Origin of the sequence: Antarctobacter sediminis, from assembly GCF_019218285.1 — a bacterium.
Taxonomy (GTDB): domain Bacteria; phylum Pseudomonadota; class Alphaproteobacteria; order Rhodobacterales; family Rhodobacteraceae; genus Antarctobacter; species Antarctobacter sediminis.
On record NZ_JAHUZG010000004.1, the window covers coordinates 1 to 227,373 of the forward strand.

224 protein-coding genes, 4 tRNA genes and 1 riboswitch (1 of these 229 only partly in view) are annotated in these 227,373 nt (G+C 61.5%); of the genes, 104 read left to right on the plus strand and 124 right to left on the minus strand.

The genetic code is table 11. From position 1 onward, the window contains the following. The coding region (locus tag KJP30_RS19210; RefSeq protein ID WP_218450989.1) for a hypothetical protein at window positions 1–300 on the plus strand (300 nt) is incomplete at its 5' end. 197 nt (window positions 301–497) lie between these two features. Next, window positions 498–1,313 carry an IclR family transcriptional regulator gene (locus KJP30_RS19215; RefSeq protein WP_218450990.1) on the plus strand — a complete coding sequence of 272 codons (816 nt, stop codon included), beginning with the start codon at window positions 498–500 and terminating at the stop codon, window positions 1,311–1,313. 10 nt (window positions 1,314–1,323) lie between these two features. Here KJP30_RS19215 and KJP30_RS19220 read toward each other — a convergent pair whose 3' ends face one another. The 15 genes from KJP30_RS19220 to KJP30_RS19290 form a co-directional block, all read right to left on the minus strand. After that, the gene (locus KJP30_RS19220) at window positions 1,324–1,923 is read right to left on the minus strand and encodes a pentapeptide repeat-containing protein (RefSeq protein ID WP_218450991.1); all 600 of its coding nucleotides are present in this window, start codon (window positions 1,921–1,923) and stop codon (window positions 1,324–1,326) included. After that, complete coding sequence (locus tag KJP30_RS19225; RefSeq protein WP_218450992.1) at window positions 1,923–2,390, minus strand: flavodoxin domain-containing protein; 468 nt, start codon at window positions 2,388–2,390, stop codon at window positions 1,923–1,925. Before KJP30_RS19225 ends, KJP30_RS19220 begins: the two co-directional genes overlap by 1 nt. Further along, window positions 2,384–3,619, minus strand: coding sequence for an FAD-dependent oxidoreductase (locus tag KJP30_RS19230; protein ID WP_218450993.1), 1,236 nt, complete (start codon window positions 3,617–3,619; stop codon window positions 2,384–2,386). Before KJP30_RS19230 ends, KJP30_RS19225 begins: the two co-directional genes overlap by 7 nt. Then, on the minus strand, window positions 3,616–5,115 hold the full coding sequence (locus tag KJP30_RS19235; RefSeq protein WP_246594647.1) for an aldehyde dehydrogenase: 1,500 nt from the start codon (window positions 5,113–5,115) through the stop codon (window positions 3,616–3,618). The genes KJP30_RS19230 and KJP30_RS19235 overlap by 4 nt, the downstream gene beginning before the upstream one ends. After that, complete coding sequence (locus KJP30_RS19240; protein WP_218450994.1) at window positions 5,115–5,903, minus strand: aspartate dehydrogenase; 789 nt, start codon at window positions 5,901–5,903, stop codon at window positions 5,115–5,117. Before KJP30_RS19240 ends, KJP30_RS19235 begins: the two co-directional genes overlap by 1 nt. Before the next feature lie 3 nt (window positions 5,904–5,906). After that, on the minus strand, window positions 5,907–7,583 hold the full coding sequence (locus KJP30_RS19245) for a thiamine pyrophosphate-binding protein (protein ID WP_218450995.1): 1,677 nt from the start codon (window positions 7,581–7,583) through the stop codon (window positions 5,907–5,909). Between the two features lie 10 nt (window positions 7,584–7,593). Beyond that, window positions 7,594–8,382, minus strand: coding sequence for an SDR family oxidoreductase (locus KJP30_RS19250; RefSeq protein ID WP_218450996.1), 789 nt, complete (start codon window positions 8,380–8,382; stop codon window positions 7,594–7,596). Continuing rightward, on the minus strand, window positions 8,379–9,314 hold the full coding sequence (locus KJP30_RS19255) for a VOC family protein (protein WP_218450997.1): 936 nt from the start codon (window positions 9,312–9,314) through the stop codon (window positions 8,379–8,381). Before KJP30_RS19255 ends, KJP30_RS19250 begins: the two co-directional genes overlap by 4 nt. A gap of 25 nt (window positions 9,315–9,339) precedes the next feature. After that, on the minus strand, window positions 9,340–10,152 hold the full coding sequence (locus KJP30_RS19260) for an alpha/beta fold hydrolase (RefSeq protein WP_218450998.1): 813 nt from the start codon (window positions 10,150–10,152) through the stop codon (window positions 9,340–9,342). Beyond that, window positions 10,149–10,886 carry an SDR family oxidoreductase gene (locus KJP30_RS19265; RefSeq protein ID WP_218450999.1) on the minus strand — a complete coding sequence of 246 codons (738 nt, stop codon included), beginning with the start codon at window positions 10,884–10,886 and terminating at the stop codon, window positions 10,149–10,151. The genes KJP30_RS19260 and KJP30_RS19265 overlap by 4 nt, the downstream gene beginning before the upstream one ends. Window positions 10,887–10,888: 2 nt before the next feature. Further along, window positions 10,889–11,935: a Rieske 2Fe-2S domain-containing protein gene (locus KJP30_RS19270; RefSeq protein WP_218451000.1), complete on the minus strand. Its 1,047-nt coding sequence runs from the start codon at window positions 11,933–11,935 to the stop codon at window positions 10,889–10,891. Window positions 11,936–11,966: 31 nt separating this feature from the next. Beyond that, window positions 11,967–12,734, minus strand: coding sequence for an ABC transporter permease (locus tag KJP30_RS19275; protein WP_218451001.1), 768 nt, complete (start codon window positions 12,732–12,734; stop codon window positions 11,967–11,969). Window positions 12,735–12,826: 92 nt separating this feature from the next. Continuing rightward, on the minus strand, window positions 12,827–13,801 hold the full coding sequence (locus KJP30_RS19280) for an ABC transporter substrate-binding protein (RefSeq protein WP_218451002.1): 975 nt from the start codon (window positions 13,799–13,801) through the stop codon (window positions 12,827–12,829). A gap of 19 nt (window positions 13,802–13,820) precedes the next feature. Next, on the minus strand, window positions 13,821–14,591 hold the full coding sequence (locus KJP30_RS19285; RefSeq protein WP_218451003.1) for an ABC transporter ATP-binding protein: 771 nt from the start codon (window positions 14,589–14,591) through the stop codon (window positions 13,821–13,823). Continuing rightward, window positions 14,581–14,892, minus strand: a complete 312-nt coding sequence (locus KJP30_RS19290; protein ID WP_218451004.1) for a recombinase-like helix-turn-helix domain-containing protein — start codon at window positions 14,890–14,892, stop codon at window positions 14,581–14,583. The genes KJP30_RS19285 and KJP30_RS19290 overlap by 11 nt, the downstream gene beginning before the upstream one ends. A gap of 224 nt (window positions 14,893–15,116) precedes the next feature. On the opposite strand from KJP30_RS19290, the gene KJP30_RS19295 reads away from it, so the two are divergent. Beyond that, entirely contained in the window at window positions 15,117–16,259 is a 1,143-nt protein-coding gene (locus KJP30_RS19295) for an FAD-dependent monooxygenase (RefSeq protein WP_218451005.1), read from the plus strand. Between the two features lie 204 nt (window positions 16,260–16,463). Here KJP30_RS19295 and KJP30_RS19300 read toward each other — a convergent pair whose 3' ends face one another. Next, a complete protein-coding gene (locus tag KJP30_RS19300; RefSeq protein ID WP_218451006.1) occupies window positions 16,464–16,892 on the minus strand; it encodes a hypothetical protein in 429 nt (142 codons plus the stop codon). Window positions 16,893–17,034: 142 nt separating this feature from the next. Next, window positions 17,035–17,982: a cupin domain-containing protein gene (locus KJP30_RS19305; protein ID WP_218451007.1), complete on the minus strand. Its 948-nt coding sequence runs from the start codon at window positions 17,980–17,982 to the stop codon at window positions 17,035–17,037. An 83-nt stretch (window positions 17,983–18,065) separates the two neighbouring features. On the opposite strand from KJP30_RS19305, the gene KJP30_RS19310 reads away from it, so the two are divergent. After that, a complete protein-coding gene (locus KJP30_RS19310; protein ID WP_218451008.1) occupies window positions 18,066–18,863 on the plus strand; it encodes an IclR family transcriptional regulator in 798 nt (265 codons plus the stop codon). A 53-nt stretch (window positions 18,864–18,916) separates the two neighbouring features. On the opposite strand, the gene KJP30_RS19315 is transcribed toward KJP30_RS19310, so the two are convergent. The 3 genes from KJP30_RS19315 to KJP30_RS19325 form a co-directional block, all read right to left on the minus strand. After that, complete coding sequence (locus KJP30_RS19315; protein WP_218451009.1) at window positions 18,917–20,455, minus strand: tripartite tricarboxylate transporter permease; 1,539 nt, start codon at window positions 20,453–20,455, stop codon at window positions 18,917–18,919. Between the two features lie 10 nt (window positions 20,456–20,465). Next, entirely contained in the window at window positions 20,466–20,897 is a 432-nt protein-coding gene (locus tag KJP30_RS19320) for a tripartite tricarboxylate transporter TctB family protein (RefSeq protein WP_218451010.1), read from the minus strand. A gap of 85 nt (window positions 20,898–20,982) precedes the next feature. Continuing rightward, window positions 20,983–21,960 carry a Bug family tripartite tricarboxylate transporter substrate binding protein gene (locus KJP30_RS19325; RefSeq protein WP_218451011.1) on the minus strand — a complete coding sequence of 326 codons (978 nt, stop codon included), beginning with the start codon at window positions 21,958–21,960 and terminating at the stop codon, window positions 20,983–20,985. Between the two features lie 165 nt (window positions 21,961–22,125). Here KJP30_RS19325 and KJP30_RS19330 point away from each other — a divergent pair, with 165 nt between their 5' ends. From KJP30_RS19330 to KJP30_RS19340, 3 genes are read left to right on the plus strand one after another with little or no spacing between them, the layout of a single operon-like run. Continuing rightward, a complete protein-coding gene (locus KJP30_RS19330; RefSeq protein ID WP_218451012.1) occupies window positions 22,126–22,797 on the plus strand; it encodes a response regulator transcription factor in 672 nt (223 codons plus the stop codon). Further along, window positions 22,790–24,187, plus strand: a complete 1,398-nt coding sequence (locus tag KJP30_RS19335; protein ID WP_218451013.1) for a sensor histidine kinase — start codon at window positions 22,790–22,792, stop codon at window positions 24,185–24,187. Before KJP30_RS19330 ends, KJP30_RS19335 begins: the two co-directional genes overlap by 8 nt. Next, the gene (locus KJP30_RS19340) at window positions 24,184–25,230 is read left to right on the plus strand and encodes an ABC transporter substrate-binding protein (RefSeq protein WP_218451014.1); all 1,047 of its coding nucleotides are present in this window, start codon (window positions 24,184–24,186) and stop codon (window positions 25,228–25,230) included. The genes KJP30_RS19335 and KJP30_RS19340 overlap by 4 nt, the downstream gene beginning before the upstream one ends. Here the strand turns inward: KJP30_RS19340 and KJP30_RS19345 are convergent. The 9 genes from KJP30_RS19345 to KJP30_RS19385 form a co-directional block, all read right to left on the minus strand. Continuing rightward, the gene (locus tag KJP30_RS19345; protein ID WP_218451222.1) at window positions 25,227–26,210 is read right to left on the minus strand and encodes a C45 family autoproteolytic acyltransferase/hydrolase; all 984 of its coding nucleotides are present in this window, start codon (window positions 26,208–26,210) and stop codon (window positions 25,227–25,229) included. The genes KJP30_RS19340 and KJP30_RS19345 overlap by 4 nt on opposite strands. A gap of 115 nt (window positions 26,211–26,325) precedes the next feature. Next, window positions 26,326–26,913 (minus strand): hypothetical protein, encoded by a 588-nt coding sequence (locus KJP30_RS19350; RefSeq protein WP_218451015.1) that lies wholly within the window; start codon window positions 26,911–26,913, stop codon window positions 26,326–26,328. Window positions 26,914–26,980: 67 nt separating this feature from the next. Beyond that, window positions 26,981–28,432, minus strand: coding sequence for a biotin carboxylase (locus KJP30_RS19355; protein ID WP_218451016.1), 1,452 nt, complete (start codon window positions 28,430–28,432; stop codon window positions 26,981–26,983). Between the two features lie 3 nt (window positions 28,433–28,435). Continuing rightward, window positions 28,436–31,195, minus strand: coding sequence for an aminotransferase class I/II-fold pyridoxal phosphate-dependent enzyme (locus tag KJP30_RS19360; RefSeq protein WP_218451017.1), 2,760 nt, complete (start codon window positions 31,193–31,195; stop codon window positions 28,436–28,438). Between the two features lie 48 nt (window positions 31,196–31,243). Further along, window positions 31,244–32,212 carry a carbon-nitrogen hydrolase family protein gene (locus KJP30_RS19365; protein ID WP_218451018.1) on the minus strand — a complete coding sequence of 323 codons (969 nt, stop codon included), beginning with the start codon at window positions 32,210–32,212 and terminating at the stop codon, window positions 31,244–31,246. A gap of 93 nt (window positions 32,213–32,305) precedes the next feature. Beyond that, entirely contained in the window at window positions 32,306–32,731 is a 426-nt protein-coding gene (locus KJP30_RS19370) for a universal stress protein (RefSeq protein WP_218451019.1), read from the minus strand. A gap of 11 nt (window positions 32,732–32,742) precedes the next feature. Further along, a complete protein-coding gene (locus tag KJP30_RS19375; RefSeq protein WP_218451020.1) occupies window positions 32,743–35,538 on the minus strand; it encodes a TRAP transporter permease in 2,796 nt (931 codons plus the stop codon). A gap of 110 nt (window positions 35,539–35,648) precedes the next feature. After that, window positions 35,649–36,611, minus strand: a complete 963-nt coding sequence (locus tag KJP30_RS19380; RefSeq protein WP_218451021.1) for a TAXI family TRAP transporter solute-binding subunit — start codon at window positions 36,609–36,611, stop codon at window positions 35,649–35,651. Between the two features lie 169 nt (window positions 36,612–36,780). Continuing rightward, window positions 36,781–37,350 carry a cupin domain-containing protein gene (locus tag KJP30_RS19385; RefSeq protein WP_218451022.1) on the minus strand — a complete coding sequence of 190 codons (570 nt, stop codon included), beginning with the start codon at window positions 37,348–37,350 and terminating at the stop codon, window positions 36,781–36,783. A gap of 174 nt (window positions 37,351–37,524) precedes the next feature. On the opposite strand from KJP30_RS19385, the gene gabT reads away from it, so the two are divergent. From gabT to KJP30_RS19405, 4 genes are all read left to right on the plus strand, one after another. Continuing rightward, window positions 37,525–38,931 (plus strand): 4-aminobutyrate--2-oxoglutarate transaminase, encoded by a 1,407-nt coding sequence (gene gabT, locus KJP30_RS19390; protein WP_218451023.1) that lies wholly within the window; start codon window positions 37,525–37,527, stop codon window positions 38,929–38,931. Window positions 38,932–39,055: 124 nt separating this feature from the next. Then, the gene (locus KJP30_RS19395; RefSeq protein WP_218451024.1) at window positions 39,056–40,375 is read left to right on the plus strand and encodes an aspartate aminotransferase family protein; all 1,320 of its coding nucleotides are present in this window, start codon (window positions 39,056–39,058) and stop codon (window positions 40,373–40,375) included. A gap of 81 nt (window positions 40,376–40,456) precedes the next feature. After that, window positions 40,457–41,029, plus strand: a complete 573-nt coding sequence (locus tag KJP30_RS19400) for a carboxymuconolactone decarboxylase family protein (protein ID WP_343222798.1) — start codon at window positions 40,457–40,459, stop codon at window positions 41,027–41,029. A 182-nt stretch (window positions 41,030–41,211) separates the two neighbouring features. After that, window positions 41,212–42,987 (plus strand): PHA/PHB synthase family protein, encoded by a 1,776-nt coding sequence (locus KJP30_RS19405; protein WP_218451025.1) that lies wholly within the window; start codon window positions 41,212–41,214, stop codon window positions 42,985–42,987. A 101-nt stretch (window positions 42,988–43,088) separates the two neighbouring features. Here the strand turns inward: KJP30_RS19405 and KJP30_RS19410 are convergent, their stop codons facing one another. From KJP30_RS19410 to KJP30_RS19455, 10 genes are all read right to left on the minus strand, one after another. Continuing rightward, window positions 43,089–44,333: an NAD(P)/FAD-dependent oxidoreductase gene (locus KJP30_RS19410; protein WP_218451026.1), complete on the minus strand. Its 1,245-nt coding sequence runs from the start codon at window positions 44,331–44,333 to the stop codon at window positions 43,089–43,091. A 3-nt stretch (window positions 44,334–44,336) separates the two neighbouring features. Beyond that, window positions 44,337–45,596: a D-amino acid dehydrogenase gene (locus KJP30_RS19415; RefSeq protein ID WP_218451027.1), complete on the minus strand. Its 1,260-nt coding sequence runs from the start codon at window positions 45,594–45,596 to the stop codon at window positions 44,337–44,339. Between the two features lie 20 nt (window positions 45,597–45,616). Next, window positions 45,617–45,955 (minus strand): RidA family protein, encoded by a 339-nt coding sequence (locus tag KJP30_RS19420; protein ID WP_218451028.1) that lies wholly within the window; start codon window positions 45,953–45,955, stop codon window positions 45,617–45,619. Window positions 45,956–46,182: 227 nt separating this feature from the next. Beyond that, entirely contained in the window at window positions 46,183–47,652 is a 1,470-nt protein-coding gene (locus tag KJP30_RS19425) for a mannitol dehydrogenase family protein (RefSeq protein WP_218451029.1), read from the minus strand. Window positions 47,653–47,730: 78 nt separating this feature from the next. Further along, window positions 47,731–48,504, minus strand: coding sequence for an L-iditol 2-dehydrogenase (locus KJP30_RS19430; RefSeq protein ID WP_218451030.1), 774 nt, complete (start codon window positions 48,502–48,504; stop codon window positions 47,731–47,733). After that, window positions 48,501–49,502, minus strand: a complete 1,002-nt coding sequence (locus KJP30_RS19435) for an ABC transporter ATP-binding protein (RefSeq protein WP_218451031.1) — start codon at window positions 49,500–49,502, stop codon at window positions 48,501–48,503. The genes KJP30_RS19430 and KJP30_RS19435 overlap by 4 nt, the downstream gene beginning before the upstream one ends. A gap of 11 nt (window positions 49,503–49,513) precedes the next feature. Continuing rightward, window positions 49,514–50,344, minus strand: a complete 831-nt coding sequence (locus KJP30_RS19440) for a carbohydrate ABC transporter permease (RefSeq protein WP_218451032.1) — start codon at window positions 50,342–50,344, stop codon at window positions 49,514–49,516. Window positions 50,345–50,434: 90 nt separating this feature from the next. Then, window positions 50,435–51,301 carry a carbohydrate ABC transporter permease gene (locus KJP30_RS19445; RefSeq protein ID WP_218451033.1) on the minus strand — a complete coding sequence of 289 codons (867 nt, stop codon included), beginning with the start codon at window positions 51,299–51,301 and terminating at the stop codon, window positions 50,435–50,437. 114 nt (window positions 51,302–51,415) lie between these two features. Continuing rightward, on the minus strand, window positions 51,416–52,720 hold the full coding sequence (locus KJP30_RS19450; RefSeq protein ID WP_218451034.1) for an ABC transporter substrate-binding protein: 1,305 nt from the start codon (window positions 52,718–52,720) through the stop codon (window positions 51,416–51,418). A 111-nt stretch (window positions 52,721–52,831) separates the two neighbouring features. Next, window positions 52,832–53,863: a LacI family DNA-binding transcriptional regulator gene (locus KJP30_RS19455; protein WP_218451035.1), complete on the minus strand. Its 1,032-nt coding sequence runs from the start codon at window positions 53,861–53,863 to the stop codon at window positions 52,832–52,834. Between the two features lie 230 nt (window positions 53,864–54,093). Here KJP30_RS19455 and KJP30_RS19460 point away from each other — a divergent pair, with 230 nt between their 5' ends. The 11 genes from KJP30_RS19460 (at window position 54,094) to KJP30_RS19510 (ending at window position 65,156) form a co-directional block, all read left to right on the plus strand. Next, window positions 54,094–54,774, plus strand: a complete 681-nt coding sequence (locus KJP30_RS19460) for a GntR family transcriptional regulator (RefSeq protein ID WP_218451036.1) — start codon at window positions 54,094–54,096, stop codon at window positions 54,772–54,774. Window positions 54,775–54,977: 203 nt separating this feature from the next. Further along, window positions 54,978–56,147 (plus strand): aminotransferase-like domain-containing protein, encoded by a 1,170-nt coding sequence (locus KJP30_RS19465; protein WP_218451037.1) that lies wholly within the window; start codon window positions 54,978–54,980, stop codon window positions 56,145–56,147. Between the two features lie 101 nt (window positions 56,148–56,248). Then, window positions 56,249–57,226: a TRAP transporter substrate-binding protein gene (locus KJP30_RS19470; protein WP_218451038.1), complete on the plus strand. Its 978-nt coding sequence runs from the start codon at window positions 56,249–56,251 to the stop codon at window positions 57,224–57,226. A gap of 71 nt (window positions 57,227–57,297) precedes the next feature. Next, window positions 57,298–57,822: a TRAP transporter small permease subunit gene (locus KJP30_RS19475; RefSeq protein WP_218451039.1), complete on the plus strand. Its 525-nt coding sequence runs from the start codon at window positions 57,298–57,300 to the stop codon at window positions 57,820–57,822. A 22-nt stretch (window positions 57,823–57,844) separates the two neighbouring features. Continuing rightward, window positions 57,845–59,146, plus strand: a complete 1,302-nt coding sequence (locus KJP30_RS19480; protein ID WP_425515725.1) for a TRAP transporter large permease — start codon at window positions 57,845–57,847, stop codon at window positions 59,144–59,146. Window positions 59,147–59,163: 17 nt separating this feature from the next. Next, entirely contained in the window at window positions 59,164–59,934 is a 771-nt protein-coding gene (locus KJP30_RS19485) for a LamB/YcsF family protein (protein ID WP_218451041.1), read from the plus strand. 6 nt (window positions 59,935–59,940) lie between these two features. Then, on the plus strand, window positions 59,941–60,654 hold the full coding sequence (gene pxpB / locus KJP30_RS19490; RefSeq protein ID WP_218451042.1) for a 5-oxoprolinase subunit PxpB: 714 nt from the start codon (window positions 59,941–59,943) through the stop codon (window positions 60,652–60,654). After that, window positions 60,651–61,706 (plus strand): 5-oxoprolinase subunit C family protein, encoded by a 1,056-nt coding sequence (locus KJP30_RS19495; RefSeq protein WP_218451043.1) that lies wholly within the window; start codon window positions 60,651–60,653, stop codon window positions 61,704–61,706. Before pxpB ends, KJP30_RS19495 begins: the two co-directional genes overlap by 4 nt. A 163-nt stretch (window positions 61,707–61,869) precedes the next feature. Continuing rightward, a complete protein-coding gene (locus KJP30_RS19500; protein WP_218451044.1) occupies window positions 61,870–62,889 on the plus strand; it encodes an AraC family transcriptional regulator in 1,020 nt (339 codons plus the stop codon). 102 nt (window positions 62,890–62,991) lie between these two features. Next, window positions 62,992–64,188: a methyl acetate hydrolase AcmB gene (gene acmB / locus KJP30_RS19505; protein WP_218451045.1), complete on the plus strand. Its 1,197-nt coding sequence runs from the start codon at window positions 62,992–62,994 to the stop codon at window positions 64,186–64,188. Window positions 64,189–64,271: 83 nt separating this feature from the next. Next, on the plus strand, window positions 64,272–65,156 hold the full coding sequence (locus KJP30_RS19510) for a helix-turn-helix domain-containing protein (protein ID WP_218451046.1): 885 nt from the start codon (window positions 64,272–64,274) through the stop codon (window positions 65,154–65,156). A gap of 1 nt (window position 65,157) precedes the next feature. On the opposite strand, the gene KJP30_RS19515 is transcribed toward KJP30_RS19510, so the two are convergent. Beyond that, window positions 65,158–66,789: a flavin-containing monooxygenase gene (locus KJP30_RS19515; protein ID WP_218451047.1), complete on the minus strand. Its 1,632-nt coding sequence runs from the start codon at window positions 66,787–66,789 to the stop codon at window positions 65,158–65,160. A 276-nt stretch (window positions 66,790–67,065) separates the two neighbouring features. On the opposite strand from KJP30_RS19515, the gene KJP30_RS19520 reads away from it, so the two are divergent. The 5 genes from KJP30_RS19520 to KJP30_RS19540 all read left to right on the plus strand — a co-directional run bounded on the left by KJP30_RS19520 (window position 67,066) and on the right by KJP30_RS19540 (window position 70,019). Continuing rightward, the gene (locus tag KJP30_RS19520; RefSeq protein WP_218451048.1) at window positions 67,066–67,971 is read left to right on the plus strand and encodes an alpha/beta hydrolase; all 906 of its coding nucleotides are present in this window, start codon (window positions 67,066–67,068) and stop codon (window positions 67,969–67,971) included. A gap of 65 nt (window positions 67,972–68,036) precedes the next feature. Next, complete coding sequence (locus KJP30_RS19525) at window positions 68,037–68,471, plus strand: nuclear transport factor 2 family protein (RefSeq protein WP_224874614.1); 435 nt, start codon at window positions 68,037–68,039, stop codon at window positions 68,469–68,471. A 69-nt stretch (window positions 68,472–68,540) separates the two neighbouring features. Then, window positions 68,541–68,981 (plus strand): nuclear transport factor 2 family protein, encoded by a 441-nt coding sequence (locus tag KJP30_RS19530; RefSeq protein WP_218451050.1) that lies wholly within the window; start codon window positions 68,541–68,543, stop codon window positions 68,979–68,981. Next, entirely contained in the window at window positions 68,981–69,352 is a 372-nt protein-coding gene (locus KJP30_RS19535) for a Cif family virulence factor (protein ID WP_218451051.1), read from the plus strand. The genes KJP30_RS19530 and KJP30_RS19535 overlap by 1 nt, the downstream gene beginning before the upstream one ends. A gap of 10 nt (window positions 69,353–69,362) precedes the next feature. Continuing rightward, on the plus strand, window positions 69,363–70,019 hold the full coding sequence (locus KJP30_RS19540; RefSeq protein ID WP_218451052.1) for an SDR family NAD(P)-dependent oxidoreductase: 657 nt from the start codon (window positions 69,363–69,365) through the stop codon (window positions 70,017–70,019). 35 nt (window positions 70,020–70,054) lie between these two features. On the opposite strand, the gene KJP30_RS19545 is transcribed toward KJP30_RS19540, so the two are convergent. From KJP30_RS19545 to KJP30_RS19580, 8 genes are all read right to left on the minus strand, one after another. Continuing rightward, window positions 70,055–70,468: a DUF3830 family protein gene (locus KJP30_RS19545; RefSeq protein WP_218451053.1), complete on the minus strand. Its 414-nt coding sequence runs from the start codon at window positions 70,466–70,468 to the stop codon at window positions 70,055–70,057. Between the two features lie 11 nt (window positions 70,469–70,479). Next, a complete protein-coding gene (locus KJP30_RS19550; protein WP_218451054.1) occupies window positions 70,480–73,305 on the minus strand; it encodes an FAD-dependent oxidoreductase in 2,826 nt (941 codons plus the stop codon). A 4-nt stretch (window positions 73,306–73,309) separates the two neighbouring features. Beyond that, window positions 73,310–74,203: a dihydrodipicolinate synthase family protein gene (locus tag KJP30_RS19555; protein WP_218451055.1), complete on the minus strand. Its 894-nt coding sequence runs from the start codon at window positions 74,201–74,203 to the stop codon at window positions 73,310–73,312. Then, window positions 74,200–75,222 carry a phosphotriesterase family protein gene (locus tag KJP30_RS19560; protein WP_218451056.1) on the minus strand — a complete coding sequence of 341 codons (1,023 nt, stop codon included), beginning with the start codon at window positions 75,220–75,222 and terminating at the stop codon, window positions 74,200–74,202. Before KJP30_RS19560 ends, KJP30_RS19555 begins: the two co-directional genes overlap by 4 nt. A gap of 11 nt (window positions 75,223–75,233) precedes the next feature. After that, complete coding sequence (locus KJP30_RS19565) at window positions 75,234–76,046, minus strand: amino acid ABC transporter ATP-binding protein (RefSeq protein ID WP_218451224.1); 813 nt, start codon at window positions 76,044–76,046, stop codon at window positions 75,234–75,236. Window positions 76,047–76,071: 25 nt separating this feature from the next. Further along, entirely contained in the window at window positions 76,072–76,809 is a 738-nt protein-coding gene (locus tag KJP30_RS19570) for an amino acid ABC transporter permease (protein ID WP_218451057.1), read from the minus strand. Between the two features lie 67 nt (window positions 76,810–76,876). After that, complete coding sequence (locus KJP30_RS19575) at window positions 76,877–77,722, minus strand: ABC transporter substrate-binding protein (RefSeq protein WP_218451058.1); 846 nt, start codon at window positions 77,720–77,722, stop codon at window positions 76,877–76,879. Between the two features lie 65 nt (window positions 77,723–77,787). Further along, window positions 77,788–79,080, minus strand: a complete 1,293-nt coding sequence (locus KJP30_RS19580; protein ID WP_218451059.1) for a M20 family metallopeptidase — start codon at window positions 79,078–79,080, stop codon at window positions 77,788–77,790. 199 nt (window positions 79,081–79,279) lie between these two features. On the opposite strand from KJP30_RS19580, the gene KJP30_RS19585 reads away from it, so the two are divergent. The 8 genes from KJP30_RS19585 (at window position 79,280) to KJP30_RS19620 (ending at window position 87,775) form a co-directional block, all read left to right on the plus strand. Next, window positions 79,280–79,960 carry a GntR family transcriptional regulator gene (locus tag KJP30_RS19585; protein WP_218451060.1) on the plus strand — a complete coding sequence of 227 codons (681 nt, stop codon included), beginning with the start codon at window positions 79,280–79,282 and terminating at the stop codon, window positions 79,958–79,960. Between the two features lie 51 nt (window positions 79,961–80,011). Then, complete coding sequence (locus KJP30_RS19590; RefSeq protein WP_218451061.1) at window positions 80,012–80,944, plus strand: LysR family transcriptional regulator; 933 nt, start codon at window positions 80,012–80,014, stop codon at window positions 80,942–80,944. Window positions 80,945–81,060: 116 nt separating this feature from the next. Further along, a complete protein-coding gene (locus tag KJP30_RS19595; protein WP_218451062.1) occupies window positions 81,061–82,386 on the plus strand; it encodes an extracellular solute-binding protein in 1,326 nt (441 codons plus the stop codon). 65 nt (window positions 82,387–82,451) lie between these two features. Further along, entirely contained in the window at window positions 82,452–83,327 is an 876-nt protein-coding gene (locus KJP30_RS19600; RefSeq protein ID WP_218451063.1) for a carbohydrate ABC transporter permease, read from the plus strand. Then, entirely contained in the window at window positions 83,324–84,160 is an 837-nt protein-coding gene (locus KJP30_RS19605) for a carbohydrate ABC transporter permease (RefSeq protein WP_218451064.1), read from the plus strand. Before KJP30_RS19600 ends, KJP30_RS19605 begins: the two co-directional genes overlap by 4 nt. Window positions 84,161–84,171: 11 nt before the next feature. Beyond that, a complete protein-coding gene (locus KJP30_RS19610) occupies window positions 84,172–85,707 on the plus strand; it encodes a sulfatase (RefSeq protein ID WP_218451065.1) in 1,536 nt (511 codons plus the stop codon). Further along, the gene (locus KJP30_RS19615) at window positions 85,704–86,681 is read left to right on the plus strand and encodes a DUF4432 family protein (protein ID WP_218451066.1); all 978 of its coding nucleotides are present in this window, start codon (window positions 85,704–85,706) and stop codon (window positions 86,679–86,681) included. Before KJP30_RS19610 ends, KJP30_RS19615 begins: the two co-directional genes overlap by 4 nt. An 11-nt stretch (window positions 86,682–86,692) precedes the next feature. After that, on the plus strand, window positions 86,693–87,775 hold the full coding sequence (locus tag KJP30_RS19620) for an ABC transporter ATP-binding protein (protein WP_218451067.1): 1,083 nt from the start codon (window positions 86,693–86,695) through the stop codon (window positions 87,773–87,775). 17 nt (window positions 87,776–87,792) lie between these two features. On the opposite strand, the gene KJP30_RS19625 is transcribed toward KJP30_RS19620, so the two are convergent. Continuing rightward, the gene (locus KJP30_RS19625) at window positions 87,793–88,515 is read right to left on the minus strand and encodes a hydratase (protein ID WP_218451068.1); all 723 of its coding nucleotides are present in this window, start codon (window positions 88,513–88,515) and stop codon (window positions 87,793–87,795) included. Between the two features lie 142 nt (window positions 88,516–88,657). Beyond that, window positions 88,658–88,752, plus strand: a riboswitch (TPP riboswitch). Window positions 88,753–88,810: 58 nt separating this feature from the next. Here KJP30_RS19625 and thiM point away from each other — a divergent pair. The 11 genes from thiM (at window position 88,811) to KJP30_RS19680 (ending at window position 100,194) form a co-directional block, all read left to right on the plus strand. Then, window positions 88,811–89,596, plus strand: coding sequence for a hydroxyethylthiazole kinase (thiM, locus tag KJP30_RS19630; RefSeq protein WP_343222799.1), 786 nt, complete (start codon window positions 88,811–88,813; stop codon window positions 89,594–89,596). Further along, window positions 89,593–90,204 carry a thiamine phosphate synthase gene (gene thiE / locus KJP30_RS19635; protein WP_218451070.1) on the plus strand — a complete coding sequence of 204 codons (612 nt, stop codon included), beginning with the start codon at window positions 89,593–89,595 and terminating at the stop codon, window positions 90,202–90,204. The genes thiM and thiE overlap by 4 nt, the downstream gene beginning before the upstream one ends. Next, window positions 90,201–91,007 (plus strand): bifunctional hydroxymethylpyrimidine kinase/phosphomethylpyrimidine kinase, encoded by an 807-nt coding sequence (thiD, locus tag KJP30_RS19640; RefSeq protein WP_281421436.1) that lies wholly within the window; start codon window positions 90,201–90,203, stop codon window positions 91,005–91,007. Before thiE ends, thiD begins: the two co-directional genes overlap by 4 nt. After that, window positions 91,004–91,711, plus strand: coding sequence for a thiaminase II (tenA, locus tag KJP30_RS19645; RefSeq protein ID WP_218451072.1), 708 nt, complete (start codon window positions 91,004–91,006; stop codon window positions 91,709–91,711). The genes thiD and tenA overlap by 4 nt, the downstream gene beginning before the upstream one ends. 91 nt (window positions 91,712–91,802) lie before the next feature. Beyond that, complete coding sequence (locus tag KJP30_RS19650; RefSeq protein WP_218451073.1) at window positions 91,803–93,383, plus strand: ABC transporter substrate-binding protein; 1,581 nt, start codon at window positions 91,803–91,805, stop codon at window positions 93,381–93,383. A gap of 104 nt (window positions 93,384–93,487) precedes the next feature. Beyond that, complete coding sequence (locus KJP30_RS19655) at window positions 93,488–95,053, plus strand: ABC transporter substrate-binding protein (RefSeq protein ID WP_218451074.1); 1,566 nt, start codon at window positions 93,488–93,490, stop codon at window positions 95,051–95,053. Between the two features lie 53 nt (window positions 95,054–95,106). Continuing rightward, complete coding sequence (locus KJP30_RS19660; RefSeq protein ID WP_218451075.1) at window positions 95,107–96,087, plus strand: ABC transporter permease; 981 nt, start codon at window positions 95,107–95,109, stop codon at window positions 96,085–96,087. Then, window positions 96,087–97,031 (plus strand): ABC transporter permease, encoded by a 945-nt coding sequence (locus tag KJP30_RS19665; protein ID WP_218451076.1) that lies wholly within the window; start codon window positions 96,087–96,089, stop codon window positions 97,029–97,031. The genes KJP30_RS19660 and KJP30_RS19665 overlap by 1 nt, the downstream gene beginning before the upstream one ends. Then, window positions 97,031–98,014: an ABC transporter ATP-binding protein gene (locus tag KJP30_RS19670; RefSeq protein ID WP_218451077.1), complete on the plus strand. Its 984-nt coding sequence runs from the start codon at window positions 97,031–97,033 to the stop codon at window positions 98,012–98,014. Before KJP30_RS19665 ends, KJP30_RS19670 begins: the two co-directional genes overlap by 1 nt. Continuing rightward, a complete protein-coding gene (locus tag KJP30_RS19675; protein WP_218451078.1) occupies window positions 98,014–98,976 on the plus strand; it encodes an ABC transporter ATP-binding protein in 963 nt (320 codons plus the stop codon). The genes KJP30_RS19670 and KJP30_RS19675 overlap by 1 nt, the downstream gene beginning before the upstream one ends. Window positions 98,977–99,171: 195 nt before the next feature. Beyond that, window positions 99,172–100,194, plus strand: coding sequence for a LacI family DNA-binding transcriptional regulator (locus KJP30_RS19680; protein ID WP_218451079.1), 1,023 nt, complete (start codon window positions 99,172–99,174; stop codon window positions 100,192–100,194). A gap of 3 nt (window positions 100,195–100,197) precedes the next feature. Here the strand turns inward: KJP30_RS19680 and KJP30_RS19685 are convergent, their stop codons facing one another. The 13 genes from KJP30_RS19685 to KJP30_RS19745 form a co-directional block, all read right to left on the minus strand. Beyond that, on the minus strand, window positions 100,198–102,291 hold the full coding sequence (locus KJP30_RS19685; RefSeq protein ID WP_218451080.1) for an FAD-binding protein: 2,094 nt from the start codon (window positions 102,289–102,291) through the stop codon (window positions 100,198–100,200). A gap of 36 nt (window positions 102,292–102,327) precedes the next feature. After that, window positions 102,328–103,608: a TRAP transporter large permease gene (locus tag KJP30_RS19690; RefSeq protein WP_218451081.1), complete on the minus strand. Its 1,281-nt coding sequence runs from the start codon at window positions 103,606–103,608 to the stop codon at window positions 102,328–102,330. Between the two features lie 3 nt (window positions 103,609–103,611). Next, window positions 103,612–104,103 (minus strand): TRAP transporter small permease, encoded by a 492-nt coding sequence (locus KJP30_RS19695; protein ID WP_218451082.1) that lies wholly within the window; start codon window positions 104,101–104,103, stop codon window positions 103,612–103,614. 26 nt (window positions 104,104–104,129) lie between these two features. Further along, window positions 104,130–105,107 carry a TRAP transporter substrate-binding protein gene (locus KJP30_RS19700; RefSeq protein WP_218451083.1) on the minus strand — a complete coding sequence of 326 codons (978 nt, stop codon included), beginning with the start codon at window positions 105,105–105,107 and terminating at the stop codon, window positions 104,130–104,132. Between the two features lie 320 nt (window positions 105,108–105,427). Continuing rightward, window positions 105,428–106,573 (minus strand): acyl-CoA dehydrogenase family protein, encoded by a 1,146-nt coding sequence (locus KJP30_RS19705; RefSeq protein ID WP_218451084.1) that lies wholly within the window; start codon window positions 106,571–106,573, stop codon window positions 105,428–105,430. 27 nt (window positions 106,574–106,600) lie between these two features. Continuing rightward, window positions 106,601–107,368 carry an enoyl-CoA hydratase/isomerase family protein gene (locus KJP30_RS19710; RefSeq protein WP_218451085.1) on the minus strand — a complete coding sequence of 256 codons (768 nt, stop codon included), beginning with the start codon at window positions 107,366–107,368 and terminating at the stop codon, window positions 106,601–106,603. Beyond that, window positions 107,365–108,936, minus strand: coding sequence for an acyl CoA:acetate/3-ketoacid CoA transferase (locus tag KJP30_RS19715; protein ID WP_218451086.1), 1,572 nt, complete (start codon window positions 108,934–108,936; stop codon window positions 107,365–107,367). Before KJP30_RS19715 ends, KJP30_RS19710 begins: the two co-directional genes overlap by 4 nt. Before the next feature lie 250 nt (window positions 108,937–109,186). Continuing rightward, window positions 109,187–110,158, minus strand: a complete 972-nt coding sequence (locus KJP30_RS19720; protein ID WP_218451087.1) for an oligopeptide/dipeptide ABC transporter ATP-binding protein — start codon at window positions 110,156–110,158, stop codon at window positions 109,187–109,189. After that, window positions 110,155–111,162, minus strand: a complete 1,008-nt coding sequence (locus tag KJP30_RS19725; protein WP_218451088.1) for an ABC transporter ATP-binding protein — start codon at window positions 111,160–111,162, stop codon at window positions 110,155–110,157. The genes KJP30_RS19720 and KJP30_RS19725 overlap by 4 nt, the downstream gene beginning before the upstream one ends. A gap of 11 nt (window positions 111,163–111,173) precedes the next feature. Further along, a complete protein-coding gene (locus tag KJP30_RS19730) occupies window positions 111,174–112,046 on the minus strand; it encodes an ABC transporter permease (protein WP_218451089.1) in 873 nt (290 codons plus the stop codon). After that, complete coding sequence (locus KJP30_RS19735) at window positions 112,043–112,966, minus strand: ABC transporter permease (protein ID WP_218451090.1); 924 nt, start codon at window positions 112,964–112,966, stop codon at window positions 112,043–112,045. Before KJP30_RS19735 ends, KJP30_RS19730 begins: the two co-directional genes overlap by 4 nt. 88 nt (window positions 112,967–113,054) lie before the next feature. Further along, window positions 113,055–114,578 (minus strand): ABC transporter substrate-binding protein, encoded by a 1,524-nt coding sequence (locus KJP30_RS19740; protein WP_218451091.1) that lies wholly within the window; start codon window positions 114,576–114,578, stop codon window positions 113,055–113,057. Window positions 114,579–114,712: 134 nt separating this feature from the next. Continuing rightward, window positions 114,713–115,057 carry a RidA family protein gene (locus KJP30_RS19745; RefSeq protein ID WP_218451092.1) on the minus strand — a complete coding sequence of 115 codons (345 nt, stop codon included), beginning with the start codon at window positions 115,055–115,057 and terminating at the stop codon, window positions 114,713–114,715. Window positions 115,058–115,221: 164 nt separating this feature from the next. On the opposite strand from KJP30_RS19745, the gene KJP30_RS19750 reads away from it, so the two are divergent. Further along, the gene (locus KJP30_RS19750) at window positions 115,222–116,199 is read left to right on the plus strand and encodes a LysR family transcriptional regulator (RefSeq protein WP_224874610.1); all 978 of its coding nucleotides are present in this window, start codon (window positions 115,222–115,224) and stop codon (window positions 116,197–116,199) included. Here KJP30_RS19750 and lhpI read toward each other — a convergent pair. Genes lhpI through KJP30_RS19780 form a run of 6 tightly spaced genes read right to left on the minus strand, consistent with a single transcriptional unit; the run spans window position 116,105 to window position 121,439 of the window. Continuing rightward, the gene (lhpI, locus tag KJP30_RS19755; RefSeq protein ID WP_321206969.1) at window positions 116,105–117,073 is read right to left on the minus strand and encodes a bifunctional Delta(1)-pyrroline-2-carboxylate/Delta(1)-piperideine-2-carboxylate reductase; all 969 of its coding nucleotides are present in this window, start codon (window positions 117,071–117,073) and stop codon (window positions 116,105–116,107) included. The two genes, KJP30_RS19750 and lhpI, sit on opposite strands and share 95 nt — an antisense overlap. Then, window positions 117,066–118,313: a Zn-dependent hydrolase gene (locus KJP30_RS19760; RefSeq protein WP_218451095.1), complete on the minus strand. Its 1,248-nt coding sequence runs from the start codon at window positions 118,311–118,313 to the stop codon at window positions 117,066–117,068. The genes lhpI and KJP30_RS19760 overlap by 8 nt, the downstream gene beginning before the upstream one ends. Before the next feature lie 28 nt (window positions 118,314–118,341). Beyond that, window positions 118,342–119,625, minus strand: coding sequence for a TRAP transporter large permease (locus tag KJP30_RS19765; RefSeq protein ID WP_218451096.1), 1,284 nt, complete (start codon window positions 119,623–119,625; stop codon window positions 118,342–118,344). Further along, window positions 119,622–120,092 carry a TRAP transporter small permease gene (locus KJP30_RS19770; protein ID WP_218451097.1) on the minus strand — a complete coding sequence of 157 codons (471 nt, stop codon included), beginning with the start codon at window positions 120,090–120,092 and terminating at the stop codon, window positions 119,622–119,624. Before KJP30_RS19770 ends, KJP30_RS19765 begins: the two co-directional genes overlap by 4 nt. Beyond that, a complete protein-coding gene (locus tag KJP30_RS19775) occupies window positions 120,085–120,444 on the minus strand; it encodes a cupin domain-containing protein (RefSeq protein ID WP_218451098.1) in 360 nt (119 codons plus the stop codon). Before KJP30_RS19775 ends, KJP30_RS19770 begins: the two co-directional genes overlap by 8 nt. A 17-nt stretch (window positions 120,445–120,461) precedes the next feature. Then, window positions 120,462–121,439, minus strand: a complete 978-nt coding sequence (locus tag KJP30_RS19780; RefSeq protein WP_218451099.1) for a TRAP transporter substrate-binding protein — start codon at window positions 121,437–121,439, stop codon at window positions 120,462–120,464. A 692-nt stretch (window positions 121,440–122,131) separates the two neighbouring features. Here KJP30_RS19780 and KJP30_RS19785 point away from each other — a divergent pair. The 10 genes from KJP30_RS19785 (at window position 122,132) to KJP30_RS19830 (ending at window position 128,662) form a co-directional block, all read left to right on the plus strand. After that, entirely contained in the window at window positions 122,132–123,412 is a 1,281-nt protein-coding gene (locus tag KJP30_RS19785) for a tyrosine-type recombinase/integrase (RefSeq protein WP_218451100.1), read from the plus strand. Beyond that, complete coding sequence (locus KJP30_RS19790) at window positions 123,412–123,852, plus strand: hypothetical protein (RefSeq protein ID WP_218451101.1); 441 nt, start codon at window positions 123,412–123,414, stop codon at window positions 123,850–123,852. The genes KJP30_RS19785 and KJP30_RS19790 overlap by 1 nt, the downstream gene beginning before the upstream one ends. Before the next feature lie 110 nt (window positions 123,853–123,962). Continuing rightward, complete coding sequence (locus KJP30_RS19795) at window positions 123,963–124,235, plus strand: helix-turn-helix transcriptional regulator (protein WP_218451102.1); 273 nt, start codon at window positions 123,963–123,965, stop codon at window positions 124,233–124,235. 205 nt (window positions 124,236–124,440) lie between these two features. Beyond that, window positions 124,441–125,220: a hypothetical protein gene (locus tag KJP30_RS19800; protein WP_218451103.1), complete on the plus strand. Its 780-nt coding sequence runs from the start codon at window positions 124,441–124,443 to the stop codon at window positions 125,218–125,220. Between the two features lie 53 nt (window positions 125,221–125,273). Continuing rightward, window positions 125,274–125,819 carry a hypothetical protein gene (locus KJP30_RS19805; protein ID WP_218451104.1) on the plus strand — a complete coding sequence of 182 codons (546 nt, stop codon included), beginning with the start codon at window positions 125,274–125,276 and terminating at the stop codon, window positions 125,817–125,819. Between the two features lie 236 nt (window positions 125,820–126,055). Continuing rightward, complete coding sequence (locus tag KJP30_RS19810; RefSeq protein ID WP_218451105.1) at window positions 126,056–126,640, plus strand: hypothetical protein; 585 nt, start codon at window positions 126,056–126,058, stop codon at window positions 126,638–126,640. Between the two features lie 283 nt (window positions 126,641–126,923). Next, window positions 126,924–127,184, plus strand: a complete 261-nt coding sequence (locus KJP30_RS19815) for a hypothetical protein (RefSeq protein WP_218451106.1) — start codon at window positions 126,924–126,926, stop codon at window positions 127,182–127,184. Continuing rightward, a complete protein-coding gene (locus tag KJP30_RS19820) occupies window positions 127,184–127,444 on the plus strand; it encodes a hypothetical protein (RefSeq protein ID WP_218451107.1) in 261 nt (86 codons plus the stop codon). The genes KJP30_RS19815 and KJP30_RS19820 overlap by 1 nt, the downstream gene beginning before the upstream one ends. Beyond that, window positions 127,437–128,162, plus strand: coding sequence for a hypothetical protein (locus KJP30_RS19825; protein WP_218451108.1), 726 nt, complete (start codon window positions 127,437–127,439; stop codon window positions 128,160–128,162). The genes KJP30_RS19820 and KJP30_RS19825 overlap by 8 nt, the downstream gene beginning before the upstream one ends. 215 nt (window positions 128,163–128,377) lie before the next feature. Continuing rightward, the gene (locus KJP30_RS19830) at window positions 128,378–128,662 is read left to right on the plus strand and encodes an ACT domain-containing protein (RefSeq protein ID WP_218451109.1); all 285 of its coding nucleotides are present in this window, start codon (window positions 128,378–128,380) and stop codon (window positions 128,660–128,662) included. Between the two features lie 70 nt (window positions 128,663–128,732). Here KJP30_RS19830 and KJP30_RS19835 read toward each other — a convergent pair whose 3' ends face one another. The 4 genes from KJP30_RS19835 to KJP30_RS19850 form a co-directional block, all read right to left on the minus strand. After that, window positions 128,733–129,785 (minus strand): hypothetical protein, encoded by a 1,053-nt coding sequence (locus KJP30_RS19835; protein ID WP_218451110.1) that lies wholly within the window; start codon window positions 129,783–129,785, stop codon window positions 128,733–128,735. A 151-nt stretch (window positions 129,786–129,936) separates the two neighbouring features. After that, window positions 129,937–130,026: transfer RNA gene (locus tag KJP30_RS19840), tRNA-Ser, on the minus strand. 203 nt (window positions 130,027–130,229) lie between these two features. Continuing rightward, window positions 130,230–130,760, minus strand: coding sequence for a hypothetical protein (locus KJP30_RS19845; RefSeq protein WP_218451111.1), 531 nt, complete (start codon window positions 130,758–130,760; stop codon window positions 130,230–130,232). Window positions 130,761–130,990: 230 nt separating this feature from the next. Continuing rightward, window positions 130,991–131,980, minus strand: coding sequence for an SLAC1 anion channel family protein (locus KJP30_RS19850; protein ID WP_218451112.1), 990 nt, complete (start codon window positions 131,978–131,980; stop codon window positions 130,991–130,993). 139 nt (window positions 131,981–132,119) lie between these two features. On the opposite strand from KJP30_RS19850, the gene KJP30_RS19855 reads away from it, so the two are divergent. Further along, the gene (locus tag KJP30_RS19855) at window positions 132,120–133,694 is read left to right on the plus strand and encodes a choice-of-anchor L domain-containing protein (RefSeq protein ID WP_218451113.1); all 1,575 of its coding nucleotides are present in this window, start codon (window positions 132,120–132,122) and stop codon (window positions 133,692–133,694) included. 11 nt (window positions 133,695–133,705) lie between these two features. Here KJP30_RS19855 and ychF read toward each other — a convergent pair whose 3' ends face one another. The 3 genes from ychF to KJP30_RS19870 form a co-directional block, all read right to left on the minus strand. Beyond that, window positions 133,706–134,803 (minus strand): redox-regulated ATPase YchF, encoded by a 1,098-nt coding sequence (gene ychF, locus KJP30_RS19860; RefSeq protein WP_218451114.1) that lies wholly within the window; start codon window positions 134,801–134,803, stop codon window positions 133,706–133,708. 131 nt (window positions 134,804–134,934) lie between these two features. Beyond that, on the minus strand, window positions 134,935–135,309 hold the full coding sequence (locus KJP30_RS19865) for a DUF805 domain-containing protein (RefSeq protein WP_224874607.1): 375 nt from the start codon (window positions 135,307–135,309) through the stop codon (window positions 134,935–134,937). 139 nt (window positions 135,310–135,448) lie between these two features. Then, complete coding sequence (locus tag KJP30_RS19870) at window positions 135,449–136,819, minus strand: MATE family efflux transporter (RefSeq protein ID WP_218451116.1); 1,371 nt, start codon at window positions 136,817–136,819, stop codon at window positions 135,449–135,451. Between the two features lie 102 nt (window positions 136,820–136,921). Here KJP30_RS19870 and KJP30_RS19875 point away from each other — a divergent pair, with 102 nt between their 5' ends. Continuing rightward, window positions 136,922–137,563 carry a TIGR02453 family protein gene (locus KJP30_RS19875; protein WP_218451117.1) on the plus strand — a complete coding sequence of 214 codons (642 nt, stop codon included), beginning with the start codon at window positions 136,922–136,924 and terminating at the stop codon, window positions 137,561–137,563. Window positions 137,564–137,569: 6 nt separating this feature from the next. Here KJP30_RS19875 and ppk2 read toward each other — a convergent pair whose 3' ends face one another. Further along, on the minus strand, window positions 137,570–138,565 hold the full coding sequence (gene ppk2 / locus KJP30_RS19880; protein ID WP_218451118.1) for a polyphosphate kinase 2: 996 nt from the start codon (window positions 138,563–138,565) through the stop codon (window positions 137,570–137,572). Between the two features lie 168 nt (window positions 138,566–138,733). On the opposite strand from ppk2, the gene trpA reads away from it, so the two are divergent. Beyond that, entirely contained in the window at window positions 138,734–139,525 is a 792-nt protein-coding gene (gene trpA / locus KJP30_RS19885) for a tryptophan synthase subunit alpha (RefSeq protein ID WP_218451119.1), read from the plus strand. Here trpA and KJP30_RS19890 read toward each other — a convergent pair. Further along, on the minus strand, window positions 139,513–140,862 hold the full coding sequence (locus KJP30_RS19890) for an ATP-binding protein (protein ID WP_218451120.1): 1,350 nt from the start codon (window positions 140,860–140,862) through the stop codon (window positions 139,513–139,515). The two genes, trpA and KJP30_RS19890, sit on opposite strands and share 13 nt — an antisense overlap. 3 nt (window positions 140,863–140,865) lie before the next feature. After that, window positions 140,866–141,402 (minus strand): heme NO-binding domain-containing protein, encoded by a 537-nt coding sequence (locus tag KJP30_RS19895; protein WP_218451121.1) that lies wholly within the window; start codon window positions 141,400–141,402, stop codon window positions 140,866–140,868. Between the two features lie 130 nt (window positions 141,403–141,532). Here KJP30_RS19895 and KJP30_RS19900 point away from each other — a divergent pair, with 130 nt between their 5' ends. Both KJP30_RS19900 and KJP30_RS19905 read left to right on the plus strand, forming a co-directional pair. After that, complete coding sequence (locus KJP30_RS19900) at window positions 141,533–142,696, plus strand: alpha-hydroxy acid oxidase (protein WP_218451122.1); 1,164 nt, start codon at window positions 141,533–141,535, stop codon at window positions 142,694–142,696. A 147-nt stretch (window positions 142,697–142,843) separates the two neighbouring features. Beyond that, complete coding sequence (locus KJP30_RS19905; RefSeq protein ID WP_218451123.1) at window positions 142,844–143,476, plus strand: 50S ribosomal protein L25/general stress protein Ctc; 633 nt, start codon at window positions 142,844–142,846, stop codon at window positions 143,474–143,476. Window positions 143,477–143,543: 67 nt separating this feature from the next. Here KJP30_RS19905 and hmuQ read toward each other — a convergent pair whose 3' ends face one another. Then, window positions 143,544–143,858 carry a heme-degrading protein HmuQ gene (gene hmuQ, locus KJP30_RS19910; RefSeq protein ID WP_218451124.1) on the minus strand — a complete coding sequence of 105 codons (315 nt, stop codon included), beginning with the start codon at window positions 143,856–143,858 and terminating at the stop codon, window positions 143,544–143,546. 68 nt (window positions 143,859–143,926) lie between these two features. On the opposite strand from hmuQ, the gene pth reads away from it, so the two are divergent. The 3 genes from pth to KJP30_RS19925 are packed head-to-tail and all read left to right on the plus strand — an operon-like array spanning window position 143,927 to window position 146,157. Further along, window positions 143,927–144,622, plus strand: coding sequence for an aminoacyl-tRNA hydrolase (pth, locus tag KJP30_RS19915; RefSeq protein ID WP_218451125.1), 696 nt, complete (start codon window positions 143,927–143,929; stop codon window positions 144,620–144,622). Then, entirely contained in the window at window positions 144,619–145,770 is a 1,152-nt protein-coding gene (locus tag KJP30_RS19920) for a serine hydrolase domain-containing protein (RefSeq protein WP_218451126.1), read from the plus strand. The genes pth and KJP30_RS19920 overlap by 4 nt, the downstream gene beginning before the upstream one ends. A gap of 12 nt (window positions 145,771–145,782) precedes the next feature. Next, window positions 145,783–146,157, plus strand: coding sequence for a DUF2237 family protein (locus tag KJP30_RS19925; RefSeq protein ID WP_218451127.1), 375 nt, complete (start codon window positions 145,783–145,785; stop codon window positions 146,155–146,157). A gap of 247 nt (window positions 146,158–146,404) precedes the next feature. Here KJP30_RS19925 and KJP30_RS19930 read toward each other — a convergent pair whose 3' ends face one another. The 12 genes from KJP30_RS19930 to KJP30_RS19985 all read right to left on the minus strand — a co-directional run bounded on the left by KJP30_RS19930 (window position 146,405) and on the right by KJP30_RS19985 (window position 155,513). Further along, complete coding sequence (locus KJP30_RS19930; protein WP_218451128.1) at window positions 146,405–147,553, minus strand: slipin family protein; 1,149 nt, start codon at window positions 147,551–147,553, stop codon at window positions 146,405–146,407. Window positions 147,554–147,937: 384 nt separating this feature from the next. After that, window positions 147,938–148,009: transfer RNA gene (locus KJP30_RS19935), tRNA-Ser, on the minus strand. Next, a tRNA-OTHER gene (locus KJP30_RS19940) sits at window positions 148,007–148,083 on the minus strand. Before KJP30_RS19940 ends, KJP30_RS19935 begins: the two co-directional genes overlap by 3 nt. A gap of 273 nt (window positions 148,084–148,356) precedes the next feature. Beyond that, entirely contained in the window at window positions 148,357–148,869 is a 513-nt protein-coding gene (locus KJP30_RS19945; protein ID WP_224874606.1) for a helix-turn-helix transcriptional regulator, read from the minus strand. A gap of 164 nt (window positions 148,870–149,033) precedes the next feature. Beyond that, window positions 149,034–149,576 (minus strand): hypothetical protein, encoded by a 543-nt coding sequence (locus KJP30_RS19950; protein ID WP_218451130.1) that lies wholly within the window; start codon window positions 149,574–149,576, stop codon window positions 149,034–149,036. 7 nt (window positions 149,577–149,583) lie between these two features. Next, on the minus strand, window positions 149,584–149,778 hold the full coding sequence (locus KJP30_RS19955) for a hypothetical protein (RefSeq protein ID WP_218451131.1): 195 nt from the start codon (window positions 149,776–149,778) through the stop codon (window positions 149,584–149,586). A gap of 344 nt (window positions 149,779–150,122) precedes the next feature. Next, window positions 150,123–151,367, minus strand: coding sequence for a tryptophan synthase subunit beta (gene trpB / locus KJP30_RS19960; RefSeq protein WP_218451132.1), 1,245 nt, complete (start codon window positions 151,365–151,367; stop codon window positions 150,123–150,125). A 124-nt stretch (window positions 151,368–151,491) separates the two neighbouring features. Continuing rightward, a complete protein-coding gene (locus KJP30_RS19965) occupies window positions 151,492–152,469 on the minus strand; it encodes a zinc-binding dehydrogenase (RefSeq protein ID WP_218451133.1) in 978 nt (325 codons plus the stop codon). Window positions 152,470–152,491: 22 nt separating this feature from the next. Continuing rightward, a complete protein-coding gene (locus tag KJP30_RS19970; protein ID WP_218451134.1) occupies window positions 152,492–153,073 on the minus strand; it encodes a TetR/AcrR family transcriptional regulator in 582 nt (193 codons plus the stop codon). Window positions 153,074–153,132: 59 nt separating this feature from the next. After that, window positions 153,133–154,455, minus strand: a complete 1,323-nt coding sequence (locus tag KJP30_RS19975) for an MATE family efflux transporter (RefSeq protein ID WP_218451135.1) — start codon at window positions 154,453–154,455, stop codon at window positions 153,133–153,135. A gap of 126 nt (window positions 154,456–154,581) precedes the next feature. Beyond that, window positions 154,582–155,091, minus strand: a complete 510-nt coding sequence (locus KJP30_RS19980; protein WP_218451136.1) for a PaaI family thioesterase — start codon at window positions 155,089–155,091, stop codon at window positions 154,582–154,584. After that, complete coding sequence (locus tag KJP30_RS19985) at window positions 155,091–155,513, minus strand: PaaI family thioesterase (protein WP_218451137.1); 423 nt, start codon at window positions 155,511–155,513, stop codon at window positions 155,091–155,093. The genes KJP30_RS19980 and KJP30_RS19985 overlap by 1 nt, the downstream gene beginning before the upstream one ends. 138 nt (window positions 155,514–155,651) lie before the next feature. On the opposite strand from KJP30_RS19985, the gene KJP30_RS19990 reads away from it, so the two are divergent. The 10 genes from KJP30_RS19990 to KJP30_RS20035 all read left to right on the plus strand — a co-directional run bounded on the left by KJP30_RS19990 (window position 155,652) and on the right by KJP30_RS20035 (window position 165,768). Then, the gene (locus tag KJP30_RS19990; RefSeq protein ID WP_218451138.1) at window positions 155,652–156,029 is read left to right on the plus strand and encodes a MerR family transcriptional regulator; all 378 of its coding nucleotides are present in this window, start codon (window positions 155,652–155,654) and stop codon (window positions 156,027–156,029) included. Between the two features lie 234 nt (window positions 156,030–156,263). After that, entirely contained in the window at window positions 156,264–156,665 is a 402-nt protein-coding gene (locus KJP30_RS19995; RefSeq protein WP_218451139.1) for a MerR family transcriptional regulator, read from the plus strand. Window positions 156,666–156,699: 34 nt separating this feature from the next. Continuing rightward, entirely contained in the window at window positions 156,700–158,481 is a 1,782-nt protein-coding gene (locus tag KJP30_RS20000; protein WP_218451140.1) for an acyl-CoA dehydrogenase C-terminal domain-containing protein, read from the plus strand. Between the two features lie 61 nt (window positions 158,482–158,542). Beyond that, window positions 158,543–158,755 carry a hypothetical protein gene (locus KJP30_RS20005; protein WP_218451141.1) on the plus strand — a complete coding sequence of 71 codons (213 nt, stop codon included), beginning with the start codon at window positions 158,543–158,545 and terminating at the stop codon, window positions 158,753–158,755. 10 nt (window positions 158,756–158,765) lie between these two features. After that, entirely contained in the window at window positions 158,766–159,905 is a 1,140-nt protein-coding gene (locus tag KJP30_RS20010; RefSeq protein ID WP_224874604.1) for an acyl-CoA dehydrogenase family protein, read from the plus strand. 324 nt (window positions 159,906–160,229) lie between these two features. Then, window positions 160,230–160,868, plus strand: coding sequence for a glutathione S-transferase family protein (locus KJP30_RS20015; protein WP_218451142.1), 639 nt, complete (start codon window positions 160,230–160,232; stop codon window positions 160,866–160,868). Between the two features lie 15 nt (window positions 160,869–160,883). Next, window positions 160,884–162,095 carry an acetyl-CoA C-acetyltransferase gene (locus tag KJP30_RS20020; protein WP_218451143.1) on the plus strand — a complete coding sequence of 404 codons (1,212 nt, stop codon included), beginning with the start codon at window positions 160,884–160,886 and terminating at the stop codon, window positions 162,093–162,095. 8 nt (window positions 162,096–162,103) lie between these two features. Continuing rightward, complete coding sequence (locus tag KJP30_RS20025; protein ID WP_218451144.1) at window positions 162,104–163,018, plus strand: hypothetical protein; 915 nt, start codon at window positions 162,104–162,106, stop codon at window positions 163,016–163,018. Window positions 163,019–163,126: 108 nt separating this feature from the next. Then, window positions 163,127–163,564, plus strand: coding sequence for a DUF6841 family protein (locus KJP30_RS20030; RefSeq protein WP_218451145.1), 438 nt, complete (start codon window positions 163,127–163,129; stop codon window positions 163,562–163,564). Between the two features lie 2 nt (window positions 163,565–163,566). Then, window positions 163,567–165,768 carry a 3-hydroxyacyl-CoA dehydrogenase NAD-binding domain-containing protein gene (locus KJP30_RS20035; protein WP_218451146.1) on the plus strand — a complete coding sequence of 734 codons (2,202 nt, stop codon included), beginning with the start codon at window positions 163,567–163,569 and terminating at the stop codon, window positions 165,766–165,768. A 165-nt stretch (window positions 165,769–165,933) separates the two neighbouring features. On the opposite strand, the gene KJP30_RS20040 is transcribed toward KJP30_RS20035, so the two are convergent. The 3 genes from KJP30_RS20040 to KJP30_RS20050 form a co-directional block, all read right to left on the minus strand. Next, entirely contained in the window at window positions 165,934–166,128 is a 195-nt protein-coding gene (locus KJP30_RS20040; protein ID WP_218451147.1) for a hypothetical protein, read from the minus strand. A 195-nt stretch (window positions 166,129–166,323) separates the two neighbouring features. Next, window positions 166,324–166,980, minus strand: a complete 657-nt coding sequence (locus tag KJP30_RS20045; protein WP_218451148.1) for an ABC transporter permease subunit — start codon at window positions 166,978–166,980, stop codon at window positions 166,324–166,326. Window positions 166,981–167,027: 47 nt separating this feature from the next. After that, the gene (locus KJP30_RS20050) at window positions 167,028–168,065 is read right to left on the minus strand and encodes an ABC transporter ATP-binding protein (protein ID WP_218451149.1); all 1,038 of its coding nucleotides are present in this window, start codon (window positions 168,063–168,065) and stop codon (window positions 167,028–167,030) included. A 561-nt stretch (window positions 168,066–168,626) separates the two neighbouring features. Here KJP30_RS20050 and KJP30_RS20055 point away from each other — a divergent pair. The 10 genes from KJP30_RS20055 to selD all read left to right on the plus strand — a co-directional run bounded on the left by KJP30_RS20055 (window position 168,627) and on the right by selD (window position 177,534). Continuing rightward, complete coding sequence (locus KJP30_RS20055) at window positions 168,627–168,911, plus strand: STAS domain-containing protein (RefSeq protein ID WP_218451150.1); 285 nt, start codon at window positions 168,627–168,629, stop codon at window positions 168,909–168,911. Continuing rightward, on the plus strand, window positions 168,908–169,282 hold the full coding sequence (locus KJP30_RS20060; protein WP_218451151.1) for a response regulator: 375 nt from the start codon (window positions 168,908–168,910) through the stop codon (window positions 169,280–169,282). Before KJP30_RS20055 ends, KJP30_RS20060 begins: the two co-directional genes overlap by 4 nt. Window position 169,283: 1 nt before the next feature. Beyond that, window positions 169,284–171,437 carry a chemotaxis protein CheA gene (locus KJP30_RS20065; protein ID WP_218451226.1) on the plus strand — a complete coding sequence of 718 codons (2,154 nt, stop codon included), beginning with the start codon at window positions 169,284–169,286 and terminating at the stop codon, window positions 171,435–171,437. After that, complete coding sequence (locus tag KJP30_RS20070; RefSeq protein ID WP_218451152.1) at window positions 171,430–171,897, plus strand: chemotaxis protein CheW; 468 nt, start codon at window positions 171,430–171,432, stop codon at window positions 171,895–171,897. The genes KJP30_RS20065 and KJP30_RS20070 overlap by 8 nt, the downstream gene beginning before the upstream one ends. Continuing rightward, complete coding sequence (locus KJP30_RS20075) at window positions 171,894–172,775, plus strand: protein-glutamate O-methyltransferase (RefSeq protein WP_218451153.1); 882 nt, start codon at window positions 171,894–171,896, stop codon at window positions 172,773–172,775. Before KJP30_RS20070 ends, KJP30_RS20075 begins: the two co-directional genes overlap by 4 nt. A gap of 9 nt (window positions 172,776–172,784) precedes the next feature. Then, on the plus strand, window positions 172,785–173,171 hold the full coding sequence (locus KJP30_RS20080; RefSeq protein ID WP_218451154.1) for a response regulator: 387 nt from the start codon (window positions 172,785–172,787) through the stop codon (window positions 173,169–173,171). After that, entirely contained in the window at window positions 173,168–173,527 is a 360-nt protein-coding gene (locus KJP30_RS20085; protein WP_218451155.1) for a DUF8776 family protein, read from the plus strand. Before KJP30_RS20080 ends, KJP30_RS20085 begins: the two co-directional genes overlap by 4 nt. Before the next feature lie 59 nt (window positions 173,528–173,586). Next, entirely contained in the window at window positions 173,587–174,801 is a 1,215-nt protein-coding gene (locus KJP30_RS20090; protein WP_246594651.1) for a CheB methylesterase domain-containing protein, read from the plus strand. Beyond that, window positions 174,798–175,331: a chemotaxis protein CheD gene (locus KJP30_RS20095; protein WP_218451156.1), complete on the plus strand. Its 534-nt coding sequence runs from the start codon at window positions 174,798–174,800 to the stop codon at window positions 175,329–175,331. The genes KJP30_RS20090 and KJP30_RS20095 overlap by 4 nt, the downstream gene beginning before the upstream one ends. 73 nt (window positions 175,332–175,404) lie before the next feature. Continuing rightward, the gene (gene selD, locus KJP30_RS20100) at window positions 175,405–177,534 is read left to right on the plus strand and encodes a selenide, water dikinase SelD (RefSeq protein WP_218451157.1); all 2,130 of its coding nucleotides are present in this window, start codon (window positions 175,405–175,407) and stop codon (window positions 177,532–177,534) included. Here the strand turns inward: selD and mnmH are convergent. Beyond that, window positions 177,516–178,574, minus strand: coding sequence for a tRNA 2-selenouridine(34) synthase MnmH (gene mnmH / locus KJP30_RS20105; protein ID WP_218451158.1), 1,059 nt, complete (start codon window positions 178,572–178,574; stop codon window positions 177,516–177,518). The genes selD and mnmH overlap by 19 nt on opposite strands. 135 nt (window positions 178,575–178,709) lie before the next feature. On the opposite strand from mnmH, the gene KJP30_RS20110 reads away from it, so the two are divergent. Continuing rightward, a tRNA-Phe gene (locus tag KJP30_RS20110) sits at window positions 178,710–178,784 on the plus strand. A 44-nt stretch (window positions 178,785–178,828) separates the two neighbouring features. On the opposite strand, the gene KJP30_RS20115 is transcribed toward KJP30_RS20110, so the two are convergent. After that, window positions 178,829–179,629: a hypothetical protein gene (locus tag KJP30_RS20115; protein ID WP_218451159.1), complete on the minus strand. Its 801-nt coding sequence runs from the start codon at window positions 179,627–179,629 to the stop codon at window positions 178,829–178,831. Window positions 179,630–179,729: 100 nt separating this feature from the next. On the opposite strand from KJP30_RS20115, the gene KJP30_RS20120 reads away from it, so the two are divergent. Genes KJP30_RS20120 through KJP30_RS20130 form a run of 3 tightly spaced genes read left to right on the plus strand, consistent with a single transcriptional unit; the run spans window position 179,730 to window position 183,241 of the window. Then, complete coding sequence (locus KJP30_RS20120; RefSeq protein WP_281421438.1) at window positions 179,730–180,974, plus strand: CBASS cGAMP synthase; 1,245 nt, start codon at window positions 179,730–179,732, stop codon at window positions 180,972–180,974. Window positions 180,975–181,010: 36 nt separating this feature from the next. Further along, window positions 181,011–182,774, plus strand: a complete 1,764-nt coding sequence (locus tag KJP30_RS20125) for a ThiF family adenylyltransferase (protein WP_218451161.1) — start codon at window positions 181,011–181,013, stop codon at window positions 182,772–182,774. Then, window positions 182,771–183,241, plus strand: coding sequence for a Mov34/MPN/PAD-1 family protein (locus tag KJP30_RS20130; protein WP_218451162.1), 471 nt, complete (start codon window positions 182,771–182,773; stop codon window positions 183,239–183,241). The genes KJP30_RS20125 and KJP30_RS20130 overlap by 4 nt, the downstream gene beginning before the upstream one ends. Window positions 183,242–183,316: 75 nt before the next feature. On the opposite strand, the gene KJP30_RS20135 is transcribed toward KJP30_RS20130, so the two are convergent. Both KJP30_RS20135 and KJP30_RS20140 read right to left on the minus strand, forming a co-directional pair. Then, window positions 183,317–183,526 carry a hypothetical protein gene (locus tag KJP30_RS20135; RefSeq protein ID WP_218451163.1) on the minus strand — a complete coding sequence of 70 codons (210 nt, stop codon included), beginning with the start codon at window positions 183,524–183,526 and terminating at the stop codon, window positions 183,317–183,319. Window positions 183,527–183,591: 65 nt separating this feature from the next. Next, complete coding sequence (locus KJP30_RS20140) at window positions 183,592–183,801, minus strand: helix-turn-helix domain-containing protein (protein ID WP_246594652.1); 210 nt, start codon at window positions 183,799–183,801, stop codon at window positions 183,592–183,594. Window positions 183,802–183,936: 135 nt separating this feature from the next. Here KJP30_RS20140 and KJP30_RS20145 point away from each other — a divergent pair, with 135 nt between their 5' ends. Both KJP30_RS20145 and KJP30_RS20150 read left to right on the plus strand, forming a co-directional pair. Continuing rightward, on the plus strand, window positions 183,937–184,515 hold the full coding sequence (locus tag KJP30_RS20145) for a GIY-YIG nuclease family protein (RefSeq protein WP_218451165.1): 579 nt from the start codon (window positions 183,937–183,939) through the stop codon (window positions 184,513–184,515). Window positions 184,516–184,799: 284 nt separating this feature from the next. Next, window positions 184,800–185,030: a hypothetical protein gene (locus KJP30_RS20150; protein ID WP_218451166.1), complete on the plus strand. Its 231-nt coding sequence runs from the start codon at window positions 184,800–184,802 to the stop codon at window positions 185,028–185,030. Between the two features lie 392 nt (window positions 185,031–185,422). Here KJP30_RS20150 and KJP30_RS20155 read toward each other — a convergent pair whose 3' ends face one another. From KJP30_RS20155 to KJP30_RS20175, 5 genes are all read right to left on the minus strand, one after another. Continuing rightward, window positions 185,423–185,641, minus strand: a complete 219-nt coding sequence (locus tag KJP30_RS20155) for a hypothetical protein (protein ID WP_218451167.1) — start codon at window positions 185,639–185,641, stop codon at window positions 185,423–185,425. A gap of 119 nt (window positions 185,642–185,760) precedes the next feature. Continuing rightward, on the minus strand, window positions 185,761–187,527 hold the full coding sequence (locus KJP30_RS20160) for a bifunctional DNA primase/polymerase (RefSeq protein WP_218451168.1): 1,767 nt from the start codon (window positions 187,525–187,527) through the stop codon (window positions 185,761–185,763). A 23-nt stretch (window positions 187,528–187,550) separates the two neighbouring features. After that, entirely contained in the window at window positions 187,551–187,775 is a 225-nt protein-coding gene (locus tag KJP30_RS20165) for a helix-turn-helix transcriptional regulator (RefSeq protein WP_218451169.1), read from the minus strand. Window positions 187,776–187,893: 118 nt separating this feature from the next. Continuing rightward, window positions 187,894–188,547: a hypothetical protein gene (locus tag KJP30_RS20170; protein ID WP_218451170.1), complete on the minus strand. Its 654-nt coding sequence runs from the start codon at window positions 188,545–188,547 to the stop codon at window positions 187,894–187,896. After that, window positions 188,510–189,727 (minus strand): tyrosine-type recombinase/integrase, encoded by a 1,218-nt coding sequence (locus KJP30_RS20175; protein ID WP_246594653.1) that lies wholly within the window; start codon window positions 189,725–189,727, stop codon window positions 188,510–188,512. Before KJP30_RS20175 ends, KJP30_RS20170 begins: the two co-directional genes overlap by 38 nt. A gap of 296 nt (window positions 189,728–190,023) precedes the next feature. On the opposite strand from KJP30_RS20175, the gene KJP30_RS20180 reads away from it, so the two are divergent. Further along, a complete protein-coding gene (locus tag KJP30_RS20180; protein WP_020043693.1) occupies window positions 190,024–190,245 on the plus strand; it encodes a hypothetical protein in 222 nt (73 codons plus the stop codon). A gap of 10 nt (window positions 190,246–190,255) precedes the next feature. Next, window positions 190,256–192,109, plus strand: a complete 1,854-nt coding sequence (locus tag KJP30_RS20185; RefSeq protein WP_218451171.1) for a hypothetical protein — start codon at window positions 190,256–190,258, stop codon at window positions 192,107–192,109. A gap of 134 nt (window positions 192,110–192,243) precedes the next feature. On the opposite strand, the gene KJP30_RS20190 is transcribed toward KJP30_RS20185, so the two are convergent. From KJP30_RS20190 to KJP30_RS20210, 5 genes are all read right to left on the minus strand, one after another. Continuing rightward, window positions 192,244–193,452, minus strand: a complete 1,209-nt coding sequence (locus KJP30_RS20190) for a phospholipase D family protein (protein WP_218451172.1) — start codon at window positions 193,450–193,452, stop codon at window positions 192,244–192,246. Between the two features lie 500 nt (window positions 193,453–193,952). Further along, window positions 193,953–198,326, minus strand: a complete 4,374-nt coding sequence (locus KJP30_RS20195) for an NACHT domain-containing protein (protein ID WP_218451173.1) — start codon at window positions 198,324–198,326, stop codon at window positions 193,953–193,955. 226 nt (window positions 198,327–198,552) lie between these two features. Continuing rightward, on the minus strand, window positions 198,553–198,765 hold the full coding sequence (locus KJP30_RS20200) for a hypothetical protein (protein WP_218451174.1): 213 nt from the start codon (window positions 198,763–198,765) through the stop codon (window positions 198,553–198,555). 65 nt (window positions 198,766–198,830) lie between these two features. Further along, window positions 198,831–198,944, minus strand: coding sequence for a helix-turn-helix domain-containing protein (locus tag KJP30_RS25115; protein WP_218451229.1), 114 nt, complete (start codon window positions 198,942–198,944; stop codon window positions 198,831–198,833). Window positions 198,945–199,097: 153 nt separating this feature from the next. After that, complete coding sequence (locus tag KJP30_RS20210) at window positions 199,098–199,952, minus strand: competence protein CoiA family protein (RefSeq protein ID WP_218451175.1); 855 nt, start codon at window positions 199,950–199,952, stop codon at window positions 199,098–199,100. Window positions 199,953–200,412: 460 nt separating this feature from the next. Here KJP30_RS20210 and KJP30_RS20215 point away from each other — a divergent pair, with 460 nt between their 5' ends. After that, window positions 200,413–200,760, plus strand: a complete 348-nt coding sequence (locus KJP30_RS20215; RefSeq protein ID WP_246594654.1) for a hypothetical protein — start codon at window positions 200,413–200,415, stop codon at window positions 200,758–200,760. 288 nt (window positions 200,761–201,048) lie between these two features. On the opposite strand, the gene KJP30_RS20220 is transcribed toward KJP30_RS20215, so the two are convergent. The 5 genes from KJP30_RS20220 to KJP30_RS20240 all read right to left on the minus strand — a co-directional run bounded on the left by KJP30_RS20220 (window position 201,049) and on the right by KJP30_RS20240 (window position 205,143). Continuing rightward, window positions 201,049–202,020, minus strand: a complete 972-nt coding sequence (locus tag KJP30_RS20220; RefSeq protein ID WP_218451176.1) for an AAA family ATPase — start codon at window positions 202,018–202,020, stop codon at window positions 201,049–201,051. Then, window positions 202,017–202,961, minus strand: coding sequence for a DNA-primase RepB domain-containing protein (locus KJP30_RS20225; RefSeq protein ID WP_246594655.1), 945 nt, complete (start codon window positions 202,959–202,961; stop codon window positions 202,017–202,019). The genes KJP30_RS20220 and KJP30_RS20225 overlap by 4 nt, the downstream gene beginning before the upstream one ends. 92 nt (window positions 202,962–203,053) lie before the next feature. Further along, complete coding sequence (locus tag KJP30_RS20230; RefSeq protein WP_218451178.1) at window positions 203,054–203,278, minus strand: helix-turn-helix transcriptional regulator; 225 nt, start codon at window positions 203,276–203,278, stop codon at window positions 203,054–203,056. A 106-nt stretch (window positions 203,279–203,384) separates the two neighbouring features. Continuing rightward, window positions 203,385–203,984 carry a hypothetical protein gene (locus KJP30_RS20235; RefSeq protein ID WP_218451179.1) on the minus strand — a complete coding sequence of 200 codons (600 nt, stop codon included), beginning with the start codon at window positions 203,982–203,984 and terminating at the stop codon, window positions 203,385–203,387. Continuing rightward, window positions 203,947–205,143, minus strand: a complete 1,197-nt coding sequence (locus KJP30_RS20240) for a tyrosine-type recombinase/integrase (RefSeq protein WP_218451180.1) — start codon at window positions 205,141–205,143, stop codon at window positions 203,947–203,949. Before KJP30_RS20240 ends, KJP30_RS20235 begins: the two co-directional genes overlap by 38 nt. 217 nt (window positions 205,144–205,360) lie before the next feature. Between KJP30_RS20240 and KJP30_RS20245 the strand changes: the two genes are divergently transcribed. Next, on the plus strand, window positions 205,361–206,299 hold the full coding sequence (locus KJP30_RS20245; protein ID WP_218451181.1) for a hypothetical protein: 939 nt from the start codon (window positions 205,361–205,363) through the stop codon (window positions 206,297–206,299). Between the two features lie 40 nt (window positions 206,300–206,339). On the opposite strand, the gene KJP30_RS20250 is transcribed toward KJP30_RS20245, so the two are convergent. Further along, a complete protein-coding gene (locus tag KJP30_RS20250; RefSeq protein ID WP_218451182.1) occupies window positions 206,340–207,791 on the minus strand; it encodes a DNA cytosine methyltransferase in 1,452 nt (483 codons plus the stop codon). A gap of 116 nt (window positions 207,792–207,907) precedes the next feature. On the opposite strand from KJP30_RS20250, the gene KJP30_RS20255 reads away from it, so the two are divergent. Further along, on the plus strand, window positions 207,908–208,612 hold the full coding sequence (locus tag KJP30_RS20255) for an HhH-GPD family protein (RefSeq protein WP_218451183.1): 705 nt from the start codon (window positions 207,908–207,910) through the stop codon (window positions 208,610–208,612). A 277-nt stretch (window positions 208,613–208,889) separates the two neighbouring features. On the opposite strand, the gene KJP30_RS20260 is transcribed toward KJP30_RS20255, so the two are convergent. From KJP30_RS20260 to KJP30_RS20300, 9 genes are all read right to left on the minus strand, one after another. Then, entirely contained in the window at window positions 208,890–209,477 is a 588-nt protein-coding gene (locus KJP30_RS20260; protein ID WP_218451184.1) for a TetR family transcriptional regulator C-terminal domain-containing protein, read from the minus strand. A 55-nt stretch (window positions 209,478–209,532) separates the two neighbouring features. Beyond that, window positions 209,533–210,126 carry an NAD(P)H-dependent oxidoreductase gene (locus KJP30_RS20265; protein WP_218451185.1) on the minus strand — a complete coding sequence of 198 codons (594 nt, stop codon included), beginning with the start codon at window positions 210,124–210,126 and terminating at the stop codon, window positions 209,533–209,535. 22 nt (window positions 210,127–210,148) lie between these two features. Next, on the minus strand, window positions 210,149–211,159 hold the full coding sequence (locus tag KJP30_RS20270) for an ABC transporter substrate-binding protein (protein WP_218451186.1): 1,011 nt from the start codon (window positions 211,157–211,159) through the stop codon (window positions 210,149–210,151). A gap of 18 nt (window positions 211,160–211,177) precedes the next feature. Next, the gene (locus tag KJP30_RS20275) at window positions 211,178–212,542 is read right to left on the minus strand and encodes an FAD-binding oxidoreductase (protein WP_218451187.1); all 1,365 of its coding nucleotides are present in this window, start codon (window positions 212,540–212,542) and stop codon (window positions 211,178–211,180) included. Further along, window positions 212,539–213,735: an amidohydrolase family protein gene (locus tag KJP30_RS20280; protein WP_218451188.1), complete on the minus strand. Its 1,197-nt coding sequence runs from the start codon at window positions 213,733–213,735 to the stop codon at window positions 212,539–212,541. Before KJP30_RS20280 ends, KJP30_RS20275 begins: the two co-directional genes overlap by 4 nt. Next, window positions 213,735–214,598, minus strand: a complete 864-nt coding sequence (locus KJP30_RS20285) for an ABC transporter permease (RefSeq protein WP_218451189.1) — start codon at window positions 214,596–214,598, stop codon at window positions 213,735–213,737. Before KJP30_RS20285 ends, KJP30_RS20280 begins: the two co-directional genes overlap by 1 nt. After that, window positions 214,579–215,385: an ABC transporter ATP-binding protein gene (locus KJP30_RS20290; RefSeq protein ID WP_224874727.1), complete on the minus strand. Its 807-nt coding sequence runs from the start codon at window positions 215,383–215,385 to the stop codon at window positions 214,579–214,581. Before KJP30_RS20290 ends, KJP30_RS20285 begins: the two co-directional genes overlap by 20 nt. Window positions 215,386–215,388: 3 nt before the next feature. Continuing rightward, entirely contained in the window at window positions 215,389–216,189 is an 801-nt protein-coding gene (locus KJP30_RS20295) for a creatininase family protein (protein ID WP_218451190.1), read from the minus strand. A 265-nt stretch (window positions 216,190–216,454) separates the two neighbouring features. Then, window positions 216,455–216,916: an Lrp/AsnC family transcriptional regulator gene (locus KJP30_RS20300; RefSeq protein WP_218451191.1), complete on the minus strand. Its 462-nt coding sequence runs from the start codon at window positions 216,914–216,916 to the stop codon at window positions 216,455–216,457. A 136-nt stretch (window positions 216,917–217,052) separates the two neighbouring features. On the opposite strand from KJP30_RS20300, the gene mdeB reads away from it, so the two are divergent. Together mdeB and KJP30_RS20310 are read left to right on the plus strand one after the other, a co-directional pair. Further along, complete coding sequence (gene mdeB, locus KJP30_RS20305; RefSeq protein WP_218451192.1) at window positions 217,053–219,713, plus strand: alpha-ketoglutarate dehydrogenase; 2,661 nt, start codon at window positions 217,053–217,055, stop codon at window positions 219,711–219,713. 11 nt (window positions 219,714–219,724) lie between these two features. Beyond that, window positions 219,725–220,984 (plus strand): 2-oxo acid dehydrogenase subunit E2, encoded by a 1,260-nt coding sequence (locus tag KJP30_RS20310; RefSeq protein WP_218451193.1) that lies wholly within the window; start codon window positions 219,725–219,727, stop codon window positions 220,982–220,984. Between the two features lie 66 nt (window positions 220,985–221,050). On the opposite strand, the gene KJP30_RS20315 is transcribed toward KJP30_RS20310, so the two are convergent. Beyond that, a complete protein-coding gene (locus KJP30_RS20315) occupies window positions 221,051–221,695 on the minus strand; it encodes a TetR/AcrR family transcriptional regulator (protein WP_246594657.1) in 645 nt (214 codons plus the stop codon). Between the two features lie 137 nt (window positions 221,696–221,832). Between KJP30_RS20315 and KJP30_RS20320 the strand changes: the two genes are divergently transcribed. The 6 genes from KJP30_RS20320 to KJP30_RS20345 form a co-directional block, all read left to right on the plus strand. Beyond that, on the plus strand, window positions 221,833–222,666 hold the full coding sequence (locus KJP30_RS20320; RefSeq protein ID WP_218451194.1) for an FAD binding domain-containing protein: 834 nt from the start codon (window positions 221,833–221,835) through the stop codon (window positions 222,664–222,666). Then, window positions 222,663–223,163, plus strand: a complete 501-nt coding sequence (locus KJP30_RS20325) for a (2Fe-2S)-binding protein (RefSeq protein WP_218451195.1) — start codon at window positions 222,663–222,665, stop codon at window positions 223,161–223,163. Before KJP30_RS20320 ends, KJP30_RS20325 begins: the two co-directional genes overlap by 4 nt. Next, a complete protein-coding gene (locus KJP30_RS20330) occupies window positions 223,160–225,541 on the plus strand; it encodes a xanthine dehydrogenase family protein molybdopterin-binding subunit (RefSeq protein WP_218451196.1) in 2,382 nt (793 codons plus the stop codon). The genes KJP30_RS20325 and KJP30_RS20330 overlap by 4 nt, the downstream gene beginning before the upstream one ends. A gap of 51 nt (window positions 225,542–225,592) precedes the next feature. Continuing rightward, a complete protein-coding gene (locus KJP30_RS20335) occupies window positions 225,593–226,651 on the plus strand; it encodes a C4-dicarboxylate TRAP transporter substrate-binding protein (protein WP_218451197.1) in 1,059 nt (352 codons plus the stop codon). An 81-nt stretch (window positions 226,652–226,732) separates the two neighbouring features. Further along, window positions 226,733–227,296 carry a TRAP transporter small permease subunit gene (locus tag KJP30_RS20340; protein WP_218451198.1) on the plus strand — a complete coding sequence of 188 codons (564 nt, stop codon included), beginning with the start codon at window positions 226,733–226,735 and terminating at the stop codon, window positions 227,294–227,296. Beyond that, on the plus strand, window positions 227,293–227,373 hold the 5' end (the start) of the coding sequence (locus tag KJP30_RS20345) for a TRAP transporter large permease (protein WP_218451199.1). It continues 1,248 nt past the right edge of the window; 81 of the gene's 1,329 nt are visible here — the first part of the coding sequence; its start codon is at window positions 227,293–227,295; its stop codon lies beyond the right edge, outside the window. Before KJP30_RS20340 ends, KJP30_RS20345 begins: the two co-directional genes overlap by 4 nt.

Consider the following 227,373-nt stretch of genomic DNA (forward strand, 5'->3'; position numbering starts at 1 on the left):
TCAGATTGTTGCCTCGCAGAACCTTGGAGCATCGCCCCGCCGTCCCGTCCGGCGTCCCGTCAGCGCCTCAGCGCCGCCGGTGAAGGGGCTTTTACGGATACCAACATAAACCCGCAAGCGGTTTTTTTCATGGTTCCGTCATTTTTTCTTCAAGATACTGATTTCATGATGAATTTTTGGACATTTTGGCAACCGGGAACTGGCCTGCCTCCACTTCTGGACTCCGTTTCAGCGCCCTCCCCTGCCGGTTCGCACCGGTTTTCGGTGATTCAGGGTGCCGATTCAGGGCAAGTTCGGTGAGAATCCGGGGTTTGGGCCATGCGAGTCACCTCACCGGCCTCTCCCGGACGCCAATGAAACGCCATGTGGCACGGGTTTCCGAAGGATCTGTGTCCGATTGCCCGTGAATAAGCGCTCTGCGGGGAATCCCTGATCGACAAATGGTCAAACTTCACGCTACTTGTTCAAATATGGACACCCCTGCCCGAGAAGAATGCATGTCAGAGCAAGCCCCGTCGAAAACCAATCCCGACTACTCCGTGCCCCCCGTGGTGCGCGCGCTGGCCGTCCTGCGCCATATCGCGGCCGGCAATCGGTGTCGGAACACCAGCAAGACCGCCAAGGAGATTGGCATCAATCGAACCACCTTGATCCGCCTGCTGGCCACGCTGGAAGCAGAACGCATCATCGAGACCCTCCCGGACGACGGCGGTTATCGGCTTGGGACCGGGTTGATCGCCCTTGCCACCGAAGCGCTGAATGAACGCGGTTTGATCCCCACCGCACGTCCGATCCTGGGGAAACTGGTCGAGAGCCTCAATCTGTCGGCCCACCTCGGGATACGCGAAGGGCGCGAGATCATCTATCTTGCGCGTGAAACTCCGAATTCGCATCTGGCGAGCACCGTTCGGGAGGGCACACATCTACCGGCCCATGCCACGACCATCGGGCGGATCCTGCTTGCTGAACTGTCGGGGGCCGAGCTTCGGGCGCTTTACAGCACACACCCGCTGGAGGCGTTCACTGACAAGACGCGCACAAGCCTTGAAGAGCTGGAAAACCAACTGGCCGAGGATCGAGCGCGCGGCATGTCATGGAGCGTGGCAAATTTCGAACATGAAATCGGGTCTGCCGCCGTGGCCGTCTATGATCACCAAGGCAGCGCCGTGGCCGCCATCAATGTCACCGGTCATGTCAGCGCCTTTGCGCCTGACAGCCCGCTGGTCAACCGGATCGCAGCGGAGCTGAAAGCCGCAGCACGCGAAATTTCCGAAGCATTGGGCTATCGCGGCTGGGCTTCGGAACAGATGTAGGGGTCAGAGGTCAGAGGTAGGTATAGCCAAAGGCCATCCCGAAGTCGGAAGCGGTCAGCGCGGCATTGCCCTGCCGTGCTCCGCGCAGCCACAGGCGGCCATGGACCTGAGTCTCGGTCAGGTCTGCCCCGACAGGCAGGCGGGCATCCTGACACCACAAACCGCCCAGCCACTCACTGTTGTGGAAATCGGCCTTGTCCGCGATCTCCACCTGTTGAAGCGAGCAGTTACCATAACCCACCGCACCGGAAAACTCCGCACCACGCCGGAACTGCGCCGCATCAAAGCGACCGATGCCCCGAAACTCGCAGTCGCGAAAGCCGGCCCTGTCCTCGAAATCGCAGCCTTCAAAGCGGGCATCGTTCAGGAAGACCGCACCGGAGAAATCCACCGGCCCGCCGAACCGCGCCCCCAGGAACCAGCTGAGGCCAAGGAACCGGGCGCCGCGCGCATCCACGCCGTCCGGGAAATATGCCCCCGACAGGTCAAACCCCGCCACGTCGCATTCCCTGAGGTCCAGCCGTCCTTCGCAGGTGATGCCACGCAGATCCGCGTGCTGCCCATGTTGCCATGGGCGGTTCAGCCGGTCGCGCAGCGCCTCGGGCGTCATCAGGCCGCCTCGCCCAGCTTTTGCGACACTTCGGCGATCACGGCCTCGGCCCAGGGAAAGGCAAGGTCTTCGGCCAGATCGCTGCCCGACGCGTCATGCGCCACGCGCTCACCGACCTGATGCGCCCCATGGGCGATCATCAGTTCGGCCAGTTTCTTGGGCCCGTGGTTAAACGTCTCGTCATATTCGCTGTCACCCAATCCGAAGATCCCGAAATGGATGCCGGACAGGTTGGGCTTTGCCGTGGCGACCGCTTCGGCAAAAGGCTGTGCCGAGGCGGGCAGGTCCCCGTCACCGTAGGTTGAGCAGACCAACAGGTAAAACCGGTCCGCGCTGAAATCCTCGGGCGCGAAATCCGCAAGGTTGGCCAGATCGACCTCGTGGTCTGTCTCGACCTCGGACTGGATGTCTTCGGCCAGCATCTCGGCGTTGCCGGTTTCAGTGCCATAAAGAATGGTGATCAGCATGTCGTGGTCTCCCTTGTCACTGCGACCGCAAGCATCTCTGGCCGGGTCGCGATTTTCTTGCGGCAGCGCCCCTCTGGCGCGGAATCTGTTTCGGCTTTGTCAATGCGGCACCAGCCTGCGTAATCGACGATATTGTCCGCCGCGCCAAGAACCGCACGACCAGCGCGCACAGCGTCGGGGGACAGATCCGCAAGGATCACCTCGGCCAGCGCCTGCGCATCGGCCCGGTTCTCGGGGATCGTCCCGCGCGGACCGCGCCGGAACCAGCCCGTCGCGTACAGACCCGGTGCCAGCCGCCCGGCCCCGGCATCCAGCGCATCACCGATCAGAACATCGCGTGGCAGGCCCGGTGCGGCCTGAAAACCGATAGCCGTCAGCACCGAGGTGCAGGGGAGCACTTCTTCACCCGTGCCAGTATCGAACCGAACGGCGCGTGCCTTGCCGTCGCCTTCCACGGCCATAGGCTTCAGCCCGAACCGAAAGACAATGCGACGCGCGCCGGTCTCTTGCCCGGAAATCGTCGCCAGTGCCTCTAGTCTCTTGGCCTCCGCCGGTTCCGCGCTGTTTCCCGCGTTCACAACCTCAATCGCCACGTCGGACAACTTGGCCAGTTCCTTGACCATGACAGGATCGAACTTGGCCCGCGCCGCGGGCGAGCGCCCGGTGATCGTGATCGTTTCGATCCCGCTGCTTGCCAACCAGTGACCCGGCCCTTCCCCCAGATCGGACCCATCAAGCTCTGCCGGCGATTTGGCCAGAAGGCGCAACAGGTCGATGGCCACGTTGCCATTGCCGATGATGACCGGGTGCGCCCCCAGATCGGGCAGCGCCTCTGCCTCTGGGTGTTCGTACAATGCCCGCGTCAAACGGCCCGCGCCGTAAACGCCCGGCAGGTCATCGCCGGGCACTCCCAGCCTGCGGTCCGCCGACAGGCCCGCCGCCAGAACCACCACATCATACGCATCGCGCAGGGCATCCAAGCTGACGTCCTTGCCAATCGTGACATTGCCAAAAAACCGCGCGCCCTGCCGTTCAAAGACACGGGCAAACTGGCGGGCGACGGCCTTTGTGCCCTGATGGTCGGCGGCCACCCCATAGCGTACCAGCCCATAAGGCACCGGCAGTTGGTCGATCACATCAACCTCAAGGTCCGGCGCCTTTTTCAGCAAGGCCTGCGCAAGGTAGCAGCCCGACGGGCCTGCGCCCACGATTGCGATCTTGCCTGTCATGATACCTCCAGCGCGGCACCGGCCCAGGGATGGGGCGCGCCGCTCAGATCGGTGTAGATGCTTTTCTGGGTCATGTAGGCACGCAGGCCCTGACGCCCCTTTTCCCGCCCGATGCCGCTTTCGCCGTCACCGCCAAAGGGCGTCGAGATCGAGAACTGCTTGTAGGTGTTGTGCCAGACCGTCCCGGCCTTGATCGCCCTCCCGATGCGCCACGCGCGTGGAAAATCCCGGGTCCAGATTCCGCAGGCCAGCCCATAGTCGTTGTCATTCGACAGCGCGACAACGTCATCCTCGCCGTCAAAGGGCATAACCACCAGAACCGGGCCAAAGACCTCTTCGCGACAGATGCGGGCCGTGTTTGTCACACCGGCAAGGATCGTGGGCAGGTAGTAGCTGCCCTTGTCAAAATCCTCGCCTTCTGGCGCCTTGCCACCGCACAGCAACTCGGCCCCCTCGGCGATTGCGCGGTCCACGTGGTCGGCCACCTCGGCGCGGTGATCCATATGGACCAGCGGCGCAACCTGTGTCCCGGCCTCAAACGGGTGGCCCAGTTTCAGTGCGCGGGTAGCCGCGACCAGCCGCGCCACGAACCCGTCATAGATCGCCCGCTCGACAAACAAACGCGACCCCGCGATGCAGCTTTGCCCCGAGGACGAAAAGATGCCGAACAAAATCCCGGCGATGGCCTGATCCTGATCCGCATCGGCAAAGACGATGGTCGGTGATTTGCCGCCCAGTTCAAGGCTGACAGGCATCAGCTTTTCCGCCGCCTTGCGTGCCAGCGTGCGGCCCGTCGACGTACCTCCGGTAAAGCTAACCTTGGCAATGTCGGGATGTTCGACCAGCAAGTTGCCGATCTCGCGCCCGGACCCCGGCAGCACCGAAAGCAACCCTTTCGGCAAACCTGCCTCATCCACGATCCGCGCCAGTTCCAGCGCCGTCAGGGGCGACCATGATGCCGGCTTCAGGATCACCGCATTGCCAGCGGCCAGCGCCGGGGCCAGCTTCTGCGCATCCGAGGCGATGGGCGAATTCCACGGGGTTATCGCCGCGACCACGCCCAGCGGTTCATGCACCGACAGCGTCAGCGCACTGCCGCGTTGTGCGGTCATCTCCTCGTCCATGGTTTCGGCCACAGCGGCAAAATAGCGAAACGTCCCGGCGGCCGACGCCGCAAGCGCACCCGTTTCGGTCAGCGTCTTGCCGGTATCGCGCGACTGGATACGCGAGATGCGGGCGGCATTGGCCTCGATCCCGTCCGCGATGCGGTACAGAACCCGCGCCCGCTCAAAGGCTTTCAGCGCGCCCCAAGCCGGTTGTGCGGACTTGGCCCGCGCAATCGCCTCTTTGCCATCGTCGCTGGAAGCCCCGCGCAGCACCCGGTTCACCGAACCATCCGCCGGAAAGACCGAGGTGATCTCGGCTCCGCGCCCCTCGCGCCAGTCTCCGCCCAGATACAGCCGCCCGTCCGGCAGCACCGTGTCCATCATGTTCATCAGATCACCACCGGTGTCATGCGGTTCCGGATCTCTCGCAGGACCGAGTAGACCGTCGAAACGCTGGTTTTCACATTGTCTGCCGAGGGCAGGTTTTCGATCTGCATCGCGTAATTCGCCACCGGGGACCGCACGTCATATTCATGCAGGTTGCCCGGTGCGGCGGGATCGGCGATCAGCTCGACCTGCGTCGCCTCGAAGCCGGCCCCCGCAAGGGCCAGCGCCGCCGCCACATTGGCGTTTTTGGGAAAGGCACGCGCGGCTTCGCGGGCGCTGCCCCGAAAGAACACTTCGCGCGCAGCCAGTCCGTCGAGGTCCAGAACCTCCTCTGCAGGGCTTCCGGCCCAGGCCTTGGGCGGCTTGATCCCGCGATAGGTGACATGCAGGTCCCCCGCCGCCGACAGCGCCGACAGCAGGTCCAACCCGCCAACCGCGCCCGCCGGCAGGATCAGCCGGGCACCGCCCTCCTGTGCCGCGCCACGCAACTGCGCCTCCAGTCCGGCATCCGCCAAGGCCCCGACCGACACCTGAACCATATCGACCCCTGCGCGCAGCACTTTGGGGCCATGTTCGGCAACGGCAGAGTGACCACCGCATTCGATGACAAGATCCGGACGTTCGGCCAACAAGGCTTCGGCACTGGTCACGGCCACGACCTTGGCAGGCAAGGCGGCCTCACGGCCCGGGCGCACCAGCACGGCCAGATGCGCCGGGTGCAGGTCGGCGCGCGCCAGCAGCTCCAGCAGCGTTCGGCCTATGTTGCCAAAGCCGATCAGTCCCAGCCGCATGGCTCAGTCCTCTTTCTGTGCCGCACCGGCGGGCGGTCCGGCAAAGGCCTCGGCGAAGGGACCGATGGCGACCATGTCCACCTCGATCAATTGCGGACCGTCCGCCGCCAGCGCCGCATCCAATGCGGTCTCGAAGTCTTCGACCGCCGAAACCTTGCGATGCGGCAGGCCGATGGAGGCGCAGAAGGTGTCGAACTCGGGCACCCGCAGCGCCGAGTAATGGCGGCGGCTGTCATATTGCGCGTCCTGGATATTCTGGATCACGCCATAGGCCTGATCGTTCATCAGCACGTAGACCAGTGGCGCATTTTCATCGACCGCAGTGATGGCCTCGGCCAACCCCAGCATCGTGCCGCCATCGCCCAGTAACGTGATCGCCTTGCGCGCGCCGGTGCAGGCCAGCGCCGCGCCGATGCCCATGGACACGCCTTGCCCGATCCCGCCGCCCAGCGCATGAACGCCCTGGTTCGGTTCGCTCAACCGGACATAGCGGTTGCCGAAGGTCGAATTGGAAATCGTTACATCCCGCACCCATGCATGGCCGCCTTCGGTCACCTTTTGGCTGAGTACATCCGCCAAGGTGGAATAGCGTCCAAGCCGGTCACGCAGCGCGCCTTCGGCCTTGGCCCGCGCCTTGGCAAGGTCAAAGCCAAGATCCCGGTCACAGTCCAGTCTATCGGGGAGCACCGCCAGCAGCCGCGCCAGCGTATCCGCCGCATCCCCATGGGCAAACAACTCTACCGGGTAGTTGCGCCCACCCTGCGAAGCATCGGCATCGATCTGGATCAACGGGCGGGGCAAGGGCATTTCGTTGTTGCGGGTTTCGTTCCCCCGCAGGCGAGAGCCGACAACGATCATCAAATCGCAGCTCTCGTACAGCTCGACCGCTTCCGGCCCCATGTTGAACGCGCCCAGCGTTCCCGGCTCTTCCTCGGACACGATCCCGCGCCCATTGGTCGAAGACACGATGCCCACGCCGCGGCGCATCAATTCCGTGGCCTCGGCCACCGCACCGCGCGCGCCGCCGCCCAGCCACAACAGCGGGCGTTTCGCAGACCGCAGATAGCTGGCGATGTCCTCGATCACCGCGTCGGACACACGTGGCAGAACGGGCACCGGGGCGTGCCCCACCCCTTGCGGCGCGGCAAGGCTGCGCTGCACATCCACCGGGATCTCCAGCGACACCGGCCCGCTCGGCGCGGAAAGCGTCGCAGAAACCGCAGCCGTCAGCGCACCGATGGCACCGTTGGCATCCCACATGCGGTACACCGCCTTGGAAACCCCGCGCAGCATCTCGGGCTGGCGCGGCACGTCGTGGATCGCGGCGCGGTCGCGGTCGGCATAGGCAAGGTCCACCTGGCTGGTGATGTGCAGCACACGGCTGCCGGCTGTCAGCGCCTCGGCCTGGGCACCTGCCGCATTGCCTGCCGCCGTCCCGGTGGAGGTCAGGCAAACGCCCATTCCGCCGGAGACCCGCGCATAGGCATCGGCCATATTCATGGCCCCGGCCTCCCCCCGCGCGGGTACAAACCGGATCCGCCCCTGTCGCGCCACCGCGTCGAGAATCGGCATGTTGTGGATCGAGATCACGCCGAACATCACCGTAACACCGACATCGGCAAGGTAACGGGCAATAAAATCGCCGACCGTCTCGGTCTGCTGAATTGGTTGGTGTTTCATACCCATCTCCCTAGATGTGCCGTGCCAGCCCGCCCGAAACATCGAGCTGGGCGCCGGTGATGTAGCTGGCCGCCCGCGAGCCGAGGAAAGCAATCGCGTTTGCGGCCTCTTCCGGGTCGCCAAGGCGGCCCAGTGGAATGCCCTTCTTTTCGGCCAGCGCGCCGTACCAATCGGCGCGGCTGACGCTTTGGTCCTCGCGCGCGGCAAAGCGGCGGGTCCATTGGCCGGATTCGATCAGCCCCATGAGGACCGAGTTGACGCGCACCTCGGGGGCCAGTTCGACGCTGAGAGATTTCAGCATGTTCTGAACCCCCGCGCGGGCCGAAGAGGTGCAGACCATGTGCGGTTCGGGCTGGTAGGCCAGCAACGAATTGACCGCCACGATGGCCCCGTGCGCCTTGCGCAGCATCGGCAGGAAGGCACGGATCGGATGCACCTGGCTAAAGAGCTTTAGTTCGTATTCGTCGCGCCAGTCCTGATCGCTGGTCTCGGCGAAGGTCGATAGGCGCCCCTGCCCCGCGTTGTTCACCAACAGGTCGCAACGGCCAAAGACCTGCTGCACCTCCTCGGCAAAGGCGTTCACCTCGGGTGGCTCCAGCACCGAAAACGCCCGTGACAGCACGCGATCCTCGCCAAAATCGCGCCGCAGCACGCTGGCCACATCTTCCAGCCGCGAGGCATTGCGCGCGCACAGCGCGACCTTCGCGCCCGAACCCAACAACACCTTGACCGTGGCAAGGCCGATCCCCGAGGAACCGCCGGTGACCACCGCCACCGATCCATCGTAGCCGAAATTCATTCCGCCGCCCCCCGGCTGTTCAGCGCCAGCTCCGGCCAGCCCGGATCGGGCCGCCCCTGCATCACCGCGCGTTGCGCAGGTGTCGGCGGACCAGCGGTCATCCAGCGATCCATCAGTTCGGGGTTGTCGCGCGGCCAGACCTGCGCCTCATGCGTGGCCTCGTCGATCTGTTGCAGCTCGGAGGTAAATTCGATCACAAAACCCGAGGGAGAGACGAAATAGGCAAAGGGGTTGTTGCCCGGTCCGTGTCGGCCCGGCCCCCATGTCGGCACATGGCCCTTTTGTTTCATCCGCCCGATGGCGCGCATGAATTCGTCGATGGTGGGCAACTCGAATGCCACGTGGTTCACGCTGGGATAATGCGCGCGGACAAGCGCGATCGAATGGTGGTCGCTGTTGCAGCGCAGGAAAACCATCTGGTCCGCCGAATAATCCGAGGTGCGGAACCCCAGAACATCCTCGTACCAGCTCTGCACGCCTTCCATGTCGGGTGTGTTCAGCACCACATGGCTAACCTTTTTCGGCTTGGACCAATCCGGCTCCTCGGGCAGTTGCCGCGCTTCAGTGCGGAACCGCAGGCGGCGCCTATCGGGGTCAAGGATCTCGAACCCGTAGCCACCGGCCCAATCCTCAAAGTCGGCGGGCGCGGCCAGCACGTCTGCGCCCTTGGCAAGGCATTGCGCGTGCAGGGCATCGGTACTGGCACGGTCGGGCATGGCAAAATGCACATATTCGATGCCATAGACATCGCCCTCCATCAGCCCATAGAGAAAGGGCTCGGAGCCGGTGCCGCGCAGCAAGGCCACGCCGTCCTCGTCATGGGCCAGTTTCAGGCCCCACATGTCTTCGTAAAACGGCAGCGTCGCCGTCAGGCCCGGGCCGCGCATCATGATGCCGCGCAGGCTGCCGGTGCGGATCTGGGTCTCGCTCATCTGGATTCCTCCGTCGGGCCGCCGGTCAATCGGCGGTCATTGTCTGTGCGGCCAGCGCCGCGGCAAAGGCCGCAGGGGCCTGAAGGTAAAGCGCGTGCCCGGCACCGGGCACTTCTGTCATCTGTCCCTTCGCCTTGCGCCCCAGAGCGGCAAAAGCCCGTCGGGCGCTTTCGGGCGGGGTGATCACATCCTCGGCCCCGACGATCACGTCGGTCGGCACCAGCAGCCGTTCTGCATCGTCCAGCAACCGGCCCGAGGCCAGCATCCGGGCCGCCTGGCCGTAGCCCGGCAGGCTGACCTTTGACATTGCCGCCTGCACCTGCGCCACAAGCGCCGGGTTGGCCTCTGGCGCGTGGATCAGACGCGCGGCGCGCAATTCGGCAAATCGTGCGGCGCCAAGGCGTTCCAGATCGTCGATCCGTGCCTGCGCGGCAGAGCTCAGCCCCCCGCCCCGCGGCACTCCATGCCCCAGCGCCGGAGAAGCCAGCACAAGGCGACTGACCCGTCCCCGGTGCCGTGCCGCAAAGCTGGCTCCCATGAGCGTGCCAAGCGAATGGCCCACCAGCAGCATCCGGCCAATATCCAGCGCATCGCAGAACCCGGCGAAGGCGGCGGCATAGTCACTGGCCAGCGGCCAGTCCATCGCCAGCGGCGCGCTGCCACCATAGCCCGGCGCGTTCCATGCAATGACGCGGCGCGCCGGGTCGATCCATTCCAGCAAAGGGGCAAAGGAGGCGGCTTCGGACCCTATGCCATGCAACAAAACCAGCGGCTCCCCCGTACCGGGACGTTCAAGGTATGTGATCCCGCCGGTGGATTTTTCCTGCCAACCGGTCATTGGAACACAAAGCCGTTGTTGACGGGCAGAACCTGCCCGGTGAGCGTCAGCGCGCCTTTGCTGAGCAAAAAAGCCACCACGTCAGTGATTTCGCCCGGCGCTTGTGGTCCGGGCACGGCGCGCCCGTCCGAATACTGCCGGTGCCGCGCCTCGGGCACATATTCCGTGGACTCGGTGGTCAGGATGCCCGGCGCTACGGCAGTCACGCCCACGCGATCCGGCCCCAACTCGCGCGCAAGAGAACGGGTCATCGCCATGACGGCCCCCTTGCTGGCCACGTAGGACATCAGGTTCGGTGCGCCCCAAAGCGCCGTATCCGAGGCCACGTTGACCACCCGGCCGGTCCCGGACGCCCGCAGCAACGGGGCTGCCGCGCGGGTCATCAACCAAGTGCCGCGCACGTTCACCCGCTGGACAAGGTCCCAGCTGTCGATCTCGATCTCTTCGAAACCGATGCCGCCGATGCCGGTGGCGATTGCCCCGTTGTTGACCAGACCGTGCAACTGCCCGCCCGTGATCTCGGCCACGGAACCGGCCAGCGTTGTGATCGACGCCGGATCGCCCAGATCGACGGGCAGGAACCGCGCGCCAATGTTTTCGGCGGTGGCACGGCCTTCGTCCTGCGCAATATCGGCGAGGATCAGCTCGGCACCGTGACCCGCAAGGCTGCGGGCGATTTCCGCCCCCAGCCCGCGCGCCGCGCCGGTCAGCAGGATATGACGTCCTTGCAGCATCATCACTCTGCCGCCACGCTGTCCTGCTTGAGTTCCGCTTCGATCTGCGCCTTGGCGGCGCGGGTCAGGATCTGGCGGATGCGGCTGACACCAAGGTCATGCTGGTACAGCATCTCGCGCTTGCGGGCGTCGTCGGGCATGCCCTCCAGCATGACGCGGTCCTGTTCCAGAACGTCCCAATGGGTCTTTTCCATCTTGGCGCGATAGAGGAAACGCCAGCTTTCGCGGGCCATGCCTTCGACTTCGCGCATCCGCCAGAAAAACACCTTGGTCGTATGCTCATCCATCGGGGTCACGAAACCGACGATGCGGAACACCCCCCCCGGCCCCGCCGCGGGCGGATAGGGGATTTCAAGGAAACAGAACATGTCTCCGGGGTAGACCTCGAACTCGGTCCAGTCGAAGTTCTCACCCGTCTGGCCGACGCGTTCGATCCGAAAGCCGTTTTCCGTTTTGTCCAGCTTCATCAGGTCCTGCTTGGACCCATATGCCAAGGTAAAGCTTTCGGCGTGCAGGTAGCAGCCGTGCATCGGATCGGCCAGGTTGTCCAAAGCGTAGCGATAGTTCGACTCCCAGACCGAGGTGCAGAGAAAGCCGGACCATGCGTCATCGGTCATCACGCCGGGCATCACCAGCTCCGGCGCTTCCGGCCGGTCCGCGGATGGCACGTAGACGAAAACCGCATCGTTGGACTCGGTCACCTGATAGGAGGTCAGCGCCTTTCGGCCCTCCAATGCGCATTCCGGCATCGCGGGCACCCGCACCACCACGCCGTCGCCGTCCACGACCACCCCGTGATAGCGGCAGGCTACGTGGCCCTCGTGGACCTCGCCGTATGACAGCGGCGCGCCCCGGTGCGGACAGAAATCCTCGATACAGCGCAGTTTGCCCGAGCCGTCGCGCCACAGCACGATCTTGTCGCCAAGGAGCTTGGTGCCGTAGGGGCGCGAGGCTTTGACCTCGACCGATTTGCAAACCGGGTACCACTGGCCGCGCAGGCCCTCGTTCACGCGCTTTTCGATCAGCGCCTTCTTGTCGATGGCAGTCATTGTCATGTTCCCTTCGAATAGCAGCCGCGGCTCAGCCGTGGGCCTTGGGCAGATAGTGGAGAACGCGCTCTTCGATCTGGACGAGGACCGAGTAGAGCAGGAAGCCGATCACGGTCAGCAGGATGATCGCGTTAAAGACCATCGCCGCATTCGCCTGTCCGCCGCCGTAGGAAATCAGGAAACCAAGCCCAACGTTGCCGCCCACAAGTTCGCCAACGGTCACACCGATCACCGCAAGGGTCGAGGCGATGCGCAGGCCCGCCATCAGGTTCGGCACGGTCGAGGGCATCTCGATCTTCCAGAAGATGCCAAGGCGCGACAGGTTGTAGGCACGGGCCAGATTGATCAGGTCGCGGTCCACGGTGCGCATGGCCTGCAACACGTTGACCAGAACCGGAAAGAAAACGATCAGCACGGTCACCAAGAGCTTGGGCATCGAGTTATAGCCGAACCACATGATGAACAGCGGGGCAAAGGCCACTTTTGGCGCGATCTGAAGCGCGAGGATATAGGGCGACAGCACCTTTTCCCAAAAGGCCGACATCCCCAAAAGATAGCCCAGCACGGCCCCCAGCAGGCTGCCAATGGCAAAGCCCAGAACGGTATAAAGTGCGGTCGAAACGATATGCCCCCACAGCCCTTCGAAGGCCCACATACGCTTGAACTCGGCCAGACAGTCGCTGAGCGTCGGAATGATAAAGCGGGGCACCTCAAGCGCGGTCGGCAGGTATTCCCAGGCCAGCAGCACGAGGGCAAGCAGGGTCAGGCTGGCGATGGTCGTCAAGTGGCGCTGTGCCATGCGTGCTGTCCCGGATGATGTCGTCTTGGAAGAGGAGCGGGGTCCGCTGGCCGGGGCTTTTGCCACCCCGGCCTGGATCTGCGTTGCGTCGGTCATTTCACGAAGTCATTGGTATAGAGGTCTTCGATCGGCACGGCGTTCCGCACGATGCCATTGTCGACGTAGAAGGTCTGAACTGCCTTGATCCGCTCGGGGTTGAAGGTGCCCAGCGGCTGGTTCTCACCCTCGGGATAGATCAACGCCGCATAGGCCCGCATCACGCCCTCGACCATCTTTTCCTTGCCGCTGTGTTGCGGAACAAAGCTGACGTAATCCTTGGCGGCCTGTTCCGGGTCTTCCTGTATGTCGCGAATGCCCTTGAGCACGGCGTTGACGAACCCGGCCACAACCTCGGGGTTTTCGGCGATCATCTTGTCCGAGGCGATGATGGCCTGCGCCATCGCCGGAAACACGCTGTCGACCGGCATCTGGCCCATCTCGACGCCCGCGCCTTCGACAGCGGCAATCCATTCCGGCACACCAGAGAAGGCATGCAGTTTGCCCGCGATGGACAACTGGATGATGCCGCCCGGTCCGACCGCCTGTATATCGACGTCATTTTTGGTCAGCCCGGCCGAGGCCAGAACGCCCAGAAGGTTGTAATAGGTGGTGTCCTGGAACGACAGAACGCCGACCGACTTGCCTTTCAGGTCCGCAGGGCCGGTGATGCCACTGTCGGCACGCCACGCCAACTGGGTCAGCCCGCGCCCGCCCAAAAGAGCCACGCCGCGGATGTCCAGACCATTGGCGCGCACGATGATCGAAGTATCCCCGATCCCGCCGCCAAGATCCGCATTGCCCAGCGCCACCTGCGTCGCAACATCCGCGCCGCCCTTGCCGACGCGGAACGTCACGTCCAGGCCCGCCTCTTCGAAATAACCCTTGCCCTTGGCAAGCTGGAACGGCGCGAAGGCCGGAAGGAAATCCGGGGCGGGGAAGAGATAGGTCACCTTGTCGGCGGCCGTTGCCACCGTCGCCGAAAGCGCAAAGGCCGCGGCGGCGATTGTCTTGAATACCATCTGTTTCATTGTCTACGACTCCCTGTCGTCAGGCTGCTTTTTCTTCGAGCTTCAGTAGTTTGAAGAGTTGCGCGGCATAGTCTCCCACCTCGGGCAGCGTGCGGCGCTTGATCGGTTCATCCCGATGCGGCAGGTCCACCTTGATATCGGCGATCACCGTTCCGGGGCGTTCGCTGAGCACCAGAATGCGGTCGGACATCAACACGGCCTCAGACAGATCATGGGTGATCAACAGCGTGGTTTTGCGAGCTTCTGCGATTGTCTTGGCAAAAGAGTTCTGGAGCAGCAGCTTGGTCTGTGCGTCCAGCGCCGAAAACGGTTCGTCCAGCAGGATGATCTCGGGGTCGATGGCCAGTGTCCGCGCCAGCGCCGCGCGCTGCCGCATCCCGCCCGACAGCTGATAGGGGTACTGCTGGTCGAAACCTTCAAGGTGGCAATGCTTGAGTTCCTGCATGGCCCGTGCGCGGCGCAGATCCTTGGCCACGCCCCGCGCCTCCAGCCCGAACTCGATGTTCGAAATGATATTTCGCCAAGGCAGCAGCAGATCTTTTTGCAGCATGAACCCCACATGCGCATTCGGGCCGGTGACCGGTACGTCGCTGACCAGAACCTCACCGATGCTGGGCTGGTACAAACCCGCCGTCATCGACAGGATAGTGGATTTGCCACAGCCCGACGGGCCGACAGCAGAGACGAATTCGCCCTCTTCGACGCGAAAGCTCACATCCTTGACGGCGGTCAGATCGACGCCGGAATTGGTCGGGAAGATCTTGCTGACGTTCCGAAACTCAAGCGCCATAGCCCTGCACCTCATATGCTGCGTCAAGCTCTGCGTTGATCGCCTTGAGTTCCTCGCCCAGCAGGCTTTCGGTCCAGTCGGTACGACCGGATTTCGGCGCTGGCAGGGCGCGGGTGGTCAGCGCCTCGGCGACCTTGGCAAAGTCGTGCTCTCCGGTGCCGTAGATTTCCATCAGCGCCTCGGCCAATGCGATTTCCGCCGGCTCCAGGTCACGCCCGCGACACTGGTTGGCCAGGGCCGGACGGCTGGTGTCGTGCGCACGCTCCGAAAGCCTGTCTTTGAATGCGTCATGTCCACTCATGTGCCGGTCTCCCTCATCCATCGCGGCTGTCGATCCAGTGATGTGTTCATATTTAAACATCATGTTCAAATATAGACTGCCCGACGGGAGCTGCTTGTGTCAACGGATTTTCATCTTTCCGTCGTCTCAGCGTCGCATGGATTGACAGCTGCTCATTCGCCCGCCAATGTCTATATTTGAACATAACGTTATTTTATGAACACTTGCCGGACAGGAGACAGAGGATGCCCCCCCTGAAAATTGCCATTGCAGGCGGCGGAGTTGGCGGGATGACCGCCGCGATCGCCCTGCAATCACACGGCCACGCGGTCACGATCTACGAGCAGACCTCGGCCTTTGGGCGAATCGGTGCCGATGTGAACCTGACGCCCAACGCCGTTCACGCGCTGGATGGTCTGGGGGCGGGAATCGGCGCGCGCCTGCGCGAAACCGCCGCCCGGCCGGAATTCCGCATCAGCCGCATGTGGGACGACGGGCGCGAGACATCGCGCCTGCCAATGAGCGCCGCCGCCGAAGAGAAATACGGCGCGCCACAACTGACCATTCACCGCGCCGACCTGCTGTCCGCGCTACAAGAGGCGCTGACCCCCGGGACTATCCGGTTTGGCGCACCGGTGGCCGGTCTGGAACAAGGCGCCTCTGGTGCCACGTTGCTGCTGAAGGATGGCTCGGCACATCAGGCGGATGTGCTGATCGGCGCGGACGGTATTCATTCCGCCTTGCGCACATCGCTGTTTGGCAAGGACGATCCGCGGTTCACCGGGCTTGTCTCGTGGCGCGCGGTTGTGCCGCGCGCGCGCGTTCAGGATCTGCCCAACCTCGACAGTTTCACCAAATGGTGGGGGCCGGAACCGGAGCGGCAGATCGTGACTTTCCCGCTGACCGGTGGGCAAGAGATATTTGTCTTTGCCACCACCCCGCAGGAGGGTTGGACCGATGAAGGATGGACCCTGCCCGGCGACATGGAAGAATTACGCGCTGCCTATGCGGACTTCCACCCCGAGGCCCGCGCCCTGCTAGAGGCTTGCACCGAGGTCACGCGCTCGGCCCTGCATGTGCGCGAACCGATGCCGCGCTGGTCACAGGGGCGTGCGACCCTTCTGGGGGACGCCGCGCATCCGATGGTGCCTTTCATGGCGCAAGGGGCCTGCATGGCTATCGAAGATGCGGTGGTTCTGGCCCGCGCTTTGTGCGACGGGCCCGGCACCGTAGAGGCCGCGCTGACCGCCTACGAGGACGCCCGCCGCGACCGGACCGCCGCCATTCAACGCGGATCGCTGGCGAACGAATGGCTCAAGGAAGGCGGAAACGCTGACTGGGTCTATGGCTTTCACGCATGGCAGGCGTCACTGGGGGTTCCGGCCTGACGGGGCGACGCGAAATCAACAGGGGTGTTGGTGTCAGCGCCCCTGTTGCGACGATCTCGGTAAATGGCCAGACGGAGACCAGTCTCCAGCCACGACTGTCGAGCCGACGTGGACGCAGTTGATACATGGCGGATGGCAGATAGTGGGACATAGCGCCATTTCGCTGCGGCCACGCCAATGGCCACTTTCAACGAGAAGGCGAGCTTACAGTGCCCCTCCACACTGCCCGTCAGAAATCGCGTATGTCTCCAAGACATAGCGTCCTACCGCACCTCCCGAAACGATGCGTACCGCAATGAAGTTCGGATCTTCGATATCGGTTTGTTGCAACACAAATGGAATGACAGATGGAGCATAGTGCTTGCACAGTGCCAACATGAGATCCCCCAAGTTTTCGTTTGCAAACAGACCGTTGGGAACTGGATCAGGTTGGATGCGCATCTCTATTCCCTCGCCGTGTGTGGAGTGGGACAAGATTCCGGTATCAACCAATTGCCACTGTACATCTTGTGCCGATACAGGCAGCGCAACTGACAAAAAAAGGCCTGCGAGTATTGTGCAAATTTTCATTTCTTTGGACCCATCCGGTGTTGACTGCTGCGTATGTGCCGAAATTGGAGTAAGGTGCAACATCGGTCAATAAGGGCTCCAAGCCGCCATTGTGGAGTTGTCTGCTCAGGGCCACCAGCCGCATTCGGCCAATGGCCGCCCCCGCAAAACCGAAAGCGGGGCACCCGAAGGCGCCCCGAAGTCCAAACAGTGAGTGATGGACGGCTCAGACCGCCTTGTAGACCACGCCATCCTCTTCGGCGGAGCCGATGACAGTCCAGACCGTGGCATGACCCGCCGAGGGGTTGCGGAACCAGTGTTTGCGGCCCGCCGGGGTCTTGACCAGATCGCGCGGTCCCAGTTCCACTTCGACGGTTTCGCCGTTCTCTTCCCAACCCACGATCAGTGCACCTTCAAGCACCATCATCGCGTCTTCGACCGGCCGGGTGAAAGCCTGCACGCCGGTACGGCTTGGCACGCCCCACATTTCCTTGCGGCAACTGTCGTTGGCGATCCCCCCCTCACCGACGTAAACCTTGCGGGTGAACCCGGCCTCTTCCCAGATCGTCGGCGCCTCGGTGTGTCGGATCACGTATTGGCCCATCAGTTGCTGCAACTCATGCGCCCCATTGCGATCAAAGCGCATGGTTTTGCCGGGCTGCGCGCCAAAGCTGCGGGCCAGTTCCGGTGCGTGTTCCTTGGGGTGATAGTGGTATTTCGGCGGCAGCGGTTTGCCCACATCGACCGAAATCGACATCAGCACCGGTTCGGGCCCGTCCACGCGAAACCCGTGGCCAACCTCGCGCGCGTTCAGGATCATGTCCTTGGGACCAAGGTTGACCTCGACCACCTCGCCGTCCTTTTCCCAGCCGACGATCAGCGCACCGTCGATGATGAGAAAGCTCTCTTCGATCTCGTGACTGTGGCAGGCGGCGTATTTGCCGTGCTCCTTGTAAATCAGCGACAGGGTGAAATGGTCAGGTTTCATCGTCGAGGTATCGCCCACCTTGGGCGATCCCCCTGCCCCGATATAGCGCATCTGCGCCCGCGCCAGATCCGGGAAACCGGCGTTCGAAGGAAAGGCGTTCCAGTCGAACTGTTTGTCGGTAAAGCGCCCGGTATGCGCCGAAAGCTCGGCCGCAAGAGTGGATTGGCTGTCGGTCTTGATGTTCATCTGTGCATCCTCATGTCGTGTCGCGCCGAAATTCGATGCCTGATGGCTAGCAAATTCGCGTTTTACATCCTATACAGCGTTTTATGGACAAAACACCCACAGCCAACACCCGCCTCGATCCGGCACAGGATCGCTATCTTGTGCCCGGCCTCATGCGCGGGTTGGAGGTGCTGACCGCCTTTACCCTCGAACGGCGGGAAATGTCCTTGTCCGAGATCGCGCGAGAGATCGGGCAAAGCCGTTCCGCCGCCTTTCGCAGCGTCTATACACTGGCTCAGATGGGGTATCTGCTGCATGACGAGGCACGAAAGACCTATGCCTTGGGGCCAGCGGTCATGCGGCTGGGCTTTGGCTATCTTGCCACGCGCGAACTGGTCGAAATCGCCCTGCCGGAACTGGAGCGGCTGCGCGATGAAACCGATTGGTCCACCCATCTTGGCGTGCGCGACGGGGCGCTGGTCCTGTACATGCTGCGGGTGCCCAGCCGGCTGGGCCTTGGCAGTATCGTCCACGTGGGCAGCCGCCTGCCCGCCGCCAGCACGACGATGGGGCGCGTTCTGCTGGCGGATCTGGACGAAGAGACGCTGATCGCGCTCTATCGGCATCAGGGCGAAAACCGCGCCAACCGTTACTCGGCCCCGAACATGCCGGACCTGATGGCACGCTGGCGTGCCGACCGGGCGAGCGGCACCGTCATCCAGATCGGCAGCTTCGAGGCCGGGATCACCTCGGCCGCCGCGCCCCTGCGCGATCTGTCCGGCAAAACCGTGGCCGCGATCAACGTCACCAGCGCTTCGGAGGACCGGCGCGAGGTGCCCGCAGAGGTCCGGCATGCGCTGGAAGACACGGCAGGCCGCATCTCTCGCCTGCTCGGGAACTAAAAACGCCGCCCGGAGAGCCTCCGGACGGCGCAAGACAACAACCGCGGGCGGGATCAGTCGCTGATCGCGCCTTCCTCGTCGCGGCGCTGGTGCATCTTGGCCTTGACCCGTGCCCCGATGATCAGCGGCAGGATAAAGCCGATGATCGCCACGGCCCACAGACCGATGGACAGCGGGCTGTCGATCAAAGTGGTCCAGTCGCCATTGTCGATGGTCACCGCGCGGCGCAGGTTGTTTTCCATCGAATTGCCCAGAAGCGTCCCAAGGATAATCGGCACCAGCGGCACGTCCAGCTTGCGCAGCACCCAGCCCATGACGCCAAAACCGATCATCACCAGCAGGTCGAAGGTCGATCCGGAAATGCCATAAATCCCGACAAAGCTGACCATCGCCACGATAGGCATCAGGATCCGGCTGGGGATCATCAGCACGCGGGTGAACAGGCCCACCATGGGGATGTTCATCGCCAGCAGCATGAAGTTCGCGATAAACAGCGCCGCGATCAGGCCCCAGACCACATCCGGGTTCTGTGTGAACAAAAGCGGCCCCGGCGTGATGTTTAGCGCCAGCAGAACCGCCAGCAGAACCGCCGTCGTACCGGACCCCGGCACACCCAGCGCCAGCATCGGCACCAAGGCCCCCCCGGCGGCGGCATTGTTGCCCGCCTCGGGCGCGGCCACGCCGCGCGGATCGCCAGTGCCAAAAGTGCCGTCCTTGTCCACCAGACGCTTTTCCATCGAATACGAGATGAACGACCCAAGTGAGGCCCCCGCCCCCGGCAACACCCCGGCGATGAAGCCAAGGAAAGAGGTGCGCAGCATGGTCGGCGTGGTTTCCTTGATCATCGACATCGGCGGATAAAGTTTGCCCACGGTGATCTTCTTGCCTTCGGCATCGGACCCGCCATGACGGTGCTCAAGAAAGATGAACACCTCGGACAGGGCAAACAGCCCGACGATGGCCACAAGGAAATCCAACCCGTCATACAGGTGCACTTCGCCAAAGGTGAAGCGCGGCACGCCGGTCTGGGTATCGACGCCGATGGTGGCAAGCCCAAGACCCAGGGCCGCGGCAAAGGCCGACTTTGCCTGATTGGTCGAGGACACGCCGCCCAGCGTCATGAAGGCCAGCGCGAACAGTGCGAAATATTCAGCCGGTCCGAACAGCAGTGCGATCTTGACCAGTTGCGGTGCCAGCAGGATCAGGCCCCATGTCGCAAGGAAAGCGCCCACAAAGGATGCGATCCCGGAGAGCGAAAGCGCCTCGCCCGCAAGGCCTTTTTTCGCCATCGGATGCCCGTCCAGACAGGTCATCATGGCCGGTTCGTCGCCGGGGATATTCAGCAGGATCGAACTGATCCGCCCGCCATACATGGCCCCGTAATAGACCGAGGTCAGCAGGATCAGCGAGGGTGTTGCCCCCAGCCCCATGGTAAAGGCCAGCGGGATCAGGATGGCCACGCCGTTCGACGGGCCCAGCCCCGGCAAGGCGCCCATGACGGTGCCAAGGAAACAGCCCAACAAGGCCAGCAGCAGGTTCTGCCAGGTCAGGGCGATGACGAAACCGTCACCAAGTGAAGACAGGAGTTCCATGGATGCGCCCTCAGAAACCCAGCGGACCCTTGGCCAGCGACAGGCCAAGAACCAGGTGGAAAATGACATAGATGCCGACGGAGGTGCCGACGCCCACGGCCACCGACTCCAGCGGCGAGGATCCCAGTCGCCACGCGAGGTAGGCCGCGGCAAAAGCCGTCGCAATGACGAAACCGGCAACCGACAGCATCTCGGCATAGAGGATCATGACGATCACGGCAGCGCCGACTTCGACCAGCCGGCCCAGTGCGGGCCATTGCGGTTCGGCGTCCGGGCGCAGAACGATGGCCAGACTCGACAGGCCGAGAATACCGGCGATGATCATGGGGAAGGCCTTTGGGCCGACGGCATCCGAAAGAAAGCTTTCCTCGATCGCAAGCGCAGCAAAGACATAGCCGATGGCGAGGATCATGCCGACGACGCCGAAGATACGATCGCTCATGGCGGATCTCCTATCTTGGGGGTCTGTTAAAGAGCGGGCGCCGCACGATCCGCGCGGCGCCCTTTGTCAGAAACGCACCCGGCGCTTACTTGATGATGCCGATATCGCGGGAGATCGACTGGATCTGCGCGACCGACCCGGCCACGAATTCCTGGAAGGCGGCACCTTGCAGGTCCAGCGGAGCCAGACCATTGGCGGCCATGACCTCTTTCCATTCGTCCGAGGCATAGAGATCGCCGATCTTCGAGACCCATGCGTCATAGGCTTCGTCGCTCATGCCACCGGGGGCGTAAAACCCGCGCCAGTTGGCACCGATGGCGTCAATGCCCTGTTCCTTGGCTGTCGGGAAATCGGCAAATTCACCGTCCAGACGCTCAGGCGACAGGATCGCGATGACCTTGATGTCGCCGCTGTCGACAAAGCCTTTGGCCTCGGAGATGTCGCCGGTAAAGGCCTGCACCGAACCAGCCAAAAGCTGGGTCACGGCCTCGCCGCCGCCGTCAAAAGCGATGTATTTGACCGACCGAACGTCGCTGATGCCATAGGCATTGGCAGCGATCAGCACCTTCAGGTGGTCCCAGCCGCCCACGGCCGAACCGCCAGCAACGGAAATCGAGGTCGGGTCAGCCTTGATTTGGTCCAGCAGCGCAGGCAGCGTGTCGATCTCGCTGTCGGCGGAAACTGCGATCACGCCGTAATCCGCGCCGATGGCGGCCAGCCAGCGCACCTGATCCATGGTGTTGCCCGGGTAGGCCCCCTGCGCAAGGCGGGTCGCCGTGGCGGACGATGCCGCAACGATCAGGTCGTTGTCATCGCCACGCTTGTTGACCACTTCGGCGAAGGCAACGCCGCCGCCGCCACCAGCGAGGTTCACGACCTGCATGGTCTTTTCGATCAGGCCAAGATCCTGAAGCGACTTGCCGACCTGACGGCAAGTAAAGTCCCAACCGCCGCCGGGGTTCGCCGGCGCGATGCATTCGGGGTTTTCCTGTGCCGAGGCCACGACGGTGGACAGCGACAGGATGACAGCGGCGACAGCGCCGCGGGTTGCGGTGAATTTCATGTAGTCCTCCAACTCTCTGGCCGGGCGCTCCTCCGCGCCCGCCCCCTCCCCGCAGGTCGGATGACTGCTGCACCCTTTTCCGCGAGTTGCGGATGTGTAACGAATGAAACTGTCATCAACCTGTCAGCCATTGGACGGAATGACAGCAAGGGAGGCCGCGGACCCATGCGCGTGCTCATGATCGAAGACACCGAAGACCTTGCCGAGGGCGTGATCCGCCAGTTGGCACGCGCCGGCGTGGTCTGTGACCTTGCACCCGACATCGAATCCGCGCGGGATTTCAACGCGGTGCAAAGCTATGATGCCCTGATCCTGGATATCAACCTGCCGGACGGGTCCGGTCTTGGCTATCTGCGGTCGATCCGCAGGGAAGGTGACAGGACACCGGTCCTGATGCTGACCGCTCTGGCCGATGTGGACGACCGGGTGACCGCGCTGGACGCCGGGGCGGATGACTATCTCAGCAAACCGTTCGATCAGCGCGAACTGGAAGCCCGCCTGCGCGCCCTTGTCCGCCGCGAGGCCGACCGCAAGGCGCAGGAAATCACACTGGGCGCACTGATCTACGCGCCCAGCGACCGCAGCGCGGCCCTGAACGGCAGACGGCTGGACCTGACACGGCGCGAAGCCGCGCTGCTGGACGCACTGATCCGCCATCAGGGGCAATACCTGTCCAAACAACGGCTCTACGACTCGCTCTATGGTTTCGATGACGCGGATGTGGGGGTGAACGCAATCGAGCTCTACATCGCGCGACTGCGCAAGAAATTCGCTGGCAGCGGCGTCGGCATCGCCACCCAGCGCGGTGTCGGCTACCGGATCGGTCTTGATGGCTGAGGCCCGGGTCAGGCGCAGCCTAGTCACCCGCGTGCTGGGGGCCGTCCTGTTGATCCTGCTGCTGGGCGGTTTGCTGGTCGCGGGATCAACATGGTGGAACGGACGCTCTGCCGCGCGGCAGGCCTATGACCGCATCCTGCTGGGCGCGGCCAGCGACATCGCGGAATCCATCCGCATCCAGAACGGCGCGCCGCTGGTGGACCTGCCGGTGTCCGCCTTTCAATTGCTGGCGCAGGCCCCCGATGACCGCATCCACTATGTCGTGCACGGGCCCGATGGCGGTTTCATCACCGGGCTGGACGAGACCACGACCATCGCGGCACCAGCACGCGACGGCATCACGCCGGATTACTTCGATGCACGGATGCAGGGAGAGCCCGCGCGTTTTGTCCGGGTGACACGCCTGTTCGCGGAAAGGGATTATTCCGGTGCGGTCGAGGTGATGGTGGGTCAGACGCTGCGTGCCCGCCGCGCCATGACACGGGAACTGATGCTGGACGCGCTGTGGCCCATGGGGCTGGCCGGTCTGGTCCTGCTGGTCATGTCATGGTTCGTGATCCGCTCGGCGCTGCGGCCACTCGAAGCCATTTCGGCAGATCTGGCGCGGCGCGACCCCAATGACCTTGTCCCGATCCCAACCGATCGCCTGCCCGGGGAATTGCAGGTGATGCTGGGTGCCATGAACCGGTTCATGGGACGGCTGGACCGGCAGGTGGAGTCCATGCGCAACCTTATTTCGGACACCGCGCACCAGTTGCGCACCCCGGTGGCGGCGATCCGGGTGCAGGCCGAGGCCGCGCTTTCCGAAGCCGGGGACCAAAGCCAAAGCGCGGCGCTGGACCGATTGCTGGCCCGCAGCCGGTCGCTGGGGCGGTTGCTGGATCAGCTCTTGTCCCGCGCCATGGTCATTCACCGCACCGACAGCGCGCCGCGCCGCCCGGTCGACCTGCGCGAGATCGCCTTGGAAATCATCGAGCGTGACGAACATCAGGCGCTTGCGCCCGGCGTCGAAGTTCGGCTGGACATCAGCGACGCGCCGGTGATCGTGATGGCCGACGCCTTTTCGCTGGGCGAGGCCGCAAAGAACCTGCTGGCCAATGCGCTGCGCCACGGGCGCCCCCCCATCACCATCGGGGCCGATCAGGACAAGGAACGCGCCGCAATCTGGGTCCGCGACAGCGGCGAAGGTCCGGCACCGGATGTCGCCGCGCGCATGGGGGACCGCTTCAACCGCGACCGCGCTTCGGGCGAAAGCGGCACCGGGCTGGGTCTCTCGATTGTCACCTCTGTGGCTTCGGCCTTTGACGGAACGGTCGAAATGCAGCGCGACGATCAGGGTTTTCGCGCGGCGTTGATCCTGCCCGCCGCCGCCACCGAGGTGGGGGCATGACGCGGCCCATATTCATCTGCGCCATTGTGCTGTGCCTGTCGCTGATTGCGGGCAGCGGCCACGCCCAAGAGGCGACCACCCGGATCGGCGACGGCCCGACCCGCATCCTGCTGCGGTCAACCACGGATATTGCGATCATCCGTCCGGTGATCCGCGCCTTTGCCGATCAGAACCCCGATCTGTCGGTCGCCTATGAGCAATGGGGATCAAACGCGCTGTTCGCGCAAAGCCGCGCCGCCTGCCGGGGCGAGGCTCTGCCCGCCGATGCGATCCTGTCCTCGGCGGTGCAACACATGGTCTGGCTGGTCAATGCCGCCTGCGCGCATCCCTATCAATCCACCGGAACGGCGGCCCTGCCCGGCGCCCGCCGGTGGCGCAATGAACTGTGGGGGATCACCACGGAACCGGCTGTGATCGTCTACAACAAGCAGGCCATCGCCGGTGCCGATGTGCCTCGCAGCCGGTTTGCCCTGCTTGACGCAATGCGGACACGTCCCGAAACACTGCAAGGGCGCATCGCAACCTATGACATCGGCGCCTCGGGGCTGGGCTATCTTTTTGCCTATGCCGACAGCCTTGAAGCCACCAGCTTTGGCGCGCTGCTCGAAGGGTTCTCGCGCGTTGGTGCCGTCGCCACCTGCTGTTCGGCCGAAATCATCCAGAGCGTCGCCGAGGGGCGGCACCTCATCGCCTACAACGTGTTGGGGTCCTATGTCCTCAGTGCGCAACGCCCCGAGATCGGCTTTATCCTGCCCGAGGATTACACCCTGCTGCTGTCGCGCGCCTTTATGATCCCGAAACAGGCCGCCCATCCGCAGGCGGCCGAACGTCTGCTGGATTTCCTCGTTTCCCCCGAGGGGCAAGACCGTCTGGCCGCTGTCGGCCTTGTCAGCCAGATCGACGATGCGGAAAACGGGCTTGCGCCCAGCGCGCGGCGGTTCATCCCCTTGTCGCCTGCCTTGCTGGTCGCGATGGATCGCAACCGGCGGGCCGCGCTGTTCACGATCTGGGACGACGCCTTTGACCGGGAAATCGGCCCCTAACGGGCGGCGGCGGACTGTGTCGGATAGGTGATCGTGACGCTGTCTTCGGCAAAATCGTCAAAAGATTTGCGCCATGCCACGTCGGGCCAAACCAGATCGACCTGACGCTGAAGGGGGCGATAGGCTGCCGTGTACAAGGTGCCGAACCCGCGGTCGAAGGCCAGAGAATACAGTGGTGGCTTGAGAAAGGCGCCGACGAATTTCTCTTGCGTTTCAGGGTGCAGCGACAGCCGTTGCAAGAGATAGCGTTCCCGCTCAACCGTCGCGGTCACGCGCGCATGGCTGCGCCATTCAACCCGTTCCTGATGGTTTGTCGCCACCGCCGCATGGGTCAGCAGCGGTGGACGGTCCGGGGCAAGATAAGCCGTCACAAAGTCCCGCTGGGCATCCAGAACGGTGACGTTATAGCTCATGTGGCAGGGCACGCGCTCAAGGATCTCGCGCGCCTCGGCGGTCGTCGTGCAGGTTTGCAGAATATAGCGCAGGATCAGAGGCACGCCGAACCCCTCTCCCGCGGCCAGCCGCCCGCCAAAGGTCAGCGAGGCCACAAGGCCGGCGTCATTCATGCCGTCCACCAACCCGAACAGCCCGTCCGATGTGCCGATCACCCTGCGGCCTTGCCACGCGGTCTTGAGCAGGATGGCATCCACCGCCCGCTGATCGTAATCGTAATTGCGCACCAACAGGGGGGCATCGCCGGACCAGATTGCCTGGCTGCACCCGGTCAGATAGCGTGGCGGGCAATAAACGCTGAGAAACCGCGCCTCCATATCGCCGCCACCGGCCAATTCGCACAGTTTGTCATAGATCGGCATCAGCTCGGGCATATGCGTCTGCAAGGCCTTGCGGCATTCCAGATAAGTTGGCCGCCCGGCCAGCCCCTCGCGCGCCCACCAGCGCAGGTAGGCATCCCGGTACTCGGCAAAAAGCGCGGCCCACTTGGGGCCCGGCTGGCTTTCCGAGATCGCTCTGAAGGTGATCATTCCGTCTTCTGCGCCGAAACGCACCCCGTGGCAAGAGCGCCCGCAGGACCGTTGCGCGCCGCGCCGATCACCACCAAACCCCGGATCAAACCGCCCTTGCGCACAGGCCCGGTCATGGTGGTGTCAACCGCCCGAACAGGCGGAACGAAACCTCTGGCGCCGTGACGGACAGGCTCCAGTGCGTGAAACTGTCCGCCATGACGCAGTGATTTCCTTCGCCTGACAGGATCAGTTCGCCCGTCGCGCCATCGGCGGCGGCAAAGGCCCCAGTGGCGGCAACAGGCAACACCAGCCGCCATTCATGCAGCAAGACCGGCATCACGCCGTCCGGGTCCGGGCGAGGATCGACCGCCCGCCGGTCCATAGAGGACGGCAAGGTCAGACGGAGTGTTCCGGTCGCCTCTGCCCCTTCAGCCTTCAGGTCCAGCGTCCAGAATGCCTCGCCCAGAGTGAACACCACGCCATAGGCCAACGCAGGGTCCTGAACGCCCTGCACACAATCGGCACCGCAGGCCGACATATACAGTCCAGCCCGCGCCGCCGGTTGCAACATGGCCAGTTCCTCGGCCTCGTAGGCCGAGATCGGACCGCTGCTGGTCAATCGGACGCCGGGATCGGTGCAACAGGCACAGGACCAAGCCTTGGTGGCGATCACGCCAACAAGACAGCCGATCAGCAACGGAACGCGAAGATTGGTCATGACACAGATGAAACCCGGAACGCGGGCGGACCGGCGGGCCAAGCCAACGCCCGGCCCGCCGCGACCCTTACATGATCTTGAACGCCGGGTCCTGAAAGCTCTGCGCCGAGGGCAGAGGCCGGGCGGAATAGGCCCCCTTGATCCCTGCGATCCATTGTTTCGCTTTCGAGGTCAGCTGGAAGCTCTTGGTCATCGAACGTCCGCGCGTGACAAGGATGCCAAGGTCGGCCCCTTCATAGCGATAATCGCCCACGTTCGAAATCCGCAAGAAAAACGCCTCGTCTTCGGTTTCGACCGCGCGGCGGTGATAATCGAAACGGTCAAAGACCACCCGCCCGTCGGGCAGCATTTTATAAATACCCGACTGCGGGGCCTGCGTGATGATGTCGACGTTATCTTCGGTGTGCTTGATGACCATCTGGCTCCACGAGTCGATCATGTCCGGATCGGCCCAACGCGCGTTCAGTTCATCCACATCCAGGTTGAAGGCCTTTTTCGAGAACTCCAGCAAGTGGAACAGGAACAGCGGCGCATCGGCATGGGCAAAGGCCGCATGGTTTGTCATGGACGACGCCCCGGTGATGCGCGGGTTCAGCTCGCCCAGCCAGATGTCGTCGTTTTTCTTGTCGATCAGGAAATCCAGTTCGAAGTAACCGCGATAGCCTTCCTTGCGGAGCTGTTCGCCAAACTGGAAGGTAAGTTCGCGGGCCTTCTGGCGTTGCTTGGGCGAAAAGGCGGTCGAAAAGATCTCGTTCCCGCACCAGCCGCCGCGATAGGGCGTCAGTTCCTTGAAGCCGACCAGTTCCGTCATCAGCGGCCCGACGATGGTGCCTTGCGAGGTCGCGCAGGCCTCGATCGCTGATCCGCGGCAGTCGATCCGCTTCATGATCTTGATCTCGCCCTCGCCCACGATCTCATGTTCATGTTTGCGGAAATCCGCCTCGGACTTGATGAAAAACGTGGTGTGACCACTGTCCCCAAAGGCCGATTGCAGCACCAGATCGTTGCCCAGGCCGGCCTTTTCGCACAGGTCTTGCAGGTGGGCGTAATCCTTGACCTCGGACAGGGTGTTGGGCACCGACGGCACGCCCGCCTTGTTGCCGACCCGCACGGTTTCGATCTTGTTGTCCATCGACTGGCGCAGCTTGGCCTTGGGGAACCAGACCTCTCCGCCCAGTTCCTTGGCCAGCTTCTCGGTCTTTTCGTCGAACATCAGGAAAACGAATTTCGGTTTCCCGCCACGCGATTTGACGTAGTCGACCACCTCCTTGTGTTGCAGGAGATAGTTGTTGATGTCCTCGATCGACTGGAATTCGTCATGGGGCAATTCCGACGGACACAGTACATTCGGATGCCGCCCGTCGAAACAGTCCATATAGCAGATATACTTGAAGTTCTTGACCCACTCATCCAGCCCGAGAAGGTTGAAGTTGGTCGCCGAAACGAAATAGATCGGATCCTGGTTGGTGTGAAAATACCTGCGGATCTCCGAGATATTTGCCAGTGTCTTCTTCGGCATGGTTCAACCCTCTCCCTTGGATTTCTTCATGAGCGCCTCAAGCGCTTCCTTGGTGAACACGCGCAGGCCAAGATCGTGGCGGTATCCGTGGATTTCGCTGACATCCAGCGCCTGCATGAAGGACATGATTTCCTTGCTGATGACCTGACCCGGCACAAGGATCGGGAACCCCGGCGGGTAGGGAATGATGAAACTGGAAGACACCAGTTCCTTGCCCTCTTTCAGTTGCGCCATCGTCTCGTCGAGCGAAAGATAGTCACAGTTGTTCTCGTCGTAGGACAGGAAAAAGGCAGACCGGATGTCCCCTTCGGGTGTTTCATCGCAGTGGCGAAAGGCATCGTGAAAGCGGCTGAAATCCGGCAGGGGCGGCACATGTTCGATCAGCGCGGACACGCGGTTTTCGAACGAGCGCTTTTCCATCCGCGATGCATCGTCCAACAGATCGTCCAATTCATTCGCGATTTCGACCAGTACCTCGATCAGATAAGCGACAGAGGATCGCGTGGTGCCGATGTTCGTCATGAACAGCACCGTATTGCGCGAGGTCTTGTTGATCTGGATCCCGTATTTATCCATCAGGATCTTGGTCTTGAACGTGTCGCCGTCCCAGCCGGTGCCGCCCACCGCAAGCGTGATCCGTGTCGGGTCCAGCACAAATTCGTCCTGGTTCCAGACGTTCCATTTGTCGACCCAGCCATGGTTGGGGTCGAAATAGCTTTCGATCCCGCTTTCACGGTAATCTTCGGGGATCATGTCCTTGGCGGTCAGAACCCGGAAATACTTTTGCAGCAACGGGTGTGAATGGATCGCCCGACGGATCGACATGGCGCTTTCCACCTGCCGTTGGACAAATTCGAACCCTTCCAGTTCGACCTGTCGCCGCCCCACGTCCAGCGAGGCGATGATCTGGTAGTTCGGGCTGGTCGAGGTATGGGTCATATAGGCTTCGTGAAAGCTCTGCTCGACCTCGCCTTTGAAATCCTGGTCATTGACGTGGATCATCGACCCCTGCCGCAACGAGGTCAGCGTCTTGTGCGTGGACTGCGTGGAATAGGCCCTGACCCGCGCATCGGGCGGCGGCACCAACCGGGTGTTCAGCCAGCTCTCTTCGTCCGCATCCGCCAGTTCCGCCTGTTGCTTTTCCCAAGCCGCCGCGGCCTCGGGGGTGCGCAGGCTTTCACGCAGAGTATTGGCAACCCCCATCGCCGTGCGCTGACGGTATGTCGGATTGAAGCGCGCAAAGGCGAACCATGCCTCATCCCATAGAAAGATCAGGTCTTTCTTGATCGCAAGGCATTCCTCCATCACGCGCTGGACGTTGTAGACCAACCCGTCGAAGGTACAATTCGTCAGCAGGACCATGCGCACACGGTCCAGCTTGCCCGCCTCTTTCAGTTTCAGCAGCGTATGTTTGATCTCGCGCAGCGGCACCGCGCCGTACATCGAGTATTCATGCAGCGGATAGCTGTCCATGTAGACGACATTCGCCCCGGCCAGCACCATGCCGTAGTGGTGGGATTTGTGACAATCTCGGTCGACCAGCACGATGTCCCCGGGCCGCACCAGCGATTGCACGACGATCTTGTTGCAGGTCGAGGTGCCATTGGTGGCAAAGAACGTGTGCTTCGAGCCAAAAGCCCGCGCCGCCATGTCCTGCGCTTCCTTGATCGGGCCGCGCGGTTCCAGCAGACTGTCCAGCCCGCCCGATGTGGCAGATGTTTCAGCCAGAAAGATGTTGGGGCCGTAAAAGGCACCCATGTCCTGAATCCAATGGGACCGGCTGATCGATTTGCCCCGGCTGATCGGCATGGCGTGAAAAACGCCGGTCGGCTGGCGAGAATACTCCTTGAGCGCGGTAAAGAAGGGCGTCTTGTAGCGCCGGGCGACGCCGCGCAGGATATTCAGGTGCAGTTCGAGAAAGTCCTCCTGATTGTAGAAAACCCGGCGGCACCGGCCCAGATCCAGCCCTGCGATGTCCTCTGCCGAACGGTCCGTGACAAGGTAGGCGTCCAGCTCGGGGCGGATCTTTTCGATCAGCCGACAGGCTTCGGGGCCGTATTCATGCGGCTCCAGCGCATCGACCTCTTCGTTATCGGCAACGCGCGTCAGGTACTGGTTCAGGATCGGCAGTTCATTGCGCGATTTCAGGGTCAGCCCCGGGCGGACCACCACCGCCTGAACGTTGTAGTTGAACAGGATGCCGATCAACGCATCCTCGACCGAGGGCACCACGACCGCTTCATATATGAAGGGGTCTTCGGTCCGGCGCATGCGCTGCAGGCTGTGGCGCAGGAAGCGTTCGTGCTGTTCGGCGGTATCGTCGACGATCAGCACCTCGAAATAAGGCCGCCCCAGCGCGCGCGCCTCGGGCGCCAGCGAGGCTTCGTCTTCGTAGTCCTCGTTGTCGATCTCATCCGCGCCCAGCGGGATGGTGCGCCGCCGGTATGCACCCGAGGCCAGCGCCCGCGCGACGCGGCGCACCGAAACGGACAGATCCTCGATATTGTCGTTGTGCAGCAGACGGCGCAGATGTTCGAAGTTATGCGCGCCGGGAAAGGCCCAGTAGCGTTCGATCGGCTCCAGCGCCTCGAACAGCATTTCGGCCGTAGCGCGCAGTTTCTTGCCCTGCGCGCCTGCTCCGCCGTGGCGGTGCAGACCTTCGGCTGCCTCGCGCAATGCGCTCCATCGATCCGCGCGCAACTGGGTTGCACTGTAATAGTCCCGGATCGACGGAAGGTTCCCTCCCGAAGATTGCACGTCCATTGTATCGCCTCCCTTCGGAACCGGGAACGTGCCCGGCCCCCTAGTTATTCAGTCGGCTCCCGTCTTGCCGTGGAAAACCGAGAAATTATGCGGCGCCATTTCGGGGCGTTCGACATAGCCGAGCGCCGTGCGCGGATCGACTTCGGCCCTGCCGCGCGTCGAACCCTTGGCGGGCATCTCTAGCGGGCCAAGCGTTTGCAGATAGGCATCGGCCCCGCTTTGCCGGTCATAGATGCTGAAATCCGCATCGCGGTCGCGGAAGCTCTTGAGCACCTGCCCCAGTCCCTTGATGCCGGTTTCACGCTGACGGCGGACCAGATCCATGTCGACCTCGATGGGGAACATGTCCTCTTGGCCCGCGGATTGATGCAGCACCGTGGCAGACGGATCCACCACGCAAGACCGCCCCACCCCACCGGCGGCCAGACCGTTGACGTCAAAGACGTAACACTGGAACTGCGCCGCCGTGGCCCGCGCGATGGCCAGTTCCGCGTCCCGGTCCGTGGTGCCGGTCAGAACCGGATGCAACAGTACCTCGACCCCTTGGCTGGTCAACTGTCGCGTGGTTTCCGGGAACCAGATGTCATAACAGATCGACAGGCCGAAGCGGCCCACTTCGGGAACGTCAAAGACGCAGAACTCGGTCCCCGCCGTGATGCCTGTTTCATACGGTCGGAACGGGAACATCTTGGAGTACTTGGCGACAATCTCGCCCTCAGGGTTGATGACCACCGAGGTGTTGCGGATCTTTCCATCTTCGGTCTTTTCAAACATCGATCCCGGGATCAGCCAGATACCATAGCGTTTGGCATCTTCCTGAAACTGGTACAGCGCGTCATTCGGGAAAGGCTGGGCATAGCGGTCCAGCGGGCCATAGGGGGCCAGTTCCGAAAACAGCACCATCTGCGTCCATGGAAACCGTGCCATAAGCACGTCGATCCTGTGGCGCATGGCCTCGACGTTGGAATGCAGGGCGGCGACGTGCATCTGCACGCCGGCAATCGCGAAAGGCGTCATTCTTTGTTCTCCGAATGCGCAGGATCGGACTGCCCGGCCAATCCCTGCGCGGGTTTTGACATGTTGTCCCGCGTGGCGGGATGCGCTGCTGGATCAGCGCACCACCATCACCGGCCGGTCGGCATGGCGCACGACACGGTCCGCGTTGGACCCCACGAGAAACGTCATCAGTTCGTCGGGCGGATGCGAGGCCATCACGATCACATCCGCATTCACATCGCGCCCGGCCTTGACGATTGTTTCGGGCACATGACCGTGCCCCACATGGGGCGCGGTATTGGTGCCGTCGGGCACGTTCTGGGCGATGAACGCCTCGATATCGGTTTCCATCTTCTGAAGCGCCTTTTCCTCGAAACCTGCCGGCAGGTAAGAGGCTATCGAGGCCGCACCAAGGTCATGCACGATACCCAGCACGTGCAAGCGCCCGCTTTCACCGCACAGGCGCAGCGCCATGGGCAACGCCTTTTCCCAGGATGCCGGGTGGTTCAGGTCGATTGGCAACAGGACATTCTTGAACATCTTGCCCTCCTTCAAGCCGTGGCCGGAGCCGGTTGGACCCGGCGCCGCTGCATGAACACCACCAGCGCCAGCAACAGGATGGCCGGGATGAACATCAGGTATTTCGACGGTTGCGGCGCGGGCGACAGGATCTCGACAACCTCCTGATCCCAGTCCAGCCCCGCCTCGGCGGCGGCACTGCCAAAGGCCACGTTGTCGATCATGATCTTGCCGCCGTTGTCGATGTACTCGATCCCTGTCGACAGCAGCCTGTCGGCCCCGCTGTCGCCTTCGGGCACCTTGAGCGGCGCGGTAAACGTGACCGGATCGCCGACGGCATTCAACCCGCTGACCGTAAGCCTGACCTCGGCCCCCGGATCGGCATCGCCAAAGGCCTGTTCGATCTGTGCCGGGGCCACGTTGTTGAACGGCGGCACGATCATGTCCATCCAGAAACCGGGACGGAAGAAGGTGAAGGCGATCAGCAGCAACAGCACGGTTTCGTGGATCATATTGCGTGCCAGGAACCAGCCCTGCGTCGCCGCCGCGAAGAGCAGCATCGCCAATGTCGCTGTTACGAAGACGAATATGCCGTGTATCCAATCCACGTTGATCAGCAACAGATCGGTGTTGAAGATGAACAGGAAAGGCAGCGCGGCGGTCCGCAGGCTGTAGAAGAAGGCCACGACACCGGTGCGGATCGGGTCACCGCCGGACACGGCGGCCGCCGCGAAGGAGGCAAGCCCCACCGGCGGGGTCACATCCGCCATGATGCCGAAGTAGAACACAAAGAGGTGCACGGCGATCAGGGGAACGATCAGACCGTTCTGCTGTCCCAGCGTCACGATCACCGGCGCCAGCAAGGCCGAGACCACGATGTAGTTGGCCGTGGTCGGCAGCCCCATGCCAAGGATCAGCGACAGGATCGCCGTAAGCACGAGAATGGCCATGATATTGCCACCCGAAAGCACCTCGACCACATCGGCCAGCGCCGAACCGACACCGGTCTGGCTGACCGCGCCCACGATGATACCGGCGGTCGCCGTGGCGATCCCGATGCCAATCATGTTCCGCGCCCCGGCTTCCAGCCCTTCGACCAGTTCGCGGAAGCCGTTGCCAACCGCGCCGCCGATGTTCCCCTCGCCCCGGAAGATCGCCTCAAGCGGGCGCTGGGTCACGAGGATAAAGATCATGAAGGCCGCCGCCCAAAAGGCCGAAAGGCCAGGGCTCAGACGGTCGATCATCAGCGCCCAGACCAGAACCACAACCGGCAGAAGGAAATGCAGGCCCGACCGGATCGTCGGCCCCGGCAGCGGCAGCTTGGACACCGGCGCGTTCGGGTCTTCCATCTTGAGCCGATCCTCGCGGCAGGACACCCACAGCAGACCGACATAGATCGCGGCGAGCAGGACAAAGACCACATACCCGGCCGCATCACCAAAGGCGGGGCGGATCCAGCCCATGCCATAATAGACCGCAAAGCTAAGCGCGCAGATCACCGCGATGGTGAAGGCCAGCGACATCAGCCAGGCAACCAGCGGCTTGGGCGCGACGGCGCGCGGCAGGCCCTGCATGTTCGCCTTCATCGCCTCGAGATGTACGATGTAGACCAGCGCGATGTAGGAAATCACCGCAGGCACAAAGGCGTGTTTGACCACGTCAAAATAGGCGATGCCCACGTATTCAACCATCAGGAAGGCCGCGGCCCCCATAACGGGCGGCATGATCTGGCCATTTACCGACGAAGCCACCTCGACCGCGCCAGCCTTTTCCGAAGAAAAGCCGACCCGCTTCATCAACGGGATGGTGAACGTACCGGTGGTGACGACGTTGGCGATGGACGACCCCGAGATCAGGCCCGTCATGGCCGAGGAAACCACCGCCGCCTTGGCCGGACCGCCCCGCATATGGCCCATCAGCGAGAAAGCCACCTGAATAAAATAGTTGCCCGCGCCCGCCTTATCCAAGAGCGACCCGAACAGAACAAAGAGAAAGACGAAAGAGGTCGACACCCCAAGCGCGATGCCAAACACACCCTCGGTGGTGATCCACTGGTGGTTGACGACCTCGGACAGCGAATTGCCCTTGTGGGCAATGATCGAAGGCATCAGCGGGCCAAGGAATGTATAGGCCAAAAAGACCGTCGACACGATCATTAGCGCCGGACCCAGCGCGCGGCGCGTGGCCTCCAGCAGGACCATCAGGCCGATGACGGCAAAGACGAAATCCTGCGAGATCGGCGCACCGACGCGGGTCGCGATGTCACGATAGAAGACAAACAGATACAGCGCCGTCACCGCCCCTGCGATGGCCAGCGCCCATTCCCATGGCGGGATCCGATCCTTGGGCGATCCAAGGACGATCGCGGCCACAACGGCAAGCCCCACAACCGGGATCCACCAAGTCGCGGTGCCTTCTTTGGCGCCGTACATGAAGAGGAAAGTCAAAAGCAGCGGAACGCCCACGCCCAGCGCCAGCTGGAACGGCGACCGCGCTGCCGGATAAGCCAGAAAGGCAAGGAACAACGCCAACGCCAGATGGATCGACCGCGTTTCCGTATCGTTGAGGATCATGGCGCTGCCAAGATCGCTGATGAAATCGATCTGGCTGCCGTTCATGATGAAGGGGATCGGCGAGGCGATCCAGAGCTGGAACAGGGACCAGAGGATAGCCACGATCATGATGAACTTGGCGATACCGGCCGAAGGCGCCCTGCCCCCGGTATCAGAAGACGCGACGAGTTCGTCGAGTTCTGCCTGGCTCAGCCCGCCCTTGCCGGACGCGGCGTTTTCGACGGCGGCCGCCTCGAATTGCTTGTCGTCGCTCATCTTGATCCCCCTGTTCGTTCCAAGGCCCGCAACTTTTTGTTTTTCGGGCGTACTGGCCATGGCCCCGCCGCGAAGTGCGGGGCCATGGGATGGTTTTTACGAAGCAGGGATCACTCGATCCAGCCGCGCTCGCGGTAGTACTTCTCGGCACCCGGGTGCAGCGGGGCGCTGAGACCGCCCGAGATCATTTCTTCCTCGGTCAGCGAAGCGAAGGCCGGGTGCAGACCCTTGAACCGGTCGAAGTTGTCAAAGACTGCCTTGACCACGGTGTAGACCACGTCATCCGGCACATCGGCCGAGGTGACAAAGGTGGCTTTCACGCCAAAGGTCGTGGTCGGATCGTCGTTGCCCTTGTACAGGCCGCCGGGGATGGTTGCCTTGGCGTAGTAGGGGTTGTCGGCGATCAACTTGTCGATGGCTTCACCGGTGACGTTGACCAGCTTGGCATCGATGGTCGAGGTCGCTTCCTGGATCGAACCGTTGGGGTGACCAACGGTGTAGATGATCGCATCAACCTTGTTGTCGCCCAGTGCGGCGGACTGTTCGGCCGGCTTCAGCTCGGATGCGAGCGCGAAGTCATCCGCCGACTTGCCCATGGCAGCCAGCACAACGTCCATGGTCGCACGCTGGCCGGAACCGGGGTTGCCGACGTTCACGCGCTTGCCGAAGAGGTCTTCGAAGTTGCTGATGCCGGAATCGGCACGGGCCACGACGGTGAAGGGTTCGCCATGCACCGAGAAGACGGCGCGCAGTTTGTCGAACTTTTCACCTTCGAACTGGGACGATCCGTTGTAGGCGTGGAACTGCCAGTCGGACTGGGCAACGCCCATGTCCATGTCGCCTGCCTTGATCGCGTTGATGTTCGCAATCGAGCCACCGGTCGAAGGCGCGGTGCATTTCAGGTTATGATCCGCAGTGCCACGGTTGACGAGACGGCAGATCGACTGCCCCACGACAAAGTAGACACCCGTCTGACCGCCGGTCCCGATCGTGATGAAGCGTTCCTGGGCGGTGGCAACGGTGGCCGACACCGCGAGCGTTGCAGCGATTACCGCTTTGGTGAACTTAGACATTTAAACTCCCTTTCTTGCGCTTTTATTTTCACTACAGGCAAAGCGCTGCCTTTAGTCAGGCTAACAAATTGCCTGCCGGTTTCAAGTTTCGCTCGAATTGACCTACGGGCAACTCTGCCAGAAGGCCGATGATTCTAGCCCGCAGTACGGACCATATCTTGCAGCCTGCTCAAAAGCTTGGCGGTGTACAGGCGCTAACCACTACACATCGCTTTTCGCCGACGTTCCTGAATCGGTGCGGCAGGCGACTGTCGAACAGGTACCCGTCCCCCGGATTGAGCACCCGGATGCTGTTTCCGACGGTGACTTCGACGATTCCCTCGATCACGACGCCTGCTTCCTCGCCGTCGTGTTTCAGCAGGTCAGGCCCGGTATCCGCCCCCGGCGGGTAGGTTTCAAACAACATCTGGAGCGAATGTTTCGACGCGTCCCCGACCTGCCGCAAAGACAACTGCGCGGCCCCTTCCCCAAGGCCAAGATCCTGCGGCGACAGTTCGATGAACTCGTCCCCGGTATAGAAATACTTGGGTTCGCCCTCTTCTTCGACCGCCGAGAAAAATTCGGACATGGTCATGGGAATGGCGTCCAGAAGGCTTTTCAGCGAGGCGACAGAGGGGCTCGACTTGTTCTGTTCAATCAGGGAAATGGCCGCGCTGGTCAGCCCCGCACGAGCCCCGAGATCGCGCTGCGACAGCCCTTTCGATTCCCTGATCGCCCTCAGCCGGCCACCGACATCCATCCACGATTCGCCTTTACGCTTGATAAGAAAAGTTGACAGCCTCGGCGTTCAACCGTCAAGCGAAAAACATCTTTCTGATTTTGCTGACATTTTGGGCGACTACGGCCTTCATTGACAAATAAAATAGTCGTGAGATAAATATATTTATCATCGTTTGCCGAGAGGAGACCGGCCATGACGACCACGACCACCCCCCGCAAGACTCGCAAGACCCCGACCGCCGCGCGCACCGCGAAACCCGCCCGCGGCAAGGCCCCTGCGCCGGTGGCAACCGGTTCGAACGCCGCGCTCTGGGCGCGTCGCGAGGCCGCCGTAGCCCGTGGCGTCGGTTCGGCTGCGCCGGTCTTTGCCGCGCAGGCCGACAATGCTGAACTGTGGGACGTCGAAGGCAAACGTTACATCGACTTTGCCGGCGGTATCGCGGTTCTGAACACCGGTCACCGGCATCCCGGTGTGATCGCCGCCGCCAAGGCACAGGAAGACCGCTATACGCACACCTCTTTTCAGGTCATCCCCTACGAGCCCTACGTGGCCCTGGCGGAAAAGCTGAACGCGCTGGCGCCGGGCGATTTCGCCAAGAAAAGCCTGCTGGTCACCACCGGTGCCGAAGCCGTTGAAAACGCGATCAAGATTGCGCGCGCCCACACCGGCCGTCCCGGCGTGATCGCCTTTAACAGCGCCTATCATGGCCGGACGCTTTTGACCCTTGGGATGACCGGCAAGGTCACCCCCTACAAGAAGGATGTCGGCCCCTTCCCGTCGGATATCTTCCGCGCGCCCTTCCCCGATGCCCGTCAGGGCGTCACCGTCGAGGATTCGCTGAAAGCGCTGGAAATGCTCTTTCTCACCGACGCCCAGCCCGAGCGCGTCGCCGCCATCATCCTTGAACCTGTGCTGGGCGAAGGTGGCTATCACCCGGTCCCGACCGAGATGTGGCAGGCCCTGCGCGCGATCTGCGACAAACATGGCATCCTGCTGATCTCGGACGAAATTCAGGCCGGGTTTGCCCGCACTGGCACATGGTTCGCCATTGAGCATTCCGGTGTCGCCCCTGACTTGATCACCTGTGCCAAGTCCATGGCGGGCGGCTACCCGGTTGCTGGCGTTATCGGCCGCGCCGAGGTCATGGACGCGCTGGCCCCCGGCGGCCTGGGGGGCACCTATGGCGGCAACCCGGTGGCCTGCGCCGCCGCCCTTGCCGCTATCGAAGCGATCGAATCCGAGGGGCTTCTGGCACGATCGACCGCGCTGGGAGAGCAGATGCGCGCGCGCTTTGCCGACATGGGCGCCCGCGTGGCCCCCTATCGGATGTGGGACATTCGCGGGCTTGGCGCCATGCTGGCCGTCGAATTCGTCACCGACTTCGAAACTGCCACACCGGACGCCGCGCTGACAAAATCGCTGATCGCCCATGCCTTGGAACGCGGGTTGATCCTGCTGGCCTGCGGCATGCATGGCAACGCGGTCCGGATCATGGTGCCGCTGACCGCCTCGGACGCGATCATCGAAGAAGGTCTGGCGATCTTCGAGGCCGCGCTGGCCGCCGCCATCGCCGACGAACATCGCCACGCGGCGGAATAATCTCGGAAACTGGCGAAAAATGACAGGCGGCGCAGGGCAACTTGCGCCACTTTTTGCGGAACGCTGCAAGGCTGATAGACTCACCTGCGGCAAACTGAATGTTCCGCGATCCTGGAGGCGCGTCATGTCCCATATTTTCCCCCGCCACACCCGTCAGCAACTGCCCGTCGCCGTGGGCGGCGAGGGATGCTACCTGTTCGATGCCACCGGCAAGAAATACCTTGATGCCTCGGGCGGGGCGGCGGTGTCCTGCCTTGGGCACAATGACAGCACCGTGGTGGACGCGATCAAGGCGCAGTTGGATCGCGTGGCTTTTGCGCATACCGGGTTCTTCACGTCGGACCCTGCCGAGGCGCTGGCCGATCTGTTGATCGCAAACGCGCCGGGTACGCTGGATCGCGTCTATCTTGTTTCAGGCGGGTCCGAGGCGACGGAAGCCGCCATCAAGCTGGCGCGGCAATACTGGGTCGAAAAGGGCGAACCGCAACGCACCAAGCTGATTGCCCGCAAGCAAAGCTATCACGGCAATACCATCGGCGCGCTTAGCGCTGGCGGCAACGAATGGCGCCGGGCGCAATTCGGGCCTTTGTTGCTGGACGTAAGCCATATCGACCCCTGCTATGAATACCGTCTGCGGCACGAGGGCGAGAGCCTTGAGGACTACGGATTGCGCGCCGCACAGGCACTGGAGGACGAAATCCTTCGCCTTGGGGCCGAGAACGTCATGGCCTTTATGGCCGAACCGGTTGTCGGCGCGACCGCCGGGGCGCTGGCCCCCGCGCCCGGCTATTTCAAACGCATCCGCGAGATCTGCGACACATACGGCGTGCTGCTGATCCTTGACGAGGTCATGTGTGGCATGGGGCGCACCGGGTCGCTGTTTGCCTGCGAACAGGATGACGTCGCACCGGACATCGCCTGTATCGCCAAGGGTCTGGGCGCGGGGTATCAACCCATCGGGGCGATGCTTTGCTCGGCCGAGATCTATCAGGCGATCGAACAGGGCTCGGGCTTTTTCCAGCACGGGCACACCTATATCGGCCACCCGACCGCCGCCGCCTGCGGTCTGGCCGTGGTGGGCAGCATTCTTGAGCGTGGCCTTGTGGCCCGCGTGCGCGAACAAGGCGACAAGCTTGCCGCGCGGCTGGAGGACAAGTTCGGCCAGCATCCCAATGTCGGTGACCTGCGCGGGCGCGGACTGTTCCGCGGGATCGAGCTGGTCGCGGATCGTGACACCAAGGCCGTCTTTGATCCGGCCCGTGGCGTGGCTGCCAAGATCAAGAAAGCCGCCTTTGCAGAAGGGCTGATCTGTTATCCGATGTCGGGCACGGTCGATGGCAAACATGGCGATCACATCCTGCTGGCCCCGCCTTTCATCATAGAGGACGCGCAACTGGACGAACTGGTCGACAAACTGGCGCGTTCCATCGCGTCCGTGATCTGACCAACCAGCCCGTTGGCCCAAAATCCGCGGAATGCCCTGCGCCTCGTCAAGAGTTCGCGGGCGTTCCGCCATTCCCATGCGATGAGTGACATGACTTCTTTTTCCGATTTCGCCCCCATCCCCGACAGCCACTGGCCCCAAGAGATCGCGGGAATGCGCGACGGCTTCGCAGGCGGGCTGAACGTCTACCGGGTGATGGCCCATCATCCCGCGCTGCTGCGGGCATGGGCGCCGCTGCGCGATCATATCGTCAACCAAACCGCTCTCGGCCCGCAGAACTCCGAGGTGGTGATCCTGCGGACGGGCCACCGCCTTGGCTCCAGCTATGAATGGAACCAGCATATCGACCGCGCCCGCAAACGTGGACTGACCGATGCCCGCATCGCCTCTATCGCCGGTCCGCTGGATGCCATGTCAACGGATGACGCCATGATCGCCCGCGCGGTGGACGAACTGATGGACACACACAGCCTGTCCCCGGGCAGCGTTCAGGCGATTTCCGCGCAACTGGGCAAACATGCGCTGATGGACCTGATCGCGACAGTCGGCTTCTATTCGGTTCTGGGCTACACGCTGAACAGCTTTGCCGTGCCCCTTGATGAAGACATCGCCGAGGCGCTGCGGCAGGCCCCGCTTGACCCCGAAGGCGGTTGACCTCTGCCCTCCCGCCTCATGCGTCTGATCGGGGACAATTTTCCGCCTCCGCGACAAGTTGCGCAACCCGGTTGGATCGGCAGGGCCGGAACGGGGTGGATACGGCACGCGGCATCAGGCATGGTCGGCAGGCAGGCTCGCTGCGCCGGGCCGCGTCCCATTGATCTGGACGGGAGGGGATCATGAGCGAAAATGCACCCAGCATCACCGAGCTGGCACAGCGCCAGCGCGAAACCGCGGAGAAATTGCAGGCCCTGACGGCCAGGCTGATCACGGCGGTGTCGCGGCGCAAGACGCCCAATCCCGCGATCGACGCCCCCGGCCCGGACCTCTACCTCAAGACCGCAGCGGCGTGGTGGTCCAATGTCCTGTCCAATCCCACGCGCGCAATGGAAAAGCAGGCCGAGTTCTGGCAGGAGTCGATGAAGGCCTATGCCGACGCCCTGCATACGAAACAGGACGGCGAGACAGACAGTTCGTCTGACAAGCGGTTCGCCGGTGAAGACTGGGCCGCAAACCCTTGGTTCAATTACCTGATGCGCCAGTATCAGGTGACCTCCGGTGCCATTCGCGACGCGGTCGAGCATCTGGACACCCTGCCCGACAAGGAAAAGCGCCGCCTGCGCTATTTCTCGGACCAGATCGTCAACCTGATGGCACCCAACAACTTCCTTGGGTCCAACCCCGAGGCACTGCGCCGCGCCTTGGAAACCGAGGGCGCAAGCCTGCTGCAAGGGCTGGAAAACCTCGTCTCGGATCTGGAGGCGAATGACGGTGATCTTCTGGTCAAGCTGGTCGATGACGGCGCGTTCGAGGTTGGCGGCAATCTTGCAACCTCTCCCGGCAAGGTGGTGCTGCGCACCAAGATGATGGAGTTGATCCAATACGCACCCGCGACCGACGAGGTGCACGAGATCCCGCTGTTGATCTTCCCGCCATGGATCAACAAGTTCTACATCCTCGACATGAAGCCGCAAAACAGCATGATCCGCTGGCTGACCGATCAGGGCTTTACCGTTTTCGTCGCCAGCTGGGTCAACCCCGATGCCGAATACGCGGATGTCGGGTTGGAGGATTACATCAAGGACGGTTATCTCTCAGCCATCGAGACCGTCAAGAAGATCAGCAAACAGGACAAGATCAACGTCGTCGGCTATTGCATCGCCGGAACGACGCTGGCCATGACGCTGTCCTACCTCAAGAAAAAGGGCGATGCTTCGGTCAATTCGGCGACTTTCTTCACCGCGCTGACCGATTTCTCCGAGCAAGGCGAATTTACCCCCTTCCTTCAGGACGATTTCATCGACGGAATCGAAATCGAGGTAAAGCGCCACGGTTTGCTGCCCGCACGGGTCATGTCGCGGACCATGTCCTTTTTGCGGTCGAACGATCTTGTCTATGGGCCGGCGATCCGGTCCTACATGATGGGCCAGACGCCGCCCGCCTTTGATCTGCTGTTCTGGAACGGCGACAGCACGAACCTGCCCGGCAAGATGACGATGCAGTACCTGCGCGGCCTTTGTCAGCGCAATGAATTCGCCGAAGGCCGCTTTGAGTTGATGGGCGAAACGCTAAACGTCGAGGACGTGGAGATACCGCTGATGGCGGTGACCGCTCAGACCGACCATATTGCCGCGTGGAAGGATTGCTATCGCGGTGTCCGCAAGATGAGCAGCGAAAACAAGACCTTCATCGTTTCGGAATCCGGGCATATCGCCGGCATCGTGAATCCGCCCAGCAAGAAGAAATACGGACACTATACCAATACCAACCTGCAAGCCGACGCCGACACCTGGCTGGAGGCGGCAGATTTCCACGAAGGATCGTGGTGGCCGCGTTGGAAGGATTGGCTGGCGGAACGGTCCGGTGGCATGGTTCCGGGTCGCGTTCCCGGCAAGGACGGCGGCAAGGATCTGGGCGCGGCCCCGGGCACCTACGTCAAGGTCAAGGCGCGCTGATACAACGGCCCGCAAGGGGGATCTCAGGCCGGTTTCGGGCCGGTTTCGGGCGGGTTTCGGCCAGCGCGGCCCGTCTTTCCCTTGGTTCGCCCGCCGCGCGATCAGAAACGGTTGACCCGGTAGGGGTGCAGGTCAAGCTCAGGGGGTTCACCGCTGATAAGCTGCCCCATCAACCGAGCCGTCGTGGCGGCGTAGGTCAGCCCGAGGTGGCCGTGCCCCGTGGCATAATACACCCCCGGCGTCCGCGCCGAAGCCGAGAGGACAGGCACCGTATCAGCCATGGCCGGGCGATGCCCCATCCACTCGCTGGCTTGTTCGACACGCAGGTTGGGCAGCGCGGTACGGGCATGTTTGACCGTGATCCGGGATCGCCGCCAATCCGGTGGGGCATCCAGCCCCGCCAATTCGATTGTCCCGCCGATGCGCAGCCCCCCGGCGGTGGGCGAAACCATAAAGGCCTTGGCCGGCCAGATCAGGGAATGCCTCAGCGTCACGTCTGGCTGCATGATCTGCGTGTGATAGCCGCGCTCGGTCTCAAGCGGGATCGGTTCGTCCAGCTCCCGCGCCATGCCCGCGGTAAAAGCGCCGGCGCAAAGCACCGCTTCGGCACATTCAATCCGCCGTCCGTCCGCCAAGAGAACCGCGGTGATGCGATCCAAGCGCTCAAATCCCCGCACCTCGGCTTTGACAACCTGCCCACCCATGGCGACGAAACGTTCGACCAGACGCAGGACAATCCGATAGGGATCGCGCACGGTGCGATTGTCCGGCAGCAACAGTGCCTTGGCAATAACGGGGGAAATCTCGGGCTCCAGTTCCGTCAGTTCGGACCGGCTCAGCACCCGGTGGGCAACGCCGAACCGGGCGAGCATGTCCAGCCGCTCTTGATCGGCGCGGAACTCGACCTCGTCGGCATAGATCGACAGGCACCCGGTGTCCGAAAGCTCCTCTGACAGGTCAAGGTCGGCCAGCATTGCCTGCGTGTCGGCCAGCGCCCGGCAGCACAGCGCCGCGCCCTGCGCTTCCAAGTCGCGCAACCGTGTGGGCCGCGACGCCAGCACAAAGCGCCAGAACCACGGCAGCAAGCGGGGCAAATGCGCGGGCCGGACGGAAACCGGGCCTTCGGGGTCAAGCAACCAGCCGGGGATCTTGCGCCAGACCGACGGGCGCGACACCGGCATGAACTCGGTCACGGCGATCGAGGCCATGTTTCCATAAGACGCCCCCCGCCCCGGCCCTTCCCGATCGACAAGGATCACCTGCCGCCCGCGCCGCTGCAATTCATGAGCGACCGCCGCACCAATCACCCCGGCGCCGATGACAAGCGTTGGCCCGCCCTGCGCCACCCGTCAGCGCCCGTAGCGTTCGGCGGTCAGCCCGTCCAGCGACACTTCGGGCGTTCGGCCCAGAACGGTATCTGCCACGATGCGGCCCGACCCGCAGGCCATCGTCCAACCCAGCGTCCCGTGCCCGGTGTTCAGGTACAGGTTGTCATAGCGCGACGGCCCAAGAACCGGCGTGCCGTCGGGCGTCATCGGACGCAGACCGGTCCATCCCTCGGCTTTGCTCAGGTCGCCCCCTTTGGGAAACAAATCCCCGATCACATGGCGCACGGTATCCGTGGCATGGGGCCCAAGCCGGTTCGAATAGCCGGCAATCTCGGCGGTGCCGGCCACGCGGATGCGGTCTCCCAACCGTGTGATGGCAACCTTGTGGGTTTCGTCCATGATCGTGGATTGGGGTGCATCGGCATCCTGCGTCACCGGCAGGGTCACCGAATAGCCCTTGACCGGATAGACCGGCAGACGCACCCCTATGGGCGTCAGCACCCGAGGCCCATAGCTGCCCAGTGCGCAAACATACTTGTCGCCGCTTATCCGCCCGGCCAGTTCGGTATCCACGCCCGCGACACGGTCGTTTTCCACCGCGATGCCCCGGATCGACTGGCCATATTGAAATTCCACCCCCATGTCCGCGCATTTCTCGGCCAGCGCCACGGTGAACATGCGGCAATCGCCGGTCCGGTCGGCGGTCAGGCGCAGGCCGCCGACAAACTTGCCACGCACCCCGGCAAGGGCCGGTTCGACCGCGATACATCCCTCGGGGTCCAGCACCTCGAAGGGCGAGTCGTATTCGGCCAGGATTTCCTGATCCGCCTTGGATCCCTTCAGCTGTTTTTCCGTGCGGAACAGTTGCAGCGTGCCCTGTTCGCGCCCGTCATATTCGATCCCGGTCTCGGAAATCAGATCGGGCATCACGTCGCGCGAATAGTTCGAAATCCGCACCATGCGGCTTTTGTTGACGCGATAGCTGTCCTCGTTGCAGTTGCGCAGCATCTGCGCGCCCCAAGCCCACATCGTGGGGCTGATCAGTGGCCAGATGAACAGCGGGCGGCGCTTCATGAACAGCCATTTCACCGCCTTTACCGGAATCCCCGGCGCCGCCCAGGGCGAGGTCATGCCGTAGGACAATTCGCCCGCGTTGGCATAGCTGGTTTCCAGCCCGGGCCCCAACTGGCGATCCAGAACCGTGACCTCGGCCCCCGCCTTGGCGAGGTAATAGGCCGTGGTCACGCCGATCACCCCGGCCCCCATCACGATGACTTTCATGGCTGCACTCCCGGCAGATTTCAGCAGGCCGCTGTGACGATGATTTCCACCTTCAGTTCCTTGCGGGCGAGCTTGGCCTCGCCGCAGGCGCGCGCCGGGGCATGGCCTTCGGGCACCCATGCATCCCAAACGGCGTTCATCTCGGCGAAATCGGCCATATCGGCCAGCCAGATCACCACCTGCAACATCTGCTCGGGCGAAGACCCGGCCTTGGCCAGCAGCGACTCGACGCGAGACAGGCAATCCTTGGTCTGCTCTGTGACGGTGGCGCCGTCGCCAACCTGTCCACACAGGTAAGCAACGCCATTGTGTTTGACGATGCGGCTCATCCGGGTGCCCACGTCTATCCGTTCGATCATGTCATGGTCCTTGGTGGTTCGGGGTCGTGAGAATATGCCGCCAACCGGGGAGTTCGCCGGCAGGCGGATTGCTGGACGCGGGGCCTTGGCCGGTCCACATCCGACACCGACAACCCCAACATGACCCGGATGGTGTCACCGCCCGCGAAACACTTCAATCCCGCCCAGGCACACCCGGGCGGGATTTTCACGATGTGCAGGCAACCCTGCGCCGAATATCCTGCTTTTCAGGCGTCGACGTAGCTGCGCAGGGCGGCTTCGACCCCCTCCGCCCAGATCAATCGCAGCCAGTGGGCAAAGGCCTCGGCAAAGCGCGGTTCATCCGCAAGTCCGCCGTAGAACTGACGCTGTTCCAACCATGCTTGCGGATCGTTTTGCGCCGCATTTCCCGCCGCGACCAGATCCGGCCAAACCGGATCATTGGGCGCGATTTCGGTGCCATTCTCGCGGACGCCGGAACACATGCGTGCCCAAAGCGCCTGGCTCAGCGCCAGTCCTTCGATCGGCGTACCCGCGGCGGCGGCCTCGCGGATCACCGGAAGAACGGCGCCGGTGTGCCGGTTCGACCCGTCAAAGGCCACGCGGCGAACGGTGTCCGCGATCTTGGGGTTGGAAAACCTTTCGTCGATCAGATCGACATAGGCGGCGGGCGTCATGCCCGGAACGTCATGCACATGTGGCGACATTTCCGTCAGCGCCACCTTGCGGAACAGCCCGCGGATCAGAGGATGCGCCATGGTCTGATGGATGGTGTCCAGCCCGAGGATCTCGGCCGGGGCTGCAATTATCTGATGCCCCCCGTTGAGGATGCGCAGTTTCATCGCCTCGTAGTCATGGACAAGCTCGGAAATCGTGGCCCCGACCTGCTCCCATGCGGGGCGACCGGCACAGAACTTGTCCTCGATCACCCATTGGCGAAAGTTCTCGTGAGTGACGGGTGCCATATCGTCGACGCCGAAACCGCGCACCAAGGACAATTCCTGTGGGCCGGTGGCAGGCACGATGCAATCGACCATGGAATTCGGAAAAGTCACTTCGGCCCTGATCCACTCGGCCAGCGCGGGATCGACCAGTCGCGCAAGGCCGGTCACAACCTCCTGCATCTTGGTGCCATTGCCGGGCAGGTTGTCACAGCTCTGGCAGGTGAACGGCCCTTGCCCCGCCTCACGGCGCAGCCGCAAAGCGGCGACAATCGCGCCAAAGGCCGTCCGCGGCGCATCCATGTTGGCGATGTCGTGCTGAATGTCCGGATGCGACGGATCGAACTTTTTGGTCGCCGGATCAAGATAGTAGCCACCTTCGGTCACGGTCATGGCGACGATGCGAATGGCGGGATCGGCCATCTGGGCAATCAGCGGGCCATTGCCCTCTTCGATCGGGACATAACCGATCATCGACCCTACGACCTCGGCTGAACTGCCTTTGGGGTCCAGTTCGATCAGGGTCGTCAGATAGTCCTGCGCCGCAAGCTTCTGGCGCTGGGCCTCGTCGTAGGCGCGCACGCCTGCCCCGATGATGGCCCAGTCCATCGCCTGTCCCGCCTGCATCAGCCGATGCAGATACCACGCCTGATGCGCCCGGTGGAAATTGCCCAGCCCGATATGCACGATGCCCGGCGTCAGCGCCGAACGGTCATAGGTCGGGCGCAGGATGCCCTGCGGCAGTTGGTCCAGGGTCGCGTTGGAAAGCGGGATCATGACCTTGTCTCACTTGGTTTGCGGTTCTGCGTCACCGGCCATGGCCGGTGATCGCGGGGGCGGACAGGCGTGCCGCCATCAGCTCATCCACTGGCCGCCGTCGACGTTATATGTCTGCGAAACGATGTAATCGGCTTCGGACGAGGCGAGGAAAACCGCCATGCCGGTCAGATCGTCAGGCTTGGCAAATCGGCCCGCCGGGACACCTGCCTCGACTTCGCGTTTCTTTTGCCCCGGCGCCTTGCCTTCAAGCTTGGCAAACATGGAATCCACGTGGACCCAGTGATCGCCATCCACCACGCCCGGTGCGATGGCATTGACGTTGATGCCATGCTTGATGAGGTTCAGCCCGGCGGACTGGGTCATCGAAATGACTGCCGCCTTGGTGGAACAATACACAAGCACGAGCGGCTCCCCCCTCCGCCCGGCTTGTGACGCCATGTTGATGATCTTGCCTCCGTGCCCCTGCGCAATCATCTGGCGTGCCGCTGCCTGCATGGTGAACAGGGTCCCCGCGACGTTGACGGCGTACAACCGGTCAAAGCTTTCGCGCGTGATGTCGACCGTTTCGGCGGCATCGAACAGCGCGGCATTGTTGATCAGGATGTCCAGTTTGCCAGCCCGAGCGACCACCTCTGCGATGGCCGCGTCAATGCTGTCTTGACGGGTGACGTCAAGATGGACCGCAAAGGCACCCTCACCCAGATCGGCGGCGGCAGCCTTGGCCGCGTCGAGGTTGATGTCCCCGATCGCAACCTTTGCGCCTTCGCGCAGATAAGCCTCGGCGAACCCTTTGCCGATGCCGCGCGCGGCACCGGTAATCAGGGCGGATTTCCCGCTCAGCCGTTTCATGCGATCCGCAGCCCCTGAGCGTCGAATTTATGGATCATATCCTCGCGCGGGGTCAGGTGGATGGTGTCGCCGTGGCTGAAATCCACCTCGCCGCTGGCACGGACGGTCAGCGGATCGGCCAGCCCCGTGTCATGGATGTGAAAGAAGGTATCCGAGCCAAGGTGTTCGGCCACGCCGACAACCCCTTTCCACGGTCCTTCGGTGCCGACTTCGATATGTTCGGGGCGGATGCCGATGGTATGCGCGCCATGTTTGGCAGCCTCGGCACCTTCGATGAAATTCATCTTGGGCGACCCGATGAACCCGGCCACGAACTTGTTGCGCGGCGCGCGATACAGCTCCAGCGGGCTGCCCACCTGTTCGATGATGCCAGCCTGAAGAACCACGATCTTGTCAGCCATGGTCATGGCTTCGACCTGGTCATGGGTGACGTAGATCATCGTGGTGTCCAGCCGCTTGTGCAGCTCCGAGATTTCCAGCCGCATCCCGACCCGCAAGGCCGCGTCGAGGTTCGACAATGGTTCGTCGAAAAGAAAGGCCGCCGGTTCGCGAACGATCGCCCGCCCGATGGCGACACGCTGGCGCTGACCGCCGGACAGTTGGCCCGGACGGCGGTCGAGGTAATCGGTCAGGTTGAGCGCCTTGGCCGCCGACTGGATCCGCCGCTCTTGTTCGGCCTGATCAATGCCCGCCATTTTCATCGGGAAGGCAATGTTCTTGCGCACCGTCATATGCGGATACAGAGCGTAGGACTGGAACACCATGGCAAGGCCGCGCTTGGCCGGTGGCAGCATGGTCGCGTCCTGCCCGTCGATGCTGATCATGCCAGAGGTAACGTCCTCCAGTCCGGCGATCAGGCGCAGCAGCGTGGACTTGCCACAGCCCGACGGCCCCACGAAGACGACAAATTCACCGTCATTGATTTCCAGATCCAGCGGCGGAATGACATTCACATCGCCGAAGCTCTTCGTCACCTGGTTGAGCGTAATGCTTCCCATTGGTCGTCCCCTTATTTCACCGCGCCGAAGGTCAGGCCGCGGACGAGTTGCTTCTGGCTGAACCAGCCCATGATCAGGATCGGCGCAATCGCCATGACAGAGGCCGCCGAAAGTTTCGCGTAGAACAGGCCCTCGGGGCTGGAGTAGCTGGCGATGAACGCCGTGAGCGGTGCGGCATTCGCAGCGGTCAGGTTCAGCGTCCAGAAGGCTTCGTTCCAGGCGAGGATGATGTTCAACAGGATGGTCGAGGCGATGCCCGGCACCGCCATGGGTGTCAGCACATAGATGATTTCCTCGCGCAGGCTGGCGCCGTCCATCCGGGCCGCTTCAAGGATCTCGCCGGGGATTTCCTTGAAATAGGTGTACAGCATCCAGACGATGATCGGCAGGTTGATCAGCATCAGCACGATCACCAACCCGATCCGCGTATCCAGCCACCCGAGCTGGATGAACAGCAAATAGATCGGATACAGCACGCCGACCGCCGGCAACATCTTGGTCGACAGCATCCACATCAGGATGTCCTTGGTCCGCCGCGAGGGGACGAATGCCATGGACCATGCCGCCGGCACTGCGATGATTGTGCCCAAAAGGGTCGACCCACCGGCGATGATGATCGAATTCCACAGGAACGCCATGTAGTTGGACCGTTCCTGCACGACCGCGTAGTTTTCCAGCGTCCAGTCGAAGAACAGAAAGACGGGCGGGTCGCTGATGGCCTGCGCCTCGGTCTTGAAGCTGGTCAGGATGGTCCACAGGATCGGGAAGAAGATCAGCAGTCCCACGGCCCATGCCGCGGCGGTGTTGATCGTCTTTCGTTGTGTCGTGACGGTACGCGCCATGTTCAGAGCCTCCCGTCCCGGCCTTGCGCCGGGACCTCTGCGGTTGAGGGGTGGCCCCGGGTCGCTCCCGGGGCACGGCGGACAATTTGATCAGGCATCAAGGTTCTTGCCGACGATGCGCATCAGGAAGAGCGCGACGATATTGGCGAGGATGATCGCGTAGACCCCTCCGGCCGATCCCAGCCCGACGTTCTGGCTTTCCAGCACACGCTGGAAGATCAGGTAGGTGAGCGTCTTGGTCCCGAAGGCACCGGCGGTGGTCACGAAGATCTCGGCAAAGATCGACAGCAGAAAGATTGTCTGGATCAGGATCACAATGGTGATCGCCCGGCTGAGGTGCGGCAGGATGATATGAAAGAACCGCGACAGGGGCGGGGCGCCATCCATTTCCGCCGCTTCCAGTTGTTCGCTGTCCAGTGACTGGATCGCCGTCAACAGGATCAGCGTCGCAAAGGGCAACCATTGCCACGACACGATCATGATCAGCGAGGGCATCGAGGCCTGGCTAAGCCATGACACGGGCTCGGCCCCGAAAAACCGCCACAGATGCGCGAAAAGCCCATTGGTCGGATCCATGAACATGTTTTTCCAGACCAGAGCCGAGACGGTGGGCATGACAAAGAAGGGTGCGATGACAAGGATGCGAACCACTCCCTGCCCCCACATCGGCTGATCCAGCAGGATCGCCAGCAACACGCCCAGAAAGACCGTGACGACCAGAACGCCGCCCACGATGATCAGCGTGGTCACCACGCTGGGCCAGAAGGCGCTGGACGTCACGAACCGCACGTAGTTGTCGAAACCCGCCCATCCCAGATCGCCGCCGCGCAGCGGCAGGTACTTGCGGAAGGAAAACCACAGGGTCATGGACAGCGGAACAAGCATCCAGACCAGAAGCAGAAAGACCGCCGGGGCCATCATCAGCCGGGCAGAGGACCTCGAATGCTGGGTCGCCATGGTGCATCTCCTCCCTTGGCGGCCTTTGGCCACCCAGGTCTAGTTTCGGTTTTCATTGGTTTGAAACGATGTACCGGAGGGCGGTTGCCCCCGCCCTCCGGCCGGGAGGATGCCTCAGTAACCCGCGGCTTCCATTGCGTCGAGCGTCAGGGCCTGCGCCTTTTCAAGCGCTTCCGCGACAGTCTGCTGACCTGCGTAGACGGCCGAGAATTCCTGGCTCACATCGGTTGCGATGCCTGCGAATTCGGGGATCGCCACGAACTGGACGCCGACATAGGGAACCGGATCAACCGTGGGGTTGTTCGGATCCGCCGCAAGGATCGAGTCCAGCGTCATCTGTGCAAAGGGCACTTTCTGGTACTCGGGGTTCGCATACAGCGAGGTCCGCGCACCCGGGGGCACATTGGCCCAGCCTTCATTCGCCGCCACCAGTTCGATGTAGTCCTTCGAGGTTGCCCACTCGATGAACTGCTTGGCTGCGTCAGCCTTTTCCGTACCGGCGGGGATCGCCAGCGCCCATGCCCAAAGCCAGTTGGCGCGCTTTTCGACGCCGTCCTTGTTGGGGGCCAGGGCAAAGCCGACCTTGTCCGCGACAGTCGAGTCATTGGGGTTGGTCACGAAGGACGCCGCCACCGTTGCGTCGATCCACATGCCGCACTTGCCCTGCTGGAACAGCGACAGGTTCTCGTTGAACCCGTTGGTCGCGTAGCCCGGAGGACCGTAGTTGTTCATCATGTCGACGAAGAAGGTCAGCGCCTCTTCCCACTCGGGCTGGTCGAACTGGGGGGTCCAGTTCTCGTCGAACCAGCGCGCGCCAAAGGAGTTCGCGGTCACGGTGATAAAGGCACCGCCCTCACCCCAACCGGCCTTGCCGCGCAGGCAGATGCCGTTGATGTCGTTGTCGCGGTCGGTCATCGCCGCGGCGGCGTCGCGGATAAACTCCCACGTGGGGGCCGCAGGCATTTCCAGACCGGCCTTCTGCATCAGGTCGGTGCGGTACATGATCATCGAGCTTTCGCCGTAGAAGGGGGCCGCGTACAGCGTCCCGTCATGGCTCAGGCCGTTGCGCATCGCCGGCAGGATGTCATCCACATCATATTCCGCGGACAGGCCGTCCAGCGGAACCAGCCAGCCGTTCGCACCCCAGATCGGGGTTTCATACATGCCGATGGTCATGATGTCGAAGGCACCACCCTTGGTGGTGATGTCTGTGGTCACGCGCTGACGCAGGACGTTTTCCTCAAGCGTCACCCAGTTGACGGTATGCCCGGTCTTGTCGGTGAAATCCTGGGTCAGACCCTGCATGCGGATCATGTCGCCGTTGTTCACGGTGGCGATGGTCAGTTCCGCAGCGGTGGCCGAGGTTGCAACAACGGACACGAGGGCCGTCGCGGCAAGACATGCTGTCTTGAGTTTCATCAAAATCCTCCCTGGCTGATGAGTGCCGTAGGGACAGGTAGCGCATCACAGGGATTCGAGTCAACGTAAAACTTTACTCCCGTAAAGTTCTGCGCTGCAGCGAGGAAAGTTTTAGGCCGAGGACCGCAACACCAGCTTTCCTTCGAACAAGTATTCGGGCCGCTCTGCGCCCAACTCATCGCTTCGCCCCTCCAGCACGGCAAACAACGTCTGCAAGCTGTGCTCGGCGATGGATTTGTAATCCTGCGAAACCGTCGTCAGCGGCGGGCAGGTATAGCGCGACCATGGATGATCGTCGTGGCCAGCCACGCGCAGGGCGCACCCCTCTCCACGGCCGACACGCCAGCCGTTTTGATAGGCCGCCGTGATCAACCCGATGGCAAGACGATCATTCGTGCACAGCACCGTATTCGTGGGCAAGGCACGCTGAGAAATCAGCCGCGACCCCTCCTCAAGTCCGATCTGCTCAAAATCCCAGCCACCCCCTTTGGCCTGAACGATCATCGGCTCATGTCCAAACCGCTCCATCGCCTGAACATAGGCTTCGCGCCGCTTGTTTGCGTTTGGATTGACCGGCGGCATCTCAAAGAAACAAGGCGGCTCACCCGAGCGGCACAGATAATCGACAATCAGCGGAATACTTTGAAAATTGTTAGACCCGACAAAGGCTTTGCCAACTTTTACGTTGCTGTCAAAAACCACCGTCGGCACCTCATCCGCAAAGCGCCGCACCACATCCAGATCCGACCCGCGCCCAAGCGGAGCGATCAGCGCCCCTGCCGGGCGCAACGATTCCAGCGTCGCAAGCGCGTTGTTTTCCAACTCGCGATCCCCATGCGCGCTAAAGACGATCGGCCAATACCCCGCCTCGATGCACTTGCGCTCGATCAGACGCACCATTTCGGCAAAAAACGGATCCGCAAGGTAGGGCACCAGAATGCCAATGGTCTTGGTCAGCTTGCGGTTCTGGTTGATCGCAAAGATGTTCGGACGATAGTCGAATTGCTCCAGCGCGCTTTCCACCTTGGCGCGGGTCGTTTTCCGCACACTCTCCGGATCCTGGAAATACTTGGACAGCGTCGGACGCGAGATGCCGCTGACCTCGGCAAACTCTTCCATGTTCTTGATCCGCTTTCCCGCCATCAACCGCCCTCCTGCGTCTGCCCCGACAGGGCGGGGCATCAGAATACACCCCTTTTCTTTACGCGCGATATATTTCTTTCAAAGGTAGAGGCACATTCAATCAGCCGTCAAGCAGGGGGCCGCTTTTGCCCGACGCGGCAATGCGGCCCACCCGGATGTCAGGCAGCCTGTTCCCTTGTCCGCCCGGCCCCTCTATTCTGTCCCCTGCCCACAATCCAGTAGCCCCGCGAATGAACCTGACCCGCCCCTCCGCCGTCCCCGAGCAGCTGACCAAACGCGAAGTCGCTGAAATTGCGATCCGCAACGCCATTGAAACGGGCCTGTACAAGCCCGGGCAGGTCATCAGTCAGCGCCAGATCGCCGAAGACCTCGGCCTGAGCGTGACCCCGATCCGCGAGGCCGTGCTGGTCATGATGGGCAATGGCATTGTTGATCGGCACAAGCACCATTCGATCAAGGTCTGCGAGATCGACGAAAAGCGCCTGCGAGAGATCTTTTCGGTGCGCCGGATCCTTGAACAGCAGGCTGTGCGGCTGGCCGCTGCCAATATGACGCCCGAGATTATCGCCCGGCTCGACCGGTTGAACCGCATGCTGGACATCATGGAAGCCGGGGATGATCCCGCCACGATCAACCCGATCGACCGCGAGTTTCACCAGACGATCTTTGCCGCTGCCGGAAACGAGGCTCTGATCTGGACCATCGACAAGGTGAAGTCCTCCTTCCCGATGTACGCGCTTTGGGGCGAAAGCGGGCGGATCGGCAAATCCGTGGCCGAACACTGCGACCTGATCGAGGCATTGGGTGCCGGCGATGCCGAGGCAAGCGCCGAGGTTCAGGGCCGCCATCTGGCCAACGGGCTGGATGACTTGCTGATCTTTCTCGACCGCGAGAAGCAAGCACAGGCCTGATTCCCCCCTCTTCCAGCCTGAAAATCACCTGATTCGGGTCGCGCACGCCCCGAAACACCGCCCGTTTGCCTAAAATCCCGGCACAAGAGCAGACGCTTAGCGGCTGCCGTCACAAATTTGTTGCCAGCTTGCACATTATATATAATGGATAACGTAGCGTCGCCAACACGGCGACACCGATGCAAGGAAGTCGAAAGATGGGCATGAACAATCTCAAGTTTGCACGCAGGGCCGAAGTGCTCGGGAAATCGGTTTACGACCACGCCCCCGGCGTAATCATGCTGAGCGTGGGCTCGGCCTATCCGCCGGTCCTGCCCGACCTCTCACGCGAGGCGGCCTCCTCGGCGCAGAGCTACGTCAAGGAAGTGATGCAATACGGCCCGCTCATGGGTCTGCCGGAACTGCGCGAAGCGATTGCCAACTACGTGTCCGAAGACGGCGTGACCTGCACCGCCGACAACGTTCTGATCACCAATGGCGCGAAACACGCCACCGATCTGGCCTGCCGTGTGTTCACCGAGCCGGGCGACAAGATGATCGTCTGCGCGCCGACCTACATGACCACGCTGCAATGCCTGCGTCAGCACGGGCTGAACTTTGTCGCCATCCCGCAGGATGACGACGGAATGCGCACCGACATCCTTGAACAGCGCCTCAATACCATGCGCGAGAACGCGGAAACCCTGCCCAAGCTGCTGTTCGACGTGCCGGATTTCCACAATCCCACCGGCATCACCATGTCGCTGGAGCGCCGCAAGCACCTGCTGCGGCTGGCCGAGGAATACAACTTCATCATCCTCGAAGACGATCCCTATCGCCGCATCCGTTTCGAAGGCGAGGCCGTCGCGCCGATCAAGTCGATGGATGAAACCGGCCGGGTCATCGCCATCGGCACCGTGTCCAAGATCCTTGCCCCCGGTCTCCGCATCGGCTGGGCCGTCGGCGATCCCGAGATCATCCGCCGCATGGCGCTGCAGAAATCCGACGGCGGGTCCTGCCCCTTTACCCAGCGGCTGGTGATCGAGGCGATCCGCGCAAACAAGCTGCATGAACACATCGAAATCGTGACCAACACGATGCGCGAACACCGCGACGCGATGGTCGACGCGCTGGCCGAATACCTGCCGGACGCCAAGGTGCGCAAACCGCAGGGCGGCTATTTCCTCTGGGCCGAGCTGCCCGAGGATGTATCCGGTGACGAACTGGCCGCCAAGGCCGTGGAATTCGGTGTCGAAGTCGGCAGCGGGCGGCTCTGCTTCCCGGTCGAGGACCCGGGCAACTTCCTGCGCTTTTCCTATAGCTACGTGGATCCCGACACGATCCGCGAAGGCATCAGGCGCCTTGGCGAAGCCTATCGGGCATTGAAAGGCTGACCGCGCCGTGCGGAACTGAATATCCGGATCGGGCGCAGCCCAGAAGTTCACCAATGAACCGGCGTCCGATCCCCGCCCCTTACCAACCAGGAGACCAGACCATGAAGACGCTCTTCAAATCCACGCTTGCCGCGGCGGCGCTTGTTGCAGGTTCGATCCTGCCGGCCATGGCCGAAGACTGGGACATGCCGCTGCCTTGGCCGGACGGCAACTTCCACACCAAGAACGCACATACCTTTGCCGAGGAAGTGGCCAAGGTCACCGAGGGCCGCGTGACGATCACCGTGCATTCGGGCGGCTCGCTTGGCTTCAAGGGGCCAGAGATGCTGGGCGTGATCCGTGACGGTCTGGCGCCCATCGGTGACGTCTATCTCAGCCAGCAGGTGGGCGAAGAGCCGATCCTGGGTATCGAGTCCATCCCCTACCTTGTCAGCGGCTATGACGAGCTGCGCGAGCTGCACGCACATTTCCGCCCCGTGGTCGAAGAGGTTGCCGCGCGCCACAATCAAAAGGTTCTCTACATGGTGCCCTGGCCCGCGCCCGGCATCTATACCAAGAAAGAGGCCAAGACGCTGGAGGATCTCGCCGGGGTCAAGATCCGAACCTATTCCAAATCGACCACCGAACTGTTCGACGCCATCGGCATGACCGCGGTGCAGCTGCCCTGGGGCGAGGTCGTCCCCTCTCTGGCGGCCGGCACCATCGACGGTGTGACCACCTCCGCCAGCTCGGGTGTGGACGGCAAGTTCTGGGAATTTCTGACCCATTTCTACCCCACCGGGCACGTCTGGTCCTCGGATGCGATCACCGTCAACCTCGACGCGTGGAACGGGCTGAGCGAGGAAGACCGCGCCGCCATCGAGGACGCCGCCAAGCGGCTGGAGCCCGAGTTCTGGGAGGTCAGCCGTTCGGAAGACGCCGCCAAGATGCAAATTCTTGTCGAGAACGGCATGGTGATCGGCGAGGTCACCCCGGACATGCTGTCGGCGATGCGCGCCGCCACCGAAGACCAGAAGGCGGCCTTTCTGGCTGCAACCCCGGCCGCCAAGGCCGTGCTTGACGCCTTCGCTGGCAACTGAACGTCAGCTTCCCGCAACAGACCGTCCCCGCGCGCCATCCGCGCGGGGACCCCAGACAGGAAGCGCCTGACATGACACGACTTCTCGACATTCTTGACCGTATCAGCCGCCTCACGGCGATCCTTTCGGTCCTCCTCGTCTTTGGCATCGCGGTGCTTATCATCGCCGAAGTGGTGTCACGCTGGGCCTTCAACCACTCGCTCAGCTTTGCATGGGAATACAGCGCCTATTTCTTCGCGGTCGCGGTGTTCTGCGGCGCGGCCTACACGCTGCGGACCGGCGGGCATGTGCGCGTGGCCCTGCTGCGCGGCTTGCTTGGCCCGCGCGGCCAGCACTGGATGGAAATCTTTGCCACGCTGATCGGTGTCGGCATCACGCTTTTTGCTGCCAACGCCATGGTCGCCTTTGCATGGCGGTCCTTCCAGCGCGGCAGCGTTTCGCCCACGGTCGACGCCACACCTTTGGCGATCCCGCAGGGGGCCATCGCCTTTGGCCTTGTCCTGCTGGCCTTGCAGATGATCGCCCGGTTGCTGCGCCTCTTTCTGAACGAACCGCCCGAGGACGAGGACGCCCTCGAATCCTTCGGCGCCGAATGACACGCAGGGAACAGCCGCAATGATCGCCTTTATCGCACTTACCATCGTCTCCTTGCTGGTCCTCGCACTGGGCACCGGCGTCTGGGTGGGGCTTGCGCTCTACTTCGTCGGGATCGTCAGCCTGTCGATCTTCAAGGGGATGCCCGTGGACAAGCTGTTTGCGCAGCTCACGTGGAATGCCTCGACCACGCCGGAACTGATCGCCCTGCCGATGTTCATCCTGATGGCCGAGATCCTGTTCCGTTCCAAGCTCTCTTCATCGCTGTTTTCCGGGCTGACCCCCTGGACCACCCGCCTGCCCGGCCGCCTGCTGCATGTGAATGTCATGGGCTGCACCCTGTTCGCCGCCGTGTCGGGCTCCTCTGCCGCGACCACCGCCACCGTGGGCCGCATCACCATGACCGAGCTGTTCAAGCGCGGCTATGACAAGGATCTTGCCATGGGATCGCTGGCTGGCGCGGGCACGCTGGGCTTTCTCATCCCGCCGTCGATCATCATGATCATCTACGGCGTACTGGCCGAGGCCTCGATCCTCAAGCTGTTCATCGCCGGGATCGTGCCGGGGCTGCTGCTGGCGATCTGCTACATGGGCTACCTTGGCCTGCGCACGACCATCGACCCCACAAAAGTCCCGCAAGAGGACCTCAGCGCCACATGGCATGACCGGATCATTGCGCTGAAACACCTTGGACCGGTGCTGTTCCTGATCATCGTGGTGATCGGATCCATGTACGGTGGCTTTGCCAGCCCGTCCGAAGCCGCCGCCGTCGGTGTGCTGGGCGCCATCATCGTAAGCGGGCTGCAAGGCACGCTGACACGGGAAAGCATCATCCAGATCGCCTATGGATCGATCCGCACGATCTCGATGATCGGGCTGATCGTGGCAGCCGCCTCGTTCCTGTCCTCGTCGATGGGCTATCTTGGCGTGCCCCGCGCCGTGGCCACAATGATTTCCGAAATGGACCTGACGCCCTTCATGCTCATCATGTTGCTGCTGGTCTTTTACATCGGGCTGGGCTGCGTGCTGGAGGGCATGTCGACCATCGTTATGACCCTGCCGATCACCCTGCCCCTGATCGAGGCCGCCGGTTTCGACAAGATCTGGTTCGGCGTCTTCCTTGTGGTCGTGGTTGAAATGGCACAGATCACGCCCCCGGTCGGGTTCAACCTCTTTGTCATACAGGGCATGACCGGCGAAAAGATCAGCCGCATCGCCCGCGCCACCTTTCCTTTCTTCCTGATCATGATCGCGCTTGTCTTCCTGATCACGGTCTTCCCCGGAATCGTCACCTACCTGCCCGGTCAGGTGGAATTCCGCGGCTAACTTCGGAGGCTTCCAATATGCCCGTCATCGACCTCAACTCGGACCTCGGCGAAAGCTTTGGCGCCTACACCATCGGCCATGACGACCAGATGCTGGACATCATCAGCTCGGCCAATGTCGCCTGCGGCTTTCACGGCGGCGACCCGCTGGTGATGCATGACACGCTGGTGCGCGCAGGCAAGAACGGCGTTGGCATCGGCGCACACCCCGGTTTCAACGATCTCTGGGGGTTTGGCCGCCGCCAGATCAAGATGGATGTGGCCGAAGTCGAAAAGATGCTGATCTACCAGGTGGGCGCGATCCAGGGCATGGCCCGCGCCACCGGCACCGAGGTCACGCATTACAAGATCCACGGCGCACTGGGCAACATGGCCTGCGTCGACGCCGATCTGGCGATGGCCGCGGCGCGCGCGGTCAAGGCGGTGGCACCGGAACTGCTGTTTGTCGTCCTGCCGATGAGCGAACTGGAAAAGGCGGGCGAAAAGATGGGCTTGCGCATGGCGCGCGAGATCTTTGCCGACCGCGCCTATGACGACAACGCCATGCTGGTGCCGCGCGGCACACCCGGCGCAATGATCCATGATGCCGAAGTCGCCGGCCCCCGCATCCTGAAATTCATCGAGGACGGCGCCATCGAAAGCCTCTCGGGCAAGCGCATCCCGGTCCGGATCGACACCGTCTGCGTGCATGGCGACAGCCCCGCCGCAGTCGACATCGCCCGCAACCTGCGCGGCCAGTTCGAGGCTGCCGGCCTTGACATCGTGCCGATGCACAAGACGCTTGCCTGACCGACGATGCAGACCCGGTTCCTCCCCTGTGGCGATACCGGCCTGACGGTAGAATTCGACGGCACGGATCAGCGCGCCACCAATGCCCGCGCCCTGCAACTGCACGCGGCGCTGGCCGAGGATCGGCCCGAGGGGCTGATCGAAACGGTGCCCAGCTACCGCTCGCTGACCATCCACTACGATCCCTGCCGGACCAGCCAGGACCGGATCACCCAGTCCGTTCAGGCGGCCTTGGCACGGTTGAGCGAAAGCGATCTGGTCGCCGGGCGGCTCTGGCGCGTGCCGGTCTGTTTCGAAGGCGACTGTGCCCCGGATCTGCAAGAGGTCGCCGCACAGACCGGCCTGTCCCCGGACCGGATCGTCAAGACACTGACCGAGGTCGAACAATCGGTCTACATGCTGGGGTTCGCGCCGGGCCAGCCATATCTTGGCGACCTGCCCGAGGCGCTTTCGGTGCCGCGCCGCAAGAACCCGGTGCCGCATGTCCCGGCCGGATCGGTGCTGACCGCCACGGCGCGAACAGTGATCTATCCGGTCGACAACCCGACCGGCTGGTACGTGATCGGCCGCACGCCCCTGCCGCTGTTCCGCCCTGCCGCGCAGGATCCCGTCTGGCTGAAGCCCGGCGATCGGGTGCGCTTTGCCGCGATCCCCCTGCCCGAGTTCCGGGACATGTTCGCCCGCCGCGACAGCCTGACCGCCGAGGAGCTGCCAGCATGAGTGCCACGCTGAAAACCCTGCGCGCCGGGATGCGGACCACCTTGCAGGATCTTGGCCGGCCCGGGTTACAGGCCATTGGCCTGCCGGTGTCCGGTGCGCTTGACGTGATGTCGCTGCGGCTGGCCAATGCGCTGGTCGGGAATGCGCCCGGCACTGGCGCGCTGGAGATCCGCTTTTTCGGCCCGCGCCTTCAGGTGCAGGCGGATTCCGTTCGCGTGGCGCTTGCGGGCACGGACGGTTTCCTCAAGGTCGAAGGCGAAGGCTTTGGCCCCGTCCCCGCCGGGCAAAGCGTGACCCTGCCCCGTGGCACGATCTTTGGCGTCGAGGCGCTGCGCGACAGTGCGACGGCCTATCTTGCCGTCGCGGGCGGCTTTGACGTGGCGCATCCGTTCGGCAGTTGCGCCACCTATCTGCCCGCCGCGCTGGGTGGCTTTGACGGCCACCCGCTGACCGAGGGCGCGGAGCTGCCGCTTTGCCGGTCATCGGCCCCGGATGGCCCCGACCTTGGCACGCCGCAGCCTGTCATTTCCGGCACGGGGGATGTTCTTCGCGTGGTGCTGGGACCGCAAGAGGACTATTTCACCAAGGCCGGGATCGAAACGTTCCTGTCCACGCGCTATACCGTCACCCCGCAAAGCGACCGCATGGGGATGCGGCTGGACGGTGCGGCGGTGGAACATGGGCCGGCGGGGTTCAACATCCCTTCGGACGGAGTCGTGACCGGCGCAATTCAGGTGCCGGGGCATGGCCTGCCGATCGTCCTGCTGGCGGACCGGCAGACCACCGGCGGCTACCCCAAGATCGCCACCGTGATCTCGGCCGATCTGCCGCAACTGGCGCGCGCCCTGCCGGGCACCGCGCTGCGGTTTCGCCCTGTCACGCCTGCCGAGGCAGAAGAGCTCCGCCGCAGCGCCGAACGAAAGCTCCAGAGCGTTATCGACGACCTGCGCCCGGCAGGCGCGGCGGGCTTTTTGCAGAAACTGTACTCGGAAAACCTCATCAGCGGGGTGGTGGGCGGCGAAGGCCCGCTGCCTTCGACTTTGGTCGAATGAGCACAAGGCGCCATGGGGATCGGCCCGCCATGGCGCAAACCGCTATGAATACAAGATAAACCACGCCGCCTGACCGGTCGGCCACGGCATAGGCGCTTTTTTCGCGCGCCCCGAAATCCATGCTACACTTGGCGAACTTCGGCATCGCGAGGAGGAGCGGGATTTGTTGGAGCACGCCTTGTTGCTGGACACGGTGGGGGCACCCATTCGCCATGACGCCAAGACCCATTCAACCGACTGGGACGAGGTTCAGGCCTTTTGCAGGTCCGTCTACATGCCTTACCGCGTCAAACCGCTGGAGCGTTTTTCAAAGCCGGACGCCACGATGATTTCGGCCCATGCCGGACGCGTGACCATGACCCGGTTTTCCTATGGGACCGGCATCTACCTTGACCGGTTCGATCCCGACGCCGGGAATATCATCGTGCTCAACACATTGCGCGGCGCGCTGGATCACCAATGCGATGGCGGGTCGGTCAGCACCGGCGCGGGAGAAAGCTTTGTCGTCGACTGTTCCCGCACGGATTACTGGCTGAAGGGGGATCCCGATCACATGCAGCTGAACCTGACGATCTCGCATCGGGTCATGGCCGAAACCGCCGAACGCTGGTTCGGCTTTGTGCCGGATGACAGCCTGTGGTGCGCAAGGGTCAAGTTCGGCGGCCCAGACAGCGCGTGGCCTGCGCTGCTGGAATATGCCGCCCGCGCGCTGACACGGCCCGGACCTGTTCCCGCCGACGCGGCACTGGCGCGGCATCTAGAGGAAACGCTTTGCGTGGAATTGCTGCGCCAATGGGCCACCGCCGCAGGTCTCCGGCTGGAGGATGGCGCCCGCGCAGCGGCACCGGGCTATGTCCGTCGCGCCGAGGAAATCATCGAATCCGAAGCCCGCGAGGCCCCCACGATTGGCGACATTGCCCGGCGCGTCGGCGTTTCTGGCCGCACACTCTCGGGCGGGTTCCAGCGTTTCCGGGGCGTCTCTCCGCGGGAATTCCTGGCGGCCCGGCGGCTGGAAGGCTTGCGCGCCGAGCTTGAAACTGCGCCCGCCGACCTGACCGTGTCACAGATTGCCGCCGACTGGGGCTTTGCCAATTTCGGCTCGCTTGCGGGGCGTTATCGCGAACGGTTCGGCGAACTTCCCTCGCAGACACGGGCCCGCAGCGGCGGCGCGGTCCTGTCCTGACCGGCAGTTTGCTTCCGATCTCGGACAGCGGTTGCCGATCCCGGACAGCGGCAAATGTCGTCGACCGATAGCCTTCCTTGGATGCATCCAAGGGAGGACATCATGAAGGACATCACCACACAGGATCTGAAAGCCGCCTGTGACGCGGTTCTGGCACAGGTCACCACCGGCACGTCGCGGGTGCCCGGCGTCGTCGCAATGGTCACGGACCGCGAAGGCGACATCTATTCCGGGGCTGCGGGCGACCGTCGTCTGGGCGATGGCGCGATGACCGAGGACACGGTGCTTGCCATTTTCTCGACCACCAAGGCCATCGCGGGCACAACCGCGCTGCAATGTGTCGAAGACGGCTTGCTGGACCTTGACGCGCCCGCCAAAGACTATGCCCCAGCCATCGGCAAATTGCAGGTGATCGAAGGGTTCGACGCCGATGGCCAGCCGCGCCTGCGTGCGCCGAAATCCGATGTCACGACGCGGCAGCTGATGCTGCATACCGGCGGCTTCGGCTATGATTTCTTCAACGAAACCTATAAGCGTCTGGCCGAGGACCACGGCCAGCCCTCTGTTGTGTCTGGCACCCATGCCGCCATCGAAACGCCCCTGTTGTTCGATCCCGGCGAAAAATGGGAATACGGCAGCAACATCGACTGGGTCGGCCAGGTGGTCGAAGGCATCCGCGGCAAACGGCTGGGCGACGTGATGCGCGAGAGGGTCTTTGATCCGCTGGGTATGGACGAGATCGCCTTTACCCGGACCGATGCGATGAAGGCGCGTTCAGCCACGATCCACGCGCGCGGCGAAGATGGGAACCTGACACCGCTGGATGACTTTGCCCTGCCCGACAATCCCGAAGTCGACATGGGCGGGCACGGACTGTACGGCACTGTGCCCGAATACATGAAGTTCATTCGCATGTGGTTGAACGACGGCGACGGCCCGAATGGCCGCGTGTTGCGCCCCGATACCGTCGACTGGGCCGTCAAGGGCGCATTGGTTCCGCCGCAGAAGGTGACAATGCTGCCCGGGGTAATTCCCTCTTTGTCGAATGACGCCGAATTCTTCCCCGGTCTGGGCAAGGATTGGTCCTATACCTTCATGGTCAACACCGAAGCCGCCCCCACCGGCCGCCCGGCAGGGGCCATCGGCTGGGCCGGGTTGGCCAACAGCTTTTACTGGATCGACCGCGCGGGCGGCTTTGGCGGATACTGGGCCACCCAGATCCTGCCCTTTGGCGATCCCGTGTCCTTCCCCGGGTATCTCGATTTCGAGAGCGCCGTCTATCGCACCCTGTCCACCTGACGCGACCGGCTCCCGCCGCGTCGGGTTCACTGGGGGGCGGCGCACCGCCCCCCTCTTTCGTCACCGCTTTGGGAGGAGGAGCGATGAGCGAACCGATTTCATATGAAAAACTGCCGGAATGGGTGCCAGGTAAGGTGCTGTTGGCCAGTGACGGGTTGGGCTGGAAGAATGTCGCCCTGCGGTCTTACCACTACGAAGGTCAATCGGTGACGGTTCCGGGTATGCGGGACTTTATGCTGGTGGGATACCGGTCCGGTGTCACGCCGATGCAGCGCCGCTATGACGGGCGCTGGACTCGCAAGACGCTGGGACCGGGGGCGGCCTCATTGCTGACGCGGGCGCAGCAGGTGTCATGGAACTGGCGTGAATCGATCGACGTGACCCATGTCTATCTGTCCGGCGCGCTGGTGGCGGATGTGGCGGGCGAGATGCTGGACTGCGCCTCTGCGACGGTAGAGTTGCAAGACGTGTTGCGCACGGACGACCCGCTGATGGTTCAGGCCATGTCCCAGATCGAGGAAGAGGCCCGGACCGCCGGTCTTGGCGGCGCACTCTACGTCGACAGCGTGGCGCGCGGGCTTGTGGTGCATCTATTGCGGCGGTACGCCAGCATTCGGCGGCCCGCTGTTGGCGACGGCACCGGTCTGACCGAACGGCAACGCCGCCGTATCCTTGATTTCATCGACAGCCACCTTGATCAGGCGCTGGACTTGCGCGGTCTGGGCGATGCGCTGGATATGGCGCCCTGCCAGTTTGCGCGGCTTTTCCGGCGCAGCTTTGGTGTTCCGCCTTACGCCTTTGTAAAGGCGCAGCGCCTGGAACGAGCCCAGCGCCTGTTGGCGACAACGGCGCTGCCGATCAAGGCTATCGCGGCGGATTGCGGTTTTAGCGATCAGGCCCATCTGACCCGCTGCTTTTCGGCCACCTTCGGCAAGACGCCCGCCGTCTTTCGACGGCAGGCGCAATAGGTCACTCGGCGGCTTCGACGGCCTTGGCTCGCGTCATGGCAAAGCCTTCATAGCCGTTGTCGGCGATCTCCTGACATTTTGCGCGGTAGGTCCCGACACCACCGGTATAAGACAGCACGCGGCGGGGTTTGCCCGGCACGTTTGACCCGGTGTACCAGCTGTTCGTTTTGGCGATCAGGGTGGCATTGGCGGTTTCATCGTGATGAGCGACCCAGGCGTCCTCGCCTTCGGCGGTCGGTTCACAAACCGTTGCCCCCTGCGCGCGCATGGTGCGAATGCAATCGCTGATCCACTCGGTCTGCTGTTGCAGGCAGGTCGTCATGTTGCACAGCGCCGCCGAGGGAGCGAGCGGCGCACCGGTCATGAACAGATTGGGAAACCCGTATTTCTGGATCCCCAACGTTGTCCGGATATCCCGGGACCATTCATCACGCAGGGTCATGCCATCCCGCCCGGTAATGTCGATCCGCGCCAGCGCCCCCGACCCGGCATCGAACCCCACTGCCATGATGATCACGTCCAGTTCGTGGACCGTGCCGTCTTGCAGTTTGACACCCTCCGGGACGATCTCGGCAATGGGGTTGTCGCGCACCGGAACCGCGGTGACATTTTCCTGCAAATAGACCTCGAGATAATTCGTTTCCAATGGCACCCGATGGGTGCCAAAGCCATAATCCCCGGCCTTGGGCACCAGAATGTCGATCAAGGCCGGATCTTTGAGCCGTGCGGCCATCTTTTCGCGGACAAAACTGCTGATTTCTTCGCTGACCTGTTCGTCAAAGAACATCTCGGCGAAAGACGCCAGCCACAGCTTCAGCGAACCGTCGGCGTGGATCTCTTCGAGGATGGCGCGGCGCTGCTGCGGGGTACAGTCGGCCCATTTGTGTTCAAAATCGTATTCGAACCCCGTGAAAGTGACCGGCAGGTTGGCCTTGAGCTCTTCGAAACGTGCCTTGTAGCGCTTTTCCTCGTCAGGCCCGTACTTGGGGTTCTTCATCGGCAACACATATTGCGGCGTGCGGACAAAGACCTTCATCTCGCCGACGATGGGCGCGATGGTCTGGATCACCTGAATGCCGGTTGCACCGATGCCGATGACACCGACACGTTTGCCGTCAAGATCCAGTCTCCCCTTCGGGTAACGGCCGGTGTGTACAATGGTCCCCTGAAAACGATCCTGCCCCGGGAAACGATCGGTCAGCGGAGCGGACAGCATTCCGGTGCAACCGATCAGGAACTGCGTGTCATAGGTATCCCCGGTGTCAGTCTGCACGGTCCAGCGTCCGGTCGCCTCATCGAAATCGGCGCGGATCACCTTGGAGGAAAAGCTGATGTCCTTCCGCAGGTCCAGCCTGTCGGCGATATAGTGCATCCAGCGTTCGATTTCGGGCTGGCCGGGGAACCGTTCGGACCACGTCCAGTCTTTGTACAGGCTTTCATCAAAGAGATACTGGTAAATATAGCTTTCGCTGTCGAACTTGGCACCGGGATAGCGGTTCCAGTACCATGTCCCGCCGACGTCGGACCCGGCCTCGACCCCGTGTACGTCCAGCCCTTGCTGGCGCAGCTGATATAGCTGGTACAGCCCCGCGACCCCTGCACCGATCACCAGCGCATCAATCTTCCGCGTCATGTCTTCTCTCCCTTCGGATTGCTGTCACGCGGCAGATGCCCCGGTCTCCTCTCCAAGGCGCTGCCGCTGGATCAACAGGCTAGAGAGCGCGGACAAGGGACGTATTGAACGTTTCGGCCAGAGGTTTTGAACAAAACGCACACGTTCCGAAGGTGGAAAGGACCGCCAATTAGTGAACTGGATACATGAAAGAGGTGAAAAACGGGGCAATTATCGCAACGGGATACGGAGGCTAGGTTCGGCTCAACAAGATCCAACCCCTTACGGAGCCAAGCCATGACCCGCATCACTCTTCAGAATACGCCCGGCATCAAGGGCGTCACCTCGCGCGCCGTCAGCTTTGACAGCAACGGCAACAACCTGAAGGGCACATTGTACCTTCCCGAAAACGCCAAAGGGCCGTTGCCGGCGGTGATCGTCACTGGCGCATGGACCACGGTCAAGGAACAGATGGCCGGCACCTATGCCCGCGAACTGGCCGCCCGCGGACTTGTCGCGCTGGCCTTTGACTTCACCGGCTGGGGCGAAAGCCAGGGCGCGCCGCGCTATGTCGAAGACCCCGCCACCAAGACCGCCGACATCAAGGCCGCCGCACGGTTCCTTGCCACACAGGAAGCGGTCGACGCAGAACAGGTTTCGGGCCTCGGTGTCTGCGCCTCGTCCGGGTACATGGCCGCAGCGGTGGCCGACACGGATGACTTGCGGAAACTGGCGCTGGTCGCCCCGTGGCTGCATGACGCCGAAATGGCCGAAGGCATCTATGGCGGCCCAGACGTTGCCGCCAGCCTGATCGCTGCGGCCGAGGCCCCCGACGCGGCCGAAACCGTCCTGCCCGGCGCATCGGCCACCGATGAAAACGCCGTCATGTTCCAGGCCCCCTACTACACCGAGGAAGATCGCGGCCTGATCCCCGCCTATGACAACAAATTCTCGGTCGCATCTTGGAAGCCATGGTTGACCTATGATGCACAGGCCAGCGCGGATCGCCTGACAAAACCGATGCTCATGGTGGGGTCGCCCTCGATCGCGCTGCCTGCCGGGGCCAATGCCTACGAGTCCCGTACCAAGGCCCCGCTGGAACGCCTGTGGCTGGGCGAAGACGTCACCCAATTCGATTTCTACGACCGCAAGGACGTTGTGACCGCCGCCGCAGACGCCGTGGCCGATTTCCTGACCGCATGAGGCCCCAAATGACATTCGCCAAGACCCTCGCCCTAACCACAGCAATTCTGACAGGAGGCCCCCTGATGGCCGCATCCCCCGAAGACAACATAAAGATCGTACAGGATTTCTTTGCCGCCTATGGCGCCGGCGATCTGGACGGCATCGCAGCCGTCATGGACGAAAACATTCGCTGGCACATCCCGGGACGGCATCCGCTTTCGGGTACGAAACAGGGCCGTGACGAAGTGCTTGCCTTCTTCGCCCAGCTGGGGGCCGCCGATTTCAAGGCGCAGCCGATCTACTTCGGTGCCGACGAAACCCATGTGGTGGACATCCACCGCGGCTGGTCCAACGTCGCGGGCAAGCCCAATGTCGATACGACATGGGCGCTGGTCTACCGCATCGAAGACGGCAAGATCGTCGAGGCCACCAACCTCAGCGCCGATCAGGACGCGGCCAACAGCTTTTTCTGGTCGCAGTATGATCTGGCACCTGTGCCCGATCGGTTGGCGCGCTGACCTTTTGCATTCGTTTCCATCAAACAGCCGCGCCCCTGTGCGGCGCGGCCTCTACAACGGACAAATAACATGACGCAGGACATCGCCAATATCGTTCACAGCTTCTTTGCCGCCATCGATGCCCGTGATTGGACCCGGGCCGAGACCTTGATGACCAACCCCTTCCACCTTGATTATTCCAGCTTTGGTGCCGGTCCCGGCGCGGATCTGCCCCCGGGTGAGATCCTGACCGGCTGGAAGGCCATGTTGCCGGGCTTTGACAACACGCATCACCAGCTTGGCGCGCTGAGTATCGAAACAGAGGGCAACAGCGCCACTGTCCGCGCCAATGTCATCGCCACACATCAGATCAAAGAGGCCGATGGCGGCGATACATGGACCGTCTATGGTGACTACGTGTTGGTCCTGGTCAAGGACGGGTCGTGGCGGATCGCCTCGAACACCTTCAATCTGCACCTGCTGACCGGCAACAGCGAACTGCCCGCGCTTGCACAGGCAAGGGCCGCGTGATGCGCGGCTCTGTCTTGTGCGCCCTGCTGGTTGCTGCGCTGCCTGCGCAGGCCGACGTTCTGCCGCGGGCCATCGACTGTTACCAGACAGCCACCAGCCAAGAAGACATCAAAGCCTACATGGCCTGTTTCACCCAAGACGCCGTGATGATCGACGTATCCCGTCAGTTTTCGGGACAGCAGGCGATCCGCGCCTGGGCCCTGCGCGAGGTCATCCCTAACGGTAAAAGTTTTGCACATCGCAGGATCCTCGAGTCCGGCGAAGGCTTTGCCAGGACAGAAGTCAGCTGGCTGAGCTGGATTGTGCAGTATTCCTATTGGTGGGACGCCGACGGCAGGATCACACGCATGTCCCTGCAATATTCAGACTGAGGAGAAACCGATGAAACGCGCACTTGTGACCGGGGCCAACCGGGGCATCGGGCTGGCCATCGCCAAGGGTTTGGTGGCGCAGGGCCATCAGGTGCTGCTGGGTGCCCGCAACCTTGCCGAAGGCGAGAAAGCCGCGCGCCAGATCGGCGCGACGGCCCTGCATCTGGACGTGGCGGATGCCGACAGCATCGCCAAGGCTGCTCGTTCGGCCGGAGCGGTGGACGTTTTGATCAACAATGCCGGGGTGTTGGGATCGGGTCCGGTTCTGGACAATCCCGAGGATTTTGCCGCGTCGATGGCGATCATGGTCCACGGGCCATATCTGCTGATGCATCATCTGGTGCCCGGCATGGTGACGCGCAAGTTTGGCCGCGTGGTCAATGTTTCATCCGGTTGGGGTGCGTTTTCCGATGGCGTGGCAGGACCGGCCAGCTATGGCGTCGCCAAGGCGGCCCTGAACGCGCTGACGGTGGCTTCTGCCCGGACCCTGCCGCGCGAGGTCAAGGTCAACGCCATGTGCCCTGGTTGGGTGCGCACCCGCATGGGGGGCCGGACCGCCAGTCGATCACCCGAAGAAGGCGCAGACACCGCCCTTTGGCTGGCGACGCTGGATGCCTCCGGCCCGACGGGCGGCTTTTTCCGCGACCGGCAGCCGATCGACTGGTAGGCAGGCGCGCCGCCCTCGGCGCGCCAAGGCCGGCCTCAGGCCAGTTCGAAGGAAATATCCTGCGCGCCTTCCCACAACACGAGGTTGCCCAGCTTCATCAGGTTTTCTTGCCCGCTGATGATGGTGATGAAATGGTTGCCCGCCAGCTGGCCCATCTTGGACGAGAAATCGACCCCGCCATAGGCCAGAAGGATCTCTGTTTCGGAAATGCCACCGGGGTACAGGATGAAATGGCCCGGGGCCGGATGCGATGTATGGTTTTCGTATCCAACGCCATAGTCATGATCGCCCAGCGGGATCCAGACGCCCTCACCGCTCCAGCGGACATGGACCAGCTGGCTTTTATACGGCAGCGTCTTGCGAAAGGCCTCGCAGGTTTTCGGCGCGGCCTCTTCCTCCAGCACCGCGTCGAATTCATAGGGGCCGGCGTGAATCTTGAGCTTGGTCATCTTTGGTCCTTTCAAGCGTTGAATCTGTCGAATGAGAAATCGGCGAGGTCCTGTCGGGTCTGACCTGCCAGCGCCGCGCGGGCGGCTTCGCGCCCCATCAGAGGCCCGAGCGTATAGCCATTGGCCGTGGCGGCGACGGTGACACCCGGATGCCCGGGCATCGGTCCGATCAGGGGCGCCCCGTCGATGTCGATGTTCATGGCCGCCCAGCTGCGCAGCACACGCAGCCCGCCCACTAAAGGCACGGTTCGCGCGGCCACCCAGAGATTGCCTTCGAGGCTGGAGGGCAGCACCCGCGATTGTCCCGCCGGGCCGGTTTCGGCCGTCCATGCCCCGCCGATCAGGACGGTGCCGGCCATTGTCTGTTTCATCGTCAGGTGGCGGTCCGCGTGAGCCAGAAGGCAGGGCAGCACCGGTGCCGTGCGCTCTGTCACCACCATCTGCAAGGGTGCGCCCCTGACCGGCACCTTGGCCCCCAGCATCGCACCCAATTGCGCCGACCAGCCGCCCGCCGCGATCAGCACACGCGGCGCATTCAGCGTGCCGCGCGGCGTCTGCACCGCATAGCCGGTTCCGTCGCGCTGAATTCCTGTCACCGGGGTTTGATCTTCAAAGCGCGCGCCTTGCCGCCGGGCCTCGGCGATCAATGCAAGCGAGGCCGCAAGCGGATTGATCTTGCCTTCGCCCGGACACCAAGCCGCCGCCACCATTCGATCCGAAATACCCGGCGCGATCTGGCGAAGGCGGTCGGGACCAATCACTTCGGTCGTTATGCCGACGCGGGCCTCGGCCCGTGCCTTTTGTTCCAGAAAGGGGATCTGCGCCCCGGTTTCGGCGACCATCAGCCCGCCGGTTGTGGCCATCTCGAAATCTGCGCCCAGTTCGCGCTCCAATGTGCCCCACAACGCGATGGATTCTTGCTGCAAGGGCAGCGTGCGCAGTTGCAGATCGCCGCCGCCCACGGCCTTTTGGCCAAAATCCCAGGACAACAGTTGCAGATGCAGGCTTCCCGCATTGCCGCCCGAGGCCTCGGCGTTCAGCCAGCCACGTTCCAGAACTGTCACCCGCGCCCCGTCCCGCGCAGCAAAAAGCGCGGCGGAAATGCCGGTGATGCCCCCGCCGATGACGATCAAATCGGCGCGCTCCTGCGCCAAAGGCGCGATGGCCGGTTGCCCCGGACGCGCGGCCGGGGCGCTTTCGCGGTGGCCACCCCACTCGGGTTTCTCCATGCCCAGCGCAGAAACCGGAACCGGCTTGGCCGGGATCTGGGGCGCAAAATGCCGCTCCGCCTCAGCGGGTGTGCCGGACTCTGCCAGCATCCGAAGCGCAACCGGCAGGCAATAGCGCCCCTGACAGCGCCCCATCCCCATGCGCGTCGCCCGTTTGAGCGCCCCGGGGTCGCGCGCGCCCTCGGCTATGGCGGCACGGATCTGACCAGCCGTAACCGCCTCGCAACGGCACAGGGTTGCGCGATCCTCGGGCGGCGCGGGCTTCGGGGCCGCGAACAGCGACCAGAGCGCAGTTTGGAAACGTCGCGCCCGGCGCAAGGGGGCATCGGACGCGGCGCACGCGGTCAAACCAAGATGGGCCGCAATCGCCGCCCCTGCCATGGCCCCTTGCGCCTCGGCCGCGGGAGCCCCCCCCATGCCCCCGGCATCTCCGGCGATCCATAGCCCCGGAACAGATGTCGCGCCGCTCGCGTCGCGCTGAGGGACCGGCAACCCGCTGCGCGCATCAAGGTGCAGCTTTGCTCCCATCAGCCGCGCCAGTTCTGCCTGCGGGGCAAACCCGGCGCCGATGCAGACCGTCGCCGCCGCGATGGTCCGCGTCGCCTCTCCCGCCATGCTGCGCAGGGTGGCCCCCTGTGACGTGATCTCGGCCAGCTCCCAACCGGTCAGGACGGGCACACCGGCCCGGGCCAGCCGCAGCCGCTGACGCAGCCCGGTCCCGATCAGCCCCGGCGACAGGATCGCGGCACGCAACGCGTCGGCGGGTCGCCGCAGGTTGGACCGTTCAACCAGACCGGCCAGCTTTCCGCCCAAGCGCAGGATCTCATCGGCCAACTGCCACCCCAACGGCCCGTGCCCCGCCACCAGAACCGGCCCGGGCGGCAGCACCCCATAACGCCGGACCAATGTCTGCGCGCCCCCGATGCTCAACACGTTGGGCAGGGTCCAGCCGGGCACCACCGGCGGCAATTCATACCCTCCGGTCGCCAGCAGGACGCAACGCGCCGTCAGGCACAGCCCCCGGTGCGCGCCATGACTGCGCAACTGAAACTGGCCGTCATGGCGGGCGTGCCAGACGGTTTGCCCCTGTTCAATGCGAACCCCGGCATCAGACGCGGACCGCCGCAGCCTGTCACCGGCAAGGTGCTGGGCGTCCTTTGCCCCGGCACCGCGAAATCCGTCGCTGCGCGGTTTGTAAAATTGCCCGCCCGCGGCATCACGTTCGTCCAGTACCAGAACCTGCGCGCCCGCCACGGCAAGGCTCAGCGCAGCACGCAGCCCCGCCGGCCCGGCCCCGATCACCACCACGTCCAGATCTCTTGTTTCGGGGGTGTTGGCCTCACCCTCCCACGGGGTCGGCCGCGTGGTCAGGTCCTCTTGGGCGCGCACATCCATGCCCGGCGTGACCTTGGTCATGCAGGCCAGTTGACCGACTTGGCCATCGACCTGCACCGCACAGTCCTGACACACCCCCATACCGCAGAACATCGCACGGTCCTGGCCTTGGCAACCGCTGCCCAGCCTGCGCACCCCCGCCGCCGTAAGGGCAGCGGCGATACTGTCGCCGGGGCGGGCCTCGACCGGCGCGCCGTTCCAGGTAAAGCGCATGTGCTCAGGCCTCGGCGTGTTCCAGCAGGTCGACCGCCTTTAGTGCGGCCAGAAGTTCGGGCATCTCGGCCTCTGGCAGGGGCAGACGCGGACTACGTGGCGCGCCTGTGGGCAATCCCATCAGCTCCAGCGCCTTCTTGGTGGCCGAAACATAGCGATGCCCGCCTACAAGACGGATCACCGGCAGGATCTTGCGATAGATCTCGCGCGCGGCGTCATAATCCTGCGCGTCTGCGGTCAGGGAGAACAGCCGCGCGCAATCGCGCGGCAGGATGTTCGACCCCACCGCGACCCAGCCTTCGGCCCCGTTGACGAAGCTCTCAAAGCCCATGATGCCGCCAAAAACGGTCATCCGGTCACCGCAGAGGTCCAGAATGTCCCGCACGCGAGTGACGTCCATCGTGCTTTCCTTGATGTAATCCACCCGATCCAGCACCGACAGCCGTGCCACGATCGGAGGTGTCAGATCGACATTGGCGGTCGCCGGATTGTTGTACAGCATGATTGGCAGGCTGGTCGCTTCGCTGATGCGGGCATAATGGCGAAACAACTCGTCTTCCGTCGGCGTGGAATAGAACGGCGGAATGATCATCACCCCGTCCGCCCCCACGGCCTCGGCCATGCGGCAGTTCTCGATCACCTCTTCGGTGCTTTCAGCCCCGGCCCCGATCAGAACCGGGACACGCCCGGCGGTCGTGTCCACGACACAGCGCGCCACGGACTCACGTTCTTTCGTGCTGAGCGACAGAAACTCTCCGGTCGATCCCAAAGGGATCAGCCCGTGGATACCTTCGGTCACTTGCCAGTCGGTGTAGCGGGCCATGCGGGCAGCATCGAAGTTGCCCGCGTCGTCGTAGGCCGTGACCATCACGGAAAATGTGCCGCGAAACTGGGTCATTGCGGGATCTCCTTCACGTTCAGAAGTCTAAGAGGCGTATCGCGGATCAGCGCGTCGATCAGCGATTGCGGAAAGGCCAGCCGATGCATCAGCGCAGTCACGTTGCGCAGGATATGGCCATAGCCGTGCCCGCCCCATTGGCGCAGGCGTGTCTTGGTGCAGATGTCATGAGACACGGCGATCTGGCCGCCGAACCCGTGGTCCGCAAAGCTGCGGATCAGGCGAAGCCGGGCAAGATCGGTCGGCAGCTCAACCTCATCGGTCATCCAGTAATGTGAGGTCTCGACCCCGAAGAAGTCCCATTCCACCACAGCGCCCCGTTCCAGCAGAGGCAGGATGCCCGTGCCGTCCGGGTGCGTCCGATCCATATGGCAAAGGATCACCCGCGTCAGATCGGCCCCGTTGGCCGCAAGAATATCTAGGATCTGCGCGCAGGCCGTTTCATGGCGTCCGGGGTGTACACTGATGGCCGCACCCGTCCGGGCCTGCGCTTCGGCTGCGGCCTCAAGGGCGCGGGTCTCGAAAGCGGTCAAAGGCCATGAGCACCCCATTTCGCCAATCAAACCGGCGCGGATCGGCGTGCCATCGCAGCCCGTCGCCACCTCGGTCGTGAAACGGTCGGCAAGCGCGCCCGCCGACAGCGCGCGAACCGGTTCCGGCACGTAAGGCTCTACATAGGTGCCCGCACAGGCCACCACATGTATCCCGCTGGCCGCCGAAACCCGCGCCAGCCCGGCGGGATCCCTGGCAAGACCAAAGACCGACTGATCGACGATCAGCGCGCCCCCGTCCTGCGCATAGCGTGCCAGTTCGGCCGTGGCCGCCGCCTCATCCCTCTGCAAGGCATTCGCCGCGCATTCATTGGACCGATAATCCACCTGCCACCTGTCCGGGACCGCGATGTCGGCATGGCGATCCCCGGCTGCGCCCGGGGGTACGATGTCGAAGAGGACATGTTCGTGCAGAAGCGCAGGACCGACCGCATCCGCCGACACGTCGCCCAGTACCGTCCGGATCACGGCCCAGCTCCCTACAGGATCTTCGAGAGGAACAACTTGGTGTGTTCGCTCTGCGGGTTGGTAAAGAACTCTTCTGGCGGGGCTTCCTCGACGATACAGCCATCGGCCATCATCAGGACGCGATCTGCCGCCGCGCGGGCAAAGCCCATCTCGTGCGTGACGACGATCATCGTCATGCCCTGCCGGCTGAGGTCGATCATGACGTCCAGCACCTCCGAGATCATCTCGGGGTCCAGCGCCGAGGTCGGCTCGTCGAACAGCATCACCTGCGGGCGCATGGCAAGCGCGCGGGCGATGGCAACGCGCTGTTGCTGACCGCCCGACAACTGGCTGGGATAGGCGTCCGCCTTGTCCGGCAGTCCGACCCGCGCCAAAAGTTCATGGGCGTGGGCCGTTGCCTTGGCCGGGTCCTCCCCCATGATCTTGACCGGTGAAAGAGTGATGTTCTTCAACACGTTCAGGTGCGGGAACAGGTTGAAGGACTGAAAGACCATGCCCATGTTCCGCCGTTGCCTGGCGACCTTTCGGTCGCCGAGCTGCACACGTTTTCCGGCGCTGTCATCGCGATAGCCCATCAGTTCGCCACAAGCGCGGATCGACCCGCCCTCGATGGTTTCAAGATGGTCGATACAGCGCAGCAGGGTCGACTTGCCAGAGCCCGAGCGCCCGGCAATCACCACCACTTCGCCCGTGCGGACCGTCAGGCTGACATCCTTGAGCACCGTCACGCTGCCAAACCGTTTCTCGACCTTGTTGATCTCGACAATGGGCGGGCCAAGGTCGCGCGGACCGGCATTGGCCACGGGCAGGACTTCGGTTTCCATGTTGCTCATATCCTTGTCCTCCATCTCAGACCTGGGCTGCCTGACCGGTCAGGACCGGATCGGGCTTTTTCGCAGCGGCAGAAGTGGTGTCGGCCACCGGACCGAATGGTCGGTCGTAATGTGCCTCCAGACGCTTCTGGATCAGGCCCCAGACCGTGGTCATCAACAGATACCAGCACGCGGCGCACATGTAGGCTTCAAGCACCTTGAACTCGAGCTGAGCCAGCTGCTGCGTGCGGCGGAACAATTCCTCCATCGAGATGACTGACGCCAGCGACGTTGTCTTGATCATCAGGTTGAACTGGTTGCCAAGCGGCGGAATGATCACGCGGGTCGCCTGCGGGATGATGACGTAGCGCATGCGCTGCGGCCATGTCATGCCCAGTGCAAGGCTGGCGTCTTCCTGCCCTTTGTTGACCGACAGGATACCGGATCGGACGATTTCGGCGAAATAGGCGGCTTCATGCAGGGACAGCGCGATGATGGCGCTTTCGACCACCCCCAGCTTGATCCCGATCTTGGGCAGAACCGTGTAGATGATAACCATCTGCACCAGCAGCGGTGTGCCGCGCCAAACCCAGATGTAGGTGTTGGCAATCTGCCGAAAAATCCACGTCTTCGACATCTTCATGAAGGCCAGCATGACCCCCAGAGAACAACCGATCACCATGGCCACGATGGACAGCCAGATCGTCGTCCAGACCCCGTTCAGCATATAGGGGCTGAACAGGAATTGCATGAAATGGTCCCAACTCCAGGACATGAGGTCTCCCTTCGGGTTCGGGGCGGCCGCTCGGAGCCGCCCGCGTTTCAGTCAAATCCCCGAAGGATCACTCGCCGGTGAAGAAATAGGTGAACTCTCCCGGCCAGCGGTCCCAGACGTCGATCTTGGTGGTGCCGTAATCGTCCATCATCTTGTCATAGGTGCCGTCGGCCTTCATCGCGTTCAGCGCATCGGCAACGGCCTGCGCCAGTTCCGGTTCGTCAAAGGCAAAAGCGCCGGGGGTTCCGGGGAACAGGCCCGTAGCCGCTTTTGAGAACTGGCCGCGCTCTTGGTAGTACGAACCGATGGCATCACCGGCAAAGACCGCTGCGATCTGCCCACCGCCCAGCGCAAGGAAGGTTTCGCCGTAGGTGTTGAAGGCGCGAATATCCATCGGGGCCAGCCCATCGGCGATCTGCGCCTCGTTGATCTCACGCAGTTTCTTTTCCTCGAAGCCCGCGATCTCGACCCCGACAGGATAGCCGGCCAGATCCTTGGGGCCCGAGAAGCCCTCGGGGTTGCCTGCCGATGCGATCAGCGCCAGCGCATTGACCGAATAGGGCACCAATTGCATGAACGTCGCACGCTCATCGGTGAAGTAGAGCCCCGTATTGATCATGTCCCAGCGGTCGGCATCCAGCCCGGGGATCTGAACGGCGAAATCCACGTTGCGATACACCGGCTCAAGGCACAGCCGCTTGGCTATCTCGTCGCCCATGTCGCGGTGCAGACCTGCGATCTGGCCATTGGCGTCGATGTATTGCTTGGGCGGGATCGTGGCATTGATGGACATGGTCAGCTTGCCCGGCTCGACCAGCGGCAGATCCGCGGGGCAATCCTGCGCCAGCGCAGCACCCGCCGTGAAAGTCATGAAGGTGGCCAGCGCCGTGCCGGTCATGGTGATCGTTTTCATCGTGTCGTTCCTCTGTTGGATTGGGGTGTCGGGGTCGCTGATCGACCCTCTCGTTTGGTTGAAACTCAGGTTTTTGCGCCGCTGCACCAATCGGTGACGACCCGCGTGGTCACATCGACCATCTTCAGAAAGTCCTCGACGTCGATCCATTCGTCGCGCTGTTCGTTCTGGCTCAGATCGCCGCAAAGACAGCCGTAGGCGACACAGGGAATTCCAGCCTCGACCGGCGGGTTGCGAATATCCGACGAGGTGTGCATCACGTTGACATAAGGCGACTTTCCCGTGATGTCGCTGACCGCGCTGGCCGTGACCCGGTACAGGGGATGATCCTCGGGCACATGTGCGCCGGTCACGCCGGTCAGCCATTCGACCACCGGCGGGTTGGCGCGCAGCCAGTCGTCCGCATCGGCGGCACTTGCCACCGCGGCTTCGACCTCGGCCCGGATCTGGTCGAGCGTCTCTCCGGGCGGAAAGGACAACGCGCCGCCCATGATGCATTCATCGTGGATCCGCGCCAGCTTCTTCATTTCGCCGCATTGGATGCGAGAGATATGCAGGTTCGTGGCCCGCCCCACCCGCGCTTCGATCTGGGGCTGGCGAATGCGCCGGGCCCGGTCCTCGGCCAGTTCCATCAATGCGGCATAGACCTTGAAGGCCTTGTCCACCGGGTTTGCACCCAGATGGGAAAAGGCCGTCTGCCCCGGTTCGGTTGTGTCGGGCGCCTTGCCCTTGACCGTGATCCGAAATTCGACCTGACCCGAGGCCAGCGCCTTGATTTCCTGCATCCCCACGCCGCTCTCGGCCGGGTGCAGGTACAGCGCCGCATCCGCGCGCAAACCATCATGCAACAAGGCCGCAACGCCGCGCGCATAGCGTTTCGACGGGGTGGAGGCAAAGACCGCCCGCCCCATTGGCATACCGCTGGCTGCGGCCGCTTCGATTGCCAGCACGGCGGCGGCGCAACCGGCCAGATCATCTGCGACGCCCCAACCGTACAGGCGTCCGCCGTCGATCTCGCCGTCAAACGCATCGTGCCGCCATTGATCGGCATCGGTGACAGGTTCGCCGTCGGGATGGGCAAAGATCAGCAGGCTGGGCAAATCTGCCTGCCCATTCAGCGTTCCGACCACGGCACTGCGCCGTTCGGTGTTGCGCGAGGCATCGGCGGCGAATTCGCCCTTCACCGGCACCTCGGCCGGGTCATAATCGAAATGTCCGACTTCGCATCCGGCCTGCAAAAGCCGCGCGGCGATGGCGGATTGAACCGCACCCTCCCCCTTGGGCTGCGCTGCGATCAACTCTCGCAGAAATGCGATGGCACTGTCTGCCCGGCCTTCCGGGGCGGTGGCGTCATTCATGGTCACTCTCCTTCCGTCAGTGTCCCGACGGTATACAATCATCAAACATCAGTACACCGTGAGAACGCAATAGATTTCCGCCTGCATACATGAAATACTGGGACCAAGGCCTGTGGCGCGGCGGGAAACGCCTTGTTTTTCATCGCGCCGACAAGGGCTTGCCAAAAAACGGGCGAGTCCCAAGAAAAAGAGTGATACTATGACGAAACAGACCCCGCCGCTTGACGCGGATACAGAATCGGTTGCCACGGCCAAGCGCGGCACCCTGTCCGGGCGGGCCTATGATGCGATTTCGACGATGATCGAACAGCGACAACTGGCCTCTGGCAATGTGATCGTGGAACAGCAGCTTGCCGATCAACTGGGGATCTCGCGCACGCCGCTGCGGCAGGCGTTGCAACGGCTGGAGGCCGAAGGCGTTCTGGTGAAATCGGCCAACCGCTCTTTTCAGGTGCGCAAGGTCGAACTGCGTGAATACCTGCAAAGCCTAAAGGTGCGCGAATTGCTGGAAAGCGAAGCGGCATCGCTTTGCGTGGATCGGGTCAATCCGGAAGCGATCCAGACCGCCCGCGCCAACCTGCACGCGGTCAAATCGCGCAAGCCTTATGACATGCTGGCGCATTGGCGTTCGGACGACGAGGTCCACGGACTGTTCATCGAGAACTGCGGCAACCAGGTGATGACGGACATGATGCACGCGCTGCGCGCCAGCACCAAGATGTTCGAGATCGACCGCCTGTCCGAACGGCTGGAGCCGGACTCGCGCCAGCACGAGATGATCCTTGACGCGCTTGATAGCCGCGATGCGAAAGCCGCGAAAAAGGCCGTCGCCGCGCACATCCGCTCGCTCTTTCAGTTCGCGATCGAAACGGTATCCTGACCTCCGCCGGCCCTTTCTGCCGGACCGTGGAACGCCGGGAGGAACAGAACCATGCAGGGCAGAGGCGGCAAAACACCCAAGATCGACCTTAGGCTGCTGAATTACCTTCATGCCGTGGCCGAAACGGGCAATATCACCCGCGCCGCCGAGCGGTTGAACATCGCCCAGCCCACCCTGTCAAAGGCGCTGAGGATCCTTGAGCACCAACTTGGCGTGCCGCTGCTGGAACGTCATGCGCACGGCGTTACCCTGACCGTGGTCGGTGACCGGCTGTTTCAGCACGCCCGCGCGGTCAAAGCACAGGTGGCCCAGGCCGAGACCGAACTGGAACAGCGTCGCACGGGCACGATCGGCACCGTGCGGATCGGCGCCGGGCCCTCTTGGGTGCGGCGGCTTCTGCCCGAGGCCATCGCCCAGATCCTTGCCGAGGACACCCGTCTGCACATCGAGCTGGAAGGCGGCTACGACGCCAGCCTGCTGACCGGTCTGATGACGGGAGACCTGGATTTCGTGGTCGCCGAAATGCCGCTGGAACGCGATGGGGACTACCATTTCGAATACATGACCTCGGACAATCTGGTCGCCATCGCGCGACCCGAACACCCCCTGGCAGGCCGTCGCGACATCAGCGCCGAAGAGGCCCTGCGCCAAAGATGGGGGCTTGCCTCGCCCGAAACGCTGGCCCGGCGCAAACTGAACGGCAAGGCGATCGGGCTTGGCCTTGATCCACCCGATACGGTTGTGACCTCGACCTCGCACACCTTCCTGATGACGCTGGCCGGAATCAGTGACCTGCTGCTGTACACCACCCGCAGCCAGATGAAGGCGCCAGAAGGCGCGCATCTGGTGGAAATCGACGTGCCCGAACTGGTCACCAGCCGCGATGCGGGGCTGATCTGGCGCTCTGGCGCCCTGCCCTCACCTGCTGCCGCACGGGTGGCGAAGGCCTTGAAAACATGGTGCGAGGCCGATCCCGTCAACTAAAGCCATAGCCCAAAGCTATGGAGTTGGCCGTTTATATCATTATTCATGACAGCAGACCGGGGATATGTCTGAAGGCGGAGAAGCAAAACTGCCCCGACAACCCCAGGGAGGACCCAATGACTTTTCGTTTCCTGACAACCAGCGCCCTGTCGCTGACGCTGGCCGGCGCGCTGCCGATGGCTGCGTCGGCGCAATCGGTCGAACCGATCACCATCGTCATCAACCAGTCGCCATGGCTGCCCGGTTTTCAGGCCGTGGTCGAGCTTTACGAAGAAACCACCGGCAATACCGTTGATCTGGACGTGAACCCCTTTGCCGGGAGCCTTGAAAAGCAGCGGACCGCGGTGCGCGCGGACGAAAGCCCCTTTGACATTCTGATTATGAACGCCGGCTTCTTTACCGAGTTCTACTCGGGCGGGTTCATGCAGCCCCTGCAAGAAATCGACGCCAGCTTTGCCCTGTCCGAAGACATTTATACCTTTGACGACAGCGTATGCTGGAACGCCGAGGCCAAGACGATCACCTGCGATGGCGGTGCCCTCTTGACCGTGCCGGTCAACCCGAACGTTCTGATCATGCACTATCGTCAGGATCTTTATGACGAAGCCGGGCTGAAGGCCCCCGCCACCTGGGACGAACTCTACGAAAACGCCAAGGCATTGCAGACAAACCGGCGCTACGGGATCTCACAGCGCGGTCAGCGCGGTGCCTTTGACGTGACCTATGACGTCTTCCCCTACATCTGGTCGCATGGCGGCGGGATCGTCGACCAAAAGGACGACGGCAGCTTTGTCATCTCGATGAATGCACAGGGCACCTTTGACGGGATGCAGACCTACCTGAAACTGGCAAAAGAGGTCGGCCATCCTTCCACCGCGGGCCAGACGCAGACCAACGTGATCCAGAACATGGCCACCGGCCGCGCGGCGCATATCAATTCGGTGCCTGCACCTGGCCTGTTCGATGACCCGAACCAGTCGGCCGTTGTCGGCCTTGTCGCCTATGCCCCGCCGCCGGGAACCAAGGACCACCCCTCGACCACGCCGCTGGGTCACTGGCTGGCGGGCGTGCCGCGCAACATCGATCCCGAGCAGCAGAAAGCCGCGCTTGCCTTCCTTACATGGTTCCAGACCGACGAGGCCCAGCGCGCCTATGCGCAGGCCGGTTCGATGCCGGTCAGCCGCGCCGTGCTGGAGTCGGAAATGGCCGACATGCCCGAATACCGCTGGATGAAGGCCATGGCCCAGGCGCTGCCCAACGCGCGATTGACCTTCACCTTCCCCGAAGCTTCGCAAGTGCTGGCCATCACCGAATTGCGCCTGAACCAGGCCATCGGCGGCGAACTGGAACTGAACGAGGCGCTGAATATGGCGGCGTCGGAAATCGCCAAGGTCATGACCGACGCGGGACACGACTTCCAAAGCCTCGCCCCCCTGCCCTGATCCTCCCCGGCGGCCCGTTTCGGCGGGTCGCCACCTTTCTCCTCAAGACCGGATTGGAGCCCTCCATGCGCTCTGACGCATTCTGGCGGTATGCAACCCTGTTGCCCGCGATCCTCTTCTTTGTCCTGCTGACCTTTCTGCCGCTGGGCAATCTGGTGGCGCTCAGCTTTCACCACGTCGAATGGGCCAACAGCAAGGCCATCTGGGACTGGGTCGGGATGAAGAATTACACCGACCTGCCGCAAGATAACCTTTTGCGCGCCGGCATCCTGAACACGATCATCTTTGCCGTGGTCGCCGTGGCCCTGCAAATGATCATCGGCTTTTTCCTTGCTCTTTGGACAACCCGCGTCACCCGGGGCCGGGTGTTCTATCGGACCGTGTTTATCCTGCCCATCCTTGTGCCGGGCATCATCATCGGCGCGATCTGGAAACTGATGTATTCCTATGATTTCGGCGTCATCAACGCCGCCTTGGGTGTGTTCGGACTGGGCCCGGTCGACTGGCTCGGCAATCCCAACCTCGCGCTTTTGTCCGTCATCATCGTCGATGTCTGGCACTGGACACCGTTTTGCTTTCTGTTGCTCTTGGCCGGGCTGGAATCCTTGCCCAAGGACGTCTTCGAAGCCGCCCGCGTGGATGGCGCGAAAGACGGCCAGATCCTGCGCTACATCACCCTGCCGCTGATGCTGCCTACGCTGATCGTGACCTTCGTCTTCCGCATGATCCTGGCGTTCAAGGTCTTTGACGAGATCTACCTGCTGACCGGCGGCGGTCCCGGCACCTCGACCGAAGTCATCAGCTACACGATTTACCGCCGTTTCTTCACCGAAGATCAGACCGGCTATGGCGCGGCCATGTCGATCGCCGTCATCGTTCTGATTGCCGTCATGATCATCACCGCGACCCGCGCCACCACACGGAAAGGCGACACCGCATGAGCGACCTGACCCGCACCCGCCGCAGCGCGCTTGGGCAACATGCCTTGCTGCTGCTCTTTACCCTGATCGTGCTGTTCCCCTTTGCATGGATCATCCTGTCGGCTTTCAAGACCCAGATCGACCTGCTGATGGGGCGTGTCTTCTTCACGCCAAACCTTTTGGGGTTCGAAAACGTGATCTTCGACAAGACGTCGGACTTCGTGACCAATTTCACCAACTCGATGGTGATCGGGCTGGCCAGCACGGTGTTGGTGCTGATCGTGTCGACCCTTGCGGCCTTTTCGCTGTACCGGCTGCAATGGCCGTCCTGGGTGCTGCATTCGCTGCTGGGGTGGTCGGTGATCTTTCATATGGTGCCGCCGATCACGCTTGCCGGGGCATGGTTCACGATGTTCCGCTCGGTGGGACTGGACAACACCTATTCCGGGATCATCCTCGCCCATACCACGCTGCACCTGCCGATGGCACTGTGGATGATGGGGGTCTTTATCCGCGACGTGCCGCGTGAACTGGTCGATGCGGCGCTGATCGACGGCGCCAAGGTGCCGCAGACCCTGTGGTACGTGGTTCTGCCCATCATTCGCCCCGGGCTGGCCGCGACAGGCATTCTGACCTTCATCTTCAGCTGGAACGAATTTCCGGTGGCCCTTGTGCTGAGCCAGCGTCAGACGGCCACCGTGCCGCTGGGGATCGGGCGCTATGCCCAGGAAAACACCATTGCCTTCACCGAGATGGCCGCGGCCTCGACCCTGTCGATCCTGCCCGCCTTCGTGCTGTTGCTGATCGCCCAGCGGTTCATCGTCAGCGGTCTCACCTCTGGTGCCGTGAAATAAGGACGCCCGACATGAAAACCATCTTTGTCCTCTTCGACAGCCTGAACCGCCACATGCTGTCCCCCTATGGCGGCACCCGGATCCCGACGCCCAATTTCGACAGGCTCGCCGCGCGCTCTGCCACCTTTGACAAACACTATGTCGGCTCGATGCCCTGCATGCCGGCGCGCCGGGATCTGCTGACCGGGCGGCTCAGCTTTTTGCATCGCAGCTGGGGCCCGCTAGAGCCGTTCGACAATGCCTTCCCCGAAATCCTCGCCCGCGAGAAAGGGGTCTACAGCCATCTTGTGACCGATCACTTCCACTATTTCGAAGACGGAGGTGCCACCTACCACAACCGCTATGACAGCTTCGATTTTGTCCGCGGACAGGAAGGCGACCGCTGGAAGGCCATGGTTCAACCCCATTGGGATCGCCTGCGCGAAAAATACCACGACGCGCAATTCAGCGCCCAGCGCCGCGACTACAAGTCCCAGAACATGATCAATCGCGAATTCATCCGCGCCGAAGAAGACTTCCCCTCGGTACAGGTCTTTGACGCCGGGATGCGTTTCATCGACGCCAACAAGGACGCGGACAACTGGGTTCTGCAAATCGAAACCTTCGATCCGCATGAACCCTTCCATGCGCCAGAGCGGTTCAAGACCCCTTTCGACACCGGTTGGACCGGTGGCATCCGCGACTGGCCCCGCTATGGCCGCGTCGATGAACTGCCCGAGGAATGCGAGGAACTGCGCGCGAATTATTATGCAACCGTTGCGCTGTGCGATGATCTGCTGGGCCGGCTGCTGGACCAGATGGACCGCGAAGAGATGTGGGACGACACGATCCTGATCGTCACAACGGACCACGGCTTTCTCCTCGGCGAACATGACTTCTGGGCCAAGAACCGCATGAACATCTACGAGGAGATCGCGCATATCCCGCTGTTCATCCACGACCCGCGCCGCCCGGCGGCGGATGGCGCGCGTGTGGATGCCTTGACCCAGACCAGCGACATCGCGCCCACAATGCTGGACATCTACGGCGCGGAGGTTCCCAGCGAAGTCACCGCTCAATCGCTGCTGCCGCTGCTGGACGGCGGCACTTCGAGCTATGACGCGGTGCTGTTCGGGTACTTCGGCGGCGCGGTGAACATCACAGACGGGCGGCACAGCTATCACCGCTATCCACCAGACCTGCAAACGCAGGACATTTACCAGTACACGCTGATGCCGACCAACATCAACGAACTGTTCCCGGTGGCAGAATTGGCCGGGGCAGAGCTTTCCGGACCCTTTGCCTTTACCAAAGGCGCGCCGCTGTTGAAGGTGCCGGTGCGTCCCGGTTCGGCCATGTCGCGCAACTATGGCCCGGACTGCTTCATCGAAGATGACACCCGGCTTTACGATCTGATCGCCGATCCGGGCCAAGAGGCCCCGCTTGACGCGCCCGAAATCGAAACGCGGCTGGCTGCGCAGATGGCTCGGATGATGACAGATCTGGGCGCGCCCGACGAAGCCTTTGCCCGGCTGGGGCTGGACGCTGACGGGATCGTGGCATCGTGACCCCGCCCCTGCCCAAGTTCAATAGGACGCGGCTGCCCGGACTGGTGGGCGACATGCGGCAACTGGCCTCTGTCCGGCAAGTGATCCTTCAGGACGGGGCCGAGGCCGGGCAACGCGCCTTGGTGTTTTCCACCGGCGGCGGGCTGGATTTCTGGGTGCTGCAAGACCGCAGCATGGATGTTGGCCTGCTGCAATGGCGGGGTATGCCGGTGGCGTGGCTACACCCGGCCGGTTTCCGGGCTCCGTCGCTGCACAATCCGCATGACGCGGGGGGCACGGGGGTCGAAAACTCTCTGGGTGGGTTCATGGTGACATGCGGGCTGGACAATGTGCGCCAACCGCGTGACGGCATGCCCCTGCATGGCACCCTGCCCTATACCCCCGCCCGCCTGCTGTCCTGCGGCGAGGATTGGGGGGCATCGACGCCCTGCCTGTTTGCCGAGGCCGAGATGACCGCCGCCCACCTCGGTCGCCATGCGCTGCGCCTGACCCGCCGGATCGAGGCACCGATCGCGCAGGGCCGTCTGACCGTCACCGACCGGGTCGAAAACATCGGTCCCGCGCCTGCCGAGATGCGAATTCTGTACCATGTCAATTTCGGCTTTCCCGCCGTGGGCGACGGCACACGCGTTGCCCTGAACGGTCAGGGGCTGGAAATCCGCGAAGACGAACCGCGCGCCGTCTGCCATTCTTCGGGAACTTCGGCAGAATTCCGGGCAGAGCTGCACCGCCCGCCCGACGGCCCATGGCCCGGCTTTTCCGCGCGCATCAGCGGCGAAACCGCCGCCCTGCCCCATTTCCAGCTTTGGCGCGACGCACGTCCCCGACGCAACGTTCTGGCGTTGGAACCGGTCAACTGCGACCGCAATCCCGACGGCACCAGCGGCCCCGGCACGATGCTGGAACCGGGCCAGACCTGGGACAGCCGCCTGACCTTCGACTTCGATCCATCCCCCAAGCCCCAAAGCCACTGAGGAGCACGCCCATGGCCACCGTATCGCTGAAAGGCGTCAACAAATCCTTCGGCAACGTCGATGTCATCAAAGACATCGACCTGGAAATCGCCGAGGGTGAATTCGTCGTCCTGATCGGCCCGTCCGGCTGCGGCAAGTCCACCTTGCTGCGCATGATCGCAGGTCTGGAAACCATTTCCTCGGGCGAATTGCTGATCGACGGTCAGCGCATGAACGATGTCTCGCCCAGAGATCGCGGCATCTCGATGGTGTTTCAATCCTACGCGCTGTACCCGCATATGACCGTGGCGCAGAACATGGCCTTTTCGCTGAAACTGGCGGGCGCGCCCGAGCAGGAAAAAACGACAAAAGTCGCCCGCGCGGCAGAGGTTCTTGGGCTTGGTCCTTATCTGGACCGTTTCCCGCGCCAGCTGTCAGGCGGTCAGCGGCAGAGGGTTGCAATGGGACGGGCGCTGGTCCGCGAACCCAGCGCCTTTCTGTTCGACGAACCCTTGTCCAATCTCGACGCCAAACTGCGGGTCAAGATGCGGGCGGAACTGAAGGAACTGCATCAGACGCTGGGGACGACAACGATCTATGTCACCCACGACCAGATCGAAGCCATGACCCTTGCCGACCGCATCGTCGTGCTGCGGGATGGCCGGATCGAACAGGTTGGCACGCCGCTGGAACTTTATGACAACCCGGCCAATGCCTTTGTCGGAACCTTCCTTGGATCGCCGTCGATGAACCTGTTTGCCGCGGATGTCCTGCCAGAGGACCCTCGCTGCCTGCGTCTGGCCGATGGTGACCGGATCACACTGGCCGAACCGACCGCGCGGCGGGGCGCGGTATCGGTCGGCATTCGTCCCGAAAGCTTTCGCCTTGTCGATGCGGGGACGGAAAATGCCCTGGCGGCGGATGTGATCGTTGTCGAACCCACCGGCTCGATGACAGAAATCGTCCTGCGCAAGAACGGGCATGACTTCGTGGCCACCTTTCCCGACCGGGTCAACCTGCGGCCGGGACAGCCGGTGCATCTGTCAGTTGACCCGCAAAACCTGCGCGTGTTCGAGACCGGGCCAGCAAGCCAGGGCCGCCCGGACGGGGCCTGATCAGGGTTCCATGAGGCTCAGCGTGGCACCAATTGCACGCTGACCTCTCCGAACCCGTCGACCTTGGCCTGAACCGCTGCATCGCCCGGGAACCAAGGCAGGCCGCACAGCGATCCGGTGATGACATGCTGCCCCACTTGCAAACCACCGCAATGCTCGCCCAGGTGGTCCAGGCAAAGGCGCAGGTTGGCAAGTGCCGACCCGCCGCCGGGGACATCCGCGGCTCCGTCAAGGATGACCCGCCCTGCCCCTGTCATTCGGGCCTGCACGGTGCCGATATCGGCCCCGTCCCAACCGTCCAGAACCGGCCCAAGAACCAAACCGTCGCTCAACTGCATGTCGGCCAGCTTTTGCAACGGGTCCAGCGACTCGCCGGCAAAGCGCGTATCGACCAGTTCCATCACAAGGCGCGGACGGAACATCTCGGCCAGCGGGGCGTCGGCCAGCGGGCGCATCAATTCAAAGGCGATTTCCAGCTCGACACCGGCCTGCGCAAAGGACGGCACCTCTGCGCCGTTGCCATAGACACGGGACGCCGGGATCGGAGCCACGACAGGGGCACCCTCGGGAACCGGGCCAACTTTGAAACCGGCAACCGCCCCCAGATGGCGCTGAACCTCGGACTGGATGGCAAGCGCCTCTGCGTGGGTCGGCACCTCGGCCGGTGGCGCGACCTGCACGCCCTTGGCCCGAGCCGCTGTCAGGGTCCGGGAATAGAGGTCAATCAGTTCAGAGCGCATGGCGAAGTCCTTTGCAGCGCGGAAAGAATGCCACCTCCTACCCCGCGACCGACCGCAGGTCGAGCGGCTGACGAATTGCGGAACCGGCTCTGGAAACACCGGAGGTCCCTTGACGCCCCCGCACAGGAATGCGACCCCTTGCGCGTTGCGACAGGGGCGCTCGGGCAACCGGGCTGAGACGAACCCTTAGAACCTGAACCGGATAATGCCGGCGGAGGGAGGCGCGCGAAATGTTCGGGCGCTGCCCCGCCGTTTCACGACTCTCCATCCTGCCCGCGTGCAAGAGGAGATTGCCGTGAACACCCCCGCAGACCATCTGGCCCGGATGCGCGAGACTGCGCCGCTGGTGCAGAACATCACCAATTACGTCGCCATGAACGTTATGGCCAACGTGCTGCTGGCTTCGGGTGCGTCGCCCGCCATGGTCCATACACGCGAAGAGGCAGCAGACTTCGCCGGGATCGCTTCGGCGCTGACCGTGAACATCGGCACACTGTCCCCGGATTGGGTCGTTTCGATGCAAGAGGCCGCGCAGGCGGCCAATGACGCGGGCAAGCCTTGGGTGCTGGACCCGGTGGCCGTCGGCGCGACAGCCTATCGAAGGGAAGTCGGTCCAACGCTTGTTGCGCTGCGGCCGACTGTGATCCGGGGCAACGCCTCGGAAATCCTTGCCCTCTCCGGGGTTGCCGCCGCGGGACGGGGTGCGGATGCCGCCGATACGGTCGACACTGCCGAAGCTGCGGCGCGCCACCTGGCATCGGCGCATGACGCCGTAGTTGCCGTGACCGGCGCCGTGGATTTCGTGACCGATGGCCAAAAGGAGGCGCGTGTCGCCAATGGTCATGCGCTGATGCCGCGTGTGACCGCGCTTGGTTGTTCGCTGACCGGAGTTGTTGGGGCTTTCGTCGCGGGCCAGGATCCTTTTGATGCCACGGTTGCGGCATTGGCTTATTACGGGATCGCCGGCGAAGTGGCCGCGCAAGAGGCCAGCGGACCGGGATCTTTCCAAGTGGCATTTCTGGACGCGTTGTACGCCCTGACGCCCCAAGACGTCAGGGCCAATGCCCGGATCACCACATGATCCCCTGCCTTTGTTTCATAACCGACGCCGGGGCGGATGCGCCCGTCGCCGAACAGGCCATCGCCGCGGCGCGGGGCGGCGCGGGCTGGATCCAGTTGCGGGACAAAACCATGCCGGACGCCGAATTCGCCGGCCTGGCACGCCAGTTGATGCCCGTGCTGCGCGCCGAGGGCGCGGAACTGGTCATCAATGACCGGGTCGAGGTGGCCATCGCGCTGAATGCCCCCGCCCTGCACATCGGGCAAGGGGACGGTAATCCCGCCGAGATCCGCAAGCGCCTGCCACCGGGCTGTATCCTCGGCCTTTCGGTGGAAAACGAAAGCCAGCTTGCACAGGTGCCGGAGGGTGTCGACTACCTTGGTGTCGGGCCACTGCGGGCGACCTCTTCGAAACCGGACCATGCGCCGCCCATCGGACTGGACGGCTTTGCCCGCATCGCGGGCCAAAGCCGCCTGCCCTGCCTCGCCATCGGCGGCCTTGCGGCGCGGGACGCATGGGCCGTCAAGGCGGCGGGCGGCGCGGGTCTGGCGGTGGTCTCTGCGATCTCGCGCAGCGCGGACATGACCGCTGCAACCCGGGACATCCTCAAGGCATGGAGCGACGCATGATCCCCAACATCCTCTCGATTGCCGGATCAGACAGTTCCGGCGGCGCAGGCATTCAGGCCGATATCAAGGCGATTTCGGCCAATGGCGGCTATGCGATGACAGCGATCACCGCGCTGACCGCGCAGAACACGCAGGGCGTGACGGCGGTGCATCTGTGTCCTCCGCAGATCCTGCGCGCGCAGATCGACGCCGTCCGTGCGGACCTGCGTATCGACGCGGTCAAGATCGGGATGCTGGGCGACGCGGATATCATCCGCTGCGTGGCCGAGGCCCTTTCCGGAGTGGCCTGCCCGATCGCGCTGGACCCGGTGATGGTGGCCAAGGGCGGCGACAGGCTTTTGGCCGCCGAGGCCGTGAGCGCATTGCGAACCGATCTGTTCCCGCTGGCCACGCTGATCACGCCCAACCTGCCCGAAGCCGCCGACCTGCTGGACGTTCCCGAGGCCCGTTCCCGGGAGCAGATGCTGGATCAGGCGCGCGCGCTGCTGGCGCTTGGGCCGCAGGCGGTGCTGCTGAAAGGCGGTCATCTGGACGGCGAAATCTGCCCCGATGTCCTGATCACGGCAGAGGGCGAACATTGGCTGACCGCGCCGCGCGTGGCCACGCGTAACACCCATGGGACCGGATGCACCCTGTCCTCTGCCGTCGCGACAGGGCTGGGCGCGGGCCTGTCGCTGCCCGAGGCCGTTGCTGCGGCCAAGGCCTATATCACCGCCGCGATCCGCGCCGCCGACCGGTTGGATGTCGGCACAGGCCACGGCCCCGTTCATCATTTTCACGCCCTCAAGGAAACCCGGACATGACTTTCACCACCGAACTCGCCAACAGGACGACCGACCTGCGCCGCCAGATCCACCAGATGCCGTTCAACCGCAGCCTCGCCGAAGGCAGCCTGCCCAAGCCGGTTTTTCAGGGCTATGTCATTCAGGATGCGCATTACCTCGAAGGTTTTGCGCGGGCGCTGTCGCTTGCCGCGGCCAAGGCACCGGACGCGGAATCTGTCGCGCAACTGGCGGGTTCCGCTGCCGGGGCCATCGCGGTCGAACGGGAATTGCATAGCCATTACATGGGCCTGTTCGGCATCAGCGCGGCACAGTTCGAAGCGGCCGAGGTCTCTGCCGCCTGCGATCACTATGTCTCGTTCCTGCTGCGGATGACCGGGCTGGGCGACTTTGGCGAAGCGATCGCCGCGCTGTTGCCCTGCTTCTGGATCTATCGCGACATCGGCAAGGAGATCGCTGCGCAGACGGACGCCGCCAATCCCTACATCGCATGGATCGACACCTATTCCAGCGATGCCTTCGACCACAGCGTGCAACGGATGCTGGACCTGACGGACCGTGTCGGCGCGCTGACGAACGAGGCCGGGCGGCAGCGCATGCACCGAGCGTTCGAACGCAGCTGCTGGCATGAATGGCACTTCTGGGACAGCGCGTGGCACCAGCGGCACTGGGCCATGCCGGGCACGGAAATCGGGGCAGAGCGCCGTGAAGCTTCTCAAGCGTAACGCCAAGTCGGGTCTTGTCATTCTCGCGGGCGTGCCAAAGACTGCCGCCACGACAGGACTGGATAAGTCACAAAAACACAGGGAACACACAATGAAGAAGACATTTGCTCTTTCCTTGATGGGTGCATTGCTGGCCACCACCATGCCGCTGGCCGCCGAGACGCTGCGCTGGGCGCGCGCCGGCGACGCGCTGACGCTGGACCCGCACGCCCAGAACGAAGGCCCGACCCACACCATCCGTCACCAGATGTACGAACCGCTGATCATCCGCGACGTGACCGGCGCTTTCGAGGCTGCGCTGGCCACCGAATGGGCTCCGAAAGAGGGCGATCCGAACGTCTGGGTGTTCAAGCTGCGCGAAGGCGTGAAATTCCATGACGGTGCGGATTTTACCGCCGAAGACGTGGTGTTTTCCTTCGAGCGCGCCAAACAGCCCAATTCGGACATGAAAGAGCTGATCGGCTCTATCACCGAGGTGCGTGCGGTCGATGACTATACCGTCGAAATGGTCACCGATGGCCCGAACCCGATCCTGCCGTCGAACCTGACCAACCTGTTCATCATTGACAAAGGCTGGACCGAGGCGAACGAGACCGTCAACGTGCAGGACTTTGAAGGCGGCGAGATCACCTACGCCACCACCAACGTCAACGGCACCGGCCCGTACAAGCTGCAAAGCCGCGAGCCCGACGTTAAGACCGTCATGGTGCGCAACGACGCCTACTGGGGCGCGGACATGTTCCCGCTGGAAGTGACGGAAATCGTCTATACACCGATCCAGAACGCCGCGACCCGGGTGGCGGCCATGCTGTCGGGCGAGGTGGACTTTCTTCAGGACATGCCGGTTCAGGATCTTCAGCGCGTCAATGGGGCCGATGGCCTTGTGGTCAAGCAGGCCCCGCAGAACCGCGTGATCTTTTTCGGCATGAACATGGGCGCCGAAGACATCGAAGCTGACAACATCGACGGAAAGAACCCGCTGGCCGATGTGCGCGTCCGCAAGGCCATGTCGATGGCGATCAACCGCGATGCGATCAAGCAGGTCGTGATGCGCGGCCAGTCGATCCCCGCCGGCATGATCGCCCCGCCCTTCGTCAACGGATGGACCGCCGAGATGGACGCGGAATCCAAAACCGACATCGAAGGCGCCAAGGCGCTGCTGGCCGAGGCAGGCTATGCCGATGGTTTCTCGATCCGGCTGGATTGCCCGAACGACCGCTACATCAACGACGAGGCGATCTGTCAGGCCGCTGTCGGCATGCTGGGCCAGATCGGCATCACGGTGAACCTCGACGCCAAACCCAAGGCGCAGCACTTCCCGCTGATCACCGACAGCAAGACCGATTTCTACATGCTGGGCTGGGGCGTTCCGACCTATGACTCGGAATACATCTTCAACTTCCTCGTGCATGGCCGCGAAAGCGATATCGGCACCTGGAACGGCACCGGCTATGACAACGACGAGATCGACGCCAAGATCAAGTCGCTGGCCTCGAACACCGATCTGGACGCGCGGAACGCGGACATCGCCGCCATCTGGCGCGTGGTGCAGGATGAACAGCTGTACATCCCGATCCACCACCAGGTGCTGAATTGGGGCATGGCCGAGAAATTCGGCATCGAGGTCGATCCCGAGGACCAGCCCAAGGTCAAATACTTCACGATCAACTGAATATGATCCGCGCGTCTTTCTGGCGCGCGGCAATTCATGCATTATTTACCCCGCGAACACCGCGCCGGTGCAAACCGGCGCGGCCTCAACGGGAAGGAAACCCCATGCGACACCTGATCCTGTCAGCGGCGCTGGCCGCGGCCTGTGGCTCTGTTGCCCAAGCAGAAGACTTCAAGTGGGCGGTCACGACCGATCCCCAGACAATGGACCCGCACGCGGTCAACTCGACCCCGGTGCTGGGCTTTCTGAACAATGTCTACGAAGGCCTTGTGCGCCGCGGCAAGGACATGAGCGTCGAGCCTGCGCTGGCCACGTCATGGGAACCGATCGGCGATGGCGAAGGCTGGCGGTTCAAGCTGCGCGAGGGGGTCACCTTTCACGACGGCAGCACCTTTGACGCGCAGGACGTTCTGTTTTCCTACCAGCGCGCCTCCAGCGAAGAAGCAGACACGCGCAGCTGGTTTGCTCCGATTTCCGACGTGATCGTCGTCGACGATTACACGGTCGATTTCATGACCACCTCGCCCAACCCGCTTTTCCCCTCGTCCATCGCAAACTGGATGATCTTGGACAGCGGATGGGCCGAGGCCAATTCTGCCACCCGCCCCGACAAGGAAAGCGGTAACTACGCCACGATCAACGCCAATGGCACTGGCGCCTTCCGTGTCACCGCGCGTGAGCCAGGCCTGCGCACCGTGCTGGAGCCGTTCGACGGCTGGTGGGACGAGGCCGAACACAATATCACCCGCGCCGAGTTGACCCCGATCCAGAACCCGGCCACCGCGCTGGCCGCGCTGTTGTCAGGCGATGTGGATTTCATCAACCCGGTGCCGATTCAGGATGTTGCCCGCCTGGCGCAAAACCCCGACGTGACGGTTGTGCAGGGGATCGAGGCGCGGGTCATCATGCTGGGCTTTCCGCATGAAGCCGAGGCGCTGAAATATTCCGCCGAAACCACGGACGCCAACCCCTTTGCCGATCCTCGTGTCCGGCAGGCTGCCGCCCATGCAATCAACGTTCCGGCGATCCTGCAAACCATCATGCGCGGCAATGCCCAACCGGTGAACCAGTTGGTCAGCGCAGCGATGAGCGGCTATTCCGAGGCGCTGCCCCCCGCCCCCGCATTTGATCAGGACAAGGCCCGCGCCCTGCTGGCCGAGGCCGGCTATCCGGACGGGTTCTCCTTTGGTCTGAAATGTCCGAACAATCGTTACCTGAACGACGAAGCCATCTGTCAGGCGATCACCGGGATGCTTGCGCAGGTCGGCATGCGCGCCACTCTGGACGCGATGCCTGTCAATAATTACTGGCCGGAACTGCGGGCCGACAATTACGACATGTACCTGCTTGGCTGGTCGCCGGGCACGCTGGACGCGGAACACCCGATCCGGTTCCTTGTGGCGACGCCGAACGAGGAAAAGAAGCTGGGCAGCTGGAACTTTGGCGGGTATTCCAACGCCCGCATCGACGAGCTGCTGCCCCAGATCCAGTCAGAAATCGACCCGGCCAAGCGGCAAGCGATGCTGGATGAGGTCGCCCAGATCATGACGGACGAACAGGCCTATGTGCCGCTTTACGTTCAGCCGCTGGTCTGGGGCACCCGAAGCAATATCGAACTGACACAGCGCCCGGACAACTTCTTCATCCTGCGCTGGGTGACCGTGAACTAACTTCAGGCAGGGGCCGCCCCGCGCGGCCCCCACCCAACAAAAACGGGGGCGTGATGCTCGCATTCATCATCCGGCGCGTGGGACAGTCGATCCTTGTCCTGCTGGTCGTGGGACTAGTCGCTTTTTCGATGTTCAATTTCGTCGGCGACCCGATCGACAACATGCTGGGACAGGAACGTACCGCCGAGGATATCGCCCGGCTGCGTGAACAGCTTGGTCTGGATCGGCCATTCGTCGTCCAGTACGTGAAATTCCTGCAAGAAGCGATCCAAGGCAATTTCGGGGTCAGTTACCGTCAGGGCCGTCCGGTGACGGACATCCTGCTGGAACGCGCGCCCGCCACGCTGGAACTGGCGCTGGTGTCCGGCGTTCTGGCGATCATCTTTGGCATCGCCCTTGGCGTTTTCACAGCGATCCGGCGCAATGGCGTTCTGGCCAATTTCATCATGTCCGCCTCGCTGATCGGAGTGTCGCTGCCGACCTTTCTGATCGGCATCCTGCTGATCTATGTCTTTTCGGTCGAACTGGGCTGGCTGCCCAGTTTCGGACGCGGCGAAGTGGTGGACCTTGGCGGTTGGAAAACCGGGTTCCTGACGGCAAGTGGGCTGAAGGCCCTGATCCTGCCCTCGATCACTCTCGGTCTCTACCAGATGACGCTGATCATGCGCCTCGTGCGGTCCGAGATGCTGGAGGTGCTGCGGCAGGATTACATCCGCTTTGCCCGCGCCCGGGGCCTGCGGAATCGCGCGGTCAACTTCCGCCACGCGCTCAAGAACACGATGGTGCCCGTCATCACCGTCATCGGCCTGCAACTGGGAGCCATCATCGCCTTTGCGATCATCACCGAAACGGTGTTTCAATGGCCCGGCGTCGGATTGCTGTTCATCAACGCGATCCAGTTCGTCGACATCCCCGTGATGGCCGCCTACCTGATGCTGATCTCTGTCATGTTCGTCGGGATCAACCTGCTGGTGGACATCCTTTATTTCTTCATCGATCCGCGCCTGCGCGCTGACCGCTCGGGAGGCCACTGATGAGCGATACCCCCCTCGCCCCCCCGCCCAAGTCGCGCCTGCGCCTCGCGCTGGAAAGCGACGTGTTCTACACTTTCCGCCGCTCGCCGGTGGCCGTGATCTCGGCACTGGTGGTTCTGGTGCTGGTGCTGTCGGCGCTCTTTGCGCCGCTGATCGCGCCGACCAATCCCTTTGACCCGGCCTCGCTGAACCTGATGAATGGTTTTACACCGCCGATGTCGCCAAATGCCTTTACCAGCGACACCTTCCTTATGGGCACCGACGATCAGGGGCGCGACGTCTTTTCAACCATTCTCTACGGGATGCGGATTTCGCTTTTCGTGGGGGTTTCGGCCGTGGCCTTTGCCATGATCCTTGGCATCACGCTGGGGCTGATTTCGGGCTATGTCGGCGGTTGGGTCGAAACGATCATCATGCGCACCGCCGACGTTCAGCTGACCTTTCCGTCGATCCTTGTTGCCATGCTGATTTTTGGCATCGCCAAGGGCGTCACCCCGGTGGAATACCGTGACCAGATGGCGATCTGGGTCCTGATCCTTGCCATCGGCCTGTCCGACTGGGTGCAATTCGCCCGGGTCGTCCGCGGCGCGACACTGGTGGAAAAGAACAAGGAATACGTGCAGGCGGCGCGCCTGATCGGGCGGCGGCCCGGGGCCATCATGCTGCGGCACATCCTGCCAAATGTGCTGTCGCCTGTACTGGTTATCGCCACGATCAGCCTTGCACTGGCAATCATCGCCGAGGCAACGCTCAGCTTTCTTGGCGTCGGGGCACCGCCCACGCAGCCTTCGCTGGGCACGCTGATCCGGATCGGTCAGGGTTTCCTGTTCTCGGGTGAGTGGTGGATCCTGTTCTTCCCCGCCTGCACGCTGCTTGCGCTGGCGCTTTCGGTCAACCTGCTGGGCGACTGGCTGCGTGACGCCCTGAACCCGAGGCTTCGCTGATGGCAAAAACCGTTCTTTCCATCCGCAATCTCTGCGTCGAGATTCCGACGCGCCATGGCATCCTGAAACCCGTGGACAACGTCAGCTATGACATTGCCGAGGGCGAGATCCTTGGTGTCGTGGGGGAATCCGGCGCCGGCAAATCCATGGCCGGCAACGCGGTGATCGATCTGCTGACGCCGCCCGCGCATATCGCCAGCGGCGAAATCTGGCTGAATGGCAAGCGCATCGACCAACTCAAGGGCGACGCGATGCGTCGCCTGCGCGGCAAGGAAATCGGCATGGTCTTTCAGGACCCGCTGACCTCTTTGAACCCGCTGCTCAGGATCGGCGATCAGCTGGTGGAAACCATGCTGACGCATCTGGACATCAGCGAGCGTGAGGCCCGCAGCCGCGCGGTCAAGGCGCTGGAAGAGGTGGGCATTCCCGGCGCGGCCGAACGTGTGAACAGCTATCCGCACGAGTTTTCCGGCGGGATGCGGCAGCGCGTCGTGATCGCGCTGGCACTTTGTGCCGAGCCAAGCCTGATCATCGCGGACGAGCCGACCACCGCGCTGGACGTGTCTGTGCAGGCGCAGATCATCGCACTGCTGAAACGGCTGTGCCATGAACGCGGCACGGCCGTCATGCTGATCACTCACGACATGGGCGTGATCGCCGAGGCGACGGACCGTGTGGCTGTGATGTATGCGGGCCGGTTGGCAGAGCTTGGCCCGGTGCGCAACGTGCTGACGCGCCCGCATCACCCCTATACCCACGGGCTGATGGCTTCCACGCCCCTGGCTTCGGCGGGCAAGGCACGGCTGCATCAGATCCCCGGCGCGATGCCGCGGCTGGATGCGGTACCGAACGGCTGCGCCTTTAACCCGCGCTGCCCGCGCGCCACTGACAAATGCCGCCAGCCTCCGCCGCCCAGGGTGGACGACGGCAAGGCGGCCTGCTGGCACCCCATGAACCATGATGTCGAAGAAGAGGCCCTGTAATGGCGCTGGTCAAAGTCGATAATCTCAGCCGCGTCTTCGATGTGTCCAAGCCCTGGCTGAACCGGGTGATCGAACGGCGCGAAAAGGCCTATCTGACCGCCGTCTCGGAAGTGGATTTCGAGGTAGAGCCGCAGACCACCTATGCGCTGGTGGGCGAATCCGGCTCTGGCAAATCAACCATCGGAAAGATGCTGGTAGGTCTGCTGCGCCCCAGTGATGGCGCGGTCGAAATCGAAGGCGTTGATCTGGCAAACGAGCAGGACGCCGCCAAGGTCGACAAGATCCGCGCCGACATTCAGATGATCTTTCAGGATCCCTTTGCCTCGCTCAATCCGCGCTGGCGGGTCAAGGACATCATCGTGGAACCGGTGGCCGCGCGTGGCGGCGAAACCGAAGGTCTGGCCGAGCGTCTGCTGGAACAGGTGGGTCTGTCGGTCAAGGACGCGGGCAAGTTCCCGCACGAGTTCTCTGGCGGTCAACGGCAGCGGATCTGCATCGCGCGGGCGCTGGCCTCGGATCCGCGATTGATCGTCTGTGACGAACCGACCTCGGCGCTGGATGTGTCGGTGCAGGCGCAGGTTTTGAACCTGATGAGCGACCTGAAAGACGAATTCGGTCTGACCTATGTCTTCATCAGCCACGACCTGACGGTTGTGCGCCACATGGCCGACCGGATCGGCGTGCTTTACCTTGGCCGACTGGTCGAAGAGGCCACCCCGGAGGAACTGTTCGAGACCCCCAAACATCCCTACACGCAGATGTTGCTGGAGGCAGCGCCGCGCATGGATGGCTTTGGGCGCGAGGTGACCCCTCCCGAGGGCGAAATACCGGACCCGATCAATCCGCCGCCCGGTTGCGCCTTTCACCCGCGTTGTCCGATAGCCGAGGCCCGGTGCAAGACGGAACGCCCCGAGATGCGCAAATTGGGCGGGGCGCGTGTGGCCTGCCACCTGGCTGGATGAACAGGGGCCTGCGCCGATCGCGGCGCAGGTCAAGGGTGTGGCAGTGTCCCGCGGAACCGTTCCCGCGTGCAGCCTTTCCTTTGCATAAGTGTCGCGGGGCGTATAGGAACGTTCCTATAAGATGAAACCGCCCTTTTCGGCGGCCTCATCCCCCTGACACATGGACAGGCGTCCTTTGCCCAAGACACTCGGAACATGACCAAGAACCGCAGACCGACCATCATCGACGTTGCCCGCGAAGCCGGCGTGTCCAAGTCCACGGTCAGCCTTGTCCTGCGCAACAGCGCCTCTGTCCGCAAGGAAACCCGGGATCAGGTGCGCGAGGCGATGGCCAGCCTTGGGTATGTCTACAACCGCAACGCCGCGCAGATGCGGACCTCGAATACGGGACTTGTCGGGTTGGTCATCAATGACCTGCGTAACCCGTTCTTCACCGAATTCGCGATCTCGCTGCAAATGGCGTTGGCGGAACAGGGCTATTCCACTGTGGTCGCAAACACCGATGAAACCCCGGACCTACAGGCGCAGGTCGTCGGCTCGATGATCGAACATGGTGTCTCGGCCTTTATCATCTGCCCGGCCTATGGCGACAATTGCGCCACGTTTGACCCGATTGCACGTGCCGACATTCCGGCGATGCAGGTTCTGCGCAAAGTCGACGACCGTCTGTCGCTGTTCCCCTTCCACGCGCCCGAATACCTCAAGGGCAGCCGCGAAGCGACACGCCACTTGCTGGACATGGGAGCGCGCAGGATCGCCTTTGCCGGCGGTCTGGAAGGCCGATCCGTTACCGAGGAGCGCAAGCGCGGCTATTTCGACGTCTTGCAAGACACCGGCATGACGCCGCTGGTTCTGACCGGGCGGTCGAGCCGTGATTTCGGGCGCGCACTGGCCCACCGGATCACACGGGATCACCCGGACGTGGACGCCGCGATCTGCTTTAACGATCTTGTCGCACTTGGCATGATCTCGGGCTTTCTGGAACTGGGCCGCGAGGTCGGCAAAGATTTCCGGCTGGTAGGGTTCGATGACATTCAGGATGCCGCGCAATCTTACCCGGCGCTGTCCTCGGTCCGCTGCGACATCGCCCGTATCGGCTCGGAAGTGGCGGAACTGGTGGTGCGCTGGCTGACCGACGGGCAAAAGCCAGCCGCAGAGATGCGGACGCCTGTCACCCTGTCGATCCGTCAATCCAGCACCGGCGTGAAACCCGCGTAACGCTCACGCGGAGCGACGACCGGGATCCTGATCATAGACTCCACCGGTCAGCCACGCCGGCCAATCGCGTTCAAAGACCGATTTCGCGGTTTCATCAAAGGAGCGGTTGGCACAGGACCGGACCAGCATTGCCTCTCCTGCCATGTTCAGCACGATCTGTTCGGCCTTGTCCTGATCGCGTTCAGCGCGGAAACGGTAGGCGTCCAGCGGCCCGCCACGGGACTGCGGCACGCCTTCGCCCGCCGGGTCACAGATGGCGCGCGCGCCACGGCTGCCGCCACCCGCTGAAACATAATGGTCCAAGGCGGTCAGGACCGCTTCGGACACCAGTGCCATGTGCCGCCATTGCAGGGCGCGGGCGACCTCGGCATCGCGGCCAAACCCGACACCTTTGTCGCGAATGCGAGCGTTCAGCGCTCGGGCTTCGGCCAGCGCCTGCGCGATCTCGTCCGGGGTACACAGGATGCCGGCATAGTCGCTCATCCGCGCCTGAACCTCGGCCCGGATGCTGCGGGGATCAAGCGCGCTGTCGGCGTTCAAGACGCCGGCGACCTGCTGAATAGCGCGGCGCAGCGCATCGGACTGATCGGCATGGTCCGCAGTCTCCGCGCGCCCGCTGGCGGCGATATGTTCTGCCGCCCGCGCGCCAAAGACTTGCCCCGCGTTCAGCGCAGACCCGCCCGGACGGGTCACGCCATGCGTGCCCGCGGCCTCTCCCACCGCGTAGACGCCCGCCAGAGACGAACGGCCCCAGCTATCTACACCGATACCGCCATTCATGTGCTGGTTGTTCACCGCGAATTCCAACGGCTCGGCGGCTATGTCCATCTTGTAGCGCCGATACAGTTCGATCGAGAGCGGGTTCATGTGGCGCAGCCGGTCGATGGGCATCACGTGATCCGCCTCGGCGTCACGCAGATAGGCCGCCACATCATCGTCCAGCCGATCCATGCTGAAATCCTGATCCCCGGGCACCGGCAGGGGATTGCGATTGAAATCCATAAACACACGCCGGCCAGCCTGCGTTTCGCGGAAGATTGCCAGATCCACAAGGCTGGAGCCGAAATCCAGCATCCGCGTCGCATGGAATGGCCATTGATAACCCTTGCGAAAGATATTCGACGCCAGCTCTTGCGTGGTGCGATAATAGTCCGCGAGGAAATGATGTTCCTGCCCCTCGGCATCGACCGAGTAAATATGCGGCATCGCCTGCACATAGGTGCCCGACAGGTTCCAGGGAAAGCCCTCGCGTCGCGTGCCAATGCCGAACTGGCTTTCGGTCAGATTGACCAGTTCGATCCCCGCATCCAGCGCCAGCCCGAGCGAGCCGAAACAACCGTTGGGAAAAACGCTGTCCCGGTACAGCTCCCCCGGTCCGCCTCCGGCCAGCACCACGGCCCCGCACAGATACAGCGCAAGCCCCAGGGGGTTGTCTGCACTGCGGTCCCGCGGGCGCACGGCCAGCACTCCGGTGGCGCGGCGGTCTGCCGCCTCGCCCTCGGTCAGGAGTTGCACGGCGGTCGTCTGGTTGAAAAATGGGATCTGAAGGCGGATCGCCTCTTGCGCCAGCACTTTGACCATCAGCCGGGAGGTGCGCGGCCCGCAACTTGTGGCGCGACCGGTTTCGTCGTGGTCGGTCTTGTACCGTAGGGTTGCGCCAAAGCGATCCTGCGGCAGAGGCAGCCCAAGGAATTGCAGCGAAGCCATGGCGCGGGGCGAACCGACGGCCTCGATATAGGCGGTATCCTCGTCCATCGCCCCGCCTGCCCGCAAGGCGCGGGCCATGGCCTGATAGTCATCGCCATGGTCAGCGGTGTTGGCAGTGTGCAGGGTCTGCTTGTCCGAACCGGAACAGGCCGAAGTCCCGCCCCACGCGCTTTGGCTGATGATCGTTACTTGCCCGCCCCGGCGCCGCAGTTCCACCGCCGCGCGCAGACCCGCCGCCCCACTGCCGACCACCACGCACCCCGTGCGATGCACCGGGATCACCTGCCCTTCCACGGTGACCGTTTCGGTCATTTCCGGTTCCGGGGACAAGCGCGGCATATCCACATCGGTCAGCGCGTCAAGGATCTCTTTCGGGATGGCATGTGTCACGGGCGGGTCTTTCGTCTTGTCAGGTGGACGCGCGCATCAGCGAACCAGCGCGGCGGGCAAGGTCGTGAGTTGGGGCACAAGGATCAGCAGGGCCAGAACCACCAGCATCACGCCAAAGATCTTGGCCATCTCGGCAAAGGCCTGATGCATCCCGATCTTGGCAATCGCCGAGGCAATCAGCAGGCACAGCCCATAGGGCGGCGTGACCAGTCCAAGCGACAGGCTGACACAGGCCACGATGCCGTATTGAACCGGATCAATGCCCGAAGCAGCGACCGCTGGCAGGAACAGCGGGCCGATGATGATGATGATGACCAACGCATCAAGGAACAGGCCCAGCACAAGGCAAACCAGCGCAATCCCGGTCAGCAAGACCAGCGGCGAATCCACACCCGTCAATGCCCCGGCGATTGCCTGCGGCACGCCGTAATAGGTCAACAGCCACGCGAACAGGCCAGCCGATCCAAGGCAGAACAGGGACAGGGACACCAGCTTGGCGCTGTTTATGAGTTCCGCCCAGAAGGCGCGCGGCGTCAGGTCCAGATAGACGAAAAAGCCGATGATCAGAGCATAGACCACCGCCAGGACAGAGGCCTCTGTCGGGGTGGCGATGCCGAACATGATGCCGCCGATCAGGATCAGGGGCAGCAACATGCCGGGCGCGGCTGCCAGAAAGGCGGCGCGCCGTTCGGCCTTGGGGGCCTTTTCATGCGCCCCGGACAGACCGTTGCGATGGCACCAGAACAGGATGTAGGCGACCTGAGACACGGCGATCAGGATGCCGGGTATGATGCCTGCGGCGAACAACTGGGCGACCGAGGTATTTGTCACCGCGCCCCAGACGACCAAGGTGATGCTGGGGGGAATGATGGTGCCCAGGACCGAGGACGCGGCCGTAATGGCCACGGAGAACGGTGCCGAAAACCCTTTGGACCGCATGGCCGGGATCAGTACGGATCCGACGCCGGCGGTATCGGCCGTGGACGACCCCGAGACACCGGCAAAAAGCATGCTGACAAAGACGTTCACATGGGCGATGCCGCCTCGGATATGACCGACGCGGGCATCGGCGTAACGGATCAGCCGCTCGGTCACGCCGGAGGCGTTCATCAGGTTGCCCGCCAGCAGGAAGAACGGCACCGCCAGCAGCACGAAACTGTCGAGCGAGTTGTAGATGCGCTGCGCCAAAAGGATCTCGGCCAGGCGCGGTTCCATCAGGATTGGCGGGATGGTGGCGAGGATCAGGCAGAAAGCGATCGGCACGCCAAGAAAAATTGTCACCGCAAACACGATGAACATCAGGAGAACGGGGTCCATGGATCAGTCCTCCTGGTCCGGGGAATTCGGGTCGGTGGCTTGGGCACCGGTCAACAGGTCCACCATGCGGGCCAAGGCGCCCAGCAGGATCAGAACCGCGCCGACCAACAGGGCCGAATAGACCCATGCGGCGGGCAGACCGGACACCTGACTGACACGGTTCATTCCGCGCGAAGCAAAGGGGATGGCCGAATACAGCAGGTAGGCCCCGCCAATCAGCATCCCGGTGGCGCCGATCCAGTCGAACAGGCGCCCAAGTGGTTTTTCGAGGACGGCCAACCGAAAGTGGGTGCCCTCGAAAGTGGCCCAGCCAGCGCCGAGCATCACAAGCCAGACAAGAAGACCGCGCGAGATCTCTTCGGTCCACAGGAGCGAAGGCAACGCGGGGAGGTATCGCGAGGCCGCCTGGTAGAACACCAGCATGCCCAGCACCAGAAGCAGGAGGGCGCAAAGCGTGCCCATCAGCTTCCGGAAGAGTTCAGACCAGAAACGCACGACGCGGCCCTCCTGCTGGCTTGAGATTATTCAGCGCGGATTTTTTCGACCATCTCGGTCAGGCCGAGCTTGGCAAGCACGCTTTCCGTTGCCGGGGCAACCTTGGCGACGATGGCGGCCTTGTCGACATCGACCAGCGTCATGCCGTGGGTTTCCGCCAGTTCGCGGCGGCTTTCGGCGTCGACGTCATGTTCCAGCTGGCGCTGATAGGCCGCCGCTTCGGCAATGGCCTGACGCAGGGCTTCCTGATGTTCGGGCGGGAAGCCTTCGAAGCGCATCTTGTTGAAGACCAGCGGGCGGGTGACGATTTCATGCTCGGTCAGGACATAGTTGGTGGCCTGCTCGTAGAACTTCATCCGCAGAACCCATTCCGGCTCGTTTTCCAGCGCGTCGAGAACGTTCAGCTGAAGGGCGTTGTAGATTTCGCCATAAGCGATGACCGTCGGGTTGGCACCGATCGCCTTCCAGGATTCCACCAGCAACGGGCTGGCGTGCAGGCGCATCTTCATGCCGCCAAGATCGGTGGCATCGGAAACCTCGGGTTTGGCCACGAGGTTGCGGACCGACCCACCGAAGTAATCCATGACCAGAACATCGCTGCGCGCGCTGGTCATTTCGGCCAGTTCCGTGCCAAGATCGCCGGTCAGCGACGCCTGCCAGTGGTCGAAATCGCGGAAGAGGAAAGGCACGGACAGCACCTGAACCTCGGGCACGAAATCCGCGATTACGCTGGGAACCGCCGGGTAGATGTCGATCTGGCCATTGGCGACCTGTTCGAACATTTCGACATTGCTGCCCAACTGGCCGTCCGGGTAGATCTTGACGGTCATTTCACCGTCGGTCAGCTCTTCCAGCCGCTTGGCGAAGAATTCAAAGCCACGCCCCTGTGCGGTTTCGATCGGGCCGACAAGGGCCGCGATGATTTCCTCGGCCGAGCTGGCCGCGGGAACAAGGGCCACGCCAAGCGCCATGGCGCTGGCAAAAAGATGTTTACAGAAAGTCATGTGATCTCCTCCTGAACCTTTTAGGGATCCTGCGCCTTGCGACGCCTGTGATTTCACCGGGTGTCCCGGTCCGCGGGCAGGGCAAACAGCCTGCCGCTTGAAATTCCGTTTTGCCCGCCGTGGCGCCCCTTGGGCGCCCTCTCCTCGACGGGGCTTTGCCTCCATCCCGTTCCGCCGGTCGCCCGCGGCCCCAAGGCCAGCGAGTCACCCTGTCGCGGAAACTTTGGAACGTTCCATGTCACCTATTTCAGCGGCCCCTCCCTGTCAACTGACCTGTGTTTACCGATGCGTGAGACCCGGTGAACCGCTAGGTGTCACCGTCATGCCGCAACGCCTTTCTTGAGCATTTCCCGGGTGATAATCATGCGTTGGACCTGATTGGTGCCTTCGTAGATCTGGCAGATCTTGGCGTCGCGATAGAGCCGTTCAACCTCGAATCCCCGGATGTAGCCGGAACCACCAAAGATCTGCACGGCATCTGCGGTCCGTTGTACGACCATGTCTCCGGCAAAACACTTGGCCATGGAACAGGCGCGGGTTGCGTCCTGCCCGTTGTCCAGCTTGTGCGCGGCGCTGTGGGTCAGCAGGCGGGCGGCCTCGATGTCCTTGGCCATGTCGGCCAGCATCCATTGCACGCCCTGAAACTCGACGACCGGCTGACCGAACTGCTTGCGCTGTGCAGCATATTCCAGCGAGGCTTCCAGCCCGGCCTGCGCGATGCCCACGGCCAGCGCCGCAATGCCAACGCGCCCCTTGTCCAGCACGCTCATCATCATGTGGAAACCGCGCCCTTCGGTGCCCAGAAGGGCCTCGGGCGGCAGCTTTACCTCGTTGAAGTCCAGCCCGCCGATCTGGCTCGCGCGCTGGCCCATCTTGTGTTCCTTCGGTCCCCGCGTCACCCCCGGCGCGTTCAGATCGACGATAAAGATCGACATGCCACGGTGCCCGGCCTCTGGGTCCGTGCGCGCCAGAACCAAGCCCATGTCAGCGATGGGCGCATTGTGAATCCACAGCTTGCCGCCGTTCAGAACCCAGCCATCCCCATCCCGGCGCGCCGTGGTTCGAAGGCTGGACAAATCGGACCCGGCCTCGGCCTCGGTCAGGCAATAGGCCACCCGTTTCCGGGCCGCCATGATGTCAGGCAACCAAGCCGCGCGCTGTTCGGCATCGCCATGTTGCGCCAATAGCGTGCAGATCAATTCCACCATGCCGCATTGGTCCGCCACGCTGGAATAGCCATGCGACAGTTCCTCCATGACCAGCGCATAGCCGGTCACGTCCAGACCGGTGCCCCCCATCTCATCGGGGACGCAGACACCGAAAAGCCCAAGCTCGGCCATCTGGTCAAAGATCTCGGCCGGGAACCGTTCATCGCGGTCCAGTTCCTCGGCCTTGGGGCGGATCACCTCGCGCGAGAATTGGCGGGTCATGTCGCGCACCTGGATGTGCATGTCGGTCAGATACATCGGTCGTCCTTGGTCCTGTCGGCGCGCTCAGCGACCGGGGAAGTGCGGCTTGCGCTTTTCGCGGAAGGCGGTGACGCCTTCGGCCCGATCGTCCGAGGCGGAAATCGCCGCGCTGCCCAGCGCTTCGATCATGGCACCGCGATCTTCGCCCTCGGCGGCGTTCAACATCCATTTGGTCACTTCGACAGCGCGGGGCGACAGGGTCAGCGCCCGGTCCAGCAGGCGTTCGGCCACGTTGCGGGGATCGGGATCGACCGCAGCGACAAAGCCATAAGCCAGGGCGCGATCCGCCTTGATGCGGTGCCCGAACAGCGCCATTTCGCGCACCACGGGTTCGGGCAACAATCGCAGCAAACGCTGGGTGCCCGACCATCCCGGCACGATGCCGATACCGGCTTCTGGCAGCGCCAGAGCACCGGTCGGGGCCATGACCCGAATATCGCAAGCGGTGGCCAGCTCTAATCCGCCTCCAAAGGCGTGGCCGTTCAGTACGGCAACAGTCGGCTTGGACATACGCGCCAACCGGTCAAAGATCCGGTGCCCGTCGCGGACCCAGTGACGCGCAAACTCGGCAGCGCCAAGATCCCCCCAACTGTTGATATCGGCCCCGGTGCAGAATGCACGATCGCCTTCTGCCGTCAGCATAACGGCGCGCAGGTCGGCGTCCCGTTCAATGGCGTCCAGATGAGAGGCAAGTTGCCCCAGCATCTCAGAGCTGAGCGCGTTCATCTTGTCCGGGTTGTCCAGACGCAGTTCGGCCACGGCACCGTTGCGGATCAGGTGAATGCGGTTCATGCGCCCCACCCCATCGGTTGCTCGGCCAAGAGCGACAGCGGCATAATCACCGCATCCGGCGCAACCTGTACCCGCCCCTGCGAGGCGTCGACGATGTCACGCTGCGCGTCGATGCCCGGCATGATCTCGGTCGCAACCAGTCCGGTTTCGCCCAGCCGCATGACACAGCGTTCGGTGATGTAAAGTACCTCTTGCCCCAGTTCACGCGCCCGCGTGCCCGAGAAGGTGACATGTTCGACCGCTTCGACCATCTTGGTGAACTTGCCCGGGGCGGCGACGCGCATCCCCTCTGGCGTCAGTTCAATCTGCGCCCCCGCCTCGAACCAGCCGGAAAAGACGATCTTGCGCGCGCCCGAGGTGATGTCGACAAAGCCACCGCACCCAGCCGTCAGGTAGGGTTTCTTGCCCAGCTTCGAGACATTCACGTTGCCTTCGACATCGACTTCGAGGAACGACAGGAACGACACGTCGAAACCACCACCCTGAAAATAGATGAATTGCTGCGGCGACGGCACAAAGGCGTCCGCGTTCGATGCGCATCCAAAGGCAAAGCCCGTCAGGGGCATCCCGCCCACAGCGCCTTGTTCGATGGCCCATGTCACGGCGTCGGGGTGGCCTTCCTCCAGCAGGATTCGCGGGACCATCGCGCTGATCCCAAAGCCAAGGTTGGCGGTCATGCCCGGGCGCAACTCCATCGCGGCACGGCGCGCGATGACCTTTTCGACGCCATGTTCAGCCAGCGCGAAACTGTCCCAAGGGCGCATGATCTGCCCCGAAATCGCAGGATCATAGGGCGTTTCGGTAGTCTGCTTCTGCTCGGGGTCGATCACGACCATATCGACGAAATGCCCCGGAACACGCACGTCATGCGGCCGCAAGGAACCGCGGCTTGTCACGCGGCTGACTTGCGCGATTACGATGCCACCGTGATTGCGCACGCAGATCGCCTGTTCCAGACCGCCAAGATAGGCACCTTCGTGTTCATAGGTCAGGTTGCCGAACTCGTCGGCGGTGGTGGCGCGCAGGATCGCGACGTTCGGCACGATATTGGGAAAATGTAGCCAGGTTTCGCCGTCGAATTCCACGCGGCGCACGATGGGAGCCTTGGCCCCCTTGTCGTTCATGGCACAGCCTTCGCGCAGCGGATCGGCAAAGGTATTCAGGCCAACCTTGGTCAATACACCGGGGCGCCGGGCAGCAGCCTCGCGCGTCATGTCAAACAGGATGCCCGACGGCACATTGTAGGCCGCGATACGGTTTTCGGTGACCATCTTCCAGATCTCGGGCATCGGTTTGGAGGATGGGCCCGAAGGATAGGACCCGCCGATGATCCGCGATAGAAGGCCATCCTTGGCGATATGGTCCACACCTTTGACGCCATACATATCACCCGCCGCGATGGGGTGAATGCTGGTCAGATTGCGCGGAGCACCGTCGACGTCAAAACGCGCGCCAATCGCCTCCAGCACCTTGTCCGGACACCCCAGCGCCGAAGAAGACGACACCGTCAACACAGCATCGTCGGGTATGCGGGCAGCGGCCTCTGCCGGGGTTACGATCTTTTTCACTGTAGTCCTCCTGCCAAGGCGCGATTGTCTGCGCCCGCCCCAGCGTCGCTTGAATCACGACGTTATGGAACGTTCCAAACAGATAATGGAACGTTCCACATCAAGTCAACACGAGATTTCCGAAGCCCCTCCGCAGACAGAGATCCCCGCACTCAAGGGGCGACCCATCTACATAGAAAAGGCCGCCCGCATTCAGCGAACGGCCCAATTGGCGATTGAACGGGATGGCGACTGCCGTTTGGGCCGGATGTCAGGCGCCCTGCACCTCATGGGTTTGCCCCTCGGGGAAATGACAAGACCACATCGCGTCGCCCGCATGGCTGGGACTTGGCGCCCGGTCCGAGCATTCAGGACGCGCAACGGGACAGCGCGGCGCAAAGGCACAACCGGTTGTTGTTGCAAAAGGATCCGCCGGTGTCGCGCCCAGTTGCGGCGGGTGCAGCCCCCGCGCGGGATCCGGCGCGAGCGTCGACGCCAGCAAGGCCCGGCTGTAGGGATGCCGGGGCGCGCGAAACAGGTCCTCGACCGGGGCCTCTTCGACCTTGCGCCCGAGGTACATCACCGCAACGCGATCAGCGAGATGCTCAACCACGGCAAGGTCATGGCTGACAAAGATCATGGACAGGTCCATTTCCGCCTTCAGGTCGATCAACAGGTTGATGACCTGCGCCTGTACGGAAACATCCAAGGCCGATGTCGGCTCGTCGCAGATCAGAACCTCGGGGCGCAGAATCAAGGCCCGCGCAATTGCCGCGCGCTGCCTTTGACCGCCTGAAAGCTCTCCCGGGTAGGCCAGTGCCAAACGGTCCGGCAGCCCGACAAGATCCATCATCTCGGCCACGGCGCGTTTTACGTCACCGCCCCCCAACAGCCGCAACGGCTGGCCGATCAGATCGCCGATGCGGCGCACCGGGTTCAAGGACGCATTCGGATTCTGGAACACCGGCTGGATCAGGCGGGCCCGTTCGGCGGCCGGAATGCGCGACAACTCGCGCCCGCCGACCACAACACGGCCATCGTTGGGTGCCATCAATCCCAGCATCATGCTGACAGCGGTGCTTTTGCCGCAACCCGATTCCCCGACAAGGCCCAGCGTTTCGCCCTTGGCCAGCCGTAGCGACAGGTCATCCACCGCCACAAGGTCTCGTGTCTGGCCAAACATCCCGGACTTGGTGCGGAACACCTTTCTAAGCGCGATAAGGTCAAGTGCAGGTCCGGTCATTGCGCGCCCTCCGAAACCCGGGCACCTGCCGGAACCAAATGGTGGCAGGTTCCCATGTGGTCTGGCGCGACCAGGCTTGCCGGGACGCTCCCTGTGGCGCAGGCCGGCATGACCCGGTCACAACGATCACGAAAGGCGCAACCGTCCAACTTGCCGATCAAGCCCGGCACACGTCCGGGGATCGCCGCCAGATGACTGCCGCGCGCGGTACGGCCCGGCACCGGGATCGCGGCCAGAAGGCCCTGCGTGTAAGGGTGCTGCGGGTTGCCATACAGGTTCGCGGCAGGGGCACGCTCGACGATCTGCCCGGCGTACATGACGGCCACCTCGGTTGCGATTGCCGCAACCACGCCAAGGTCATGGGTGATCATCAGCACCCCTAGATCAAGGTCCCGCTGCAATTCGCGGATCAGGTCAAGGATCTGCGCCTGAATGGTCACATCCAATGCAGTGGTCGGTTCGTCCGCGATCAACAGCCGTGGGCGCCCCATCAACGCCGCCGCGATCATGATCCTCTGTCGCTGCCCCCCCGAGAACTGGTGCGGGTATTGCGACAAACGGGCCTTGGCATGCGCAATCCCGACCCTCTCCAACAAGTCCACCGCCCGCTGGTTCGCAGCCGATTGGTCGATCCCTTCGCTGTGAACCACGCCTTCGGTCATCTGCCGACCCACGGTCAGCGTCGGGTTCAGTGAATTCATCGGATCCTGAAAGATCATCGCCAATTCCCGCCCCCGCAACCCGGACCACGCCCGCGCGGGCTTGCCGACATAGTCCTGCCCCATCAGGGCAAACCGGTCCGCGTCCTGCCGGGCGTGGCGCGGCAGAAGCCCCATCAGCGCCGTTGCAGTCAGCGACTTGCCACAGCCGGATTCTCCGACAAGGCAAAGGGTTTCACCGGTCCGCAAGCTGAGATCGACCCCGCGAACAGCGTTCAAGAGGCCCCGATCGGTCGGGATGGACACACGCAGGTTGCGAATATCAAGGATGGTTTCCGGGCTCATTTCTGTGTCCTTCATTTGCGCACCGCGCCGGTCAGGTCCCGCAGTCCATCGCCAAACAGGTTGACCGCCAGAACCAGCAGGCAAAGCGCGGTGCCCGGCAGGCTGATCAACCACGGATCAAAGAGAATGTTCTCGCGTCCTTCGGAGATCATCAGCCCCCATGACGGTGTCGGCGGGCGCACACCAAGGCCAAGAAAGGACAGCGCCGCTTCCAGCAGGATCACATTGGCCACCTCCAGCGTGGTGACCACGAGGATCGCGCTGCGCATGTTCGGCAGGATTTCAAGGAACAGGATCCGCGGCCACCCTGCCCCGATGGCATGCAGCCCCTGAATGAACTCCTGATTGCGCAGGCTTTGCGTCGCGGCGCGGGTAACGACGGCAAACCGGTCCCACAACAGCAGGCCCAACACCACGATCAGCGTGGTCAGGGATGCCCCGCCCACCACAACTGCCGCCAAGGCGACAAGGACAATCGGCAGCGAAAGGCGCGTGGTGATCACGAAGCTGATGACCATGTCGACCCAACCACCGAAATACCCGGCAAGCAGGCCAAGGGTGACCCCGATGGCACCGGAAACCAGCACCACACCGGCCCCGACCCCAAGCGAGACACGGGTGCCATAGATCAGGCGCGACAGGTAATCCCGGCCAAGGTGGTCGGTTCCCAGAATATGTTCCGGGACAGCGCGGTCATGCCAGAACGGCGGCAGCAAACGGTTCGACAGATCCTGTAGATACGGATCGTGCGGGGCGATCAGTGGCGCAAGAACGGCCACAAGAACCATCAGCAGCAAAACACCCCCGCCAAGGGCAACGCCGCTGTTTCTCAGCGCCTTCCGCCAGAGCGGGGTCGGACGCGGGGCGGACTCGGCGAGGGTCATTTCGAGGCTCCTCTCAGGCGGGGATCAAGCAGGGCATTGAGGATGTCGGCGCAGGTGGTCAGCGTCACATAGATCAGCGACAGGATCAGGATGATCGCCTGCACCACGGGCAAGTCGCTGCGCAGCAGGGACTCCCATGCAAGCCGCCCAAGGCCGTTGATGGCAAAGACGCTTTCGATCACGATCGACCCGGACAACAGAACGCCAAGCTGCACCGCCGCCAGCGAGACCAGCGGCAGGATCGCGTTCTTGAGCGCATGGCGCAGAAGAACGATGCGCACCGGCAGCCCACGGGCATAGGCGGTGCGGATATAGTCGGTGCCCAGCACGTCGATCATGCCGGACCGGGTGATCCGCATCAGGGCGGGAATAACCGAATAGGCCAGAACGATGACCGGCAGCAAATACCCCTGCCAGCGGTCCACGCCCGAAATCGGCACCCAGCCAAGCGTGACGCCAAACACGACGATCGCCATCAGGCCAAGCCAGAAACTGGGGATTGCCTGGCCGGTGACGGCCAGCAACAGCGCGAAACGATCCAACACACCGTTGGGTCGGAGCGCGGCCAGAACGCCCAGCGGCACCGCGATGACCAGAGCCAGAACAAAGGACAACAGGCCAAGCGTCAGCGTCACCGGCAGCCGGTTGCCGATGATCTCTGCCACGGGAATGTTGAAGTAGATGGATTGACCGAAATCCCCGACCAGCGCGCCCGAGATCCAGTCAAGGTATTGCACAACGAAGGGCCGGTCGAACCCATAGGCGATGCGGATTGCCTCGGCATCTTCGGCCCGGCCGCCCGATCCGGCGATGGCAATGGCGGGGTCCCCGGTCAGGAACATCAGTGCAAAGCTCAGCGCGGACACGGCGATAGCAACGCCAAGGGCAACGATCAGGCGCCGCAGCAGAAAGGTGGACATGGAAAACTCCCGGAACGGGGTTCAAAGGTGCCGGGGGTCCCGTTTCGCGGACCCCCGGCCAGATGGCAGGCAAGAAGGGAGGGGAGTGTTATTTCCAGCTTGCCAGCCACCAACGGGCGAACTCGTCCGGGTGCGGCGTAAAGGACAGGTCCGGCGACAAACCGTAGTTCACGTTGAAGTTGTACATCGGCATCCAATAGGCCTCGTCCGCGATCTTCTTGACCGCCTTGGCGTAGTTCTCTTCGCGCACCGCACGGTCGGTCGAGGTGTCTGCCGTTGTCAGCCACTTGGCCAGTTCGGGATCCTGCACCAGATCGTCCCCGCCACCGCCAAAGAAGTTCGACAGGATAAAGGCCACGTCGCCGATGCCATAGCTGCCCCAGTTCGAGAAGAACGCCGGCAAACTGCCCTGCCGCCATTGTCCGACACCGGCGGAATACTGTTGTTCGTTCAGCTTCAGCGTCACACCAACCTGCGCAAGGTCGGCTGCCACAGCCTCGGCCACCGGGCGAGGCATTGCGGAAAACACCATGTCCAGTTCGAACCCGTCGGCATAGCCGGCTTCGGCCAGAAGGGTCTTTGCCTTTTCAGGATCATAGCCATAGGCCGCGACATCCTGCGCGCAACCGAACTGTGCCGGGTTGCAGGGCGTGTTGAGCACTTTGGAACCACCACCGGCAAAAGCATCAACGATGGCCTCACGGTTGACCGCATGGATCAGGGCCTGCCGCACGTCACGATCAGCAACGGGCGTATCCCCGTCCATCGCCGTCGGGGCAAGGCCGACATAGGCGATGCGCATGATCGGGGCCGAAATGATCTGGACGCGGCGCTCCAGCTTGGCGGCCTGATCCGGCGGAATGCGCCAGATCCAGTCCAGCCCGCCGGACATCAACTCGGCATATTGCGTGTTCATCTCGGGAATGGTGCGGACGACGATCGTGTCAATGCTGGCACCGGCCTTGGGGCTGCCTTCGTAGTGGTCAGCGAAACGTTCGAACTCATAGCGGACGCCCGGCTCCTGCGACACAAGACGATATGGGCCGGTGCCAATCGGCGTGCGCGCCATCCCCTCAGAGCCGGTTTCCGCGAAATGGGCGTGCGGATAGATCGGCAGGGCATCGGCCAGCATCTCGACCGCGCCCGCAAAGGGCTTGGCCATGTTGATGCGAACCTTGTATTCGTCCAGCTTTTCGACGCTTTCGATCCAGTCGACGGAAATCGAGTAGCGCGTCCCGTATTCCGGCGTGATCACAGTGTTCAGCGTCTGTACCACATCATCGGCGGTAAAGGTGGACCCGTCGTGGAACGTCACCCCCTGCCGCAGCGTGAACTCCATCGTCAGATCATCGACGTATTCCCAGCTTTCCGCGAGGGCTGGCTTGATTTCGCCCGTGTCCAGATCCTTGTACAGCAGGCCGTCGTAGATATGACGAGCAAGGATCAGCCCCTGCCGACCCGCAATCTTGTAGGTGTCCAGCGGTTCCGGTTCGGCCGCGAAGGCCACGTTCAGCGTGTTGTCCGCCTTGCCTGCGTGGGCCGCGTCCGAAACGCCGATTGCGGCAAGCAGCGCAAGGGTGCTCGCCATTGTCTTGAGGGGGCTGAAAGGCATGTCCGTCTCCTGTTGAGCGCCCTTTCGAGGGGCGTTTCCATGGCGAGGAAAAGACGGCGGAACCCCGCTTCGGTCAAATAGCGCCGGGCTATGCTTGTGATAGCTGACCCGGCGCGAAAGCCCCGAAGACCGGGTCAGAGAGCCGCTACTGCGATCACTTCGACACGGTAATCGGGTGTTGCAAGACGGGATTCCCCGCAGGCCCGCGTCGGCGGATTCTGGGTATCGACCCAAGCGTCATAGACCGCGTTCATGGCGTCGAAATCGGCCATGTCGGCCAGCCAGACAGTGACCTGCAACAGCTTATCCTTGCTCGTACCGGCCTGTTCCATAAGGCTTTCCAGCGCCTTCAGGCAGTCCTCCGTCTGTGTGGCGACATCGGCGCCCGGCGTGCCGACCTGACCGGCAAAGTAAACGGTTTCGCCGTGGATCACGGCCTGGCTCATCCGGGGACCAACCCCGATGCGTTTGATGGTCATAGTGTCATTCCTTTCGCGATTTGCGCAGCATGTGCCTATCGCCACCCGGCTTTGCCCACCAGATAGGCAGAATGACGGCTTCCATAGGCAGTCCCTATGAAACGCCTAGGACATTGGCACAGAGATACATTATTGTGCGCCCAATCCACCGGAGGCGCATGATCGTGAGTGATGAAGACCTGAACTGGAACCTGCTGCGCACCTTTTACGTGATCGCACGGGAGCGCAGCATCACAGCCGCGTCCAAGCGGCTTGGTATTTCGCAACCTTCGGTCAGTGCCGCCCTCCAGAAACTGGAAACCCAGTTGGGATGTCAGTTGATCTTTCGCGACAGCCGGAACTTTGAGCTGACACTGGCGGGCGACAAGGTCTACGCCGAATGCCGCGAAATGTTCGTGGGGGCGGGACGCATCCGGCGCCTTGTCGAAGATACGCTGGACGATGAACGGGGCGAGGTGCGGCTTCAGATCATTTCCAACCTCGTCTCACCCATGGTGGATGAACTGATCCGCCTCTACCACCAGCGTCACCCCAACGTGCGGTTCCACATCGAGGTGAACAACAGCCACGAAATCGTGCGCAATATCATGAAAGGACACGTGGGCCTTGGCATCTGCCTTTTGAACCGGCCTGTCCTAAACCTGTCGTCCATGCGGCTGTTCCGCGAGGAGTTTTCGCTGTTCTGCGGTTGTGAACACCGCCTTTTCGGACGGGACACGGTCACCCTGCTCGAATTGCAGCAGGAACCTTTCATTTCGTTCACCTGCGCGACAGAGGGCATGGGTCTGGAACCCATGTCCGTCCTGCGCGCAAGTGCGGATCTGGGACGGCGCATCACCGGGATCAGCTCGAACCTGCGCGAAGTCCGCAGGATGATCGTGGCCGGGCTTGGCATCGGGCTGCTGCCGCCCGATGCCGTGCAGACCGACATTGCAGCCGGGAACCTATGGCCGCTCAAGCTGGCAGATCATCCGATCGGTGCCGATGTCTACCTTGTCCACGCGCCGGAAGAGGCCATGACCCCTGCCGACCGTCGTTTCATCTCACTCACGCAAGAGGTGTTGCCGCTGTTTCAGGATGGCTCCGAGCCGTCGCAAGCTGCGCAGCGGCAAGGTCCGTCAACGCCTGCCCGACTGACTTGAACACGGTGAAATCCTCGGCGTTTTCACGCCCGGGGTGGTCACGGCGACACAGTTCGGCAAGGTCGGCTTCGATATGTGTCGGGTCGAACAACCCCACCTCTGCCGGCTGGAACAGATCGCCCGAGCGCATCGCGCCGTCGCGCGTATCGACAAAGATGCGCGCCTGCGAAATCGCCCTGTCGTCGCTTTCACGCATGTCCTCGCGGAAGGCCCCGACAAGATCCAGATGGGTTCCGGGCCGCAACCACTGCCCGCGGATCAGCGGTTTGGTCGAGGCCGTGACCGTCGAGATCACATCGGCCGTTTCGCAAGCTGCCTGAAGATCCGTGACCGCGCTGGCGGGCAGGCCATCGGCCTGCAAGTCGCGCGCCACATGTTCGGCACTGTCGGCATTGCGCCCCCAGATCCAGATCGTGTCATAATCCCGCACAACGGAATGCGCCCGCGCCATTGCGCGCGACAACTGCCCCGTCCCGGCAATCACCAATCGGCGCGCATCGGGACGCGCCAGCCGCGACGCCGCCAGCGCCGAGGCTGCGGCCGTTCGGCGTTCGGTCAGCACATCCGCCTCCATGGCGGATTTCATCTGGCCGGTTTCACCGTCGAACAGCAGGTAGCCGGCATTGATCGTCGGCCTGCCCGCCTGAGCGTTCTCCGGCAGGAAGGTCACCACCTTGACGCCGATTGCGCTGCCCGGCACCCATGCCGGCATGATCAGCAGCGAGGCTTCGCTGCCATCCGGTTGTGGCATCCTCAGCACCTGCCGTTCAGGCGCCTGAACGGCACCTTCGACATACCAGCGGTGCAGTTCGTCGATCAGCACCTGCCAGTCCAGGGCCGCCTCGATCCGGGCCGCGTCCAACAACTCAGTCACGGTCCGCGCGCTCCACCACCGCATGCAGGAGGATGTTCAGCGCCGCATCGAAATCACCCGGTTCGCAGGATTCCTCGTTATTGTGGGTGATCCCGTTGAGACATGGGGTAAAGATCATCGCCGTCGGGCAATGCGTGGCCATGAAATAGGCGTCATGCCCGGCTTGGCTTTGAATGTCGCGCCAGTTGACGCCTAGACGGATCGCCTGTCGGCGCAGGCTGTCCACCAGATCCGCGTCAAAGATGTCGCCGCCCCATTCCCATTCATCCTCGATTTGCGCCGCGCACCCGGCCCGTGCCGCGCTCTCTGTCACCGCCCGGCGCATTTTCTCGGCCATGACGCGGGTTGTGATTGGATCCGGGTGACGCACGTCGCACACCGCTTCGGCAGTATCGGACAGGATACCGGGCTTGTTGGGCCATGCCGTCAAACGCGCCGCCGTCGCCTTTCCGTCGTGCACCGCATAGTCCCAGCCTATCTCGTCGACCGCCGTCAGCCAGCGCGCGCCCGCAACCAGCGCATTGTGGCGCAGATCCATGGGGGTCGGCCCGGTATGCGCGGTCTGGCCGGAAAACGTCACCCGCGCGCCCCGGACAGGGTAGCCCCCGGTGACGATCCCCACATCGCGCCCTTCGGCGTCAAGGATCGGCCCCTGTTCGATGTGCAGTTCGAAATAGGCGTCGATGTCACCGGCCTTGCAGGGCTTTGTTCCCTTGTATCCGATCCGTTCCAGTTCATCGCCAAAGCGCGCACCGTCATCGCTGATCAGATCGTGGACCCAGTCGACGCTGTATTTGCCAACGAAACAGCCCGAGGCCACCATGGGCGGCGAAAACCGTGCCCCCTCTTCGTTGGTCCAGTCCACGATAATGATCGGACGCCTCGTGACATGCCCCGCATCATTCAGGGTTCGCACCAGTTCCAGCCCCGCCAGAACGCCGGCGATGCCGTCAAACCGCCCGCCGTTGATCTGCGTGTCCAGATGGCTGCCGATCAGGATCGGCGGCAGGTCGGGCTCGCTGCCTTCGCGACGGCCAAAGATGGACCCGCATTCATCGACCTCGACAGTCAGCCCGGCCTCCTTGCACCACGTGACGAACAGATCACGCATCTCGCGGTCCGCATCCGAGAGCGTCAGCCGCGACAGACCGCCGGGGCGACCCTTTCCGATCTCTGCCGAGGCTTCGATCGTTGACCAGAACCGCGCCAGATCGGCACGGGTGTCTGCGGTAATGGACATCAGTCTTCCTTTCAAATCGGCCTGTCGCTCAGGAAAAAAGCGAGGACAGGCCCGTCACGAGTTGAGGCACGAGGATCAGCAGGATCAGCACGGCCAGCATCACGCCGAGAAACGGCACCAACTGCCGAAGCGCGCGCGACAGCGGGATATCTGCGACCCGGCAGGCCGCCATGAGATCAATCCCCAGCGGCGGAGTGTTGGCGCCGATGGCAAGGTTCACGGTCAGGAGAATGCCGAAATAGACCGGATCGATTCCGTATTGGCGCAGGATCGGCAGGAACACGGGCGCAAGGATCAGAATGATCGCGATGCTTTCCATGAAGGTGCCCAGCACGATCAGCACCAGCATCATCAGCAACAGCGCCACGGTCCGGCTTTCGGTTGCGCCAGAAATCGCATCCACCGCCATCTGCGGCACCTGCTCGGCGGCTAGAATCCAGCCAAAAACCGAAGCCGCGGCAATCACCAGCAGGATCGCACCGGTTCCCTCTGCGGTTTCACGCAACAGGCGGAACACGCTGGACGGGGTCAGACTGCGATAGACGAACAGACCGATGATCAACGCATAGGCCACACCGATGCCCGCCGCTTCGGTCGGGGTAAAGATCCCGGTGCGGATGCCGCCGACGATGATGACCGGAGCCAGAAGGGCAAGCCCCGCATCTTTGGCGGCCGCCCGCAGGCGGGCCGGATCATAGGGTTCACCCCCGCTCCATCCGTGGCGACGCGCCTGCCACCATGCCACGACCATCAGGCCGATGCCCAACAGAATGCCCGGGACGATCCCGCCCATGAACAGCTGCCCCACCGAAGAATTGGTCGCCGTTCCGTAGACGATCAAGACAATCGACGGCGGAATGACGGTGCCCAGCGATCCCGCACAGCCAAGGGCGGCGGCGCTGAACCCGGGATCATATCCACGTTCGCGCATGGCGGGCATCATCATGGTGCCAATCGCCACCACATCCGCAACTCCGGACCCGGACAGCGAACCGAAAAGCATGCAGGCGATGATCATGACAATGGCCATGCCACCGGTACGCTGGCCGACGATCGCCGCACAAAGCGCGATGATCCGAGGCGCGAGCCCCCCCTGCGCCATCAGCAACCCGGCCAGCAGGAACAGGGGGATTGCCAACAGCGTAAAGCTGTCGATCCCGGCCACCGCACGCTGCGCGACCACGATCATCGGCGCGGCATCCGCGATCAGAAGGTAGATCACCGAAGACAGGCCAAGCGCCACGGCAATCGGTGTGTCGATCAGAACCAGAACGGCAAAGACGACAAGAAGAAGAACAAGGGCAAGGCTCATTTTCGCCACCCTCCCAGCAAAAGCACGATCAGCGACAGCGCGCAGGTGACCGGCAGGGCGATGTGGAACAGGCCGACCGGCAAATCCAGCGCCGTCGTGCTGTGGGACCAGGTGATGCCCGCCAGCCGGGCACCGTTGACGCCAAGCACGATCAGGAATGCAGCGGTGGCCAGTGTCGCCAGCAACAGGACGCCCCGGCGCAGTGCCGGAGCCTTGAACACGAGGTCGGCCAGTCCGGCACGGAAATGCGTTCCGCGCCAAAACCCCGAAACCGCCCCTATGAAGGTCAGCCAGACAAGCAGGAGCCGCGGCAATTCCTCGGCCCAGCGCGGTGTGTGGTTCAAGGCATAGCGCGAGAACACCACATAGACGACGATGGTTGAGAAACCGAACAGCATCGCTGCGCCAATCCAGCGCACGCTGCGGTCGATTGCCTTGCCAAGGCGCGCGGCGGCCCCGTCAGTCATGGGCAAAGCTCCCGTTCGGGCCACGGCAGAGCATGCATTCGTCGCAATAGACCGCAACGACCACCCATTCGTCCGACAGGACTTCGACCTCATGGTCCAGTCCCGGCGGAAGGCGCAGCGCCGTGCCTTCGACCATCTCGAACTCTTCGCCACCGGCTCGCAGAACGGCGCGTCCCTTCAGCGTCAGCGTGACCTCGTCGCGAGGGTGGCTGTGCGGTTTCGACCGCGCGCCTTTCTTGCCCGTGGTCACCGTCAGCTTGAGAAAACCCTCGCCCCGCTCTGCCGGAGAGAACAGCACCTTCTGGCTGAAATCGTAGAGTTGCACCGGTTCCACCGATGCAACTTGTTTCACTTCCGGACGCAGCGGCTTCATTTCTGGTAAGAGCCGAGGATGGACATCAGGTCTTCGCCGAAGACATCCGCCTGAGTGTCCCAGACCGGCGCAACCGCTTCGACGAATGCCGCCTTGTCGACTTCGTTAAAGATCATGCCCTTGCCTTCCAGAACCGCGACCAGTTCAGCCTCGGCATCTGCTGCCATGACACGCTGCTTTTCGGCCCATTCCTGCGCGAGGTCACGCATGACGGCCTGATCCTCGTCCGAGATCTTGCCCCAGGTCGTGGCCGAAACCGCAAGGCTTGCCGCGCCGAAGATATGCTCGCTTTTCGAAACGTATTTCTGCACTTCGAAGAACGACGCCGCGTCGATGATCGACAGCGGGTTTTCCTGTGCGTCGAACAGCCCCTGCTGAAGCGCCGAGTACAGTTCGCCAAAGGCCAGAGGTGCCGGTTCCGCGCCCAGACCTTCAAAGGCCGCAAGCCGCACCTTGTCCGGAGTCACGCGGATCTTCAGACCAGCCAGATCAGCGGGCTTTTCGATCGGGCGGCTGTTGTTGGTGATGTTGCGAAAGCCGGTTTCCCACCACGACAGCACGACGATGCCCTTGGATTCCAACAACTCCTCCAGAGCGTCGCCCAGTTCGGCATCCAATGCGGTAAAGGCCTGCTCACGCGAGGTCCATGCATAGGGCATTTCGATGATACCAAGCTTGGGCTCGATGTTCTGGAAGGAACCGCTGCCGATGACGCCGGCCTGAACAGAGCCGAACTGAAGCCCTTCGATCACGTCCTTTTCCGATCCAAGCTGGCCAGAGGGGAACACGTTGATGGTGACACGACCTTCGGTCGCGTCGGCCACGTCGGCGGCAAAACCCGTTGCCGCTGCGTGCCAGCTGTGGCCTTCGGGCAGGACATGCCCAAGGCGGATTTCGACGTCGGCCCAGGCGGTCGTGCCAAGGGTGGCCGCCAAGACAGTGGCCAGACCGGTGGTTCTGAGGATCGAGGACATAGAGCGTTTCTCCAGGCTGATGCGATGGCCGCACCAAACAGCGGAAGCACGGCCGGCGCAAATAGCCGGAGCCTATGGAAGACAGAGCCGTCGACCGGGGTATCCGGGACACTGTGATATTCAGACTGACGTGCGCCGCTGGGGGCATACGATCAAAGCCACCTTAACCGACTGAATTTCAGATCACTTTTCCAAACGCACATCATCCACTGTGCCGCCAGATGGCCCGACCACGCCGCAAAATCCATCCATAGGCAAAGGCACAAGCAACGGCAGTCAAGTTTCCCCTCCCGTCGCCAGACAGGTTCAAATCACGGCCACGCCCGTGCGCAAGGAGACCGAGACTCGCCCCATCGCCCCGCCCAGCCAGGCTGACCACTCCAAAGGAAGCAGCCACGACAGGCCGGAGCGATGCAGCGATTACCCATTACTTACAGCATGCGAAAAAGAAATCATTCACAGCATCGCAGTTGCAATCAACTCCGCACCACGAAACGGTCCTACGCTGTTTGCCAATGAGAATGATGGCGGAGACGAAATCCGCCGAAGTATGGTCCGGCAGGGTCTAGAAGCGTCCACCGTTAACTATTTATATCAGATACTTACGCAATTTTTCGTCCAGATGGGTCTTGATAAATCCCCCTGCATCCGCCCATATTGCGTGGGTAGAGCATGGGTAGAGGATTAGCCCGATGGCAAAGAAGATCACGAAGCTTGAAGTTGACGCATTCGACAAACGCGGTCGGCTGTTGGTGTCCGAAGGGCTTTACCTGCAAGTGTCGAAGTGGGGCACGAAGTCTTGGGAATTTAGGTTCACGTTGGACGGTCGCACCCGCAGCATGGGGCTAGGCTCATACCCGAAAATTTCGCTGGCAGATGCACGCGCCAAGGTGAAGTTGCTAGCCGCCGACGTAGAAAACGGCATTGACCCCATAGAGGTCAAACAAGCCAAGCGGCGGGCGAAGGCCAAGGCCGAAAAGCCCATGACGTTCGCCGAAGCGGCTTCGGCCTACATAGACGCGAAAGTTGACGTAGACGAAGGCGGCTTCAAGAACCCCAAACACCGCCAGCAATGGCGCAACACGATTGAAACCTACGCCAACCCCATTATCGGCAACGTGCCAGTAGCCGACGTGAACACCGATCTTGTCTTGAAGGTGCTGCAACAGGAAACGAAGGCACGGGGCAAGGCCGGGCCACTGTGGAACACGAAGACCGAAACCGCGTCGCGCCTTCGTGGCCGCATTGAAAAGGTGCTTTCTTGGGCCGCATTTCGCGGTCTTCGGGCAAAGGGCGACAACCCGGCCCGCTGGAAAGGGCACTTGGAAACCGAACTTATCGCACGCAAAGACCTGCGAAAGCCGAAGCACCATGCGGCGTTGCCCTATGCCGAAGTCGGCGCATTCATGGACGACTTGCGCAAGCGCGAAGGCGTAGCAGCGCGGGCGCTGGAATTCAGCATTTTGACCGCCGCACGTTCCGGCGAAGTGCGCGGCGCGACTTGGGTCGAAATCGACCTTGAAGCGAAGGTTTGGACTATCGACGGTTCCCGCATGAAGGCGGGCAAGGAACACCGCGTAGCCCTATGCGACGAAGCCGTTGCATTGTTGAAAGCGTTGCCGCGCGAAGAAGGCAACCCGCTTGTGTTTGTCGGCACCGCGAAGACGGGCGGGCTTTCCGAAAACGCCATGAACAACGTGCTTGGCAGCATGGACCGCAGCGAACTCACGCAACACGGTTTCCGCTCTACCTTCCGCGATTGGGCTGGCGAAACGACCGCACACCCGCGCGAAGTGATTGAACACGCCCTTGCCCACAGCCTGAAAGACAAGGCGGAAGCCGCCTATGCGCGGGGAACGCTCATGGCGAAGCGGGCGCGGCTCATGGCCGATTGGGGCCGCTATTGCGGCATTGTGCAGCCCAAGAGCGGCGACGGCGACAACGTGGTTGCCATGCGTTCGGGGGCTGTGTGATGGCCCGCGCAGGATCAACTGAACGCCAAGCTGCTGTGCTGCTGCATGAGGCAACGACCGGGGCGCGGCCCGATGCGGCGGCGGGGCTGTTGGCCCTTGCTGCGGACTATTTGCGCAGCGGCGGCACAATGCCCGAAGCCTTGGCGATGTTTCTTGCCAATGCCCTAGACGAAGCCGCACGCGCCGAAGCACCGGAAAGAGGCAACGTCCTTGCCCGCGAACTTCGGATCAAACACAGCGCCAACGCGCCAACGAAGGGCCGCAAGTTTGACGTGTTCCTTGCGGTAGCCAAGCACGACGCTATGTCGCCGAAGCCATTGGAAAAGGAACTTGTATCCGAAGTCATGCAAGCCCTTAGCGTATCCGAGCGCACCGCGCGGCAACGCATTTCCGAAGCCCGCGTGGGCATGGCTAACGCCCCTATTCAGTCAAGCGAATAAGGCTGCAAATACCCCCTGACTTTCTGCATTTGGCTTTCGTTTCAATGCCCTGCGTGCTGCGGCATGGTCCTTTCCATACCGATCCATAGTGATCCTGAAAGGAACCCACCATGAACGCCCATACGACCCCCGAACCGTCCGACCCGAACGCCCTTGTGCGACTGCCCGGTGTGATCGCCCTAACGGGCATGGGCCGGGCCACCATCTACGACTTCATGCAGCGCGGCTTGTTCCCGCAGCCGATCAAGCTTGGCCCGAAGCTGGCGGCATGGCCCGCCGACGAAATTTCCAAGATCAACGCGGCGCGTATCGCCGGGAAGTCGCACGACGAAATCAAGGTGCTTGTGACCGCGCTCATGGATAGCCGCAAAGACCGGGCGTAGCCATTCGGCGGATCACTATTCCGCCTAAGCGTCGCAATAACTACACAATAACAGAGTGCTAGAGGTAACGCGCCAACGGGCGAACGTCTACCCACGCACCTACCCACAGGCACGGCCCGAAATGACAGCGTATCCGTTTAACAGCCCACCACCCGGCCTACTAGGCGAACTGGCGAACTTCATATTCAGCGCCGCCCGGCGTCCTGTGCCTGAAATCGCCGTCGCAGGCGCAATCGCATATCTGGCAGGCGTGACCGGGCGGGCGTTCAACGTGTCCGATACCGGGTTGAACCAATACGTTCTGTTGGTCGCAGGCACCGGGCGCGGGAAGGAAGGCGCACGCAGCGGCGTTCAACGGTTCATCGCGCACGCCTGTAGCGACGCATGGCACGACGGCGGCATTCCGAACCAATTGCCGACGCTAGACGACTACACCGGGCCAGCGGACATAGCGTCGGGGCAAGCCCTTATCCGACACGTAGGCGTGCAGCGCAGTTGTTCCGCATTCCTTGGCGAATTCGGCTTCACCATGCAGCGGCTAAGCGACCCAAGGGCTTCGGCAAGTGACCGAATGCTGTTGAAGGTGCTGTTGGACATATACCATTTGAGCGGCGAAACTGGCGCCCTTAACCCGACGATCTACAGCGAAAAGGACAAGAACACAGCCGCCGTAAAAAGCCCGGCTTTCAGCCTCTACGGCGAAACGTCGCCGGGCACGCTCTACGACGGCACAAGCGAACGTATGATCGTCAACGGGTTCTTGCCGCGCTTCCTGCCGATCTTTTACGAAGGGGCGCGGGTTCCGCATAACGCCGATGCCAAAGGCGCGGTGCCCACAGTTGACACCATGCGGCGATTTGCCGAACTGATAGGGCACTGTGCACACCTGAATTCGCACAACGAAGTCGTGCATGTCGCGGTGTCCGACGAAGCATGGCCCTTCATTGCCGAAGACGGCGAATTGACCGCCACGCCGACGCGATAATCAATGACGAAGGGTCGTCGCCCGTCACAAAGGAACTTTGGAACCGGGCGCAGTTGAAGGCTATCAAGCTTGCCGCCTTGGTCGCTGTGGGCAGGGATCATAAAGCCCCGGTTATCACCCTTGCCGACGCGCAATGGGCTTACGCGGTCGTCAAGCACGGTATCGTCACGCTTGCCGACAAGTTCGATAGCGGCGAAGTCGGTTCCACGACCGACGACGCAACCCAAAAGGAAGTATTAGCCGCAACCATCCGCCATTACCTGACAAGCGATTATCAGGCACTTGGCGAATATTGCCGCGCGTCGCGCCAAATGCACGCCGACCACATAATTCCGCTATCGTATATTCAACAGCGGCTTTTGCAGCACAGGGCTTTCAAGAACGACCGGACGAAGGCCAATGACGCACTTAAGCGCACGATCCAAAGCTTTATCGACGCGGGCGACCTGCAAGAGTTGGGGCGCGGCGACATGGAAAAATACGGGAAGCGCGGCAAGGCTTACGGAACAAGCAATGCAGCGGGCTTTGTCAAAATGGCGGAACCCGAACCCACCAACAAAGGCAAGGCCGCATTCTTCGACGCGCCGCCGTCGGGGTAAAGATGTGTAGTCCCTGTAGTGAAAGTGTAGTTCCGGTAAGTGTCTGAAATTGCATAGTAAAGTTTGTAGTGCCTGTAGTGCGCGAAATCACCCCGCCAGCCCCAAAATAAAAGAGAGGGAGATACCTACTACATACTACACTTACTTATTTGTTTTTATTTTCAATGACTTACTTCTAGTGCAGCTAGCCCCAACACCAACTACAACGAACGACCAACGCAGAAAGGAACGAACCCATGACGAATTACACGCCCTTTCACGACCCCATTGTGCATAGCCGATTGACCGAACTTTTCGACTTGGCGGAAGAAGAACTTGTGTCACAAGGCTTCTGCGCACCCGACGACGTAGAACAACACTTGTTCGACCGCTATATTGAAGCCGTAAACACCAATATGTCGGGTTGTTCGCAGTATCTATTGACCGAAGAACAATGCGCAGCCGAAAGCTTCATTATCGACCTGTGCGCTTTCGTGCAGAAACCCGGCCTTGCGGGGAAGGCATGGAAAATGGCGGCACAACTCATGTGCCAGCCAACAATCTATTTCAGGAACTACCTTCAAATGTTGACGACGGCGTATGTGAACACCCTACGCGAAGTCGAAGACGCGTTGGCCTTGCGGCATAGCGGCGTGTTCTTGTTGGCAGCGGCGGCGCTTCCCGGTTGGTATCACGACGCACGCCGCGAACTTCGACGCCGGGGCTACCGATTTGACCCAACGCTTGTGTCGGACGAACTTAGCGCACAGCGCGTTCGGGCGATTGAGGGGTTGCCGCCTGTGGGCAAGGGCAGAAAGCGCATTTCAAGGCGACCGCCGTAGCGTGTGGCGGAGCGTTTTTCCGCCGCGACATATTGATATTGCTTGGTATTTTTAGGTCTCAAGCATTCTACCCATGATCTACCCCTAATTTTCATCGCACTTGGCGTCCGAAGCGACCCGGCGAAGCAAGCCAAAGCGCCCTTTCTTCGCGTTGTGAATCAATAACTTATCCATATCAGTCTAATTTCAATTGACCGTCCGAATTCGTTTGACGGGCCGAAATCGACCCGGCTTAGCTGCCGATAACACGCCCATAACGGGCCGGAATTGACGGGTTCAGGTAATGGAAAACGCAGCACCTACAGCGGCATGGGGCAACACCCCCCACCCCCAAGAGGGGAAAGCCCGTCGTGTGCGCGTGAAGCTGGATAGCGTGACCGACGCCCGCAAGGAAATGGCAAAGCTTTACCGCGAAGCCCGCGCCGGGAAAATCGACGTGCAGGACGCAAGCCGCTTGGCAAATATCCTCATGCTTATCGGTCGCATGATTGAAGGAAGCGACTTTGAGCGCCGCCTAGAAGCCCTTGAAGCGGGGGAACGGTAATGGCCCGCCGCGCAATCGCCGCACGCCTGAAACGGCTGGAAACCCGCAACCGACCGCCCGTCCGCGTTCACGGGTCCGTCGCGCGGTTCACGCCGCAAGGCCAGCTTATCGGCACCATGCCGAAGGGGTCGTGCATGATCGTGACCGACCACGGGTCCGACGACGAATGGCAGGCCGCGCTTTTGGCGCAGCAAGCCCGACTTATCAACGAAGCAAGCGAAACAATCGCAGAAGAAGAAGGAAATAGGCACAATGCGTAGCGTCATGGGAAGCCCCGCAATCGGGCACGCGGAAGGGAATAGCGTTCATCTTGTTCCGTCGCGGGCAAACACGATCCAGAACTTGCGCACGAACACTTGGCTGCGCATCAAGCTTGGCGACCCGGAAAAGCTTCCGAGCGTGAAAAACGACCTTGAAGCCCTGTTTTCCAAGGTCACGGCGACGACCGAAAAGGCACAGAAGCTTGCGGGCGACCGGACGCGCAACAAGGCGCAACAGCACATGGCCGCGCACGAACTTGCCGTGCAGCTTTCCAGCGACCTGCGGCGGCACGCCCAAATCTTCGGGAAGAAGGCCAACGAACTCAAAGACGACGAGCAGGCCGTCGCCGACGAAATCCTTGGGCCGCGCGACAACTACGGCTACCTGCAATCCGAAATCCGGGGCTGGATCAGGGACCAAATCAAGACCCCGGAAGGGATGCAGAAGGTATCCAACGCCTACAAGGTGGGTTTGCAGGTCGCGTCTACCATCTATTCGTCGCCGTCGTTTCTCATGGATATGACCGACCAATTGCATTCGACCATGCGCCTGAAAGCCGTCGAACTTTTCGCGCCGACCGGCTTCAAGCTGTTGAATGAAGGCGTCGAACTTGCCGACAAGGTGCAGAACTACGAACGCGTCGTAGGCGACGTGCATTCGTCCTACTATTCGCACGAAGTCGTTGAAGCGGCACAGGCAAGCCGCGTCGAAGTATAATGACCGCCGCTACGGACATAACAAAGCTGGTCGCATGGATTGCGGCCAGTAGCCCGGCGAAGCGGCCCGCGCCTATGCATGGCTATGTGCAGGTGCCGCCCTATGCGTGCCTGTGGCCGGTTGACCCCGCCGTTGCGGCCTACCCCGATTGGAGCGGGCTAGGGGAGCGTCAGTTGCCCATGTGCTTGCCCACAGCCGGCCTAGCCGCCCCGGTGATGGATCAGCGCCTAGGTTGGTCCTGTGCGGCCCTGCCAGCCGTTTCCGAGCGCCTGCACCACATCTTGCACCATGTGCCGGAAAGCCGATGGGACGTGCCCGGCGTCCTTGCTGTGGGCATCGCTTCGCCTGCGACCACGATCAACGCCGCGTTGGCCGCCGAAGGCTTGTCCGTAGACCTGACCGAAAACGCCTTGCTCGCCGTCCCGCTCTACACCGTCACCGCGTCGGATCGTGCCCGCACACTAGAGGTTTGCCGCAGCACCTACGCCGTCGCCGCCTGACGCAAGTTCCCTTAAGTGCCAAGGGCAACTGACCCCGGTTTGCGTGCACCGACGCAAGCCGGGGTTTCTTTTAATAGAAAGTGAGCAATCTCAGCACTTTGTCGTCGGGCCGATATTCCAAAGCGGCCATAAGGCGAAATGGCTCTCCGTCTTCGTCCGGCACTTCAATGACTATGCTGAACTTGGTGACGTTGTGTTCTGCAAGATACGACATATTGTATATGTAGTTGGATCGCAGTTTCCCACGGATTATTTCCTGCAAATCTTGCGTCGAAACATCACTAAGACCGGCATGGTGAAGCGAACCTGCCTTAGCCGTTTTGATATATTCAAGCTTTGCATCTTCAACCTGAACGTCGAACCCATCTAAAGTTGAAGGCGAGGCATTAACCGAATTGATTGCCATTTCTCTGTCGGCTTCAAAGCCGTCGAATACAGGGCTTTCAATCTTATACGACAGCAACACGCCCTCCAAGTCTGAGCGAATGCTAATACACTCATAGCCGTTTTCTTCGAAGGGCATTCCCGACATGTTCACGTTGTCCGCGTCGTCGCGGTCGTCTTCGTGTCCTTGAATGATCTTTCTTCCAGCCTTCACGCAAAAATTGACCAGTTTCATTGAAAGTAGCGTCTTGAAAAAAGAGTGGTAGGTCGTGTTTGCACAACCCACATACGGTTCATAGTCTATCAGACCGTCCGCAAGCTTTTGGAACGCAGTGTCCGTCAAGTTGTTGATGTAGACCACGTAGAATTGGCTGCTATGCCGATAGTCAATGCGACGCACCGGGCAAACCGCCTCGCAGAAGGCTTCGTAAAGGGTCTCTTGTTGGCTGTTGCTTCCGATGTAGTCGCCAACCAAAATGCTGTTCTTGGTTCTTGGATCGAGCAACGGAATGATCCGTTCAAACACTTGGTAGCCATACCAGCTATCTTCAATCTGCATCGTGTCGAAGATCAAAGCTATCTCAAGCTTTTCGCGGTCGGGCACTAGCGCTGCACGCAGGTCGTCGTAGTTGACACCCTTAGACTTCAACGTCCGTGCAACTTGGGCACGCATCCCCTGTATCTCAAGCAGCATCCGATCCGGGGACAGCCCAAAGTAGTCGCGAATAACCTCTAGCATCCCGTTGCCACGTGCGTTCAGGGTATGGATCGGTAGAATTTTTGACGCCAAATTTTCACCTCTCTCCGCACATCTTACCCTGAAAATCGCATGGGTAGCTCATGGGTAGGATTGACTGATCGCCAATTTATCCAATAAAATCAATGGGTAATGGCGGAGACGAAGGGATTCGAACCCTCGAGACGGTTTCCCGCCTACTCCCTTAGCAGGGGAGCGCCTTCGACCACTCGGCCACGTCTCCGTCGCCCTGTCTATGCGCCAAGGCGCGGGCGAACAAGCCCTTTTTGTGACAGAGCCGCAAAATCGCGTAATCCCTTGTTATTGCAAACGTACCCCGGTTCCGCTTCGACTCTTTCAGCCACACTCGGCACCGCAATGTTAGCGTGTTCTCAGGATGTTCACCAGTTTCGACACGTGGCTGCAACGGGGCTTTCCCCGGAACTCTTACGCCCCTCTGCCTGTCCCTTCTTGCAGAAACCTCAGCGCTTCTGCCTCCATCCCTGCCAGGGTGGGCAGTTGGCGCGCGTCTCTTTCGACGCCCGGAAAGCTTGTTCCGAAATGCGAAGGTCGTGCATTCCAAAGATCGGAAATCCGCCAAAGGCCCTCAGCCCTGCGCAGGATGGCCACTGATGGGATCGGCGCGCCGACCAGTACTGCCCCCGTCACCATGCGGGTCTTATGTGCCGCCACGATCGTCTGGCCGTCGTAAAACCATCCCGAAACGCAATTGGCCAGATAGGTTTGCAGATCGAGGTGCAGCATTCTTTGCCGCACAGCTTCGAACACGGGACGCATGTGACAATCCCCAGGGATCAGGTGCACCGCATCGGTGCAGATCATTCGGAAAGGATACTGAAAACAGGCACAATACCCGGAGAAATCATCGGACATCAGCGCATCTTGCGCCGTCTTCAACAGGTCCTCATGAACCTGCATGGCGTCAGCGCGGCTTTGCCCGCCGCCGAGCTTTCCCAAGAAACCTTGTTTCGACACAACTATTTACCCGACCAAGCAACTTTCTTTCGTCCCGATCCTAGAACGAAAAAGTCACAAACCCGCGCCGCAATTCGTGCCACTAGGCGCACGGATCGCGCTTTTCTCTAGAATGGCAGTCGCCGGGCAACAACCAATAGCCAAGTCCCGAAACAAGCCCTTGCATTGCCCGAAAAATGGGCGATGCCAAGGAAAGAGCCGCTGTTCCGGCTTCAATCAGGGCGGCAGATCTCTCCTCGGGTCATACCCAGACCGGTGCGCAGGACAAGGCCAAAAATGATCACAATCAAGGCCGCCAAGGCGCCTGTTCCCATCAATCCATGCAGATCGGTTTCGGCAAGAGAGGCGTAGCGAAAGCAAGAGATCGTCAGCGCCGCAACCGGAAAACTGAGCGCCCACCATGACAAGGCGAACGGCCCGCGCAACCGTTGCACCAGCTGCACCATGACGAGTGCGGAAAACACCCATGCGGAATTGAACAGAATGCGGGCGACCCCGTCCAGAACGCCCCCGTTCAGCGCGACATAGGACAGAAATGCCACCGCGGGCGGTGCGACCAGAATGGCCAGCGTCGGTTGCAGCTTGCCGGGCAACGGGGCTTCGGTGATCAGACGTTGCAACAGGATCGGCAACAGCGCTGCCCAAAAGACCATGCCCGCCGCAAAGAACAGCCACGACACGTCGACAAACCCAAGCGGCACCCCAGCGACTGGCACCACGACATTGCCAACAGCGGGGATGAACCACGCCGGGGTGACCTGCCCCAACCCAAAGCCGCGCGGCCCGATCCATGTCGAAATCACCGCCAAGGCCAAACCGGCCTGCAACAGTGCCCCTACCCCCCAAAGCACAAGGGCCGCCTGCCCCCACTCAAACCGCAGCCCGCTGGCCACCAGCATCAAGGAAATCGGGATAGCCGGAAAAAAGTTGAGCTTTACCGGATGCTGCCACTCTTCTGCGACGGCCCGCGGATAAAGCAGGGCCTTTACAAGGTAGAAACCTGCAATCGCCACCAGATCCATGACCGCGACGGCAAGGGCCACTCGGGGCGCGAATGCCCCCCAACCAAAATGACTTGCCGCCGCATGCATCGCCAAGGCCAAGCCTGACAGTCCCATCACGCTGGCGAACAGGGTGATCGGAAAATGCGCCAGCTTTTGTTGGGGCGCGAGCTGAGGCGAGGTATTGGTCAGATCGGTCATGGATGGCTCCGGATACATATATTCGCTTTGGAATATCTGGCGCCAGAGCGCGTTGACCTGAATCAAACAGGTCCAGCGCTAACCTTTTGTTCGCGGTTTTCTGGGAGCCTCCGCACGTCCAAGACGTGGGAGCACAACCATGCCCGATAAATTGCCCGTCGATACCTCTGCCACGGCCATGCAAATGGCCGACGCCATGTTCGGCAGCGGAATCCAGATCCAGTCGGCCAGTTATACCGGGGCGGATGTGGCCTCTGGCATCTATACCGACGGCGATGCCATTGCGCCGGACCTGACACCGACGGACAGCGGAGTGATCCTGTCAACTGGCAAGGCCACGGATGTCACCAGCGGCGGCAGCGACGTCAACACCTCTGCCGGAACGACCACCGTCAACCAGACCGCAGGGGACAGCGACCTGACGGCTGTCTCCGGGCAGGCAACCTATGATGCAGCGGTGCTGGAGGCGGAGTTCATCCCAGAGGGCAGCACATTGACGATGCAAATCGTCTTTTCCTCAGAGGAATACCTGGAATACGTCAACTCGGGCTTTAACGACGCGGTCGGGATCTGGGTCAACGGTGAGCCGGCCGAACTGACCGTCGGCACCGGCGACGTGACCATCAACAACATCAACGACCAGTCGAATTCCAACCTCTACGTCGACAACGCCCAGAACGCCGATACCTATAACACGCAGATGGATGGCTTCACCGTCACCCTGACGCTCAAGGCGCCGGTCAATCCGGGAGAGGTGAACACGATCAAGATCGGCATCGCCGATGGTGGCGACAGCGCCTATGACAGCAACCTTCTGATCGCCGGCGACAGCATCCAGACCGCCCTTGTGGCCGGGGACGATGAAATCGATGTGCAGCTTGGTCAGGGCGTCGAAATCGACCTTCTGGCAAACGATACCAGCGCGGCAGGCGGCGCGCTGACGATCACGCATATCAACGGTCAACCGGTGGAAATCGGCGATTCCGTGCAACTCTCAACCGGGGAGGTCGTCGAACTGACCGCGGATGGCCTGATTATGGCCTCTTCCGGCGCGGATATCGGCGCCAATATCTTTTCTTATACGGTGGCCGACGCAGAGGGGAACACCGACGTCGGCTTTGTCACCGTCAACACCACGGCCCCCTGCTTTACCGCGGGCACGTTGATTGAAACGCCGGACGGCCCCGTGCGGGTCGAGGACCTGTCGCCCGGGGACAAGGTGCTGACGCTGGATCACGGTGCGCAGCGGGTGAAATGGATCGGCAGATCGGAACGCCGCGCCGCTGGGCCGGACGCCCCCGTGGAAATCGCGGCAGGTGCTTTCGGGGCCACGCGCGCCACACGTGTTTCCCCACAGCATCGCTTGCTGGTGCGGGACCTGCGTGCCACGCTGCTTTTTGGCGGGGAAGAGGTTCTGGTTTGCGCGCGGGACCTTGTTGATGGCAAGGATCTGCGGCTTTGTGAGGACGGGACGCCTGTAACCTACATCCACCTGCTGTTCGACCGGCATGAGATCGTGACTGCCGATGGTGTACAAAGCGAAAGCTTTTTGCCGGGGCCGGAAACCCTGACCAGTTTCGACGCCGATCTGCTGGACGAGTTGCAACGCTTGCTGCGGCAGGACCGGCGTGCCGCGATGCGCGCCGCCCGGCCTTGTCTGCGCCGGCAAGAGGCGATTCTGCTAAAGGCGCTCCGGGCCAGAACCGCAGCCTGAGCGCCCCGCGGTCAGGTGTTGAAGAGAAAGTGCAGGACGTCGCCGTCCTTGACTTCATACCCCTTGCCCTCGGCCCGCATCTTGCCTGCATCCTTGGCCCCGGTCTCGCCGTTGCAGGTCAGGTAATCATCGTAGCCGATGGTTTCCGCGCGGATGAAACCACGTTCGAAATCGCCGTGGATCACGCCTGCCGCCTGCGGTGCCAACGTGCCCTTGCGGATGGTCCAGGCGCGCGCTTCCTTGGGGCCGACGGTGAAATAGGTCTGAAGACCCAACAGTTCGTAGCCCGCCTTGATCAACCGGTCCAGCCCGGCCTCTTGCAACCCCAGTTCGCCCAGGAACTCGGTTGCTTCCTCGGCGTCCAGCTGGCTGATCTCTTCCTCGATCTTGGCAGAGATCACCACATGCGCATTGCCCTGCGATGCGGCCATTTCGCCCACGCGGGCCGACAGGGCGTTGCCCTCTGCCGCGTCACCTTCGTCCACGTTGCAGACGTACAGCACCGGCTTGGAGGTCAGAAGTTGCAGCATCCGCCACGCCTTGAGATCCTCGCCGTCCACTTCGACCACGCGGGCGGGTTTGCCATCTTCAAGCGCGGCCAGCGCCATTTTCATCAGGCGCTCCTGCTGAATGGCTTCCTTGTCGCCGCCGCGCACCTTGCGGACGATGTTCTGCAACCGCTTTTCCAGCGATTCCATATCGGCGATGATCAGCTCGGTCTCGATGGTCTCGGCATCGGCCACGGGATCGACCCGCCCGTCAACATGGGTGACATCGTCATCCTCGAAGCAGCGCAGCACATGCGCGATGGCATCGACTTCGCGGATGTTGGCAAGGAACTGGTTGCCCAGCCCTTCGCCCTTCGAGGCCCCTTTGACCAGACCGGCGATGTCGACAAAGGTCATGCGCGTCGGAATGATCTGCTTGGACGCCGCGATTTCGGCCAGTTTGTCCAGCCGCGTGTCCGGCACCGCCACATCCCCCACGTTGGGTTCGATGGTGCAGAACGGGAAGTTCGCCGCCTGCGCCGCTGCCGTCTTGGTCAGCGCGTTGAACAGCGTCGACTTGCCCACGTTGGGCAGCCCCACGATTCCCATCCGAAAGCCCATTGGGCACCTCCATCTAGAATGACGGGCCGCTTCTAGTCGGGCACAGGCAAGGACGCAAGCGGGCAAAGGAAAACCCCTCTTCCGCCGCACGGGAAGAGGGGTCGATACGTGCCAGACGTGGCTGCGCGCGATCAGCCGAAACGGTTGGGGCCCGGGGTCGGCTTCTGCACGAAGAAATACAGCAGAACGAGGATCCCGATCAGCGGCACGAGGATGATCAGATACCACCAGCCCGATTTGTCGATGTCATGCAGGCGGCGCACACCGATGGCGATGCCCGGGATCAACGTGATCAGCGAAAACAGCGGGTTGACGATCGGCATGCCGATCATGGCGTCGATAACGCCGGTCACTAGGCCGATCAGCAGCAGGCCAAGCGCTGCCCACCAATATTCCCCCCGGTTCGAGCGGCCTTCGAAATTGATGTAATTGGAAAAGAAAAGCTTGATGGCTTCGCCCATGCCAACCTGACGGTTGTAACCGCCTGCTGCGGATGCGTCGGTCATAATCATGTCTCCTGAAACTGTCCTGTGGTCCCTGAGTGGTACGGACCGTGTCCCCGGTCCGTTGCCCAGAGTTAAAGCATCCGGCCGTTGACCTCTCAATGGTGGAATACCACCAGTGCCCAGAAACTTGGGTCGAACGTCAGGCCACTGCCGTCTGGCGCATCATGATCGCGCGACTTTGCGTCCAGAACCGATGCATCAACAGCGCCGCCGCCGCCGCCAACCCGACCACGAGACCGAACCAGATCCCTTCGCCGCCCCAGCCCAGCGCAAAGCCAAACACCCAAGCGCTTGGCATGCCGATGCCCCAATAGGCCAGCGCCGCCATCAGCATCGGCACCCGCGTGTCCTGCAAACCGCGCAGCAACCCGATATGGATGACCTGCGCCGCATCCACGATCTGGAACAGCGCTGCCATCGCCAATAGCCCCTTGCCCGCCGCAAGGATCGCGTCCCGCTGCGGTTCGGCCGGGTCGATAAACAGGCCCAAAAGCGTTTCCGGGATCGCGACGAACAGCACCACCGTCAGACCGGACGTAATCGCGCCCAGCACGGTCACGACGCGGGCGCCGCGCAGCAGATGCTCGCTATCGCCGCGGCCCAGCGCGTTGCCGGCACGGACGGTGGCCGCGTTGGACAGGCCAAGCTGAATCATGAAGGCCGCCGAGGCGATCTGAAGCGCAACGCCATGGGCCGCCAGCGGGATCGTTCCCAGCCAGCCCATCAAAACGGCCGATGCCGCGAAGAGCGCCACTTCGGCCAGCGTGGTCAGTCCGATCGGCCAGCCAAGGTGAAAGACCTGCGCGAACATTTCCCAGTCGGGGCGCCAGAACCGCACGAAAAGCGCATGTTCCGGCAAAATCCGCAGCGCGTAAATCGCGACCAGCACAAGCGACACGACCTGCGCCGAAACAGAAGCCAGCGCCGCCCCGGAAATACCCAGCTCGGGCGCGCCCCAGTTGCCAAAAATCAAGGTGTAATTCGCCAGCACATTGCCCAGCGCGGCCACCAGAGTAATCCAGAGCACCACCCGGGTATGTTCCAGACCGGCAAGATAGTTCTTGAGCACCATGACCCCAAGCGCGGGCAACAGGCCGATCCCGGCAAGCCGGAGATAGGTCTGCGCAAGGCCTGCGACCTCTTCGGTCTGGCCCATGCCGCGCAGGATCGGCCCCGAGAACCAGAACAATGGCAGGGTCAGGATGAAATAGAGAATGGACAGCCACAGCGCCATGCGTGTGGCCCGGCGCACCAGCACCTCGTCCTCTTGTGCCGCGTAGCGCGCAACCATGGGCATGATCGCCCATGCGAACCCCGATCCGAACAGGAAAACCGTAAAGAAAAATGACCCCGCGATGGTCAGGGCCGCCAGTTCAGGAACCCCGTACCAGCCGATCATGATCGTGTCTGTCAGGCCGATGGCAAATTGCGCGAGGTGACCGCCGATCAGCGGCAAGCCAAGGCGCAGAACAGCGCGCCGATGTTCGGAATAGGAAACCTGAATGCTCATAAGCCGGCTTTAGTCTCGGGGTCTGACACTGGCAAGGGTGCGGGTGCGCGATGCGCCGAGTTGTGATACCATGAAACAGCTAGCGAGCCCGGAGCATTCCCGATGGCCGACCCCGTTGATCCAAACCGCCTTTTGACCGACACCCGCGTCTTTCTGACAGAGCTTGCGGACAACAATGACCGCGCGTGGTTCCGAGAGAACAAATCCCGCTATGACAGCGAGTTGAAACGCCCGGCCGAAAAACTGTTGGCACAGATGGCGGGATGGCTGGCCGCGAAACGTGGCCCGGTGCCCCGGACCAAGCTGTTCCGCCCACATCGTGACGTGCGGTTTTCAGAGGACAAGACACCTTACCACACGCATCTGCACATGATGTGGTCCCTGCCGGACGGTCGGGCTTGGATGTTGGGGATCTCGACCGAGTATGCCACTGCTGGCGCGGGCCTGATGCATTTCGAAGCAGCACAGATGGACCGCTGGCGCGAGGCCATCGCCACGAACCGGGGCGAAAATCTGTCCCGAATGATCGAAGCGGCGGGCTGGCGCGTCGACCCGCCCGCGCTGAAACGGGTGCCGGCCCCCTACCCTGCCGATCACCCGCAAGAGGCGCTATTGCGCTGCAAAGGGTTTGTCGCCTGGCGCGACGGTCTCGATCAACCGCTGGCGGTCGATCCCGAAGAAACTCTGAAACAGGTCTTTACCGGGTTCGAACCGCTGATGGACTGGCTGGGCGAGATCGCCTGACCCGGCTCAGCCTCGACGTGTGTCGGGGTGCAGGGCCTTGCCAAGGATATGATCCGAACGGTGGATCACATGCCCGGCCCCGCCGACAATCAACGGATCGGGAAGCCGCGCGATCTTGGGGTCCTTGTCGGGATAGTCCAGCGTCGACAGGAAATGCCGCATGCAATTCAGACGCGCGCGCTTTTTGTCGTCGGACTTGATGACCGTCCAAGGCGCATCTGCCGTGTCGGTGTAAAAGAACATCGCCTCTTTCGCCTCGGTATAATCATCCCATTTGCCAAGGCTGGCCTTGTCGATGGGGGACAGCTTCCACTGTTTCAGAGGATCGGTCTCGCGGCTTTCGAAACGAGCCTTCTGTTCGGATTGAGTGACGGAGAACCAATATTTGTACAGGCGGATTCCGGACCGCACCAGCATCCGCTCCAGTTCGGGCGTCATGCGCATGAATTCAAGGTATTCGCTGGGCTGGCAAAAGCCCATGACCCGCTCGACACCGGCACGATTGTACCAGGACCGGTCATACAACACGATTTCACCCGAGGTCGGCAGATGCTGGATATAGCGCTGAAAATACCACTGGCCGCGTTCTTCCTCGGTCGGTTTGTTAAGCGCCACCACGCGGGCCGTTCGCGGGTTGAGATGTTCGGTGAACCGTTTGATGGTGCCGCCCTTGCCCGCCGCATCGCGCCCCTCGAACAACAGGACGAACTTCTGGCCGGTCTCCTGCGCCCACAACTGAACCTTGAGCAATTCGGCCTGAAGGCGCGCCTTGTCCCGTTCGTAGGCACGACGGGATACCTTGGTATCATAGGGATATTCGCCGGTTTCAAAGGCGCGGCGGATCTCATCCGGGGTCGGATGGTGCCGTTCGGCACGGACAGGTGCCGCAGGCGCTTCGCTTGCGGGCTGCGCGTCGGGCGCATCGGCCACGGCAGTCAGGGTGGCGTCCACCGAATTGGCAACGGTTTGTTCTTCGGCGGGGGCGGTCAGCACTGGGGGCATGGTGTCTCCTTCGTCCTTGAATGGCCTATGATCCCACGGATCGCGAGACACCGCCTTGCGGTACGTCAAAAAACCGTCACGAAGGCTTCATCTTTTTCCCTGTTCCGGGTGCCATTGATTTTCCTCCGCACATCCGGCAAGAGGCAAAAGCCTTGCAGGGAGTGAGCCATGACACGCATCGATTCCACCTTCGCCCGGTTGCAAGCCGAGGGACGGAAAGCCTTTGTCTCGTATATCATGGCGGGCGATCCGAACGTCGAAACCTCGTTGGCCGTGATGAAGGGCCTTCCGGGCGCTGGCGTTGACGTGATCGAACTGGGTCTGCCCTTCACCGATCCGATGGCGGATGGCCCGACGATCCAGTTGGCCGGTCAACGGGCGCTGGAGCATGGCATGACGCTTGACCGCACCCTGCAAATGGTGCGCGATTTCCGCCAAGGCAACAACGAGACACCGATCGTGCTGATGGGGTATTACAACCCGATCTATTCGCGCGGTGTCGACACGTTTCTGGCGCAGGCCAAGGAAGCCGGGATCGACGGGTTGATCATCGTCGATCTGCCGCCCGAAGAGGACGAGGAACTGTGCATTCCGGCGCAGAAGGCGGGCCTAAATTTCATTCGTCTTGCAACACCAACCACCGATGACAAGCGTCTTCCGAAGGTGCTGCAAAACACCTCTGGCTTTGTGTACTACGTGTCGATCACCGGGATCACTGGTGCGGCGGCGGCGCAATCGGCGGATGTCGGGCCGGAAGTGGCCCGCATCAAGGCCAAGACCGACCTGCCCGTGATCGTCGGGTTCGGCATCCGGACGCCGGACACCAGCAAGGCGATCGCCTCGGTGGCGGACGGCTGTGTTGTCGGCTCCGCCATCGTGGGCGAAATCGCAGCGGGCAAATCCGTGGATGAGGTTCTGTCCTTTGTGGCCGGTCTGGCCGAAGGTGCTCACTCGGCCTGAGGCGTCAGCAGACGCGCCATTACGGCCGCCAGCGCCTCGCGTTTGATCGGCTTGGCCACATGCGCGTCGATCCCGTTTCGGAGATAGCTGGACACCTGGTGCGTCATGGCATTGGCGGTCAGCGCAACGATGGGCACGCGGGGCAATTCGCGTGCGGCTTCGACCTCGCGGATCATCGCCGCAGCTTCAAGGCCATTCATTTCCGGCATGTTCACATCCATCAGGATCAGGTCGAATGGCGCCGAGCAATGCGCCTCGACCGCGGCGGCACCGTCGCCCACCACATCGATCCGGAACGGATAGCGACGCAACAACAGGCGCAGAACACGCTGGTTCGTTTCGCTGTCCTCCGCCACGAGGATACGCCATGGCCGCGCCATGAGGACCGCGTCGGCCTGATCTTGCGAGTCGCGGTCGGGCCCGTTGCGAGAGCGGGCGTCCTCTACCCGCAGCCGGGCTACGAAGACTGAACCGCCTTCGGGTGCGGGCTCATAGACCAGATCGCCGCCCAACAGCCGACAGATCCGCCGCGAGATGGTCAGACCCAGCCCCGTGCCGCCAAACTTGCGCGTGATCGAGGCATCGGTCTGGGTGAAAGCCTCGAACAGGCGGTCACGCTTGTCCGGGGGCACACCCGGTCCTGTGTCCCGCACCTGGATTTCCAGCACCTCCCCGATGCGCCGAATGGCGACATAAACGCCGCCCTTTGCGGTGAATTTCAGCGCGTTCGACACAAGATTGGTGATGACCTGGCGCAGGCGAGTGGGATCGCTGCGCAACCAGCCGCGCGCCGCCGCATCCTGCGTCACGTCCAGTTTCAGCCCCTTGCTTTCGGCCCGGGGTTCGTAAACCTGCAAGACTTCGTGGCATAAGCCGTCCAGATCAAAGTCGCGCTCTTCCATCTCCATCTTGTGGGCTTCGATCTTGGACAGATCCAGCAGATCATTCAGCAAGTCCAACAGGGAAATGCCGCAGGACTGGATGATCTCGGCCATTTCCTGCTGTTCGGGCGCCAGATCGCTTTCGACAAGGGTCGTCGCCATGCCCAACACGCCGTTTAACGGTGTCCGGATCTCATGGCTGATCATGGCAAGAAAGCCGCTCTTGGCGGCACTGGCACTTTCGGCGGCGGTCTTGGCGGTTTCCAGTTCGCGAGTCCGCTCTCGCACCGCTTCTTCAAGAACGGCGGCCTGCGCCTTCAGGGCGGCGTTTGCGTCGAACAGCGCGCGGCTCTTCTCCTCAAGCAGATGCTCGGCCTCTTTTCGCGCGGCTCTCTCACGTTCGTAGCGACGGCGCGAGACCCGGTCCGCGGCGGCGCTGGTCGCCGGGGCATTCATGTCTCACCCCACCAACCGCACGTCAAAGACGGCCTCCCCCTTGGACAACCGGTCCAGCCCGATTTCTGCCGGTTGCCCGAAATGCGCGACGCAGGCTTCGACCAGTCCATGACAAAACGCCACCAATGGACGTTCCGAATGATAGGTCATGCGCAGGTGATCCTCACCCAGCCATTCAGTTTCGAACCGCGGCAATTCGGCGTCGGGATACAGTTTGCGCACTTCGACATGCACCTCGCTTTCGATGGCGGCCAGCATGTCCAGCACGGTCGATTTATCCTCGAAGAACTGCGGATAGCTCTGGACAAAGCGCGCATGCATCCAACCGCCAAACTTGCGCTGCAACTCATCCCCCGGAATGCCGGTGAGATCGCTAACGGCACCGACGATCCGCATCAGTTCGGAACACGGATAGTTGCCCACCGCTGTATAGGCGGCATCGGACTCGAGTTCGAGTTGGTCCAGAATGTCATCCACCGCTTCCTCGCCAATGGCCTGCTCGGCCATTTCCAGCAATTCCGTGAAAACGATGCCCTTCATCGTGCCGTCCTCCAAGATCCCAGCTTCTGCGATACCGCAGAGCAGTGAAGACGGTCTTAAGAGTCGCATTGCGTGAACGACCCATTATTGGTAATTGATCCTTACCAATTTCAACGAAAGCGCCCTGCCCATGCCCGTCATCACCGAAATCGAGGACCTCAAGCGCATCTATCGCCGGCGTGTCCCGAAAATGTTCTACGACTATTGCGAATCCGGCAGCTGGACAGAGCAGACCTTTCGCGAGAACTCTTCGGATTTCGATGACATCTACCTGCGCCAGCGCGTAGCGGTGGATATGGCGGGCCGCTCGACACGGACGCAGCTGATCGGTCAGGATGCCTCGATGCCGGTGGCCCTGGCCCCCGTCGGCCTGACCGGGATGCAGCACGCCGATGGCGAGATCCACGCCGCCAAGGCAGCCGAGAAATTCGGCGTGCCCTACTGCCTGTCCACCATGTCGATCTGCTCGATCGAGGACGTGGCGTCGAATACCTCGAAACCGTTCTGGATGCAGGTTTACACGCTCAAGGACAACGAGTTCATGCAGAATCTGTTTGACCGGGCGAAAGAGGCGAAATGTTCGGCCGCCGTCATCACGGTTGACCTTCAATTGCTGGGTCAGCGCCACAAGGATCTGAAGAACGGTCTGTCCGCCCCGCCCAAGCTGACGCCGAAATCCGTCGCCAACATGATGACCAAGGTGGGCTGGGGCCTGAACATGCTTCAGACCAAGCGGCGCTTTTTCGGCAATATCGTCGGCCATGCCAAGGGTGTGACGGATGCCTCGTCGCTGACCACATGGACCGCCGAGAGCTTTGACCAATCGCTGGACTGGGATCGCATCCGCGAATTCCGCAAGATGTGGGACGGCCCGCTGATCATCAAGGGCATCATCGACCCGCGCGACGCGCTGGAGGCTTGCAATGTCGGCGCAGACGCCATCGTGGTCAGCAACCACGGCGGTCGCCAACTGGACGGGGCCCTGTCCTCGATCCGGGCGCTGGAACCCATCGTCGAGGCTGTCGGAGACAAGATCGAGGTCCACATGGACAGCGGCATACGCTCGGGTCAGGACGTATTGAAGGCACGCGCGCTGGGAGCCAAGGGGTGCTGGATCGGGCGCGCCTATGTCTATGGGTTGGGCGCTATGGGTGAGGCCGGCGTAACCAAAGCGCTGGAAGTCATGCACAAAGAGCTGGATGTCAGCATGGCGCTTTGCGGGCGAACCGACATCGAAGCCGTTGACCGGGACATCCTGATGGTGCCCAAGGGTTTCTCTGGCGAATGGGCCTGAAACGGCCGGCGCGGGTGACGGCCAGCCCCGTCCTCCTTGCCCGCGCCCCGAATCTCCTTGCCAAAAGGCAAGATCCGGTTTAACCGCACGGCTTCACGCGGGGTGACAGCCTTGGAGGCACCCCGCCCTAACTTATGGAGATACAATATGGCTGGTGAGATTCCTGATCTCAACGCCCAGGAACGGACGGGGACGGGCAAGGGCGCCGCTCGTCAGGCACGCCGTGATGGCATGGTTCCGGGCATCGTTTTCGGTGGTGACAAAGAGCCGCTTCCGATCCAACTGCCCTTCAACGTCCTCTTCAAAAAGCTGAAAGACGGTCGTTTCAAGTCGACCCTTTTCAACCTGAAGGTCGACGGGCACGAGGACGTTCGCGTGATCTGCCGCGACGTACAGCGTGACGTGGTCAAAGACCTGCCGACGCATGTCGATTTCATGCGCCTGCGCCGCACCTCGAAGGTCAACCTCTTCATCCCCGTGGAATTCGTGGGCGAAGAAACCGCACCGGGCATCAAGCGCGGCGGCGTGCTGACCGTGGTCCGCCCCGAAATCGAACTGATCGTGACCGCGGGTGACATCCCCGAGAAGGTCACCGTGGATCTGTCCAGCCTCAAGATCGGCGACATCGTGCACATCTCGGACGTGACCCTGCCGGAAGGCAGCAAGCCGACGATCGACCGCGACTTTGTGATCTGCAACATCTCGGCCCCCTCGGGTCTGGCGTCGCAGGATGCCGAAGAAGAAGGTGAAGAAGCTGCTGCGGAAGACGCAGAAGCCTGATCGCCTTAACACGATGACACGGAAAACCCCTGCGCCCGGCGCAGGGGTTTTTGTTTGTCCTGTCGCCTCAGGCCGTTAGAACCTGCACCGCCTCGAATATCTCAAGCTCGGGCGGCGCAAGATACATATGCTCCGATGATTTCGCCCCGCCATGGGCGGCACGAAACGCCTCTGACCGGGTCCAGCCGGTAAAGCTGGCTTCGTCCTGCCACAGCGTGTGCGAGGCATATAGGACATGATCCTCTTTCTCCGGCCCCTTCATCAGCGCAAAGCTGACGAAGCCCGGAACCGATTTCAGATGACTGTCCCGGTTCTTCCAAAGCTCCTCAAAGGCCGCTGCCTCTGATTTCACCACCTTGAACCGGTTCATGGTCAGGTACATTCCGCTCTCCCGTTGTGATCGGTGCCGCCTCTGTCCTACATAGGGCCAAGGCGGTCTCGGAGGGCACAGTGCAAATATTCGCAGGTCTCGGCAATCCCGGCACGAAATACGCGGGCAACCGGCACAACATCGGCTTCATGGCGCTGGACCGGATCGCCGAGGATCACGGATTTGGCCCGTGGAAGGCCAAATTCCAGGGCCAGGTGTCCGAAGGGCGGCTGGGTTCGGAAAAGGTGCTGTTGCTCAAGCCAGAGACCTTTATGAACCTCTCAGGCCAATCCGTGGGGGAGGCCATGCGGTTTTACAAACTGGCTCCGGGCGATGTGACCGTGTTCCACGATGAACTCGACCTTGCGCCGGGCAAGTGCAAGGTCAAGACCGGTGGCGGCCACGCCGGGCACAATGGCCTGCGTTCGATCCACGCACATATCGGCGAGGCCTACCGCCGCGTGCGACTGGGCATCGGGCACCCCGGTCGTAAGGAACTGGTGGCCGCCTATGTCTTGCATGACTTCCACAAGGCCGATCAGGACTGGCTGGACGATCTGATACGGGGCATTGCCGACGGTGCTCCACATCTGGCCGCGGGCGATGCGGGCAAGTTCATGAATGCCGTCGCTCTGCGCACCGCCCCGCCGCGATCCTCCAAGACACCGGACAAGCCGAAACAGGCCCCACAGGCCCAACCTGCCACGCCCGAAGAGGACAGTTCCGGCGAGGAAAGCCGCAATCCCCTGCAAAGGCTGGTGGACAAATTCAGATGACGAAACGGCGTCTAGCGGCTTTCGTTCTGATCCTGTTGGCCGCGCTGGCCGGGGCTGGCTTTGCTTTTCGCAATGAACTGACCCGCCTGCGCGCCACCATGACGCTCTTCGACGAAACCGAGATCGTCCATAATTTCAGCCATATGGACCAGCTTTTTGAAAGCGTCCCGATCCCGGTTCACAGCCGCGCCACGCCCCTGCCCCAAGGACGCCCGCTTGAGCCACCCGCCGATTGGCAAGCCTGGCTGGACCGGCGGGCCGTCACTGGCGCCATCGTGCTGCGCGACGGCAAGATCGTCCACGAAAGCTACCACCTTGGCACACAACCTGAGGACCTGCGCATTTCGTGGTCTGTGGCCAAGTCCTATTTGTCCGCGCTTTTCGGCATCTTGCTGGCGCAGGGTCATGTGGACAGCCTTGACGACCCCGTGGTGAAATACGCACCCCACCTGAAGGACAGCGCCTATGACCGGGCGACGATCCGCAATGTCCTGCAAATGTCGACCGGGGTGGTCTTTGACGAAGACTATCTGGATTTCTGGAGCGACATCAACAAGATGGGCCGCATCCTTGCCTTGGGCGGTTCGATGGACGGTTTCGCGGCTGGCCTGACGCAGACCGATCAGGCGCCCGGTCAACAATGGCGCTATGTCTCGATCGACACGCATGTCCTGTCGATGGTTGCACGGGGTGCCACCGGCAAACGCTTGCCCGACCTGCTGGCCGAAGATCTGCTGATGCCGATGGGGGTCTATGGCAAACCCTATTATCTGACAGACGGTTACGGCATTGCCTTCGCGCTTGGCGGGTTGAACCTCATGCTCCGGGACTATGCACGACTGGGCGACATGTTTCGCGACTACGGCCGCCTTCAGGGCAAGCAGATCGTTCCCGAGGATTGGGTGATCGAAAGCACGACGCCCTCGGCCCGGACAGCCCCGGGCAAATTGCAATATGGATACCAGTGGTGGATGCCCTCAGATGCCCGCGAAGGTGAATTCATGGCGCGTGGCATCTATGGCCAATACGTCTATGTTGATCGTCAGAGCGGAACCGTCGTGGCCATTACCGCGGCGGATCGCGCATTTCGAGAGGCCGGGGCATTCGATGACGCCTTGCAAATGTTCCGCCGCCTGTCCGGCCGTTAAGGGAGACACGCCATGCTGAAGAAAGATCCTTCGATCAACGTGTTGGGCGGCCCGCTTGAGTCCTGCTCTCAGGACCCGGTAACGGGTTTCTTCCGCGACGGGCATTGCAATACCTGCGCCGAAGACCAAGGCAGCCATACGGTCTGCGCGGTCATGACTGCCGAGTTTCTGGCCTATTCGAAATACGTTGGAAACGACCTTTCCACCCCGCGGCCAGAGTTCCGCTTTGCGGGGTTGAATGCCGGGGATCGCTGGTGCCTGTGTGCCGCGCGTTTCCTTCAGGCGCATGATGAGGGCTGCGCGCCGCAGGTCAAACTGGAATCCACGCACCAAGCCGCGCTGGACATAGTGCCACTGACCATTCTCGAACAGCACAAAGCGGATTAAGCCCTTACCCCGGAAACAGGCATTTTTTTACGCAGGTGAACGCTTTTGCCCACCGCAACCCAAGATTGTGCCTCTGCGTTAACCTGCAATTAACCCTTGCTGGATCACGATGAACTCACAGGGCAACGACCCTGAAAACTCCTGGTTGATTGTTCGAAGGTGATCTTTCCCCAAAAGCTCTCCAATTGGGGATAACTCCCGAGAGACTGCCGCTCCGGTTGCCCGGAGCGGCCTTTCTTTTGGCAGGTCAGTCCCGCAAACGCGCAATATCCTGCAAGAGCCCCTGCGTCCCGTTGTGGACGGTGAGGTGGTCGACCTTGGCCGCAATCGTTTCCAAGGCGTCAAGCTCCTTCAAGCGAAGCATCACGGGGTTGTCCTCCATGACCTTGGCCGTGTTGAGAAGCGACCGCATGGCGTTGGTCTCTTCGCGGCGCAAGATCACGTTGGCCTCGGCTTCTTTCTCGGCCTCGACCACACGGTTGAGGATCTCGCGGATTTCGCCCGGCAAGATCACGTCCTTGAGGGCGATCTCTTGCACGTCGATCCCGATGTTCGCCAAATCGGCCCGCAAGGTTTCCCCGGCCTCGACGTCGATGGCCCCCTTCCCGGCAAGAAGCTGATCAAGCGTCAAGACGCCAAGCCGCCGCCGAAAAAGAAGCTGCACCGCCCGGTGAAGCGCCTCTTCGAAATCCGTAACCGCCGTAACGGCCCGCTCCGGGTCTTTCACGCGAAAGATCGCGGTCAAGTTGACCCGGATCGTCACCCGATCCTTTGTGAGAATTTCCTGCCCGACGACCTCATGCGCGCGTTGGCGCATGTCCACGATCCTGACCGTGGCACGCGGACCCGCCGCCCAGAAGCTATGCACCCCGGGCGCCATCCGCCCGCTGAGCACCCCATCGAGAAAGAGCATCCCCACCTGCCCCTCTCCCACATGCAACGTGGTAAGGACACGGCCAAGGCCCGCACGCTCAAGCCGTCGCGCAAATTGCGGTTCGACGCGAGCATCAGTGGCAAGATCGAACCGCTCGACCGAGAAGGGCCCGGCATCGGTCCAAAAGACCACCCGGTCCTCGGGCATGAGCACTTCGATCGGGCGCCCATCACGCATGATCACGGCAATCTCGCCGCTGCCAGTACGAACCTCAGTCAAATGATCGGCAACAAGGTCCGGACGGCTGCGGAAAAGCGCCCGGTCAAAGCCCGAGATGAAACGGAGACCGTCGATGTTGTGGACCTCGCGCCTGCTGCCATCCCGCTGGACGAGATGTTCACCGGGGCCAAGCAATGCGTCAAAGCGGCCGTTCACAAGGACAAGCAAACGCTCGTTCTCGGAAAGCGTGACACGTTCTCGCCCGGCGAGGGCGTGGAATAATCTGGTAAGCACATTGGTCATCTAAAATCTCCTTTTCGTCTTGTGCCTATCGTCGTCGCAAAGCGATTTTCCTTTGATGCTGGAGGGTTGGAGGCGAAATGCCCCGCAGGTGTTGATAAGGCGGATCCGGAACGCCCCTCTGCCGCGACTGCGAGCGGGAGACCGGCGAGAGGGGCGCAGAGCCACGGCGCGCCAGGGCAGTACCCAAGGCAGACCGTAGCCCGGCGGAACCTTCATCCGTTGCTCCGGCCCGATGCCGGAGCAGGCAAGACCTTGCCGCGCCCCCAGCGCTGCCGCCGGGGATTGGCGTGGGACGTGCCTGCAAGCGACGCCCCGGATCCTTTGAATTTGGACCACTCACGTGGACCGGCACCCGAAGCCGGCGCCTTCCATGAAAGGCGTTTGGTCAAATGGCAGGAATCGAACCTGCTACACCTCGATTAGCAGTCGAGCGCTCTACCTATGAGCTACATTTGGAGACATTGGGAGGATTCGAACCTCCGCCTGACGAATGGCATTTCGCTGCTCTGTCCAGACTGAGCTACAATGTCGGTGCCGCCCTGCGAAAAGGCCCTGGCATACAGTCTCGGCAAAGCCGCCTGCACCGGGGGAGTGATCACCTCCACCCGCTAGGGTCCAATCCGCAATGACCGGGTCTGTTGGATAACCGCGGGTCGTGGATTCGCTCCAGTATCGAAAACAGGGGTAGAGCTCACCGTTGCGGCTGCGCAACAAAATTTCAACCTTGCGCAACATTTAGAAAGCCGCGAACCGGTCGCCGCTGTGAACGCACCGGCCAAAGCGCCTTGGGTTTGCGGGAAATGTCACGTGTTTTCGGGCAAAAGATCGCCCTGCGCCTCTCCGGCGATAAGATCGTCGATGAACAGGCTTAGCAACTGAGGTCGTCCGGTGACCTGTGCCTTGCGGTAAATCGCGTTGGTCTGGGCCTTGACCGTGCCCTCAGAGGTCTTGCGGACGGCAGCGATTTCCGCAGTCGACAGCCCCTTGATCGCCATCAGCGCCACGTCGCGTTCGGCTGGGGTCAGACTCCATTCAGCGAACCGTTCATCCAGAACATCCATGAAAGCCCCCCGCGCCAGCCGCAGGCTGTCTTCGGCCCGCGCCCGCGCCCGTAGGCTGCGCCCCAACAGCGTGGCTGTCACCGCAAGCCCGACGATCAACCCGATGGCCGCGCCGATCTGGATGAGTTCATACAAGGCCCAAGGGATCGGCACGCTGCGCATTCCCAACCGGGTCGACAGAATGTCGCTGAGGAAGAAACCGGCACAGCACAGCTGAAATGAAAACAGCGCGCCGATGCCGAAACGGGTTTTCACGCCTGCGGGCTCCATGGGCGGGGAGGCATGACCGTTGCCGGGAGCATGCCGATGTTCGGGGTTGGGATGTTCGAGCGTTTCACCGCCAGAATGCACTCGCAGCACGGGAACAGGCAAGGGCCACAAGTGGCGGGAAACCGCCGAACGGCGGTAAAGCGCTCTTGTCAGAAATCCCGACCGGACCGGTCCGCGCCGGGTTTGTCATCGGACTTGCCCGGAGGGTCGTCCTTGTCCGAGCGGCCGGGCGGCTCGTCCTTGTCGGACTGTCCCAGCGGATCGTCCTTGTCAGACTGTCCCGGCGGACCGTCGCGGTCCGGTGGTCCAGCAGGGTCCCCGGCGGGCGGAGAGGCGCCGTCAGGCTCGGCAGCAGGCAGGGCATCGCCGTCGGCAGGCGAACCAGAAACCGGCGGCGGGGTGGTGTCCTTGACCGCCGCAATCGGCGCGCTCCCGCCTCCGGGCTTGGTCGAGGAATACAGGTAGTCGCGCTTGACCGCCCCGGTCGACGGGTTGATGACCACTTCACGCCGGCCCGCAGGGCCTTCGGCGACGATCTGGTCGAACCCTAGCCAGGTGCGCCGCACGCGAAAATTGGTGAAACCCTCGCTCGCCAGTCGCTGAATCACGGCGTCACGATGCGACTGCGCCAGAACCGGAGAGGCGACAGACAGGGCAGCCAACAGGAGGAAACAGAGAACCGCGAACCGCATGGCGCACTCACACAGCCACGTGCCAGGCGCCCGTGCTGGTCTTGCGCTTTGAGGCGGCATCGTTCTGTTGACGCAGGCGTTTGTGCTTGGTCATGACCTTCAGCTTGGTCGTCGGGGTGACCAGCGTTGTCATCGTCATCATCAGGGTCGTTGTCGGGGTCATTGCCATGACGGTCTGTGTCCGGGTGATCTTGGTCTTCATCATGGCATTCCTTCCAACGCGGGTCATCCCCCCGCGCGAGAGTGAACAGGATATGCCGATCACCTGCCGCAACCGAGACACGGTGTGTGCCCTTCCGTGAGTGGGACCAGAGCCGGAACGGGGGAGAACCGGGTCTGTTTGGGCTGTAGGAGCCGTGCGGGACAGACGGCTGCGGCAGGTGACCGACACGTCGGCAACTGACCCGAAAATGCCGGGCGCACAACCGCAGAGGAATTGGATTTGGGTTTAATCGCGCCTCTCTAAACCGACGAAAGACGCCCATAAACCAAGGTTTATGGGCGTCAAACGTTTGAATTCAAAGATTTTCGCAAACGCCGGCCGGATTAGCCCGCGCTGCGGCCCTCGGTGCCGGACATGTCCACGCCAAGGTGCTTGGCCACGGTGAAGATGTCCTTATCGCCTCGGCCACACATGTTCATGCAGATGATGTGATCCTTGGGCAGCTCCGGCGCGATCTTGGCAACATGGGCCAGCGCGTGGCAGGGCTCCAGCGCGGGAATGATGCCTTCGGTTTCACACGACAGTTGGAAGGCGGCCAGCGCCTCTTTGTCGGTGATCGAGACATATTGCGCCCGACCCACGTCATGCAGCCAGCTGTGTTCCGGTCCGATCCCAGGATAGTCGAGACCCGCCGAGATCGAGAAACCTTCGAGGATCTGGCCGTCATCGTCCTGAAGCAGGTAAGTGCGGTTGCCATGCAGGACGCCCGGGCGCCCACCGGTCAGCGACGCGCAGTGCTGCATCTTTTCGTCGACGCCTTTGCCGCCGGCCTCGACCCCGATGATGTTCACTTCCTTGTCGTCGAGGAAGGGATAGAACAGGCCCATGGCGTTCGATCCCCCGCCGATGGCGGCGATGATCGTGTCCGGGTTGCGGCCCTCTGCCTCGTGCATCTGTTCCTTGGCTTCCTTGCCGATGATCGACTGGAAGTCACGGACCATGGCCGGATAGGGATGAGGACCGGCCACCGTGCCAATGCAATAGAAGGTGTCGCGCACATTGGTCACCCAGTCGCGCAGCGCATCGTTCATCGCGTCCTTCAGCGTGCCGCGACCAGAGGTGACGGGCACAACCTCGGCCCCCAACAGCTTCATGCGGAAGACATTGGGTTGCTGACGTTCCACGTCATGCGCGCCCATGTAGACCACGCATTTCAGGCCGAACTTGGCGCAGACCGTCGCCGTTGCAACGCCGTGCTGACCTGCGCCGGTCTCGGCGATGATCCGGGTCTTGCCCATGCGGCGGGCAAGGATGATCTGGCCCAGCACGTTGTTGATCTTGTGCGCGCCGGTATGGTTTAGCTCATCCCGCTTCATATAGACCTTGGCACCGCCCAGACGTTCGGTCAGGCGCTCGGCGAAATACAGCGGGCTGGGGCGGCCGACATAGTGTTTCCAGAGGAACTCCATCTCGTCCCAGAAACTCTGGTCGGTCTTGGCCTTTTCGTACTCGGCCTCAAGGTCGAGGATCAGCGGCATCAGCGTTTCGGACACGAAACGTCCGCCATGGATGCCAAAACGGCCCTTTTCGTCGGGCCCGGTCATGAAGCTGTTCACGAGATCGTCCATAACACTTCTCCTCTGTCTGGCCGTCTGAATAGGGCATATGGGGCGCGGCTGACCAGAGGCAAAAGGCATGAAAAAACGCCCCCGAAGCTGGTTCCGGGGGCGTTTTCATCTGGTCAGCGGCGGGTCAGGCGCGAAACATGACCTTGCCTTTCCGCCCCGGCGTCCGGGCGGCGCGGGCGGCCCCGGCCCCCTCGTCCAGCGAGAAGGTCTGATCGACGGTCAGCGGCAGCTTGCCTTGCGCGGCCAGTGTTACCAGTTCGGTCATCAGCCGGGTGCAGTCATCGGCGGGCATTTCCTCGATCACTTTCTTGCCCCAGAACCCCTTGAGCGTGATGTGCTTGAAGATGATCGGCCCGGTGTCCAGTTGCAACGGCGCGCCGGTTGCTGTGCCGAAGGTCACAAGCAATCCCTCGGTTCCCAAAAGCGTCACGAGGTCACCGCCCAGTTCTCCGCCAACCGAATCTACGGCGGCGCGGGCACCGTTGGGCCCAAGAATGTCTTGCGCAGCCTGCATCCATCCGTCCTGTTCGGTGGACAGGACATTGTCGATGCCCAGATCTGTCAGTTCGGCAATGGCGGCCTCGCGGCGCACGAGGCTGAGGATCTTGACGCCCCGTGCCTCGGCCAGCTTGGCAAGGATCTTGCCCACGGCACCATTTGCCGCCGTCTGCACAATCCAGTCCCCTTCGCGGACGTTCAGGAACTCCAGCAAAGCGATGGCCGAAAAGGGCATCGCGACCAGTTGCGCCGCAGCCTCATCCGCGATGGCGTCGGGCAGCGGAATGACACCGGCAGCAGGAGCCACGAAATATTCGGCCCATGTGCCCATCGCCCCGGCAGAGGTGACGCGCTTGCCTTTCAGGTCTTGCGGTACGCCCTCGCCCAGCGCCTCGATGACGCCGACAGCCTCGGTCCCGCCGGCGGTGGGCAGAGCAGGCTTGACGCCATAGGACCCATGCACGGTCCAGAGGTCGTGGTTATGGATCGGCGCAAGGATCGTGCGGATCAGAACCTGACCGGCAGCGGGTGTGGGTTTGTCAATCTCGGCGGTTTTCAGCACTTCGACGGGATCGCCAAAGGTTTCGTGGATCACGGCTTTCATCGGTTTGTCCTTTTGGAAGTCTTCAGACCCGCAAACGCGCGCGGGCCTCTTGGGTTGCATCGCGCAGGGCACTGTCGTCGCGCGAAATTCGGGTCAGGATCGCGGCCCCCAACAGCGTGGCATAAAGCCGCCGCGCCTCGGCCAGGGGGTCATCAAGAGAGCGCAGACTGCCGTCCTCGGCCCCCTGCGTCAGCAGGCCGGCCAAACGGGCAACGAACTGCGCCACGCCGCGATCCATCGCGACACGCATCGGTTCGGACAGGTCGGACACCTCGGCGCCCAGCTTGACCACAAGACAGCGTTCCGCCAGCCCCGCCTGCGCAGCATTCGTCAGCCATGCAGAAAAGAAGCGGTCCAGTTTGTCAGCGCCGGTTCCGGGCCCGGTCAACAGCACGTTCAGACGGTCAAGATAGCCCTCGGAATAGGCCTCGATCGCGGCGCGCCCAAAATCCTCTTTGGAGTCGAACCAATGATAAAAGGATCCCTTTGGGACACCCGCCGCCTTGAGCAATACCGACAGACCAAGCCCGGCAAAACCCGATGTCAGCATCAGCGCCTGCCCGCGTTCGAGGATCATGTCCCTGGTTGTCTGCGTCTCTGTCATGAGGCGCAGGTAAGAACGATTAGACCGGTCGTCTAGTGCATTTGCAGATATTTATCGCCTCAAGGCACCAGCGCTGCCCGTTCCAACGCCGGATACCGCAGCGCCAGAAGAACGGCGCGGGTGACATAGGCAATCATCAGCGCCGCCCACAGACCGTGCCCACCCCAAACGGGGATCAGCGCCGTGACCGCCACGAAATAGACCCCCGCAGACACCGCCATCATGTTGCGCATGTCCCGCGTCCGGGTCGCCCCGATAAAGATTCCGTCCAGCATCCAGCTGGGCAGCCCCAACAGGGGCGTCGCCACGATCCATGGCAGATACAGGCGCGCGACCTGCTGCACCTCGGGGTCTTTGGTCATCGCATCGATGATCGCACCGCCGAACAGGGCAAAGCCCAGCGCAAACAGAAGGTTGGACAGGAACCCCCAAAGGCTGGTCAGGCGGACCGCCCGCCGCAACTGACCCACGGCCTTGGCCCCAAAGGCCTGCCCCACCAACGACTCGGCGGCAAAGGCAAAGCCATCCAGCGCATAGGCCATGACTTCGATGAAATGCAGCAGCACCTGGCTCGCGGCCAGCGTCACAACACCGAAACCGGCGCTGTAGTAAAAGATGAAGGACAGCGTGATCGTCTGCAGCATCAGCGACCGCAGCAGGATGTCCGTATTGACCACGGCCATGTGACGCAGGCGTGCCCGGTCAAAGACCCGGGGCCAATCCCGCCAAGCCGGATTGCGGAACGCCTTGCGGCACAGCCAAAGGCCAAGGACCAGCCCCGTCCAGTCCGAGATCACCGTGGCTGTCGCCACGCCTTCGACGCCCCAGTCCAACCCGATGACGAAAAGCGCATTGAGGGCGATGTTCAGGCTGACAATCCATAGCTGCAGGATCAGCATCGACCGCGTGCGTTCAAGCGCGCCCAACCAGCCATTGATGCCATAGACCGCCACCGCCGCCGGCGCGGACAGGATCCGAATGTCCATATAGCCCGAGGCCAGCGATTTGACCTCTTCCGTTGCGGGAGAAACGGAAAAGCCGAGCACGGCAATCGGCCCCAGCAGCGGGATCATCAGCAGGCCGCCCGCTCCGCCGATCAACAAGGCACGGGTCAGCAAGGCGGCAACCTCGGCCCGGTTGCCCGCGCCCTGTGCCTGTGCCGTCATCCCGGCGGTGCCCATCCGGATAAACCCGAAAATCCAAAGCAGCGACGTGATCAGCGCCGCCCCCACCGCCACGGCGGCAATCGGTGTCGCATCCGGGATCTGGCCGATCACGGCAGTGTCGGCGATCCCCTGTAGGGGCACCGTCATATTGGAAATGACGATGGGCACGGCGATCCCGAGCACACGGGCATGGGTAATGGATTGGGAACTGGTCATGGCCTGAAGAACTTTGGAAAATCAAGGGGCACCCTGCCCCGCCGCCACGGGCGGCCCCTCGGGTGTAGGGATCACCCGAAAGCTCTGCAAGGGGTCAGGGAGCGGCGGAGGAGGCCCCCGCGCGGATCAGCCGTCTTTGCGCGGCATCAGGAAATGCGCGGTCGCCTGTGCGATGGGTCGGTTGTGATTGTCCTGCCATGCCTCGGCCTGCACGCTGGCATAGCGGCGGCCCGACCGGGTTACCCGTGCCCGTGCATAAGCATCGCGCGGCAGGCCCGACAAAAGATAGTCGACGGTAAAGTCGATTGTCTTGGGCAGGCGGGGCAACTCTCCCCGGGTCATCGTGTCAGGATCCAGCGCGCCGGATTCGATGTCCTTCCAAAGGTAGCTCCAGTTGAGCGTCACCATGGCGGTGATTTCCAGAAAGGCGGCAGTCACGCCGCCGTGGATCGCGGGCAGGAACGGGTTGCCGATCAGCTTTTCGTCAAACGGCAGAACAGCGGTCAACTCGTCACCACGGCGGTCGAATTCGACCCCGAGGTACTGGATATAGGGCACGCCATGCACCAGCGCCGAAAGCGCGGCATCGCGGCGCTGCTTGATGACCTGAACCGGTTCCGGAGCGGGACGGGGCATCACTTGCTCTCCACGGTAAAGGTGCCTGTGGCCGTGGCCACGGGGCGGTCGGTGTCGTCGTCGGTCGCTGTGGCACGGACAAAGGCCACCGACCGCGTGATGTGATGGCAGATCGCGCGCGCCGTGATCGTCTGGCCGGGCGTGGCCGGGCGCATGTAGTCGATCCGCAGGTCGATCGTGGCTGTCCCCGAGGGCGAACGCGGGTGGCTCATGACGGCGGCGCCGCCGCAAGTGTCCATCAGCGCCGAAACGGCTCCGCCGTGAATCACGCCGGTTTCCGGGTCTCCGATGAAACGTTCGTCATAGGGCATGCGGATCACGGCAAGCCCCTCCCCCAGTTCGGTGATCTGCATCCCCAACGCACGGCAATGCGGAATGGAATCGATGAACTGCCGGGCGATTTCGGCCTTGTCTGCACTCATGGGCGCCTCCTTGCGCAATCTTTATGGGCGCGCAATCCTTTGCCTGCAAGCGACGGATTGCGCGGGGGGCATGGCTGCGGGTTGTCTCGCAGGCGGGCTGCGCATAGGTTTCCGCAGCGAGCGACGGGGAGACGTGCGATGGCCGAGACGCAACTGACCTTCAAGGAAATGTGCGCGAAATTCGATGTGACGCCACGGACGTTGCGCTATTACGAATACATCGAGCTGCTGGCCCCTGAACGCGACGGGCGGGCAAGGCTGTATGGCCCACGAGAAGTGGCACGAATGACGCTGATCCTGCGCGGTCGCCGGTTTGGGTTTCAGCTTGAAGAAATCCGCCAGTGGCTGACCATCTACGAAGAACAGGGCACAGAGGCCCAGATGGAAGCATGGATCGAAATGGCCGACCGTCAGCTTGCACAACTTGCCGTCGAGCGCGTCCAGCTGGAGGAAGCGATGTCCGAATTGCAGGCGCTGCGCGATCAAACAGCCGAGTCGCTGGGCCAGAAGGCCTAGGCAATTCCGACAGACACTTGCCCCCGGGTCAGGAATCCCTTACCTCTGATTTTTGACCACTTGGTATAAAATTGCGTCGCGCTACGCTTGACCTTGCATGATCTTACGTCAAGCACGAAGTGACGCAGCGTATGAGTTACGTCAACCGATTTTCCCATTGTAAGAAAGAGGCGAAACCCGCACCTCGGCCCTCATGAAGGATTTGTGACGGACGGAGTGATGGGGATGCGAGACATGACAGACGACCAACTGATGACGATCCGGGAAATGTGCGATGCTTACGAGGTCACTCCTCGGACATTGCGGTTCTACGAGCAGAAGGAGCTGCTGTTCCCGATCCGTGAAGGCCAAAAGCGCCTGTTCACGCGGCGCGACCGCGCCCGGCTGAAACTGATCCTGCGCGGCAAGCGCTTTGGTTTCAGCCTCGAGGAAATCCGGCAATTGCTGGACCTCTACCACGTCGGCGACCGGCAACGGACACAGCTGGCTGCGGCCTATGACGTGGCGCAGGAACGGCTGGCGGACCTGATCCGGCAGCGGGACGAAATGAATACTGCAATTGATGAATTGCAGGAGCAGATGAAATGGGGCGAGCGTATGCTGGCCTCGATGGATCAGAAACGCGCGGCCGAGTGAACGCGGCCGCGGGCAGGATTTCAGGGAGAGAGACATGCCCAGCTACACGGCGCCCACCAAGGACCAGATGTTCGTTCTGAATGACGTGTTGCAAGTCAGCACGCAGGATGTCCCGGGATATGAGGACCTCGACCGCGAAACGCTCGAGGCCATCCTGGACGAGGCGGCCAAGGTCGCAGAGAATGTCACCGGTCCGCTGAACGTGGTGGGCGATCAGCAGGGCTGTACGCTTGAAAACGGTGTTGTCCGCACCCCGGACGGGTTCAAAGAGGCCTTCGATCAAGTGCGCGAAGGCGGCTGGACGGCGCTGGACTGTGATCCCGAATACGGTGGTCAGGGCCTACCCTATGTTCTGGCCACCGCCGTGGGCGAGCAATTCTCGGCCGCGAACATGGCTTTCAACATGTACCAGGGCCTGACCCACGGTGCCTATTCGGCCATCCACACTCACGGATCGGACGAACAGAAAGCCACCTACCTGCCCAAAATGGTCACCTGTGAATGGACCGGCACCATGAACCTGACCGAGCCGCATTGCGGCACGGACCTGGGCCTGATGCGCACCAAGGCGGTTCCGCAGGAGGACGGCAGCTACAAGATCACCGGCCAAAAGATCTTTATCTCGGCCGGTGATCACGACATGTCGGACAACGTGATCCACCTTGTGCTGGCCAAGATCCCGGGCGGCCCAGATGGCATCAAGGGCGTGTCCCTGTTCATCGTGCCCAAGTTCCTTGTCGACGCCGACGGCACCCCCGGCGAACGCAACGGTGTCTCGGTCGGCAAGATCGAGGAAAAGATGGGCATCCACGGCAACTCGACCTGCGTCATGAATTATGACGAAGCCACAGGTTACCTTCTGGGCGAAGAACACAAAGGCATGCGCGCCATGTTCACCATGATGAACGAGGCGCGGCTGGGTGTGGGCCTGCAAGGTTACGCCCAGGCCGAAGTCGCCTATCAGAACGCGTTGGCCTATGCCAAGGACCGTCTTCAGGGGCGCGATGTCACCGGGGTCAAGAACCCGGACGGCCCCGCCGATCCGCTGATCGTGCATCCCGACATCCGTCGCAACCTGATGGACCAGAAAAGTTTCGTCGAAGGCGCACGGGCCTTTGTCTACTGGGGGGCCTCGATGATCGACCGCGCCCACAAGACCGAGGACAAGGCCGCTGACGGCCTGATTTCCCTGCTGACACCGGTGATCAAGGGGTTCCTCACCGACAAGGGCTTTGACATGGCCACCGCCGCGCAGCAGGTCTATGGCGGCCACGGCTATATCGAGGAATGGGGCATGTCGCAGTTCGCCCGCGACGCGCGCATCGCCATGATCTACGAAGGCGCGAACGGCGTTCAGGCGCTGGATCTGGTGGGCCGCAAGCTTGCACAGGACGGCGGCAAACACGTCATGGCCTTCTTCGAAATGGTCAAGACCTTCGCCTCGGAGCACAAGGGGCAGGACGAGGACTTCGACAAGCATTTCCTCGAACCGCTCAAGGCCGCGTCGAAGGATCTTCAGGCGGCTGGCATGTTCTTCATGCAAAATGGCATGAAAAACCCCAACGCGGCGCTGGCCGGGTCTTATGACTTCATGCATCTCTTCGGCCATGTTTGCCTTGGCCTGATGTGGTGCAAGATGGGTTGGGCCGCCAAGGCCAAACTGGCCGCCGGCGAAGGCGACCATGACTTCTACGCCGCGAAACTGGCGACCGGCCGGTACTACATGGCGCGGCAACTGCCGATGACCACGACGCATCTGCGGCGCATCGAGTCCGGCGCGGACCCCGTCATGGCGCTTGAGGCAGAGGCGTTCTAAGGCAAAGGTGGACCGGCGGGGGGGACTCTCCCCGCCAGACCCACGTGACCCGGAGGAACCCATGCCCAAACGCTTTCGTCTGACGCGGCGTTTTCCTGTCGCCATGACCGAAGACGGTTATCGTAAACTCCGCAAGTTCGCGCATGACGCCGGGCTGGACGAGGGCGAGGCGCTGTCATTCCTCTTCGAGCACTTCGAAAGCGTGACCGACGGCGAGGCGCTTGCCCACAAGCTGCGGATTTTCAACGCCGAGCTGGACGAACGCAAACGATAAGGGAGGAAACATGCCGCGCGACTGGATGACCGACGAACATGAAATGCTGGCCGAGATGACGGCCCGTTTCATCGAGACGGAATGGGCGCCTCAGTTCGACCGCTGGCGCAAGCAAGGCATGATGGACCGCGAAACCTGGCAACAGGCCGGCGCGCTGGGGCTGCTCTGCCCCTCCATTCCCGAAGCCTATGGCGGCGCGGGCGGCGATTTCGGCCACGAGGCCGTCATCCTGATCGAAGCATCGCGGGCCAACCTTGCCAGCTGGGGCCAGGGGATCCATTCCGGGATCGTGGCGCATTACATCCTTGCTTATGGCACCGAAGACCAGAAAGCCCGCTGGTTGCCAAAGATGGTCACCGGAGAACTGGTCGGTGCGCTGGCAATGACCGAACCCTCGACCGGATCAGACGTTCAGGCGATCAAAACGCGCGCCCTGCGGGACGGCAACGCCTATCGGCTGAGCGGTCAAAAAACCTTCATCACCAATGGACAGCATGCCAATCTGATCGTCGTGGCCGCCAAGACCGACCCCTCCGAAGGCTCGAAGGGCGTGTCGCTGGTGGTCGTCGAAACCGACGGCGCCGAGGGCTTTGCCCGTGGACGCAACCTGGAAAAGATCGGCTGCCACGCCGCGGACACGTCCGAGCTTTTCTTCGACAATGTCATAATCCCGCCAGAAAACATCCTCGGGCAACAGGAAGGTCAGGGCTTTTACCAGCTGATGAACCAGTTGCCGCAGGAACGGCTGATCATCGCCTGCGGGGCCGTAGGCGCAATGGAAGGCGCGGTGGCGCGCACCGTCGAGTATTGCAAGACCCGCGAAGCTTTTGGCGGTCCGCTCACCCAATTCCAGAACACCCGGTTCAAACTGGCCGAATGCCAGACCAGAACGACAGTGGCACGTGCCTTCCTAGACGCCTGCATCGCCGAACACATTGCTGGTGACCTGAGCGTGGAAAAGGCCGCTATGGCGAAATACTGGCTGACAGACACCCAAGGGGACGTGCTGGACGACTGCCTGCAACTGCATGGCGGATACGGCTTCATGCAGGAATATGCGGTGGCCGAGATGTGGACCGACGCCCGCGTCCAAAGGATCTATGGCGGCACAAACGAGATCATGAAGGAACTGATTGCGCGCAGCTTGTGACGGCACGTCTGAGGTGAGGAGGGAATTTGAGTATTTGCACCAAGAAGAAACAGGAAGGTCGCACATCGGACCCGCACGTCCGGGCAGCAGTCGACCTTCCCGCCTTGCCCGCGCCTTTGGCTAGGTGCGGGGCTTCTCCTTGGGCGGTCATCGGCTCTCCAGCCTGTACCGCAAACCAAATTTAGGCGCGTTTACCTTAACGCGGGGTTACCCAAGGCAGAGCATCCTGCTTCTTCTTGGTGAAAATACCTCCACGGGGGTGCGGGGGTGTGAAACCCCCGCGGCGAAACAGAAGACATCCAGCGCAACGGGAGGCCCAGCGCGATGACCATGAAACTCTACTGCTTCGGCGAGTCCGGACATTCCTACAAGGCAGCGCTTGCGCTTGAACTGGCGGGGCTGGACTGGGAGGCAGTGCAGGTCGACTTTTTCAACGGCGAAACCCGGGGGGATCCTTACCGGTCTGACGTGAATGAAATGGGCGAGTGCCCGGTACTTGTTGATGGCGATATTCGCCTTAGCCAGTCGGGTGTGATCCAGCAATATCTCAGCGAGACCTACGGCCATTTCGGCGGCCGCACCAAGGAGGAAGAACGCGAGGTCATGCGCTGGGTCCTGTGGGACAATCACAAGCTCAGTTCTTTTGCGGGGATCACCCGGTTCCTGATGAACTTCCTGCCCGAGGACAAGCGCCCGGCCGAGACAATCGGCTTTATGCAGGATCGCCTGAAAGGCGCTTATGCCATCCTCGACAAGCACCTGGCCAACCGCGACTGGATCGTGGGCGCTGCCCCCACCAACGCGGACCTGACTTGCTGCGGCTACCTGTTTTACCCCGAGCCCTTCGGCTTTGACCGCGGCGACTGGCCCGCGATCGACCGTTGGCTTGCCAATATCGAGGGCCTTTCCGGTTGGAAAGCCCCCTATGACCTGATGCCCGGATCCCCAGCGGACCGGGCCTGACGAGAAGGACAGAAGATGACCGAAGCCTATATCTACGACGCGGTGCGCACGCCGCGCGGCAAGGGCCGCAAGGACGGTGCCTTGCACGAGGTGACCTCGCTGCGTCTGTCGGCGCAGGTGCTGAACGCCGTGAAGGAACGCAACAATCTCGACGGCCACGCGGTCGAGGACGTGATCTGGGGCAATGTCACCCAGGTGGGCGAACAGGGCGGCTGTCTTGCGCGGTCTGCCGTGCTTGCCTCGGACCTCGACGAGCGCATTCCCGGCCTTGCCGTAAACCGTTTCTGCGCCTCGGGGCTGGAGGCCGTGAACCTGGCCGCAAACCAGGTGAAGGGTGGCGCAGGTGACGCCTATATTGCCGGAGGTGTGGAGATGATGGGCCGCGTTGCCATGGGCAGCGACGGGGCGGCCATTGCCGTCGATCCCAGCCTTGCCATGGAAAGCTATTTCGTTCCGCAGGGCATCAGCGCCGATATCATCGCGACCGAATACGGGTTCAGCCGAGACGATGCCGATGCGCTGGCCGTGGAAAGCCAGAAACGGGCTGCCGCTGCGTGGGAAGACAAGCGGTTCGAAAAATCCATCGTCACCGTGCGCGACGTGAACGGCCTGCCGATCCTCGACCACGACGAATACATGCGCCCGGGCACTGACATGCAGGCGCTTGGCAGTCTCAAGCCTTCGTTCAAGGACATGGGCGAGGTCATGCCGGGCTTTGATACCGTGGCCTTGATGAAATATCCGCATCTGGAGCGGATCAACCATATTCACCACGCCGGGAATTCCTCGGGCATCGTTGACGGATCTGCCGCGCTTTTGATCGGCAACAAGGAATTCGGCGCGAAATATGGCCTGAAGCCCCGCGCCCGCATTCGGGCCACCGCCAAGATCGGCACCGACCCGACCATCATGCTGACCGGCCCGGTCCCAGCGACAGAAAAGATCCTGAAGGACAGCGGCATGTCGATTTCTGACATCGACCTGTTCGAAGTGAACGAGGCCTTTGCCTCGGTCGTGCTGCGCTTCATGCAGGCCTTTGACGTCGAAGACAGCAAGGTGAACGTGAACGGCGGCTCTATCGCCATGGGGCACCCGCTGGGCGCGACAGGCGCGATCATTCTGGGCACGCTGCTGGACGAGCTGGAGCGCACCGGCAAGGGCACCGGTCTTGCCACGCTGTGCATCGCGTCGGGCATGGGCGCCGCCACCATCATCGAGCGGATCTGAGCGGCGCGATGACGATGTCGCCGGATATCGCGCGCAAGGTGGCCTCTGGTTTTCTGGAGGCCACGGGCCAAGCGTTGTTGTCCGGCGATTTCGACCTGTTCCGGGATTGTTTCCGTCTGCCCCAGTCCATTGTGACGGTGGGCGGCACGCGACTGCTGGAAACCGAGACGGACTTGCGGCAGACCTTTGAAGAGGTACGCAGGCATTATGCCCGGATCGGCATGGAGCGGCTGGATCGCTGGATCGAGGTGGCGCTGTTCGACGGGCCCGATGTCATCCGCAGCTGTCATGTGACGCATATGCTGTCCCAAGATGGCAGGTTGTTGAACTCGCCCGTTCTGACACTGTCCCGGATCGTGCGCGCCGGCGACCGCTGGTGGATCGCTGGCACCCAGTATTCGGTGCCCGCCGACGGCCCTCACGGTCAGGCGTTGCTCAGCGCAAACCGGGACCGCGATCAGGCGGCACAGGGCGGTGGCGCGGCAGAGGCGATCTTTCAGCATCACCTTGACCGGGTGACACGCGCCTATGTCGAAGACAGGTTCGACCTGTTGAGCGAGGCAGTGCAATATCCGCTGTTCGTACAGGCCAGCGCGGGCACCATGGTGATCGCCGATCAAAAGGCGCTGGAGGAGGATTTCAACCGCCTGACGACGCAACTGCGCATCCATGCGGTAACCGACATCGTGCGGCGGGTTCAATCCGCCGAGATCATCGGAGACCGCAGGATTCACGGGGCCTATCGCACCCATATCCTCAGCGGCGAACGTCTGGTCATCCCCGCTTACAAAAGCGCGATGACCGTCGAACAAGGCGATGATCTGAACTGGCGCATGACCTCGGTTACGCATCCCATCGGGCATCCGACACTGCAGTCGCAGCCGGCCCCTAAACCGGGTTTCGGACAGGGGGGATATGCATGACCGGAGCAAGGGAGGGACACCGCTGATGCCAAGGATCAACACGGGAACAAGCTTGTTACGGCAACGTGCCATCGCCGTTCGGCCTCGGCTGGCACAGGAGTTGGCCACATGACCAGCCCCCGGTTCACCGACAGCGACTTTGCCGCTTTCATCGCCGATATCTCGGCCCCCTTCCTGTCCGGCGACGTCACCCGATGGCAAGCCCGCATGCGGCTGCCTTTCAGCATGGTAACGGCCGCCGGTCCGGTCACGCTGCGCACAGACGAAGACGTGCTGCGCAACTTCAATCTGTACCTCGACGCCGTGAAGGCCATGGGGCTGAACTTTGTCCACCGCGAACCCCTGACAATCGAGCATTGCGCCGACGGTACGGTGCTTGCCTCTTACCGGACCCACCTGATGCGAAACGGCAGCCGGGTGGCGGATCCCTATACCTCGACTGCGCTTTTGCACCCCGATCCCGAGGGTTGGCGCATGTCGGCCATCCTCAACGCCCGCGGCCACCACGCATGGACCGGGCGGCACCCGAATGACACTGGAGAATGACTATGACTGATTTCACGATGGATACCGGCGCTGATGGCGTCGCGGTCATCACCTGGGACGTGCCCGGCAAGTCCATGAACGTGATGACGCTCGAAGCCTGGGACGTGCTGGACGGTCTGATCGATCAGGCGCTGGCCGATGACGCGGTCAAGGGCGTGGTCATCACTTCGGGCAAGGACAGTTTTGCCGGTGGCATGGATCTGAACGTGATCGCCAAGATGAAGGAAATGGCGGGCGATGACCCGGCCAAGGGCCTGTTCGACGGGATCATGAATGCGCACCGCATCATGCGCAAGATCGAACGCGCCGGCATGGACCCCAAGACCAACAAGGGCGGCAAGCCGATTGCCACGGCGCTGACCGGCACCGCTCTGGGCATCGGTCTGGAAATCCCGCTGTCGACGCATCGCATTTTCTGCGCCGACAACCCCAAGGCCAAGATCGGCCTGCCCGAGATCATGGTCGGCATCTTCCCCGGGGCGGGCGGCACCACGCGGCTTGTGCGCAAGATGGGCGCGATGGCGGCCTCTCCGCTGCTGCTGGAAGGCAAGCTGAACGACCCGAAGAAAGCCAAGGCCGCGGGCGTGATCGACGAGGTGGTCGAAGATCCGCTGGCCGCGGCCAAGGAATGGGTGCTGAATGCCAAGGATGCCGACATCCTGAAACCATGGGACGCCAAGGGTTATAAAATGCCCGGCGGCGCGCCCTATCACCCCGCCGGTTTCATGACCTTCGTCGGTGCATCCGCGATGGTGAACGGCAAGACCAAAGGCGTCTATCCGGCCGCCAAGGCGCTGCTCTCTGCCGTCTACGAAGGCGCGCTGGTGCCCTTTGACACCGCGCTCAAGATCGAGGCGCGCTGGTTCACCAACGTTCTGATGAACCCGTCTTCTGGCAATATGATCCGCTCGCTGTTCATCAACAAGGAAGCGCTGGAAAAAGGCGCGGTGCGTCCGGCGGATGTGCCCGACCAGCGTGTCAAGAAGGTCGGCGTTCTGGGGGCGGGCATGATGGGCGCAGGCATCGCGCTGGTCAGCGCGCAGGCGGGCATCGAGGTTGTTCTGCTGGACCGTGATCAGGCCGCCGCCGACCGGGGCAAGGCCTATAGCGCCGACTACACGGCCAAGGGTGTCAGCCGCAAGAAGATTACCCAGGACAAGGCCGACGAGATGCTGGCGCGGATCTCCGCGACCACCTCTTACGACGATCTCAAGGGCTGTGACCTGATCGTCGAGGCGGTGTTTGAGGACCCCAAGATCAAGGCCGAAGTGACCAAGGCTGTGGACGCGGTAACCGGCGAGGACTGTATCTTTGCCACCAATACCTCGACCCTGCCGATCACCGAACTGGCCAAGGCGTCAAAGAACGCGGAACAGTTCATCGGCATCCACTTCTTTTCGCCGGTCGAAAAGATGATGCTGGTCGAGATCATCAAGGGCCGCGACACTGGTGACCGCGCCGTGGCCAAGGCGCTGGATTTCGTGCGCCAGATCCGCAAGACGCCGATCGTCGTGAACGATGCGCGTTTCTTCTACGCCAACCGCTGCATCATCCCTTACATCAACGAAGGCATACGCATGGTCAAAGAGGGCGTCGCGCCCGCCCTGATCGAAAATGCCGCCAAGATGGTCGGAATGCCCTTGGGTCCGCTGCAACTGGTCGATGAAACCTCGATCGACCTTGGCGCCAAGATCGCGCGGGCGACCAAGGCCGGGATGGGCGACGCCTACCCCGACGGCGAGGTCGACGAGGTGATTTTCTGGATGGAGGAACAGGGGCGTCTGGGCCGCAAGGCAAAGGCGGGCTTTTACGACTACGACGAAAAGGGCAAGCGCACCGGCCTGTCCGAAGTCGTCAAGTCGCAATACCCGCAGGTCGAGGACCAGCCTTCATTGACCGAAGTTCAGCACCGCCTGCTGTTCGTTCAGTGCCTCGAAGCCGTGCGCGCGCTGGAGGAAGGCGTGCTGATGGACATCCGCGAAGGCGATGTGGGCGCGATCCTTGGCTGGGGCTTTGCCCCGTGGTCGGGTGGCCCGCTGAGCTGGCTGGACATGATCGGCGCGCCCTATGCCGCCGAACGCTGCGACCAGCTGACCGAGGCTCATGGTGCGCGTTTTGCCTGCCCGGATCTGCTGCGGGACATGGCGGACAAGAACCAAAGCTTCTACGGTCGGTTCGGAACACAGGCCGCCACAGCGGCCTGACCCCGCACTGCATCAATCGCCCCACAAGGCGTTCAACGACAGGGCCGGTCCACATGGACCGGCCCTGTTTTTTTACGTCAGGCGGCACCAAACCCCGAGGGTCCTGCCCCGGCAGGACCCGAGACATCCTGTGCGCGCGTCAGCGCGCGCCGCTTGGCAATGGGATCAATCCAGATGCAGGGCCGCGAACCGGTCCATGCGATCTATCTGCGGCGCCATGGTGCACCAGCGGTCTTCGACGGCCACCCAGTGGGCTGACCGTTCCGTGGCATGGATCACGAAACGCCCGGGGCTGCTGTCGATCATTTGCGGCGTGAGCAGGTTCAGGAAAAGCGCAAGCGCTTCGGCAGTCAGGCACATGGGAGGACTCCTTCGCAGATGTGCGTTTGGTCTCCTCCCGGTCACATCCAAGCTTGCCACAAGCCCGACCTTGCTGTCGCCCCGGCGCCCAACGTGCCGCGGTGAGTCGTGCGACCTGCCGAAAAATGCGGCGCTCCGATCAGGATCGCCGAAAATCTAGACGAACCTAGGGGCGCCCGTCGCTGGCTACGACCGTCAATCCGGGCTTGCCCGCTCCTGTCGATCGCGCCTTGCCTGTGCAACGGCAAGTGCAACCGTCATCAAGAGAAAGACGCTGGCCCCAATAACGACAACGGTCAGGAAATCCTCCGCCCTTGCCGAAAGTGCCGGGGCTGCCTCGCTGCCTGCCACCCCGGCCAACCACACGGCAGCCGTGGTCACGGTCCAACCCGCCGCCACCATGCCTGCCGCCGCTGCCAGAACAGGAAGAAGAAATGGCAAGGTGACCTGACAAAAGACCCACCAGCGCGGCGCGCCATGGCCCAGCGCCATCTCTTCAAGCGCAACCGGCCGCTGGCGCAGTCGTGCAGCGATGACCGCTACGGGTACAGCTGCCACCAGTACTGCCTGCGCCGTCACAAGCGCGAGGTCGCTCGCCCCCCAAGCGATCAAGCCATAATAGGCGATCAGCGCTGCCGCCATCACAAGACCGGGCATCAGCATCGGCGCATGCACCACCGCTCCCGCCGCATGGCGCCTGCGCCGACGGTCGATCACATGCGCAGCGGCCCATCCCGCGCCAAAGGCAACAGGCATGCCGATAGCCGCCCCAAACCCCTTGTCCGCCGCATGATTGGCCGTTTCAACCTGCCCCATGTCCAGCGCAAGCAGCGCCAGCGGTGGCAGGATCATGAGCAACAGGCAAAGACCGGAGAAGATGTATAGCAATTGTTTCGATGTCATTCCGCGGCGAGACCCAATTCGTCACGGTCCCAATCGGCCTTGGGCAGCACCAAAGCAGCGTTTGCGGCAAAGCCGAGGCTGACCTTTCCACCCGGTTTCGGTGGGCCCGTCTTGTCCATTGCGCACCGCACCAGCAACCTTTGGCCTTTGGTCTCAAACGCAAGGATGCGTCCCGCGCCGCTGTCTTCCACCTGCTGCAACTCAGCCGATACCGCGTTGTCACGCGTGTTCACCTGCATTGCGTCCGGGCGGACAAACAAGAAGGCGGCGGCACCGGTGTCCAGTTGGGCCGGGTTTCGGGCACGGAACCTGCCGATCCCAGTCTCGATCATCGCCAGCCCCGCATCAGCGGACAGAACGCGCCCCGCCAAACGGTTTGTCGGTCCCAAGAACCCGGCCACAAAGGCGGTCTTTGGACGATCCAGCAAGACATCGCCACGGTCGATCTGTTCAATCCGCCCATAGCGCATTACCGCCACGCGGTCGGACAGATCCAGCGCCTCCCGGGGATCGCAACCGGCGTGGATCGCCGTGATTGCGAACCGTTGCTGAAGCGCTCGCAGGCTTGCGCCAAAGTTAGTGCGTTCGTCAGGGGAAAGCTCTGCAAGCGGATCGTCCAGCAGCAAAACCATTGGCCCGACCGCAAGCGCCCGAACAAGTGCGGCCTGCAATTTCTGAGCCTTGGTCAAGGCGGCCGGCAGTTGATCTGCGACTTCATCAAGGCCAAGGGACGTCATCAGATCCTGAATGCGGGCTGTACGATCCGCCTCTGCCCAGCGACGTTGCGCTGGTCCGAAGGACAGGTTTTCCCGTACCGTCCTGCGCGGAAAAAACGCCGGGTCACCGGGCACCAGAACCGCGTCACGCCGGTTCGGACCCAAACCGGACTGATCTTCATGCCCGATAAAGACGCGCCCCCGCGTCGGCTTCAGGAAGCCCGCGATTCCGCGCAGCAGTTCAGAGCTTCCGCAACCCGCCGGCCCGACAATTGACAGGAATTCTCCGGCTTCGACGTTGAATTCGCAAGGGGACACGACTTGCCGCCCCTTCGGTTCCTCGATTGCAACCCCTTCCAGGCGCACACTTATACCGTGCAAAATGACCCCCTCCTGCAATCCTGACGCATCGAATAGCGCGAAATTGTGACAAGCAGATGCAACCTGCCCGTTCAAATTCAGGGAGCCGACCCGCGGGACGTCTTTCGTCGCGCGCCGCCAACCGGATCGAAACGCCGGAATGCTGCCCGCCTACGCTGCCCCAAAGCGACCGAGAGCACGTGAGTCCCAATGCCTTGATCGGCCGGGGCATCGCCACCTAGGGCCAAAATTCAGGCAGGATCGGTTCAATTTTCGGTTTTCCGCAATGTCGCGAGGGAACGTTGCGCGACCAGGACGACCTTCCGAAAAATACATTCCGATCAATTCGTTGTCCGCTTCTCCACCAAAAACTGCCCGACGTGGAACTTTTGGCTGCACATCCGCTCCCCGCGCGGCAACAGAACGGAACCCTTTGTTAATGTCGCCTCCGTATTCCTGCCGACTGTCAGATGTGCCGTGTCAAGGCGCACACAGTGCCATGAAGGATGCATAACCGCGATGTCAGACATCAGTTTCCATGCCCTTGGCCCGGCCCGGGCCCGCTCCGGCGAAGACCCGCTTGTCGCCTTTTTGCTGAACGCCCGGCGCACGCCGGTCACGATTTCGGCGCGGGATGTCTCGCGGTTGGACTCACATCGGCTGCAACTTCTCCTGGTGGCAGAGAAACAATGGGCCGTGGACGGGCATTCCTTCGACATCTCCGACATGTCGCCAAGCTTTCGTGAGGGGCTCGAAAGGCTCGGTCTCTCTCCCGAACATTTCGACAAGGAACCGATGCAATGACGACCAAAGTTCTGGCGATCGACGACTCGCGAACGATCCGCAACCTTCTGCGCGTTTCTCTTGAGGGGGCGGGGTTCGAATTTCACTCTGCCTGCGACGGACAGGAAGGGGTCGAGATTTTCCCCGATGTTGATCCGGACGTGGTCATCACCGACATCAACATGCCCCGGATGGATGGTTTCGGCGTGATCGACACGCTGCGCGGCGGCCCGAACCGTACCAATGTTCCGATCCTCGTCCTGACCACCGAAAGCTCGGACGAGTTGAAGTCGCGGGCCCGCAACGCCGGTGCGACGGGCTGGATCGTAAAGCCGTTCGATGATGCCTCGCTGGTGTCGGTTTTGCGGCGTTTGACGGGGCATGTTGGCTGAGATGTCAGGAAATTCGATCAGAGATACTTTCTTCGAGGAATGTGAAGAACTGCTCGAAGCGCTTGTCGAAGGCCTTTCCCAGATGGAGGAAGCGCCCGAAGACATGGAAGTGGTGAACGCCGTCTTCCGGTCCGTGCACTCGATCAAGGGCGGCGCCGGGGCCTTTGCGCTCGACCGGCTGGTCTCCTTTGCTCACAGTTTCGAAACCGTGATGGACAAGGTACGCGATCGTGACCTGGCCGTGGATGAAAAGCTGATGGCCCTGTTCCACCGGGCAGGCGATCACCTTTCCGACCTCGTGGCTGCAGCCCGGGATGACAGCCATCTCGACGACGAAGGCGAAAACGGCCTTGTCGCGGAGTTGGAAAGCTATCTGGGCGACGAAACCGCCGCAGAAGAGTTCAGTTTCGAAGCGATCACGCTTGACATGGACGGCCCGGAAATCGACCTGCCGGAAACCGGCTCCGCCAACATGCAACGCTTGTTCGACATTTCGTTCAAACCGACGCGCGCGCTGTACGAAAACGGCCACGAACCGCTGCTAATCTTCGATGCGCTGGCTGAACTGGGCGAATTGAGCGTCAAGGCTGACCTGTCCCGTGTCCCGGATTTCGATGCCTTCGACCCATCCGACGCGGTTCTGTCATGGCATCTGACGCTGAACACCGGAGAGCCGGAAACCACGCTTCACGAAGTTTTCGAATTCGTCGAGGGTTTGTGCGAGCTAGAGATTTCGGTCGAGGAAACATCGCCCCCGGTGATCGACCTGCCCGACGCGAGTGCGGCGGAGATCGCCATGCCCGACCTTCCCGAGATTGTCGCGCCGGTGGACTTGTCTGCGCCAGTGGCCCCCGCGGAGTCCGATCCGGGAAAAAAGCCTGAAGCCGGTCCCTCGAAATCGCCTTCCACCGGCGCAAGCAAGGAATCACGCGGTCCCAAGCCGACCCTGCGCGTCGATCTGGACCGGGTGGACCGGCTGATCAATACCGTGGGTGAACTGATCATCAACCAGGCGATGATTTCGCAAAGGATCGAAGAGCTTGACCTGCCGACGGTCGCCCATCTGACCAACGAGCTGGAAGCCTACAAGCTATTGGCGCGCGACATTCAGGAAGGCGTGATGGCGATCCGCGCCCAGCCCGTAAAACCGCTGTTCCAGCGGATGTCCCGCATCGTGCGCGAAGCATCGGATGCCACCGGCAAAAAAGCCAAGATGGTCACGGTCGGTGATTCGACCGAAGTCGACAAGACCGTGATCGAACGCCTTGCCGATCCGCTGACCCATATGGTTCGCAACGCCGTAGACCATGGGCTGGAACAACCATCAGTGCGCGAAGACGTGGGCAAGGATGCCGTCGGCACGATCCGGCTGTCTGCCGCACATCGTTCCGGCAGCGTGTTCATCGAAATTTCGGACGACGGGGCCGGGTTGAACCGCGAACGCATCCTGGCAAAGGCCATCGAAAAAGGGTTGGTGCCGGCGGACGTGGAACTGTCCGATCCCGAGATCGACAACCTCCTGTTTCTGCCCGGGTTTTCGACCGCCGGACAGGTATCGGCGCTATCAGGTCGTGGTGTCGGCATGGATGTGGTCAAGAACGCCGTCCACGCCCTGGGCGGTCGCGTGTCCATCACATCCACACCTGGCAAGGGCACGACCTTTGCCATAGTCCTGCCACTGACCCTGGCGGTGATGGACGGCTTTGTGATCTCCGTCGCCGATCAGACCATGGTTATCCCGATTTCGTCGATCCTGGAAACGATCCGCCCAAACGCCCGCGACATCCACGTGGTCGGCACCGACAGCGAAGTTGTCAGCGTGCGCGGATCCTACGTGCCGATCGTCGATGTGGCGGAAAGTCTGGGTCTGGGCAAATCAGGCGACTCCAACGGCGCGGGCATCCTTCTGTTGGTCAGCACCGAAATGCAGGGACTGACCGCTTTGCGCGTGACATCGATTCACGACCAGCGGCAGGTGGTCATCAAGAGCCTGGAGAGCAATTATGCCGCGATCCCCGGCGTATCGGCAGCCACCATTTTGGGCGATGGCAAAATCGCCCTGATCCTCGACCCCGAAGAACTGATCAAACTCGCCCATGCCTCGGGCAACGACCTATTTGCACAGCACAGCAGAATGGAGCTTCGTCATGGCTGAGCCCGCAGAAGCACACGCGGACACGCAGTTCGAATTCATCACCTTCTCCGCCGGTGGGCAAAGCTATTGCCTTGAGATCACGCAGATCCGTGAAATCCGCCGATGGACGCCCGTCACCGCCCTGCCCCACACGCCCGCAGACGTGCTGGGCGTCATGAACCTGCGCGGGGCAGTGATCCCGATTTTCGACCTGTCCGCCCGCTTTGGTCTGGGCGCGACCCCTGCCAACGAACGCAACGTGGTGATCGTTGCCGCCGTCGACGGGGCCACCATCGGACTGTTGGTCGAATCCGTGTCCGAGATCCTGTCGGTGGAAAAAAGCGCCATTCAGGAAACCCCTGACATCAAGTCCGAAGCCACGCGAAACAGTATTCTTGGCATGATCTCTGTCGATGAAACCATGGTGCGCGTCGTCAATCTTGGCGCAGTTGTCGACAGCGGCAAGGGGCTGCCTGCATGAACTCGCTTTCGCCGGGCAGCTATAAACGCGACATCCCTTTCAGCGATGCGGACTTTCGCGCCATCGCAAAGCTCGCGCAGGACCGTTTTGGCCTAAGCCTCGCCGAGAGCAAGAAGCCGCTGGTCTATTCCCGCCTGTCCCGGCGTCTGAAACTCCGCCAGGTCCAGAACTTCTCTGACTATCTTTCCCTGCTGGACCGGGCCGAGGAAGAAGAAGAACGCCTTGAACTGATCTCTGCCCTGACGACCAATGTCACCAGTTTCTTCCGCGAAAAACACCATTTCGATACGCTGGAACAGGCGCTGGACGACGGGTTGAGCGACAGGATCAAGTCCGGCGGCCGAACCAGAATTTGGTCGGCCGGATGTTCCTCCGGGCAAGAGCCTTATTCCATTGCCATGACGGTGCTGGGCAAGGTGCCCGATGCTGCGCGCAAGGACATGCGGATCCTTGCGACAGATATCGATCCGAAAATCGTGCAAAAGGCGCGGCACGGCGTCTATTCCGCGGAAGAGGCCTCTGGCATCCCGGCCCCGCTCCGCGCAAAATGGCTGTCAGCTGCGGACGCTGACGGCAGGACATACGGTGTCTTGGAGGGGCTGAAATCGTTGATTACCTTCAACGAACTCAACCTCATGAACGAATGGCCCTTTCGCGGCCCCTTCGACGCCATTTTTTGCCGAAACGTGGCCATCTACTTTGACCCGGACACGCAGAAACGGTTGTGGCAGCGGTTCAGCGCCATGTTGAGCCCCGGGGGCCTGCTGTTCATCGGCCATTCCGAACGGGTCTCGGGCCCGGCCATGCAAGGGCTGACCGGCGTCGGAATCACAAGTTATCGCAAGGCGCGCAATGACGCGCAGCCCTCGCTGCAATAGGAGAGCAAGATGGGAATGAAGGACTCCCTCAGGGTCATGGTCGTCGATGATATGGCGACAAGCCGTGGCCTGATCACCCAGGCCCTCGATGACATCGGGGTCAAGAACTACGTCACGGAAAACGATGGGCGGGCTGCGTTGGAACGCATGGCGTCAAGCCCCGTCCATCTTGTGCTGTCGGACTACAACATGCCTGGGCTGGACGGGCTTGGCCTGCTCAAGGCCGTGCGCAGTCACCCAGGATTGAAGAAAATGGGCTTTATCCTTGTGACGGGGCGTCCGACCCCTGAGATCGTCGCCGAAGCCAAGCGTTTGGGCCTGAACAACATGATCAAGAAGCCGTTCACCTCGGCCTCGATGAAGCAATGCATTGAAAGCGTGGTCGGCCGTCTATGACCATGCGCACCGGGACCATGCTGCCGCTGAAAGTCGCGACCGGGCGCGCCTCGGCCGAACTCGAGGGACTGCACAGCCGCCTTGAACGTCTGGAGCACGGGCTCGACGCGGTGATCATGCATTCAACTGAGGCTTTCGACACGAAATCCATCGGCATGCTGCAGGAATTGGACATGTTGCGACAGTCGATTGGCGCACTCGCCGACTATCTTGACCAAATCTCTGCTGAAACGGACAGCCGCGGCATGGTCAATGTCAGCGAAGCACTGACGGCCATGCCCCTGCGCGACATGGCCAGCCGGTTGGGCGGTCAGGTCAAAATCGCCGCTTCGGGCGGGCACGCTGAATTATTCTGACCTCTCGCAACCGCCCCGGTTTTGTGGGGCGGGTGCGACACCGATGAAGGGCAGCCATGATGACAAAACATGTCGTGATCGCGACGCCCGACGCGGGGCAGAGGCGACATCTGGCAATGATCGTCGACCGCATGCGGGACTTCGATGTGATTGCCCAGACCGGTGATCTGATGAACACCTACAACGTCGTGGAGGAAAAGTTACCCAAGGCGGTCCTGATCGCCGATGTGCTTGCGGCTTTGCCAGAGTTCGAGGTCATGCGCGCCCTTTTTTCGACGTTGGACATCCGCTGGCTGGTGGTTACCCTGCCCAGCCGCAAAGGGCGGCTGATGGCAGCCCCGGCCGGAAAGCAGCCTCCGGGATCGGATCTGTTTTCCATCCCGGCCGATGCCCCCGACGACATTTATGCCCGCCAGTTGGCGGCCCTGACGCGGTTGGGTTCAAGCTCTCGCCCTGCCGCCAAGACACGCGGTGAGCCTCAAACGGCGCCAAGGCGGAACCGCCCACAGCCGGCACAGCCAGAGCCACCAAAACGTCCGGCGGATCGCAGTCCGGCAGATCCGATCCCGCGTCCGCAAGCCAGATCCCTGTCTTCGCATTCGGCGGCGGCGGTTTCCCCGTCTCAACCGCAAGGCATACGACCACCGGCGCGTCCGGCCCCGATTGAAGCCAGCGCAACCGATCGCGTCATCCTGATCGGTGCCAGCACCGGCGGGGTTGACGCCCTGCTCGGGGTGCTGACGCGGTTTCCGGCGGATTGTCCGCCGACGCTCGTTGTCCAGCACACGGGGACCGGTTTCGGCGAAAGCCTTGCCGGTCTGTTGGACCGGCAATGCCTGCCAACCGTCCAATTGGCCAATGGCACACATGCCCTGCGCCGCGGCCTAATCCTGATCGGCGCGGGCATCCGTGCCCACCTTGTTCTCGAAGGTCGCGCCGCCACCCGGGCGACCACGCAAGATGGCGCGCCGATGTCCGGGCATGTCCCTTCGGTCGACCGCCTGTTCGCCTCGGCTGTGCCGCTGGGATCAAAAGTATCCGCCGCCTTGCTGACCGGCATGGGGCGCGACGGGGCCGAAGGGCTGAAGGCTTTGCGCGACGCGGGGGCCTTTACCGTGGCGCAGGACGAGGCCAGTTGCGTGGTATACGGCATGCCCCGGGCCGCTGTGGAACTGCGCGCTGCGCAAAAGGTCCTGCCGCTCAATTCGATTGCAGAAGCGTTACTGGCAGAACGCCGGTCCCCCGCAAGCGCCGGCACGGAAGCACGAAAATGACCAAACATCCCGAAAAACTGATCAATGTCATTCAGGGCGATTTCGAGATCTCCGATGATCCGACGGTCGTCCTGACAACTGTGCTTGGCTCTTGCATCGCCGTTTGCATGTTCGATCCCGGTCACAAGATCGGCGGCCTGAACCATTTCCTGTTGCCCAATCGCGAAGGGGGCCATGGCGCAAACGTGCGATACGGCGCCTATGCGATGGAGTTGCTGATCAACGGATTGCTGCGTAAGGGCGCGGAACGGACCCGCTTGCAAGCCAAGATTTTCGGCGGAGCCAGCATGATGGGCAACCTGCGCGACATCGGCGCATCGAACGCCGCTTTCGCGCGCAAGTTTCTGGCCGACGAAGGTATCCCCTGCATCGCGGACAGTGTTGGCGGGACCTCGGCCCGGCGCATCCGCTTTTGGCCGACAAACGGTCTGGTGCGCCAGTTGATGGTCTCGGCCGATGCCGTGGCGCTGCCGGTGGAAAAACCCGCACCGATCCCGCGCCCGAAAGTGGACGAAATCACGCTTTTCTGACAAGCGGGACACCGGTATCCCCTGTTTCGACGCCATTTGCGCGCAGACACCAAGGGAGGCCGACTTGCAGCACATGCCCCACCCCGACACCCGTGATCTTGTGCTGATCGGCGGCGGGCACAGCCACGCGCTGTTGCTGCGGTCATGGGGGATGAAACCCTTGCCCGGTGCCCGGCTGACGTTGATCAATCCCGGCCCCACAGCCGCCTATTCCGGGATGCTGCCCGGCCATATCGCGGGCCACTACCCCAAGGCGGCGCTGGAAATCGATCTGGTTCGCTTGGCGCGGTTTGCCGGGGCGCGGCTGATCATCGGCGCAGCCCAGCAGATCGACCTTGCCCGTGGCCAGATCATCGTGCCGGGTCGCCCGCCTATCGGATTCGACGTCGCCAGCATCGACATTGGCATCACGACCGCCATGCCCGAAATCCCCGGCTTTGCCGAACACGCGGTGCCAGCCAAACCTTTGGAGGATTTCGCCCGGGCTTGGCAGGCCTTTCTGCATCAGGACGGTCCGGCAGAAGTCGCCATGATCGGCGGCGGGGTTGCAGGGGCGGAATTGATCCTTGCCATGGGCCATGCCCTGTCCAAGGCGGGGCGACCGGCGGATTTGCACCTTATGGAACGGGATCGCGTTCTGTCCGCGCTTCCTGCCGGGTCTGCCGCGCGTTTGCGCCGCGCCCTGAAAACAGCAGGCGTCACCCTTCACGAAGGGGCCGAGGTTCGTGAAATCGGGCCGGGCCGGATTTTGCTCGCGGATCAAGAGGTCGCGGCCGGTTTCATTTGCGGGGCGGCCGGTGCCCGCCCGCATTCGTGGCTTGCCGAAACCGGGCTGTCGTTGCGTGATGGCTTTGTCACGGTCGATCCCCGGCTGCAAACCTCGGACCCGCGCCTGTTTGCGGCCGGAGATTGCGCAGACATGGCTTTTGACCCGCGACCCAAGGCCGGTGTCTATGCGGTCAGGCAGGCACCGGTTCTGGCGCATAACCTGCGCATCGCCCTTGCCGGCACTGGTCAGATGCGCCGCTACCGCCCGCAAAAGGACTATCTGAAACTGGTCAGCATAGGCGGGAAATCGGCGCTGGGTGATCGCTTGGGCGTAAAATTCTCTGGCCGCTGGGTCTGGCGCTGGAAAGACCGGATCGACCGCAAGTTTATGGAAAAACTACAGGATCTGCCCCGGATGCAGCCCCCTGCCCTGCCCTCGCCCCGGGCCGCAGGGGCCGAGGAGCTGGGCACCAAGGTCCTTTGCGGAGGGTGCGGTGCCAAGTTGGGTCAAGGCGCATTGATGACCGCTCTTTGCGAACATCCCGGCGATACTGCCTTGCCCGGAGATGACGCTGCATCGGTGCGCGTCGGCGGGGGCGAGGCCATCCTCAGCACAGATCACCTGCGCGCCTTCGTGGCCGACCCGGTCGTGATGACCCGGATCGCCGCCCATCACGCGCTGGGTGACATCTGGGCCATGGGCGCCCGGCCCAAAGCCGTGTTGGCATCGCTTGTCCTGCCACGCATGGCACCCGCGCTTTCGGCCCGCACCTTGGCCGAGATCATGGCAACCGCGCGTCAGGTCGTCCGTGAGGCCGGGGCCGAGATCGTCGGAGGCCATAGCTCGCAGGGCTCGGAAATGACAATCGGCTTTACCGTCGCCGGCGAATGTGTCGGCGTGCCCATCGGGCTGTCCGGGGCCAAGCCGGGCGACGCACTGATCCTGACCAAGCCCATCGGATCCGGCGTCCTGATGGCGGCGGAAATGTCCGGCGATGCGTCGGGCGGCGATGTTGCCGCCGCCCTGGACCTGATGGTGCAATCACAGGCGGTGGCCTCGTCACTGTTGCGCAGCGCCCATGCGATGACCGATGTCACCGGGTTTGGCCTGCTTGGCCATTTGCGGAACATCTGCATGAACTCTGGCACTGGCGCGGAACTGGACCTTGATAGGGTGCCCCTGATGGCCGGCGCGCTGGAACTGTCTCGAAAGGGGATCCGGTCCAGCCTGTATCCGGACAATCGCGCCCCCTTCCCCGATCTTCAGGAAACGCCCCACCACGATCTGCTGATCGACCCGCAAACCTCCGGAGGATTGCTGGCGGCGGTTGGCGGCGACGGATCCGCCGAACTGGCCGCACTGCGCAAGGCCGGCTATCCAGCGGCCTGCATCGGAAGGATCACGGCAGAGACCGGTCAGATCCGGATCGCGTGAACCCGCGCCGCGATCCGGGCGGCCAACTCGTCCAACGCGCCCGCCTCCAGCGACGCGGCTTCTTCTCGGTGCAGGATCTGCGGTGCCTGCGCCCGCATCGAACTTCGGTAGGCCGGGTCATAATGGTCTTCGGCCAAGGCCCGGCACAAACCCAGCCGGTCGCCAGCGGAAATCATCGCGTCCCAGCGATCCACCACCTCATGCCCGCGATGATAGCGCAGCGGCGTCAACCGATCCTTCAGACGCGGTGCATCGGCCAGAATGTCCTCGTAGGCCTTGGCGAGATACTGCGCCCGTGCCTCGATCGGGGCCGCGACTTCGATCCAGGGCGCAACCTTCATCGCATCCCAAAGCGCAGGCGGCAGATTGATCTGGCCGATCTTGCTGCTTTCCGCCTCGACCACCACCGGTTTGGCCGGATCAAGCGCACAAAGCGCACGCGCCAGATCGGATTCGAACCCCTTCTGCGCCGGCTGGCCGCCCGGCATCTCGCCCAGCAGTGAGCCCCGGTGCCGCGCCAATCCTTCGAGGTCCAGCACCTGCACTCCCTGCGCCGCCAAACGCGAAAGCAGCGCGGTCTTGGCCGTTCCGGTGTAACCGCCCAGTTGGATCAGGCGATGCGGCAAAGGCGAATCGTAAAGGAACCCTGTGACAAGGCGACGATAGGTCCGATAGCCCCCTTGCAGGACCTCCGCCCGCCAGCCGATCTCGCGCAACATCCATGTGAACGAGCCGGACCGCTGCCCGCCCCGCCAGCAATAGACCAAAGGTCGCCAGCCACCTTCATGGTGCGAAAGCGACCGTTCCACGTGATTGGCCGCGTTGCGAAACACCAGTGCCGCGCCAAGTTTGCGCGCCTTGAACGGGCTTTCCTGCTTGTAAATCGTGCCTACGCGGGCCCGTTCCTCATTGTCCAGAACCGGCAGGTTGATCGCCCCGGGCACCCGATCCTCGGCATATTCGGCCGGACTCCGGACATCGATCACGCTGTCGAAGTCATGGGCAAAGAAGGTCGATAGACGGTCAGGGATCAAGGGCATGCCCAAGGATTTACCCCGCGATCATGGCCAATGAAAGGGACAGTTCAACCAAGTGAATTTTCTGTCGAAAACATGCTGGACACCGGCCCGGACCTCGGCTAAACCGCCTCCACCCGAAGCGAAGGCTTCACCCGTGCCCGGGTAGCTCAGGGGTAGAGCAGTGGATTGAAAATCCTCGTGTCGGTGGTTCGATTCCGCCCCCGGGCACCATTAAAACCAATTAAGATCAATAAGTTACGCACTTACAGGGTGTGTCAGCGTTGTTCCTTGGTACGTTTGGGTATCACTCGGGTAGCGACCTCGACCAGTCGTGCAATCATGCTTTTTCTTGGTTTTCTTCGAAGCACGATCAGACCAGCTGCGTTCAGGCCGAGGTTCCAAGACCGGTTTTGCCAGTACTGTCCCTTTAGTTCGGTCGCATCCCCGTTAACGTTCAGCACAGCAGATCCATAGAACTTCGGTTGATCCGTCACCGCGAGAGGCTGAGAGTTGTCTTGCTTGTTGGTCTGCTCGTAAACCCATGCAACCGACTTATTCCCATTCTCTGATTTAAAAAATTCCACTGAGATCGTTTCAGAACTTAGCAGTGGCGTTTTTTCATTTGGCAGAAAGGCCACGTCGGTCTGAAACCACGTCTGTTTGATTTTCACATCAAAAATCGCTTCCAGAAGACCGGGGCGCTCGTCGTTGACAGGATCAAACGTGATTTCGTTACTGGAGGCGGCGGTTTTCAAGCGTTCCACAATTGGCCAATTGGATTGGACCGTCACAACCCACTCGCCGTTCAAGTCGGGAAAATAGCGATTTGCGAACCATTGCCCCGCGAAAGGTAGCTTCCAAAGAAGACGCCAGCCTGGCGCGACGATGAACAGCGCAATGCTACCCCAGATGACCCCCGCGACAACTCTAGAAGTCAGAAGGTTGGCAACTGGCGATCCCAGAACAGGCAAGTTGGCGGCAAGCCAAGTCTCGATCCAGCCAACGGCAAGCGGTGATGCCAAAGCCAGATAGACCGCCAAGGTAATCCAGAACGAAAGGGAAACAAACTTTGCCACGATGCTCAACCTCTGGTATTGAAGACTCGGTCCGGTGCCCCCAAGTATATGGGCAAGCGGCGTCACCACCACAAGATAAGACCAGAAGAGGGACAGTTTAATGCCTGTTAACGCACATAAAGCCTTCGTGTCCCGGCCCTCGGGTTACAAGTTCGCATTGAACCTTTCGGAGGAACAGGAACGGACACTGCGGGACGCTCGGGATGAGATTCGCAGCGCAATCTCCGCGCAGTTTGGGTCATTTGCGAAAGCTCTGGGTGATCAGGTCTTGTTCGAAGATCAAGCGCCAGTACCTGTGCGTAGTTACCAGACCCCGAAGTTCAGGATGCAGGGCAGCTTCTCGTACCACACCTGCAACCAGCCCGCGCATGTGCCGCCTCAGGAGATTGACTTGGACGATGGGCTTTTCATGCCCGTCTCCTACTTTCAAAAGGGTGGAGACAGGTCGCCGGTTGTCCAAAGCGCCGCCTACTTTTTCATTATCGAGCGCATTCTAGCGCCACTTTGCGACAGAAAGGGTTGGCAACTCATTACGGATAAGCCTTCGTGCATTCGAGTGAAGATTGACGACACCATGCATACCGATCTCGCACTGTACTCGGTGCCGGATACGGATTTTCAGCGCATCGTGAAAGATGCCCAAAGTCGTGGTGTAGACTTCACAGCCGAACTAATGATGGAAGACACCGCGTATAGAATGTTGTCTCACGACGAGATGATGCTCGCGCACCGCAACGAGGGTTGGATGAAATCCGACCCGCGAAAACTCGAAGACTGGTTTGTCGATGCCGTGAAACAATACGGCGAGCAGGTCCGAACCGTCAGCCGCTATCTAAAGGGCTGGAAAGACTTCCAATGGCCCGAAGGAAGGTTGGCATCAATTGCACTCATGGCCGCAGTCGTGTCGGTCTTTGAGAAGGCGTCGGCAGCAATTGCCAGCGATAGAGACGATCTGGCGTTGTTGCGAGTCGCGGAAGACTTGCCCGACTTTCTGGCCAATGACATTCCAAACCCGGTCGTAGAAGGCGCACGGTTGGATCAGGGTTGGTCAGCTGAGGAACGCAGCGATTTCGTTGCGAAGGCCAGAGTGCTTGCTGAGCGCCTGAAAGACGCGCTGACACAGACGTCAGACCGCACGGCAGCTTTCGAAGCCCTACAAGACCAATTTGGCGGGCGTATCCCAGACGATCTCACCCTCTATGTGCCCGACGCTGGCCTTGAGACAAAGGCAAGCGAGTTGGCTGCACCTGCTGCCCTTACTTTGGGGATTGTGGAAAAGGTTGACGCTGAGCAAAGCAATGACCTCGCCGCTGTGAACAAGCACGGCGGAGGCCGCTACGGGTAGTCGGCATTGACTGGGCCGTCTGAACCTACCGATCTCATGATAGCTGAGTTATCCCGCTGGGTGCTCGCTCAATGTCCGAATGCGCGAGACCTCACGCAGGGCGAATTGTCTCGATACGAGGCCAAGGACCCAATCCACGGATGGGTTGTCCCGTTTCAACATCAAGCTGACCGCTTTGATCTGAAAGTGGTGCTCTTGCAGGATTTCCCGTGGACAAAGCCGCGCGTGTACTGCACCGAAAAATTTCGGTTTATGCAGTATCCGCACATCGAAAAAGACGGTGCATTTTGCCTTTACCCACCGGGGACAGAGCACAATCCTTTGAGCCCCAAAGGGTTAATATGGGACGCTATCAAAGAAGCCACTCGATTGATCGTCGCTTCATACGACGACGCGTTTATCCGTGATTTCGCGGACGAGTTCGATTCCTATTGGAGCAAAACTGATGGGGGCAAAAACATCGTCAGCCTCCTGCCGCCCGGCGGTCCCTCTCGTCGGGTGTCCCTGTGGTGCAGTACAGGTGACTACTATCTGGCAGATGACCACACGACCTTGGAGAGTTGGCTTCGCAACCGTTTTCCGGGGAACAAGAAGGACTACAAATTCAACACCGCGACACACATCGCCCTCAATAGGCCCATTCTGCCTTCGGAATACCCGAGGTCGGGTGCGGCGGTTCTACGCTTTTTGCGGGAGTTGGCACCCGAATCCGTAGAACTGCTGGGAGATGCGGCTGTAACCGCTGATGACAAGTTCACCGTTTCCTTCGAGGGGCGCACGGATGATGGACCGGTGTTTTTCGCCGTCGAAGTTATGCCCCCCGTCAAACAAGGTATGAAAGCCGGGCGACGCCCAGACATGGTGCAGAAGGGCTTTCGGCCTGGAAAGGTACCGACCCATATCCGAATGCAGCGGCTTTTCGGGGGGAACAAGGTTGAGCGCCACGAGACTATGCGCGCGGACCCATCGTGGATTCACGGGCGCGACACCCCTACAGTCGCCCCTTTGTTTGACAAGCGTGTTCTGATGATCGGCGCGGGATCATTGGGAAGCGAGGTTGCTCTGCTTCTGGCCAAGACGGGTGTTGGCACGATCTCATTGGTCGACCCGGAACTTCTGGAGTATCCCAATGTTGGGCGCCATACGCTCGGGGTCACGCAAGTCAGGACGTTCAAAGCGAAGTCACTGGCAGAAAAATTGGCTGCTGACTTCCCGCATATGCGCTCGATCAAGTACTTTTCCGAGGGCTGGCAATCGCTCTACGGCAAACGTCCTGAGGTGTTTCACAACACCGATTTGATCGTGTCCACGGTTGGCAGTTGGGTGGCTGAAGGCAGGCTTAACCAAGTGGCTAGGAGCGAAGCGGATTTCCCCCCTGTGATCTATGGGTGGGCAGAACCCTTTTCTGTTGCAGGACACGCCGTATTGATCGGCTCCAACGGCCCATGTTTTGCTTGCGGTATGGACCATTTCGGGAGGGCACGACGAACAGTGTGTGAGTGGGACACCGAGACGACGCGAGAACAGCCCCACTGCGGGGCCAGTTTTCAACCATATGGGCCAGTATCGTTGTCAGGCGTAGCGGCCTTAGTGGCGAAGACCTCAACGAAAGCACTGCTTGGTGAGGTGCACTCCGGGACAGAGGCCGTTTACTGGGCTTCGAAGGAAGAAATTGCCGAACAAGGAGGGCGCTTCACCCCGGACTTCCTAAATTGCTTTTCTAACGTTCCTGAGTTCGGCGGAACGAGGAGATTTGAGTGGAGGCAAAAGGGAGACTGTGCTTTTTGCGGAGAAGCATGAGTATTCGCTACCCCGTTGGGGAAAGTGGGCAATTTCTGACCCTAGAACAGGATGTTCTCGATCACCTTGCTAGATGGCGACAGTTGGACCCGAAAATGCCTGAAGCTGGTGGGCAGCTATTCGGCGCGGTCGAAGGTCAATGCATCCAAGTCAAGCTGGCAACCGGTCCGAGGCGGTCCGACCGACGAGGGCGCTTCTTCTTTGTCGCAGACCGTTTTGCGGAACGCCGGGAGATCAGCGCATTGCACAAATCTGGGCTGCACTATTTCGGAGATTGGCACACTCACCCGCAACCAATTCCCACCCCTTCTGGAACTGACATTTCATCAATGGCCGACCTGTTCGCTCGCTCAAAGCATGAGTTGAATGCATTCTTGATGGTGATTGTCGGCACAGCCGGGTTTCCAGATGGTCTGCATGTGTCACTTCATGAAGCCAATGCATGGTCGAAATTGCCGAGTGAATGAACTGGTGAAGGAATAGAAAAAACGGAGCGAACTACCCGCTCCGTTCATTTTCCTGATGGCCATTCAGCGAAGTCATCAGTCCTTTTTCGGCTGTAAGGCGCGGCGCGCCTCCTTCTCGGCTGCGGACCCCTTCACCCATTGCCACGGCGTGCGCGGCTTCCTCGCCTTTGCAAGTTCGGGGTTCGCCTTGGCATCGCTGGCGGCGGCGCGCAGGCGTTCGCGGGCCTCGCGCGGGTCGATTTTGAGTTCGTCGCAGATGGCCTTGAGCGTCACGATGTCGGTCATGTCGATCTCCTAAGTTGCTGATGCAGATCGATAAGACGCAAGGTCGGAGCGTGTCAGGGATAACCCTAGTTCGGCTTGAAGATTTCCGAGACGTCCACGCCGAGGGCCTTGGCGATGCGCTCGACCACCAAGATCGACGGGTTGCGTTTCCCGGTCTCGACGCCGCTCAGATAGGTTTGGTGAATGTCCGCGCAATGGGCGACCTCTTCTTGCGAAAGGTCCTTCTCCCTCTTGATCCGCTGGATATTTCTCGAAACGCGCGATTGAATTGACATGCGCGGCATGGCGCATGGCGGTCACGCCCTCAGCCATAGACTATAAGTCATATTCGACTAGGCTTACGGAAGACCCGAAGTCACTGGCGACATTCAGGAATGCAGAAAGAGGCAGGGGGACGCGCGCCCTATTGGTTGACTCATAGTCTATATGGCGAGGCGAGGTCCGTTCTGTCGCCCGAAGCCCTCCTGCTGCCTGATCATGTCTTGGATTTCATCGACCGGCACGTGGTCACGCACGGCGTCTACGGCTGGTGGTTCGACAACCGCCTGCCTTTGGTTCCAAGGGACGGTTGCATAGAGCGTGACGGGCGGCACCTGCTCTACATCGGCATAGCGCCCCCGAAAGATGGGCCAGTGCGCCGAGGTGGGCCGACGCCCATGAAAAGCCGCCTCTGGCGCAACCACCGACGCGGAACGGTGCGCACGTCGACCTTGCGCCTGTCGCTCGCAGCCCTTCTCGAACAGGAACTTGAACTGGCGTTCTGGCGCGACAAGCGAAATCGCGTGCGCATGGATCGCCACCACGAGGACAAGCTAACAGAATGGATCGCCAAGCACGCGGCAATCTCGGTCGTGCAGCATGACGAACCGTGGTCTCTTGAGGAAACGCTGGTCAGGAACGGGCCGCCCTTGCCCCTGAACCTGAGCATGTCCGGGCATCCGTTCAGATTGACGCTGAGCGACCTGCGCCGCGGGCTGGGGCGAAACTGACCGCGCCTACAATTAACCCCGAGGACCGAGAGCTAAACGCGCGCGGCAGCGTTGTATTGAGCCAGGAGCGCCGGGGCGTTCCTCGGGCATGATGATCCCGTAGCAATCCCGGCTGGCGCGCTGTGTGGCGCGCTCACGGTGGTTCTCCCGACATCCGCGCGGACGCGGCGCATCGGCATGACTACCTCTGTGGTCTCCATAGGCCGCGCGGGAATTACCCTGACGAGCGCTGGTCCCCGATCTTATTGCTCTGACATCGAAACCAGTCAGCGAGGAAATCGGCAATGACGATACGCGCGACATGGGCCTTCAACGGCAAGAAGAAAACCATCTTGGGCAACTGGCACCGCCTGTGGTGCCTGCTGTTCGGCCCATTCTACTACCTGTTCAAAGGTATGTTCCTGTCGGCGATCTTGTCGCTTATCACGGCCAATGGTCTGTGGGTCGGCTTCCCCCTGTGCAATCGCGCCATCGTGTTGCGCCACTACCATCGTAAGGGGTGGGTGCAGGGATGACCGCCAGCACCTCCGCCCAAGCAGTTTGCCACCCGAGTGGAACCCGGCGCGCCATGCCGAAACCCAGCGTGAATGCGGACCGCATGAAAAGGTTCGGCAATTTGGGTCCGGCTAACGCCCGACAGACTGATAGATAGTCAACGGGTCAGTCTGAGGCGTTCCGCGCGGTGCCCGATGCGGCGCTGTCACAAGGCGACCACAGGGGGAAGGAGGGAGGTGTTTTTTTAACGCCGCGCACCCTGCGGGCAGATGAGGGGTCATATCGACTGCCGAGATTTTCGGCCCTGAGCCGCTCGCTTCGTCATAGGTCATCCGCCAGTGGAGAATTGGGCGGAGGCCACCTCGGTTGACAGCCCCCGCCATGATTTTAGTTTCTCAAGCTGATCCATGGGTCAGTTCAATTTCTGCCCAACGACACATCCATATTCGGAAAGTTCTTCGTCGCTCATCATATCAAATGACATGTGGGCGTGTGCAATCTCAATCAAGATTTTCGCAATTTCCATACAGGTCAAATCGATCTGCAAGTTTTCCTGCCGCTCCAACTCGATCTCAATAGCGTCAAAAATTGCATCTCCTAGTTGGGTTAGGTGTTCTGCACGTTCGGGCATTTTGTCCTCTTTCTCTTCCAATTTGCACTCGTCGGAGCGCGGTTTTTTGTGGGGATGAACACTTGCTCAAAAATCCCACACGTGTGCGACTTCTGAGCAAGTGATGCTGGTGGCATGGTTCAGGGCAGCGCCCAGACGGAGGCCTTGCCCTCCTTCGACTTCACCACGCCCAGTGCTTCGCCCGCACGCCGGAGGGTCGGTAGAGATACCCCTTCCTCCTTGGCCCAGACGTCCAGCACCTTCTTCTTGACCGGCCCTTTGCGCAGAACGCTTTCCAGCCACGCGGTCGCTGTGTCGCGTTCTCGTGGCGGTCGGCCCCGCTCGGCCTCGGGCGGCGCGAGAAGTTCGCCCACCGTTAGCTCAGGCTCACAGGCATGCCATTTCACGCGGGGGTGCGAGCGCGGGCCAGTGCTCTGCATCTCGAACACGATTGTCGGCCCGGGTTCGGCATAGTTCGACTTGGCGTGGGCGACCGCGCGCAGGCGCGGGTCGTCTGGATGCGGCGCGAGGATCAGGCCCGAGCGCACACGCGCTGATATCGAGATCGATCCGATACCTTGGTGCATGGCATGGTCAGCCCGCGCTTTCCGTAGGTGCCGCACGATCAGGATGGCCGTGTCGAACTCGCGCGCCAACTGGTCGATCTGCACCATAAAGTGCATGGTCTCAGTGGCCTTGTTCCCGTCCGCACCCTCCTTCATGCAGGCGATGATCGGATCGATCACGACAAGGGCGGGCGTGTTTGCCGACAGTTCCTGCCGGAGCAACGCCAAGCCACGCTCGTCCAAGGAAAACGGCTCCTGCTGAAAGCGGACTTTCGAGACATCGGCCCCAGCCTGCATGAGGCGGGGTTTCAACACCCGCGACGGATCGTCCTCCGCAGACATGAAAAGGACTGAGCCTTTTTCTATGTTATCCACGAACGGCGGGGGCTTCCCTGTCGTCACGGCGGCCGCGATGGCGCAGGTGAATTTCCCTTGGCCCATGTTCCCGTCGAGGACAGTCAAGGCACCTTTCACGACATAGGGATACATCGAGAATTGCGGCGTGGATTCCTCGACGTCTCCGAGCCAGCCGAAAGCCTCTTCATGCCCAGTCTCGTATTTGCCGACGCTGGAGGCGATACGCTCGACCTCATCGGTATCGAGCGGCGGGCAACACGCCGCCGCGTTGATTGCCTGCAACGCGCCTGCGATTGCCGTTTCGGCCAACCCGCGAAACCTGAGCGATCCCGCAATCTTGGTCAGCTCATTGTTGCGGCTTCCGGCTTTGAAGGCACCAACTGTGTCGAAATTCGCTGTGCGGGCTTTGTCGCGCCTCAAAGAGCGCACGAATTCGGCAGGCAGCGCCGCCACGCGGTCCTCTCCGCGCTGCACGCGATACCGGCGACCGCATTTGTGCATACTGGGCGGACCGACGAGATATCCACTGGCATTGTCCTTGATGTCTATGCCAGCAAGCGGCGCTTTCCTCTTGGGTAGAGCTTCCGAGGCGCGGAAATAGTAGTGTGTCCCGCGACCTGTGCGGACCGACAGAGTGGGCGGGAGGTTCAGCTTCTTGAAGGTTTCGGCCCCCTCCGGGCCGTCAACATCGAGCACAACCACGCCCGGCGGAAGGATGACGCCAAAGTTGGCCTTGGGGTACTTCTTGAACGCTCGACGGATTTTAACCGCGCTGGTCGTGGCGCTATGCTGCCCGTTCGGAAACAAGTCTGCGATTGGGTGCTTGCCCGGACTCTTGCAATCGGCCTTGCCACACGTGCATTGGCCGTCATCATCAATGCCATGCAGGGCGACGATTTTGCCGCCATTCCGCGCCCAAGCGAGCGCGGCTTTGGCAACCGAGGACGACAACATGTCACCCTCGAAGCGAAATGCTTTTCGCATCTCAGTTCTCCTTGTCTGGGTGATCAGTAGTCGGCGTAGTGCGTGCGAGCGCGTTCTTCGGCGCGTTCAGCGAGCCAGTCCTCGATCTCGGACATGAACCACGTGACCGTTGTATCGCCGATTTTCGCCCTTCGGGGAAAGCGTCCGCGGGCTTCCCAGCGAAGCAAAGTCGTATTGCTTACGCGGATGCCAAAGCGCTTGAGGTCGTCGCGCGTTACAAGCAACGGTCTGTCTGTTTCATCCTTCATGGAATTTCCCTTTCGTCGGTTAGACAAAAGAGCCGGCTCCATGTTTGGACAACATATGACAGATTGAAACGCAGTGATATCAAAGGCGTAGCTAAAGCTGCGCTTTGGTTGCGCAGGTTTATCTCTTGCCTCGCAGTTTTGCGACTTCGTCCAAGACGTTTCCCGAAAACTTGAAACCGTTGCCGAAGACCTCTTGCGCGCAGTCGTTCAGGAATTCCTGATACTCACTGCTCGGGCCCGGAGTGCGATCATAGCCGCCTCGTGAATGACGAGCGTTTGGGAAGTGACGTTCAAACACGCCTGCGAGTGCGTTCCCGAAATCGATTTTGAACTCCTGAGACACCGACGAACCTTTCCGTTTTCGATCATCCAAGACTTCGACAAGATCGCGGGTTCGGTTCCTTAGTTTGGTAAGTTCTTCGATCAGTGTGTGCCGGTTCGGCGGGGGCGATGGCAACTCGTCAGGCCATTCAGAAAGAGCGGTCAGGTTCTCATCGGAAAGCACTTCGATCAACTGCTCGGCAGTACGCAAGACCGAACTCGTGATTGTTCGTTTTCTGGCGTCAGGCGTCTGTGACTCTGGCCCACCTTGAACGCCGAGAGGACTGGACATAGCCGCGACCCAAAAGACTTTAGCGATGGTTCGAAGATCATCAGCTAGGCGTATTCGGTCGGTTTCATCGTCCGCCCCACCAATGCGGCAAAGCCGGTCAATTGCTTTTTGCGTGAAGAATTCAGGCGCTTGTGGGAGTGGACGATCCAGCCACCCCAACTCGAGGTACTTCAGATAATACGGCTGATCTGGTGAATTTTTTGACATGACTATTCCAAAGCTCAAGCGCCTCGCGCTTTTCGTCGGCATATGAATAGACATTGTAGATAGCGGCCACGCCTGAGACCACACCCGTCTTGTGGTTGAGCAGCGCTTCGGTGACGGGCTGTGGGACGCCCAGCATCGCCATATTGGTGGACATTGTTCGGCGAAGGTCGTGGATGATCCACGGCTCCGTGCCTTCGGGCAATGCCTTATCGAGCCGATCTTTCAGGCGACCGAACCCTGAAATGGGAGTTTTCCCGGTGGTTGTGAACACGTAGTCCGAATTGAAGAACCTCGGTGTCTTGCGCAACACCTCAACCATAGCGTCTGTGAGCGGGACAGTGTGCTGCTTGCCGTTCTTGGCGCGCAGAGAAGGCAACGTCCAAAGGCGTTTTTGGATGTCGATTTCCGGCCAACGCATCTCAGCGACCTCGGCGCGTCTCTGGCCGCTGAGCATGAGGAACTTCATGCAATCCCCGAAAGGATAGCCTTCGTCTCCAAAGACCTCCCACAGCGCGCCCAGCTCATCGTCGGTCAGCACGCGCTCGCGGGACCGTTCTTTGGACAGCGGTTTCATCCCGGCGATGGGGGAGGCATCGATCATGCCACGCTCGACACACCAGCCCATCAGGTGCTTGAGGTGGGCCAGCGCGCGGTTCGCGCTGACCGGCGCGGATTTGTGGATCACGTCGCAGGCTTTCACGACATCGGCGCGCTTGATCTCGTCGATCCGTTTGCCGTGCAGGGTGGTGAACTTCGCCAGCAGGGCGTCCTTGCGCTTCCAGTCGCGGTTGTGAACCTTGGCGTACTTCTCGATGTAATCAGGGATCACGTCACCCAACGTCGGTTTCGTTTCGACCTCGACGCCGGTGCGCTCCTCGAACCGGCCCGACTCAATTTCGTAGAGCACCTGTTGCACCCGCTTCCGCGCATCAGCCAGCGAGATGATGGGAAACCGTCCAATGGTCAGTCGCCGCATTTTGCCCTTGATGCGCTTGTGCAGGCAAAACGTCTTGGTGCCTGACGTGCTGATGCGCAGGACAAGACCCGGCATCAACTCGTCCCGAAAATCGAGGCGCTTGGACGGATCAGGCTTTTGCCCTTCGATGAACTTGGTGGTGAGTTTGCGTTTCATAAGCCCATGATAAGATGGGCGGACGAGCCGCGTCAGGGACAACTCTAGATGGCTTGCAGGGTTTTGGATCGACTTGTGCCAGAACGAGATACCCGCGTGGTCTTTGGCGACTGTGGATCATCCTCGGATAGCAGTCGCAAAGATGCCGAATCCTTCAAATTTTCAGTTGCTAAGCACGCTGCAGGCTCCGACCTCATGGTTCAAGTGGCTGCGAAATTCCCTAAGATGAGCGAGGTCTTGACTCTGAGAGGAGTGTACATATTTTGGAATAGTTCACAGAAATTCGTGAGATTGTTATGTCAGAGAAAAGAGAGAAATTCGTAAAATTGGCTGAAGGGCGCACGCGCACGGCGCTGGATGCCATTCGCAAGATCGGCAATCTGTCAAACAAGCGTGCCTACGAGTACGATGAGCAGGACGTAAAAAAGATCGTTAGAGCGCTTCGGGAGGCCACCTCTGATCTGGAGCGGAAATTCAGCTCGTCGTCGGTAGGCGACTCCGAGACTTTTAAGCTTTGAGGAAGAAGTGATGAGTGCCGAACCGCTGCAAATCCATGATGATCGTTTCCTGATCAACCGCTTGATTGAACAAGCACCTACGCACACCTTGGTGCGTGAGTTCTTCATGAACGCGCAAGAGAATGCTGCTCTCGCGCCTGACGGCCGACGTGAGGTCAAAATCTATCCCACTATGGTCAATGGTGTCCGCAAGCTTACCTTCTGGAACACCGGCCCCGGTATGGATGATGCCGAACTCCGCACCGCAACAAACCTGTCGTCTTCGATCAACAAGCCAATGGCGTTGGATGGCAATTTCGGGATCGGCGCAAAGGTGTCCGGACTGACTGTGAATCCGGCAGGCATCCGATATCGGTCATGCAAGGATGGTGCAGTTCATGAGGTAACCATCGGCTACGACGAAGCGGAAATGACGTATGTCCGGTACCCCGTGATATTCGAAGACGGGACCGAGGACACGGTCTATGATGTCACAGAAGCTGCAGAAGCCGAAGGTCAGGACACCAGTTTCGATTGGACCGAGGTGGTTCTGTTCGGAGAGGACGATGATCACGATACCGTCGCCGAACCTATCGGCAAAGGCGTCGAGGTTGAGCGTAGTTATGTCACTTCACAGATTTTTCGCCGCTTCGCAGCCTTCCGACCGGGAGTCGAAGTTCGCATAGACGTGTCAATGACCAAAGGTGGGGGCAAGGATGAAACGGGACGCAATCGCACGCTCAAACCGCTTTCGTCCATCCTCTCCGAGTTGCCGAATGCGGAAGTAATGACGTGTCCGGAGACCGGAGTGCGTGTGCACTACATACACGATCCAAAACATCCGAGTTATAGTCACTCGATTAGCGCTCTCAAGAATCCCGCCACGCAGTCCACCACCTTCTGTGCTCTTGTCCACAAAGACGAGCGGTACGACATAAAGAATAGAAAGCGGTGGTCTGCGGCAGCGCCAAACTTCGGAATCCCGTTCGGCTCTACAGTTCTGACCGTAGAAATCATTCTGCCCGACACCATGGCTCTACCCAATCAGTATCGCGACGGACTGACGTCGCCGGGGGACCGCTCGCCGCTGACAGCCGAGCATTTTGCCGGAACGGTGCGGGAATTGATGCCTGAGTGGGTAAAAGAAGTCATCCGGAACGCCCACCCACCGACTGATGACAATCTCGACGACCTTCAGCAGGACCTTCAGAAGTTGCTCGATGAGTTCAAGGTGCCTACGGTCGCCTTCGCGCCTTCGAAAGCTTTGCCGGATCGGGTAGACAATGTTGATGAAGGTAACGACGAAAGCGAACAAACTGAGGGCGATCGTCTGGACGACGACGAAGAAGGCATCCTACGTTCGATCCGACACCAAACCCGACGCGCGACTAAGAAGCATGTGCGTAAAGCGCCGGAAGGCGCGAAGCTGTCCAAGGAGTCCAAGGCGCTCGAACGGGTGCCGACTATTGAAATCCTGACTTCGCCAGAGGAAATCGAGGCCAAGGGGATCAAAGGACGTGCTGGGAAGTTCTACAAGGAGGCTCAGACCCTTTTTGTGAATGGCAAATACTCCGCCGTTGACCGAATGGCCGCTGAACTGGAAGTTTCATTTGCCGGTCAAGGTGATCCAGAAGTCATTCGTTCTTTGGTTCTCAAAGCAGCGCAGCGGTTCACTGCTTTCCGGGTCGGAAAGGCTACGTGTTACGCCATCAGTAAGCGGTTGGCAGATGATTGGAGCATGGACGATCTCGACAGAGCCACGTCGCCGGAGTCACTTTCACTATCCGCAGACGACTATCGTCAGAGCATTAATGCGGCCCGCAAGTGGATTCGCACCGAATTGAAGGCGGGGGTCGTCGAGGAAGTCGAAACCGAAGCGCTTTGATCTTTTCGACGTGTATCGTCCTGCTCTTCGGGGGTCATGGCTATTTCTGCAGGCGGAGGTCTCAATACCAACTGACAAGCGATTATGACAACACCCCGATCGCATACCGGATTTCAGTAGGTAGGATTTTCTGTTCAAGCTGGGTTATAGTAAATTGCATCGAGCATGGCGACGCGACCGTCCCACAACTCTGCATCAACGCCGTTTGGCCTGGCGGAATTGAACCACGGGGATACCCTTATCGGCTCGACTACTCGCGCCCAGTAGTTTTCGAGATTGAGCGTTGACTTGGCAAATCCAAGTCCTGACGCGATGCCATCCAAATTAGGTCTACTGATACAAACGAAAACGTCTGGGCGTTTCATGGCAAGCAATCTTGTTGCAGTTGGATAGCTTCCAGTTCTCTGCGATTTTTTGAAGGCCAAAAGGAAGCTCTCGCAAAACCGGTCATATTGATTTTTGCTTACGTCACCATGGCGTGGAATGCCATCCAGTGCAGCGGCAAGGTGCGGGTCTTGCTCTGATACCCTATTTGCAAAGTCTCCCATGCCCTTCATGGAGCCAAACCATCCCCAATCATGGTCGTCGAGTCCTGCCGCCTCCCTCTGTCGTTTTCCGATGACCCCAGAGATCGCCTTCCACTCATTCGGGGAAAGGTCCCCGAACGAACTCACACCAGAGATCATTCGCTGACACGCTCGCAAGAGCGCCAATCGTTCCGACAAGTTGTGATACTTTCCAGATCGAACAGCCGTAGCGTAATCTGACCAGCTCATGTTTGCCAACGTGGACGCCAACTGCTTAGCTCTTGGACTTGATCCTGGAAGTACCGGGTTCTTGGGCTTTTTGAGTTTCTTTGCTGCGCCAAACTGAAGACGGTACCTATCTGCTAGATCTTTGGTGACAGGCTGCTGTAGTGCCGAAAAATTCTCGATGGTTTCACGTATTTCCTTGAATACAATCGCGCTCACTGGCCCCTTGATGTGCAAATTTGCTTCAATGTTCACGCCGAGACCGCCATTTGTGAAGTTCGAGCTTCCGACGACAGCCTCTGCTTCGTTCCCGGTGGAACAGTAGTAGAGCTTCGGGTGAAATGTCCCCTTGTCGCTCAGCGCGACAAAGCTATTGGCTACGCCAACCATTCGATCAACTAGGTCGGGGTCGGTCTGACAGAATGCCAACCCAAAAGTCACCGAGCGGAACTTGTGAGCCTGTTTGAACAGGCTATCAGCGACAGGCCCATTGGAACCCCATGCGCTAGCGACATAGATCTTATCGTGTCTTTTGAATAGCTTCGCGAGCAACTGGGACATCTGCCGTGCATCAACCAATTTCACAGACATAGCTGACCTCAAAAGGAAAGGGGCGCCACGGTTCAGGGCTTTGTTCTGGCGCAAAAGTCATACGTGCGTAGCCACTAGGCGCGCGTTCAGCAACTGGAGACTGAGGCCGCTGCTTGCGTTGGAACTAAGCAAAGCGCTGCCCTGAAGCCGTTTACTTGGGTGTCCGTGGGTATCACTGGGGTTGCAGGAGCGGTGAGCTTGAATGCTCTGGCGTGTGGCAGGTCAAGACAATCTGCCATTCGCAAAGAACAAGCTTTTCAATCGGCTACGTTGCAGGTTGAGCGATCCTGAAACAGCATGCGCGGATCACAAGCCTAATTGAAAATCCTCATGTCGGTGGTTCGATTCCGCCCCCGGGCACCATTAAAATATAATAGTTACAAGGCCTTGACTGCTGATCGTTGCCTAATCACGATCTTGGAATTTGGCTTGGGTATCATTCGGGTATCATAACACAGTCAAGCTCCAGCGATTGCATCAAGCGTCTAAGCGTATCCCTCCTAGGGAGTGTCAGACGGTTTCTCGGAGATGTCGCGCGAAACTGCGACCACCTTCTTACCGTCAACGAGGCCATCATTTACTTCGGCACACTTTTCTTCCACGAGCGCGACGAGTTCTTGAAAGTTGACCGCGTTGCCATCGACAAACTTTCGGAAGGCGCTTCTTTTGACCTTCTTGGTCTTCTTGTCTTTCTCGACCTTTCTTGGACGAGCTGCGTTCACAAGAACATAGATCCCTGTGTGGGACGAAGGCTCAAGCAAATATTGCTTGGAAAGCTGATCGCCCGGGGTGTTGACCAACTGATCTCCTTTCCAATGCGCCATGTCGGCGAGCTTGATCTCAACTGACACCTTCCCCAGTGCGTCTACTCTCGAATGCAGCCTGAGATCAGGCCGCTTCTCACCCGCGACTTCTTGCTCCCTGATGACCGTGTAGTAGCGCTCCCCCACGTCTCGCAGACGGGCGGCCAGCCAATTTCTTAAATCGCCTTCCTTCGCTTCTCCTCGCCGGAAGAATGCGCTTTCATCATCGTCTGAGGTGTGCAGCCGTTCGAGGAGGGTCGTTAGATGCGATTGGCAAAGCTTCCTGAACTCTTCCACATTCGCGGGTGCCTTGGACTGATCGTTGAGAAACCGAATTGCTTCATCAGGTGAAAACTCGGGCCTTCTTCCGGCCCCTCGCTTCATCAGCTCGATCTGGTACAAAAACGTATCCCGGTAGCCCGCAAGCGTCTTTGACTTGGCTAGCCTTTCAAATGCCTTGACAACATCGGGTGTTTGAAACGCAGCCAACATATTGGTGTAGTTTCTTCTGTTGCTCTCGGCGTGATCCTCTTTCCCCGGAGAATAGACACTTTCGTGCTTCACATCTTTCTCGGGAGGCCATGCCAAGTATGATGCCTGAACCAACCACTCTAGAAGAATTGGGTCTTGCTTATACTCACCTCGCACAGGGTCCGATCCTTCCTCAAGAGCAGGCTTGTTACCCTCGCGCCCCAAGTATTCAAAAAACAGCGCCCTCTGCCCTGCGCTGTGGAGATCACCAAAGGTAGAGATCAACACACTTCTAGCGGCGTTTGAGTTCGCATTCATGAGACCATCAAGCCAAACCCACGCCTCTCTGAAATCAAACCGGGTCAACGCCGCTCGATAGCCTGAGACAAGAAACCTAGAAAGGCAGTTCTGCTCGACAGCAGGGGCGCGTGCCACGATGTCTAGACAGAGCATTCTATCGCGGCGGTTCTTTGGAAGATCACGCATCATCATCCGCAGGAGCATCGGCGCCACTAGGCTTCTAGTACCGACATCAGAGTAGGCAATTTTACTCACGCAATCAGACACGTGGTGGTCATCGTCCCCTCGCTCAGTGTTGAAGTCTGCCAGCAACGCAGCTTTGATCTCAGAGCAAAATTGGCTTGGAAAATCTTGTGCTAGATCTCCAACCCATTCGGGAAAGCCATTCAACTCGTGAAACGCGTAGCGGAAAGCCTTGCGTGCAAGGTTTGCATCGCTGGGCATCTCTCCAATTGAGTAATCCAAATTGATGCCAGCCAGGCCGATGTGGCCGAGGTATGTTCGTCTTTCAGCGTAGCTTGTATCATTGGCCTTCCAGTATTGCCGCAGGCCATCTCTGAACAACTGGGCAATCCTAGGTCCGTATTCCTCTTGGACTGCGCGGATCGTCCCCGATCCAAGATCGTCTGGAGCCTTGTCGAAAAGCCAAACCGCATTGCTGTTGTCAAACTCACCTGCTGCAATACTTTTACGATTTTTCGAAAAAAATTTCCGATTCTTTCGGGCGGTTCGCCATAACTGAACGGCTTCCTTCCTTTTCCGGAACCACCTCTGAGCGTCATAGCGATATTGATGTTGAACGCGAGGTTTTTTTCGGAGATACCAGCCACGGACACCGAATTTCCACCGCTGATCGTCGTCCCCATACTTTCTCAAATATTTTCTAAACTCACCCACTGCATTCCTGTGCTCTTCCCCTCGAAGTTTGGCCAAAATGGCTTGTGATAGGTCAAGCAAGAACGCCCGCTCATTTTGATCGGAGGCCTTTGATGCGAGTTCGCAATAGTAGAACACATCGGACTGATCGAAGACGTCTCCATTTTCTTCCTTATCATCAAATTCTAAAGGGTAGAATACTCCGAACGGAACGCGATGCCGCTGAACGCGATCAGAAAATAGCATTAATCGTCGTTGAACGAGAGCGTACTTGACATCCGGTCGCGCCCGAAGGCCACTCGCGAGTTGCTTTGTTGGCGCTTTGCGGCCAAAGACGTCGATCCTGTGATCTTTGCCCATCGCCATCTCAATGGCATCGAGTAAGTCTTCATCGTCTGGCTGCAGCCCCTCATCACCTAACAAGTCAGAAGCCAAGTAGATAATGGCAGGCACAAACCTTCTATAGCGAGCCGAAGCTTCGGGCATTCGATAGCGGTTCTCGGATCGGCCAGTTAATGCAAAGCGCAGCAATATTAACAGCCACAAATGCTTCTGGAGTTTCGGCAGTTCGTCAAGTATTTCTATTAGATACTGAGATGTTGCGGACGAATAGTTGGAGCGTTCTCTGCAAATTCGTGAAAGAATGGCAATCCCGTCGAGCAAGGTGGCTTCGCCAAAGCTGTACTTCAATGCCTTCAACAGGAACATATTCCAGTTCGGAGCAGTATCCGTATCCTCAACGTCCGGCGGTGTAGTTGTCAGGGCTTCTGACAGCACATCAGCGCGAAATGACTCATCTCCTATTTCATCGAGGGCAGCACACGCCTCCGCTTTGCTGCGATAGCCAATTCCTGAATGCTTTACGTAGCCAGCCAATTTGGCAGCAAGCGGACGCATCTTTCCGAACCGAGCAACTTCAATTAGAAAGTCAGTCAATTCAGGAGAACTGGATTGGTCCAGAAGCTCGCCGACTACGGGCCACAAGTCAGGGTGAGTGAAGCGCTTTACATCATCATGATAGAACCACTCGCCTCTGTATCGAAGGTCATCATACAGACGAGCTTGACTGCGTAGTGCGACCTCCTTGTCGCCGGCAGAAAGTGACTTTGGGTCTCCAGTCTCGACAAGCAGCGCCGGTCTCACCCTCGCCACAAGCGCATTTGCTGCGCTATTCAAGGCCGCCAACCAGCCCATGACGTGCTCTGTTGACTGTGGGATCGACTGACGTCCAAGACCTTCGGCAAGAAGTGGCGCGATTGTTACTTCGGAATGCGCTCTTGCACGCAAGCTTTCGTCGAAATGCTCAGCAGCAAGGAAGTCCCGTATCTCCCGATGCGCAAACCTGATGCGACCCCCAACAGATGGCTGAAATAGCCCGCAGGCGAGCAGCTGGCGAACCTCTGTTGTGGTCCATGCTTCCACATCTGTAGACAGTATATTTGCTGCATTCATGGCATCACCTGCCGCCAACGGCTGGACAGAAAAATCCTGTTTACCCGACAAGACCACGAAGGCTGCGAGTTTTGCTGCGGCCCTGCGTGCCCGGTGAATGTCAATGTTCAAGCGATCCTTGTTTTCAGATCGTCCGAATAGCCGCCATCCTACCAAATCGCGCATGACTTGAAGTCTTGATTTGAAGACGTCATTGGGGGAGCGGCCTTCATCAATGGCCTTTTCCCAAACATCTAGGAATAGGTTCGCGTCCAACGGTTGCTGGATTAGGGCACTAGTAAGATGGGCGTTTACGGCGTGTATGAAGTCCGTGGGCTCCACGTTGCGAGAAACAGCAAGTTTCTCAATGTCCTCACTCGCCAGCGGTGCTAGCCGATAAATCTTGTGTGTCGGATCGTCTCTTCCCAAGTCCTGTTTGGCATCGCGTGTCTGCTTTATGAAACGAGTTAGACGTCTTACATCGCGCTCCCCAAGCCACTCGCTTGGGCGACTGGTGACTAGAACGTGCATGGCCCCCCGTCGTCGCCCAACTTCACGTGAGACAATGTCTAGGGCTTTTTCCAGCGCACTCTCATTGCGTGAAGACGGCAGGCGCGCCTCGTCGAGCGCGTCAAGAAACAGATACCCTCCCTTTTTTGATCGTTTCCATTTTTCAAATCGGTCGCGCTGGTCATCCAATTCGAAATCAAATGAGTCCGCCAAATTTCCATCTTGTAGCGCTTCCAAGCGCATCAGGAATGCGTCTTCCCCATCCTCAACGAGGCGCTTCACATGTTGACGAATTTCAGTTGTTTTGCCAGATCCGGCGGTGCCAAGGAGAACAGATATATCGTTCGTAAGAATTTCTTCCCACGTTTTTCCCGTTTCACGCGTTGCGAGAGAAGCCCAAATGCTATCCGGCTCATCGTCAAAGTCCACCGAATGAATTTCGACGAAACGCCGTGACAAAGAAACGTACTGGCCGCTGTTCACATTAGCCCCCTAAACACCTTGGGCGATAGTATCAGCGGTGTGGTTCATGCGCCATCTCGCTTGGCAGACACTCCATCAATTTCAGAAGGATAGAGCGTAGTTGCCGGCAAAGCATAGAATGTGTCACGCAGTGGCCTTTTCCGTCCCCACGGAGTATGAACCCCAACGCTCAAAAATGAAGAGCGCGATACGCGCTCCTCGGTCTTTGCTTTTTTGGTGAGCGGCCCTACGCAGGCTTATTGGGCCGCAAGGCTCTCCGCGCTTCTTTCTCGGCAGCGGACCCCTTCACCCACTGCCAAGGGTTGCGCGGCTTCCTTGCCTTCGCCAGTTCAGGGTTTGCCTTGGTGTCGGTGATGGCTGCTCGCAGGCGTTCGCGGGCCTCGCGCGGGTCGATCTTGAGTTCGTCGCACAGGGCTTTCAATGTGATGATGTCGGACATGTCGATCTCCTGAGTTTCCATTGCAGATCGATAAGATGAGGTCAGCAGGCTTGTCAGGGACAACCCTAGTTCGGCTTGAAGATTTCCGAGATGTCCACGCCGAGGGCCTTGGCGATGCGCTCGACCACCAAGATCGACGGGTTGCGCTTTCCGGTTTCGACGCTGCTCAGATAGTTCAGGTGAGTGTCCGCGCGATGGAATTGAGGTGCTCGCTGTGGCGTAAGGCGGCCATTCTTTCGGGCATAGGCTGTACGTCATATTCGACTTAGGCGAGCGGGGGGGCAAAGTTCGTTAGTGCACAGGGGCAGCAGTGCAAGTTCTGACTGAGGGGGTCACCAAGCCACCCACATCTTGGTCTCATCGGGACCATCAAACTCTTGGTCCCGGAACAGACTTTCCATGGTAGCCTGATACTTGGCTACCGGCACCGCGTCATAAATGTAGTGTATTGTGAAATGGTCACCCAATATCCTGTCACATTTCGGGCATCCACAGCTTAGGTAGCTTTCTTCCATGGTGCGCGAGTAGCGTTCCTTGACGTGCTCCCAACCGCCAAGCTGCTCTAAACCCTTCAGAAGCTTCTTTTTGGCGATGGGATAGCGACCTACCTCAGAGAGACTTATTCCGAGCTTCAGCGCCGTTGGGTCGGAGTACTTGGGATCGCCAATCGTGATCCCAAGCATAGGGATCATTTTGTAAATCTCGTCGCATTCCCGGTGCCAGCATTCCGCCTCCGCTTGCAGAACATATACGTTGATTGGGTCGCTTGATGAAAATCCGAACTTTAGGCTGCCGTTCAGTGCTGCTCTAACAAAGTCGCGAGCTGGCAGTGTCTGACCGGGATACCCCTCAAGAAAGACTTCGTAGCCACCTTCGGCTGTCTCATTTACGCGGCCCTCCATGACCTGAGCAGATGGCCTCAGTTTCTTCGTACGGTGCATCCATACAACCTCGACGCCTGAGGCGGAATATATGTCCTGACGCCTTGTGTAAGCTTCGTGAGACTGGGGCGACCATTGAACCTCCACAGCAACACGTCGACCGTCACGCTCGAGTAATACATCTGCGATCCACCGCTTGCCGGTCGGTGTTGTCTCAGAGGCCTCCAGAGTTGCTGTCCACCCTTCAGACTCTCCAACGGCAGCAGCAAGGTGCTTCAGCTCAAGATGTTGTTTGGTTTCAGCCATGATTCTCAATCGGCCTCCTCAGTACGAAAGGATGCTTGCCCGTGGTAGCAAAGTTCGTTCCACCGGTCACGTCCGATAAGCGGGTTGTATCCATGCAGGCAGCTCAGGTCGCCGATGTCCAAGTAGAGACGCGAGTTGGGCAGCGCCCGGTGCAGCGCCTCGAGACGAAACTGACCGAGCCTACAACTAACCCCGAGCTTGGAGAGCGAAATGCGCGCGCGGCGGCGTTTTATTGAGCCAGCAGCGCCGGGGCGTGCTTCGCGCATGGTGATCCCGTCGCAATCCCGGCTGGCGCGCTGTGCGCCGCGCTCACGGCGATCATCCCGGCACCTTCACGGACACGGCGCATCGGCACGGCTACTCCTGTGGTCTCCCTCGACGGCACAAGAATTACCCTGACGGGCGATGGCTTCCAATCTTATTGCGCTGGCATCGAAACCAGCCAGTGAGGAAATCGACAATGACGATACACGCGACATGGGCTTTCAACGGCCAGACGAAAATCATCTTGGGCAACTGGCACCGCCTGTGGTGTCTACTGTTCGGCCCGTTCTATTACCTGTTCAAGGGCATGTTCCTTTGGGCCATCTTGTCGTTCTTCACGTTGAATGGCCTGTGGGTCGGCTTCCCCCTGTTCAACCGCGCCATCGTGCTGCGCATTACCATCGCAAAGGATGGGTGCAAGAATGACCGCCCGAGCAGTTTGCCACCCGAGTGGAACCCGGCGCTCGATACCGAAACCCACCGCGAATGCGGACCGCATGAAAAGACTCGGCAATTTGGCTCCGGCTCGCATCCGACAGACTGATAGATAGTCACCGTGTCGCTCTAGAGGGTCCAACCCGGCACTCACGGAAGTGCTGGCGAAGGGTGACCACAGGGGGATGGGGGAGGCTTTTTTTGACGGCGCGCGTCTTCCGGGCAGACGAGGGGTCATATCCACCGCCAAAATTTTGGGTCGCTGGCCGCTACTTGAGAAACGCCAGACATAGTTGCTCAAGTTTCTCATCTTTCTCAGTATTTCGCTGACAAACATCACTTGCGATGATGATCACCAGTTTTGTGAGTACATTGATCAACTTGAGCATCTTCGAGGTCATGTTTCGTCAAGTCGCCATGTCCAGCCCTTCCCTTTCTTTTCTGACACCACGCCAGCTTCCGACTTGGCCCGGTTCAGGGTGGGGCGCGAGATACCCTCCTTGTCGGCTCGCTCGAATAAGTCGGCGGATGCCATAGGGCCGGTCGCCAACACCCTCTCCAGAAATTCGATGGCACGACTAAACTCGCTCCTGCCGTCTTGCCCTTGGCTCTCAAGGTCGTTGGCCGAATAGTCAGTTCGCCCGCGCCACTCGATCACCGGCAAGCCTTTCTCCTGCGGCACGATTTCATAGACAAAGCCTTGCGGCTTCGCGCCAATATTGTTTTTGACTTGGGCGAGAATGCGCAGTTTCTCATCGTCTGGGTGCGCCGCGACGGCAAGTGTGGTTCTGACAACACCGACGACATCAATGGCGCCCACGCCTCGATAGATCGCTTTCCCCTTTGACCCTTTCGTCCAGTGACGGATCACAACAACCGCCGGGCCAAACTCCTTGAACAACCGGTCCAGCTTGTGAAGCCCAGCGCGGATCGAAGTCGGTTTGCCGAGGTCCACCTTGTCCGACAGGAAGGAATATAGCGTGTCCACCACGACCAGATCGGGGGTGTGGTCTTCCATTTCGTCCCTGAGGCGTCGCAGGCCTTTGTCATCAAAGACAAGGAAGTCATCGAGGACGCGGACCCGGGCAAGGTCCGCCCCCATTTGCTCCATGCGTGGCCTGATTGTGTCGGCAGCGTCGTCCTCTGAGCTGATGTAGAGAACATTGCCTTTATCGACCCTTGTCCCATCGGGAAGTTTTCCGCCAGTGCTCACCAACGCTGCAATGTGCATACACAGATACGACTTACCTAGTTCGGGGTCGCCTTCGAGGATGGTGGTTTTCTCGTATGGGATCAGTGAAGGCCATAGCCAATCGATTTCCTTGGCTTCGATCTCGGCGAGCGTGCGGAATGTATCGTCCGTTGTCATTTGGTCACCTCCACCGTGTCGAGAATGCGGAAAACCTCCTCCTCCAGTTTTCCGAAGTCGTCACCGTGCTTTTCTCGAAAATACGGGCTGCCCCAGATCACAGCAGCAATCTCGTTGGGCGTAGCGCCTGCCTCACCGAGTCCAGCCACCATCGCGTAAATGCGATTGGAACGGTTCTCTGCCCTAACTTCTGTGTGCCTGATCAGCGACCGGGTGGACGTGCTCAGGTGCCGTCGATACTTTTTGAACACGGCCATCCGGTCCTGCAGATATGGATCAAGATCGGTGCGAGGAACCGTTGCGGCCTTTCGCCGGATACTCGATGCCAACAGCGTTGGCCGTTCAGAGATCAGACCAGATGCGAAATGCTGCATCGGAATGAACGGCTTCCCATACTCCGGTTTGTGGTTGAATGAACCGGGGAGGCGCAGGATCTTGTTGGCAGAGCTTCCCGCTTTGTCGCCGCCGTGCCGGTAGGCAAGCGCCTTGGAGAATGCCGAGGCCTCCGCGTAATCGTGAAAAGCGTCCCAGAACCAAATAGCCTGCGTTCGCCCCGGTGATGTCTGCCAGATCATTGAAGGATGCGGCTGGAAGGCATTTGGGTCAGCGCTGTCTACATCACACCAACCCAACCATGAGTCTGCGACGCTGACGAGGCGGCGGTCCCGACGCACGTATACATTGGGGCTGAAATACTGGTCAAAGTGGTGGCGGTCATATTTCCATAAGAGCGTTGATAACCGCATGTCCGGCTTCAGGGTTCGAAACTTCTGGATCATTTTTCGAGATCCGCGCTTTCGAAAAACGAGGTTCACGAAAAGCTCATCCGGGCATTCAAGATGGGGTTCCCAAAGGGCGAAGAGAAATTCCTCTTGGTCCTTGATGACAACGCGCTCCGGCCACCCATCTGTCCAAAGCGCGGGGGTTGCATAGTCGTCCAAGCAATAGTTCATTGGTATTTCCTCAAATAGGCATAGCGACACGAGGCGGAACAACCGCGTGTGGTGTCAGCTGGTTGGTTGGGGGTTGCCGGTCAGTATTCGGCGTAGTGCGTGCGGGCGCGCTCAGCGTCGCGCTCGGCGAGCCAGTCCTCGATCTCGGACATGAACCAGGCAACGCTGGTCCCGGCCATGCGGATACGCCTCGGAAAGCGCCCTCGCGCTTCCCACCGCAAAAGCGTGGTGCGGCTCACGTGGATGCCAAAGCGCTTCAGGTCGTCGCGCGTTGCCAAGGTCTTGCGACCGTCTTCGATTTTCATGTTGGTTTCCTTCAACTTGGGGTGAAGGAATGCGCATTCCGTCTTCTCAGCCGATGGTCAGAAGGTAGCGGATGCGGAGTCAGAAAAAAATTGGAAGGAAATCAGTTCATTTACCGATTGGATTCTTGCGCCGTCCTGCTTTTGCCAAGTCTTCACGCCCCGTTATCTCGATGGCGCGTTTGCGAGCTTCTTTGAATGCGTGGTCGGACAAGCGCGGGAACCGATTTTTGGCGTCACGCTTCAATGCTTCAAACGGAGGAATTGTTCTCTGAGGGTCCGAGAAAATTTCAACCAGCCAATCAAGGCACCGGTTCTTCGCCAACTGTGTTGGGGACGCCGGCTGAATTTCCATGCCGCGAACCCATCGCCTCAATTGTTCGATGTGAATGCTACAACGAACAGGTTCATTCATGCCGTGGTGAAAAACGAGGTCATCACGCAAGATAAACCGAAAGAACTCTTGGTCCGGATCCTGTGGTCGTAGGTCGCCGCTATGCTTGAAGTCGAGAGTGTGCCAGTGAGCGCTTACTTCCCCGGACCGCAGCGCATTTCGGAGGATAGCAAGTGTCTCTCGATGCTCCGGGCTTTTGGGGTCTTCGCTGAAATCATCACGCCACGCATTAATGAAAATTTCGCGCCCGACGACTTCGAACGCGCCTTTCGGGCCTTCAAATGGATTTGCGTTGGCGAGGTGCGATTTCGTCATCTTGCTTTTGAACCAATTCCATAACGTGCTGCGACCATGTAGCGAGGGCTTCGCGCTTTTCGTCGGCATATGAATAGACATTGTAGATAGCGGCCACGCCTGAGACCACACCCGTCTTGTGGTTGAGCAATGCTTCTGTGACAGGCTGTGGAACGCCCAGCATCGCCATGTTGGTGGACATCGTGCGGCGCAGGTCGTGGATGATCCATGGCTCCGTGCCCTCAGGCAATGCCTTGTCGAGCCGATCCTGCACACGACCAAAGCCCGACACGGGCGACTTGCCGGTGGTCGTGAACACATAGTCGGAATTGAAGAACCTCGGCGTCTTGCACAGCACCTCAAGCATCGCGTCAGTGATCGGCACCGAATGCTGCTTGCCGTTTTTTGCCCGCGACGAAGGCAGCGTCCAAAGGCGTTTTTCGAAGTCGAGTTCCGACCAGCGCATTTCAGCGACCTCGGCACGTCTCTGGCCGCTAAGCATCAACAGCTTCATGCAATCCCCAAATGGATAGCCCTCGTCGCCACAGACCGCCCACAGCGCGCCCAGTTCATTATCGGTTAGGACACGCTCGCGAGGTTTTTCCTTCGAAAGTGGCTTCATCCCCGCGATGGGATTGGCCTCCATCATTCCGCGCTCGACGCACCACCCCATCAAGTGCTTTAGGTGAGCCAAGGCACGGTTTGCGCTCGTTGGTGCGGTTTTGTGGATCACATCGCAGGCTTTCACGACATCGGCACGCTTGATCTGGTCGATCCGTTTGTTGTGCAGGGTGGCGAATTTCTCCAGCAACGCTTGCTTGCGCTTCCAGTCACGATTGTGAACCTTGGCGTACTTCTCAATGTAGTCGGGGATCATTTCGCCCAGCGTGGGTTTTGTTTCAACCTCGATGCCAGTTTGATCCTCAAAGCGGCCCGTCTCGATTTCGTAAAGAACTTGCCGCACTCGTTCACGCGCTTCTGCCAGCGACACGACGCCGAACCGTCCGATTGTCAGGCGCCGCATCTTGCCGTTGATGCGCTTGTGTAGGCAGAACGTCTTGGTGCCGGACGCGCTGATGCGCAGGACAAGACCCGGCATCAACTCGTCCCGAAAATCGAGACGTTTCGACGGATCGGGCTTCTGGCCCTCGATGAACTTGGTAGTGAGTTTGCGTTTCATAAGCCCATGATAAGATGGGGGGATGAGTTCCGTCAGGGACAATCCTGAACGGATCGTGACGGTCTAGAGTGGTCTGCAACACAGCATCTCGATGCGCCGCAATATCCTAGGACAAAAAAAAAACACCCTAGGATGACTAGACAATACCCTGGGGAGCGCATATCTCGGAGTTCATGGGCCTGACGGGCCATCCACCGACGCAACAAACGAGATCGATATGAGCCAAGATCATGACACGAAACGTGCAGTCACATCCCACGTGGAAAAGCTGCGTGAAGACCAGATCACCCAAATGATAAATGGAACGGGAACCGTTGCCGGGATGATGCAAGTCTGGCTACCAAACATTCAAGGAAGGTTCGATCAAGGCGGCAGGAACGCCAGTGCCCTGCTGGAGCTGGGAGAGTCCCTTTCCGAGATTTTTGCTGAAACAACTACCGCGGGAAGGTCACAATCGACGCTCTCCGCTGGCGGAAATGCGTGGGAAACACTTGTTTGCTACTACCTCAATCTCTGCCTGATTGGATCGAATTCGATTGTCATCAAGAAGCGTTCTCTCGTTCCCACGGTCGTTCAAAAAGCGTTGACGGTTTCCTACGGAAATACCGATGCCAATACTGAAAGCGATTTAGTGTGCATCAACTTCCCAGATGATCCGACGCTGTACACCGATTTGAGATCCCGTGAGAAGCTGACCGAGCGTTTGAACTCGGTTGCGGACTCGCACTGGAGGGATCTGTCTGTCTTGGTGGTCCAAACCAAGACCAATTGGAATGACAATGCTCAAATTCCCATGCTGTGGGACATGGTGTACCAAGGAGCCCCGCACTTTGGGGATGTTCAGGTTGGAACTGGAACAAAGTTTTTCGGAGATAAGAAGAGCGACGAAGCTTTCGCCCAGATTCGCTATGCCTTTGTTACGGTCCCTACGAACAAGTCTGTCTATAAGCCCACGAGCATGCCCGTTGAACGTGTGCGCAACCTCAGTGGTGGGAACTATTGGGGCAAGCCTTCCCAGAAGGGCATTGCCAAGTCTTTGGACCGCATTTTCGTCGGAGCAAGGCTTGGTTCGGGTGAGGGGGCACTTGTCAGCGACACCGTATCCCGTCAATTGTCTCAACTTTCCACGACGTACTCTTACTTTGGCCTCAAGTAAGACGTCTTACTTCAAAAGCACGACGTAACCGCTCAATCGGCTACGTCGCGCTTTCGATGATCTTCCTGAAATGCTTGCCAACCGCTTCGGCTAGCCCAACAGGCACCGCGTTACCGATCTGCGTGTACTTGGGAACTTCGCGGTCGAACAAGCCTTCGAGGGGGTTGCCTGCGCGTCGTAGGCCCCCGGTCGTGCGCTTCCCTGCAAACTGGTACCAGTCAGGGAAAAGCTGGAGGCGCGCCCACTCGCGCACCGTCAACGCGCGCGGCTGGCAGAAATGCACGTAGTCATCTGCGAGCGAAGTCGCCGTGATGTTCGGCTGGGTGTTTCCCCACCGGGCACGCAACACGCGCTGCGAGAATTTCTTGGTTTGGAACTGCTCCGGGATTTCCCCGTCGTTATCCAGCATGTGCTGGAACTTCGCGACGATATTCGGCTTGTGCTTGCTATACTCTTGCTCAGTTAGGGGCACGGTCTTGGAGTGGAACCACGAGGGCGCTGTCCTGAGCATGCGCTGTAGGTCGTTCTGCGGTGTCCTCGGATAGGCCTTCGTTACAAACGGACCTTTCGCGAAATTGCCACTTGCAAGGATTCCGGGGATACTTTCGTCGATCAGATCTCCGAGCAAGTCGATCAGGTCCGGGAAGCCCCCGGTTGGTTTAGGGAGGAAACCACATTTCACCGCGTCCTCGGGGTGGGCCGACGGGTCAAGTAAATCGCACGCCTCCAGAACGTCCTGTCGCACACCTACTAGCAGAACGCGGGGCCGGTTCTGCGGCACCCCGTAATCCTTGGCTTTCACGAGCGAGTACCGAACCGTGTAGCCCGGTATCGAGCGGAATTCCGCGAGAACGTCTGGGAAGATCTTGTCCGTACCGCCGCGCGTCCACTTGGCGTTCAGCAGCCCTTGAACGTTCTCGAAAAGGAAGATGCGGGGACGCAGACGCCGGATGACATGCGCCATGCGCACGAACAGGTGGTTCGACGGCAGGTCGGCCTTGTCCACGTCATACGAACGACGAATGCCGATACCCGAATAGCCTTGGCAGGGCGGACCACCGGCCAGCACGTCGAGGTTAGACCCGGCGCCTGCGCGTTCGGTCGCGCCCTTGTCGAACGACAGACCAAGCTCGGGCAGGTTCTTGAGGTCGGCAACCAACTGGTCCAGACGCTGGCCACGTAGCTCGTTCGCATCGTTGCACCGGAGGTCCTCGTTGGCAGAGAAGTGCATACCCCCGAGGACATGATGCCGGTTCTTGAGGTATGTCGCCATCGCATCCGGGTTCAGCTCGTTCACGAACACCGGCAGGAAGCCCGCGTTCTCGAACCCCATCGAAAGGCCACCACAGCCCGCGAACATGTCCACCATGTGCATCGGGCGACGGTTCGACCCCGTAATGTGCGCCGCGTCATCCGTTGCGAGGGCATGGGGTGTGGTGGCTGTTTCGAGCATATCCCAGAAGGTCAATTGTTGTGGTTTCAGGTGGAGCATATCTTGTTCGGGCGGCGGTGTGAACGACTAAACCTGCCCGATTGTCATGTTTCCTGACTAAGATAGCCTTAACGCGACAGGCAATAGCGAAAAGAACGAAAAAAGAACACGCGGCGATGCCCGAACATGAAAGCTCCCAAGCCCTGACGCCATCCGAGAAACGCAAGTTAGCGCGTCTGCGAGGTGTCTTGCTGTCGTGGTGGGGCGAGCATGGTGAAGCGTTCCCGTGGCGTCGATCCGACGTTAGCGTCTACGAGCGAGTCTGCGTGGAGGTTCTGCTGCAACGCACCCGGCGAGAAACCGTGTCGGCGATCTACGCTGACTTCTTCGAACGCTTCCCTGACTGGAGCGCCCTTGCTTCGTGTCCCGAGGAGGAGCTTGGCCAATACCTCCAACCCCTTGGCCTGTGGCGTCGAAGGGCAGCCTCGCTAGGCGCGCTTGCCCGGTATGCCGACGAGCATGGCGGCATTTTCCCAAGCACCGAGAAGGAACTCGCGAAGGTGCCCGCGGTGGGCCAGTATGTGGGCAATGCCATATTGTTATTCCAGCACGGCAAGCCTCGTCCACTGGTCGATGTGAACATGGCTCGTGTGGTCGAACGCGTCCTGAGACCACGCCGCCTCGCAGACATTCGGCATGATCCGTGGTTGCAAGCGGCCGCGGCTTGGCTAGTTCGGTCATCGCCGGTGGAAACCAATTGGGCCGTTCTGGATTTCGCGGCCAAGGTTTGTCGCGCGCGCAACCCCCGTTGCAACGAGTGTCCACTGGTGCGCCAGTGTTCGTTCGCCAAGGCCCTGAGGAAAGGTCAACGGGGGTCATGATGCCCCCATGGGTATCACTGGGGTAGCAGGAGCATCGTGCTTGAATGCTCCGGCACGAGATGGGGCGAGACGATCTGCCAAGCGCAAAGGTCAAGGTTTTCAATCGTCTACGTTACGGTTTGAGCAATCCTGAAACGGAGTGCGCGGATCACAAGGCTAATTGAAAATCCTCGTGTCGGTGGTTCGATTCCGCCCCCGGGCACCATTTTTCAAACGCACTCATGTTACGCGCGATGGCGCGATGAATGCGACCCGGTGGCTGTGCGCCGGGCCTTGGTCAGGGTTTGGCAAGGCCGCAGCGGACGAGGAAGAGTTGGATTGCCTCGTCTGCGATGCGGTCGGCATCCAGCGGATCGCCCTGCCCCGTGCCCATCAGCATGCGGGTCTGCGCTTCGTATTCGGCGTAGTGCTGCGCCACCGCCCACATGTTGATCTGGAACAGCAGCGGGTCGACCGGAGCGATCTTGCCATCGTCGATCCAGCTCTGGATCACCGCCGATGCCTCTTCGACCGCTGCTTTCAGTCCCGGCCAATGTTCCGTCATCTCGGGGGCGCCGCGCGCCATCTCCATGGCGAACAGCCGCGAAATGTCCGGATGTTCCAGCGCGTGCCGGACCTTGTTGCCCACATAGCTGCGGATCGCCGTTTCGGGATCGTCCCGGCTGGACGACACGAAAAAGATCTCGCGCCATTCGGACAGGATATAGCCCAGCACGTCCTGATAAAGCTCTTCCTTGCTGGCGATGTAGTAGTGCAATTGAGCCTTGGAAATTCCGGCGGCATCGGCGATGGCCTGTGTCGATGTCCCGACCAGCCCGTTGCGCGCAAACTCGCGAATGGCCGCATCGCGAATGGTGTCCCGCATCCGTGACCGTTTTGTCCGTGCGACATTCATGTGTTTTCGCCTCGCCTGTTGCGGATCAGATGCGCGCCAGTTTCCGTTCAACCCGGCCCAGGAACTTTTGCCGGTCCGTTTCTGTTCTGTGATTCATGCTGTGCAATTGCAACCATGACGTCCGGCAGTTTCGGTGAAACAGCACACGGAATCCGCGCATCATCAAGGACCGGTTGGGATCGCGGATAAGCCGCAACCACCACCATGGCGAACCGGAGGTGGTGACCACCGTAAATTGGCGGATGTTGCGCAGGTTGCCCGTTGCGCGTTTGCCCTTGCCGGACGGGATGCCAAAGGCCACGCCGGGCAGCCAGACCCGTTCCAGCCAGCCTTTCAACATTGCGGGCGGCCCGTACATCCACGTCGGATAGATCAGCAGCAGGCTTTCCGCCCATAACATTGCGTCCACGTGGTCCTGCAACTGCGCAACCAGCTGTTCCGGCTGGGTCGCGTAGCGGTTCCAGTCCTCTTCCGAAAGCACCGGGTCAAAGCCTTGGCGGTAGAGGTCTATGACGCGCAGGTCATGTCCCTGCGCGTCCAATGTCCTGCGGGCCGTTTCAAGGAGCGCGGCACCATAGCTTTCCGCACTGGGATGGGCAAAGACGATCAATGTCCGCATCGCACGCGCTCCTTTCTGGTGGTCAGTTGCCGGTCAGGGTGGCGCGAATGTCCAGCCCGTGGCCTTTGTTGACGAAACGCGTGTCAGCCACCTTGGACAGATCGACAGCCCCGTCTTCGATGATGCCCGACGACACGGCCAGTTCATGGAAGGCCCGAATGCGTTCGTCGGTCAGGGCACCGATGCCAAGCGTCGTTGCGTCGCCCACGTCGATGATCCCCAGCTTGTCGAACTGGGCCATTTCCTTGTCCAGCTTTTCAACGGTCATTTCAGGATTGGCTGCGATGATCGCGCCATAGGCCGCGCTGCGATCCCCGTAGAGAAAGTTATACCAGCCTTCGATCGAGGCATTCAGGAACCGCTGAACAAGGTCGGGGTTCTCGTCGATCAGTTTCTGACGGGTCTCGATCGTCGTGGCGTAGGTGCTCCAGCCCTGATCGGCCAAAAGGAACGTATCCACGTCCGCGCCCTGATTGGCGGCATAGATCGGTTCAGCGGTGCCATAGGCCTGCTGAACCAGCGCTTCGTCGTTCAGGAACTGGGCAAGGTTGAAGCCATAGGGGCGCAACTGCTCATCCCGGAATCCATGCGCATCGACCAGCCATTGCCAAAAACTGAACTGCCCGTCCTTGGAGATCAGCACCGTCGACGCCTCGGCCAAAGCGGCGAAATCCGCGTAGGCACCGGAATGCGCCATCAACGCCTGCGGGTCTTTCTGGAAAAACGCCGCGACGACGGTGGTGGGAATGCCGTTGCGCACATTGTCGAAGGACAGCAGCAGGTTGCCCGCCATCAGGAAATCCAGCCGCCCGGCAGACAGCATCGGGCGGTTGTTCACCTGCGGGCCGCCCGGGCGGATTTCGACCTCGAGACCGTATTTTTCATAGGTGCCGTCGACTAGCGCCTGATAGAATCCGCCGTGCCCTCCCTGGGCCAGCCAGTTGGTTCCCAACACCACCTTGTCGTTGGCCCATGCGGCCCCCGCAAGCACGACGCCGCATATCGCCCCAAGGGCGGTTTTCAATCCCAGCATTCCGGTTCTCCTTGTTGGTCAGTCCTTGCGCGCCATGTCGGCGCTCCAGCCCCGGGTTTTGCCCGGGTTCATCAATCCATAGGGATCGGCCAGTTTCTTGAAGGCGATCTGCGTGTCGTCGATTTCCTTCATGCCGCCATCTTCGATGGTCACGACATGGGGATCAAAGATCGTGCAGCCGTCTGTGTCTTCCAATTCGCGGATCAGGCGATAGGTCTCGTCCTTGCCGCGGTAGCGCACCAATGGCAGGGCAAAGATCTGGATCTCGCCGTCCATGCGCGCCATTTCGTGATGCCAGAAGATTTCATCGCCATAGCGCGCCATCTGCTTCATCACCAGATCGGGGTCGAAGGGGCGCGGATAGGCCACCTGTAGATAGGTCCAGCCCTTGTCGACCTTCAGCGCCTGCAAGGTCGTGTGGTTCCAGCCGCATTCATAGGCCGGTTGCAGGCCGGCATCGCGGATTTCGGGCTTGGTCATGGCAAAAGAGATGCGCCCGCCCATACGTTCTGCCTCGGCCTTGAAGCGCTCCATCTCTTCCGGGGCGACCATGGCAAAGATCGCGTCGCGATCCTCGGGGAACAGATCCCCGAACTTGCGGTAATAGGGCGCAAAGCGCCGCTCCACCGCCGTCAGCAGATAACAATCCAATCCGTCGCTTTGGGCCTTGGTGGCAAACTCCAACGCCCGGTCATAACCGTCGAACAGCGCGGCGGTATGGATCCATTCGGTCGCCTGCGTCAGCGTCAGGCCCAGTTCGACGACAATGCCGTTTGTGCCATAGGCATGCTGAACCTTCTGGATCTCATCGCCGTGCAATTCGATGATCCGGGGTTCCGGTTCGACCGTCACGACCTTGACATGGGTGACATTTCCCGGGTCGCGCAACATCCCGTGGCGCAAAGAACCGATCCCGCCGGAACCGCCGGCAAGAAAGCCGCCGATGGTCGCCATCTGCCGTGTCGACGGATACATCAGCAATTCCTGCCCGGTCTCGCGCACCGCGTCATCCAGACGCGAAATGCGCGCGCCTGCCTCGACGGTCACATGACCCGGCGTGATCTCGATCACCTTGCTGAGGCGGGTGAGATCCATGATGACGCCCCCCTCCATCGGCACGCACTGGCCATAGTTGCCGGTGCCGCCTCCGCGCAGGGTCAGAGGCACCTTGTGGCGCGCCACAAGCGCGGCGACATGCATCACCTCTTCGACGGTCTGCGGCATGACTAGCAGCTCGCCGCGCAGGTCCTTGAGTTGTTCGTTCAGGATGGGGCTGTACCAGAAATAATCCTGCGACCGCGCGGCAAGATAGTTCTCGTCGTCGTGCACGCGGATGCCGTCAAGCGCAGCCGTAAAGGCGGCCTGATCCCAGTTGGTGGTCATGAAGTCTCTCCTTGAAATCCCGGCACCCGAGTGCCGTTGTGCCAGACGTCGCGCGGCGTTCCCGCCCGGCTCAGCGCATCGCCCGGCCCGGTTGCATCGAACCGGATGAATGAAGCCGGCCCGCCTTCGCGCAGGGTCAGATCCCGGCCCAGCCAGCGCGCCGGTGTGTCGCTGATGGCGTCCAGCCAATCGTCATGCGGCAGGTGCCCGTTCAGCACTGCCAGCCGGTAGACATCCCATAGGTCGTAATCGCCATAGGGGTAAAAGCCGTCGCGCACGTTGTCCGATCCGATCATGACCGGAACTCCGGCGGCGCGCGCCTCATGCATCGGAGCCAGTCCGCGCAGACGGGGCGTGCGGCCCGTGCCGCCGTCCTGAAGATAGCTGTTCGCCCCCGGCAGGACGGTCAGCCCGACACCGGCCGCAGCGGCCTGTTCCAGCACGCGGGCCACATCGTCAGGCGGACGCACCGACAGCGCGCACCCATGGCCGCACAGCACATGCCCGCCCATGCCGCGCCGGGCCGTTTCCGCGATGATCGCGTCAATGCCACGGGCCTCTGGCTCGACCCCTTCATCGACGTGGAAATCAAGATCGAGCCCGTAAGTTTCGGCAAGGTCAAAGACCCCGGCAACCTTACGTTCCAGATCGTCGTTTCGATAGACAAAGGCCCCCAGCACACCACCCGCCGCGCGGACGGCCTTTGCAACCGTGGGGCCAATCTCGGCAAGGTCATCCAGGGGCGAAAGCGAGGCCAACTGCAATGCGACGCGCCCCTGCCAGTGCTGCGCCAGTTCACACAGCACCGGCCACGCGGCGGGGGCCTCGGGGTGCAGCCAGTCAACATGGCTGCGCATCACAGCCGTGCCATGGGCAAAAGCCCGGGACAGCCCGCGCCCTGCCCTGCGCAACAGGTCATCGGCGGTCCAGCGCTGCGCGTCTTCGGACATCATGTCGATGGCGTCGAACAACGAGGTCGCCCGGCGCGGCATCCGGTCGATGGTAAAGGTCTTGTCCAGATGGACGTGGATGTCCGCCATGGGCGGCATCACAAATCCGCCGCCTGACTGTTGAGAGGGTTGCAGCGAAACGATCCGCCCCTCGCCCAGCGTCATATCCCATGTCCCCGACCGGCCAGCCAGCGCCAGCCCGGTCAGGGTTTCTGTTTGCCGTGTCGGTGCATTCATCGCCATCAGCCTTCGCGCTTGATCTCGCTCTCGTGCCAGTGGCCCAGCACGGCGCGCGACAGCCAGGAGGTGGCCAGGAAGATGATGATGCCCAATAGAGAAACCAGGAACAGCGCCGCGAACATGCGCGGAATCTCGTTCCGAAAGCTGGATTCAAGGATGCGCGAGGCAAGGCCCGTGTTCTGTCCGGCCGTGCCGGCAACAAATTCGGCAACCACGGCGCCGATCAGGGCCAGACCGCCGGCAATCTTGAGCGCGGCCATGAAATACGGCAGGGCCGAGGGGATCAGCAGATAGCGCAAACGCTGCCACGGCGTTGCCTGATACATACGAAACAGGTCGCGCAGGTTGTGGTCTGCGCTGCGCAGACCGATGGCCGTGTTCGACAGGATCGGGAAAAAGGCCACGATCCATGCGCAGATCAGCAAAGCCGCGAATGTATTGCTGACATAGATCAGGATCAGCGGCGCAATCGCCACGACCGGCGTCACCTGAAGGATGACCGCGAAGGGGAACAGGCTCATCTCGATCGGGCGCGACAGGGCAAAGACCATGCCCAGCGTCACTCCGCCGATGATGGCAAGCGCCAGCGACAGCAAGGTCAGCTTGACCGTGAAGGCCGCGCTTTGCATCAGCGAAGCCCAGTCGGTGACAAGCGTCTTGGCCACAAGGCTGGGCGCCGGGATCAGGTAATGCGGCACCTCGTTGTACCAGACCAGAAACTCCCACAGCCCGATGGCAAGACCCAGCGAAAGGATCGGCAGAAGGATACGCAGCCGCCGTTCGCGCCGTTCGCGCAGGATACGGGGATCGACGATGGGCTTGGCAGACATGACGGGGACCTCGGGATCAATGGTTGAGATCGACATTGTGCAGCGTCCCTTCCAAGGCGTTGCTGACCTGCTTGCAGGTCTCGGTGTATTCGGCGGACATGCGATATTCGGCGTTGCGCGGATGGCTTCCATTCAACGCGATGTCGTGCACCACGCGGCCCGGACGGGCGGCCATCACCACGACGCGGCTGGAAAGATATACGGACTCGAACACCGAATGGGTCACGAAAATCACCGTCAGCCCGTGCTTTTCCCAAAGCGCCAGAACCTCGTCGTTCAGCTTGGCCCGGGTCATCTCGTCCAGCGCGGCAAAGGGTTCGTCCATCAGCAAAAGCTTGGGCCGCGTTACCATCGCCCGCGCGATCGACACCCGCATCCGCATCCCGCCGGACAATTCCCGGGGATAGGAGGCGGCGAAATTCGCCAGCCCCACCATGGACAGCGCCTCTTCGACCCGCTCGCGCGCGTCGGATTTGCTCAGCCCGTGCAGCTTCAGCGGCAGATAGACATTGTCAAAGACATTGGCCCAGGGCATCAATGTCGCTTCCTGAAAGACAAAGCCGATGTCACTGCCATCGGTGCCCTGCCCGGCCGGGTGGCCGTTGACGGTGATGTCACCGCTGGAAACCGACAACAAACCGGCGATCATCTTCAGCGCCGTGCTTTTGCCGCAGCCGGACGGGCCAAGGAAGCTGACGAATTCGCCCTGCTTGATCCCCAACGTCATGTCGCGCACCGCCACGGTGCCATTGCCGAACGCCTTTTCCACGTCCTGCATGTCAATGAGGTTCGGCACCTCGGGCCGGTTCGATAGATCGGTCAACGTTCAGGTCTCCGGTTTGCGGTCCAGCCACGACAGCGGGATGCCGTCGATCTCGGCCATGGCTTCGACCAGACAGGTGACCGCATGGGTCAGCGTGGCCTCGCCTTTTTCGGCGGTGGCAAGATGCGCCTCACCGCAGGCGCCGGCGGTGTTCAGATCCTGCGTTTTCCAGCCCGGCTTGACCCCTCGGGCCAACCCGATGTGACGGGTCTGTTCAGCCAGATCCTGCCCGCGCGATCGGAAATCCCGGGCCAGGGTCATGTCCACATTGCCCGGATCAAGTGCCAGCATGACCGAGGTTTCCATATCACCGGCGTGGATGCCGTGCCGTTGCTCGGCCTCGGAATACAGCCCCTCGGGCAAGCCCAGACCGACCCAGTTGAGTGAAAACGTCATCATGTCATGCGCCACACGCAGATGCCGCGCCGCCTGATCCATCGCCGGGATATTGCCGCCGTGCCCGTTCAGGAAAACCAGCTTGCGCACCCCGGCCCGCGCCACGCTTGCGCCGATCTCGGTCAGCACCCGGCCAAAGGTTTCGCCCGTCAGCGTCAGCGTTCCGGGAAAATCAATGTGCTCATCGCTTTTGCACACCGATTGCGTTGGCAGGATCAGGACCGGACTGTCCGCTGGCAGCGCCTGGGCCAGCCGCCTGGCAAGGTTGTCCACGGTACAGGCGTCCACCGACATCGGCAGATGCGGCCCGTGCTGTTCGATCGCCCCGATGGGCTGAACGGCGATGATGCGGTCATGGTCCAGCTGCGCAAAGGCGTGGCGGGAGAGATCTGCCCAGTACCGCGTCATTCTGCGCGACCTGGGACGGGCGTCCGAAACTTGATCTGGGTCATTGTCATCCTTCCTTGACGCAACGCTAGGAAAAAACTTAGCAATCGGTCAAACTATTTGGTAAGATATTTTCAAGCGGCTGAAAGAATTTGTCTTTTGGCACGCCCAAGCGCCCAAATTTCCAGCGAATCATCGAAAATTTCAGCGGTCTGCGGTTTTGCCTCACCGCAAAACGCCCATGGCCGGATCGGTCACAGGGGGTCTGACGGACGGAAAGGCAGGGTCAGGTCAGGCGCGAGGTGCCACCCTTGACCCGGCGAATGGGGATCGAGCTTTCGATTGAGGACACCCCTTCGATCCGCGTCAGTCGCGCGGTCAGAAAGCGTTCGAACTCGTCCAGATCACGGACGGAAACCCGCAAGAGATAGTCCCGGTTGCCGGTCATGAGCCAGCAGTCCACCACCTCCGGGCAGTGTTCGATGGCGCGTTCGAAACTCATCAACCGGCTATCGATCTGGTGTGCCAGCTTGACCGAGACAAAGACATTCAGGGCAAAGCCCAGCTTTCGCTCATCAATGTGAACGCTGTAGCCGGTGATGACCCCCTTGCTTTCAAGGATGCGGATCCGGCGGGAACAGGGCGACGGGGACAGGCCGACCCGTTCACTCAGCACCTGATGCGAGATTCGGGCGTCTGCCTGCAACTCCCGCAGGATGCCCAGGTCGATGTCGTCCAGATCCTGCATGGCGCCACCTTGACGTTTCCCGCTACGTTTTTTCATTTTTTTGGCTGATCCAGCCAAATCCTTCATCCTGATTAGCGTATTTGGCGCATTACTCCAAGGGCGCGCTGCTAGCATCCGTGAAAACGCGGAGGAACCCATGTCCAGACTCGATGCCATCACACCACAGGATCCCGACCCCGAGGAAACGCGCGACTGGTTGGACTCGCTGGAATCCATGGCCAATGCGGATGGCCCCGAACGTGCGCAATACGTGTTGAACCGAGTTCAGGATCATGCCCGCCGATTGGGTGTGACCACCGCGGGCCTGCCATATTCTGCCTATCGCAATACGATTCCGCTGTCGCGTCAGCCCGCCTACCCCGGCGACTTGCAGATGGAGGAACGGCTGATCGCCATCATGCGCTGGAACGCACTGGCCATGGTTGTCCGCGCCAACAAGGCCTATGGCGAACTTGGCGGGCACATCGCCTCTTACGCCTCGGCGGCCGAAATCTTTGAAGTGGGGTTCAACCATTTCTTCCGCGCCAAGACGAAAGAGTTCGGCGGCGACCTTGTCTATTTTCAACCGCATTCCGCCCCGGGCATCTATGCCCGCGCCTATCTTGAGGGCCGTCTGGGCAAAGAGGACATCGCCAATTACAGGCAGGAAGTCCCCGGCAAGGGTCTTTGTTCCTATCCGCACCCTTGGCTGATGGATGAATTCTGGCAGTTGCCCACCGGGTCGATGGGCATCGGCCCGATGTCGGCAATCTATCAGGCGCGGTTCATGCGCTATCTTCAGGCACGCGGCCTTGCCGAAACGCAGGATCGCCATGTCTGGGGCGTCTTCGGCGATGGCGAGATGGACGAACCGGAATCCATCGGCGCGCTGACGCTTGCCGCGCGCGAAGGATTGGACAACCTGACTTTTGTCGTCAACTGCAACCTCCAGCGGCTGGACGGACCGGTGCGCGGCAACGGCCAGATCATCCAGGAACTGGAGTCGCTCTTCATCGGTGCGGGCTGGAATGTCATCAAGGTTCTTTGGGGGTCGGAATGGGACAACCTCTTTGCCCGTGACACCGAAAGCGTTCTACTGCGGCGCTTTGCCGAAACTGTGGACGGCGAATATCAGACGCTTGGCTCGCGCGATGGCGACTACAACCGAGCAAAATTCTTTGACGCGGATCCGGCCACGGCGGCGTTGGTCGCGCATATGTCCGATGACGAGATCCACAAACTGAAGCGCGGCGGGCATGACCTTCGGAAACTCTACGCGGCCTTTGCCTCGGCCAAGTCGCACAAGGGGCGGCCCACCGTCATCCTGACCAAGACAAAAAAGGGCTATGGCATGGGCGGCGCCGGAGAGTCGCGGATGATTGCCCATCAGGCCAAAAAGCTGGACGTCGCGGCGCTGCGCGCCTTCCGCGACCGGTTCGACCTGCCGCTGTCCGACACGTCGGTCGAGGCGCTGGAGTTCTACCACCCCGGCGACAACAGCCCCGAAATCGCCTACCTCAAGGACAGGCGCAACTCGCTTGGCGGCTATCTGCCCCGACGGCCCGGACACGCGGACGCACCTGCCCCGGCGCGGCCCGCGCTGGACAGTTATGCGAAATTTGCCACGCAGGCGGATGGCAAGGAAATGTCGACGACAATGGCGGCGGTTCGGATGATGAGCGGCCTGTTGCGCGACAAGGCCTTTGGCCCGCGCCTTGTGCCCATCGTGGCCGATGAGGCCCGCACCTTTGGCATGGATAACCTGTTCCGGCAGGTCGGCATCTATGCCCCGAACGGTCAGAAATACGAACCCGAAGATGCCGACTCGATGCTCTTTTACAAGGAAAGCGCCGACGGCCAGTTGCTGGAAGAAGGCATCACCGAAGCAGGCGCCATCAGTTCATGGACCGCAGCGGCAACCGCCTATTCGACCCACGGAACCGAAGTTTTGCCGATCTACATCTATTATTCGATGTTCGGCTTTCAGCGCGTCGGCGATCTGATCTGGGCCGCCGCAGACCAACGAGCGCGCGGTTTTCTGTTGGGGGCCACGGCGGGCCGCACCACCTTGTCGGGCGAAGGCCTGCAACATCAGGACGGTTCCAGCCACCTTTCGGCGGCGGCGATCCCGAACTGTCGCGCCTATGACCCCTGCTTTGCCTATGAACTGGCCGTCATCATGGACCACGGCATGACCCGAATGCTGGACGAAAAACGCGACGAGTTCTTCTACGTCACCGTGATGAACGAAAACTACGCCCAGCCAAGCCTGCCCGAGGGTGTGAAGGACGACATCATCAAAGGCATGTACCGACTGCACGGAACGGATGTGGACGGTCCGCGGGTACAGCTTTTGGGTTCGGGCACCATCCTGCGCGAGGTCATCGCGGCAGCGGAGATCCTGGCCGACCATGGCATCGGATGTGACGTCTTTTCGGTCACCTCTTTCAGTGAACTGGCCCGCGATGCCGCCGAGGCAGAACGGCAGGCCCGGATGGGCCGTCGCCGCGACGCCCAGCTTGATAGAATGTTGTCCGGCGATGCGCCGGTGATCGCGGCAAGCGATTACGTCCGCGCGGTGCCCGCGCAAATTGCACCCTACCTCGACCAGCGGATGACCATCCTTGGGACCGACGGGTTTGGCCGCTCTGCCAACCGCCCCTCGCTGCGCCGTTTCTTCGAGGTCGACCGCCAGCACATTGCGCTTGCTGCGATCGAATCCCTCGTGCGCCGGGGCGATCTGGATGCCGACGTCTTGACCCGGGCCATCGCCCGGCTTGGCGTCGATCCCGCTGCCGAAGCGCCGTGGCGCGTGTAAGGACGGCACGAATGAACTCAACGGTCGAAATTCACGTCCCGGACATTGGCGATTTCTCCGATGTCCCGATTATCGAGATTCCGGTGGCCGCAGGCCATACCGTCGCCAAAGACGATACGCTCCTTGTGCTCGAATCCGACAAGGCCACGCTGGACGTCCCCAGCCCGCGCACCGGCCGGATCCGCGAAATCAAGGTTGCCGAGGGCGACCGGGTAAGCCGTGGCAGCCTTATCCTGCTGATGGAAGCCGACGCCAAGGCGACAACGCCCGCCCCCGCGCCGCCGGAAAGGGTTGCAAGCCTTGCCGATGCGCCGCCCGCAACGGCCGCACCGCCCAGCCCCCCTCCGCCCGTATCGGCAGGCGGGAAACCTTCGCACGCCACGCCTTCGGTCCGCAAATTCGCGCGCGAGCTGGGTATCGCCGTCGATCAGGTCAAGGGCACCGGCAGGAATGGCCGCATCACCCGGGTCGATGTGGAAACCCACGTCAAGGCGCGGCTGTCGGAACCGCCCCGCCCCACCACGACTGGCGCGGCGGGGTTTGACCTGCCCGACTGGCCCAAACCCGATTTTGCCGCCTTTGGCCCTGTGGACCGCGAACCGCTGTCCCGGATCGCCCGCATCTCGGGGCCCGGTCTGACCCGCAACGCGATGCTGATCCCCCATGTCTGCAATTTCGACAAGGCAGATGTGACCGAGCTAGACGGCTTTCGGAAACAGCTCAACGCCGAAGCCGGACCAGAGGACGCGCGCCTGACCCTGCTGGCTTTCGCCGTCAAGGCGGTTGTCTCGGCGCTCAAGACCTTTCCAAGGTTCAATGCCTCGCTCGACGGTGAAGAGGTCGTTCTGAAACGCTACTGGAACATCGGCGTCGCTGCGGACACACCTGACGGCCTTGTGGTTCCCGTTGTGAAAGAAGCCGACCGCAAGGGCCTGCGCGACATAGCAACCGAGATGCAGTCGCTTGCCAGTCGGGCGCGACAGGGCAAGTTGCGCAGCGCCGACATGCAGGGCGCAACCTTTACCATCTCGTCGCTGGGCGGTGTGGGCGGAACCGGCTTTACCCCGATCATCAACGCGCCAGAGGTCGCCATCCTTGGCATGACCCGGGCGGACATCGCCCCGGTCTGGCAAGAGGACAGCTTTGCCCCGCGCCTGATCCAGCCGCTCAGCCTCAGCTGGGATCACCGTGTGGTCGACGGGGTGGCTGCGGCGAAATTCCTCCGCCACGTGGCCACGGTGTTGAGCGATTTTCGCAGGCTTTCTGTCTGATCACGCAAAGTCCGTCCTGCCCCACATGACTGCGGGCCGCCCGCCACCGACAGGCGGCCCGTCGGCCTAGGCCCCGCTGTCCGCGCCGATCCCGAAATAGGCAAGGTATTTGTCGATCGCATCGGCAATCACCTCGTCGGGATGCTCCGGTGCGGGCATTCCATAGATATGCGTCCGGATACCGATATAGACGATGCCTCCGTGCAGGTTCCAGATGTCTTCCATGATAGGTTCCCGCGCACCCACAGCCTGCACCGCCGTTTCCGACAGCATCGGCTTGAGAATCACCTGACCAAGATGGTCGAGGTAGCGCCGATTGAGCGCCGCCCCTGCCAACCCCGAGAACATGAAGATCCGCATCCATTCATGTTCAAAGATCAGGGCGCTGTATTCGGTGTAGAACGCCAGCAGCCGGGTCCGCAGCGGCACGCTGCGATCAGTCAGCCGGTCCGGCCAATCCGACGCAAGCCGCCCAAGGTAGACCTTTTCATAAACCGCTTCCAGCAGGTCCTCTTTGGTGGCGAAGTACTTGAAAAGAAGAGATTGCGTCACGCCCAAACGCTTGGCCAACTGGCGCGTGTTTCCCTCCAGCCCGACCTCGGCAAAAAAGCGCACCGCCTCGTTCACGATCTGCTCGCGCCGCTCTTGTGGCGGCAGCCTGCGACGTGTGCCCGCGTCCCGGTCCTGTTCGGTTTCGCTGTCCAATTCCATGTCCCCAAATCACCGCTCTCAGAGCCACTCTACAAATTTTACTTGAAAAGCGCAGCGATTTATAGATCATCTGCTCAACAAAGGTGAGCAAGTGATCACTAGTGCGATCAACACGCTCACGAAGGGAGGACATTACCATGAAGGCATCAGCGGGCGGTTACGCCCGGGCCGTCGACGTTCCGCATGCGCTGGAACTCATGGCCGGGGCAGATGGGGCCGGTCGGTTCCTTGCTGGGGGGCAAAGCCTGATCGCGGCAATGAACATGCGCCTGTCCGAGGGCGACATGCTGATCGACATTTCCCGCATCGCGGAACTGGGCGGTGTGCGCGAAGACGGCGAGCGGCTGTGGATCGGCGCGCTGACGCGACATGCCGAAATCGGGCGCAATCCGCTGATCCGCGCCCATGTGCCTCTGCTTGCCGATGCGGTGCGCCATGTCGCGCATGCGGCGATCCGGAACCGGGGCACCATCGGCGGCGCGCTGGCCCATGCGGACCCGGCGGCTGAATTCCCTGCCTGCATTCTGGCCCTTGGTGCCACGTTGCACACCCGCAGCACGGACGGCGACCGCGAAATCCCGGCCGAGGCATTCTTCGAAGACGTTTTCACCACTGCCCTGGAAGAAGGCGAGATGCTGACCGGCATCTCCATCCCCAAGGCCAAGCCCGGCGAGACGCAGATCATCGAAGAGGTCGCGCGTCGGTCCGGCGATTACGCGTTGACCGGGCTTTGTCTTGTCCGCCGCACCGAAGGTCACCGCCTGACCATCTTTTCCGCCGGTCCGGTGCCCATGCTGGCAAGGGGCGCGATGCAGGCGCTGGACGCAGGCGATGTCGACGCCGCGATCGAGGCGCTGCGCGCCGAAATAGACCCGCCGTCAGACACACAGGCCAGCGGCAGCTATCGCCGTCATCTGGCGGGCGTTCTCTTGCGCCGTGCCGTTTCACGTATCCAGGGAGAAAGCGCATGACACAGGCTTTCCGTGACAGGGTCGACGTCTCACTGACCGTCAATGGCGAACCCGTCGAGGCACGCGTGCCCGCAGGCCAGCACCTGATCGACTTCCTCCGCATCGAATTGGGGCTGACCGGTGCCCATGCCAGTTGTGAGCATGGCGTATGCGGTGCCTGCACCATCCGCGTCGACGGGCAAGCCGTCCGGGGGTGTCTGACGTTGGCCGCACAGCTCGACGGAGCAGAGGTCTGGACTGTCGAAGGGCTGACCGATCAGGGGTCGATTTCCGATCTGCAAGACGCGTTCGTCCTGCGCAACGCGCTGCAATGCGGGTTCTGCACGCCCGGAATGCTGGTCGCCGCCGAGGAGTTGCTGAGCGGCGGCGCCGTTCCCACCCGCGCCGAGATCCGAGAACACCTGTCGGGCAACTATTGCCGCTGCACGGGATACGAGGCCATCGTGGACGTGGTCGAAAACGTGGCAAAGGCCCGCGCCGGAAAGGCTCAGGCATGACCATCGCATTCGGAAACCCCGACCGCCCCAATTCCTACATCGGCAAGACGGTTCCCCGCCCGAACGCAGGCAAACTGGTTCAGGGGCGCGGGCGGTACGTCGATGACATCGTGCTGCCGCGCATGGTGCATGTGGCCTTTGTCCGGTCGCCTTTTGCCCACGCCCGGATCACCGGCGTCGACCTCGAAGAGGCAAGCCGGGTCAAGGGCGTCCTGCGGATCTTTACCGGCGCGGATCTGGCCAAGGTCTGCACGCCATGGGTTGGCGTTCTGGCGCATCTCAAGGGGCTGAAATCCGCCCCCCAACATGCGCTCGCCGTGGATCGCGCCGCATGGGTTGGCGAACCGGTGGTGGCCGTGGTGGCCAGCACGCGCGCCGCAGCCGAAGATGGTGCCGCGCTGGTCGAGGTTGACTACGATCCGCTGGAGGCCGTGACCGACACCATGACCGCGCTGGATGCGGACACTCCCGTCATCCACCCCGAACTGGGCGACAACCTCGCCTTTCAGCGCCTGCACGAAGAGGGCGATGTCGAGGCGGCGATGGCGTCGGCGTATAAGGTGGTTTCGGCCCGGTTCCGCACCGCGCGCCACACCGGCGTCACGCTGGAGCCGCGCTCGATCCTTGTCGACTGGAACCCCGCCGAAGGCCAGATGACCGCCTATCACGCGACCCAGGCTCCGCATATGATCCAGACGGTGCTGGCCAAGCATCTGGACCTGCCCGAGGGCCGGGTGCGGGTGATCTGCGGTGACGTGGGCGGATCTTACGGGATCAAGGTCCATGTCTACCCCGACGAGGTCGCGACGGCGGCAATTTCCAAGGTCATGGGCCGCCCGGTGAAATTCATCGCTGACAGGCTGGAAAGCTTTTCGACCGACATCCACGCCCGCGACCACGAGATCGAGGCGCGTATCGCGGTGGATGCCGAGGGCAGCATCCTTGCCATCGACGTGGACGACTGGACCGGAATCGGCCCCTATTCCGTCTATCCGCGCACTTCGGCCATCGAGGGCAATCAGGTCGTGAACCTCTGCGGCGGGCCTTATGATTTCGCCAACTACCGGGCCAAGACGACGGTGGTGTTCCAGAACAAGTCGCCAACCTGCCAGTACCGCGCCGTGGGCCACCCCATCGCCGTGGCAATCACTGAAGGATTGGTGGACATGGCCGCCGCCGCCATCGGCATGGATCCGGTCGAGATCCGACGCCGCAATATGTATGCCGACGACGCCTATCCGGTGACGTCACCGGCCAAGATGCGCTTTGAGGGGCTGTCGCACCATGCCTCGATGGACAAGCTGCTGGCGATGATGGATTACGACGCGCTGCGCGCCGATCAGGCCGAAGCCCGCAAGAAAGGCAAACATCGCGGCATTGGCATCGCCTCCTTCATCGAACTGACCAACCCGTCGCCTTTCATGTATGGCATTGGCGGTGCACGGATTTCCGCGCAAGACGGCTGTACCGTGCGCATGGATCCGGACGGGTCGATCGTCGCGCTTTCGGGTGTGACCGAACAGGGCCAAGGCACCGAAGCCATGCTCAGCCAGATCGTGGCCGAGGGCGTTGGGGTCAATCCCTCGACCGTGCGGATCATAACCGGCGATACGCAGGTCACGCCCTACGGCGGCGGGACTTGGGCCTCACGCGGGGCGGGCATCGGCGGCGAGGCCGCCTTGCAGGCGGCGCGCGCGCTGCGGCAGTCCATCCTCGAGGTCGCGGCAGCCATGTTGCAGGCCGACGCAGACGCGCTGGACATCCGCGACGGGCAGGTGGTGACGGCGGCAACAGGCGAAGACCGCCTGCCGCTGGAGGAACTGGGCCGCATCGTCTATTTCCGTGGCGATACCCTGCCCAAGGGCCTGCCCCGCGAACTCGTGCAGACCCGGCACTATATCACGATGGACTACCCCTTTGCCTTCACCAATGGCGTGCAGGCCTCATATGTCGAGGTCGACACCGACACCGGGGTGGTTTCGCTGTTGAAACACTGGTGCGTCGAAGATTGCGGGCGGGTCATCAATCCGCAGTTGGTCGACGAACAGATCCGCGGCGGCATCGTGCAGGGGCTGGGCGGCGCGCTGTTCGAGGAAATCCACTATGACAGCGAAGGCCAGTTGCTGAACGGCTCGATGGCGGATTACCTCGTGCCGATGGCGGCCGAGATGCCGGACATGCAAATCGGGCACGTCGAAACCCCCACTGCCGAAAGCGAACTGGGCGCCAAGGGCGCCGGAGAGGCAGGCACCGCCGGGGCCCCCGCCGCCGTGATGAACGCGATCAACGACGCGCTGCGCCCAATGGGGGCGCAGGTAACAGAGATGCCCTTTACCCCCGAACGCATCCTGCGTGCGCTTGGGACTTTGACAGACTGAACCACAAAGGGGCGCGACGGGAGCGCGCCCCGCTCAAGGGAGGAGAAACCAATGACTTTCACGAAACTGGCGACCACCAGCGCGATGGCGATCCTGATGGGCGGCGCAGCGCTTGCCCAGCAAAGCATCACCGTCAACATCGGATCATCGCACCCCGAGGCCAATATCTGGGTCTACGCGATGAAGAACACCTTTCAGCCCGAGGTGAACCGCATCCTCGCCGAAAATGGCGATGAATACACGGTCAACTGGGTCGAAAGCTATGCCGGCACGCTGTACAAATTCACCGACACCCGCGAGGCGGTGATGGATGGCATCGTCGATGTCGGCATGGTGGGTACGGTCTGGGAAGGGGCGAACATGCCGCTTCAGAACGTGACCTATTTCACCCCTTTCGCAACCGAAGACCACCGCATGATCATCGAGATCTTCGATGATCTGTCCCAGAACCTGCCCGAGTTGAAGGACAGTTGGGCCAAGAACGGCATGGTGCACCTGTCCTCGCTTATCACCGACAGCTATGACATCTACGGCACCTTCCCCGTCAACACGATGGCCGACCTGCAAAACCGCAAGCTCAATGCGCCCGGCACCTCGGCCAACTGGCTGCGCGATACAGGGGCAACACCGGTCGATGGCGCGCTGACCACCTATTACACCAACATCCAGACCGGCGTGACCGAAGGCACCCTGTCCTTTGCATCGGGCATCCTGCCGACCCGGGTTTACGAAGTGGCGCCGGAACTGACCCGTGTCGGTATCGGGTCGATGTATTTCGGCGGTATCGCGGCCAACAAGGATTTCTTCGACGGGCTGCCTGCCCCGGTGCAGGATGCTTTCCGTCAGGCGGCGCAGGCCACCTCAAAGGCGCATGGTGACTATGTCGCCGATCTTGCCGCCCGCGCGCTGGACGAAATGCAGGCCGCCGGCCTGACCATCCACCAGCTGTCCGACGAGGAAAAAGCCAAGTGGGTTGCCGGCCTGCCAAACATCATCGAACCTTGGCTGGAACAAACGGGCGACGCGGGCAAAGTTGTGCTCAAGGCCTATTTCGACGCCCTCGAAGAACGTGGCGCCAAGCCGCTGCGCAACTGGGCCGAAGGGCTCTGAGGCGCAGAGCGCGACAGGTTTGACCCCCGTCAGCCCGATCCATGCAGGTCGGGCTGACCCATATCGCAAGGGCAGCAATTCATGAGCGAAGACAGCACCGCCGCACCCGAAGACCAGTTCGTCCCGGCCTTTGCCGCCGCGCCTTTCGGGGCGGTTCTTGGCAGTGCCGCGGCGGCCATGTCGGCCATCGGCACCGCCGCCATCGGCGCGCTCATGCTGCTGATCGTGGCCGATGTCATTGGCCGCAACCTGCTGGACCTGCCGATCACCGGGGTGGCCGAAATCGCCGCCCGCACCGTGGTTGCCATCGTGTTCCTGCAAGTGCCCGCCGCCATTCTGCAACGGCGCCTGACGCGCGCCGATTTCCTTGTCAGGCGCATCGGCAAATCCTCTCCGGCGACGGTATCAATCCTCGAAGCGCTGTTCTGCCTTGCCGGGGCGGTGGTTTTTGCGCTGATCGTCTGGGCCTCGTGGCCCAAGCTCGTCTCGGCCTGGGGATCGTCGGAATTCTTCGGGGTACAGGGCATCTGGACCATCCCCACATGGCCCTTCCGCGGCATCACCGTGCTGGGCGCGGCCATTGCCGCGCTGGCCGCCCTGTACCGCGCGGGTCAGGAACTCAAAGCAATGAAGGATGAGAAATGACCACGCTTACCATAGGTTTCATCCTGATTGCCGTTCTGATCGCCCTTGTCCTTTTGGGGATGCAGATCGCCTATGCG

Excerpts from the sequence above, each read along its gene's own strand:
- KJP30_RS19215 (WP_218450990.1), top strand. The coding sequence starts at position 498 with ATGTCAGAGCAAGCCCCGTCGAAAACCAATCCCGACTACTCCGTGCCC.
- KJP30_RS19220 (WP_218450991.1), bottom strand. The coding sequence starts at position 1,923 with ATGACGCCCGAGGCGCTGCGCGACCGGCTGAACCGCCCATGGCAACAT.
- KJP30_RS19225 (WP_218450992.1), bottom strand. The coding sequence starts at position 2,390 with ATGCTGATCACCATTCTTTATGGCACTGAAACCGGCAACGCCGAGATG.
- KJP30_RS19230 (WP_218450993.1), bottom strand. The coding sequence starts at position 3,619 with ATGACAGGCAAGATCGCAATCGTGGGCGCAGGCCCGTCGGGCTGCTAC.
- KJP30_RS19235 (WP_246594647.1), bottom strand. The coding sequence starts at position 5,115 with ATGAACATGATGGACACGGTGCTGCCGGACGGGCGGCTGTATCTGGGC.
- KJP30_RS19240 (WP_218450994.1), bottom strand. The coding sequence starts at position 5,903 with ATGCGGCTGGGACTGATCGGCTTTGGCAACATAGGCCGAACGCTGCTG.
- KJP30_RS19245 (WP_218450995.1), bottom strand. The coding sequence starts at position 7,583 with ATGAAACACCAACCAATTCAGCAGACCGAGACGGTCGGCGATTTTATT.
- KJP30_RS19250 (WP_218450996.1), bottom strand. The coding sequence starts at position 8,382 with ATGAATTTCGGCTACGATGGATCGGTGGCGGTGGTCACCGGCGGTTCC.
- KJP30_RS19255 (WP_218450997.1), bottom strand. The coding sequence starts at position 9,314 with ATGAGCGAGACCCAGATCCGCACCGGCAGCCTGCGCGGCATCATGATG.
- KJP30_RS19260 (WP_218450998.1), bottom strand. The coding sequence starts at position 10,152 with ATGACCGGTTGGCAGGAAAAATCCACCGGCGGGATCACATACCTTGAA.
- KJP30_RS19265 (WP_218450999.1), bottom strand. The coding sequence starts at position 10,886 with ATGCTGCAAGGACGTCATATCCTGCTGACCGGCGCGGCGCGCGGGCTG.
- KJP30_RS19270 (WP_218451000.1), bottom strand. The coding sequence starts at position 11,935 with ATGACTGCCATCGACAAGAAGGCGCTGATCGAAAAGCGCGTGAACGAG.
- KJP30_RS19275 (WP_218451001.1), bottom strand. The coding sequence starts at position 12,734 with ATGGCACAGCGCCACTTGACGACCATCGCCAGCCTGACCCTGCTTGCC.
- KJP30_RS19280 (WP_218451002.1), bottom strand. The coding sequence starts at position 13,801 with ATGAAACAGATGGTATTCAAGACAATCGCCGCCGCGGCCTTTGCGCTT.
- KJP30_RS19285 (WP_218451003.1), bottom strand. The coding sequence starts at position 14,591 with ATGGCGCTTGAGTTTCGGAACGTCAGCAAGATCTTCCCGACCAATTCC.
- KJP30_RS19290 (WP_218451004.1), bottom strand. The coding sequence starts at position 14,892 with ATGAGTGGACATGACGCATTCAAAGACAGGCTTTCGGAGCGTGCGCAC.
- KJP30_RS19295 (WP_218451005.1), top strand. The coding sequence starts at position 15,117 with ATGCCCCCCCTGAAAATTGCCATTGCAGGCGGCGGAGTTGGCGGGATG.
- KJP30_RS19300 (WP_218451006.1), bottom strand. The coding sequence starts at position 16,892 with ATGTTGCACCTTACTCCAATTTCGGCACATACGCAGCAGTCAACACCG.
- KJP30_RS19305 (WP_218451007.1), bottom strand. The coding sequence starts at position 17,982 with ATGAACATCAAGACCGACAGCCAATCCACTCTTGCGGCCGAGCTTTCG.
- KJP30_RS19310 (WP_218451008.1), top strand. The coding sequence starts at position 18,066 with ATGGACAAAACACCCACAGCCAACACCCGCCTCGATCCGGCACAGGAT.
- KJP30_RS19315 (WP_218451009.1), bottom strand. The coding sequence starts at position 20,455 with ATGGAACTCCTGTCTTCACTTGGTGACGGTTTCGTCATCGCCCTGACC.
- KJP30_RS19320 (WP_218451010.1), bottom strand. The coding sequence starts at position 20,897 with ATGAGCGATCGTATCTTCGGCGTCGTCGGCATGATCCTCGCCATCGGC.
- KJP30_RS19325 (WP_218451011.1), bottom strand. The coding sequence starts at position 21,960 with ATGAAATTCACCGCAACCCGCGGCGCTGTCGCCGCTGTCATCCTGTCG.
- KJP30_RS19330 (WP_218451012.1), top strand. The coding sequence starts at position 22,126 with ATGCGCGTGCTCATGATCGAAGACACCGAAGACCTTGCCGAGGGCGTG.
- KJP30_RS19335 (WP_218451013.1), top strand. The coding sequence starts at position 22,790 with ATGGCTGAGGCCCGGGTCAGGCGCAGCCTAGTCACCCGCGTGCTGGGG.
- KJP30_RS19340 (WP_218451014.1), top strand. The coding sequence starts at position 24,184 with ATGACGCGGCCCATATTCATCTGCGCCATTGTGCTGTGCCTGTCGCTG.
- KJP30_RS19350 (WP_218451015.1), bottom strand. The coding sequence starts at position 26,913 with ATGACCAATCTTCGCGTTCCGTTGCTGATCGGCTGTCTTGTTGGCGTG.
- KJP30_RS19355 (WP_218451016.1), bottom strand. The coding sequence starts at position 28,432 with ATGCCGAAGAAGACACTGGCAAATATCTCGGAGATCCGCAGGTATTTT.
- KJP30_RS19360 (WP_218451017.1), bottom strand. The coding sequence starts at position 31,195 with ATGGACGTGCAATCTTCGGGAGGGAACCTTCCGTCGATCCGGGACTAT.
- KJP30_RS19365 (WP_218451018.1), bottom strand. The coding sequence starts at position 32,212 with ATGACGCCTTTCGCGATTGCCGGCGTGCAGATGCACGTCGCCGCCCTG.
- KJP30_RS19370 (WP_218451019.1), bottom strand. The coding sequence starts at position 32,731 with ATGTTCAAGAATGTCCTGTTGCCAATCGACCTGAACCACCCGGCATCC.
- KJP30_RS19375 (WP_218451020.1), bottom strand. The coding sequence starts at position 35,538 with ATGAGCGACGACAAGCAATTCGAGGCGGCCGCCGTCGAAAACGCCGCG.
- KJP30_RS19380 (WP_218451021.1), bottom strand. The coding sequence starts at position 36,611 with ATGTCTAAGTTCACCAAAGCGGTAATCGCTGCAACGCTCGCGGTGTCG.
- KJP30_RS19385 (WP_218451022.1), bottom strand. The coding sequence starts at position 37,350 with ATGGATGTCGGTGGCCGGCTGAGGGCGATCAGGGAATCGAAAGGGCTG.
- gabT (WP_218451023.1), top strand. The coding sequence starts at position 37,525 with ATGACGACCACGACCACCCCCCGCAAGACTCGCAAGACCCCGACCGCC.
- KJP30_RS19395 (WP_218451024.1), top strand. The coding sequence starts at position 39,056 with ATGTCCCATATTTTCCCCCGCCACACCCGTCAGCAACTGCCCGTCGCC.
- KJP30_RS19400 (WP_343222798.1), top strand. The coding sequence starts at position 40,457 with ATGAGTGACATGACTTCTTTTTCCGATTTCGCCCCCATCCCCGACAGC.
- KJP30_RS19405 (WP_218451025.1), top strand. The coding sequence starts at position 41,212 with ATGAGCGAAAATGCACCCAGCATCACCGAGCTGGCACAGCGCCAGCGC.
- KJP30_RS19415 (WP_218451027.1), bottom strand. The coding sequence starts at position 45,596 with ATGAAAGTCATCGTGATGGGGGCCGGGGTGATCGGCGTGACCACGGCC.
- KJP30_RS19420 (WP_218451028.1), bottom strand. The coding sequence starts at position 45,955 with ATGATCGAACGGATAGACGTGGGCACCCGGATGAGCCGCATCGTCAAA.
- KJP30_RS19425 (WP_218451029.1), bottom strand. The coding sequence starts at position 47,652 with ATGATCCCGCTTTCCAACGCGACCCTGGACCAACTGCCGCAGGGCATC.
- KJP30_RS19430 (WP_218451030.1), bottom strand. The coding sequence starts at position 48,504 with ATGAAACGGCTGAGCGGGAAATCCGCCCTGATTACCGGTGCCGCGCGC.
- KJP30_RS19435 (WP_218451031.1), bottom strand. The coding sequence starts at position 49,502 with ATGGGAAGCATTACGCTCAACCAGGTGACGAAGAGCTTCGGCGATGTG.
- KJP30_RS19440 (WP_218451032.1), bottom strand. The coding sequence starts at position 50,344 with ATGGCGCGTACCGTCACGACACAACGAAAGACGATCAACACCGCCGCG.
- KJP30_RS19445 (WP_218451033.1), bottom strand. The coding sequence starts at position 51,301 with ATGGCGACCCAGCATTCGAGGTCCTCTGCCCGGCTGATGATGGCCCCG.
- KJP30_RS19450 (WP_218451034.1), bottom strand. The coding sequence starts at position 52,720 with ATGAAACTCAAGACAGCATGTCTTGCCGCGACGGCCCTCGTGTCCGTT.
- KJP30_RS19455 (WP_218451035.1), bottom strand. The coding sequence starts at position 53,863 with ATGGCGGGAAAGCGGATCAAGAACATGGAAGAGTTTGCCGAGGTCAGC.
- KJP30_RS19460 (WP_218451036.1), top strand. The coding sequence starts at position 54,094 with ATGAACCTGACCCGCCCCTCCGCCGTCCCCGAGCAGCTGACCAAACGC.
- KJP30_RS19465 (WP_218451037.1), top strand. The coding sequence starts at position 54,978 with ATGAACAATCTCAAGTTTGCACGCAGGGCCGAAGTGCTCGGGAAATCG.
- KJP30_RS19470 (WP_218451038.1), top strand. The coding sequence starts at position 56,249 with ATGAAGACGCTCTTCAAATCCACGCTTGCCGCGGCGGCGCTTGTTGCA.
- KJP30_RS19475 (WP_218451039.1), top strand. The coding sequence starts at position 57,298 with ATGACACGACTTCTCGACATTCTTGACCGTATCAGCCGCCTCACGGCG.
- KJP30_RS19485 (WP_218451041.1), top strand. The coding sequence starts at position 59,164 with ATGCCCGTCATCGACCTCAACTCGGACCTCGGCGAAAGCTTTGGCGCC.
- pxpB (WP_218451042.1), top strand. The coding sequence starts at position 59,941 with ATGCAGACCCGGTTCCTCCCCTGTGGCGATACCGGCCTGACGGTAGAA.
- KJP30_RS19495 (WP_218451043.1), top strand. The coding sequence starts at position 60,651 with ATGAGTGCCACGCTGAAAACCCTGCGCGCCGGGATGCGGACCACCTTG.
- acmB (WP_218451045.1), top strand. The coding sequence starts at position 62,992 with ATGAAGGACATCACCACACAGGATCTGAAAGCCGCCTGTGACGCGGTT.
- KJP30_RS19510 (WP_218451046.1), top strand. The coding sequence starts at position 64,272 with ATGAGCGAACCGATTTCATATGAAAAACTGCCGGAATGGGTGCCAGGT.
- KJP30_RS19515 (WP_218451047.1), bottom strand. The coding sequence starts at position 66,789 with ATGACGCGGAAGATTGATGCGCTGGTGATCGGTGCAGGGGTCGCGGGG.
- KJP30_RS19520 (WP_218451048.1), top strand. The coding sequence starts at position 67,066 with ATGACCCGCATCACTCTTCAGAATACGCCCGGCATCAAGGGCGTCACC.
- KJP30_RS19525 (WP_224874614.1), top strand. The coding sequence starts at position 68,037 with ATGGCCGCATCCCCCGAAGACAACATAAAGATCGTACAGGATTTCTTT.
- KJP30_RS19530 (WP_218451050.1), top strand. The coding sequence starts at position 68,541 with ATGACGCAGGACATCGCCAATATCGTTCACAGCTTCTTTGCCGCCATC.
- KJP30_RS19535 (WP_218451051.1), top strand. The coding sequence starts at position 68,981 with ATGCGCGGCTCTGTCTTGTGCGCCCTGCTGGTTGCTGCGCTGCCTGCG.
- KJP30_RS19540 (WP_218451052.1), top strand. The coding sequence starts at position 69,363 with ATGAAACGCGCACTTGTGACCGGGGCCAACCGGGGCATCGGGCTGGCC.
- KJP30_RS19545 (WP_218451053.1), bottom strand. The coding sequence starts at position 70,468 with ATGACCAAGCTCAAGATTCACGCCGGCCCCTATGAATTCGACGCGGTG.
- KJP30_RS19550 (WP_218451054.1), bottom strand. The coding sequence starts at position 73,305 with ATGCGCTTTACCTGGAACGGCGCGCCGGTCGAGGCCCGCCCCGGCGAC.
- KJP30_RS19555 (WP_218451055.1), bottom strand. The coding sequence starts at position 74,203 with ATGACCCAGTTTCGCGGCACATTTTCCGTGATGGTCACGGCCTACGAC.
- KJP30_RS19565 (WP_218451224.1), bottom strand. The coding sequence starts at position 76,046 with ATGGAAACCGAAGTCCTGCCCGTGGCCAATGCCGGTCCGCGCGACCTT.
- KJP30_RS19570 (WP_218451057.1), bottom strand. The coding sequence starts at position 76,809 with ATGTCCTGGAGTTGGGACCATTTCATGCAATTCCTGTTCAGCCCCTAT.
- KJP30_RS19575 (WP_218451058.1), bottom strand. The coding sequence starts at position 77,722 with ATGAAAACGATCACCATGACCGGCACGGCGCTGGCCACCTTCATGACT.
- KJP30_RS19580 (WP_218451059.1), bottom strand. The coding sequence starts at position 79,080 with ATGAATGACGCCACCGCCCCGGAAGGCCGGGCAGACAGTGCCATCGCA.
- KJP30_RS19585 (WP_218451060.1), top strand. The coding sequence starts at position 79,280 with ATGACGAAACAGACCCCGCCGCTTGACGCGGATACAGAATCGGTTGCC.
- KJP30_RS19590 (WP_218451061.1), top strand. The coding sequence starts at position 80,012 with ATGCAGGGCAGAGGCGGCAAAACACCCAAGATCGACCTTAGGCTGCTG.
- KJP30_RS19595 (WP_218451062.1), top strand. The coding sequence starts at position 81,061 with ATGACTTTTCGTTTCCTGACAACCAGCGCCCTGTCGCTGACGCTGGCC.
- KJP30_RS19600 (WP_218451063.1), top strand. The coding sequence starts at position 82,452 with ATGCGCTCTGACGCATTCTGGCGGTATGCAACCCTGTTGCCCGCGATC.
- KJP30_RS19605 (WP_218451064.1), top strand. The coding sequence starts at position 83,324 with ATGAGCGACCTGACCCGCACCCGCCGCAGCGCGCTTGGGCAACATGCC.
- KJP30_RS19610 (WP_218451065.1), top strand. The coding sequence starts at position 84,172 with ATGAAAACCATCTTTGTCCTCTTCGACAGCCTGAACCGCCACATGCTG.
- KJP30_RS19620 (WP_218451067.1), top strand. The coding sequence starts at position 86,693 with ATGGCCACCGTATCGCTGAAAGGCGTCAACAAATCCTTCGGCAACGTC.
- KJP30_RS19625 (WP_218451068.1), bottom strand. The coding sequence starts at position 88,515 with ATGCGCTCTGAACTGATTGACCTCTATTCCCGGACCCTGACAGCGGCT.
- thiE (WP_218451070.1), top strand. The coding sequence starts at position 89,593 with ATGATCCCCTGCCTTTGTTTCATAACCGACGCCGGGGCGGATGCGCCC.
- thiD (WP_281421436.1), top strand. The coding sequence starts at position 90,201 with ATGATCCCCAACATCCTCTCGATTGCCGGATCAGACAGTTCCGGCGGC.
- tenA (WP_218451072.1), top strand. The coding sequence starts at position 91,004 with ATGACTTTCACCACCGAACTCGCCAACAGGACGACCGACCTGCGCCGC.
- KJP30_RS19650 (WP_218451073.1), top strand. The coding sequence starts at position 91,803 with ATGAAGAAGACATTTGCTCTTTCCTTGATGGGTGCATTGCTGGCCACC.
- KJP30_RS19655 (WP_218451074.1), top strand. The coding sequence starts at position 93,488 with ATGCGACACCTGATCCTGTCAGCGGCGCTGGCCGCGGCCTGTGGCTCT.
- KJP30_RS19660 (WP_218451075.1), top strand. The coding sequence starts at position 95,107 with ATGCTCGCATTCATCATCCGGCGCGTGGGACAGTCGATCCTTGTCCTG.
- KJP30_RS19665 (WP_218451076.1), top strand. The coding sequence starts at position 96,087 with ATGAGCGATACCCCCCTCGCCCCCCCGCCCAAGTCGCGCCTGCGCCTC.
- KJP30_RS19670 (WP_218451077.1), top strand. The coding sequence starts at position 97,031 with ATGGCAAAAACCGTTCTTTCCATCCGCAATCTCTGCGTCGAGATTCCG.
- KJP30_RS19675 (WP_218451078.1), top strand. The coding sequence starts at position 98,014 with ATGGCGCTGGTCAAAGTCGATAATCTCAGCCGCGTCTTCGATGTGTCC.
- KJP30_RS19680 (WP_218451079.1), top strand. The coding sequence starts at position 99,172 with ATGACCAAGAACCGCAGACCGACCATCATCGACGTTGCCCGCGAAGCC.
- KJP30_RS19690 (WP_218451081.1), bottom strand. The coding sequence starts at position 103,608 with ATGGACCCCGTTCTCCTGATGTTCATCGTGTTTGCGGTGACAATTTTT.
- KJP30_RS19700 (WP_218451083.1), bottom strand. The coding sequence starts at position 105,107 with ATGACTTTCTGTAAACATCTTTTTGCCAGCGCCATGGCGCTTGGCGTG.
- KJP30_RS19705 (WP_218451084.1), bottom strand. The coding sequence starts at position 106,573 with ATGTATCTGACCGACATGCACATCCAGGTGCGCGACATGACCCGCCAA.
- KJP30_RS19710 (WP_218451085.1), bottom strand. The coding sequence starts at position 107,368 with ATGAACCGCATTCACCTGATCCGCAACGGTGCCGTGGCCGAACTGCGT.
- KJP30_RS19720 (WP_218451087.1), bottom strand. The coding sequence starts at position 110,158 with ATGACCGGACCTGCACTTGACCTTATCGCGCTTAGAAAGGTGTTCCGC.
- KJP30_RS19725 (WP_218451088.1), bottom strand. The coding sequence starts at position 111,162 with ATGAGCCCGGAAACCATCCTTGATATTCGCAACCTGCGTGTGTCCATC.
- KJP30_RS19730 (WP_218451089.1), bottom strand. The coding sequence starts at position 112,046 with ATGACCCTCGCCGAGTCCGCCCCGCGTCCGACCCCGCTCTGGCGGAAG.
- KJP30_RS19735 (WP_218451090.1), bottom strand. The coding sequence starts at position 112,966 with ATGTCCACCTTTCTGCTGCGGCGCCTGATCGTTGCCCTTGGCGTTGCT.
- KJP30_RS19740 (WP_218451091.1), bottom strand. The coding sequence starts at position 114,578 with ATGCCTTTCAGCCCCCTCAAGACAATGGCGAGCACCCTTGCGCTGCTT.
- KJP30_RS19745 (WP_218451092.1), bottom strand. The coding sequence starts at position 115,057 with ATGACCATCAAACGCATCGGGGTTGGTCCCCGGATGAGCCAGGCCGTG.
- KJP30_RS19760 (WP_218451095.1), bottom strand. The coding sequence starts at position 118,313 with ATGTCCATTACCGCAGACACCCGTGCCGATCTGGCGCGGTTCTGGTCA.
- KJP30_RS19765 (WP_218451096.1), bottom strand. The coding sequence starts at position 119,625 with ATGAGCCTTGCCCTTGTTCTTCTTCTTGTCGTCTTTGCCGTTCTGGTT.
- KJP30_RS19770 (WP_218451097.1), bottom strand. The coding sequence starts at position 120,092 with ATGACTGACGGGGCCGCCGCGCGCCTTGGCAAGGCAATCGACCGCAGC.
- KJP30_RS19780 (WP_218451099.1), bottom strand. The coding sequence starts at position 121,439 with ATGTCCTCGATCCTCAGAACCACCGGTCTGGCCACTGTCTTGGCGGCC.
- KJP30_RS19785 (WP_218451100.1), top strand. The coding sequence starts at position 122,132 with ATGGCAAAGAAGATCACGAAGCTTGAAGTTGACGCATTCGACAAACGC.
- KJP30_RS19790 (WP_218451101.1), top strand. The coding sequence starts at position 123,412 with ATGGCCCGCGCAGGATCAACTGAACGCCAAGCTGCTGTGCTGCTGCAT.
- KJP30_RS19795 (WP_218451102.1), top strand. The coding sequence starts at position 123,963 with ATGAACGCCCATACGACCCCCGAACCGTCCGACCCGAACGCCCTTGTG.
- KJP30_RS19810 (WP_218451105.1), top strand. The coding sequence starts at position 126,056 with ATGACGAATTACACGCCCTTTCACGACCCCATTGTGCATAGCCGATTG.
- KJP30_RS19815 (WP_218451106.1), top strand. The coding sequence starts at position 126,924 with ATGGAAAACGCAGCACCTACAGCGGCATGGGGCAACACCCCCCACCCC.
- KJP30_RS19820 (WP_218451107.1), top strand. The coding sequence starts at position 127,184 with ATGGCCCGCCGCGCAATCGCCGCACGCCTGAAACGGCTGGAAACCCGC.
- KJP30_RS19825 (WP_218451108.1), top strand. The coding sequence starts at position 127,437 with ATGCGTAGCGTCATGGGAAGCCCCGCAATCGGGCACGCGGAAGGGAAT.
- KJP30_RS19830 (WP_218451109.1), top strand. The coding sequence starts at position 128,378 with ATGGATCAGCGCCTAGGTTGGTCCTGTGCGGCCCTGCCAGCCGTTTCC.
- KJP30_RS19835 (WP_218451110.1), bottom strand. The coding sequence starts at position 129,785 with ATGCTAGAGGTTATTCGCGACTACTTTGGGCTGTCCCCGGATCGGATG.
- KJP30_RS19850 (WP_218451112.1), bottom strand. The coding sequence starts at position 131,980 with ATGACCGATCTGACCAATACCTCGCCTCAGCTCGCGCCCCAACAAAAG.
- KJP30_RS19855 (WP_218451113.1), top strand. The coding sequence starts at position 132,120 with ATGCCCGATAAATTGCCCGTCGATACCTCTGCCACGGCCATGCAAATG.
- ychF (WP_218451114.1), bottom strand. The coding sequence starts at position 134,803 with ATGGGCTTTCGGATGGGAATCGTGGGGCTGCCCAACGTGGGCAAGTCG.
- KJP30_RS19865 (WP_224874607.1), bottom strand. The coding sequence starts at position 135,309 with ATGACCGACGCATCCGCAGCAGGCGGTTACAACCGTCAGGTTGGCATG.
- KJP30_RS19870 (WP_218451116.1), bottom strand. The coding sequence starts at position 136,819 with ATGAGCATTCAGGTTTCCTATTCCGAACATCGGCGCGCTGTTCTGCGC.
- KJP30_RS19875 (WP_218451117.1), top strand. The coding sequence starts at position 136,922 with ATGGCCGACCCCGTTGATCCAAACCGCCTTTTGACCGACACCCGCGTC.
- ppk2 (WP_218451118.1), bottom strand. The coding sequence starts at position 138,565 with ATGCCCCCAGTGCTGACCGCCCCCGCCGAAGAACAAACCGTTGCCAAT.
- trpA (WP_218451119.1), top strand. The coding sequence starts at position 138,734 with ATGACACGCATCGATTCCACCTTCGCCCGGTTGCAAGCCGAGGGACGG.
- KJP30_RS19890 (WP_218451120.1), bottom strand. The coding sequence starts at position 140,862 with ATGAATGCCCCGGCGACCAGCGCCGCCGCGGACCGGGTCTCGCGCCGT.
- KJP30_RS19895 (WP_218451121.1), bottom strand. The coding sequence starts at position 141,402 with ATGAAGGGCATCGTTTTCACGGAATTGCTGGAAATGGCCGAGCAGGCC.
- KJP30_RS19900 (WP_218451122.1), top strand. The coding sequence starts at position 141,533 with ATGCCCGTCATCACCGAAATCGAGGACCTCAAGCGCATCTATCGCCGG.
- KJP30_RS19905 (WP_218451123.1), top strand. The coding sequence starts at position 142,844 with ATGGCTGGTGAGATTCCTGATCTCAACGCCCAGGAACGGACGGGGACG.
- hmuQ (WP_218451124.1), bottom strand. The coding sequence starts at position 143,858 with ATGTACCTGACCATGAACCGGTTCAAGGTGGTGAAATCAGAGGCAGCG.
- KJP30_RS19920 (WP_218451126.1), top strand. The coding sequence starts at position 144,619 with ATGACGAAACGGCGTCTAGCGGCTTTCGTTCTGATCCTGTTGGCCGCG.
- KJP30_RS19925 (WP_218451127.1), top strand. The coding sequence starts at position 145,783 with ATGCTGAAGAAAGATCCTTCGATCAACGTGTTGGGCGGCCCGCTTGAG.
- KJP30_RS19930 (WP_218451128.1), bottom strand. The coding sequence starts at position 147,553 with ATGACCAATGTGCTTACCAGATTATTCCACGCCCTCGCCGGGCGAGAA.
- KJP30_RS19950 (WP_218451130.1), bottom strand. The coding sequence starts at position 149,576 with ATGCGGTTCGCGGTTCTCTGTTTCCTCCTGTTGGCTGCCCTGTCTGTC.
- KJP30_RS19955 (WP_218451131.1), bottom strand. The coding sequence starts at position 149,778 with ATGAAGACCAAGATCACCCGGACACAGACCGTCATGGCAATGACCCCG.
- trpB (WP_218451132.1), bottom strand. The coding sequence starts at position 151,367 with ATGGACGATCTCGTGAACAGCTTCATGACCGGGCCCGACGAAAAGGGC.
- KJP30_RS19965 (WP_218451133.1), bottom strand. The coding sequence starts at position 152,469 with ATGAAAGCCGTGATCCACGAAACCTTTGGCGATCCCGTCGAAGTGCTG.
- KJP30_RS19970 (WP_218451134.1), bottom strand. The coding sequence starts at position 153,073 with ATGACAGAGACGCAGACAACCAGGGACATGATCCTCGAACGCGGGCAG.
- KJP30_RS19975 (WP_218451135.1), bottom strand. The coding sequence starts at position 154,455 with ATGACCAGTTCCCAATCCATTACCCATGCCCGTGTGCTCGGGATCGCC.
- KJP30_RS19980 (WP_218451136.1), bottom strand. The coding sequence starts at position 155,091 with ATGCCCCGTCCCGCTCCGGAACCGGTTCAGGTCATCAAGCAGCGCCGC.
- KJP30_RS19985 (WP_218451137.1), bottom strand. The coding sequence starts at position 155,513 with ATGAGTGCAGACAAGGCCGAAATCGCCCGGCAGTTCATCGATTCCATT.
- KJP30_RS19990 (WP_218451138.1), top strand. The coding sequence starts at position 155,652 with ATGGCCGAGACGCAACTGACCTTCAAGGAAATGTGCGCGAAATTCGAT.
- KJP30_RS19995 (WP_218451139.1), top strand. The coding sequence starts at position 156,264 with ATGACAGACGACCAACTGATGACGATCCGGGAAATGTGCGATGCTTAC.
- KJP30_RS20000 (WP_218451140.1), top strand. The coding sequence starts at position 156,700 with ATGCCCAGCTACACGGCGCCCACCAAGGACCAGATGTTCGTTCTGAAT.
- KJP30_RS20005 (WP_218451141.1), top strand. The coding sequence starts at position 158,543 with ATGCCCAAACGCTTTCGTCTGACGCGGCGTTTTCCTGTCGCCATGACC.
- KJP30_RS20010 (WP_224874604.1), top strand. The coding sequence starts at position 158,766 with ATGCCGCGCGACTGGATGACCGACGAACATGAAATGCTGGCCGAGATG.
- KJP30_RS20015 (WP_218451142.1), top strand. The coding sequence starts at position 160,230 with ATGACCATGAAACTCTACTGCTTCGGCGAGTCCGGACATTCCTACAAG.
- KJP30_RS20020 (WP_218451143.1), top strand. The coding sequence starts at position 160,884 with ATGACCGAAGCCTATATCTACGACGCGGTGCGCACGCCGCGCGGCAAG.
- KJP30_RS20025 (WP_218451144.1), top strand. The coding sequence starts at position 162,104 with ATGACGATGTCGCCGGATATCGCGCGCAAGGTGGCCTCTGGTTTTCTG.
- KJP30_RS20030 (WP_218451145.1), top strand. The coding sequence starts at position 163,127 with ATGACCAGCCCCCGGTTCACCGACAGCGACTTTGCCGCTTTCATCGCC.
- KJP30_RS20035 (WP_218451146.1), top strand. The coding sequence starts at position 163,567 with ATGACTGATTTCACGATGGATACCGGCGCTGATGGCGTCGCGGTCATC.
- KJP30_RS20040 (WP_218451147.1), bottom strand. The coding sequence starts at position 166,128 with ATGTGCCTGACTGCCGAAGCGCTTGCGCTTTTCCTGAACCTGCTCACG.
- KJP30_RS20045 (WP_218451148.1), bottom strand. The coding sequence starts at position 166,980 with ATGATCCTGCCACCGCTGGCGCTGCTTGCGCTGGACATGGGGCAGGTT.
- KJP30_RS20055 (WP_218451150.1), top strand. The coding sequence starts at position 168,627 with ATGTCAGACATCAGTTTCCATGCCCTTGGCCCGGCCCGGGCCCGCTCC.
- KJP30_RS20060 (WP_218451151.1), top strand. The coding sequence starts at position 168,908 with ATGACGACCAAAGTTCTGGCGATCGACGACTCGCGAACGATCCGCAAC.
- KJP30_RS20065 (WP_218451226.1), top strand. The coding sequence starts at position 169,284 with ATGTCAGGAAATTCGATCAGAGATACTTTCTTCGAGGAATGTGAAGAA.
- KJP30_RS20070 (WP_218451152.1), top strand. The coding sequence starts at position 171,430 with ATGGCTGAGCCCGCAGAAGCACACGCGGACACGCAGTTCGAATTCATC.
- KJP30_RS20075 (WP_218451153.1), top strand. The coding sequence starts at position 171,894 with ATGAACTCGCTTTCGCCGGGCAGCTATAAACGCGACATCCCTTTCAGC.
- KJP30_RS20080 (WP_218451154.1), top strand. The coding sequence starts at position 172,785 with ATGGGAATGAAGGACTCCCTCAGGGTCATGGTCGTCGATGATATGGCG.
- KJP30_RS20085 (WP_218451155.1), top strand. The coding sequence starts at position 173,168 with ATGACCATGCGCACCGGGACCATGCTGCCGCTGAAAGTCGCGACCGGG.
- KJP30_RS20090 (WP_246594651.1), top strand. The coding sequence starts at position 173,587 with ATGACAAAACATGTCGTGATCGCGACGCCCGACGCGGGGCAGAGGCGA.
- KJP30_RS20095 (WP_218451156.1), top strand. The coding sequence starts at position 174,798 with ATGACCAAACATCCCGAAAAACTGATCAATGTCATTCAGGGCGATTTC.
- selD (WP_218451157.1), top strand. The coding sequence starts at position 175,405 with ATGCCCCACCCCGACACCCGTGATCTTGTGCTGATCGGCGGCGGGCAC.
- mnmH (WP_218451158.1), bottom strand. The coding sequence starts at position 178,574 with ATGCCCTTGATCCCTGACCGTCTATCGACCTTCTTTGCCCATGACTTC.
- KJP30_RS20120 (WP_281421438.1), top strand. The coding sequence starts at position 179,730 with ATGCCTGTTAACGCACATAAAGCCTTCGTGTCCCGGCCCTCGGGTTAC.
- KJP30_RS20125 (WP_218451161.1), top strand. The coding sequence starts at position 181,011 with ATGATAGCTGAGTTATCCCGCTGGGTGCTCGCTCAATGTCCGAATGCG.
- KJP30_RS20130 (WP_218451162.1), top strand. The coding sequence starts at position 182,771 with ATGAGTATTCGCTACCCCGTTGGGGAAAGTGGGCAATTTCTGACCCTA.
- KJP30_RS20135 (WP_218451163.1), bottom strand. The coding sequence starts at position 183,526 with ATGACCGACATCGTGACGCTCAAGGCCATCTGCGACGAACTCAAAATC.
- KJP30_RS20140 (WP_246594652.1), bottom strand. The coding sequence starts at position 183,801 with ATGTCAATTCAATCGCGCGTTTCGAGAAATATCCAGCGGATCAAGAGG.
- KJP30_RS20150 (WP_218451166.1), top strand. The coding sequence starts at position 184,800 with ATGACGATACGCGCGACATGGGCCTTCAACGGCAAGAAGAAAACCATC.
- KJP30_RS20155 (WP_218451167.1), bottom strand. The coding sequence starts at position 185,641 with ATGCCCGAACGTGCAGAACACCTAACCCAACTAGGAGATGCAATTTTT.
- KJP30_RS20160 (WP_218451168.1), bottom strand. The coding sequence starts at position 187,527 with ATGCGAAAAGCATTTCGCTTCGAGGGTGACATGTTGTCGTCCTCGGTT.
- KJP30_RS20165 (WP_218451169.1), bottom strand. The coding sequence starts at position 187,775 with ATGAAGGATGAAACAGACAGACCGTTGCTTGTAACGCGCGACGACCTC.
- KJP30_RS20175 (WP_246594653.1), bottom strand. The coding sequence starts at position 189,727 with ATGAAACGCAAACTCACCACCAAGTTCATCGAAGGGCAAAAGCCTGAT.
- KJP30_RS20180 (WP_020043693.1), top strand. The coding sequence starts at position 190,024 with ATGTCAGAGAAAAGAGAGAAATTCGTAAAATTGGCTGAAGGGCGCACG.
- KJP30_RS20185 (WP_218451171.1), top strand. The coding sequence starts at position 190,256 with ATGAGTGCCGAACCGCTGCAAATCCATGATGATCGTTTCCTGATCAAC.
- KJP30_RS20190 (WP_218451172.1), bottom strand. The coding sequence starts at position 193,452 with ATGTCTGTGAAATTGGTTGATGCACGGCAGATGTCCCAGTTGCTCGCG.
- KJP30_RS20200 (WP_218451174.1), bottom strand. The coding sequence starts at position 198,765 with ATGTCCGACATCATCACATTGAAAGCCCTGTGCGACGAACTCAAGATC.
- KJP30_RS20210 (WP_218451175.1), bottom strand. The coding sequence starts at position 199,952 with ATGGCTGAAACCAAACAACATCTTGAGCTGAAGCACCTTGCTGCTGCC.
- KJP30_RS20215 (WP_246594654.1), top strand. The coding sequence starts at position 200,413 with ATGACGATACACGCGACATGGGCTTTCAACGGCCAGACGAAAATCATC.
- KJP30_RS20220 (WP_218451176.1), bottom strand. The coding sequence starts at position 202,020 with ATGACAACGGACGATACATTCCGCACGCTCGCCGAGATCGAAGCCAAG.
- KJP30_RS20230 (WP_218451178.1), bottom strand. The coding sequence starts at position 203,278 with ATGAAAATCGAAGACGGTCGCAAGACCTTGGCAACGCGCGACGACCTG.
- KJP30_RS20235 (WP_218451179.1), bottom strand. The coding sequence starts at position 203,984 with ATGACGAAATCGCACCTCGCCAACGCAAATCCATTTGAAGGCCCGAAA.
- KJP30_RS20240 (WP_218451180.1), bottom strand. The coding sequence starts at position 205,143 with ATGAAACGCAAACTCACTACCAAGTTCATCGAGGGCCAGAAGCCCGAT.
- KJP30_RS20245 (WP_218451181.1), top strand. The coding sequence starts at position 205,361 with ATGAGCCAAGATCATGACACGAAACGTGCAGTCACATCCCACGTGGAA.
- KJP30_RS20250 (WP_218451182.1), bottom strand. The coding sequence starts at position 207,791 with ATGCTCCACCTGAAACCACAACAATTGACCTTCTGGGATATGCTCGAA.
- KJP30_RS20255 (WP_218451183.1), top strand. The coding sequence starts at position 207,908 with ATGCCCGAACATGAAAGCTCCCAAGCCCTGACGCCATCCGAGAAACGC.
- KJP30_RS20260 (WP_218451184.1), bottom strand. The coding sequence starts at position 209,477 with ATGCGGGACACCATTCGCGATGCGGCCATTCGCGAGTTTGCGCGCAAC.
- KJP30_RS20265 (WP_218451185.1), bottom strand. The coding sequence starts at position 210,126 with ATGCGGACATTGATCGTCTTTGCCCATCCCAGTGCGGAAAGCTATGGT.
- KJP30_RS20270 (WP_218451186.1), bottom strand. The coding sequence starts at position 211,159 with ATGCTGGGATTGAAAACCGCCCTTGGGGCGATATGCGGCGTCGTGCTT.
- KJP30_RS20275 (WP_218451187.1), bottom strand. The coding sequence starts at position 212,542 with ATGACCACCAACTGGGATCAGGCCGCCTTTACGGCTGCGCTTGACGGC.
- KJP30_RS20280 (WP_218451188.1), bottom strand. The coding sequence starts at position 213,735 with ATGGCGATGAATGCACCGACACGGCAAACAGAAACCCTGACCGGGCTG.
- KJP30_RS20285 (WP_218451189.1), bottom strand. The coding sequence starts at position 214,598 with ATGTCGATCTCAACCATTGATCCCGAGGTCCCCGTCATGTCTGCCAAG.
- KJP30_RS20295 (WP_218451190.1), bottom strand. The coding sequence starts at position 216,189 with ATGACGCGGTACTGGGCAGATCTCTCCCGCCACGCCTTTGCGCAGCTG.
- KJP30_RS20300 (WP_218451191.1), bottom strand. The coding sequence starts at position 216,916 with ATGCAGGATCTGGACGACATCGACCTGGGCATCCTGCGGGAGTTGCAG.
- mdeB (WP_218451192.1), top strand. The coding sequence starts at position 217,053 with ATGTCCAGACTCGATGCCATCACACCACAGGATCCCGACCCCGAGGAA.
- KJP30_RS20310 (WP_218451193.1), top strand. The coding sequence starts at position 219,725 with ATGAACTCAACGGTCGAAATTCACGTCCCGGACATTGGCGATTTCTCC.
- KJP30_RS20315 (WP_246594657.1), bottom strand. The coding sequence starts at position 221,695 with ATGGAATTGGACAGCGAAACCGAACAGGACCGGGACGCGGGCACACGT.
- KJP30_RS20320 (WP_218451194.1), top strand. The coding sequence starts at position 221,833 with ATGAAGGCATCAGCGGGCGGTTACGCCCGGGCCGTCGACGTTCCGCAT.
- KJP30_RS20325 (WP_218451195.1), top strand. The coding sequence starts at position 222,663 with ATGACACAGGCTTTCCGTGACAGGGTCGACGTCTCACTGACCGTCAAT.
- KJP30_RS20330 (WP_218451196.1), top strand. The coding sequence starts at position 223,160 with ATGACCATCGCATTCGGAAACCCCGACCGCCCCAATTCCTACATCGGC.
- KJP30_RS20335 (WP_218451197.1), top strand. The coding sequence starts at position 225,593 with ATGACTTTCACGAAACTGGCGACCACCAGCGCGATGGCGATCCTGATG.
- KJP30_RS20340 (WP_218451198.1), top strand. The coding sequence starts at position 226,733 with ATGAGCGAAGACAGCACCGCCGCACCCGAAGACCAGTTCGTCCCGGCC.